At 71.7% G+C, this 230686-nt stretch carries 186 protein-coding genes and 2 pseudogenes (2 of these 188 running past the window's edge); 98 read left to right on the top strand and 90 right to left on the bottom strand.

Annotated elements, in window-relative coordinates; all coding sequences use genetic code 11:
- The 6 genes from L3078_RS07095 to L3078_RS07070 form a co-directional block, all read left to right on the top strand.
- Positions 1–115: the final stretch of a helix-turn-helix domain-containing protein gene (locus tag L3078_RS07095; protein ID WP_239752127.1), read on the top strand. The gene continues 482 nt to the left of window position 1, outside the view; 115 of the gene's 597 nt are visible here — the last part of the coding sequence; its start codon lies off the left edge, out of view; the stop codon is at positions 113–115.
- A gap of 159 nt (positions 116–274) precedes the next feature.
- The gene (locus tag L3078_RS07090) at positions 275–1252 is read left to right on the top strand and encodes an NADPH:quinone oxidoreductase family protein (protein ID WP_239752126.1); all 978 of its coding nucleotides are present in this window, start codon (positions 275–277) and stop codon (positions 1250–1252) included.
- Positions 1249–2433, top strand: a complete 1185-nt coding sequence (locus tag L3078_RS07085) for an acyl-CoA dehydrogenase family protein (protein WP_239752124.1) — start codon at positions 1249–1251, stop codon at positions 2431–2433. The genes L3078_RS07090 and L3078_RS07085 overlap by 4 nt, the downstream gene beginning before the upstream one ends.
- The gene (locus L3078_RS07080; RefSeq protein ID WP_239752121.1) at positions 2430–3533 is read left to right on the top strand and encodes an acyl-CoA dehydrogenase family protein; all 1104 of its coding nucleotides are present in this window, start codon (positions 2430–2432) and stop codon (positions 3531–3533) included. Before L3078_RS07085 ends, L3078_RS07080 begins: the two co-directional genes overlap by 4 nt.
- Positions 3534–3726: 193 nt before the next feature.
- A complete protein-coding gene (locus tag L3078_RS07075; RefSeq protein ID WP_239752119.1) occupies positions 3727–4596 on the top strand; it encodes a phosphatidylinositol-specific phospholipase C/glycerophosphodiester phosphodiesterase family protein in 870 nt (289 codons plus the stop codon).
- A gap of 120 nt (positions 4597–4716) precedes the next feature.
- Positions 4717–4911, top strand: coding sequence for a hypothetical protein (locus tag L3078_RS07070; RefSeq protein WP_239752117.1), 195 nt, complete (start codon positions 4717–4719; stop codon positions 4909–4911).
- Positions 4912–5052: 141 nt separating this feature from the next.
- Here the strand turns inward: L3078_RS07070 and L3078_RS07065 are convergent, their stop codons facing one another.
- The 4 genes from L3078_RS07065 to L3078_RS07050 all read right to left on the bottom strand — a co-directional run bounded on the left by L3078_RS07065 (position 5053) and on the right by L3078_RS07050 (position 10469).
- The gene (locus tag L3078_RS07065; RefSeq protein WP_239752115.1) at positions 5053–6279 is read right to left on the bottom strand and encodes a phosphodiester glycosidase family protein; all 1227 of its coding nucleotides are present in this window, start codon (positions 6277–6279) and stop codon (positions 5053–5055) included.
- A 57-nt stretch (positions 6280–6336) separates the two neighbouring features.
- Positions 6337–6711 carry a DUF779 domain-containing protein gene (locus L3078_RS07060; protein ID WP_239752112.1) on the bottom strand — a complete coding sequence of 125 codons (375 nt, stop codon included), beginning with the start codon at positions 6709–6711 and terminating at the stop codon, positions 6337–6339.
- A 46-nt stretch (positions 6712–6757) separates the two neighbouring features.
- The gene (locus L3078_RS07055; protein WP_239752110.1) at positions 6758–8275 is read right to left on the bottom strand and encodes an alginate lyase family protein; all 1518 of its coding nucleotides are present in this window, start codon (positions 8273–8275) and stop codon (positions 6758–6760) included.
- Between the two features lie 136 nt (positions 8276–8411).
- Positions 8412–10469: a pectinesterase family protein gene (locus tag L3078_RS07050; RefSeq protein WP_239752109.1), complete on the bottom strand. Its 2058-nt coding sequence runs from the start codon at positions 10467–10469 to the stop codon at positions 8412–8414.
- 394 nt (positions 10470–10863) lie between these two features.
- Between L3078_RS07050 and L3078_RS07045 the strand changes: the two genes are divergently transcribed.
- The 5 genes from L3078_RS07045 to L3078_RS07025 all read left to right on the top strand — a co-directional run bounded on the left by L3078_RS07045 (position 10864) and on the right by L3078_RS07025 (position 16005).
- Positions 10864–11871: a substrate-binding domain-containing protein gene (locus L3078_RS07045; RefSeq protein ID WP_239752106.1), complete on the top strand. Its 1008-nt coding sequence runs from the start codon at positions 10864–10866 to the stop codon at positions 11869–11871.
- 240 nt (positions 11872–12111) lie between these two features.
- On the top strand, positions 12112–14601 hold the full coding sequence (locus tag L3078_RS07040; protein WP_239752104.1) for a sensor histidine kinase: 2490 nt from the start codon (positions 12112–12114) through the stop codon (positions 14599–14601).
- Positions 14602–14650: 49 nt separating this feature from the next.
- Positions 14651–15079 carry a roadblock/LC7 domain-containing protein gene (locus L3078_RS07035; protein ID WP_020114533.1) on the top strand — a complete coding sequence of 143 codons (429 nt, stop codon included), beginning with the start codon at positions 14651–14653 and terminating at the stop codon, positions 15077–15079.
- A gap of 1 nt (position 15080) precedes the next feature.
- Positions 15081–15437: a DUF742 domain-containing protein gene (locus L3078_RS07030; RefSeq protein ID WP_239752096.1), complete on the top strand. Its 357-nt coding sequence runs from the start codon at positions 15081–15083 to the stop codon at positions 15435–15437.
- A complete protein-coding gene (locus L3078_RS07025) occupies positions 15424–16005 on the top strand; it encodes a GTP-binding protein (RefSeq protein WP_239752093.1) in 582 nt (193 codons plus the stop codon). Before L3078_RS07030 ends, L3078_RS07025 begins: the two co-directional genes overlap by 14 nt.
- A 3-nt stretch (positions 16006–16008) precedes the next feature.
- On the opposite strand, the gene L3078_RS07020 is transcribed toward L3078_RS07025, so the two are convergent.
- The 4 genes from L3078_RS07020 to L3078_RS07005 form a co-directional block, all read right to left on the bottom strand.
- Positions 16009–16614 (bottom strand): TetR/AcrR family transcriptional regulator, encoded by a 606-nt coding sequence (locus tag L3078_RS07020; RefSeq protein WP_239752091.1) that lies wholly within the window; start codon positions 16612–16614, stop codon positions 16009–16011.
- Positions 16615–16644: 30 nt separating this feature from the next.
- Positions 16645–18705: a galactose-binding domain-containing protein gene (locus tag L3078_RS07015; protein ID WP_239752088.1), complete on the bottom strand. Its 2061-nt coding sequence runs from the start codon at positions 18703–18705 to the stop codon at positions 16645–16647.
- 298 nt (positions 18706–19003) lie between these two features.
- Positions 19004–20119 (bottom strand): LacI family DNA-binding transcriptional regulator, encoded by a 1116-nt coding sequence (locus L3078_RS07010; RefSeq protein WP_239752086.1) that lies wholly within the window; start codon positions 20117–20119, stop codon positions 19004–19006.
- A 158-nt stretch (positions 20120–20277) separates the two neighbouring features.
- Positions 20278–20676: an HGxxPAAW family protein gene (locus L3078_RS07005; protein WP_239752084.1), complete on the bottom strand. Its 399-nt coding sequence runs from the start codon at positions 20674–20676 to the stop codon at positions 20278–20280.
- A gap of 112 nt (positions 20677–20788) precedes the next feature.
- Here L3078_RS07005 and L3078_RS07000 point away from each other — a divergent pair, with 112 nt between their 5' ends.
- Positions 20789–21250 (top strand): MarR family winged helix-turn-helix transcriptional regulator, encoded by a 462-nt coding sequence (locus tag L3078_RS07000; RefSeq protein WP_239752082.1) that lies wholly within the window; start codon positions 20789–20791, stop codon positions 21248–21250.
- 231 nt (positions 21251–21481) lie between these two features.
- Positions 21482–21679, top strand: a complete 198-nt coding sequence (locus L3078_RS06995; protein WP_239752081.1) for a hypothetical protein — start codon at positions 21482–21484, stop codon at positions 21677–21679.
- 32 nt (positions 21680–21711) lie between these two features.
- On the opposite strand, the gene L3078_RS06990 is transcribed toward L3078_RS06995, so the two are convergent.
- Positions 21712–22266, bottom strand: coding sequence for an SMI1/KNR4 family protein (locus L3078_RS06990; protein WP_239752080.1), 555 nt, complete (start codon positions 22264–22266; stop codon positions 21712–21714).
- 268 nt (positions 22267–22534) lie between these two features.
- Here L3078_RS06990 and L3078_RS06985 point away from each other — a divergent pair, with 268 nt between their 5' ends.
- A complete protein-coding gene (locus L3078_RS06985) occupies positions 22535–23347 on the top strand; it encodes an alpha/beta fold hydrolase (protein ID WP_239752078.1) in 813 nt (270 codons plus the stop codon).
- A gap of 33 nt (positions 23348–23380) precedes the next feature.
- Here L3078_RS06985 and L3078_RS06980 read toward each other — a convergent pair whose 3' ends face one another.
- Positions 23381–24409 carry a LacI family DNA-binding transcriptional regulator gene (locus tag L3078_RS06980; RefSeq protein WP_239752076.1) on the bottom strand — a complete coding sequence of 343 codons (1029 nt, stop codon included), beginning with the start codon at positions 24407–24409 and terminating at the stop codon, positions 23381–23383.
- Between the two features lie 269 nt (positions 24410–24678).
- On the opposite strand from L3078_RS06980, the gene L3078_RS06975 reads away from it, so the two are divergent.
- The 7 genes from L3078_RS06975 to L3078_RS06945 all read left to right on the top strand — a co-directional run bounded on the left by L3078_RS06975 (position 24679) and on the right by L3078_RS06945 (position 33034).
- Positions 24679–25998 (top strand): ABC transporter substrate-binding protein, encoded by a 1320-nt coding sequence (locus L3078_RS06975; RefSeq protein WP_239752074.1) that lies wholly within the window; start codon positions 24679–24681, stop codon positions 25996–25998.
- Between the two features lie 222 nt (positions 25999–26220).
- Positions 26221–27159, top strand: coding sequence for a carbohydrate ABC transporter permease (locus L3078_RS06970; RefSeq protein ID WP_338059565.1), 939 nt, complete (start codon positions 26221–26223; stop codon positions 27157–27159).
- 14 nt (positions 27160–27173) lie between these two features.
- Positions 27174–27995, top strand: coding sequence for a carbohydrate ABC transporter permease (locus L3078_RS06965; protein WP_338059564.1), 822 nt, complete (start codon positions 27174–27176; stop codon positions 27993–27995).
- Between the two features lie 136 nt (positions 27996–28131).
- Positions 28132–30138: a glycoside hydrolase family 127 protein gene (locus L3078_RS06960; protein WP_239752069.1), complete on the top strand. Its 2007-nt coding sequence runs from the start codon at positions 28132–28134 to the stop codon at positions 30136–30138.
- A gap of 2 nt (positions 30139–30140) precedes the next feature.
- Entirely contained in the window at positions 30141–30440 is a 300-nt protein-coding gene (locus L3078_RS06955) for a hypothetical protein (RefSeq protein WP_239752067.1), read from the top strand.
- Positions 30358–31344 carry a glycoside hydrolase family 127 protein gene (locus L3078_RS06950; RefSeq protein ID WP_338059563.1) on the top strand — a complete coding sequence of 329 codons (987 nt, stop codon included), beginning with the start codon at positions 30358–30360 and terminating at the stop codon, positions 31342–31344. Before L3078_RS06955 ends, L3078_RS06950 begins: the two co-directional genes overlap by 83 nt.
- 91 nt (positions 31345–31435) lie before the next feature.
- On the top strand, positions 31436–33034 hold the full coding sequence (locus L3078_RS06945; RefSeq protein ID WP_239760240.1) for a cellulase family glycosylhydrolase: 1599 nt from the start codon (positions 31436–31438) through the stop codon (positions 33032–33034).
- Between the two features lie 106 nt (positions 33035–33140).
- On the opposite strand, the gene L3078_RS06940 is transcribed toward L3078_RS06945, so the two are convergent.
- Positions 33141–36332 (bottom strand): glycoside hydrolase, encoded by a 3192-nt coding sequence (locus tag L3078_RS06940; RefSeq protein ID WP_239752065.1) that lies wholly within the window; start codon positions 36330–36332, stop codon positions 33141–33143.
- 176 nt (positions 36333–36508) lie between these two features.
- Between L3078_RS06940 and L3078_RS06935 the strand changes: the two genes are divergently transcribed.
- Positions 36509–37534, top strand: coding sequence for a pectate lyase family protein (locus L3078_RS06935; RefSeq protein ID WP_239752064.1), 1026 nt, complete (start codon positions 36509–36511; stop codon positions 37532–37534).
- A gap of 76 nt (positions 37535–37610) precedes the next feature.
- Here the strand turns inward: L3078_RS06935 and L3078_RS06930 are convergent, their stop codons facing one another.
- A complete protein-coding gene (locus L3078_RS06930; protein WP_239760239.1) occupies positions 37611–38768 on the bottom strand; it encodes an RNA-guided endonuclease InsQ/TnpB family protein in 1158 nt (385 codons plus the stop codon).
- A gap of 291 nt (positions 38769–39059) precedes the next feature.
- Between L3078_RS06930 and L3078_RS06925 the strand changes: the two genes are divergently transcribed.
- On the top strand, positions 39060–39662 hold the full coding sequence (locus tag L3078_RS06925; RefSeq protein WP_239752062.1) for a hypothetical protein: 603 nt from the start codon (positions 39060–39062) through the stop codon (positions 39660–39662).
- 110 nt (positions 39663–39772) lie between these two features.
- A complete protein-coding gene (locus L3078_RS06920; RefSeq protein WP_239752060.1) occupies positions 39773–41503 on the top strand; it encodes a hypothetical protein in 1731 nt (576 codons plus the stop codon).
- Positions 41504–41600: 97 nt separating this feature from the next.
- Here L3078_RS06920 and L3078_RS06915 read toward each other — a convergent pair whose 3' ends face one another.
- The 6 genes from L3078_RS06915 to L3078_RS06890 all read right to left on the bottom strand — a co-directional run bounded on the left by L3078_RS06915 (position 41601) and on the right by L3078_RS06890 (position 52742).
- The gene (locus L3078_RS06915) at positions 41601–42239 is read right to left on the bottom strand and encodes a cutinase family protein (protein WP_239752058.1); all 639 of its coding nucleotides are present in this window, start codon (positions 42237–42239) and stop codon (positions 41601–41603) included.
- A gap of 100 nt (positions 42240–42339) precedes the next feature.
- The gene (locus L3078_RS06910; RefSeq protein WP_239752056.1) at positions 42340–43554 is read right to left on the bottom strand and encodes a PucR family transcriptional regulator; all 1215 of its coding nucleotides are present in this window, start codon (positions 43552–43554) and stop codon (positions 42340–42342) included.
- A 122-nt stretch (positions 43555–43676) separates the two neighbouring features.
- On the bottom strand, positions 43677–44711 hold the full coding sequence (locus L3078_RS06905) for an alpha/beta hydrolase (RefSeq protein ID WP_239752055.1): 1035 nt from the start codon (positions 44709–44711) through the stop codon (positions 43677–43679).
- Between the two features lie 21 nt (positions 44712–44732).
- Positions 44733–49262: a type I polyketide synthase gene (locus L3078_RS06900; RefSeq protein WP_239752053.1), complete on the bottom strand. Its 4530-nt coding sequence runs from the start codon at positions 49260–49262 to the stop codon at positions 44733–44735.
- Complete coding sequence (locus tag L3078_RS06895) at positions 49259–51010, bottom strand: fatty acyl-AMP ligase (RefSeq protein ID WP_239752051.1); 1752 nt, start codon at positions 51008–51010, stop codon at positions 49259–49261. Before L3078_RS06895 ends, L3078_RS06900 begins: the two co-directional genes overlap by 4 nt.
- Positions 51011–51239: 229 nt before the next feature.
- Entirely contained in the window at positions 51240–52742 is a 1503-nt protein-coding gene (locus L3078_RS06890) for an acyl-CoA carboxylase subunit beta (RefSeq protein ID WP_239760238.1), read from the bottom strand.
- A gap of 376 nt (positions 52743–53118) precedes the next feature.
- Here L3078_RS06890 and L3078_RS06885 point away from each other — a divergent pair, with 376 nt between their 5' ends.
- A complete protein-coding gene (locus tag L3078_RS06885) occupies positions 53119–53856 on the top strand; it encodes an expansin EXLX1 family cellulose-binding protein (RefSeq protein ID WP_239752049.1) in 738 nt (245 codons plus the stop codon).
- Positions 53857–54064: 208 nt separating this feature from the next.
- Here the strand turns inward: L3078_RS06885 and L3078_RS06880 are convergent, their stop codons facing one another.
- Positions 54065–54673, bottom strand: a complete 609-nt coding sequence (locus L3078_RS06880; protein ID WP_239752047.1) for a TetR/AcrR family transcriptional regulator — start codon at positions 54671–54673, stop codon at positions 54065–54067.
- 776 nt (positions 54674–55449) lie between these two features.
- On the opposite strand from L3078_RS06880, the gene L3078_RS06875 reads away from it, so the two are divergent.
- Positions 55450–56316, top strand: coding sequence for an alpha/beta fold hydrolase (locus tag L3078_RS06875; RefSeq protein ID WP_239752043.1), 867 nt, complete (start codon positions 55450–55452; stop codon positions 56314–56316).
- Positions 56317–56615: 299 nt separating this feature from the next.
- On the opposite strand, the gene L3078_RS06870 is transcribed toward L3078_RS06875, so the two are convergent.
- A complete protein-coding gene (locus tag L3078_RS06870) occupies positions 56616–57215 on the bottom strand; it encodes a TetR/AcrR family transcriptional regulator (protein WP_239752042.1) in 600 nt (199 codons plus the stop codon).
- Between the two features lie 90 nt (positions 57216–57305).
- On the opposite strand from L3078_RS06870, the gene L3078_RS06865 reads away from it, so the two are divergent.
- Positions 57306–57518: a long-chain fatty acid--CoA ligase gene (locus L3078_RS06865; RefSeq protein ID WP_239752039.1), complete on the top strand. Its 213-nt coding sequence runs from the start codon at positions 57306–57308 to the stop codon at positions 57516–57518.
- A 223-nt stretch (positions 57519–57741) separates the two neighbouring features.
- Here the strand turns inward: L3078_RS06865 and L3078_RS06860 are convergent, their stop codons facing one another.
- Together L3078_RS06860 and L3078_RS06855 are read right to left on the bottom strand one after the other, a co-directional pair.
- Positions 57742–58809, bottom strand: coding sequence for an alkene reductase (locus L3078_RS06860; protein WP_239752037.1), 1068 nt, complete (start codon positions 58807–58809; stop codon positions 57742–57744).
- A gap of 214 nt (positions 58810–59023) precedes the next feature.
- Positions 59024–59863, bottom strand: coding sequence for an alpha/beta fold hydrolase (locus L3078_RS06855; RefSeq protein WP_239752035.1), 840 nt, complete (start codon positions 59861–59863; stop codon positions 59024–59026).
- 68 nt (positions 59864–59931) lie between these two features.
- Between L3078_RS06855 and L3078_RS06850 the strand changes: the two genes are divergently transcribed.
- Positions 59932–60603, top strand: a complete 672-nt coding sequence (locus L3078_RS06850; protein WP_239752033.1) for a TetR/AcrR family transcriptional regulator — start codon at positions 59932–59934, stop codon at positions 60601–60603.
- 286 nt (positions 60604–60889) lie between these two features.
- Here the strand turns inward: L3078_RS06850 and L3078_RS06845 are convergent, their stop codons facing one another.
- Both L3078_RS06845 and L3078_RS06840 read right to left on the bottom strand, forming a co-directional pair.
- Positions 60890–61330, bottom strand: a complete 441-nt coding sequence (locus L3078_RS06845) for a DUF4345 domain-containing protein (RefSeq protein ID WP_239752030.1) — start codon at positions 61328–61330, stop codon at positions 60890–60892.
- Between the two features lie 271 nt (positions 61331–61601).
- Positions 61602–62300: an SDR family oxidoreductase gene (locus L3078_RS06840; RefSeq protein ID WP_239752027.1), complete on the bottom strand. Its 699-nt coding sequence runs from the start codon at positions 62298–62300 to the stop codon at positions 61602–61604.
- A gap of 342 nt (positions 62301–62642) precedes the next feature.
- Here L3078_RS06840 and L3078_RS06835 point away from each other — a divergent pair, with 342 nt between their 5' ends.
- Positions 62643–62792 carry a hypothetical protein gene (locus tag L3078_RS06835; protein ID WP_239752026.1) on the top strand — a complete coding sequence of 50 codons (150 nt, stop codon included), beginning with the start codon at positions 62643–62645 and terminating at the stop codon, positions 62790–62792.
- 114 nt (positions 62793–62906) lie between these two features.
- Here the strand turns inward: L3078_RS06835 and L3078_RS06830 are convergent, their stop codons facing one another.
- Positions 62907–63758, bottom strand: a complete 852-nt coding sequence (locus tag L3078_RS06830) for an SDR family oxidoreductase (RefSeq protein ID WP_239752024.1) — start codon at positions 63756–63758, stop codon at positions 62907–62909.
- Between the two features lie 30 nt (positions 63759–63788).
- Positions 63789–64278, bottom strand: a pseudogene (locus tag L3078_RS06825) (hemerythrin domain-containing protein).
- A gap of 250 nt (positions 64279–64528) precedes the next feature.
- Here L3078_RS06825 and L3078_RS06820 point away from each other — a divergent pair.
- On the top strand, positions 64529–65050 hold the full coding sequence (locus L3078_RS06820) for a hypothetical protein (RefSeq protein ID WP_239752022.1): 522 nt from the start codon (positions 64529–64531) through the stop codon (positions 65048–65050).
- A gap of 46 nt (positions 65051–65096) precedes the next feature.
- Here L3078_RS06820 and L3078_RS06815 read toward each other — a convergent pair whose 3' ends face one another.
- From L3078_RS06815 to L3078_RS06785, 7 genes are all read right to left on the bottom strand, one after another.
- A complete protein-coding gene (locus tag L3078_RS06815) occupies positions 65097–66230 on the bottom strand; it encodes an SGNH/GDSL hydrolase family protein (RefSeq protein WP_239752020.1) in 1134 nt (377 codons plus the stop codon).
- Positions 66231–66378: 148 nt separating this feature from the next.
- On the bottom strand, positions 66379–68574 hold the full coding sequence (locus tag L3078_RS06810) for a hypothetical protein (protein ID WP_239752018.1): 2196 nt from the start codon (positions 68572–68574) through the stop codon (positions 66379–66381).
- On the bottom strand, positions 68571–69743 hold the full coding sequence (locus L3078_RS06805) for a VWA domain-containing protein (protein WP_239752015.1): 1173 nt from the start codon (positions 69741–69743) through the stop codon (positions 68571–68573). The genes L3078_RS06810 and L3078_RS06805 overlap by 4 nt, the downstream gene beginning before the upstream one ends.
- The gene (locus tag L3078_RS06800; RefSeq protein WP_239752014.1) at positions 69740–72391 is read right to left on the bottom strand and encodes a DUF5682 family protein; all 2652 of its coding nucleotides are present in this window, start codon (positions 72389–72391) and stop codon (positions 69740–69742) included. The genes L3078_RS06805 and L3078_RS06800 overlap by 4 nt, the downstream gene beginning before the upstream one ends.
- Position 72392: 1 nt before the next feature.
- Positions 72393–73550, bottom strand: a complete 1158-nt coding sequence (locus L3078_RS06795; RefSeq protein WP_239752011.1) for an ATP-binding protein — start codon at positions 73548–73550, stop codon at positions 72393–72395.
- On the bottom strand, positions 73547–77212 hold the full coding sequence (locus L3078_RS06790) for a DUF4132 domain-containing protein (RefSeq protein ID WP_239752009.1): 3666 nt from the start codon (positions 77210–77212) through the stop codon (positions 73547–73549). The genes L3078_RS06795 and L3078_RS06790 overlap by 4 nt, the downstream gene beginning before the upstream one ends.
- 174 nt (positions 77213–77386) lie before the next feature.
- Positions 77387–78577: a phytanoyl-CoA dioxygenase family protein gene (locus tag L3078_RS06785; protein WP_239752007.1), complete on the bottom strand. Its 1191-nt coding sequence runs from the start codon at positions 78575–78577 to the stop codon at positions 77387–77389.
- Positions 78578–78874: 297 nt separating this feature from the next.
- Here L3078_RS06785 and L3078_RS06780 point away from each other — a divergent pair, with 297 nt between their 5' ends.
- Entirely contained in the window at positions 78875–79513 is a 639-nt protein-coding gene (locus L3078_RS06780; protein ID WP_239752005.1) for a DUF6629 family protein, read from the top strand.
- A 106-nt stretch (positions 79514–79619) separates the two neighbouring features.
- A complete protein-coding gene (locus tag L3078_RS06775; RefSeq protein WP_239752003.1) occupies positions 79620–81116 on the top strand; it encodes a glycoside hydrolase family 3 N-terminal domain-containing protein in 1497 nt (498 codons plus the stop codon).
- A 212-nt stretch (positions 81117–81328) separates the two neighbouring features.
- On the opposite strand, the gene L3078_RS06770 is transcribed toward L3078_RS06775, so the two are convergent.
- Complete coding sequence (locus L3078_RS06770; RefSeq protein ID WP_420864163.1) at positions 81329–82609, bottom strand: glycoside hydrolase 5 family protein; 1281 nt, start codon at positions 82607–82609, stop codon at positions 81329–81331.
- Between the two features lie 22 nt (positions 82610–82631).
- On the opposite strand from L3078_RS06770, the gene L3078_RS06765 reads away from it, so the two are divergent.
- On the top strand, positions 82632–83681 hold the full coding sequence (locus L3078_RS06765; RefSeq protein ID WP_420864044.1) for a BadF/BadG/BcrA/BcrD ATPase family protein: 1050 nt from the start codon (positions 82632–82634) through the stop codon (positions 83679–83681).
- Positions 83682–83859: 178 nt separating this feature from the next.
- A complete protein-coding gene (locus L3078_RS06760; RefSeq protein ID WP_239751998.1) occupies positions 83860–86130 on the top strand; it encodes a glycoside hydrolase family 3 N-terminal domain-containing protein in 2271 nt (756 codons plus the stop codon).
- On the opposite strand, the gene L3078_RS06755 is transcribed toward L3078_RS06760, so the two are convergent.
- The 6 genes from L3078_RS06755 to L3078_RS06730 all read right to left on the bottom strand — a co-directional run bounded on the left by L3078_RS06755 (position 86120) and on the right by L3078_RS06730 (position 95717).
- On the bottom strand, positions 86120–86965 hold the full coding sequence (locus L3078_RS06755) for a carbohydrate ABC transporter permease (RefSeq protein WP_086796709.1): 846 nt from the start codon (positions 86963–86965) through the stop codon (positions 86120–86122). The genes L3078_RS06760 and L3078_RS06755 overlap by 11 nt on opposite strands.
- Positions 86966–87021: 56 nt before the next feature.
- Positions 87022–88041: a carbohydrate ABC transporter permease gene (locus L3078_RS06750; protein WP_239751996.1), complete on the bottom strand. Its 1020-nt coding sequence runs from the start codon at positions 88039–88041 to the stop codon at positions 87022–87024.
- Positions 88042–88043: 2 nt separating this feature from the next.
- Positions 88044–89417, bottom strand: a complete 1374-nt coding sequence (locus tag L3078_RS06745; protein ID WP_239751994.1) for an extracellular solute-binding protein — start codon at positions 89415–89417, stop codon at positions 88044–88046.
- 198 nt (positions 89418–89615) lie between these two features.
- A complete protein-coding gene (locus tag L3078_RS06740; RefSeq protein WP_239760236.1) occupies positions 89616–90191 on the bottom strand; it encodes a peptidyl-prolyl cis-trans isomerase in 576 nt (191 codons plus the stop codon).
- Positions 90192–90316: 125 nt separating this feature from the next.
- A complete protein-coding gene (locus L3078_RS06735; RefSeq protein WP_239751992.1) occupies positions 90317–94702 on the bottom strand; it encodes a glycoside hydrolase family 38 N-terminal domain-containing protein in 4386 nt (1461 codons plus the stop codon).
- Positions 94703–94832: 130 nt separating this feature from the next.
- Positions 94833–95717: a MurR/RpiR family transcriptional regulator gene (locus L3078_RS06730; RefSeq protein ID WP_239751991.1), complete on the bottom strand. Its 885-nt coding sequence runs from the start codon at positions 95715–95717 to the stop codon at positions 94833–94835.
- Positions 95718–95887: 170 nt separating this feature from the next.
- On the opposite strand from L3078_RS06730, the gene L3078_RS06725 reads away from it, so the two are divergent.
- Positions 95888–96676, top strand: coding sequence for a sugar isomerase domain-containing protein (locus tag L3078_RS06725; RefSeq protein WP_239751989.1), 789 nt, complete (start codon positions 95888–95890; stop codon positions 96674–96676).
- A 118-nt stretch (positions 96677–96794) separates the two neighbouring features.
- On the opposite strand, the gene L3078_RS06720 is transcribed toward L3078_RS06725, so the two are convergent.
- From L3078_RS06720 to L3078_RS06710, 3 genes are all read right to left on the bottom strand, one after another.
- The gene (locus L3078_RS06720; protein WP_239751987.1) at positions 96795–98024 is read right to left on the bottom strand and encodes a YncE family protein; all 1230 of its coding nucleotides are present in this window, start codon (positions 98022–98024) and stop codon (positions 96795–96797) included.
- Between the two features lie 8 nt (positions 98025–98032).
- Entirely contained in the window at positions 98033–99697 is a 1665-nt protein-coding gene (locus L3078_RS06715; protein WP_239751985.1) for a transposase, read from the bottom strand.
- Between the two features lie 121 nt (positions 99698–99818).
- Positions 99819–100154, bottom strand: coding sequence for a hypothetical protein (locus L3078_RS06710; protein WP_338059562.1), 336 nt, complete (start codon positions 100152–100154; stop codon positions 99819–99821).
- Between the two features lie 524 nt (positions 100155–100678).
- Here L3078_RS06710 and L3078_RS06705 point away from each other — a divergent pair.
- The gene (locus L3078_RS06705; protein WP_239751981.1) at positions 100679–101209 is read left to right on the top strand and encodes a MarR family winged helix-turn-helix transcriptional regulator; all 531 of its coding nucleotides are present in this window, start codon (positions 100679–100681) and stop codon (positions 101207–101209) included.
- Between the two features lie 579 nt (positions 101210–101788).
- On the opposite strand, the gene L3078_RS06700 is transcribed toward L3078_RS06705, so the two are convergent.
- From L3078_RS06700 to L3078_RS06690, 3 genes are all read right to left on the bottom strand, one after another.
- Positions 101789–102583, bottom strand: coding sequence for a hypothetical protein (locus L3078_RS06700; protein WP_239751979.1), 795 nt, complete (start codon positions 102581–102583; stop codon positions 101789–101791).
- 440 nt (positions 102584–103023) lie between these two features.
- Positions 103024–103347: a hypothetical protein gene (locus tag L3078_RS06695; protein WP_239751977.1), complete on the bottom strand. Its 324-nt coding sequence runs from the start codon at positions 103345–103347 to the stop codon at positions 103024–103026.
- 66 nt (positions 103348–103413) lie between these two features.
- Complete coding sequence (locus L3078_RS06690) at positions 103414–104127, bottom strand: carbon-nitrogen hydrolase family protein (RefSeq protein WP_239751974.1); 714 nt, start codon at positions 104125–104127, stop codon at positions 103414–103416.
- A gap of 333 nt (positions 104128–104460) precedes the next feature.
- Here L3078_RS06690 and L3078_RS06685 point away from each other — a divergent pair, with 333 nt between their 5' ends.
- The 5 genes from L3078_RS06685 (at position 104461) to L3078_RS06665 (ending at position 112883) form a co-directional block, all read left to right on the top strand.
- The gene (locus L3078_RS06685) at positions 104461–105387 is read left to right on the top strand and encodes a cyclase family protein (protein WP_239751972.1); all 927 of its coding nucleotides are present in this window, start codon (positions 104461–104463) and stop codon (positions 105385–105387) included.
- 166 nt (positions 105388–105553) lie between these two features.
- A complete protein-coding gene (locus L3078_RS06680) occupies positions 105554–108616 on the top strand; it encodes a SpoIIE family protein phosphatase (protein ID WP_239751970.1) in 3063 nt (1020 codons plus the stop codon).
- A 223-nt stretch (positions 108617–108839) separates the two neighbouring features.
- The gene (locus L3078_RS06675) at positions 108840–110420 is read left to right on the top strand and encodes a sugar ABC transporter ATP-binding protein (RefSeq protein ID WP_239751968.1); all 1581 of its coding nucleotides are present in this window, start codon (positions 108840–108842) and stop codon (positions 110418–110420) included.
- Complete coding sequence (locus tag L3078_RS06670; protein WP_239751966.1) at positions 110417–111532, top strand: ABC transporter permease; 1116 nt, start codon at positions 110417–110419, stop codon at positions 111530–111532. The genes L3078_RS06675 and L3078_RS06670 overlap by 4 nt, the downstream gene beginning before the upstream one ends.
- A gap of 241 nt (positions 111533–111773) precedes the next feature.
- Positions 111774–112883, top strand: coding sequence for a substrate-binding domain-containing protein (locus tag L3078_RS06665; protein ID WP_239760235.1), 1110 nt, complete (start codon positions 111774–111776; stop codon positions 112881–112883).
- 37 nt (positions 112884–112920) lie between these two features.
- Here L3078_RS06665 and L3078_RS06660 read toward each other — a convergent pair whose 3' ends face one another.
- The gene (locus L3078_RS06660) at positions 112921–114216 is read right to left on the bottom strand and encodes a PP2C family protein-serine/threonine phosphatase (RefSeq protein WP_239751964.1); all 1296 of its coding nucleotides are present in this window, start codon (positions 114214–114216) and stop codon (positions 112921–112923) included.
- A gap of 200 nt (positions 114217–114416) precedes the next feature.
- Positions 114417–115913 (bottom strand): FAD-binding protein, encoded by a 1497-nt coding sequence (locus tag L3078_RS06655; RefSeq protein WP_239751962.1) that lies wholly within the window; start codon positions 115911–115913, stop codon positions 114417–114419.
- A gap of 537 nt (positions 115914–116450) precedes the next feature.
- On the opposite strand from L3078_RS06655, the gene L3078_RS06650 reads away from it, so the two are divergent.
- From L3078_RS06650 to L3078_RS06625, 6 genes are all read left to right on the top strand, one after another.
- Positions 116451–117656 carry a sensor histidine kinase gene (locus tag L3078_RS06650; RefSeq protein WP_239751960.1) on the top strand — a complete coding sequence of 402 codons (1206 nt, stop codon included), beginning with the start codon at positions 116451–116453 and terminating at the stop codon, positions 117654–117656.
- Positions 117653–118054 (top strand): roadblock/LC7 domain-containing protein, encoded by a 402-nt coding sequence (locus tag L3078_RS06645; RefSeq protein WP_045562285.1) that lies wholly within the window; start codon positions 117653–117655, stop codon positions 118052–118054. The genes L3078_RS06650 and L3078_RS06645 overlap by 4 nt, the downstream gene beginning before the upstream one ends.
- Positions 118051–118428, top strand: a complete 378-nt coding sequence (locus L3078_RS06640) for a DUF742 domain-containing protein (RefSeq protein ID WP_184896998.1) — start codon at positions 118051–118053, stop codon at positions 118426–118428. The genes L3078_RS06645 and L3078_RS06640 overlap by 4 nt, the downstream gene beginning before the upstream one ends.
- Complete coding sequence (locus L3078_RS06635; RefSeq protein WP_013005331.1) at positions 118403–118996, top strand: GTP-binding protein; 594 nt, start codon at positions 118403–118405, stop codon at positions 118994–118996. Before L3078_RS06640 ends, L3078_RS06635 begins: the two co-directional genes overlap by 26 nt.
- Before the next feature lie 13 nt (positions 118997–119009).
- Positions 119010–120350: a cytochrome P450 gene (locus L3078_RS06630; protein WP_239751958.1), complete on the top strand. Its 1341-nt coding sequence runs from the start codon at positions 119010–119012 to the stop codon at positions 120348–120350.
- 334 nt (positions 120351–120684) lie between these two features.
- Complete coding sequence (locus L3078_RS06625; protein WP_239751956.1) at positions 120685–123225, top strand: tryptophanase; 2541 nt, start codon at positions 120685–120687, stop codon at positions 123223–123225.
- A 79-nt stretch (positions 123226–123304) separates the two neighbouring features.
- On the opposite strand, the gene L3078_RS06620 is transcribed toward L3078_RS06625, so the two are convergent.
- Entirely contained in the window at positions 123305–125260 is a 1956-nt protein-coding gene (locus tag L3078_RS06620) for an SMI1/KNR4 family protein (protein ID WP_239751954.1), read from the bottom strand.
- Positions 125261–125752: 492 nt separating this feature from the next.
- Here L3078_RS06620 and L3078_RS06615 point away from each other — a divergent pair, with 492 nt between their 5' ends.
- Positions 125753–127147, top strand: a complete 1395-nt coding sequence (locus tag L3078_RS06615; RefSeq protein WP_239751952.1) for a peptidase S8 — start codon at positions 125753–125755, stop codon at positions 127145–127147.
- Between the two features lie 156 nt (positions 127148–127303).
- On the opposite strand, the gene L3078_RS06610 is transcribed toward L3078_RS06615, so the two are convergent.
- Positions 127304–127546 (bottom strand): hypothetical protein, encoded by a 243-nt coding sequence (locus L3078_RS06610; protein ID WP_239751950.1) that lies wholly within the window; start codon positions 127544–127546, stop codon positions 127304–127306.
- 736 nt (positions 127547–128282) lie between these two features.
- Between L3078_RS06610 and L3078_RS06605 the strand changes: the two genes are divergently transcribed.
- From L3078_RS06605 to L3078_RS06590, 4 genes are all read left to right on the top strand, one after another.
- Complete coding sequence (locus L3078_RS06605) at positions 128283–129188, top strand: universal stress protein (RefSeq protein ID WP_239751947.1); 906 nt, start codon at positions 128283–128285, stop codon at positions 129186–129188.
- 49 nt (positions 129189–129237) lie between these two features.
- Entirely contained in the window at positions 129238–130128 is an 891-nt protein-coding gene (locus L3078_RS06600; protein ID WP_239751945.1) for a universal stress protein, read from the top strand.
- Positions 130129–131061: 933 nt separating this feature from the next.
- Positions 131062–131967: a universal stress protein gene (locus tag L3078_RS06595; RefSeq protein WP_239751944.1), complete on the top strand. Its 906-nt coding sequence runs from the start codon at positions 131062–131064 to the stop codon at positions 131965–131967.
- A gap of 26 nt (positions 131968–131993) precedes the next feature.
- A complete protein-coding gene (locus L3078_RS06590; RefSeq protein WP_239751940.1) occupies positions 131994–132899 on the top strand; it encodes a universal stress protein in 906 nt (301 codons plus the stop codon).
- A gap of 432 nt (positions 132900–133331) precedes the next feature.
- On the opposite strand, the gene L3078_RS06580 is transcribed toward L3078_RS06590, so the two are convergent.
- Positions 133332–133796: a cyclic nucleotide-binding domain-containing protein gene (locus L3078_RS06580; RefSeq protein WP_239751938.1), complete on the bottom strand. Its 465-nt coding sequence runs from the start codon at positions 133794–133796 to the stop codon at positions 133332–133334.
- Positions 133797–133989: 193 nt separating this feature from the next.
- On the opposite strand from L3078_RS06580, the gene L3078_RS06575 reads away from it, so the two are divergent.
- The 3 genes from L3078_RS06575 (at position 133990) to L3078_RS06565 (ending at position 138100) form a co-directional block, all read left to right on the top strand.
- Positions 133990–134151, top strand: coding sequence for a hypothetical protein (locus L3078_RS06575; RefSeq protein ID WP_239751935.1), 162 nt, complete (start codon positions 133990–133992; stop codon positions 134149–134151).
- A 610-nt stretch (positions 134152–134761) separates the two neighbouring features.
- Entirely contained in the window at positions 134762–135595 is an 834-nt protein-coding gene (locus tag L3078_RS06570; RefSeq protein ID WP_239751933.1) for a universal stress protein, read from the top strand.
- 123 nt (positions 135596–135718) lie between these two features.
- A complete protein-coding gene (locus L3078_RS06565) occupies positions 135719–138100 on the top strand; it encodes a phosphoketolase family protein (RefSeq protein ID WP_239760234.1) in 2382 nt (793 codons plus the stop codon).
- A 229-nt stretch (positions 138101–138329) separates the two neighbouring features.
- Here L3078_RS06565 and L3078_RS06560 read toward each other — a convergent pair whose 3' ends face one another.
- Positions 138330–139217 (bottom strand): type 1 periplasmic-binding domain-containing protein, encoded by an 888-nt coding sequence (locus L3078_RS06560; RefSeq protein WP_275593219.1) that lies wholly within the window; start codon positions 139215–139217, stop codon positions 138330–138332.
- 43 nt (positions 139218–139260) lie between these two features.
- Positions 139261–139683: a pyridoxamine 5'-phosphate oxidase family protein gene (locus L3078_RS06555; protein ID WP_239751932.1), complete on the bottom strand. Its 423-nt coding sequence runs from the start codon at positions 139681–139683 to the stop codon at positions 139261–139263.
- A 309-nt stretch (positions 139684–139992) separates the two neighbouring features.
- On the opposite strand from L3078_RS06555, the gene L3078_RS06550 reads away from it, so the two are divergent.
- On the top strand, positions 139993–140193 hold the full coding sequence (locus L3078_RS06550; RefSeq protein ID WP_239751930.1) for a hypothetical protein: 201 nt from the start codon (positions 139993–139995) through the stop codon (positions 140191–140193).
- Positions 140194–140440: 247 nt separating this feature from the next.
- Here the strand turns inward: L3078_RS06550 and L3078_RS06545 are convergent, their stop codons facing one another.
- Positions 140441–142180, bottom strand: a complete 1740-nt coding sequence (locus L3078_RS06545) for a sensor histidine kinase (RefSeq protein WP_239751928.1) — start codon at positions 142178–142180, stop codon at positions 140441–140443.
- Between the two features lie 645 nt (positions 142181–142825).
- Between L3078_RS06545 and L3078_RS06540 the strand changes: the two genes are divergently transcribed.
- Both L3078_RS06540 and L3078_RS06535 read left to right on the top strand, forming a co-directional pair.
- A complete protein-coding gene (locus tag L3078_RS06540; RefSeq protein ID WP_239760232.1) occupies positions 142826–143656 on the top strand; it encodes a hypothetical protein in 831 nt (276 codons plus the stop codon).
- A 186-nt stretch (positions 143657–143842) separates the two neighbouring features.
- Positions 143843–144031, top strand: coding sequence for a hypothetical protein (locus L3078_RS06535; RefSeq protein WP_239751925.1), 189 nt, complete (start codon positions 143843–143845; stop codon positions 144029–144031).
- Positions 144032–144045: 14 nt separating this feature from the next.
- Here the strand turns inward: L3078_RS06535 and L3078_RS06530 are convergent, their stop codons facing one another.
- A complete protein-coding gene (locus L3078_RS06530) occupies positions 144046–145488 on the bottom strand; it encodes a hypothetical protein (RefSeq protein ID WP_239751923.1) in 1443 nt (480 codons plus the stop codon).
- Between the two features lie 255 nt (positions 145489–145743).
- Between L3078_RS06530 and L3078_RS06525 the strand changes: the two genes are divergently transcribed.
- Positions 145744–146019, top strand: coding sequence for a hypothetical protein (locus L3078_RS06525; RefSeq protein WP_239751921.1), 276 nt, complete (start codon positions 145744–145746; stop codon positions 146017–146019).
- A gap of 34 nt (positions 146020–146053) precedes the next feature.
- On the opposite strand, the pseudogene L3078_RS06520 reads toward L3078_RS06525, so the two are convergent.
- The 7 genes and pseudogenes from L3078_RS06520 to xylB form a co-directional block, all read right to left on the bottom strand.
- Positions 146054–146209, bottom strand: a pseudogene (locus tag L3078_RS06520) (SMI1/KNR4 family protein); the annotation flags it as partial.
- A 248-nt stretch (positions 146210–146457) separates the two neighbouring features.
- Positions 146458–147666: a cytochrome P450 gene (locus tag L3078_RS06515; protein WP_239751917.1), complete on the bottom strand. Its 1209-nt coding sequence runs from the start codon at positions 147664–147666 to the stop codon at positions 146458–146460.
- A gap of 315 nt (positions 147667–147981) precedes the next feature.
- Positions 147982–149505: an acetaldehyde dehydrogenase ExaC gene (gene exaC, locus L3078_RS06510; RefSeq protein ID WP_239751915.1), complete on the bottom strand. Its 1524-nt coding sequence runs from the start codon at positions 149503–149505 to the stop codon at positions 147982–147984.
- A gap of 98 nt (positions 149506–149603) precedes the next feature.
- Positions 149604–150887 (bottom strand): GAF domain-containing protein, encoded by a 1284-nt coding sequence (locus tag L3078_RS06505; RefSeq protein WP_239751912.1) that lies wholly within the window; start codon positions 150885–150887, stop codon positions 149604–149606.
- Positions 150888–150972: 85 nt separating this feature from the next.
- Complete coding sequence (locus L3078_RS06500; RefSeq protein ID WP_239751910.1) at positions 150973–151572, bottom strand: N-acetylmuramoyl-L-alanine amidase; 600 nt, start codon at positions 151570–151572, stop codon at positions 150973–150975.
- Positions 151573–151773: 201 nt separating this feature from the next.
- Positions 151774–152982, bottom strand: coding sequence for an ROK family transcriptional regulator (locus tag L3078_RS06495; protein WP_239751908.1), 1209 nt, complete (start codon positions 152980–152982; stop codon positions 151774–151776).
- Between the two features lie 216 nt (positions 152983–153198).
- Positions 153199–154644: a xylulokinase gene (gene xylB, locus L3078_RS06490; protein WP_239751906.1), complete on the bottom strand. Its 1446-nt coding sequence runs from the start codon at positions 154642–154644 to the stop codon at positions 153199–153201.
- A 145-nt stretch (positions 154645–154789) separates the two neighbouring features.
- Here xylB and xylA point away from each other — a divergent pair, with 145 nt between their 5' ends.
- Together xylA and L3078_RS06480 are read left to right on the top strand one after the other, a co-directional pair.
- Positions 154790–155956, top strand: a complete 1167-nt coding sequence (xylA, locus tag L3078_RS06485; protein WP_239751905.1) for a xylose isomerase — start codon at positions 154790–154792, stop codon at positions 155954–155956.
- A gap of 399 nt (positions 155957–156355) precedes the next feature.
- Positions 156356–156643, top strand: coding sequence for a hypothetical protein (locus L3078_RS06480; protein ID WP_239751902.1), 288 nt, complete (start codon positions 156356–156358; stop codon positions 156641–156643).
- A gap of 70 nt (positions 156644–156713) precedes the next feature.
- On the opposite strand, the gene L3078_RS06475 is transcribed toward L3078_RS06480, so the two are convergent.
- Together L3078_RS06475 and L3078_RS06470 are read right to left on the bottom strand one after the other, a co-directional pair.
- On the bottom strand, positions 156714–158015 hold the full coding sequence (locus tag L3078_RS06475; protein ID WP_239751900.1) for an SWIM zinc finger family protein: 1302 nt from the start codon (positions 158013–158015) through the stop codon (positions 156714–156716).
- Positions 158012–160894 (bottom strand): DEAD/DEAH box helicase, encoded by a 2883-nt coding sequence (locus L3078_RS06470; protein ID WP_239751898.1) that lies wholly within the window; start codon positions 160892–160894, stop codon positions 158012–158014. The genes L3078_RS06475 and L3078_RS06470 overlap by 4 nt, the downstream gene beginning before the upstream one ends.
- A 219-nt stretch (positions 160895–161113) precedes the next feature.
- On the opposite strand from L3078_RS06470, the gene L3078_RS06465 reads away from it, so the two are divergent.
- Positions 161114–161326, top strand: coding sequence for a hypothetical protein (locus L3078_RS06465; RefSeq protein WP_078853702.1), 213 nt, complete (start codon positions 161114–161116; stop codon positions 161324–161326).
- 43 nt (positions 161327–161369) lie between these two features.
- Here the strand turns inward: L3078_RS06465 and L3078_RS06460 are convergent, their stop codons facing one another.
- From L3078_RS06460 to L3078_RS06450, 3 genes are all read right to left on the bottom strand, one after another.
- Positions 161370–162227 (bottom strand): hypothetical protein, encoded by an 858-nt coding sequence (locus L3078_RS06460; protein ID WP_239751896.1) that lies wholly within the window; start codon positions 162225–162227, stop codon positions 161370–161372.
- Between the two features lie 158 nt (positions 162228–162385).
- Positions 162386–162682 (bottom strand): hypothetical protein, encoded by a 297-nt coding sequence (locus L3078_RS06455; protein ID WP_239751894.1) that lies wholly within the window; start codon positions 162680–162682, stop codon positions 162386–162388.
- A 153-nt stretch (positions 162683–162835) separates the two neighbouring features.
- Positions 162836–163435 carry a class I SAM-dependent methyltransferase gene (locus tag L3078_RS06450; protein ID WP_239751892.1) on the bottom strand — a complete coding sequence of 200 codons (600 nt, stop codon included), beginning with the start codon at positions 163433–163435 and terminating at the stop codon, positions 162836–162838.
- A 152-nt stretch (positions 163436–163587) separates the two neighbouring features.
- On the opposite strand from L3078_RS06450, the gene L3078_RS06445 reads away from it, so the two are divergent.
- The 7 genes from L3078_RS06445 to L3078_RS06415 all read left to right on the top strand — a co-directional run bounded on the left by L3078_RS06445 (position 163588) and on the right by L3078_RS06415 (position 170426).
- Positions 163588–164364 carry an MHYT domain-containing protein gene (locus tag L3078_RS06445; protein ID WP_239751890.1) on the top strand — a complete coding sequence of 259 codons (777 nt, stop codon included), beginning with the start codon at positions 163588–163590 and terminating at the stop codon, positions 164362–164364.
- Positions 164365–164415: 51 nt separating this feature from the next.
- On the top strand, positions 164416–166953 hold the full coding sequence (locus tag L3078_RS06440; RefSeq protein WP_239751888.1) for a sensor histidine kinase: 2538 nt from the start codon (positions 164416–164418) through the stop codon (positions 166951–166953).
- A complete protein-coding gene (locus L3078_RS06435) occupies positions 166950–167387 on the top strand; it encodes a roadblock/LC7 domain-containing protein (protein ID WP_239751886.1) in 438 nt (145 codons plus the stop codon). Before L3078_RS06440 ends, L3078_RS06435 begins: the two co-directional genes overlap by 4 nt.
- A gap of 20 nt (positions 167388–167407) precedes the next feature.
- Positions 167408–167821 (top strand): DUF742 domain-containing protein, encoded by a 414-nt coding sequence (locus L3078_RS06430; protein WP_239751884.1) that lies wholly within the window; start codon positions 167408–167410, stop codon positions 167819–167821.
- A gap of 187 nt (positions 167822–168008) precedes the next feature.
- On the top strand, positions 168009–168614 hold the full coding sequence (locus L3078_RS06425; RefSeq protein ID WP_239751883.1) for a GTP-binding protein: 606 nt from the start codon (positions 168009–168011) through the stop codon (positions 168612–168614).
- A gap of 224 nt (positions 168615–168838) precedes the next feature.
- Complete coding sequence (locus L3078_RS06420) at positions 168839–169252, top strand: roadblock/LC7 domain-containing protein (protein WP_239751881.1); 414 nt, start codon at positions 168839–168841, stop codon at positions 169250–169252.
- A 130-nt stretch (positions 169253–169382) separates the two neighbouring features.
- Positions 169383–170426: a DUF6397 family protein gene (locus tag L3078_RS06415; RefSeq protein ID WP_239751879.1), complete on the top strand. Its 1044-nt coding sequence runs from the start codon at positions 169383–169385 to the stop codon at positions 170424–170426.
- Positions 170427–170493: 67 nt separating this feature from the next.
- Here L3078_RS06415 and L3078_RS06410 read toward each other — a convergent pair whose 3' ends face one another.
- On the bottom strand, positions 170494–171369 hold the full coding sequence (locus L3078_RS06410; protein WP_239751877.1) for an acyl-CoA thioesterase: 876 nt from the start codon (positions 171367–171369) through the stop codon (positions 170494–170496).
- 19 nt (positions 171370–171388) lie between these two features.
- Positions 171389–173902 carry a DEAD/DEAH box helicase gene (locus L3078_RS06405; protein ID WP_239751875.1) on the bottom strand — a complete coding sequence of 838 codons (2514 nt, stop codon included), beginning with the start codon at positions 173900–173902 and terminating at the stop codon, positions 171389–171391.
- Between the two features lie 166 nt (positions 173903–174068).
- Here L3078_RS06405 and L3078_RS06400 point away from each other — a divergent pair, with 166 nt between their 5' ends.
- A complete protein-coding gene (locus L3078_RS06400) occupies positions 174069–174863 on the top strand; it encodes a metal-dependent hydrolase (RefSeq protein WP_045560508.1) in 795 nt (264 codons plus the stop codon).
- Between the two features lie 68 nt (positions 174864–174931).
- Here L3078_RS06400 and L3078_RS06395 read toward each other — a convergent pair whose 3' ends face one another.
- From L3078_RS06395 to L3078_RS06385, 3 genes are all read right to left on the bottom strand, one after another.
- A complete protein-coding gene (locus L3078_RS06395) occupies positions 174932–175402 on the bottom strand; it encodes a DUF5709 domain-containing protein (RefSeq protein WP_239751873.1) in 471 nt (156 codons plus the stop codon).
- A 471-nt stretch (positions 175403–175873) separates the two neighbouring features.
- Positions 175874–177655 carry an ABC transporter ATP-binding protein gene (locus L3078_RS06390; protein ID WP_239751871.1) on the bottom strand — a complete coding sequence of 594 codons (1782 nt, stop codon included), beginning with the start codon at positions 177653–177655 and terminating at the stop codon, positions 175874–175876.
- Positions 177652–179508 (bottom strand): ABC transporter transmembrane domain-containing protein, encoded by a 1857-nt coding sequence (locus tag L3078_RS06385; protein ID WP_239751869.1) that lies wholly within the window; start codon positions 179506–179508, stop codon positions 177652–177654. Before L3078_RS06385 ends, L3078_RS06390 begins: the two co-directional genes overlap by 4 nt.
- A gap of 376 nt (positions 179509–179884) precedes the next feature.
- On the opposite strand from L3078_RS06385, the gene L3078_RS06380 reads away from it, so the two are divergent.
- From L3078_RS06380 to L3078_RS06370, 3 genes are all read left to right on the top strand, one after another.
- The gene (locus L3078_RS06380) at positions 179885–180580 is read left to right on the top strand and encodes a hypothetical protein (RefSeq protein ID WP_239760231.1); all 696 of its coding nucleotides are present in this window, start codon (positions 179885–179887) and stop codon (positions 180578–180580) included.
- 88 nt (positions 180581–180668) lie between these two features.
- Positions 180669–182303 carry a peptide-N4-asparagine amidase gene (locus L3078_RS06375; RefSeq protein WP_239751867.1) on the top strand — a complete coding sequence of 545 codons (1635 nt, stop codon included), beginning with the start codon at positions 180669–180671 and terminating at the stop codon, positions 182301–182303.
- Positions 182304–182447: 144 nt separating this feature from the next.
- Positions 182448–183872 carry a cation:dicarboxylate symporter family transporter gene (locus tag L3078_RS06370; protein WP_239751865.1) on the top strand — a complete coding sequence of 475 codons (1425 nt, stop codon included), beginning with the start codon at positions 182448–182450 and terminating at the stop codon, positions 183870–183872.
- Between the two features lie 124 nt (positions 183873–183996).
- Here L3078_RS06370 and L3078_RS06365 read toward each other — a convergent pair whose 3' ends face one another.
- Complete coding sequence (locus tag L3078_RS06365; protein ID WP_239751863.1) at positions 183997–184452, bottom strand: MarR family winged helix-turn-helix transcriptional regulator; 456 nt, start codon at positions 184450–184452, stop codon at positions 183997–183999.
- A gap of 165 nt (positions 184453–184617) precedes the next feature.
- Here L3078_RS06365 and L3078_RS06360 point away from each other — a divergent pair, with 165 nt between their 5' ends.
- Both L3078_RS06360 and mltG read left to right on the top strand, forming a co-directional pair.
- Positions 184618–186486, top strand: a complete 1869-nt coding sequence (locus tag L3078_RS06360; protein WP_239751858.1) for an ABC transporter ATP-binding protein — start codon at positions 184618–184620, stop codon at positions 186484–186486.
- A gap of 53 nt (positions 186487–186539) precedes the next feature.
- Positions 186540–187427 (top strand): endolytic transglycosylase MltG, encoded by an 888-nt coding sequence (gene mltG / locus L3078_RS06355; RefSeq protein WP_239751856.1) that lies wholly within the window; start codon positions 186540–186542, stop codon positions 187425–187427.
- A gap of 24 nt (positions 187428–187451) precedes the next feature.
- Here the strand turns inward: mltG and L3078_RS06350 are convergent, their stop codons facing one another.
- The 3 genes from L3078_RS06350 to L3078_RS44720 form a co-directional block, all read right to left on the bottom strand.
- Positions 187452–188528: an NAD(P)-binding domain-containing protein gene (locus L3078_RS06350; RefSeq protein WP_239751853.1), complete on the bottom strand. Its 1077-nt coding sequence runs from the start codon at positions 188526–188528 to the stop codon at positions 187452–187454.
- Positions 188525–189211 (bottom strand): ABC transporter ATP-binding protein, encoded by a 687-nt coding sequence (locus tag L3078_RS06345; RefSeq protein ID WP_239751852.1) that lies wholly within the window; start codon positions 189209–189211, stop codon positions 188525–188527. The genes L3078_RS06350 and L3078_RS06345 overlap by 4 nt, the downstream gene beginning before the upstream one ends.
- A gap of 120 nt (positions 189212–189331) precedes the next feature.
- Positions 189332–189415, bottom strand: a complete 84-nt coding sequence (locus L3078_RS44720; RefSeq protein ID WP_319053403.1) for a putative leader peptide — start codon at positions 189413–189415, stop codon at positions 189332–189334.
- A gap of 152 nt (positions 189416–189567) precedes the next feature.
- Between L3078_RS44720 and L3078_RS06340 the strand changes: the two genes are divergently transcribed.
- A complete protein-coding gene (locus L3078_RS06340; RefSeq protein WP_239751848.1) occupies positions 189568–189990 on the top strand; it encodes a secondary thiamine-phosphate synthase enzyme YjbQ in 423 nt (140 codons plus the stop codon).
- Between the two features lie 78 nt (positions 189991–190068).
- On the opposite strand, the gene L3078_RS06335 is transcribed toward L3078_RS06340, so the two are convergent.
- From L3078_RS06335 to L3078_RS06305, 7 genes are all read right to left on the bottom strand, one after another.
- Positions 190069–191136 carry an alpha/beta hydrolase gene (locus L3078_RS06335; protein ID WP_239751846.1) on the bottom strand — a complete coding sequence of 356 codons (1068 nt, stop codon included), beginning with the start codon at positions 191134–191136 and terminating at the stop codon, positions 190069–190071.
- A gap of 321 nt (positions 191137–191457) precedes the next feature.
- Complete coding sequence (locus tag L3078_RS06330) at positions 191458–193113, bottom strand: IclR family transcriptional regulator domain-containing protein (RefSeq protein ID WP_239751844.1); 1656 nt, start codon at positions 193111–193113, stop codon at positions 191458–191460.
- Between the two features lie 164 nt (positions 193114–193277).
- On the bottom strand, positions 193278–194549 hold the full coding sequence (locus L3078_RS06325) for an Nramp family divalent metal transporter (RefSeq protein ID WP_239751842.1): 1272 nt from the start codon (positions 194547–194549) through the stop codon (positions 193278–193280).
- Between the two features lie 180 nt (positions 194550–194729).
- Positions 194730–195458 (bottom strand): GntR family transcriptional regulator, encoded by a 729-nt coding sequence (locus L3078_RS06320; protein ID WP_239751840.1) that lies wholly within the window; start codon positions 195456–195458, stop codon positions 194730–194732.
- A 103-nt stretch (positions 195459–195561) separates the two neighbouring features.
- Complete coding sequence (locus tag L3078_RS06315) at positions 195562–196308, bottom strand: alpha/beta hydrolase (protein WP_239751835.1); 747 nt, start codon at positions 196306–196308, stop codon at positions 195562–195564.
- Positions 196301–197386 (bottom strand): maleylacetate reductase, encoded by a 1086-nt coding sequence (locus L3078_RS06310; RefSeq protein WP_239751804.1) that lies wholly within the window; start codon positions 197384–197386, stop codon positions 196301–196303. The genes L3078_RS06315 and L3078_RS06310 overlap by 8 nt, the downstream gene beginning before the upstream one ends.
- A gap of 157 nt (positions 197387–197543) precedes the next feature.
- On the bottom strand, positions 197544–198500 hold the full coding sequence (locus L3078_RS06305) for a VOC family protein (protein WP_239751734.1): 957 nt from the start codon (positions 198498–198500) through the stop codon (positions 197544–197546).
- A gap of 342 nt (positions 198501–198842) precedes the next feature.
- Here L3078_RS06305 and L3078_RS06300 point away from each other — a divergent pair, with 342 nt between their 5' ends.
- From L3078_RS06300 to L3078_RS06255, 10 genes are read left to right on the top strand one after another with little or no spacing between them, the layout of a single operon-like run.
- Positions 198843–199592, top strand: coding sequence for an N-acyl homoserine lactonase family protein (locus L3078_RS06300; protein WP_420864162.1), 750 nt, complete (start codon positions 198843–198845; stop codon positions 199590–199592).
- On the top strand, positions 199589–200515 hold the full coding sequence (locus L3078_RS06295) for an NAD(P)-dependent oxidoreductase (protein ID WP_239751700.1): 927 nt from the start codon (positions 199589–199591) through the stop codon (positions 200513–200515). Before L3078_RS06300 ends, L3078_RS06295 begins: the two co-directional genes overlap by 4 nt.
- The gene (locus tag L3078_RS06290) at positions 200512–200940 is read left to right on the top strand and encodes a cupin domain-containing protein (RefSeq protein ID WP_239751698.1); all 429 of its coding nucleotides are present in this window, start codon (positions 200512–200514) and stop codon (positions 200938–200940) included. Before L3078_RS06295 ends, L3078_RS06290 begins: the two co-directional genes overlap by 4 nt.
- Before the next feature lie 6 nt (positions 200941–200946).
- Positions 200947–201396, top strand: a complete 450-nt coding sequence (locus L3078_RS06285; RefSeq protein ID WP_239751694.1) for a carboxymuconolactone decarboxylase family protein — start codon at positions 200947–200949, stop codon at positions 201394–201396.
- On the top strand, positions 201389–202309 hold the full coding sequence (locus tag L3078_RS06280) for an NAD(P)-dependent oxidoreductase (protein WP_239751691.1): 921 nt from the start codon (positions 201389–201391) through the stop codon (positions 202307–202309). Before L3078_RS06285 ends, L3078_RS06280 begins: the two co-directional genes overlap by 8 nt.
- Positions 202306–203067 (top strand): carboxymuconolactone decarboxylase family protein, encoded by a 762-nt coding sequence (locus tag L3078_RS06275; protein WP_239751690.1) that lies wholly within the window; start codon positions 202306–202308, stop codon positions 203065–203067. Before L3078_RS06280 ends, L3078_RS06275 begins: the two co-directional genes overlap by 4 nt.
- Before the next feature lie 11 nt (positions 203068–203078).
- Positions 203079–203939, top strand: a complete 861-nt coding sequence (locus tag L3078_RS06270) for an SDR family NAD(P)-dependent oxidoreductase (protein ID WP_239751688.1) — start codon at positions 203079–203081, stop codon at positions 203937–203939.
- Positions 203936–205024: a zinc-binding dehydrogenase gene (locus tag L3078_RS06265; RefSeq protein WP_239751686.1), complete on the top strand. Its 1089-nt coding sequence runs from the start codon at positions 203936–203938 to the stop codon at positions 205022–205024. The genes L3078_RS06270 and L3078_RS06265 overlap by 4 nt, the downstream gene beginning before the upstream one ends.
- An 11-nt stretch (positions 205025–205035) precedes the next feature.
- Positions 205036–206154 carry a zinc-binding dehydrogenase gene (locus L3078_RS06260; protein WP_239751684.1) on the top strand — a complete coding sequence of 373 codons (1119 nt, stop codon included), beginning with the start codon at positions 205036–205038 and terminating at the stop codon, positions 206152–206154.
- A 6-nt stretch (positions 206155–206160) separates the two neighbouring features.
- Positions 206161–206949 (top strand): GntR family transcriptional regulator, encoded by a 789-nt coding sequence (locus L3078_RS06255; RefSeq protein WP_239751682.1) that lies wholly within the window; start codon positions 206161–206163, stop codon positions 206947–206949.
- A 47-nt stretch (positions 206950–206996) separates the two neighbouring features.
- Here the strand turns inward: L3078_RS06255 and L3078_RS06250 are convergent, their stop codons facing one another.
- A complete protein-coding gene (locus tag L3078_RS06250) occupies positions 206997–207416 on the bottom strand; it encodes a nuclear transport factor 2 family protein (protein WP_239751679.1) in 420 nt (139 codons plus the stop codon).
- Positions 207417–207453: 37 nt separating this feature from the next.
- Positions 207454–208689 carry an acyl-CoA dehydrogenase family protein gene (locus L3078_RS06245; RefSeq protein WP_239751676.1) on the bottom strand — a complete coding sequence of 412 codons (1236 nt, stop codon included), beginning with the start codon at positions 208687–208689 and terminating at the stop codon, positions 207454–207456.
- Positions 208690–208896: 207 nt separating this feature from the next.
- Between L3078_RS06245 and L3078_RS06240 the strand changes: the two genes are divergently transcribed.
- The 6 genes from L3078_RS06240 to L3078_RS06215 are packed head-to-tail and all read left to right on the top strand — an operon-like array spanning position 208897 to position 216408.
- Complete coding sequence (locus tag L3078_RS06240; protein ID WP_239751673.1) at positions 208897–210063, top strand: flavin reductase; 1167 nt, start codon at positions 208897–208899, stop codon at positions 210061–210063.
- Between the two features lie 29 nt (positions 210064–210092).
- Positions 210093–211334 (top strand): acyl-CoA dehydrogenase family protein, encoded by a 1242-nt coding sequence (locus L3078_RS06235; protein ID WP_239751671.1) that lies wholly within the window; start codon positions 210093–210095, stop codon positions 211332–211334.
- A gap of 56 nt (positions 211335–211390) precedes the next feature.
- Positions 211391–212398, top strand: coding sequence for an alpha/beta fold hydrolase (locus tag L3078_RS06230; RefSeq protein WP_239751668.1), 1008 nt, complete (start codon positions 211391–211393; stop codon positions 212396–212398).
- A complete protein-coding gene (locus L3078_RS06225; RefSeq protein WP_239751665.1) occupies positions 212395–213972 on the top strand; it encodes an FAD-binding oxidoreductase in 1578 nt (525 codons plus the stop codon). Before L3078_RS06230 ends, L3078_RS06225 begins: the two co-directional genes overlap by 4 nt.
- Positions 213969–214817 carry an SDR family NAD(P)-dependent oxidoreductase gene (locus L3078_RS06220; RefSeq protein WP_239751663.1) on the top strand — a complete coding sequence of 283 codons (849 nt, stop codon included), beginning with the start codon at positions 213969–213971 and terminating at the stop codon, positions 214815–214817. Before L3078_RS06225 ends, L3078_RS06220 begins: the two co-directional genes overlap by 4 nt.
- Positions 214807–216408, top strand: a complete 1602-nt coding sequence (locus L3078_RS06215; RefSeq protein ID WP_239751660.1) for an FAD-binding oxidoreductase — start codon at positions 214807–214809, stop codon at positions 216406–216408. The genes L3078_RS06220 and L3078_RS06215 overlap by 11 nt, the downstream gene beginning before the upstream one ends.
- Before the next feature lie 71 nt (positions 216409–216479).
- On the opposite strand, the gene L3078_RS06210 is transcribed toward L3078_RS06215, so the two are convergent.
- On the bottom strand, positions 216480–218081 hold the full coding sequence (locus L3078_RS06210; protein ID WP_239751659.1) for an FAD-binding oxidoreductase: 1602 nt from the start codon (positions 218079–218081) through the stop codon (positions 216480–216482).
- A complete protein-coding gene (locus tag L3078_RS06205; protein ID WP_239751657.1) occupies positions 218078–219016 on the bottom strand; it encodes an NAD(P)H-binding protein in 939 nt (312 codons plus the stop codon). Before L3078_RS06205 ends, L3078_RS06210 begins: the two co-directional genes overlap by 4 nt.
- Before the next feature lie 303 nt (positions 219017–219319).
- Between L3078_RS06205 and L3078_RS06200 the strand changes: the two genes are divergently transcribed.
- The 5 genes from L3078_RS06200 (at position 219320) to L3078_RS06180 (ending at position 225207) form a co-directional block, all read left to right on the top strand.
- Complete coding sequence (locus tag L3078_RS06200) at positions 219320–220945, top strand: sugar ABC transporter ATP-binding protein (RefSeq protein ID WP_239751655.1); 1626 nt, start codon at positions 219320–219322, stop codon at positions 220943–220945.
- On the top strand, positions 220942–221967 hold the full coding sequence (locus L3078_RS06195; protein ID WP_239751653.1) for an ABC transporter permease: 1026 nt from the start codon (positions 220942–220944) through the stop codon (positions 221965–221967). The genes L3078_RS06200 and L3078_RS06195 overlap by 4 nt, the downstream gene beginning before the upstream one ends.
- Positions 221967–223049: an ABC transporter permease gene (locus L3078_RS06190; RefSeq protein WP_239751651.1), complete on the top strand. Its 1083-nt coding sequence runs from the start codon at positions 221967–221969 to the stop codon at positions 223047–223049. The genes L3078_RS06195 and L3078_RS06190 overlap by 1 nt, the downstream gene beginning before the upstream one ends.
- Positions 223050–223139: 90 nt before the next feature.
- On the top strand, positions 223140–224414 hold the full coding sequence (locus tag L3078_RS06185) for a substrate-binding domain-containing protein (protein ID WP_239751648.1): 1275 nt from the start codon (positions 223140–223142) through the stop codon (positions 224412–224414).
- Between the two features lie 13 nt (positions 224415–224427).
- On the top strand, positions 224428–225207 hold the full coding sequence (locus L3078_RS06180) for an SDR family NAD(P)-dependent oxidoreductase (RefSeq protein WP_239751647.1): 780 nt from the start codon (positions 224428–224430) through the stop codon (positions 225205–225207).
- Positions 225208–225266: 59 nt separating this feature from the next.
- Here L3078_RS06180 and L3078_RS06175 read toward each other — a convergent pair whose 3' ends face one another.
- From L3078_RS06175 to L3078_RS06165, 3 genes are all read right to left on the bottom strand, one after another.
- Entirely contained in the window at positions 225267–226013 is a 747-nt protein-coding gene (locus L3078_RS06175) for a GntR family transcriptional regulator (RefSeq protein ID WP_239751645.1), read from the bottom strand.
- A 354-nt stretch (positions 226014–226367) separates the two neighbouring features.
- Positions 226368–227927: a DUF4139 domain-containing protein gene (locus L3078_RS06170; protein WP_239751643.1), complete on the bottom strand. Its 1560-nt coding sequence runs from the start codon at positions 227925–227927 to the stop codon at positions 226368–226370.
- Between the two features lie 8 nt (positions 227928–227935).
- Entirely contained in the window at positions 227936–230053 is a 2118-nt protein-coding gene (locus L3078_RS06165) for a DUF4139 domain-containing protein (protein WP_239751640.1), read from the bottom strand.
- Between the two features lie 434 nt (positions 230054–230487).
- Here L3078_RS06165 and L3078_RS06160 point away from each other — a divergent pair, with 434 nt between their 5' ends.
- A protein-coding gene (locus L3078_RS06160) for a cytochrome P450 family protein (protein ID WP_239751638.1) crosses the window boundary here: on the top strand, positions 230488–230686 show its 5' end (the start). Its footprint extends 1004 nt past the window's final position; 199 of the gene's 1203 nt are visible here — the first part of the coding sequence; the start codon lies at positions 230488–230490; the stop codon falls past the right edge of the window.

The following is a 230686-nucleotide window of genomic DNA, read 5'->3' as shown; positions in this document are numbered from 1 at the left end:
CACCCGGGTGCCGCACTGGTTCGGGTCGACGGGGGAGGGGCCGGTGGAGTTCCTCAGTCTGTTCGGGCCGCAGGGGGAGCGGATGCATGTGCGGGCCCGGCCGGCCCGGTCGTGACGCACGCGGTCATCGCGTACGCGGCAGCGAGGCGCGCGGTCGTGACGCACGCTACTCGTTCCCGGCTGTTCCCCGGATGGCAAGCGACCGCTTAGTATGCATGCGGCGGTCGGGCCCGGGTCCGACGAAACAGTCCGAAGCAGTCCGTGGAGGCACCGCATGCAGGCATGGCAAGTGCACGAGAACGGCGAGCCGAGCGAGGTGATGCGGCTCCAGGACGTGGAGCGGCCCACGCCCGGCGACGGCCAGGTCCTGCTGAAGGTGCGCGCCGCGAACATCAACTTCCCCGATGTGCTGATGTGCCGGGGGCACTACCAGGTGCGGCCGCCGCTGCCGTTCACCCCGGGCGTGGAGATCTGCGGGGAGACGGAGGACGGCCGCCGGGTCCTCGCCACCCCGGCGCTGCCGTACGGCGGTCTCGCCGAGTACGCGGTCGCCGACGCCGCCGCCCTGCTGCCCGCGCCGGAGTCGCTGGACGACGCCGAGGCCTCGGCCCTGCACATCGGCTACCAGACGGGCTGGTTCGGCCTCCACCGCCGGGCCCGCCTCGAAGCGGGGGAGACCCTGCTCGTCCACGCTGCCGCCGGAGGGGTCGGCAGCGCGGCGGTGCAGCTCGGCAAGGCGGCCGGAGCGACGGTCATCGGTGTCGTCGGCGGCGCCGACAAGGCCGCCGTGGCCCGCGAACTGGGCTGTGACGTGGTGATCGACCGGCGGAGCGAGGACGTCGTCTCCGCCGTGAAGGAAGCCACCGGGGGCCGGGGCGCGGATGTGATCTACGACCCCGTGGGCGGCGATGCCTACACGCAGTCGACCAAGGTCGTCGCCTTCGAAGGGCGCATCGTGGTCGTCGGCTTCGCCAGCGGGACGATCCCCAGCCCCGGCCTCAACCACGCCCTCGTCAAGAACTACTCGATCCTCGGCCTGCACTGGGGTCTGTACAACACCAAGAACCCGAAGCTGGTCCAGCACTGCCACGAGCAGCTCACCGAGCTGGCGGCCCGGGGCGTCGTCAAGCCGCTGGTGAGCGAGCGCGCGCCGCTCGACGGGGCGGCCGCCGCCGTGCAGCGCGTCGCCGACGGCGTGACCACGGGCCGGGTCGTCGTGGTGCCCTCGCTGGAGAACGGAGCCGCCGCATGACCGACGCAGCCGACCTCAGGCGCCGCACGGCCGAGTTGCTGGCCGCACACCCGCCCGCCACCACCGACAAGCTGGACTTCCTGAGGGCCCGCTTCGACGCCGGGCTCGCCTGGGTGCACTATCCCGAGGGCCTCGGCGGCCTCGGCGCCCCGCGCTCCCTCCAGGCCGTGGTGGACGCCGACCTGGAGGCGGAGGGCGCCCCCGACAACGACCCGCGTCGGATCGGCATCGGCCTCGGCATGGCCGCGCCGACGATCCTCGCCTACGGCACCGAGGAGCAGAAGCGGCGGTTCCTGCGCCCGCTGTGGACCGGTGAGGAGGTCTGGTGCCAGCTCTTCAGCGAGCCCGGCGCCGGTTCGGACCTCGCCGCCCTCGGCACCCGGGCCGTCCGCGAGGGCGACGGCGACTGGGTGGTCAACGGGCAGAAGGTGTGGACGTCCAGCGCCCACGTCGCCCGCTGGGCCATCCTCATCGCCCGCACCGACCCGGACGTGCCCAAGCACCGGGGCATCACCTACTTCATCTGCGACATGACCGACCCCGGAGTCGAGGTCAGGCCGCTGCGGCAGGTCACCGGCGAGGCCGAGTTCAATGAGGTGTTCATCACCGACGTCCGCATCCCGGACGCCCGTCGTCTCGGTGACGTCGGCGACGGCTGGAAGGTCGCGCAGACCACCCTCAACAACGAACGCGTCGCCATCGGCGGCATGCGGCTGCCCCGCGAGGGCGGCATGATCGGCCCGGTCGCCAGGACCTGGCGCGAGCGCCCGGAGCTGCGCACCCACGACCTCCACCAGCGGCTGCTGAAGCTCTGGGTCGAGGCCGAGGCCGCCCGGCTCACCGCCGAACGGCTGCGCCAGCAGCTCGTCGCCGGACAGCCCGGCCCCGAGGGCGCCGGCATGAAGCTCGCCTTCGCTCGCCTCAACCAGGAGATCAGCGGCCTGGAGGTCGAACTCCGGGGCGAGGAAGGCCTGTTGTACGACGACTGGACCATGCGCCGCCCCGAACTGGTCGACTTCGTCGGCCGCGACGCCGGTTACCGCTACCTCCGCTCCAAGGGCAACAGCATCGAGGGCGGGACCACCGAGGTCCTGCTGAACATCGTCGCCGAGCGCGTCCTGGGCCTGCCCGGCGAGCCGCGGACCGACAAGGACGTCGCGTGGAAGGACCTCGCCCGATGAGCACCCAGCCGAACCGGCGCGCCGAGCCCGACCTGCTGTACTCGGAGGACGAGGAAGCCCTCCGCGCCGCCGTCCGCGACCTGCTGACCGACCACTGCGACGCGGCCGGCGTCATCGCCCGCGTCGAGTCGGACGCCCCGCACGACCGTGAACTGTGGAAGCTGCTCGCCGACGGCATGGGCCTCGCCGGGCTGCTCGTCCCCGAGGAGCTGGGCGGCCAGGGCGCCACGCCCCGCGAAGCCGCCGTCGTCCTGGAGGAGTTGGGGCGGTTCGTCGCCCCCGTTCCGTACCTCACCAGCGCCGTCGTCGCCACGGAGGCGCTGCTGGCCGCCGACGACGGCGAGCTGCTCGCCGACCTGGCGTCGGGGCGCAGGATCGGGGCCCTGGCCGTCGCCCTGAACGTCTCCGCGGGGACCGCCTACAAGGTCGTACGGTTCGAGGACGGCGCCCTGCACGGGGAGCTGACCGGCATCGCGGACGCGGCCGTCGCCGATGTGCTGCTGGTGCCCGCCGACGACGGCGGCCTCTACGCCGTCGACGCCTCCGCCGTGACCGTCACCCCGCAGGTGTCCCTGGACCTGACCCGGCCGCTGGCGAAGGTCACGCTCGACGGCGCGCCGGGCCGGCTCCTCGGGGACGCCGAGCCCGCCGTACGCCGCGCCCTGCGGGCCGGGGCGGGCCTGCTGGCCTCCGAGCAACTCGGTCTCGCCGAATGGACGTTGACCGAGACGGTCCGCTACCTCAAGGAGCGCAAGCAGTTCAACCGGCCGGTCGGCGGCTTCCAGGCGCTCAAGCACCGCCTCGCGCAGCTGTGGCTGGAGGTCGTCAACCTGCGGGCCGCCGCCCGGAACGCGGCCGACCAGCTCGCCACCGGCGGCGACGACGCCGACCTCGCGGTGGCCGTCGCCCAGGCCTTCGCGGCGCCCGTGGCCGTCCACGCGGCCGAGGAGGCGCTGCAACTGCACGGCGGGATCGGCATGACCTGGGAACACCCGGTCCACCTGTATCTGAAGCGGGCGAAGGCCGACTCGATCGCGTACGGCACGGCGGGCGCCCACCGGGCCGCCCTGGCCGAACTGGTGGACCTCCAGGCCCCCTGACGTACACCGGGAGAAGCGCGAGGAAAGCCCGCCCCACCTGGGGCGGGCTTTTCCGTGTGCGCCCGGCGGCCCCGGTGAACACGGGTGAACGCACGACGGCGGTCCGGCCAACTCCCCGCACGGACCTGCTCATCGGCCCCTTCCGGCTCGCATACTCGCTGGGTCCGCAACCGGCCCACCCGGGAGGCAGAGCATGGCCCTCACCACCCGTCGCAGAGCCCTCACCACCCTCGGCGCCGCCCTCACGGGCGCCGTCGCCCTGCCCGCCACGCGCGCGTCGGCCGACGAACGCAAGCACCGGCCGCGCCCGTTGTGGCGGGCCCACGCGCACAACGACTACGAGCACCCGCGGCCCCTCCTCGACGCCCTCGACCACCGCTTCGGCAGCGTCGAGGCCGACATCTTCCTCGTCGGCGACCAGCTCCTCGTCGCCCACGACCCGGCCGACCTCGACCCCGCCCGCACCCTCGAAGCCCTCTACCTGGACCCGCTCGCCGCCCGCGTCCGGGCCCACCACGGCTCGGTGTACCGGGGACACCGCAGACCGCTGCAGTTGCTCATCGACATCAAGACCGAGGGCGCCTCCACCTACCGCGAACTCGACCGCCATCTGCGGCGCTACCGCCACCTGTTCACCACGTACGCGCACGGCCGGGTCCACCCGGGCGCGGTCACGGCCGTGATCTCCGGGGACCGGGCCGCCCGGGTGCCCATGGAGGCGCAGACCGTGCGGCGCGCCTTCTACGACGGGAGGCTCGCCGACCTCGTGTCCACGACGCCCGCGCCCGCCTCCTTCATCCCGCTGATCTCCGACAACTGGCTGCTGAACTTCACCTGGCAGGGCGTCGGCCCGTTCCCGGACGCCGAGCGCGCCAAGCTCCGGAAGATCGTCTCGACGGTGCACGGGCGCGGGCAGAGGGTGCGGTTCTGGGCGACGCCCGACCAGGCGGGGCCGGGCCGGGACGCGCTGTGGGGCGAACTTCTCGCGGCCGGGGTCGACCACCTCAACACGGACGACCTCGCGGGGCTCGAAGCGTTCCTGGACGGCCGCGCGGTGGCGTAGCCGCGGTCAGGCCGGCCACACCACTCGTTCGGCGGACACGTCCGCCGCACGGACGAACCCTCCGCTACGCCACACTTGCGGCCGAATGCCGCGAAGTGGGCGTGGCGGAGGAGGTTGACGATGGCCGTTTCCATCTCTGTGGTGGTGTTGCTGATGATCCTGACGGTGGTCTTCCTGCGGAGCGGCGCGCTGAAGTTCACGCACGCCGCGGTCTGTGTGCTGCTGGGGTTCTCGATGGCCGGCACGAGTCTGGCGCCGACGGTGCACAACGGGCTGACGGCCACGGCGGACATCGTGAGCAGTGTGAAGCCGTGAGGTGAGGCCGGGGCGCCTGAGGGGGTGGGGGGTGCGGGTGCGTCGGCGGGTGCGGCTCCGGTGGGGCTTCTCGCGCAGTTCCCCGCGCCCCTGAAAGCCCAGGCCCTGCGGGCCTGAAAAGCCACGGGGCGCGGGCAACCATCACGCCTTGGTGAAGACTCCGATGCCGTTCGGGACGGCTCGTTCCGTGCCGTCGGTCGGGTGGTTGCGGACTGTGACCGTGGTCGACCCCGGGGCGCGGGCCACGAGTGTGGAGGAGCCGCCGCCGTCCAGGCTGAACGCGTCGACCGCGCCCAAGCCCCGCATCGTGGCGGCGACTTCGGCGATGGTCAGCCCCGTGCGGTAGGCCGCGGCACCGTCCAGGGCGAGCAGCAGCAGGCGGCGGCCACCGTCGGCGACACCCGCGGCCGTGCGGACCGCCGAGGTCGTGCCGTCGAGGCCGGGCAGCGGTTGGCCGCCCCGCAGGACCGGGTAGCCGCCGAGCGCGAACGCGTACGGCGTGCCCGTCGAGGAGACGAGGAGGTGCCGTACCTCGACCGTGTCACCGGGGGCGAGCTTGCGCAGCTGCTGGGCGCCCGCCTCGCGGCCGACCAGCACGGTCGCGCCGGCCGCGATCGCACCGCTGCCGGGGGTGCCCGCCGTACCGACCACGCGGCCGTCCTCGACCAGCACCTCGTGCGTGTCGGTGCTGCACGGCGCGGCCCGGTCGGTGTCCGTGCCGCAGACGGCGCGCAGTCGGGAGACGCTGCCCCAGTCCGAGGTGAACGCCCCCACCGAACCGACCGGCAGGGCGTACTGGTTGAGGCCGCGGAGCGGGAGGTCGCCCTCGGCGGTGGTGACGGAACCGTCGAGGGCGATGCTGTCGAGGCGGGCCGTACCGTCGGTGGTGACGCCCAGCACGTCCGTGGTGGCGGTACCCGGCGGCAGGGCAGGACCGAAGCGCTGGCCCTTCGGCACGGCGGCCTTGAGCGCGTGCCCGGCGGCGATCGCCGGGCCGACCGGCGCTCCGGTGGCCGCGACGCCGGGGTGCTGGGTCTCGGTGATGTTGAAGAAGTCGCCGTTGACCCCGGCCACTGCGCCCGCCGCGTCGGCCAGCCGGGACACGGTCGCGCGCGAGGCCACCTTCCCCGGGTACAGCAGCCCGACGCCCACCTGGGGATGGCTCAGGTCGACGCTCAGCACATGGGCGTGCGTCAGGCCCTTGGCGGCCCGGATGTCGAACTGGCTGTACTCCACGCCCGGAGCGACGGCGACGGCCCTGGGCGCCCCACTGGCCGGGGCCGCGCCCACGAGGGCCGCGCCGGCCAGCACGCTCCACGCCGAGAGGACCGTCAGTACCGTTCTGAACCGTCGAGCACGCCGTGTCACGGTGCCCCCTGATGTCTCGTCAAATGTCCCAGGACTCAGGGGAAGTGCACCAGACGACTACAGGCCGGGCGGGGGCTCCGCCTCGACGACGCGTGAACGGAGCAGAAAACGCACCCCTTCGGGTGCTTCCAGGGAGAAGCCGCTGCCCCGGCCCGGCACGACGTCCACGATGAGCCGGGTGTGGCGCCACGCCTCGTACTGGCTGCGGGACATCCAGAACCCGACCGCCTCGTCGACCCCGTCGACGGTCAGCTCGGCGAGGAGGACGTCCGAGTTCCCCGTACGGAACTCGCCGTCGGGGTAGCACATGGGGGCGCTGCCGTCGCAGCAGCCGCCCGACTGGTGGAACATCAACGGGCCGTGGGCCGCCCGCAGCCGCCGGACGAGATCGGCGGCCGCGGGGGTCAGTTGCACGCGCGGGACGACATCCATGGGCGCAGTGAACGCCTCGCCAGGTTGCGAGGACGTTGCGCGTCCCTCAGCTCTGCCGCCCGCCGCCGGAGCCGGTGCGGGTGCGGCGGCGCAGCAGGAGGAGGCCGCCGGTGAGGGCCGCGAGGCCGCCCGCGGCCGTCCAGGCCGGGAAGTCGGAGGTGCCGGTCGCGGCCAGGTCCTCGCCGCGGCCGCCCTGGGCGCTCGCGGAGGGGGAGGCGGACGACGCGCTCTTCTTCGTGCCGGAGCCGGAGCCGGAGCCGGAGCCGGCGCGGGAGCCGGTGGCGGAGTCCGCGTCCGTGGACGTCGATGGGGGCGCGCTCGCCTCGGCGGCCGTGGCCCGGTCCCGGGTGAACGCCAGGGTGCCGAAGCCCAGTTGGTCGTAGCCGCCGCTGTTGGGACCGTAGTCGCCGCCACCGCCCTCGGGGGCCGCCTTGGCCGCGATGCGGGTGAGGTAGGAGGCGTCGAGGTTCCGACGCCTGGTGTAGTGGTTGGCGATCATGGCCCAGATGGGGCGCGTCATGTTCGGGTCGACACCGGCCGCGTCCGACGCCGTCTCCCTGCCCGACCAGCCGTTCACCGCGCCCTTCGCGCGGGTGTTGGCCGTGTAGGCGACCTCGCCACCCATGGCCCACTTGGCGACGTACTGGGCGCCCTTGAGGAAGCGGTTGTCGTCGTAGCCGTACAGGTCGATGCCCTGGTTCCAGGCCATCTCGCAGAAGGTGCCCATCAGGCCGACGCCCAGCAGCGCGTGGCCCTGATCGCGGCCTGCCTCCAGCCACTCGCCGAGACCGTCGTCGTGGACGACGGGGATGGCCTTCCTGACCGCGCCGAGGCCCTCGCCGTTCTTGAAGTAGTCGACGGCGCGCGCCACTTGGGCCCTGTCGTCGCAGAAGATGCCGGTGGCCAGGACGCAGGCCATGTTGGCGAGGTCCCAGTTGGGCCAGTAGTTGGTGATCACGGCGCCGTTGTGGCGGACCAGGAAGTCGTCGCTGAGCGGGGCGAAGACCTCGCTCAGCATCGTCTTGAAGCGGTCCAGCTCGAAGTCGCCGTGGTCGCGGACGAGTTCGGCGGCGTTGGCGAACTGGTAGCCGTAAAGGCCCGCCGCGAGGAAGCGGTCGGCGCTGCCCTGCACGCTGGTCAGCGTCGCCGACCAGGCGTTGAGGATCCGCACGGCGGTGTCGGCGTGCGCGGTCTCGCCGGTGATGCGATGGCGCAGGGCGTTCTGGTAGGCGGCGTGGATGTCCTTGTAGAGCTGGGCGTAGTTCTGCGGGGACCCGCCGCCCCGGTAGACCGTCGCGGCCGGGCGGGGGGTCCAGGAGCTCTGGGAGTGCGGGTTGGCGGTCAGCCTCGCGAAGCCCGCCGTGTACGGCCGGGCACCCGCCTTCACCTTGGCCGCCATCCGGGCCAGGTCCGCTGTGGTGTGGAGCAGACCGGGGTGCGCGAAGGCGCCGCCCGCCGCCGAGGCGGGCGTCGCCGCCAGGCCCGTGCCGACTCCCAGGCCCGCCGCGCCCGCGGCGATACCGGCGATCTTCAGCGTGCTCCGGCGGCTGATCTGTGCAGTCACGTGGGGGTCCTCGGGTCTCGGGTACAGGTCGCGGCTGTGCCCGCGTCGGCCCGCGCGGGCGGCCACGCACAGGAGACGCACCGGCCCCGGGCGGATAACAGAAACCGGGGCGGTGCGTCTCTCGCCGTACTCGGGGTCAGGCGCCCGGGGTCCACCCGCCGAGCCAGTCCGCGACCTCCTGGTCGGCGGCCTGGGCGTCCGTCAGCTGCGGACGGTCACCGCTCGCGCTGCCGGAGCCCGCGCCGGTGTTCTTGTACTCGGCGAAGCGGTCGTCCTTCCAGGAGAAGCCGCCCATGTCGGACCAGGGCGTGGACTTGATCGCGGCGCTCAGGGTGGAGTTGCGGACCGTGGTCTGCGGGTCGACGGTGGTGTCGCCGCCGGGGTGCCAGTTGCGGCCGAGGAAGAAGCTCGCGGCGGACACGTCACCGTTGACGGTCGAGCGGTTGATCAGGATGCCCTTGCGGTTCGCGGGCGTGCTGGGGGCGGTGATGTACCCGGCGGAGGTGCCGTTCCAGCGCTTTTTCAGGGTGATGACCGACTTGTCGACGACCACGGTGGCCCGGCCGAAGACGAAGTCGACGTTGCCCGTGATGTAGGAGTTGGTGACGTAGACCCGGCCGAGCTTGTCCTTGGCGGCGGTCTCCATCTCCAGGGTGTCCTGGTCGCCGTTGACGATGACGCCGTCGAGGACGATCCGGTCGGCCTGGGTGAGGAGCGCGACGGCCTGGTGCCCGTTGAGGGACTGGTTCGCGGCCTCGTCGAAGTCGTTGGTGACGGTCAGGTTGCGGACCTGGGAGTCGTCGGACTGGATGGACACGGTGGCGCTGCCGGGGGTGCCGTAGGTGCCGGAGCCGTCCGGCTTCTGCATCCCTGCGGCGTTGCCGTACACGATCGTGGTGTCCTTGCGGCTGCCGCCCGAGCCCTGGATGGTGACGTGCGGCTTGTTGGACGGGACCTTGACGACCTCGCGGTACGTGCCCGGCGCGACCGAGATCACCACCCGCGAGGCGTTGTTCGCGGGAACGGCGTCGACGGCCTTCTGCACACTGCTGAACTGGCCGCTGCCGTCCTTGGCGACGGTGAGCGTGGTGGCCGCGGCGGCCTTGGTCGTCGCCGTCGTGCCGATGGAACTCCGGGGGCCCGCACCGGACTTCAGGAGGGCGGGCACGTCGGCGGCCTTGTCCAGGGTGTAGCCGTAGTACGTCTTCGGGTCGAAGGCCGTGCCGCCGCTCTCGTTGCGGCCCGAGGTGCCGGAGAAGACGTTGCCGCGCTGCACCAGGGCGGCCGTGGCGTCCTTGGTGACGGGGTTCCGCATGCCCTGGAAGTAGCTGTTCTCCAGGACCATCTTGGTGTTGCCGCGCGCGTAGTTGCCGTACGAGGAGGTGATGTCCGTCCCCGAGACGTCCTCCAGGAAGTTGTTGTACAGGTGCGCGTGCGCCACGTTGTCGGTGGACGGGTTGCGCTGCTCGGTCTCGCGGAACCAGTTGTGGTGGATCGTCAGGTCGGCGGTGGTGTTGGTGGTCCAGCCGATGCCGAAGGTCTTGTTGTTCTGGCTCAGCTTGTTCCAGGACACCGTGACGTATGTGGTGTCCTTGCGGCTGTCGATCAGGCCGTCGGCCATGTGCCGCAGATCGTTGTGGTCGATCCAGACGTGGTGGGCGCCGTCCATCTGGATCGCGTCGAAGTCGTGGTCCTTGTCGTTCCAGGTGCCCTGGTAGGAGTCCCGGATCGTCAGATTGCGGATGATGACGTTGTGCACGCCGGAGCCGAGGAAGAAGCCGCCGCCCACGATGTGGCCCGAGGTGCCGGAGCCGACGATCGTCTTGTCGGAGGCGACCTTGATCTCCTTGCCCACCGGGTTCATGTCGATGGTCCCGGCCACGACGATGACGTAGGGCTCGGCGGCGGTCGCGTACTTCTCCAGGTCGGCCAGGGTCCGCACGGTGACCGTCTTCCCGTCCCGGCCGCCGTAGGTCCCGTTCTGGCCCAGCGCGTTCACCGAGGCGAAGCCGTCGGCGGTCTCGGCGGCCCAGGCGGTGGTGGCCGCCGCCGCGCGGGGCTGCGCGGCCTCGCCGAAGACACCGAAGACGGTGCCGTAGGCCATGGTCCCGGCGGCGGCCAGGGCCAGGGGGACACCGGCCACGAGCGCCGTCTTCCTTCTGCGGTGGCGGGCCTTGCCGTGGTTGTCGCTCACGCGTCGCTTCCGTTCCGTCCGGGGGAGGGTCGTCAGCCGAGCAGTCGCCGCCGGACGGAGAGAGGTTGCCGTCGTGCGGTGCCAATTTCGGTCAGCTGAACGGAACTTCCGACCGGAAGGCACTATGGCCGATAACGACCCCTCGCTTTGGGGATGGAACGGTCCAGTCCGCTCGGTGTGGGCCGGCGGCGGTCGTTGACACGTGTGCGCAGGTCAGATCGGGGCTGTCACATCAGTACATCGATTTCGTTGTTCACTTGACTACCGGGCGTCACACGCGATTGGCTCCGCCCAGCGAAAGTCAGCCAGTCGCCGCACGTCATCGCGGTGATGGCGGCGATCCCACTCTCCCCTGACGTTCCACCCCGGTCGCACAGCGAGGTGCCGCGCTCCCATGAACCCACCCCCCGCGTCCCACAGGATCTCCGCGGTGTTCCGTGCCGCGGCACTCGCCGCGGCGCTCTGTCTGACCGTCGCCGGCTGCTCGGCGTTCGGTGGATCGGACGCCGATTCGGACAAGGGCGCCTCGGGATCCCCGGGCGGAATGAAGATCGCGGTGATCACCCACAGCGCCGAGGGGGACGCCTTCTGGGACCTGGTCCGCAAGGGCGCGGAGGTCGCCGCGGCCAAGGACGGTGTCGAGCTGACCTTCGTCAGCGACCCCGACCCCGCCGGGCAGGCGAAGCTGGTGCGTGACGCGATCGCCGACAAGGTCGACGGCATCGCGGTGACCCTCGCCAAGCCGCAGGCGATGCGCGGCGCGGTCACCCAGGCCCGCGCCGCCGGGATACCCGTCGTGGGCCTCAACTCCGGTATCGACGCCTGGCAGGCGCAGGGCCTGCTGGCCTTCTACGGCCAGGACGAGAGCGTCGCCGGCCGCGCCCTCGGCGACGAACTCGACGGCCGCGCCGCCAAGCACGCCCTGTGCGTCATCCACGAGCGCGGCAACGTCGCCATGGAGGCCCGCTGCGCGGGTGTGCGCAAGAGCTTCACCGGGCAGACCGAGAACCTCTACGTCGACGGCACCGACATCGACTCGGTGACCGACGCCATCGCCGCGAGGCTCCGTCAGGACCCCACCATCGACGAGGTCGTCACCCTCGGCGCCCAGTTCGCGCTCGCCGCCGTGGACTCGGTGGACGACGTGAACAGCAAGGCCCAGGTCGCCACCTTCGACCTCAACAAGGACCTGGTCGAGGCGGTGAAGGACGGCGACGTCCAGTTCGCCGTCGATCAGCAGCCCTACCTCCAGGGCTATCTCGCGGTCGACGGGCTCTGGCTCTACGAGACCAACGGCAACATCAGCGGCGGCGGTGTCGAGCCGGTGCTCACCGGCCCCGCGTTCGTCACCAAGAAGAACATCGCCGGAATCGCCGAGTTCGCGGCGGACGGGACCCGTTGACACCGGCAAACGGAACCTTCCGTTCGGACATGACCGCGCACCCGAACCCAAGCATCCGGAACGGTCGTGTAACGGCGACCCCAAACTTCCGGCCACCCCTGCGACGTGCGTTCACTTGTGCGGATAACATCCTGCGCATCCCCTGTGCGCCGTACTGACAGGTGTCCACCCACCATCCCCGGACCCTGTCGCCCCCGCTCCCGCTCCCTTCCGCTCCCCGCCAACCGCCCAAGGACGACGATGCCCTCACGGACCGGCGCCCGGCGCCGTCTCGGCTCCATACGTCTCTCGCTGATCCTCCTGGCTCTGATCCCCAGCGTCACGCTGGCCGCGAGCTGGGGTGTGACGACGACCCAGATGTTCTCGGAGGGCCTGCGGCTGCGGACGCAGACCGGACTGAGCAAGTCCACCGGCGCGATGGGCACCGACGCGGCCCTCGCCCTGCAGCGTGAGCGCGCCCTGTCAGCCGCCTACATGGGGGCCCCGGGCAGCTCCAGGGCCGCCTTGGAACAGCAGCGCCGGGAGACCGACCGGGCGGTCGCCAAACTCGACCGTCGCGCGGACGAGATCGAGGACGCCCCCGCCCGCATCGGTGATCAGCTGTACGCGGTCATGGGCGCGTCGAACAGCCTGGAGTACTACCGCGACCAGGTGGACAACCCCACCGACATCACGCCCGAGCAGATCCTGGACCACTACAGCTCGATCATCGACGGCCAGATCCACGCGTTCCAGGCGCTCTCCCAGGTCGACGACGGCGACCTCACCTCGCAGGCCGGTCCGCTCGTCACCCTCGCGCAGGCCGCGGAACTGGTGTCCCAGGAAGACGCGATCCTCACCCTCAACTGGCCCTCGGGCCGGTTCGACGAGCCGACCCGGGAGCGCTTCGCCCAGGTGCTCAGCGCCCGCCGCTGGCTCGTCGACAACCAGCTCGTTCCCTCGCTGGACGGCGAGGTGAAGATCCACGTCGAGCGGATCGTCCAGGGCGCGGACTGGCAGCGGCTCCAGGCCGTGGAGGATCAGGTCCTCGCGGCCCGCACCACGGGCACCGGGGACGCGCGGAAGACCCAACTGCCGGACGCCCAGGCCCGCTGGGACGCCTCGATGGCGAAGCTGTCCGTCGAGTACGAGCAGCTGATCCGCGCGCAGACCAAGGCCCTGCTGGACCGCAGCGGCCAGGAGGCACGCGGGCTGCTGATCACGGCCGGTTCGCTGAGCGCCGGCGGTCTCGCCGCGCTGCTGGTGTGCGTCGTGATGTCCTGGCGCATCACCCGCTCCCTGTCCCGGCGCCTCACCGGCCTGCGCACGGCCACCCTCGGCCTCGCCGAGCACCGGCTGCCCGACGTCGTCGCCCGCCTCGACCGGGGCGAGAAGGTCGACGTGGACGAGGCCGCGGCACCGCTCGACTACGGCACCGACGAACTCGGCCAGGTCGCCAAGGCGTTCAACGCCGCCCAGCGCACCGCCGTGCACACCGCCGTGGAACTCGCCGACACCCGGCGCGGATTCCAGCGTGTCATCCTCGGCATCGCGCGGCAGAGCCAGAACCTGGTCAACCTCCAGCTCACCAAGCTCGACCAGCTGGAGCGCCAGCACCAGGACCCGGAGATCCTCAAGGGCCTGTACGAACTGGACTCCACCGCCAGCCAGTTGCGCCGCTACGAGGAGAACCTGGTCATCATCAGCGGCGAGCGCCCAGGCCGCAGCTGGACCGAACCGGTCGCCCTGATCGACATCCTGCGCAGCGCCGTCGGCGAGGTCGCCCAGTACCAGCGGGTGGAGGTGCACGCCGACGACGAGGTGTGGATCGCCCCGCCTGCCGTGGCCGACGTCATCCACCTCCTCGCCGAACTCATCGACAACGCCACCTCGTACTCGCCCGCGCCCAGCCCGGTGAGCGTCCGCGCCGCGATCGTCGCCAAGGGACTCGCCCTCGAAGTGGAGGACCGCGGGCTCGGCATGTCCGAGGAGGACTACGCCGCGTTCAACGCCCAGCTGGCGGTGCCTCCGCAGTTCGACGTGGTCGCGCTCGCCGACGACCTCCGGCTCGGCATGTTCGTCATCGCCCGGCTCGCCACCCGGCACGGCATCACCGTCACGCTGCGCGCCTCGCCGTACGGCGGGACGACCGCGATCGTGCTGATTCCGGACGAGATCGTGGTGCGCGAGGCTCCCGTTCCCGACGAGGACGAGGGCACCGATCCGGTCGAGCCGCCGTCCCGTACCTCGCTGGTGGCCGCTCGGGTCGCCGCCGCCACGGCGGAGCCGCAGACCGATGCCGTACGGCAGGACGTGGACGGCGCGGCCCAGGACGGCGCGGTCCAGGACGGCGCGGCGGAGGAACGGTCCGCCGGGCACGCGCGTGCGGCCGACACCGTCGAGGACGCGAACGGGGCACGGCCCGCACCCGTCGAGGAGCCCCGAGCGGGGGAGCCCCGAGCGGGGGAGACCCGAGGCGGGAAGTCGCGGGCCGGGAAGAAGGGCGGCGGCCCGATGCCGTTGCCCCGCCGGATCCCGCAGACCAGTCTGGCGGCGGAGCTGAAGGAGGAGGCGGAGCCCTGCCCGGACGGCGACGCCGACGACTTCACCGCCGAGCGGGCCGCCTCCTCGCTCGCCGGGTTCCAGCGCGGAACGCTCCAGGCACGTGACGACGCGGAACCCGATCTCGCACCAGGGGAGGACACCGCATCCGAAGACCCAGGAGACAGAGTCCCCGCCTCCGGCACCTGACGCCCCCACGACTCCCTCCCCCGCAGACCGCTCATTGAAGGACACACAGATGACACGCCCCATCCCCGCCACCCACAGCCAGCTCGACCAGCTGCTCACCGGACTGGTGGACCGGGTCGCCGAGGTCGACCACGCCGTCGTTCTCTCCGAGGACGGACTGGTCGTCAGCAAGTCCACCGCGTTCCTGCGCGACGACGCCGAGCGGCTGGCGGCGACCGCGTCCGGCCTGATGAGCCTCAGCAAGGGCGTCAGCATGGACTTCCGCGGCGGGCCCGTCCGCCAGCTGCTCATCGAGATGGGCAACGCCTTCCTGATCCTCACCAACGCCGGACCCGGCGCCAACCTCGCCGTGCTGACCCGGCAGGGCGCCGACGTCGGCGTCGTCGCGTACCAGATGAACATGCTGGTGAAGAAGATCGGCGAGCACCTCAGCGCGGCCCCACGCGCCGGTGTCGTCGCGGCCGACAGCGGCGAGTGAGGTGAACGGAGGCGACGCGGCGGGCAGGCTGGTTCGCCCGTTCACCCTGACGGGCGGCCGCACCCGGCCCGCCCGTGGCGACTTCACCCTCATCACCATGGTGACGGCCGTGGACCCGCAGCCGGCCGGGGGCACCCGGCCGCAGCCGGAGCACGCGCGGATCGTCAGGCTGTGCGCGAAGCCGATCGTGGTGGCGGAGCTGGCCAGCAAGCTCGACCTCCCGGTCAGCGTGGTCGCCATCATGCTCTGCGACCTGCTGGAAGCGGGCAGGATCAGCGTCCGCCAGCCACGCCTGATCGCCCGCGCCCCCGACCTGGACCTGCTGAAGAAAGTGAGGGACGGCCTTGGCCGGCTCTGACCACACCGCACAGGGCACTCCGGCACCCGACACGGTGAAGATCCTCATCGCCGGCGGATTCGGCGTCGGGAAGACGACCATGGTCGGGTCGGTCAGTGAGATCGTCCCGCTGCGCACGGAGGAACCCCTCACCACCGCCGGGCTGGGGGTCGACGACCTCGACGGCATCCCCGAGAAGAACGCCACCACGGTGGCCCTCGACTTCGGCCGCATCAGCATCGGCCAGGACCTCGTGCTCTATCTGTTCGGCACGCCCGGGCAGCAGCGGTTCTGGTTCATGTGGAACGACCTCGCGATCGGCGCCCTCGGCGCGGTCGTGCTCGTCGACGTACGCCGCCCCGAGTCCAGCTTCGCCGCCATCGACTTCTTCGAACGCCGCAAGATCCCCTTCGTCATCGGCGTCAACGGCTTCCACGGCGAACACCCCTACGAGCCCGACGACATCCGCGACTCCCTGGCCCTCCCCGAGAACACCCCCGTGATCCTCTTCGACGCCCGCGAACGCACCTCGTCCCGCGACGTCCTGATCGCCCTCCTGGACCAACTGATCGCGGCGTCGGCGCACTGACGGCTACGGACGGACCTCCTCGCGTACCAGGCCCGCCACGTGGTCCGTGATCGTGTCGAGGGTGTTCGTCCAGGCCGCGTCGTCGCCCAGGACCAGGAAGTTCAGGGTGAGGCCGTCGGTCATGGCGGCGAGGTAGCGGGCCAGGACCGGGACGGGGACGGACAGTTCGAATCGCATGGACAGCCTCAGCTGTTCGATCAGCTCGGCGTAGGTGTCCTGGTACATCTCGTACTGCCGGCGCGCCAGATGCTCGAAGCCCGGCTCGCGCAGGGCGTACTGGGTGAGCTCGTAGGTCAGCATGTGTTCGCCCGGGTGGGCGGCGACATGGTCCCAGTAGGCCTGGAACCCGGCCCGCACGGTCTCCCTGAGCGTGTCCCGGGGCCGGATCGCCTCCCGGACCAGCGTGACGTAGTGCCCGGTGATGGTGGTGATGACGGACTCGATCAGTTCCTGCTTCGACTCGAAGCAGTAGTGGAAGACGCTCAGTGACACGCCCGCCTCGGCCGCGATGGACCGGGTCGTCGTCCTGGGGACGCCGTCCCGGGTCATCGCGCGGATCGCGGCCTCGGTGAGCTGTCTGCGCCGCTCGGCCGACGGCAGGCGTGCCATATGAGCCCCTCTTTCCCCCGTGAAGTGCGGTCAGCCGCTGTAGACGCCGACCTCGTAGAGGGAGTAACCCCAGTCCGTGCCGCGGTCGGTCCCCAGCATGCGAACATATCTGGCCGACACCGCGGAGAACGAGGCCGTGTCCAGGCCGCCGTCACCGGAGGTCGTGGACCACACGGTCTTCCAGGTCGAGCCGTCCGTGGAGACGTCGACCTGGTACGCCTTGCCGTAGGCCCGCTCCCAGTCGAGGGTGACCTTCTTGATGACGCGCGAGGAACCGAGGTCCAGCTTCAGCCACTGGCTGTCGCTCCAGTCGCTCGCCCAGCGGGTGCCGCCGTCGCCGTCCACCGCCCGACCGGGCTGGTAGCTGGTGACGGGGTTCGACTCGGACGAACTGGCCGTCGCCGTCGCGCCCTTGGCGAGGTTCACGCCCGCCTGGTGGGCCTCGGAGGCACCCCAGGTCCCGAGGTACGACTCGGCGCCCTTGAAGAGGTCGTCCACCACGCCCTGTCCGCCGACGAGCCGGATGTCCTCGATCCAGTCCGGGACCATGCCCACATGGGCGGCACCGTCGGTGTTGTAGTCGAAGGTGCGCTGGCCCGTGGTCTGCTTGTCGATCGTCGAGCCGCCGTCGGCGCTCTTGAAGGGGTACTTCACCGGGTTCGAGGTGTTCGCGCCGCGCGGGGCGGGGTGATCGCCGATGCCGTTGAAGTCGGTGCCGAAGCCGTAGCCCACGTCGTACTTGGTCCGCAGCGCGTCCGTACGCTTCGCCTCCGCGCTGAACTCCTCGGAGCCGTGCATGTACTGGGCGACGAAACCGCCGAGGGAGTAGACGCGCTCCGTCCAGTTGAGGTCCATCCAGCTGTGCGAGGACAGCACGCCCGGGTAGGACGCGGCCTCGAACATGTCCAGCACCTGGCCGGTGGCCTTGACGCTCATGTGGTCGATCTCGAGCATCATCTTGCGCTTCATCATGCCCTGCACGGCGTACTCACCGAGATCGGTCAGCCCCCGCACGTTGCACTGCGCGTCCGCGTCGTACTCCGGCACCTCGGTGCCCGCCGGCAGGTCCTGCTCGGCCTCCGTCGACGCCCCGCCGATCGGGTTGTCCTTCTGCGGGCCCTTGCACTTCTCCGTCTGCCAGAACGTGCCGGTCGACAGGAACTGCCCGACGTTGATGGCCGTGCCGAGACCGTGCTCGTCGAAGCGGACGCCGCACAGCGCGTTGTCGAACTTGTGGCACAGGAACATGCTGCGCACACCCAGGTCGTACAGCTCGTCGAGACCCTTGTCGATGTCCTCCTTGCTGCACTGCGCGATGTCGAGGATCTGCTTGCAGCCGAACGGCTCGGACGTCTCCACGCCCAGGACGACGGCGAGCTTGCCCTGCTTGATGACCTCACGGGCCTGCGCGCTGTCGGTGACGATCCGGAACCAGCCCTTGCCGGTGCCGCCGTACTGCGCGTCGATGTACGCCTGGAGGTCGTACGTCAGCTTCGCCTGGAGCCGGATCGAGGTCATCTCGTCGCAGCTGCGGTCCTTGAACGGGTAGATCGAGCAGATCATCCCGTTGGTGACCAGGTCGTTGACGAGCACCCGCTGACCACCGCGCCAGGCGCGCTCGATCCAGGCGTAGTAGTTGGCCTGGTGGGTCATCGAGTCGTACGCCGGCCAGTCCTTGAAGGTCGGCCAGCCGACCGGGTCGTGCTTGCCGTCGCCGCCGTGGGTGATGTAGTCGAAGATCGCGAGAGAGCCGTCCGGGTAGTGCTCGGGACAGTCCTTCAGCGCGTCCGCGACACCGGACGTCGAGAACACCTTGCCGCAGATGAGCCGGCCGCCGAACGCCTCGTTGGAGAACAGGTGGTTGTGCGCGTCGACGAACCCGCGCACGTCACCCGCCGAGTCGGTCCCCTTGAACGGCTCGCCCGTCACGTTGATCTGGGAGTCGGGCGACGGCCGTGAGGTGGGCAGCCACCATTCGCCGGTGGCGGCCGAACTCGACGACGGGCTGAGCAGCATGCCCATCGTGGTCAGGAACAGCGCCAGCACCATGAGAGGTCTGCGTCTGCGGTGGGCGCGTGGAGTCCTGGTCATACTCACGTCCTCGGTCGGGGGGTGCGCGGTCGATCGGCCAGACCGTTGGGGGACGCGTTGAACACCCACGACGCCATAGCCCGATTGTCATGGCTGGCACAAGCGATGTGACGAGAATCGCTACTGGGGTGACCCGAGTCAATAGTCCGGGACGGTTGACCTGATGGCGCCTTCGACCCCACGACGGAGTGACGCTTCGTCAAACTGCCGGTGGGGGGCGTGGGTCGGGGGCCTCGGTCGGCGGAGTCGGTCGGCCGCGTCGGTCGGCGGTGTACGAAGGCGCGTGCCTGCTCCCGGACTACGAAAGTGTGCGCACCGACTGACGGATCACCAGCTGTGTGCTCAGCACCACGTGGTCGTCGCCGCCCAGGCGCTCCTCGCGCTCCAGCGCCAACCGGACCGCCGTGCGCCCCAGATCCTCGTACGGCACCCGCACCGTGGTCAGCGCGGGGGAGAGGTCGGCGGCGAACGGGACGTCGTCGAAGCCGATCAGGGAGACGTCGCCCGGCACGTCGAGCCCGGCCTCGCGCAGCGCGGCGAGCGCGCCCGTGGCCACCATGTCGGTGCCCGCGAAGACCGCCGTGAAGTCGAGGCCGGCCGCCAGCGCCTCCCGGGTGCGCTGGTACCCCGAGACCCGGGTGTACGGGCCCGGCAGCTCCAACTCCTCGGCGTGCTCGACGCCGTGGGCGCGCAGGGCGTGCAGGAAGCCGTCCCTGCGCTGGTCGGCGGTGCTGAGCCCGGGGTCGCCGCCCAGGAAGAGGACGCGCCGGTGCCCGGCGGTCAGCAGATGGTCGGTGGCCTGGAAGGCGCCGCCCCGGTTGTCGTACTGCACCACCGTGACCGGCAGGGTGCCGGGCAGCGGGGGGCGGCCCACCAGCACCAGGCGGGAGCCCGCCGCGTCCAGCGCCGTCGCGTACTCGGCCATCCGCCGCCGGTACGCCTCGTCCTGCCGGGCGCCGCCGACGAGGACGACCGCCGCCGCGTGCTGCTCGCGCATCAGCTGCACCAGGTCGTCCTCGCGGGCCGAGTCGTCGTGCGTGGCGCACACCAGGCTCAGCCGGCCCCGGTCGGCGGCCGCCTGCTCCACCCCGGCCGCGACATGGGCGAGGGAGGGGCCGGTGATGTCCTTGATGACCAGGGCCACCGGCCCGGCGACGCGGCCGGAGAGGGCCTTGGCGTGCACGTTCACCACGTAGTGCAGTGACTCGACCGCGGCCATGACCCGGGCCCGGGTCTCGGTGGACACCGGGTAGTTCCCGGCGAGCGTGCGGGAAACGGTTGCTACGGAGACCCCGGCCCGCGCGGCGACGTCCCGAATCGTGCTGGGCCGCTCGCCGCCCGAGGCGCTGCTCCGTCGACGCCTGCCACCACCGGGTTCGGTGCTGCTTCGGCGACCGTTTTCGTTGACCGTCACGGTTCGACGTTACTGCATTGGGGGTTGATGACGGCGGGTGGTTGCGGAACTGGGGTGGTGGGGGAGGGTAAGCGTTTACTCTCCTCGGCCGGGAGCTTCTTGGTCGGGAACTCTGATCGGTGCGGTGGTGCGGTGGTGCGGTGGTGCGGTGGTGAGAGTCAGGGCTGCGCGTCGCCGGCCGGGACTGTGGCGGGTGTGGCGCCGGTGAGGTCGGCCGTGGTGAGGCCGGTGGCGGGGCCGGGGACGGCGGGGAGCGGGGCCGGGGTGCGGCGGCGGCCGGCGAGGCGGCAGCCGAGGCAGTCGACGTGGCCGCCGCGCGCGGAGCGGTCGCGGACCCGGAGGCTCCACTGGTCGCGGGGGCGGGGGCCGGGCGGCTTGCCCCAGCCGGCGAGGTGCAGGACCCAGGTGACGACGAGTGCCGCGACCGAGACGACGGCGCCGAGGGCGAACCCCGGGGTCCAGCCGCAGACGCCCAGGCCGAGGGCCGTCGAGCCCAGGGTGCCGATGGCGGTGCCGGTCCAGCCGGCGACGGTGTGTCCTTCGTCGTAGAGACTCATGGTGTCCGCTCCCCTCGCGCCGGGGCGCGTCACGGCATGCCGCGGCCACGCCCACGGCGTCGTAAGATGTCTTAGCAAGTAAGGAATTTAGCCTGCCCCGGAGGCAATTTCAATGGAGGCCGAGCGCCGCCCCACCGTCCCTGAGGCGATCAGTGCCATGGACGGCCTGATCGCGACGATGATCGTCGGCCAACAGGGGTTCGCCCGGGATCTCGGGCTGAGCGTCACCGATCTCGTCTGCTTCGCGTACGTCCTGGAGGCCGGGGACGCGCCGGTCACCGCCGGTGATCTGGCCACGCGCGCCCATGTCACCACCGGAGCGGTGACGGGTGTCCTCAACCGGCTGGAGCGTGGCGGCTTCGTGACCCGGCAGCCCGACCCGGCCGACCGGCGCCGGGTCCGGGTGGTCGCGGTCCCCGACGCGGCGGAGCGGGTGATGGCGATCTTCGGCCCGTTCTACACCCGTCTCGCCGAACTCTTCGCCCGCTACTCGCCCGACGAACTGGCCCTGCTCGTCGACTGGTTCACGAGCGCGGGCGAACTGGCGCGGCGGTATCTGGACGAGTCCAGATGACTTCCCCGGTCCGATCCGGTCCGATCCGGTCCGGTCGGGTCGGGTCGGTCCCGGCCGTTCCGCTTCGTTCCGCTTCGTTCCGCTTCGTGTGGCTGAGTAATGGCCTTGCTGTGCCGCCGCGCGGCCAGCGATGCTGAGCCGGTGCCAGGGCAGGGGAAGAGGAGACGTCGGCAGCAGGACGCGAGGCGGCAGGCTGCTGCTCGCACTGCTCCGGATACGGGGAGCTGGCAAGTGCTTTTCGAGACGCAGGACGAGGCGGAATGGCGTGCTCACCTCCGTGACCTGCGCGCGGGGGAGGAGAGGGTCGACTGGGCGAGGACCAGGATCGACACGCTCTGCGGGCGGCTGATGCAGCCGACCACCTACCGGTTGAGCCTGTTCGTCCCGGATCCCGCGCGCGATCCCCGCCGGGACCACCCCGATCATTGATCGGACGACGTCATGAGTCCCGCGTCAGCGGATCATCGCCCCGCGCGCCAGTGCTCGAAGCGTGGTTCGGGGGTGAACTCCATGCTGTACGAGGGGAGTTGGTCGGTGAGGAGTCTGTGCAGGAACTCGACCATGCCGCAGGGGACGACCTCGCAGGTCTTCGTGCCATGACGCGCGAAGAGCAGGACGGGCCACTTGTCGGGGTCCGGATCGATGGTCAGCCAGCACAGAATGTCGGCGTGCGAGGTGTTGCCCCAGGCGAGGATGTGCTCCGGGTCCAGGTCGAGATCCTCCTGGTCGGCGCCCTCCTCCTCCCAGGTCAGACGGGCGTTTCCCGTCTCGTCCTCGAAGTCGTCCGGGGAGTGCTCGTAGGCTCCGGTGGGAAACGGCCCGAGGATTCCGAGCTCGCCGATCTCCTCCTCGGAGCCGATGCCGCCGACGCCGTACACGGCCATGAAGTCCATGTAGTCCCGGGGGAACCTGGTCCCCCATCTTGCCTCGGCGGCCGTCCAGTCGATGTTTTCGCCCGCACCGGGAGGCGGAGGCAGCAGCTGCCGCAGCGCGGTCGTCCCCGTCGGTTCCGCCATGTCGTTCCCGCCCCCCACTAGGTCTGCGCGAGTCTACGGCTCGGCGTGGAAAGCGGCTGCGGCGGGCTGGTGCCCGGTCGCCCGGAGTGGGCGCGGGCGTAGGCGTGGCTGTGGGCCGTTCTCCGCTCGACGGCGGCCCGAGCAACCGAGCGCACGCTGCGTGTCCGCACAGCCGCATCAGCGGACAGGTGGGTCCGGGCCCCGGCCGCCCACCGGTCGGCGGATCAATGCGCACCCGGCGCCGGCGCACCCGCTCTAGGCTCGGCCCATGGCAGAGATCAGCTACCGGGCGGACGACGGCTGCGCCCTGCACGCCACCGTCGTCGGAGAAGGCCAGGCCGTCGTCCTCATGCATGCCGGCGGCCCCGACCACAGAAGCATGCTTCCCCTGGCCGAGCGCCTCGCCGACCGCTGCATGGTCGTCCTGCCCGACCTGCGGGGCTACGGCCGTTCGGTCTGCAGGGACCCGGCCCGCCACACCTGGGCCCAGTACACCGAGGACGTGATCCGGTTCCTCGACCACTTGGGCCTCCCCGACGCCGTACTCGCCGGTGCGGGCCTGGGTTCCACGATCGCGCTCCGGGCGGCGGCCGCCTACCCGGACCGGGTACGAGCCGCCGTGCTGATCGGCGTCGAGGACATCGAGGACGACGAGTCGAAGGAAGCCGAGATCCGCTTCCTCGACGCGTTCGCCGCCCGGGTCGCGGCCGACGGCATCGAGGCCGGCTGGGAGCCCATCCTCGTCGATTTCCCGCCGGTCGTCGGGGCCATGGTGCGCGACGCCATACCCCGGTCCGACCCCGCCAGCATCGTGGCCGCGGCCGCAATCGGCCACGACCGCTCGTTCCGGAGCGTCGACGAACTCGCCGCGATCACCGTGCCGACCCTCGTCTTCCCCGGCACCGACCCTCGTCATCCCACGGCTCTCGCCGAAGAGGCCGCCGACATCCTTCCCGACGGTCGATTGGCCAAGGTGCACATCGGGAGCGATCTCCACACCGCCGAGGATCTCGCCCGCGCCGTCAGTCCCGCGATCGACGCATTCCTCCGTTCGCTCGTTCGAAGCGACCGTCACTCCTGAGACCGGTCGAGCTCCGACCGGGCGGACCTCCCCTCATGACAGCGGTGCCGTCGAGCCTCGGATCACCACCTTGCAGGGGAGGGTCTCCACCCCGATGCGGGGTGTGCCGGCGATCGCGGCGAAGAGGGCGTGGGCGGCTACGCGGCCGACCTGTTCGAGGTTCATGTCGACGCTGGTCAGCGGCGGTCGTGAACCGGCGGTCATGATCTGCCAGTTGTCGAAGCCCATGACCGCGATGTCCTCGGGGACCCGGTGGCCGCGTTCGCGCAGGACGTCCATGACGCCGCGGGCGATCTGGTCGCTGCCGCAGAGGACGGCGTCGATGTCGGGGTGCCGGTCCAGGAGCATCGCGGTGGCGGCCCGGCCCCAGCCCTCCGACCACGCGCCGAACCGTGGTTCACCGATGAGGGAGAGCCCGGCGTCGGCGAGCGCGGCCCGTGCCCCCTCGGCCCGGTCCCGCGCGGCGAGGTAGCCCGGGTCGCCGGTGATGTGGGCGATCCGGGTGCGGCCGCAGGCGAGGAGGTGCTCCACGGCGATACGGCCGGCGCCGACGTTGTCCGGGACGACGGAGAAGTCCGTCGGGTCCTCGGAGGGGGCGTAGGCGTGGACGACGGGGACGGGAACCTCGCGGCCCAGCGAGGGACGGGGGTCGGTGCGGCTGCCGACCACGATGAGGCCGTCCACGCGGCGGCCCAACAGCGCCCGCAGATGGTGCTGTTCGCGGATCGCGTCGCCCCGCGCGTCGCACAGGAAGACCGCGACCTCGCCCGCGCCGAAGGCGTCCTCGGCACCCATCAGGATCGGTATGCCGAATCTGCCCTCCAGGTCGCTGGTCAGCAGCCCCACGGTGCCGGTGCGCCCGGCGAGCAGACCGCGCGCCACCTGGTTGGGGCGGAACGACAGCCGCTCGGCGGCCTCGACGACCCGTTGCCTGGTCTCCGCGCGGACCTGGCTGCGGCCGTTGAGCGCCTTGGACGCCGTGGCGATCGAGACGCCCGCCAGCCGGGCGACGTCGCCCAGCGTGGCGGGCTGCGAACGCGAGGGGCCGGTGGCCTGTGCCATGGGTGATCTCCTGTCTCGCCACGCGTGTCGACCTCGCCGAGGATGACACGCCCCACCCGGAACCTTACGGGAAACGTTTCGGTCCGGATGCCCGCATGGCTTTCGTGCGCCGTCGACAACCGCTCTCTGCAAGGGGATTGACGGGTCATCAGGTGCCGCCTAGCGTCTCAGAAAGCCTTTTCGGTTTCTTTCGTCGCCGTCACCCGGTTCAGCGCCACCGCACTGTGACACCACTGTGTGACACCACTTTGTGACAAGGGGGATCGAACATGGGGAGCACCGTCGGACCGCGTGGCCGCGCGGGGCGTCTCGCCACCGGGGCCGTCGCACTGCTCGCCGCCGCGAGCCTGGTCACCGCCTGCGGGTCGGGCGACGGCGACTCAGGTGGAGGCGGTGGAGGCGGCGGGGCAGCCGACGCCACCGGCGTCGACGACGGCGCCACCCTCACGATGTGGACGCGCGCCGCGACCCGCCCGCAGAGCGAGGCCCTGGTGAAGGCCTACAACGCCAGCCACAAGAACAAGGTCGAGCTGACCGTCGTCCCCACCGACGACTACCAGGCGAAGGTCGGCGCCGCCGCCGGCTCCCGCGACCTGCCCGACCTGTTCGCCTCCGACGTGGTCTTCGTCCCCAACTACACCTCCAGCGGCCTCTTCGCCGACCTCACCGAACGCATCGACGCCCTGCCCTTCGCCGAGCACCTGGCGCAGTCGCACATCAAGGCGGGCACGTACGAGGACAAGAAGTACGTGGTGCCGCACACCCTCGACCTGTCGGTGCTCTTCTACAACAAGGACCTCTACCGCAAGGCGAAACTCGACCCGGAGAAGCCGCCGGCCACGCTGACCGAGTGGGACGAGCAGGCGCGCGCCGTGGACAAGCTCGGCGGAGACGTCAACGGCACCTTCTTCGGCGGCAACTGCGGCGGCTGCGGTGTCTTCACCTGGTGGCCGTCCATCTGGGCGGCCGGTGAGGAGGTCCTGAGCGAGGACGGCACCGAGGCGCTCCTCGCCTCCGCCACCGCCAAGAAGGTCTACGACACCTACCGGGGCTGGGTCGACGACGACATCGTGGCGCCCGGCGCGAAGGACGAGACCGGCACGACCTGGACCGGGATCTTCCCCAAGGGCAAGGTGGGAGTCATGCCCATGCCGTCGACCACGCTCGGGCTGATGCCCAAGGACCTCGACGTCGGGGTCGCCCCCATCCCCGGTCCCGACGGCGGCAAGGCCACCTTCGTCGGCGGCGACGCCATCGGGGTCTCCGCGACCAGCGAGAAGGCCGACCAGGCCTGGAACTTCCTCGCCTGGACCCTCGGCGACAAGGCGCAGGTCGACGTGGTCGCCGCCCACAAGGACGTCGTGGCCCGCAGCGACCTGGCGTCCAACAAGCACTCCGCCGCCGACCCCCGGCTCGTCACCATCAACGAACTCGTCGCCGACGGCCACACCCCGTACGCGCTGAAGTTCGGCCAGACCTTCAACGACCCCAACGGGCCCTGGCTGACGCTGATGCGCGGCGCCGTCTTCGGCGACGGCACGTCCGTGCACAAGGACAACGAGGCCGTCAACGCTTCGCTGGCCGACTGAGGACGATCGATCCGGTGGGCGCGGCTCGCACAGCGGGGGCCGTGCCCGTGAAGGCGGCGGATCGAGGAGGGCGCGTCCGTGAAGGTGGCCGACCGATGAGGGGCATTCCCGTGAGCGTGGGACAGAGGAGGGGTGTGCCCGTGAGCGTGGCGGACCGAGGAGGGGTGTGCCCGTGACCGTGGCGGACCGAGGAGGGGTGTGCCCGTGAAGGTGGCCGAGTCCGTGTCCGCCGGGTACCGGTCCCGGCCGGAGGAGCAGGGGCGAACGGTTCGGGCGCCGGTGCCGCGGTGGCGGTCACGCCGGGCCAAGGGGCTCGCCTACGCGGCTCCCACGGCCGTGTTCGTCGCGGTCTTCTTCGTCCTGCCGCTCCTGCTCGTCGGACAGATGTCGCTCAGCGACTGGCCCCTGCTCGCCGGGGACCGAGGCGTCAACGCCCCCGGGAACTACACCGACGTCACCGACACCGCCCTGTTCTGGCCCGCCGTCCGCTTCACCCTGCTCTACACGGTGATCGTCACGGTGATCCTGCTGGGCCTCGCTCTCCTGCTCGCCCTGCTGGTGCAGGAGTCCCGCCCCGGCGCCGGTTTCTTCCGCACCGTCTACTTCCTGCCCGGCGCCCTGGGCCTGGCCTCCGCCTCGCTGCTCTTCTGGGGCCTCTACAGCCCGACCACCGGCCCGCTCGGCGGCATCCCCGAGACGCTCGGACTCGCCGACGAGCCCGTGTCGTTCCTCGGGTCACCGACCTCCGCACTGCTGTCGACGGTGTTCCTCGTGGTCTGGAAGTTCGCCGGCTTCTACATGCTGATCCTGCTCGTGGGCCTCCAGCGCATCCCCCACGAGGTGTACGAGGCGGCCCGGATGGACGGCGCGAGCCGCGCCCAGATCTTCCGCGCCGTCACCCTGCCGCTGCTGCGGCCGTCGCTCGCCCTGTCGCTCCTGCTCTGCGTGACCGGATCGCTGCTCGCGTTCGACCAGTTCTTCGTCCTCACCAAGGGCGGACCGGACAACAGCACCGTCACCGTCGTGCAGTTGATCTACCGCGAGGCCTTCCAGCGGATGAACCTCGGGACGGCCGCGGCCCTCTCGATCCTCGTCCTGGCCGCGCTGCTGCTGCTCAACGTCCTCCAGTTCCGCGGCCTGCGCCGCGCCGACGAGTCATGAGAGGGGACAAAGCCGTGCTCGCCCGCGCTCTCGGCCGGACACCGCACTACGTCGTCGCCGGCGGCCTCGCCGTCATCTTCCTCTTTCCGCTGCTGTGGAACACCTGGGCGTCCGTCAGCCCCCAGCCCGGCACCGCACAGGAATCCGGCCACGGCCTCGGCAACTACCGGACCCTGCTGGAGTACGACGCGGGACTGTGGCAGTACCTGCTGAACAGCACCGTCGTCTCCGCGCTGACCGTCGGCCTCACCCTCGGCGTCTCCCTGCTCGGCGGCTACGCCTTCGCCCGCTTCGACTTCCCCGGCAAGAACCTGCTGTTCCTGCTGACCCTCGCCATCCTCATGGTCCCGTACGCCACCCTGCTCATCCCGCTCTACGTGCTGCTCGGCAGGCTGCACCTGCAGAATTCGCTGATCGGGCTGAGTCTCGTCCTCGCCATGTTCCAACTGCCGTTCGCCACCTTCATGATGCGGATCTCCTTCGAGGCGGTCCCGCGTGAACTGGAGGAGTCGGCGCTCGTCGACGGCTGCGGCACGGCGGGCGCGCTGCGCCGGGTGCTCCTCCCGGCGGTACGGCCGGGGCTGATCACCGTGGGCCTCTTCGCGTTCCTCTCCGCCTGGAACGACTTCATCGCACCCCTGATCCTCATCTCCGACAGCGAGAAGGCGCCCCTGCCGCTGGCCGTCGCCAATCTGCGGCAGCAGAGCATGGGCGCCGTCGACTACGGCGCGACCGAGGCGGGCGTGGTGGTGCTCGCCGTGCCCTGCCTGCTCCTCTTCCTGCTCCTGCAACGGCACTACATCAGGGGCTTCATGTCGGGCGCGCTCAAGGGCTGACCCGCGCGCCACCGCGCGAACCGCCGGCCCACTTACACGCATGGCCCACCTACCCGCACGGCCCACCTACCCGCACGGCCCCCCGACGACCGAAGGGACGAACCGGAGGCATGAACAGGTGAGGGAGAACGCGGTGATGTCGTCCGTCCTGCCCGTGGCGCCGACCCGTGGCCGCCTCAGGCCGCTCGGACTCGACGAGGTCAGGATCACCGGGGGCTTCTGGGCCCGGCGACGGCACACCAACACGACCGCCACGCTCGACCACTGCCGCGCCTGGATGGACCGCGTCGGCTGGACCGGCAACTTCCGGGCCGCCGTCGAGGGCAGGATCGAACGGGACCGCCGCGGCCGGGAGTTCGCCGACTCCGAGGTCTACAAACTCCTCGAAGCCATGGCCTGGGAAGCCGCGAACGGCGACGGTGCCCCGCTGGACGCCGAGATCACCGCCCTCACCGACCTCGTCGCCCCCGCGCAGGACCCGGACGGCTACCTCAGCACCGCGTTCGGGCGGCCAGGACAACCCGCCCGCTACAGCGACCTGGAGGAGGGCCACGAGCTCTACTGCCAGGGGCACCTGATCCAGGCCGGCGTCGCCCAGGCCCGCGCCCGGGGCGAGGGCGAACTCACCAAGATCGCCCAGCGCGCCGCCGACCACGTGTGTGCCACCTTCTGGCCGGGCGGCATCGAGGGCGTCTGCGGCCACCCCCAGATCGAGTCGGGCCTCGTGGAGCTGGCCCGCCTCACCGGCCGGCAGCGCTACCTCGACCAGGCCGCGCTGTTCGTCGACCGACGCGGCCACGGCACCCTCGCCGAGGGCGAGTTCGGCCGCGCCTACTTCCAGGACGACCTTCCCGTACGCCGCGCCACGACGCTGCGCGGCCACGCCGTCCGCGCCCTCTACCTCGCCGCCGGGGCCGTCGACGTGGCCGTGGAGACCGGCGACGACGAGCTGCTCGCCGCCGTCGTACGCCAGTGGGAGCACGCGGTCGCCCGCCGCACCTACCTCACCGGCGGCATGGGCTCGCACCACCGTGACGAGTCATTCGGCGACGACTTCGTCCTGCCCCCGGACCGCGCCTACTCCGAGACCTGCGCCGGCGTCGCCTCCGTGATGCTCGGCTGGCGGCTGCTGCTGGCCACCGGCGAGCCGCGCTTCGCCGACCTCGTCGAACGGACCCTGTTCAACGTCGTCGCGACCTCCCCGGCCGAGGACGGCCGGTCCTTCTTCTACGCCAACACCCTGCACCGGCGGCACCGGGGCGTCGCACCGTCGCCGGACACCGACAGCCCGCGCGCCGACTCGGGGCTGCGCGCCCCCTGGTTCGCCGTGTCGTGCTGCCCGACCAATGTGGCACGCACCCTGGCGCAGCTGCCGGCCTATCTGGCGACGGCGGACGACGAGGGCGTGCAACTGCACCAGTACGCCGACGCCGACATCGCCACCTCCCTCACCGGCGGGCGGGACGTCGCCCTGCGGGTCCGTACCGACTACCCGTCCGGCGGGACCGTGACCGTCCGGATCGGCCGCTCCCCGGACCGGCCCTGGACCCTCTCCCTGCGGGTGCCCGGGTGGGCGACGGGCGCCACCGCCTCGCTGGTCGACCCGGACGGTGTGCGCCGCCCGGTCGCCCCGGGCACGGCGGCCCTCACCCGGGCCTTCCGGCCCGGCGACGAGGTACGCCTCGAACTCCCCGTCGCCCCGCGCTGGATCCGCGCCGACCCCCGCGTCGACGCCGTACGCGGCACGGTCGCCGTGCAGCGCGGGCCGCTGGTGTACTGCGCCGAGTCGGTCGACCTCCCCGAAGGCAACGATGTCGACGCTGTACGGGTGGACACCTCCGTCGCCCCCGAGGACGGGCCCGGCGGTACGGCCGACACCGCCGGCACCGTCGTCGTCGCGGGGGAGGTCGCCGGGGGCGCGGGGCCGAGCGCGCGGCCGTGGCCGTACGAGCCGGTCGGGCACGCCCCGCAGGAGCCGCCCGCCGAGCGCACCGGGATCGTCCTGGTGCCCTACCACTCCTGGGCCAACCGGGGCCCCTCGACGATGCGGGTGTGGCTGCCGACGACCGAGGAGCGGCCGCCCCGGGGCCCGGACGACGACACCGGATCCGCCCCCGCCCCCGACCCCGCCTCAGGGAGGTAGCCGTGCCCGGATCTCGAAGACGGCGTCGCGCCAGGACGCTGGCTGGGGTGCTGGCCGCCGGGCTGCTCGCCGTTCCGGCCGAGGCGGACAACTCGGCCATCGGGCACCCGGTCTACTCCGGATCCGCCGAGCTCGTACCGGAGTTGTCGGCCGGCTTCACGGTCCGCCGCCCGATGCGCGCCCAGTACGACGCCGACCGCGGAGCCGGGCACGGCACCGATCACCACTGCCCCCACGCACCGAACGAGAGAACACCGGAGTCGAGAGCATGTCCCAACCCCCCACCCGGCGACGGCTGTTGAGCCTGGCCACCGGCGCGGCCGCCGTCGGCCGACCGACGGCGGCGCGCTGTACGTCAACCTCTACCTCGCCTCGACCCTGCGGTGGCCGGAACGCGGGCTCGTCGTCGAACAGACGAGCACCTATCCGGCGGAGGGCGTGCGCACCCTGGTCTTCCGCGAGGGCGGGGGCAGGCTCGATCTGCGACTGCGGGTGCCGTCCTGGGCCACGGCCGGGTTCACCGTGACGGTCAACGGGGTGCGGCAGCCGGTCGAGGCCGTGCCCGGGTCGTATCTGTCGCTGAGCCGGGAGTGGCGGCGCGGTGACCGGGTCGGGATCTCCGCGCCGTACCGGCTGCGGGTGGAGCGGACCCCGGACGACCCCATGGTCCAGTCGGTGTTCTTCGGCCCGCTGCTGCTGGTCGCGCAGAGCGCGGAGGCCGGGTTCCGCGGCTTCTCCTTCTACGAGGACTTCACCCTGCGCGGCGATCTCGCCGACGCCGTCCGCCCCGAGGGCAGGCCCCTGCACTTCACCACGCACGGGCTCACCCTCGCGCCGTTCTTCGCCGGGAACGACCTTCGCTACCACGCCTACTTCCGGCGCTCCGAGCCCGTGGTCGTGTTCGGTACGGCCGGCTCCGGGGTCCCGAACCGGAGCCGTGGGGACGGGCTGACCTTCCTCGACGTCCTCTGGGCCCGGGCGCCCTTCGCGACGTCCGAGGCGTTCGTCGGGCGGTGCGTGCCCTCGCCGACGGCTGGGTGGCCGAGGGACGGTTCACCGGCGCCGAGCGGGACGCGGTCGTCGCCGCGGCCGTCCGGGCCGGTCTTCGGCGCTGACCGCGCGCGAAGGGTTGACGTGTACGGGGCGAGATGGGTTCATGGGAGCGCTCCCATAGCTTCATCCTCATCGGCACCCCCCACCCCTTGATGCCTGACCTTCTCGGCGCCCACCCCCACCTGGAGTCGCAGTGAGAACTGGAAGAAATCCCCTGAGCACGCTCCTGGCCGGCCTCGCGGGCATGATCGCGCTCACCCTGCTCGGCGTCCTCGCCCCCGCCGTCGCCCTCGCCCAGTCGGCCCCCGACGTCCGGGCCATCGGCCTGCACATCAGCGACGGCCGGCTGCTGGAGGCCAACGGCAACGACTTCGTGATGCGCGGCGTCAACCACGCCCACACCTGGTACCCCGGCGAGACGCAGTCGCTGGCCGACATCAAGGCGCTCGGCGCCAACACCGTCCGCGTCGTCCTCTCCGACGGGCACCGCTGGGCGAAGAACAGCCCCGCCGACGTGGCGAACGTCGTCGCCCAGTGCAAGGCCAACCGGCTCATCTGCGTCCTGGAGGTGCACGACACCACCGGGTACGGCGAGGAAGCCGCCGCCGGCACGCTCGACCACGCCGCCGACTACTGGATCAGCCTCAAGGACGTCCTCGCCGGCGAGGAGGACTACGTCATCGTCAACATCGGCAACGAGCCCTGGGGCAACACCAACCCCGAGGGCTGGACCGCCCCCACCAAGGCCGCCGTGCAGAAGCTGCGGACTGCCGGCTTCCAGCACACGATCATGGTGGACGCGCCCAACTGGGGCCAGGACTGGCAGGGCGTCATGCGCGCCAACGCGCAGTCCGTGTACGAGGCCGACACCACCGGCAACCTGATCTTCTCGATCCACATGTACAGCGTCTTCGACACGGCCGCCGAGATCAACGACTACCTCGGCGCCTTCGTGAACGCCCAACTGCCCATTCTCATTGGCGAGTTCGGCGGGCCCGCCGACCAGTGGGGCGACCCCGACGAGGACACCATGATGGCCGCCGCCGAGCGGCTGGACCTCGGCTATCTGGCGTGGTCCTGGAGCGGCAACACCGATCCGATCCTCGACCTGTCGATCGGCTTCGACCCGACGCGACTCAGCGCCTGGGGCCAGCGCATCTTCAACGGCGTCAACGGCATCGCCCAGACGGCCGAGGAGGCCACCGTCTTCGGCGGCGGCACCCCGGGCGACACCCAGGCACCGAGCACCCCCGGAACCCCGGCCGCCTCGGCGGTGGCGGCGACCTCCGCCACGCTCTCCTGGACCGCCGCCACCGACAACGTCGGTGTCACCGGCTACGACATCGTCCGGGTCAGCGGCGCCACCGAGACCAAGCTCGCCGCATCCACCACCAACTCCGTCACCCTGACCGGCCTCACCGCCGACACGGCGTACACCCTCGCCGTCTACGCCCGTGACGCCGCCGGGAACCGGTCGGCCCGCTCGGCCGCGGTGAACGTCACCACCGGCGGCACGCCCTCCGGTACCTGCTCCGTCGCCTACCGCGCCACCAACGAGTGGCAGGGCGGCTTCCAGGGCGAGATCGTCATCCGCAACACGGGCACCACGGCCGTCAGCGGCTGGACCCTCGCCTTCACCTTCGCCAACGGCCAGACCGTCACCAACATGTGGGGCGGGACCGCGACACAGAGCGGGGGTTCGGTGAGCGTGAAGCCCGCCTCGTACACCTCCACCATCCCGGCCGCGGGGTCCGTGACGGTCGGGTTCATCGGGAGCAAGGGCGCCAGCAACACCGCGCCCACGGCCTTCACGCTCAACGGGGCGGCCTGCGCGAGCAGTTGACCGCCCCGGTGAGGTGACCGGTTCTCGCGGGCCGTCGGGTCGTGCCAGGTGACCCTGACCCGCGAGGTGACCGGCGGGGGCCTGCTCGCGGCCCCCGCCGGTCACATCAGCGTCGTACGAGCGTGATCCGGTACGCCCGGGTCCGTGAGCCGTCCTCGCTCGTCACGGTGACGACGGCGGACGTCCGGCCGTCGCGTTCCACGGTGACGGCCGCGTAGGGATCGCGCGCCGTCGCGGTGACCTTCGCCCGGCCCGGGTCGTCGGTCGCCACCCGGTAGGCGGTGGTGTCGGGGTCGAAGGACCCGATCGGCCGGCCGGCGACCTCGATCCCGCCGGCGGCCGCGTCCGAGGAGACACCGGCGCTCTTGGCGTACACCTCGATCTCGCCCAGGGTGATGTAGCCGCCCTGACGCGCGGTCATCACCACGCGCACACCGGTCACCGGGCCCGCGTCGAGCGGGACGTCGATCACCGGGGTGCCCTCGGTGCCGACCGCGACGGGGTCGCCCGCGTCGGTCCACGGACCGTGCTCGGTGGCGCGGACCTGCACCTTCAGGCTCTCCGGGAAGGACACGTTGGTCCCGTCGCGGTGGAAGTGGGCGACGATCCGGGTGAGGTCACGGGCCTTCGGCAGACCGAAGGTGATGGTGTCGGAGGGGTTCTTGGTGCCCGACCGCCAGTTGGACCAGGCCTTCTCGGCGGTGGTGCCGTTGCGCAGCCGCTCGGCGGAGTAGCCGCTCTCGGTGTAGGTGGCGCCCACGGAGACGGCCGGGTCCGTCGCGATGTTGCTCCGGGTCGCCTCGGTGACCTGGACCCGCACGGTCGCCTCGGCCGTGCTGCCGTCGACGACCTCCGCGCGGCCCCGCAGGGTCACGACCCCCGCCTTGTCGAACGCCCCCTCGGGCGCCGCGTCCCAGCTCACCGGGAGGGTGGTCCGGCCGCCGTGCCGGCCGACGCCGACCACCGTCGCCGGCAGCTCCGGCGCGCCGCCCACGTACGTCTTGGCGCGGGCGGGCAGCGTCGAGGCGATCGTGTCGACCGTGACGAGGACCTTCGCGGGGTGCTTTCGGCCGAGGGCGTCGGTCGCCTCACCCGTCACGCGCACCGTCCCGGGCTTGCGCCACTTCCGGTCCGACGGCAGCTCCCACTCGACGGGCAGGTTGCCGCGTGCGCCGTCCCGGAAGACCGGGGTCACCGTCTCCGGCAGCTTCGGGCGCAGCCCGGGGACGGTGAACGCCTCGGCCTGCTCGGTGCGCAGCACGGTCTCGTCGGCCACCGTCCAGCGCTGGTTCGCGGCCGAGGTCGGGGTGTACGTCGACACCTTGGCGCCGTCCGCCGAGGAGTTCCCGGTGACGTCGAGGAGGCGGCCGGTGGCGGTGTTCACGAAGGTCCAACTGCCGTCGCCCGTGGTCGAGATGATCCACTGGGCGGTCGCGGGGACCTCGCCGTCGGCAGGCTCCTCCAGGACGGCCTGGTTGTCGCGGACGGCGAGTCGCCTGCCGGTGCGGGCGTCGGCGAGGGTGTAGCGCTCGCGGTTGTCGTGGCCGGGGGTCAGCTGCTCGACGGACCAGAGCTGCCGGGCGTCGGCGGCGCCGGTCGTGCGGATGACGACGCCGGTGCCGTCCTCCGACGGGGTCAGCGACTTGCCGCTCTGGGCGCCCTGGAGCCGGTACACATGGCCGGGCTGGACGAGCGCGGCGTCCTTCGCCACCCCGCTGACGCCGTCGACCAGGAACGTGGTGACGGACTTGGCCGGCACGTCGAGGGTGGCGGCACGGTCCTTCACCCGGACCGGCGTTCCCTCGACGAGGGCCCCGTCGGCGCTGGTCACGACGGGGGTGACGGTGGCGCGGGAGGAGACCTTGCCGAAGCGCGAGAGGTCGAGGGTGACGGAACGCCCGGTGGTGCCGCTGTTGACGTGGACCACGCTGGCCGCACGGCCGGACTTCCTGACGGCGGCGACGCTGGACGGGTCGTCGACCTTCACGAAGTGGTCGCCCGGACGGATGTGGTGGGTGAAGTTGCGGATGGTGTGGAACTTGGAGTTGGCCCGGACCGGGCAGGTCTCCAGGGTGTCCGTGGCCGTGCAGTTGAACGGCACGTGGATGCTGCCCCAGTTCTTGCCGGCGGCGGCCTGCGGGATCGAGTCCTCGATCGGCTGCCAGAACACCCAGGCGGAGGGCTCCAGTTCCCGCATGTCGTCGACCATGCGGGTGGCGATGCCGAGGCCGGGCTCCATGCCGGTGAAGTCGGTGCCGGTGCCCCAGGTGCCCTCGACCTCGCTCATCCAGAGCTTCTTGTCGGCGCCCTTGGCGATGTCACGGGCGCTGGTGCGCATCCCGGTGCCGTAGGTGTGCACGTTCAGCTGGGGGAGCGCCGCCCGCGCGGAGGCGTCGTAGGCGTTCCAATTCTGGGTGAAGATCGTGGGGTTGGTCTCGTCCATCGCGGAGATCTCGGCGTCGGTCGCCGCTCCCTCCAGCGCCTTGTCGAGCGCGAGGACGACCTTCTGCTGGAGCGCGGGGCCCGCGTGCGCACCCTCCTGACGGCCTCCGGTGGGCTGGCCGTTCGCGCCGATCTGGGTGCCCCAGTAGTTGGTGTTCGGCTCGTTCAGCGGGGCGATGGTGTCGAAGTCGATGCCGTGCCGCTTCTCCAACTCCTCGGTGACGCGCACCAGATACGTGGCGAACTCGTCGACGCGGTCGGCGCGGATCTGGTCCGTGTTCGCGTCGAAGCCGCCGGAGACATAGCCGCTGACGGTCTGGAACCAGGGCGGCGAGTTGCTGAACGCCTCCCAGGTGTCGACCTTGTCCTTGATCTGGTCCACCCACCAGCGCTGGCCCTGGTCGGCGTCCCAGTTCCAGTGGTCGGGGTCGTTCGGGTCCCACCACTCCATGTCCTGCCGGGTGGTGCCCTCGGGAGCCTTCCAGAAGCCGTCCATCGTGGCGCCGGCCTTCATGTAGTCCTTGCGCACGTCGGGGGCGTTGCCGCCGCCGATGTTGTAGCGGGCGATGGTGAGGCCGAGGCCGTCCTCGCCGAACAGCATGTCGACGAGCCGTCTTCGGATGGGCTCGGGGTAGTTCCCCGTGGCGTTGGCGAACCAGACGAGGCTGGTGCCCCAGCCCTCGAACTCCTGCTGCCGGTACGACGGGTCGATCCGCAAGGTGACCGCGCCCGGCGCCGCCTGCGCCGCCGGGGCCGACGCGTCCGCGCTCGCCGCGGGCGCGGTCACGAGGCCCGCGCCGAGTACCAGGGGGGCCGTGGCTGCCAGAGCCCGGGCGATGCGATGTCGTGGGGTCACGACACTCCTTCCACAACACAGAGGCGAACGCGATCTCGTTGACATGCCCAAAACACGTGCTTAGCATTCAGGAAACTGAAAGCGCTTTCTAGTCCTTGTGTGCACGGATTCCCGCGAATTCGCAGGCCCCAGGAACATCCCCAGGAACGTCCCCCACTCGTCCCGGGAGGAACCGTATGAGGTCGTCGTCACGCACGCTTTCCGCACTCACGCTCGCCTTGCTGCTCGCAGCGGCGGCGCCGGTCGAGGCCGCGCCCGTCGAGGCGGTGCCCGAGGCCGGAGCCGCCGCCGCGCGGTCGGCCCCGCTCGCGGAGACGTCCCCCACCGGCTTCGCCGCCGTCAACGCGCTCGGACAGAACGGCACCACCGGCGGGGCCGGCGGACCCACCGTCACCGCCACCACCACCGAGCAGTTCCTGGAGTACATCGACACCACGGGCCCGCTCGTCATCCGGGTCCAGGGCACGATCGACATCACCAGCAAACAGGGCGTCCGCCCGAACAAGACCATCATCGGGGTCGGTTCCTCGGCCGTCATCGACGGCGGCGGCCTGGAGTTCTACCGCTCCTTCAACGTCATCGTGCGGAACATCAAGTTCACCAACGCCGAGGACGACGCCATCAGCGTGGGCCGGGAGTCCCACCACATCTGGATCGACCACAACGAGTTCGTCGCCCCGCTCGACGGCGCGGTCGACGTGGTCCGCGCCGCCGAGTACGTCACCGTCTCCTGGAACTGGTTCAACAAGACCGACAAGAGCATGCTGCTCGGGCACTCCGACGGCAACGGCAGCCAGGACACGGGGAAGTTGAAGGTCTCCGTCCACCACAACTTCTTCGACGGCTCACGGCAGCGGCACCCCCGGGTCCGGTTCGGCGAGCCGGTGCACGTCTACAACAACTATTACAAGGGCAACGCCATCTACGGCGTCGCCTCGACGATGAACGCGGGCGTCGTCGTCGAGGGCAACCACTTCGAGGGCGTCCCCCACCCCTGCTACTCCGCGAGTGGCTACGACGCCTCGGGGCCGGGCCGACTGATCCAGCGCAACAACGTCTTCAACGGCTCCGGCGCGTGCGAGACCAACGGCACGGTCGGCGAACCCCGCACGTACTACGCCTACACGCTGGACCCCGCCGCAGACGTCCCGGCCCTCGTACGGGCCGGGGCAGGCACCGGAAAGCTCGGCGCGTCAACTTGACCCGGCTCTGGAGTGCCGGGCCTGGAGGTAGTGCCCAGCTGGGTGCCGGGGTGGACTCCTCCGTCCAGACACCCCGTTATGGGGTGGCAGGGACGCGTGACTCACGCCCCGCATTCCACACCTCGGCGCCACGTCGGGCGATGTTGTGGGAAGCGTTCCGGTCCGCGTGGGCAACGACCCCGCAGTTCCGGCAGACGAAGAGGGCCTGGTCGACCCGGTTCTTCCTGTCGACGTGCCCGCACTCGCAGCACGTCTGCGAGGTGTGGGCCGGATCGACGTGAACCACGGGCACGCCCGCACGGCGTGCCTTGTACGCGATGAACTCTCCGAGCTGAGCAAAGGCCCAGGAGTGCACCATGACCCGTTGGGGCTTGCGGAGCCGTACCCTCTGCCGGATGCCGCCCAGGTCCTCCAGGGCGATGCCGACCGAGGTGCGTTCAGCCTCGGTCACGATGCGCTTCGCGATCACATGGTTGGTGTTCTTCACATGCCGCTGCTCTTTGCGGGCACGTGCCTTGAGCCGCCTCTTTGCGGACTTGGTGTTCTTCTTCTGGAGCTTGGCGCGCAGGTCACGTTCGCGTGTACGGCGGCGGTTCAGGCCGCGGCCGGCGGCCCGGTAGCCGGTGGACGTAGTGGCGATGTTGACGATGCCGAGGTCGACGCCGATGAACCCGTCGGGCTCGTACTGGTCTTCCTCGGGGACCTCGCAGGTAGCGATCAGGTAGAACACGCCGTCGCGTTCGATCAGATCCGATTCGCCCTGCCGGTGCTCGCGCAGCATCTTCAGACCGTCGGCGGAGCAGACGAACCGCACCTGCCGGATACGTCCGGCTGTGGTCCAGATCGACACCGTCTGCGCGTCCAACTGCCAGGACAAGCACCGGTCGTCATACGGCTGGGCCGCCTCGGGCCGAAAGGCGACAGGCTTGGACTCGGCCTTCCCGCGCCGCTTCGAGCCCGGTCTGCCCAGGTTCCCGGCCTTGATGTTGGCCTTGAGCGTCGTGTAGGCGTCACGGACCTTCTTGATGGTGTGCTGGGCAGCCTGCGCCCCCAGACCCTGCGACCTCAACTGCGCGTAGGTGTGCTTACGCAGCTCGTACTCACGCGGCACACCCTGCGCGAACGCCACCGCCGACACCCAGTTCGCGGCCTCGTTGACCGTGCGCAGCGTCGCGAGAAGCGCGGCGGCCTGCTCGGCCTCCGGCATCAGCTTCACCCGCACCACCAGCTTCATGCCCCCGAAGCTACCCGCCTCGCGCCCACCCGAGGGATGTTCGGCCATCGAGCACCCGATCCACTGACGACTCGAACAGCCATTCTCGTCAGATGTCCGATCGCACTGCCGGTTCATCGCCCTTCAGCTTCTTCGGGCCCGCAGCCGTATGGCGCTCCGCCTCCGAAGAGGACGCCCCGCGACGCCCCGCGACGCAGCCACAGGACGCGATTCCTCCCAGGACTGAAGCCCTGGGGTCCCTCGCAAGATCATGCTGAACTCCCCACCCCCCACGGAAAGAAGGAGAGCCCCATGAACTCACCGCGCAGGAAGGTGGTCATGGCCGCCCTGGCGGCCGTGCTGCTCGCCGGACCCGGTGTCGCGCAGGCGGCCCCGCAGGCCGGGCCCGTGCCCGGCGAGCGGGCGGCGGCCGCCACCATCACCTGGACCCTCGTACGGGCGAGCAACCCGACCCAGGACCAGCAGTCGGCGTACGCCACCATCACGGCCGCCATGAACGCGGCCGTCGCCCGGTACAACAACCTCAGCGACCTCGGCAAGAACATCACCGTCCGCTACGAGCCGGGCGTCCCCACCGCCGACGGCAACATCAACGGAACCATCCGCTTCGGCTCCAACCGCAGCTACATGAACGAGCGGACCGCGCTGCACGAGATCGCGCACACCATAGGCGTCGGCACCAGCGCGGGCTGGTCGCGGCTGGGCGGCAGCGGCACCTGGACCGGCTCGCGGGCCACCGCGCTGGTCCGGCAGTACGACGGGGCGAGCGCGAAGATCTCCACCGGCGGCGGCCACTTCTGGCCGTACGGGCTGAACTACGACAACGAGTTCTCCGGCACGGCGGCCGACCGGCACGTCCGGATCGTGTCCGCGATGGTGAGCGACGGACTGTGAGTCGGCTGCGGGCAGCGGCGGTTGGTGCCTGGTGACAAAGGGGCCGACGGTGGCTGCGTTGTTGTGAGCATGGGGCGGTGGGGTCGCTCGCGCGGTCCTACCGTCCCAGCATGAACACGAGTCGCAGCAAGGGAAGGAACCTGAGGGCGCTGCGCGGTGCCGCGCTGGCGGTGCTGCTGACCGTCGGAGCGGTCACCGGTGCCGCCCCGGACGCCCGGGGCGAGAGCGCACGCACCGAGACGGCCGTCGCGTCGACGAGCCCCGTCGACGGGGTGACCGAGACGCTGGTCCGGGTGAGGGCGCCCCTGCCGGCGTCCTTCGGGGCGCGACCGGCGGCGTGCGACTGGCTGTCGTACCTGCGCTACCGATCCGCCGACGGGCCCGCCGCCTCGGCCGACGCCGACCGGATCCTCGTCGCCCAGCCGGGCATCCTGGAAGGCGCCGGAGCCTTCGACAGCGTCGCCCGCAACACCGTCGCCCGCGCCGCCGGACAAGGACGGCACATCGAGTTCTGGGCGCTGGACCGGCGCTCCAACTGCCTGGAGGACCGCACCGGCGTCGCCTCCGGCGACCAGCACACGGCCGTCGACTACTACTACCGCGACAAGCGGGTCGACGGCCGCACCTTCGACGGCTACGTCGCCAACGCCGACCTGGGCTGGATGGCGAAGCTCGGGATCGAACGGACCGTCCGCGACCAGTACGACCTGCTCACCGCCGAACTCCCCGACCCGCGGGTGCGCAAGGGGAAACTGCTGTGCGGGGGGCACTCGCTGGGCGGGGTGATCACCGGCTACTTCGCGACCGCCGACTTCGACGGCGACCGGACCACCACGGCCGACGCCGGACACCGCCAGTGCGGCGGCTGGTTCGCCCTCGACACCACCGTCTCCACCTCCCTCGCCGACCTCAGCGGCAGCATCCCGGACGACACCAACCTGCCCGACATCGGCCTCGGTTACGGTGCCGTGCAGGCCGGGCTCGACAGCGGGCTCCTCTCCCGCACGCTCTCCGCGCCGGTGCTCCTCAACCCCGAGATGATGACCCTGCTGGCAATTGCCGGCCTCGGCGCGCTGCAGGACCCGGACGGGGAGGCCACCCTGCCGAACTATCTGCCGCTGAACACCAACATCGAGGTCACCAACCGCTTCCTGTTCTCCGAGGACACCGCCACCTTCCTCTCCGGCTCACCGGCGGTGAAGGACTTCCGGCTCACCAACGAGGCGGTCCTCGGCGCGCTGATGGACGACCACTCCGTACCGCTGGCGTTCCTCCAGAGCAGCGTGGGCTTCTTCGACGGCGGGCCGATCGCCGACAAGAACTTCCCCGTCGCCAACGGGAGTTCCGCGCAACCGGCGCTGTTCGGCAGCGAGTACAAGGCCATCCCCGACCGGCCGGGCGGCCCCCTCTACACCTGGCGCAACTACGACCGGGTCGGCGACCCCGACGACCCCGGGTACCGGTCGGCCGACGGCACCCCGTTCACCGACGCGTCCAAGGAGGTCACCGACATCCAGGAACTGGCCCGCAGCATGGCCCAGCAACCGCTGGACTTCACCGAGCAGTACTTCCCGACCAAGCTCGTCACCGATCTCCAACTCGCCACCTCGCCCCAGGTGAAGCGGCTCGTCGTCCACCCGGACGGCCTCACCGCCAACCCGACGCTCACCGTGCTCGCGGGCGACGGACTCCTGGCGGGCCGAGTCCCGGCCGACCTGGACCCGGTGGTCGCCGACGGCTACCAGCACCTGGACGTACTGACCGCCGCACCCACCCAGAACAACGGCCGCCCCGAGCCCGTCTCGACGAGCCTGACCGAGTTCGCGCGGAACCCCAACTAGCGCTCACCGCCCAGCGGTTCACCCCATGGAAAGAAGGGCCCGGGAGGATCTCTCCTCCCGGGCCCTTCACCTGCGTCCGACCGCCGGGGGCGGCGCCTCAGACCTTCGTCGCGGCGAAGGTCGCCGCCGCGTCGGCGTTCGCGGTGTAGCCGAGGTGGGCTCCCACGTCGCCGCCGTTCTCGCACACGGGGTCGCCGGTCGCGCAGAAGTCGATGGTGCGGCTCTGGTAGGTGCCGGTGACGCTCTTGCCGATGGCCCGGATCGGGTTGCCGAACAGCAGCACCGCGGAGACCCTCGGTTCGAGCGCGGCGGGGATGGTCGCCACGATGGGACTGCCGACCACCGCGCCCGCGCTGCTGATGCCGATGGAGTTGTCGACGACGTTCGCGCCCTGCGAATAGCCGACCAGGATGAAACGCTGGTTCGGGCAGGACGCCGCCTGACTCCTGACGTGGTTCACCAGATCCGTGTTGCCCTGCGCGGCCGACGTGAGAGAAAGGTCCGCGGGGTAGTTCACCTTGTAGCTGGACAGTGATTTGCCGGTGATTTTCTTCTGCAGCGCGGAATACACGGGGTCACCGACGATGAAGCCGAGCGTGCCCGGCTCGAAGGTGCCGCGAGCGGCGACGACGTCGATGTCCGTGCAGGCCGCGGCCGTGGCGGCGGGCGCCGAGACGGTGGCCAGTCCGGCCCCGCCGACCAGCGAGAGCGCGGCGAGACACAAGCGAATACGCATGGGGATCCTTTGAGGGTGGGGCGCGAGGAGCGCCTGCGGAAAGGACGTCCCGAAGCTATTCGCTGGGTCGTGCCGAGTGTTATGGATGGAAATTCAGGAATCAGTTTTCTTTTTGCGCGGAGGTGAGCGCGAGAATCAGGTCCAGACGGGTGCCGGGATCGTGCAGGGCGTCTCCGAAGAGTTTCTCCAACTGACGCAGGCGGTAGCGGACCGTCTGCGGATGGACATGGAGACGAGCGGCGACATCGGGCACGTTGCTGCCGCTGAGCAGCCACGCGAGGAGCGTCTCGGCCAGCCGGCCCCGCGGCCCTTCCGCCACCGCCTCCAGCGGGGCCAGCGCGCGTGCCTGGAGCCGCGCGAGCAGCGCTTCGTCGCTGTGCAGCAGCAGCGTCGACAGATGGTCGGCGCAGCGCACCACACCCTGCCGGGGCAGAATGCCGCGCCCCATCAGCCCGAGCGCCCGGACCGCCCAGTGCAGCGACCGGGCGGCCTCCGTGAGCGGAACCGACGGCCCGATCGCGGCCGGCAGCCCCCGCAGCGCGAGCGTGAACGCCCTGCCGCCGAAGCCGCCCGAGCCGTCCGGGTCGGGCACGAGCATCCGTGGTGGCCGGGACTCCATGTCCACCAGCGCCCCGGCGGCGGCCAACGGCCGCTCCTCCCGCCGGTCGGGCGAGGCCGCGAGGACGACGACCGCGACGTGCGTCGGCACGGACCACCGGGCGCCGTGCGCCAGGTCGCGCACCGCCTCCGGCGACACCGGCCTCTCGCCCAGCAACAGGGCGAGCAGCCGCCCTCGGCGCCGTTCCAGCTCGTCCGTGCCGCGCAGCTGCCCCTCCGCGTACCCCGCCGCCGCGGCCTCGGCCACCTCGTGCACCGTCCGGAACGCCAGTTCACCCAGCCTCGCCATGACCGAGGAGTCCAACCCGAGTTCCTCCGTCGTGCGGCCCAGCAGCCGCCAGGCGTGCAGCCCGCCGACCCGCAGCGCGGACTGCAGTGTTTCGAGGCTGTGGCCCTCCAGCGCCTCGCCCCGCCCCAGCTCGTGATAGATCGCGGCGATCGAGTCTCCCCGGCCGCGCGGATCGGCGATGTGGTCGACGAACAGGGTGAGCGCCTGCACGACCCCCGATCTGAGCAGTGCGCGGCTCGCTCCGTCGAGCGCCCGGGAGGCGTACTCCGGGACCTGTCTGCACACCTCCGCCTCCACCTGGTCGGCGACGTCCTTCAACTGTTCGCGCAGCAGTGTGACCAGTTCGGGCGGCACCGGGGCGGCACCGGGACCGTTCGGTACGCCGTACGGCGGGACGGGGGCAGCCACGGCGGACCCTCCTTTCACCCGGAAGCGACTCACCCGCGGGCTGACGCCCGTGGGGCGAGGGACAAGTCCTGGGTTCGACGGACGTCCCCTGCGCTCCGTTCCGTGCCCCGACGGCACCGGCCTCACGCCGGCACCCCCAGCGCACCGGCGAGCATCGGCCACGACGCCGTGAACTCCCGCTTCCAGTACGCCCAGCCGTGTCCCCCTCCCGCGTAGAAATGGGTTGTCACCGGGATGCGCAGCAGCGCCAGGGTGTCCGCGAACGCGTGGGCGGACGGCCAGAGCAGGCTCTCCAGCGCCTCGGGCAGCCAGTCGCCGATACCGCCGACCACTCCGCTGCCGCTCGACACGTACAGGGGAGTGCCGCGCAGCCCTGCCGCCCGGGAACGCGGGTTGAAGTCCCGCCAGGTGAGCACGTTCAGGACGGGGTTGCCCCACAGTGACAGGGGCGCGAGGTTCTCGCGGGCGACGATGGCGTCCATCAGGGGCGGCACGCCGGGTGCCGTCGTGTCGAGGATGCCGCTGTACGAGGCCGCCGCGGCGAAGGCCCCGGGGTGCCGGGCCGCGTGCGCCATGGCCCCGTAGCCGCCCGTCGAGACACCGGCCACCACCCGGACCCCGGACGCCCGGTACTGCCGGGCGAGCAGCGCCGGGACCTCCTCGACCTGGAACGTCTCGTAGTCCGGGCCGCTGCGCCAGGCGGTGGGAATGCCGGTCGGTCCCGCGTCCGGCATCGCCACGATCAGCTCCCGGCCCGCCGTGAACGCCTCGATGTCCGTCTCCCGGGTCCAGGACGTGTGGTCGTCGTGCGCGCCGTGGAGGAGGTACAGCACGGGATACGTCCGGGTCGGCTGCGCGTCGAAGGAGGAGGGGAGGATCAGCCGCACCGGGGCGCTGCGGCCCAGGGCCGCCGAGGGGAGGGAGACGTCGAGGGTCCGGGGGCCGAGGCGGGTGACGGGGGCGGGGGTTGTGGTCGTGGCGGCGGTCCGGCCGGTGCGCCGGGCGGGGGGCCGGGGCACGGTCGCCCCGGCGGTGCGGGTGGTCGCGGCACCGAGGAGGGCGGCCAGTCCGGTCACGGCGGCCGCTCTGGTGACGGCGCGGCGGGACGGCGCGGCGGCGCGGTCGGTGGGGTCGGTGGGGGCGATGGGCTCGGGCATGGCGGCTCTCCTCGGCTCGGTTCAGCGGTGGTCGTCGGCGAGCTCCCACCGCAGATGGGCGGCGATCTCGTCGACGTGCGGGGGGTCGAGCAGCGACAGATGGTGACCCGTGACCCGGACGACGGTCAGCCGCGGGCACACCTCGTCCCAGCCGAGCGCCTCGTCGTCGCGCTCGTACGCGGGGTCGCGCACGGTGTGCGGGGCGGGCTCGGTCGCCCGGTACAGCACCACCGGCCCGTCGTGGCGGCCCGGTCGGTGGGCCTCGCCTATCCGCAGGTCCACATAGGAGGACCGCTGGTGGTCGAGGGCCGCGCGCGGCACGTCGACGGCCTCGCGCAGGACCCGCAGCACCGTGTCGACCCGCTCGCTGTCGTCCCGCGTCGCGGCCAACTCGTCGTACGGCAGCTCCAGTTCGACCCCGTAGGTGTCGGCGACGTGGCGGGCGAAGCCGGTGAAATGGGCGCGGATCCGCTCGGCCGGTGTCTCCTCGGGGCGGGGGAGCGGCCGTACGGAATCGATGAGCACCACCCGCCGCACGTCCCGGCCGGCGGCAGTGAGCTGCCGGGCCGCCTCCTGCGCGACGAAGCCGCCGAACGACCAACCACCCAGCAGGCAGGGGCCGTCGGGATGCACGGCCGCCACGGCCTCGGCGTACCGCCGGGCCTTCTCGACGACCGTACGCGCCTCGTCGACCCGCTCCATCCCGTACACCGGCCGCTCCCCGCCCAGCCGTTCGACGAGACCCCGGTAGACGTCGGTGGTCCCTCCGGCGGCGTGGACGAGGAAGAGCGGGGGGCGGGAGCCGGAGGGCTGGAGGGGGCGGAGGAGGGGGTGGGTGGTGGTGCGCCGGGGCGGGAGGGGCGGGCGGAGCGGGCGGACGGACCGAGGCGGCGTGTGGGGGCCGGCGACGGTGGGTGGCGGAACCGGCTGCCGGACCTCCCCTTCCGGGGTCTCATCCCTCGACAGTGCCTGCTCGATGCGGGACGCCGTGGCCTCGATCGTGCCCGCGTTCAGGAGGTCGCGGAGGGGGAGGTCGATGGCCAGCTCGCGTTCGAGGGCGGTGCGGATGCGGACGGCCATCAGGGAGTCCAGGCCCAGGTCGGACAGGGCGGTGGCGGGGGTGATCCGGGTGGCAGGGTGCCCGGTGACCGCCGCGATGTGGTGACAGAGGCGGGCGGTGACAGAAGTGGGTCGGTCGGGATCCCCTGCTCTGGCGACGCCGAGGTCGTCGGCCGGGCCGGGGGCCGCGTTCTGGACGTGGCGACCGGGCACCCCATGGCTCTCCACCGTCACCCGGACCCCGCCGTCGTCGCGGCCTCCCTCGCCCTCCGCGACTGCCCGACCCGCCCGGCCGTCCGTCCACCAGTGCCGCGCGTGGCGCCAGCGCGGCGCGGGCAGGTCGATGACGCGGCCCGCAGGCAGCGGGAGCCGGGACCCGGCGGTGTGCAGGGTGCCCAGACGGCTCAGGAAGTCGGCCGAGGTGTCGGCGTCCCGGTGGAGCGTGCCGAGGGTGAGGGCGCCCGGCGCGTTGTCCGTGATCGCCCGGACCAGGACCGGGTGGGGCGAGAGTTCGACGAACGCGGTGTGGCCGTCGGCGGCGGCCGCGGCCACCGCCCGGTCGAGACGCACGGGCCGCCGCAGGTTGGCCGCCCAGTGCGCCGCGTCGAACACGCAGTCGCCACGCGGATCGTCCAGCACGGTCGAGTAGACCGGGAGCCGGGGGCACTCACCCCGAATGTCGGCCAGTTCCGCCGTCAGCTCCGGCAGCAGCGGGTCCACCTGGGCCGAATGACCCGCCCCGACCACCCGCATCGCCCGCGCGGCCCGCCCCTCCTTCTCCAGCCGCTCCACCAGCCGGGCCACCGACTCGCCCTCCCCGGTGACCACCTTCTGGCCGGGGGAGGAGTGCACGGCGACCTGGACACCTGGGAAGTCCCGCTCCAGCAGCGGGAGTTCGGCGTCATCGAGGTCCACCACCGCCATCGCCCCGCCCCGCAGCCCGCTGAGCAGCCTGGCCCGTACGGCCACCACCCGGGCCGCCTCCGACACCTCCAGCGCGCCCGCGCACACCGCCGCGGCCACCTCGCCCAGGGAGTGACCGATGACGGCGACCGGCTCGACACCGTAGGCGCGCCACAGCTCCGCGAGCGCCAACTGCATGCCCAGGAGGACGGGTTGGGCGACCTCAAGACGGTCGAGGTCGCCGCCGGAGGCCAGGTGCTCGTAGAGGGAGAGCCCGCATGCGGGGGCCAGTTGTCCGTCCAGTTTCTCCACGGCCGCGGCGAAGGCGGGCTCCTCGACGAGGAGCCGGCGGCCCATGCCGGCCCACTGGCTGCCGTACCCGGAGAACACCCACACCGGCCCGCGCCCCACGACATCCCGGTCGCCCACCAGTACCCGCGTGTGGGGCCGCCCGTCCGCCAACGCCCGCAGTCCGTCCGCCAGTTCGGCGCGGTCCGCGGCGACCACCGCCGCCCGCACCGGCCCCCAGCCCGTTCGCCCGGCGAGCGTGCGCGCCACGTCGGCGGGGTGCGCGGCGCCGCCCTCGGGCGTGTCCAGCCAGTCGGCGAGCAGGCCGGCGGTGTCGCGGACCCGGTCGGCGTCGAGGTCGGAGAGGAGATGGAGACGGGCCCGGGGTTCCTCGGCCGGGGGCGGCAGCAGGGCGCCCGGCCGCCATTCCTCCAGTACGGCGTGGGCGTTGGTGCCGCCGAACCCGAACCCGGAGACCCCGGCGGTGGCCGTACCCCCGTACCGGGGCCACGGCTCGGCCTCGGTCACGACCCGCAGCCGTGCGTCGGCGTCCAGAGCGCTGCCCTCGGCGCAGTGCAGCGAGGGCGGGATCAGGTCGTGGTGGAGCGCGAGCACCGTCTTCACCAGCCCGGCGATGCCCGCGGCGGACTCCAGATGGCCCAGGTTTCCCTTCACCGAGCCCAGGAGCAGGGGCTGGTCGGGGTCGCGGCCCGCACCGAGGACGGCGCCGAGCGCGCCCGCCTCGATGGGGTCACCGAGCGGGGTGCCGGTGCCGTGCGCCTCGACGTGGTCGATGTGCGAGGGGGAGAGCCCGGCACGCGCGTACGCGGTGCGCAACAGGGCTTGCTGGGCGGCCGGGTTGGGGGCCAGCAGGCCGTTGGAGCGTCCGTCGGAGTTGACGGCGGTGGCCCGGACGACGGCGAGGATCCGGTCGCCGTCCCGTTCGGCGTCGGACAGGCGTTTCAGCAGGACCGCCGCGCAGCCTTCGCCCCGGCCGATGCCGTCGGCCGCCTCGGAGAACGGTTTGCACCGGCCGTCCGGCGCGAGGGCACCCGCCCGCAGGAACGCGACGGTGACGGTCGGGGAGAGCAGCAGGTTCACCCCGGCGGCGATCGCGAGATCGCTCTCGCCCGTGCGCAGACTGACGCACGCCTGGTGCACGGCCACCAGCGACGACGAACACGCGGTGTCGACGGCCAGGCTCGGCCCCCGGGTGTCCAGGACGTACGCCAGCCGGCCCGCCGCCACGCTGAGCGCTCCGCCGGCCGGCGCCCAGGGGTCGACGGCGGCCGGGTCGGCGCCGGTGAGCTGCCCGTACTCGGGCGCGGAGACACCGACGAAGACGCCGGTGGCGCTGCCCGCGAGGGATTCGGCCGGGACGGCGGCGTGGTCGAGGGTCTCCCGCACGACCTCCAGGAGGATCCGCTGCTGCGGGTCCATCACCGCGGCCTCGCGCGGGGTGATACGGAAGAAGTCGGCGTCGAACCCGGCGATGTCGTCCAGGTAGCCGCCGTGCGGGAGCGCGTCGGCGGGCGGGTACGGCGTGAAGTCCCGCCACCGGTCCTCCGGGACGCGCCGGATCGCGTCGACACCGTCGAGGAGCGCCCGCCAGTACGCCGCCGGGCCGTGCACCCCACCCGGCAGCCGACACCCGACCCCGACGACCGCGACGGGCTCACCGGGCGCGGGGGCCTCCCGTGACGGGGCCGCCACGGGAGCGAGGCCCGCGCTCGGAGCGAGGCTCAGCGCCGGGGTGGGGCTCAGCGCCGGGGTGGGGCTCAGCGTCGGAGCGTGGCCTGCCGTCGGGATCCTGTCCGTCACCGGGGCGAGGCCCGCAGCCCGGATCCCGTCCGTCATCGGTGCGAGGTCCGCCGTCCCGTCGCACAGCCGGGCCACCAGCGCGTCCCCGGTGGGAGCCTCCCACAGCAGTGTCGCCGGCAGTTCGCGGCCCGTCGCCCGGGACAGTTCGCCGGCCAGTACGACCGCGTCCCGCGAGGACATCCCGAGATCCGCGAGCGGCCGGTCCATCGGCACGTCCTCGGCGGCCCCGCCGTGCCAGGCGGCTACCTGCGCCGCGATCAGCCGCCGCACCAGGCCATCCCGGCCGCCGGCGAAGACCGGTCGCGGACCGCCCGCGCCGGCCTCCCCGCTCCGGCTCGCGAGCCCGCTTCCGCTCCCCCTTCCGCTCCCGCTTCTGTGTGCGTCCGGGCTGCCGGCCTTGCTGCTGCCCCGGCCCTCGTCCTGGCCCCGGCCATGGCCCTGAGCCTCGCCCTCGCTCCCGCCCTCACCCACGACGCTCATCCCCCGACCCCCACCGCGTAGGCACCCGCCAGATAGCGCTCACGGGTCGACGCCCGTGCGACCTTTCCGCTGGACGTCCGGGGCACCGTCCCCGGCGGTACGAGGACGACGTCGGCGAGCCGCAGCCCGTGCCGGGCGGAGACGGCGGCGCGGACGGTGCGTACGAGGTCGGGCACGTCGATGTCGGCGAGCGGCACGGCCCGCGCGTGCTCCGCGACGACGACCACCCGTTCCCCGGTGCCGCCCGGCACGCCGAACGCGGCGAGCCGGTCGCGCCGTACGGCCTGATGCGCCTCCTGGGCCGTGGCCTCCACGTCCTGCGGGTAGTGGTTGCGCCCGTCGACGACGATGAGGTCCTTCAGCCGCCCGGTGACGATCAACTGCCCGTCCAGGACGGTCCCCAGGTCGCCGGTCCGCAGCCATCCGCCCGGACCGGACGCGGTATCGGCGAGCCGGGCACCGAAGACCCGCCGGGTCTGCCGGTCCTGGTTCCGGTAGCCCCGGCCGACGTTGGGGCCCTGTACCCAGATCTCGCCGACCTCGCCCTCGGCCAGCGCGACCCGGGACACCGGGTCGGCGATCCGCACCCGCTGGCCCGCCGGCGCGCCGCAGCCGGCCAGCAGCACCGCCCTCGGGTCCTCGGGGCGCGCGGGCAGGGCCTTGCCGGCGGCCAGGGCGTCCCGGTCGAGCGCGAATCCGCGCAGCGCCTCGCCGGGCCGGGCCGCGCTGACGAAGACGGTCGCCTCGGCCAGGCCGTACGACGGACAGTGCGTCCGCGGGGCGAGGCCCTGGGCGGCGAACGCGGCGTGGAAACGGTCGGCCGTGCCGGGACGGACCGGCTCGCTGCCGTTGATCAGCGCCATGACCCCGTCCAGGCGCAGCCCTGCCTTCTGTGCCTCGGTGACCGCCGAAGCGCAGTAGTCGTAGGCGAAGTTGGGCGCCGCGCTCAACGCGCGCGGATGGGCGGCCAGCAGCCGCAGCCAGCGCACGGGCTCGTGCAGGAACGCCACCGGGTCCATGAGCACCGACAGCAGCCCCCGCACCACCGGCGCCGCGACACTGAGTACCAGCCCCATGTCGTGGTAGAGCGGCAGCCAGCCCACACAGGTCGCCGGGTGCGCGTCGGCACCATAGGCGGACAGCGCCTGGCGGGCGTTGGCGACGACATTGGCATGGGTGATCTCGACCCCGGCCGGGGTGCGGGTCGAACCGGAGGTGTATTGGAGATAGGCGACGGCGGTGGCGTCGGGCGTGGAGGACGGCTCTCCGTCATCGGCGGCCGAGTCCGGGATCCGGTCCACGGCGACGACCCGAACCGCCCGGCCCTCGCACAACTCCCTTACGGCGTCCAGGACTTGGGCCGTCGTGACGACGACCGCCGGGGACGCGTCGGCCAGCACCGCCGACAGCCGGTCGCCCTGCCCGGGCAGACCGGGCGGATACAGCGGTACGGCGACCAGTCCGGCGGCGAGCGCCCCGAGGAAGGCGGTGACGTACTCCGTCCCCTGCGGGCACAGTACGGCGACCCGTTCCCCGGGCTCGGCCTCCGCGGCGAGCCGGGCGGCCACGGCCCGCATCCGCAGATCGAGCCGGCGCCAGGTCAGGGTGCGGTGGACGCCGCGCGACTGCGGCGCGGGATGGTCGACGAAGGTGAACGCCCGGCGGTCGGGGGTGGTCTCGGCCCAGTGCCGCACATACTCCGGCAGACTGCGGAAGGCGGGCGCGAGCGGGGGGCGGCGGCTGTCCATCGGGCATGGCTCCTCACGTCGCGGGACGGCTTGCGGTCACAGCGGTGATGGGGGACGGCGGTTACGGGGGAGGGCGGGTGGGGGTCGTGGGGACGGCGGACAGTGGTGAAGGGGGACGGGGTGGCGGGATCCGGCGGACTCGGCGTGCCCGGCGTGCCCGGCGCGCGCCCCGTGGGCCGCACTCGCGTGGGCGCGGCTCACGCGAGTGCGCGCTCGCACGTGGGCGTGCTCAGAGCGGGATGTTGCCGTGGCGCCGTTCCGGCATCGGGGCCCGCTTGCCGCGCAGGGCGCGCAGGGCGCGGCAGATGTGGGCACGGGTGTCGCGCGGGGCGATGACGGCGTCGACGTAGCCGCGCTCGGCGGCGAGGTACGGGGTCCCGTACGTGCTCTCGTACGCGGTGACCAGGCGGGCCCGCAGCGCCTCGGGGTCGGCGGCGGCGGCGAGTTCGCGGCGGTGCAGCACGCCCACCGCGCCCTCGGCGCCCATGACGGCGATCCGGGCGGTGGGCCACGCGAGGTTGATGTCTGCGCCCAGGTGCTTGGACCCCATCACCGCGTACCCGCCGCCGTACGCCTTGCGCACCACCACCGTCACCTTGGGGACGGTCGCCTCGGCGTACGCGTACAGCAGTTTGGCGCCGCGCCGGATGATGCCGGCCTGCTCCTGACGGACGCCGGACAGATAACCGGGGACGTCGGCGAAGGTCAGCAGGGGGATGCCGAACGCGTCGCAGAACCGCACGAACCGCGCGGCCTTCTCGGAGGCGTCGATGTCGAGGACCCCCGCCGAGCGCAGCGGCTGGTTGGCGACGACCCCGACCGTGGTTCCCTCGACGAGAGCCAGCGCGCAGATGATGTTCGGCGCGAACAGCTCCTGGATCTCCAGGAGTTCACCGTCGTCGACGACCGCGCGCAGCACGTCCCGCATGTCGTAGGCCTGACCGAGCCGGTCCGGCACCATCGTGTCGAGGCACGGCCCGGCGGGTGCGGCTCCCGGCGCGTACTGCGGGGGCCGCTCCAGGTTGTTGGCGGGCAGGTACGACAGCAGGTCGCGCACGGTGTCGAGGGCGTCGACCTCGTCGGCGGCGAGGAAGTGGGCGTTGCCGTTGACGGTGTTGCTGGTGCGGGCGCCGCCCAACTCCTCGGCGCTGGTGCGTTCGCCGGTGACCGTCTCGATGACGTCGGGGCCGGTGACGAACATGTGCGAGGCGCCCTCCACCATCACGGTGAAGTCGGTGATGGCCGGCGAGTACGCGGCCCCGCCCGCACAGGGGCCCAGCACGACCGAGATCTGCGGGATCACCCCGGACGCCTGGACGTTGCGGCGCACCAGTTCGGCGTAGAGGGCGAGGGAGGTGACGCCCTCCTGGATGCGGGCGCCGCCGCCGTCGTTCAGCCCGATGACCGGGCATCCGGTCTTCAGGGCGAGGTCCATCAGCGCGAGGGTCTTCTCCCCGAAGGCCTCGCCCATGCTGCCGCCGTACACGGTGGCGTCCTGGGCGAAGACACAGACCTGACGTCCGTCGATCGTGCCGTGCCCGGTGACCACCCCGTCGCCGTACGGGCGCCGTGCGTCGTCCCCGGTCGGCCGTGCCCGCACGAACAGGCCCGTCTCCGTGAACGAGCCCGCGTCCAGCAGCAGATCGATCCGTTCGCGGGCCCCGTACTCCCCGCGTCTCCTGGTCCCGCCCGGCGCGAGGGCCCGCGTCCGACGCCCCTCCAACTCGGCGATGCGATCGGCGGTCCGGTCGGGTGCCGGGTCGACGGGCCGGTCGGGTGCCTGGTCGACGGGCCGGTTGGGTGCCTGGTCGACGGTGTGTGCGCGGACCGGCTCGGGTTCCCGTGCCGGAACCGGCTCGGGCACTCGGCCGGGCGTACGTTCCGCCACCTGCCCCGCCCGGGATGTCGTCACCTCTAGTGTCACAGCCACCTCCGAAGTGGCTTTCGAATATGGCAGCGGAGGAGGGCCCGACCCGGCCGATCCCCGTTCTGTGTGCGGGAGATGAGTCCCGCGGGGCCGGGGTTCGTCCGTGGGTGACAAGGGCCCGGGTGCGACTCGGGTGTTCCGGACGGATGGCCGTAATCACGCTTCACTTGAGGGTTCAACGATGCCAGGATCTCGGGCCCCCGAGCACGCCCCACCGTCCTCGAAAGGCATCGACATGCGCCCTCGGCTCACCCTCCTCGCCGCCGCGACCGCCACCGCCACCGCCCTCCTGACGGTGGCCCCCGCACCGGCGTACGCCAGTGTCCGGCCCGGCGTCACCTACTCCGGCGAAGGCACCTTCTACGGCGCGACCGGCGTAGGGAACTGCCTCTACGACGCCACCGGCGACATCGCCATCGCGGCCCTCAACCACACCGACTACGACAACGCCCGCATGTGCGGCGCGTTCATCCGGGTCAAGGGCCCGCGCGGCGAGCTGACGGTGAGGATCGTCGACCGCTGTCCGGAGTGCCGCCCCGGCGACGTCGACCTCGGACAGCAGGCCTTCGCCCGCATCGCCGACCCCGTGGCCGGCCGGGTGCCGATCAGCTGGACGCTGGTGAGCCCTGACCTGGCCGGGCCCGTCTCCTACCGCTACAAGGAGGGTTCCACCCAGTGGTGGTGCGGCATCCAGGTCCGCAACCACCGCAACCCCGTCGCTGCCCTGGAGGTCCGCACCGGCACCACCTGGCGGCAACTCCCGCGCCAGGAGTACAACTACTTCGTCTCGGGGGACGGCGCCGGCTGCGGCTCCGACATCCGTGTCACGGACATCCACGGCCAGACCCTCACCGACACCGGCATCACCCTCACCCCGAACATCGACCAGCCGGGCCGCGCCCAGTTCACCAAGCGCTGACCCGTGGGAAGGGTCTGATCGACGAACGCACGGGTGTCGCTCCGCAGGTGAGGTGTCGGCGCGGTGCCGAGGGCGCGGTGCCCGCTCCGCGGTGCCCGCTCCGCGGTGCCCGCTCCGCGGTGCCCGCTCCGCGGTGCCCGCTCCGCGGTGCCCGCTCCGCGGTGCCCGCTCCGCGGTGCCCGCTCCGCGGTGCCCGCTTGCGTGCTGGTCAGTGCGCCGCCCCGGTGTCCCCTTCGTGCTCGATGCCCAGGAGGGCGAGGGCGTTGTGGATGCCCTGTTCGAGGACTTGATCGGCGAGCTGGGGGTCGGCGAGGGCCCGTGAGAGCTGGAGTGTGCCGGCCATCATGGCGTACGAGCTCAGTGCCATGGGGCGGACCGAGAGCGGGTCGCCCGGCGCCAGGCGGGTGGCGATGCCGTCGGCGACCATCAGTACGCCGTCGGTGTAAGCCTGCTTGGTCGGGTGGGTGCAGCGCCCTATCTCGTCGAGCAGGGCGGCGGAGGGGCAGCCGACGTCACGGCTGTCACGGTGCCAGGGGGACAGATACCAGCGCACGATCTGTTCGAGGCCGGCGCGGCCCGGTTCCGCGTGCGCGACGATGATCGCGTTCTGGGTCTGCAACTGGTCGGCGATCGTGGTGGCCACGAGGTCGTCCTTGGATGCGAAGTGGGTGTAGAAGGCGCCGTTGGTCAGTCCGGCGTCCTTCATGAGCGCCGTGATGCCCGAGCCGTCGATGCCGGACTCCTTGAAGCGGCGGCCCGCCGTCTCGATGATCCTCTGCCGGGTGGCCTGCTTGTGCTCTTTCCTGTATCGCACCACACACTCCTCTGCGCGCCGGGAGGGCCTCTCGCCGGCCGTCGGCTCCTCCAAGGTATTGTATTGTGAACGTAATTCAATAGCTCTGAATGGGCACCCGTGCGCAACCCCAGGGGCGTCGCCGACGGCCGCGACGGCGTGGTCCGCCTGGGACGCGACCGCCACCGCCTCAGACAGTTCCGCCTCGCCGCCCTTGGCGGGCAGGGTCGACCGGACCGGGGCCGAACGCAGCGGCCGTACGCACAGCTCGCTGTCCTCAAGGGCCCCGGGTGGCGCGCCGTGATGCGATCCCGGCCACTCCGCGCGCACGGAGCTTTCGCAGGCCCACGGTGTTCTGGCCGAAGTCGAGGGGAAGGGGGCCCGGAAGCGCCGCGTCGGATCCGCCGCAGGCTTGACCGTCGTTGCCGCCGCTCCGGGGCCGGGCGCCCAAGCCTCGCCGGTCGCGATCAGCGTCTCGCGGTCGTCGACGTAGATGGGCCGCTCCTGCCCTGGTAGTGCGTTGCGCTATGCGCCATGACGCTCGGCGGAACTCGGGATTCCACGACTGTGCATCGTTCGGCTCCACCACTTGCACCACGATAAAAGTACGGTCATACTTCAATGGTCGACGGGTTGTTCAGGGGCCTGATCCAAGGGGTTTCCCGCTTCCGGGGCCTCCTCTGACCGCCGACTCCGGACTGCAGTCGCAGCCGGGAGACCGGGAACCGCTCCGCGCCCACCTGCGAGGAAGCAGAAATCGGCGCACGGTGGCGCTGACCCACACATCGAAGGGCACGACCGTGAACGCACACGAAACACATGGTGACGTGGTGACGTCGTACAAGAACGCGCAGACCCGCACCGTCACCGCCGACGGAGTGACCTTCGCCTACCGCGACCTCGGTCCCCGGACCGGCATGCCGGTCATCTTCATCACCCACCTCGCCGCGGTCCTGGACAACTGGGACCCCCGGGTCGTCGACGGCATCGCCGCCAAGCACCGGGTGATCACGTTCGACAACAGGGGCGTGGGCGCGTCCAGCGGCGAGACGCCGAAGACCATCGAGGAGATGGCCAAGGACGCCGTCACCTTCATCCGGGCGCTGGGGTTCGAGCAGGTCGACGTCCTCAGCTTCTCGATGGGCGGCATGATCGCCCAGGTGATCGCCGAGACGGACCCGCAGCTCATCCGCAGGCTGATCCTCGCGGGCACCGGTCCGGCCGGAGGTGAGGGCATCAAGAACGTGACCCGGATCTCCCACTACGACACCGTCCGGGCGCTGCTCACCTTCCAGGACGTGAAGCAGTTCCTCTTCTTCACCCGCACCCCGAACGGGATTCGGGCTGGCAAGCAGTTCCTGGCCCGCCTGAAGGAGCGCACCAAGGACCGGGACAAGGCGATCCGCCTCACCTCCTACTTCTCCCAGCTCAAGGCCATCCACCGCTGGGGGCTCGCACAGCCGCAGGATCTCTCCCGCATCCAGCAGCCCGTGCTCGTCGCCAACGGTGACGACGACAGGATGGTTCCGACGTCGAACTCGTACGACATGGACCGGCGACTGCCGAACTCCGAACTGGTGATCTACCCCGACGGCGGGCACGGCGGCATCTTCCAGTACCACGAGCAGTTCGTGCCGACGGCACTCGAGTTCTTCGGCCGGCCGTAGGGCCGCGGTGCGGTCTGCGTACGGGGCCGAGGACGCTGACTCAGAGCCGTGACGCCCGCCGGGCGTCACGGCTCTCGTCACATGTTCGACGACATTGGCCTGCTCGCCTCTCGGTCCTGGGGTGCCGAGGCGGTTGCCGTGCAGGACGGCGATGCGGAGACCGTTCGACGTCCCGTTCGGCCACCAGGCCCAGGCCCAGGTGCAGCCCTGCACCGGCGCTATGGCGTATTTCGAACGGGCTCAGAGTCACTCGCCGTACGGCCGGAGGTCCCCCCGCCGGCGTCCCGGCCAGTGCCGGGTCAGCCGGCCGGTGCTGACGCGGACGGGCATCGCGCGATGGCGAGGGCGTTCTCGATTCCCTGCTCGAGGACCTCGTCGGAGAACTTCCGGTCGGAGAGCGCGCGGGACAGCTGAAGTGTGCCCACCGCCAGGGTGTAGAGCCCGATGGCCCGACCGCGGGCGGACTGGGGACTCTCGGGTGCCAGGCGGGCGGCGAGCTCGTCCACGATGGCTTTGGCGCCGTCGGTGTAGGCGTCCTTGGTCGCGTCACCGCAGCGGCCGATCTCGTCGAGCAGGGCTGCGGACGGGCAGCCGTCGCCGGGGTTGTCCCGGTGCTCGGGTGACAGATACGCGCGGATGAAATCTTCCAGTCCCTCGCGGCCGGGCCGCAGCGTGTCGTACTGCTTCACCTGCGCGCGCAGCTGCTCGGCGACGACGTGGGCGACGAGGTCGTCCTTGGACTCGAAGTGGGCGTAGAAGGCGCCGTTGGTCAGTCCGGCGTCGGACATCAGCGTGGAGATGCCGGAGCCGTCGATGCCGTCCTGCTTGAACCGGTGACCGGCGGTCTCGATGATCCGCTGCCGCGTCACCTGCTTGTGCTCCTTGGTGTAGCGAGCCACAGGGTTCCTCCCCAACTTTGCCGGACCATTGCTTTTACATCTCATCCTAATCCATGGCCTGACGCACGTAATATTATGATCGACAGGTGATTGTTGGCGGATCACCGCCCAGCAGACGGCCGGCCCGGCGCGACCGCCCGCGTCCGCAGCACCGGGATCACCTATGCCGCCCTCGACGCGGCCGCCGACCGTGTCGCGAATCTGCTCGTCGCGCGGGGGATCCAGCCGGGTGAAGCCGGCGTCGCGGTCGTGCCGCTGAACGTACTGCTCGGGCCGTCCAGTTCGTCGACGAACTGCCCCTGACCTCCACCGGCAAGATCCTCAAGCGCCAACTCTCCTGATCAGGCCGGCTGCCTCGGCCCAGGCGGCAGAGCGAGGCGGCAAAAGCGGGCAGTCGTCCCTGAGGTGGGCCCGGATGCGATGGCAACCGCTCGCGTAGCGAGCGCATGTTCACCGCTGCCTGGCTGCGCCGTGCGTACGCCGAAGTGCCCGAGGAAGACGACTTCCTCGGGCACTGGCGCTCTGGTCAGGCGGAGTAGGTGGGGTAGTCGGTGTAGCCGGCCGCGCCGCCGCCGTAGAAGGTGGCGGGGTCGGGGTCGTTCAGGGGCGCGCCGGCGCGTACGCGTTCGACCAGGTCGGGGTTGGCGAGAGCCATCGAGCCCACGGTGATGACGTCGGCGACGCCGTTGTCGATGTCCTTGGCGCGGGTGGCGATGTCGGTGCCGGCGCGGTTGAGGAGCAGCGTGTTCGGCCACAACGTGCGCAGCGTGCCCAGGAGTTCCTCGTCGCCGCCGTGGGCGAGGTGCAGGTAGGCGAGGTCGAGGGGGGCGAGGGCGCGCACGAGGTGCGGGTAGAGCTCGTGGGTGTCGTGCTCCGTGAGGTCGCCGAGCTGGAAGGGGTTGCCGGGGGAGAGGCGGATGCCGGTGCGGTCGGCGCCGATCTCGTCGGCCACGGCGGTGGCGACCTCCACCGCGAAGCGGATGCGGTTGTCGAGGGAGCCGCCGTACTGGTCGGTGCGCTGGTTGGTGCTGGGGAAGAGGAACTGGTGGACCAGGTAGCCGTTGGCGCCGTGGATCTCGACGCCGTCGGCGCCGGCCGCGATGGCGGCAGCGGCGGCGCGCCGGAAGTCGTCGACCGTCGCGGCGACCTCCTCGGTGGACAGGGCGCGCGGCTCCGGCATGTCCTGCATCCCGGAGCCGGTGAACGTCTGGCCTGCCGGCTTGATCGCGGAGGGGGCCACCGGCTGCCGGTGGTGGGGGGTGTTGTCGGGGTGGGAGATCCGCCCGACGTGCATGAGCTGGATGACGATGCGTCCGCCGGCCTGGTGCACGGCGTCGGTGACCTTCCGCCAGCCCTCGATGTGCTCGACCGTGTAGATGCCCGGGGTCACCGGGTAGCCCTGGCCGTCGGCGGAGGGCTGGGTGCCCTCGGTGATGATGAGGGCGTGCGAGGCGCGCTGGGCGTAGTACAAGGCGTTGAGCTCGGTCGGCACGCCGTCCGGGGTGGCCCTGCTGCGGGTCAGGGGGGACATCGCCAGACGGTGCGGCAGGGAGATCTTTCCGGCGACGGTCGGGGTCCACAGGCTGTCGAGCATGCGTGCTTCCTCAGATTGTTGGTGGCGGACATCCGCAGACCCGAGTTCCGGGCTGTGAATCCGATGAGGCATCCGCCATGAGCATGGATACGTTGCATTACGTCCGTAATGCTTTACTGGGTGGCGGGTGGCGGGTGGCGGGTGGCGGGTGGCGCAAGATGGCCGGGGCGGCCGTCGGTCGAGGGCGTGCCGTTCGCCTTGCGCGCGCAGCTGTCTACTCGTCCAGGAACTGAAGGGCGTGCTTCAGGAACCGCTCGGGGTACTGGAACTGCGCTCCGTGCCCGGCGTCGGGGTAGATCAGCAGTTGGGCGTCGGGGAGGTTCTGGGCGAGGTGCCAGGAGTTGATCGAGGCGATCATCACGTCGTTCACGCCGTTGAGGACCAGCGTCGGCTGGGTGATCGCGTTCAGGTAGGCGTAAGGGTTTTCGCCCGGCAGTGGTTCCGCGTAGGCCATGGTCGCTTCGAACTGCGCCTGTGCGACTGCGGGCGAGCTCGGCGGGTCCTGGTCGGCCCGCTGGTGACGCCGCTCCCAGAAGGCCCGGCCCGCTTCGACCGCGGCCTCGGAGCGGCCGAAGAACAGGAAGAGGAAGTCATCCAGGCCGGGGACCGGATTCAGTGCCACCTCGGGCACCTTGGGGTCCATCGTGGGGTCTCCGCCGCGCAGGCCGGTGCCGAGCAGGAGGAGCTTGCGCACCAACTGCGGGTGGCGCAGCGTGACCTCCTGCGCCTGGTAGCCGCCGAGCGAGAAGCCGAGCAGATCGACCTGCTCCAGCCCCAGCGCCCGGATGACCGCGGCGATGTCGTCGGCCATGTCCTCAACCCGGTTGCGCGGCGTGCCGGATGACGAGGCGACGCCGCGCCCGTTGAACAGGATGACCTCGCGATCCTCGGCCAGGCCGTCGGTGAGCAGGGGGTCCCAGTTGTCCATTCCTCCGCGGAAGTGCTGGATGAGGAAGATGGGGACGCCGGAGGGCTTGCCCCAGCGGCGGTAGGCGAACCGGTCGCCGTGGACCTCGACGTACTGGGTGGATGCGGTCACATGCGTATCGCTCATGGTCTGCGGCTTTCTGGAGGGGACGAGCTATACGATGACGTTCGTAATATAAAAAGTCAAGCTCTTAGATGTCGGTCATCATCTATATATACTTGGCCGTCGAGCGTCGACCGGAGAAGGGCTGGCTGGACATGCGAGTGACCAAGGCGCAGGCGGAGCAGAACCGTGCGCACATCGTCGCGACCGCCGCCCGGCTGTTCCGTGAGCGCGGCTATGACGGTGTCGGCGTGGCGGAACTGATGGCGGCCGCCGGGTTCACCCACGGCGGGTTCTACAAGCACTTCCGCTCCAAGGCCGACCTGATGGCCGAAGCGTCCGCGAGCGGGCTCTCGCAGACCGCGGCACGGGCGGAAGGGCTGGACCCGGCCGAGTTCGTGGACAGTTACGTCTCCCGGGAGCATCGCGACGGGCGCGGCGACGGCTGCACCGTCGCGGCGCTCAGCGGCGACGCCGCACGTCAGCCGGCGGACCTCAGAAGGGAGTTCGCGGCTGGGATCGAGAACCTGCTGACGGCCCTTCAGGCTTCTAGCGACACGCGGGGGGATGCCGAGCAACGCGCGGCCCGCACCAGGGTGATCAACATGCTCGCGCAATCGATCGGCGCGATCATGCTGTCGCGGGCATGCCCCGACGATTCTCCGCTGGCGGACGAAATCCTCGATGCCTGCCGCAAGGAGATTCTCGCCTCGCTGACGCACGACAACAGCGATCAGCCGGCGGCATTGAGCCCGCAAGCCTGAGCTTCTTCCTTATGGTCGGCGGTTTCGTCGAGGCCGGCAGCACACGCGGGCGGGCTTGATGGCCTGGGCTGTGGCCGTTCGAGAGCCGTCGGGGTCTGGGCCGCCGCCAGCCCGCGAACAACACACCCGCCCCTTCCCATTCGGGCCCCGGGATGAAGTGGCAGTGGAACGTTGGCTGATCAAGTGCATTAATGCGCGATCGAGCCGCAGGCCCCCGTTCTCGCAGGTCACGCCTCTGTACTGCGAGAACGAGCGATCAGATGGTGCCGGCCGGCATCGCGCGACACTACTGTCGGGCCGTCTCTTTCGGCTGCGGGGAGGGGTCCTCCACTCGCAACGCATAGGCCGCAGCGCCGGCGTAGGAGGCCTCGATGACAAGAACGGCGATCAGTATCGCGTGGGGCCACCCATCCGCCACGATGCTGACGACGCGTCCTACAGCCAGGCCGCTCATGAAGGTGAACAGCGTGATGAGCGAAGTCCTGGTGAAACGCGGGTTGGAGGCTCCCAGGCAGAACAGGATCGCCAGGGCTACGAACAGTGACCCGGAACCGCTCCTGAAAATGTTCGCCTCCGAGGGCGACTGGATGTCGACCCCGTAGACGTCGAGCAAGATGTGGGGAGCCGCGAGATAGATCAACCCGATCACGGCGATCCCGAGGCCGGCGGAACCAAGAACCATTTTTGTCAGACGCATCTTTCTCATATCTCCGGCTTGGGAGCTCATCGAAGAAGCTCCGGAACATGCGGCACGAATTGCTCGTGGTGATCGTGGTGCTGGAAGACGCCGTCATGGCCGGCATCGGGGTAGATCCGAAGTGAGGCGTTCGGCAGGCGATGCGCGAGGTCGAACGATGCTCGTGTCGGTCGGTTGTGGGCGCGGCTGGGGGTGATCAGAGGGCTTCGTTGATCCGGCCGATGTACTCGCCCAGCTGGTGTGACGATCAGGTCGTCGAGCGCGGTGATGAAGCCGGTGCGAGGCGGACGGCGGGTGCTCCTCAGGGGAGCTGCGGGTAGAGCGCCGAGACGCCCCCGGACAGTGCTGCCTGTGCCTGGCGGGCCGCGTTGTCGGCGAGGATCTCGTAGGCGCCGGCGGCGATGCCGTCCACGGCGATGCGGGCGATGTCGGCCGGGTCGGACTTGGCCGCGTCGACCGTACGGACCATGTCGGTGTCCATGTAGCCCACGTGCAGACCGGCCACGCGGATGCCCTGGTCGGCCAGTTGCACGCGCAGCGTGTTGGTGAGCGACCACTCCGCGGACTTGGCGGCGCAGTAGGCGCCGAACTCCGGGAAGCTGACCCAGGACAGGCCGGACAGGACGTTCAGCATGGCGCCGCCGCCGTTGGCCGCGATCTGGGGTGCGAAGGCGCGGGCCACCGTCAGGGTGCCGAGATAGTGGGTGTTCATCTCCAGACGGATGTCGTCCAGGTCGGCGGTGAGCAGGTCGGCGCCGGTGGAGGAGCCCGCGTTGTTGACCAGGACGGTCACGTCGCCGGTGGCCGCGGCGGCGGCCGCGACGGCGGCGGGGTCGGTGATGTCGAGCGCGATCGGCTTGGCGCCTGGCAGGTCGACCTGGTCGGGATTGCGTGCGCCCGCATAGACGGTGGCACCGCGGCTGAGCAGTTCGGCGGCGAGGGCTCGGCCGAAGCCCCGGTTCGCTCCGGTGACGAGGGCGGTGCTGGCGGAGAGGTCCATGAAGGTTCCCAGTGAAGTGGAGAGGAGAGGAGATGACCAGAGCGCTGATGGCGTGACCCGGCGCGGCCCAGGTTCATTAAATTACGATCGTAATAATAAACAGGGTGGGTCGGTGATCGCAACCGATCCGCCTGAGGACCGACGCTGCGCCGGGCACCTTGCCGGGGCACGGTCAAGGAGCTGATCGATGCGGGCAGGGCCAAGTACTTCGGCCTGAGCAGGGCCGCCCCGACCCTCAGACCGTCCGCGGGGCGCAGGGGGAGCGACCGGTCTCCGTCCTGTAGGCCGAGCATTCACGCCACCGCCACCGCCACCCCCGCCGGCGAACGCGACGTAGCCGACATGTGCAATGTCGACCCCCGCCGGCAGCCCGGCGACGTCGAGAAGAACGTCCAAGCCGTGGGCAAGCTCGCTGACCTGGCCGCGACCAAGGGCCTCACCGCCTCCCGGCTGGCCCGCCGGCGTCGTCGATGTCCCTCTGACCAGGGGTGACCTCGCCACGATCGACGAGATTCCGCACCATCGAAGCCGAACTCGACCGCACCGTCGAGGTCATGGCCGAGCTCGTCCGCACCGCACCCCGAGACCCCGCCCGGCGGCCGTCCGTCAGGCGCGTGGCTCCGTGAGGAACTCCCGGGCGCCACGCAGCCGGGTGCGCAGGCCCCGCCGGGTGACCCGGCTGTCCAGCCGGACGTCGAGGGCTCCCCGCCGGGCGCCGTCGGCCTGGCGTCCGGCGGGCAGCCGGGTCGGATCGAGGCCGTCGCGGCGGGCGACGAGGACGCCCAACTCGTGCCGGGTGAGGGCGTCCTGCCCCGCGACGTGCCGTACGCCGACCGCCTCGGACGCGCCCAGTTCCAGCAGCGCGGCGGCCAGGTCGGTCACGTGCACCGGACAGCGCACCACATCGGTGAACAGCACCCCGTCGCGGTCGCCGGCCACCAACTCGTGCACATGCCGTTCGTGCACGGACGGAGCGCGCCCGTCCCCGATGATCAGCGAGGTCCGCACCACGACGGCGTCCGGTGCCAGCAGCCGGACCCCGGTCTCCGCCGCCGCCTTCGCGGCACCGTACGGCGTGACGGGATCCGGCAGCCGGGTCTCGTCGTACGGGCCGTCGTCACCGGAGAACACGGCGTCGCTCGACACATGGACCAGCCGGCATCCCCGTTCGGCCACGGCCTGCGCGACCCGCATCCCGCCCTCGGCGGTGACCGCCCAGTCCGCGCCGCCGCTCGACGCGTTGACGACGACCGAGGGAGCCACCCGCGCCAGCACCTCGGACGGCCGCGCGGGATCCCGGAGGTCGAGGGTGTGCCAGGAGACGTCCGCCGGGACGTCCCGCCGGGTGCCCGGCGGCCGGGTGGTGCGGGTCGCGGACGTCTCGTGGCCCGCCGCCACGGCCCGGCGCGCCAACTCGGCGCCCAGGAAACCGCTGCCGCCGATGATCAGAAGCCTCATGCCGGGCAACGGTATGCCCCGGGACGTCCCTCAGGACTCCTTGCCCCGGCCGCTCAACGCGTCGCGCATCCGGTCGACGAGGCCGAGGCCCGGTGCGAGGATCCTGCTGGCCGGCGGCTTGGTCGGGGCCGCCGGGTGGGGGCGGGTCGGCGCCAATTTCTTTGCCCTGCGGACCTTGTCGCCGAGATCGTTCAGCACCGAGGCGGATCAGGCCTTCGCCAACTGCGGGAAGAGATTGCTCTCCTCGTCCCGGACGTGATGCCTGACCTCGGCCATCAACTGCGTGACCAGCCGGTCGAACTCGGCGACCGCGTCCCCGTTGCTCAGGTGCTCGCGGACCGCCGGGTAGAGGTAGGCCTCCTCGGCGACGGAATGCCGACGGAATGCCGACGGAATGCCGTACCAACTCGATGGTGATCAGGTCGGCGAATTCGTTGCGCTTCGGGTCACCGGAAGGCGATTCCTCGATCCTCCCGAAGAGTTACGCCACTTCGCGGTGGTCCGCCTTCAATTCCGCGATGACGTCTCCGCCGTGTGCCCTTTCCGTCGCTCCTCGCCTGCGCGTCCCGGCGTGCGTTTTCCGGCCCGGATCTGTGTGGAGGTCAGTGAAACCCTCACCGCGCCGAATGCGTCGTATTGACGTCCGGTGCGTCAGTGCGACGCACGGGTGTGGCCCAGGACACGTCCATTCCGTGGCCTGCGCCATTTCAGGGCGGGCGGCGCACGACTACGTTGTGCACGCGTTCCCCAGTACCCACGGATGGCCCAGCGTGCTCGCAGATCTCTCCCCGCTCATAGCGGCGACCACCCAGTGGCTGACGCGCGCCTACCCGGCGGGCGGCGGCGCGCTGGACGGCGCGCTCTGCGAGGCGCAGGCGCGGCAGGCCGTCACCGTGGCCGCCTGGCTCCGCTATCCGACGCCGACGGACGCCGCCCTCGTGGGCATGGCCGGACCGGGCGGCTCCGCCCGCCTCGACTGGATCACCGGCTACGACGAGGCCCCGACCCCCGACGAGTACGCCTGGCGGACCTGGGTGGACGAGGTCGTGGCCAGCTGGGCGGCCTGCCTCCTGGCCGACACCGAGCTGGCCCGCGCCGCCGTGGACGCCCTCGACGGCTCCCCGCACACCGCCGGTCCGGCCGCCGCCTTCCGCCGCCTCCTCACCCCGGACGCACTCGACCGGCGGGCCGCCGCACTCCTGCGCCACCCCGACCTCCTCGCGCCCGTCGCGACCCTGCATCACATCGGGCTGCTCGACGCGCTGCGGCCGGGCCGCCCCCTGCCGGCCTGAGCCGCCCGTACCCGGCGGGGCCCGCCCGGATCCGGTGGCGGCCGCGCTACCAGCGCAGCGGCAGCCCGGCCAGGTGGGCGTCGAGCAGCCCGGAGATGATCCGGTGGTCGTTCAGCGAGGGGTGCCAGTCGCAGCCCAGGAAGTCGAGGCCGGGGTCGTCGTAGTACCAGTGGCTGACCCGGTCGTCGCCCCGCCGGGCCCGTTCCTCGACGATCCGCGCGGTGGCCTCCGCCAACGCCGTGGTGTTCCAGAGGCGGGCGGCGGCGACCACCAGGAACGTGCCCCGGCCGTACCGGGCACGCAGCTTGTCGAGGAACCCGTGGTAGGCGCTCTCGTAGGCGGCGACCAACTCGGCCGTCGTGCTCCAGCGCTCCCCGGGGTTCAGGGGCGTCGAGAAGTCGTTGATGCCGAGCCCGACCACGACGACCCGCGGACACCAGCTGCGCGGCTTCCGCCAGATGTCGCCCTCGACGTTCAGCAGGGCCCGGTCGTAGTACGTGCGAAAGTCGGTTCCGGGCTCGCCGCCGTTGTAATTGCGGACCATGCCGCGCCCGGAGAACGCGTTGATCTGGACATCCGCGCCCAGCTTGCGTGCGGTGAGCGCGCCGAAGGCGAGGTCGGCATTGCTGTTCCGATTGACCCCGCCGTTGCCGGAACAGTCCCGGACCTCGGAGACATTTCCATAACCGGCGGTGTACGAGTCTCCGATGAACTCGATCTGCCGACGCCGCGGCCGGGGGCTCGCGAGGATCCCGCCCCCGGGAGCCGCGACGAACCCGCCGAACCGGCCGACCGCCCACGGGCTCTCCGTGCGCTTCACGACCCGTACGCGGTGGGCCCCGTCGGTGAGACCGTCGACCCAGGAGACGGTACGGCCGGGGGTGACGAGCGTGGCGACGGTCGCGCCGTCGACCTGGACGTCGTAGTCGTTGTCGGCGTCGTCGAGGACCACGCCGACGCCGGTCCCGTGGAACCGTCCCTCGAACGAGACGCCGGGCCAGCTGTACCGGACGGTCCCGTCGGCCTCCCTCCTGACCCGGCCCACCGTGTGGAACCGGGCCGCCCGGGGCTCGGCGGCCAGGGCGGGGGACGCGACGGGGGACATGACGGTCGAGACGAGGCCGGCCGCCGCTGCGGCGACCAACGTCCGTCGGGATAACTGGCTGTGCGTCGGCTGCATGGCCGTCCCTTCGAACACGGTTATGGGAGCGCTCCCATGGTGTGGGCGTTATCGAAGGTGACCGCCCCGTGGGCCACCGTCAACCCTCGTGACGACATCCGTCACGAGGGCGGCCGGATCGGGGCGACCGGATCGGGGTGGCCGGAGGTCAGGGGCCGCGGTGGCTGAACTCGGCCGTGGTGTGCAGGCGTATGCAGGCATCGGCCCAGGCGGTCGCGGGCGCGTCCGGGGTGGGTCGTCCCTCGTCGTGGTGGGCGTGGCGGGCGTGGTCCAGGGTGTGGAGGAGCTCTCTCAGCAGGTTCGACGAGGTGGTGAGGCCGGTGCGGGTCAGCCGGTCCGCCGCTTCGCGGAGCCGGTCGACGGCGGAGCGGGGGAGGCGACGCAGACCGTGGTGGGCGGCGTCGGCGAGGGCGCCGAGCGCCGCCTCGACCGCTGTCGCGACCGGATCGGACGGGGTGCGGTCGGCGAGCGGCAGCGCGGGCGGGACCGTCGGGGGCGCGAGGTCGGGGACGAGGACGCCGTTCGGCCCGAGAAGGGCCAGCGGTGTGATGCCGGTTCGTCCCCCGGCATGGTGTACGGCCCCGCTGAGGTGGGTGACCCCGCCCTCGGTGAGGGCGGCGGCGAGCGCGTCCAGGGCGGCCGGGCACAGCGGATTATGGGAGGCGTGGACCCGGACGGGGTGTCCCGCCGCATCCCTGACGGTGGCCTTCAGGACCTGCTCGGCGGGGTCGTAGCCCACCTCCTCGACCTCCGAGATCTCGACCACCCGAACCGTCTCCGCCTCCACCCGCGCCCGGATCAGCCCCGGGGGGCGGGCGTCGGCCGCCGCCACGAGTCCCGTGACGTCGCGGACGAGGAGCGGCTCGGGCAGGTCGGCCCAGGACCGGCCGACCGGCGACACCGTGGTGGTGGCCACCCGCCCCCGGGCCAGCGTCAGTCTGCGGCTGGGCGTGCGGCGGGCGCTCTCGCTGACCAGGTTGCCGGTGGCCAGCGCGGACAGGGTCGTGCCCAGCAGACGCCTGTCCGCCGGTGGCCGTCTGTCGGCCGTCGGGCGTCCGGCGGGCGGCGGGGACGGATGGGCGCCGACGGCTCCCGGTACCGGGGGCACGCCGCGCCGTCCGGCCTCGGGCCAGTCCTTGCGGAGGACGAGGACAATGCCCGCGCTCGCGTGGGCGAAGTACACCTCGGCCAGGGGCCGTTGGGCGCTGCCCGAGACCCGGCAGCCGAGCGCGGTGAGCCGCACCCGCCGCAACGGTGTCTCCGTCGCCTCCCGCACGCCGAGCACCTCGGGGTGCCCTGCGGCCCGGTGCCGGGCGTGCAGTTCGGCGAGGAGCGTCGCCACCTCCTCCGTTCGGTGCAGGGCATGGCGCTCCGCATGGGCGTCCAGCTGATCGGCCAGCTCCATGGCCGCCGCGGCCGGCCAGTGCGCGCCCGCCGCCGAGAGCCGCCGGGCCGCCGTGCGCAACGCGCCCCTCTGCACCGCGTCGGCGTGCGCGACCCCGTCCAGGAGCAACTCGTCGGCCAGCTCGACGACTTGTCGGAGGAGGGAGGAAGGGGAGGGCTCGGAGGGACGCGTCTTCGGCGATGAGGCCGTCGAGCGGTCCGCGTCCTTCGCTGTGCCCTTCGTTGTGGCGTCAGGCGAAGGGGAAGCCGCCGGGCGGTTCTCGTCGTCCGGGCGGCTTTCGTCGTCCGGTGCGGCGGTCGGTGTCCCCAGGTCCCGCAGGGGCACGAGGAGCAGTCTCGCCTGCCGGTCGGTCGCGTCGGCCGTGCGGAACGCCCACACCGCGAGGGCCAGCATCTCGCCGCGCAGGCTGTCGGCCGCGTCGGTCAGGGCGTGCGCGGCCTGCCCCGGCACGGGGAAACGCACGGTGCACGTGGGCAGTTCGACCCAGGGGTGCGGTTCCCGCGCGGTCGGGCGGTGGACACGGACCGACGTACCCCGCCGTGCGGAGCGGCGGGCGGCGGCCAGGGCGCGGGTGCCGACCGCCGCCGCGAGTGCGTCGTCGTCGATGTCGCCCGGTGACCAGTCCGGGACCTCTTCCTCCTCGGGCACGGCGGGGTCTGCGGCCCGCCTGTAGGCGAGGACCAGCCCGATCAGATGGCGGCAGACCCCGGCCGCGGCACAGGTGCAGGTCCCGCTGTCCAGGGACGCCCCGGGCGGCATCGTGGCCTCGGTGCCGTCCGCGAACCGGGCCGTCACCCCGCCGTCCGGCGCGCCGCGCAGCTCCGGGGAGGCCACGCCGTCGAGTTCCTTCGTCGCCCTTCGCACCAGTCCCCGGTTGGTGAGGGCCGCGAGTGTGTCAGGTGTCAGGGCCAGCAGATCCGTACGCGGTGAGGTCGTCAACGTCCCAGCCTCTCCGCCACGAACCCGGCCAGCTCACCCGGTGTCATCGCGCCCACCTGCGCCCCTGCCTGCGCCAGCCGGCCGGCGAGTTCCCGGTCGTAACTCGGGTTCGCCTCCTCGTCGAGCGCGGCCAGCCCCAGCACGGTGGCACCCTGCTCCACCAGCGCCCGCACCCCGCGCACCAGCCGGTACGGATCGCCGCCCTCGTAGAAGTCGGAGATCACGACGAAGACGCACCGCCTGGGGTTCTCCACCAGACTCGCGCCGTAGTCCACGGCCCGGGCGATGTCCGTGCCCCCGCCGAGTTGGACCCGCATCAGCAGTTCCACCGGATCGGTCACGTCGGACGTCAGGTCGACGACCGAGGTGTCGAAGGCCACCAGATGCGTCTTCAGGCCGGGAAGTCCCCACAGGCAGGCGGCCGTCACGGCGGAGTGGATGACCGATCCGGCCATCGAGCCGGACTGGTCGACCAGCAGGATCAGCTGCCACTGTTCGAGGTGGCGCCGGGTGCGGGAGTGGAAGTGCGGGCGCTCGATGAGCAGTCGGCGGTCCTCGGGCCGGTAGTGGGCGAGGTTGGCGCGCACGGTGGCCCGGAAGTCGAAGTTGCGGGCCAGGGCCCGACGGCTCGGTCTGGGGGACCGGGTGCCGGAGAAGGCCTGGCGGACCTCCGGGGCGAGCCGTTCCATCAGCCGGCGGACCACGCTCTCGACGATGCGCCGGGCCGCCCGCAACACCTCGGGATTCATCAGGTGCTTGGTGCGCAGCACGGCACGCAGCAGGGTCGCGCTGGGCTCGACCCGCTCCAGCACCGCCGGGTCCGTCACGATCTCGTGGATGCCGTACTGCTCGACCGCGTCCCGTTCCAGGCGCTCGATCGTCTCCTTGGGGAACAGCCGGTGGATGTCGTCCAGCCAGTCGACGGCTGTCACCACGGACGGGCCCCGACCGCCCGTACGTTCCTGGTCCCCCCTCCCGCGCACACCGCGTTCGGCGAGTTCCGGGTCCCTTCCATAGAGCCAGTCCAACGCGGCGTCGCGAGTCGCCGCCTCGCCGCTCAACCGGCCGGTGCAGCTCTCGGCCGGAGTGCCGAGGACCAGGCGCCACCGTTCGAGGACGGGGTCCGGGGAGTCGGCGTGCCGGGGCACGGCACCGCTGTCGTCGGTCATGGGGCCGTCCCGAGTCCGTAGGGGGCGAGTCGCCGGGTCACCTTCTCCTCCAGGGCGGCCGCCCTGGCCAGCAGCACCGGGTCCGCGCTCGTACGCAGCAGGGAGCGCGCCGAGCCCCGTACGCCGCGCCGCTCCAGCAGCCGCTCGGCGATCCGTTCGCGCTCGCGGGGCGGGAAGAAGGCGAAGGCCTGGCGCAGGGCGGGCAGGCCGGTCAGGAACTCCTCGTCGGACATTGCGCCGACCATGCCGTCCAGCACCCCGATCAGGGAGTCCGGCCCACCGCCGCCGGTGCCCGGGGCGGTCGTCAACTCGTCGCGTGCCACGGCGAACAGTCCGGCCAGCCAGTCGCCGAGCATCGCCGTTCCGGGCAGCGCCCTGACCGCCGTCCCCACGGCGGCGGGGTCGTGGTCCCCGGTCAGGCAACGGTGGAGGCCGAAGGCGGCGCCGCGCAGATCGGGCGGGGCCGCCGGGTCGCGGCTGACCCGGTGGGCGACGGCGGCCGCGGCCTCGGGTGTCACGGAGACCGCGTCGGACGCGTGCCACAGCGCGTCACGCACCGCCGCCACGGCGGCCAACCGGGCGAGATCCACCGTCGGCCCGCTCGTACCGGGCGCTGGTGCCCGGGAGGCTCGCGCTCCCTCGAACAGCCACAACAGCCGCTCCACCGCGCCGTCCAGCACCGAGACGAGCAGCGGGCTCCGCGCCGTCCCGAAGACCCGGTCGTGCCGCCACAGCCCGAGCGCCGTCGTGAGCACGTCCCCCAACGGGCCCGCCGCACCCAGCCGCCGCACCCGCGCCGCCAGCGCCTCCAGCAGCGCACCCGACAGCCGCTCCACCCCGCACAACACCACGTCGAACAAGGTCCGGGCGAGCGCTTCGGCGTCCGGACCGTCGGGCGCTCCGGGAGGACCAGTGACATGCGGAGAGGGAGGGCCGGTGGGTCCGGGAACGGGGACACCGCCGGTCGCACCGGTCGCACCAGTCACACCGGCGGTAGCACCCGTGGCCCCGCCGGTGCCGCCCGGCGGGATGGCGCCGGGGCTCGTGGTCGCGGCCCCAGGTAGGGCTGTCGCGGCCCGGGCCCGTTCGGTGAGTCTCGCCTCCGCGGCCTCGGTCAGGGCGGCGCCGTACGCACCCGCCTCAATCAGTGCCGCGTCGCGCGTGGGCTCCGGGTACCTCTCCCAGCGCTCGGTGAACTGCGGGTCGGCGCCGCCCCGCGGGCCCTTGGTGCGTTCGTGTCCGGGGACGCCGAGGACCCGGAGCCGGTGCAGGACACGACTGCGCTCCAGGTCCGCCGGACGGGTCAGGTCGAGCGTGAACGGTCCCTCGCCGGTCAGCCCCAGCGCCGCGAGCCGCCCGGCGACATCGGCGACCAGCGGCGGCCTGGGCGTCGCGGGGTGCAGGGTGCCCACCCGGTCGCCGCTGCTCGCCGCGATCATCTCCACCACGACCGGATGGGCCCCCGGCGCGAGCGTCCCCCGTGTCGTCCACGGCAGCGGCTGGTCCAGGTCCTCGCCGACGAGGGCGCCCGCCATCCCGTCCAGCACGTCGGTCCTGGCCGGCCTCGGGTGGCCGCGCAGCGCGGTCAGGCCCCGGGTGAGGGCGCGGGCGGCGATCAGATCGGCCGTCGACACGGGGTGGTTGCGGGCCCGCAGCCGCGACACCACCGCACGCGTCAGCCCGTCCGCCGCAGCCTCCACCCCGTCGTCCCAGACCCGTTGGTAGTACCCGGGCGACGGCATGCCCGACTCGTACCCGGCGAAGGAGTCCAACTGCCGGAACGAGTACGGCACGAGATAGCTGCCCGTCAGCGCACCCTCGGCCGCCCCCGGCACCTCGGGCCAACGAGGAGCACCCGCGACGGCGCCGCGCGGCTCCCCACCGCCCGACGCCTCGCCCTCCGGCTCCGATGCGCCAAGCGCCTCACCCTCCGGCTCCCCGGCGCCCGACGCCCCGGCCTCCGGCTTCGCCCCGCCCGACGCCCCGCCCCCCGGCTCCCCGGTGGCAGACGCTCCCACCAGCGACCGCAGTGCCGGCTGGTGGAAACCCCCGGTGACCACCACGACCGTCGGGTCCCCGGGAACGGTCAGGGCCGCCCGCACCCAGGACGCCATGTACTCCTCACGGGCCCGGTCGCCGTCGTCGGCACGGGTGTCGCCCCGCAGCGACGCGAAGTAGATGTCGAGCCGCTCGGCGAGATCCTCGTCGTCCGCCACCTCGAAGAGCCGGTCCCAGAGGGCGTCCACGCCGTCCACGTCGAAGCGGGAGCACAGCCGTGCCGTCACCTCGGTGTAGCGGGCCTCCGCGTCGGCGTAGCGGTTGGCGCGCTCCGCGAACGCGGGGTGCCAGGCCGGGAGATCGATGAAGCGGACCTCCGCGCCCACCGACCGCCCCGCCCGCAGGGCCACCCACTCCGGGGAGTAGTCGCACAGCGGCGTCCACGACGTGGCGGCCCGCTCGGCGTCGCGGTAGTGGCTGAACACCGCGACGGGCAACTCGTGCCCGAGGAACAGCTCCTCCAGCCTGCCGTTCAGGTCGCAGGGGCCCTCCACCAGCACGTACGACGGCCCCAGCCGCTCGATCGTCGCGGCGACCAGCCGCGCGCAGGCGGGGGAGTGGTGGCGCACCCCCAAGAACACGGCGGGCACGTCAACCGTCCAGCAGGTGGCGCGCGTCGTACAGGGCCTGCCACTGCGGACCCCGGCGGCGCGGGACCCGCTGCTCCAGATGACGGCGCAGCCGGGCCAGGTCCTCGGGGCTGTCCTTGGCCACCGTGCCCGCCAGACAGGCCACCACGTCCGCGGCGCTGCCCGGCTCCCCGCGCAGGAACCAGCCGCGCACCCCCACCGCGTGGGCGACCGACACGGCCTCGGCGGTGCTCATCACCGCCGACGGCCGCTCCACCCCGTCGCCCTCGCGCGTCCGGCCGGAACGCAGCTCACGGAAGGTGGTGACCAGCACCTCCAGCACCTCGGGGTCGGGCGCCGCCGTCACCCCGGACTGCCGCAGCAGCTCGCCCGCCTCCGCCTCGACCAGGGCCAGTTCGGTGTCCAGGTCGGGCACCGGGAACACCGTCTCGAAGTTGAAGCGGCGTTTGAGGGCCGCGCTCATCTCGTTGACGCCCCGGTCGCGGGTGTTGGCCGTGGCGATCACGTTGAAGCCCTTGCGGGCGAAGACCATGCCGTCGGCGCCGTCCAGCTCCGGGATCGCCAGCACGCGTTCGGACAGCAGCGACAGCAGTGAGTCCTGCACCTCCAGCGGGCAGCGGGTGATCTCCTCGAAGCGGACGATCCGGCCCTCGGCCATGCCCCGGAGCATCGGCGCCGGCACCAGCGAGCGACGCGAGGGGCCCTCGGCGACGAGCAGTGCGTAGTTCCAGCCGTACTTGATCTGGTCCTCGGTGGTGGCGGCGCCGCCCTGCACCGTCAGCGTCGACGTGCCGCTGACGGCGGCGGCGATCAGCTCCGACAGGAGGGACTTCGCGGTGCCCGGCTCCCCGACGAGCATCAGCCCACGGTTGGTCGCCAGCGTCACCAGCGCACGCTCGACCAGCGAGGGATTGCCCACGAACTTCCGGCTGATGCCCGCGCCCTCGTCGCCGACCACGAAACGGCGCGCCGCCCTGAGGCTCAACTCCCAGCCGGGCGGCCGGGGCCCGCTGTCGTCGGCCCGCAGCGCCGCCAGCTCGTCGGCGTGACGCACCTCGGCGGGCGGCCGCTGCAACGCCTCCGCCGCCGCCCCCGCCCCCGCCCCCGTCGCACTCGCCGTCACACCCACCGTCGTCCCTGGTGCCCCCGTCGTCGTCATGGTGCCGTCAACTCCGTCAGGTCGGCCAGCAGTTCGGAGACGGCCACCGGGTCGATCTCACCGAAGCGCGCGCTGTGGGTGTCGTGCGGCCAGTAGTCGGTGGGGCGGGTGCCGAGCCACAGGTACTCCACCTTCTGCTCCTCGGCCGGATCGAAGGAGCCGACGGCGATGCCGTCGTCGGGGACGAGCACCGCGTAGCGGTTGGTGGCGAGCCGCTTCGAGATCCAGCGTTCGACCCCGTTGTCCAACGGCTGGCCGCGCCGCCAGCCGCGCCGCTCCAGCCCGACGAGCCGGCCCGTCGTCACCGTCAGGCCCTCGAAGCGCTCCAGACGCCAGTGGGCGGCCTCCTCCGGGGTCAGCTCGAACACCTGCCGCCCCAGCTGCGGGAACGGCTGGAGGATCTCGTAGTCCGCGAACAGCTCCGCCCAGGCGTCCAGTTCGCCCCGCAGCCGCAGCGGGTGCGCGATCCGTACGGTTGCCACGCCGGGCAGGTCGAACGTGCTGTCCTCGACGTCCGCGAACGTACGGTCCTCCGCCACCCGGAAGGAGGTCGTCGTGCCGTCCGCGTCGCACAGCCAGACCAGCCGCCGGACGAGGTGCCACAGCAGCGGATGCCCCACGAACAGCTCGCGGAACTCGGCCGCCGACCACGAACGGCCCTGCGTCATGGCCGACTCCAGCCGCCGTATCTGGTCGGCGGCGACGGTCCGGACGTCCTTCTTCAGCGCCATGAACCGCTTGCGCTCGGCGGGGGCCAGCTCCGCGTCGTCCCGCGCGCCCGGCTGCGGCAGGTCCTTGCGGTGCTTGCCGTCCGGGTCCCGCACGAAGGGGCGCAGCTGTTCGTCGAAGCCGACCGTGAACGAGCGGCTGCCGTAGTCGATGACCGTGGTGCCGCGCGGGTCCAGGCCGAAGTCGGGCACCAGCCGGTCGGCGAGCTGCTCACCGGTCAGCCCGAGGCCCTGCGCCAGCTCGGCGATCTTCTCCTGCGCGCGGGCCTTGAGGCCCTTGAACTTCACCCGCTGGGCCACGCCGTGCAGGTGCATCAACGCCACCTCGGTGCCGATCTCGGCCAGCACGCCGAGGCCGTCGACGGCCCGCTGGTGCGCACCCTCGCCTGGCCAGGCCCTGATCAACGGGGTGAGCCGGCGTACCGTCCCGTCGTCGCCGAGCAGCCCCAGCGCGGTCAGCGCCCAGCTCTCCTGGCTCGGCATCCCGGCGAGCCGCCACTGCTCGAACAGGGCCCAACCGAACTCGGCGAGCGACTGCGGCTCGCACGACTCCCGGACCACGGCCACCCCCGGATACGCCTCGCCCGGCCGGGACATCGCCAGCATCGTCACCACATGCCGGGTGGCGTCGGCGGGCAGCGCGCCCCCGGTCCGCAGCAGGATCTGCGGCAGCAGGACCGGCTCCGCCCACTCGACGGGCTCGGGCAGCTTCTTCGGCAGCGCCGTCTCCAGCGGATCGGCGGACAGCAGCTCCCCGATCGCGGCCACAGCCTCGGCGCCGTACCGTTCGGCGGCGGACCGCACGACCTCCTCCCCGTGCAGGGCAACGATGGTGTGCAGCGCCTGCTCGGCGTACCGGCGAGCGGAACCCGCCTTGCCCAGGGCGTCCGGCACCAGCAGCGGCGCGGCGGCCGCTCCGTGCCGCCGGAACCAGGAACGGGTCGTCCCCCGCACCGACTTCAGCCGCACCGCCCACTCCGCGACCAGCCGGGCCGCTCCCACACTCACATACGGCGACAGCAGCGGCGCGAGCGCGGCGGGCCACTTGGGCGCGGTGCGCAGCACCACGCCCAGCGCGTCCGTGCCGAACCGGGCGACGACCGGCTTCAGCGCGGCTTCGTTGTCCGTACCGTTCGGGTTCCATTCGTCCAGCAGCGGCCTGACCAGTTCCTCGGGCTTGTCGAGGAAGATCCCCAGCGCCCCGACCTTGTCCGCGCGGACCGCGCGCAGCAGCGCCTCCGGATCGTCCGGCCACTCGGAACGCCGGGCCCAGTCGCGCTCCCAGGACGGGGTGTCCGCCCACTTCTGCCGCTCTCCCGGCAACCAGTCGATCGCCGGCTCGTCCTCGGCGACCAGGCCGCCGACCGTACGGACCTGGACGACCGTGCGTGGTCGGGTCCACGGAGGGCTGGTGAGCACAGCGGGCAGGGACGCGGCCGGGGCGTCCGGCACCCGGTCCTGGGGACTCAGCAGCGGTTCGACGGCGGCCGCCGCCCCGGGCGAGAGGGAGGAGAGCGCCTCCGCGGCCACGTCCGGGTGGGCGGACACATGGACCAGCAGTGCGTGCCGGAGGGCGTCGGTGTTCGGCCCGCCCGCCGCGACGGCCTCGGCGAGCATGCGCAGGGCGCGCCGCGGGTACCTGCGGGCCGCCTTCGCCACGAAGGGCTGCGTCCGCTTGTCGCCGAGCTGCGCCAGCAGCAGACCGAACGCCTCGTCGGACGGAATCTCCACCAGGACCGAGTTGACCTGCTTGACGGTGTCCGAGGTGACGTACGAGCGCTCCAACTGCTCCGCCACCAGGGGCGCCACCGCCGTGCCGATGCCCTCGGCGACGGTGGCGATCGTCGGCATCGACCATCCGTTGCTCAGGGCGGCCACCCCGCCCATCATCCGGACCTGCTCGGGGTCGTTGAACGAGCAGAACAGCATCGGGCGCAGGACGTGGTCGCGCGGCCGGTCGGCCTCGGGGCCGCCCGCGCACTCGTCGAGCCAGGCGGTCTCGGTGGGGACGAGGTACGACACGACGACGCGTCTGCGCGCGCTGCTCCGCGAGCCGGCGAGGGCCGCGACCACGGCACGGTACGTCTCCTCGTCGGCGGCCGCGAGACGGGCCCGCAGCCGGTCGGCGACAGCGCGCACCCGCCAGGCGTGCCCCCCGTAGGCGCTCGCCGGAGTGCGCTCCACGTACGGGTCGAGGCGGCGCGGCCCCTGCTGGGTGTAGTGCACCTCTATGTCGAAGAGCTCGACGGTCGTGAGGGCGGCGAAGACCGCCCCGTGGGCCTCGACCCAGGCATCGGCACAGGCCGCGCCCGACCAGGCCGTGTCCGAGGTGACGGCCAGCACGGCCGCGCCCAGCGGGTCGGCCGTACCGGCGAGATGCGCCTCGGCGGCCCGCACCAGGTCCGGGTCGCTCCGGGGGCTGTCCAGGTACTGCCGCACCCAGGTGTCGGCATCGCGCAGCTGCCGCTCGGCCTGCTCGGCGGCCCCCTTGCGCGGAGGGGTCGGCCGGCGCGGGACGCCCCCGCGCCGCGGATACACATGACGGTGCCAGGCGGCCGGCAGCACGAAGGTGTCCTCGTCGACGACCGGGGTCTCCGGGACAGGGGCGTCGCCCTCGTCGGCGGCGACCGTGGAACCGGCCTCGGCAGCCCCTGCGGCAGCGACCTCTCCGACGACGCCGCTGTCGACCTCACCGCCGACGCCGCTGCCGGCCTCGGCGGCGGCCGTGGTGCCGACCTCCCGGTACCCCTTGCGCTCCTTGGCGGCGGCGGTCTTCCGCACGTACTCGGCGGCCTCCTCCGCCGAGGCGCACTCCTTGACCTGGGTCCGTCCCTCCGTACCGAGACGCCCGTACCGGACGGTCACCGTGGTGCCGTCCGTCATGGCCTCCCAGAACTTCGAGGAGTTCCCCTCCGCACACTCCCAGCGGCGCACGCCCCCACCCCTTCCGACCGTGCCGGTTTCCCGGCCCACCCCACGCGGATCAGGCCGCTGACCGGCGAAGACCCGCCACATCCAGCGACGAGGACCACGGTAGGGGGAGCCACTGACAACGCCGTCGGGAGGGCGCCGGCGCAGGCCGGCGACAGTGGTGTCACCGATCGGGTGTCACCGATCGGTCCGGTGCCCCCGGCGCCGGCCGGCCGCCTCCAGTTCACGATGCAACCGCTCCGGATCCCAGGCCTCGCTGACGGCCTGTCGGAGCAGATCGGCCTGGGAGGGCGGGGCGAGTCCGTCGACGGGCGGGTCGAGGTCCAGGTCGGTGGGGAAGGGGTAGCCCTCGGCGGTGGCGGCGACGACGCGGCGCAGCCAGTCGTCCGCGGCGCCCTCGGACCTGCGTCGCAGCAGAACGGGGAACACGGCGTTCACCATCGCCTCGCGGTCCACGGTCTCCATGGCCCGGCCGAACGCGGAGGAGATCTGGAGCAGGTTCGCCATACGCCGGATGTCCGACGAGCGGTTGTGCCCGGCGGCATGGAAGAGGGCGGGGTTGAAGAAGGCCGCGTCGCCCTTGTCGAGGGGCAGTTGGACGTGGTGGGCGTCGAAGTACGCGACGAACTCGGGCAGTCGCCAGGCGAGGTAGCCGGGCTCGTACTTCTGCGAGTGCGGCAGATAGAGGGTGGGGCCCGACTCGACGGGCATGTCGCAGTGGGCGACCGCGCCCTGGAGGGTGAGGACGGGGGAGAGCCGGTGGACGTGCGCGGGGTAGGCGGCGGCCTGCCGCTGGGAGAGGAAGCCGAGGTGGTAGTCGCGGTGCGGGCTCTGGGCGGCGCCGCCGGGGTTGACCACGTTGACCTGTGAGGTGACCTGGTAGGCGGGGCCGAGCCAGGCCTCGGCGACCAGGGCCAGCATGTCGTTGGCGTAGTAGTCGGCGAAGACGTCCGGCGCCCGTACGGCCATCTTGTCCAGGGCGCGCCAGACCCGGTCGTTTGCGCCGGGCCTGGCGAAGTGGTCGCCGCGCGCCGTACCCGAGGCGAGCTCCTCCTCGATCAGGTCGCGGAAGACGGCGGACGCCCGGTCGACGACGGCCGGGTCGGAGAACGCGCCCTTGAACACGACGATTCCGGGGCCGTCCAGGAGCGTGCGGACCAGCTCCGCCTGGATGTCCCGACGGCCCTGGGGTGCGGCCGTCAGGGCGCGGAGCCGGTCGCTGTCGTAGAGGGGCACGTTGTGCTCGACCCGCTCGGCCGAGGGGTGGTCGGCGGGGTCGGTGTCCTGCTCGACGAGCGCCCGGAACGTGTCGAGGTCGCAGTCCGCCTCGGTCAGCCAGGTCTGTGACACCGCAGCGATGGGGGACATCGCGGCTCCTCTCGCAGCGCTTGTGTTCCTGCCAGTCTGAGGACCGCGAATCCCTCATTCAATGCGCGAAAACCCATCAAAAACGCCTCACGAGCGTGCGACAGGGCGAGGCGGCCCAGGGGCGGATGTGACCGCGGGTGCAGGTCGAAGACGCGTGCGGGCGACCCGCTTGGGCGACCCGTGCGGGCCGTCCCGTCCGCGACCGTGCCGCCCGCGCGGCGTCGTGTCGTCCGGGGCCGCCGTCATGGGCGTCGTAGCGTGGGCCGCGCAGGTGGCGGTCGACCCCGGGGTGGCGGGATGTGCTGGAGCGCGACGGCCGATCTCGTGGCGGGTACCGCAGTCGCGGCGGTCGGGGTGACCGGTGTGGTGTGGGCGCGCGAGCGGCGGGACCTGCCCCTCGCCGCGCTGCCGTTGCTCCTCGGCGCCCACCAGATCGTGGAGTCCGTCGTCTGGTCCTCGGGCGGCGGCAGCGGACCGGCGACCGTCGCCTGGGCCGTCGTCGCCCTGCCGCTGCTCGCCGTGTGGGTCCCGGCGGGCGTGTGGTGCGTGGCCCCGCCGCGAGCCCGTACCCGGCTGGTCGTCCTGCTCGCCGTCGGGATCGCGACCGCCGTGCCGCTCGCCCACGCCCTCGCCACCGGCCCGGTGACGGCCGAGATCCGCGGCCACACCGTCGGCTACACGGTCGACCTCTCCCACCCGGCGCTCCTGATCGCCGGTTACCTCCTGGCCACCGTCGGCTCGCTGCTCCTCTCCGGCGACCGGCGGCTGGTCGTCCTCGGCATCCTCGCCGCCGTCGGAGCCGCCGTCTGCTGGACGCTGTGGCGCCTGGAGTTCATCTCCACCTGGTGCGCCTTCGCGGCCCTGTGCTCGGTGGTCCTGCTCGGCTGGGTCCGCGCCCGCGCGAAGGCGTCAGCGCGGCCGCACCAGAACGCCTGAGGCGGCACCCCACGAGCTGGGGGTCACCAATGGCGCATCCGGCTTGGTGAATCAATCATCCACCGAAGTGTTGACTTTCGGCTTGGTCAGCCAGAGGATTCCGGAGGTGACACACTCCGCCACCGGGCCCCTCGGCCCGGTACTCCCCGCGGCCCTCGACGAGGCAGCCCACCGCTGCCTCGTCGCGGGCTTCGACGGCACGACGACCGTCCCCGACACCTTGAAACGGCTGATCGACCGCGGCCTGGGCGGGGTCATCCTGTTCACCCGCAACATCCGCGACGCCGACCAGGTCCGCGAACTCACCGGCACCCTGCGGACGTTGCGGCCGGACCTGCTGATCGCCATCGACAACGAGGGCGGCGGCATCGGCCACCTCGTCGCCGCGGGCGCCCCCGAGGTGCCCGGCTCCTGGGCGCTCGGCGCCGCCGACGATCCCGGTCTGACCGCCGCGTGCGCCGACGCCCTCGCCGGACATCTGCTCTCGCTCGGGATCACCGTCTCCTACGCTCCCGTCGCCGACGTCCAGAGCCGGCCCGAGAACCCGATCGTGCGCACCCGGGCCTTCGGCGGCGACGCCGAGCTGGTCTCCCGGCATCTGCGCGCCTGGATCGAGGCCACCGAGCGGCGTGGCGTGGCGTCCTGCGCCAAGCACTTCCCCGGCCACGGCGGGACCGTCACCGACAGCCACCACGAACTGGCGGCCGACCCACGGCCGTACGAGCGCCTCGACCTCGCGCCCTTCCGGGCCGCCGTCGCCGCAGGCGTCCCCATGCTGATGAGCGCGCACGTCGTCTTCCCGGCCCTCGACCCGGAGCTGCCCGCCACCCTCAGCCCGCGGATCCTCTCCGACCTGCTGCGCGGCGAACTCGGTTTCGAGGGCGTCCTCGTCAGCGACGCGCTGGAGATGAAGGCCATCGCCGACCGCTACGGCGAGGCGGCCGGCGCCCGCCTCGCGCTCGCCGCCGGAGCCGACCAGGTCATCGTCGCCGTACCGGATCTGGAGGTCACCCTCGCCTGCCGGGACGCCGTGCTCGACGCGCTCGGCGCGGGCGACCTCGCGGCGGAGAGGGTGACCGAGGCCGCGGAACGGGTACGGCGGCTCGCGCTGCGGTACGCGGTGCCGTACCGGCCGGGTGCCGTGGCCGCGTGGGACGCGGGCGCCGGGCTGACGGCGGCGCGGCGAGCCGTACGGAGCGGGGGGCGGCCCTTGCCGCCGCCGGTGCCGGGCGCCCATGTCGTCGACTGCTTCCCGCCCCCGCACCCCGCCCTCAACTGGGGCGGCGAGGACCTGCTGACCGAGATCCGCGCCCTCGACCCGACCGCCACGGGGACGGCGGTCGCCGGGGAGCCGGACGACTTCACGGCAGTAGCGGGGGAGGCGATACGGGCCGCCGAGGGGCGCCCGCTGGTCCTCGCCCTGTGTGACGCGGAGCTGTACGCCTGGCAGGGACGCCTCCGGGACGCCCTGTTCGCGGTGCGACCGGACACGCTGGTCGTCTCGACCGGGCTGCCGGAAGCGGGCGATGCGCTTGCCGCGCACGGGAGGGGGCGGGTGAATCTGCGGGCCCTCGCCGAGGTCCTGGCAGGGCGGTCGGCCTGAGCGAGGCCGGTTCCCGGCGGGGGTGGTCTCCGGCGCGGCCGGTCCCGGCGGGGCGGTCTCCGCTGTGGACGGGCCTCCGGGCTGCTATGGACGGGCCTCCGGGCTGTGGGGCTTCTCGCGCAGTTCCCCGCGCCCCTGAGACGCAGGGGCTGCGCCCCGTGCGTCTCAGGGGCGCGGGGGCTTGTGGCCGTCCGGCACCCCTGCCCCGCCCCTCACTTCCCTTCGATCACCTCGGTGATCCCCCGCGCCGCGAGATGCGCCGTGTCCTCCGCTTGCTCCGCCAGGACCACCGCAGGGCGGGTGCCCTCCTGTCGTAGTCGCATCCAGGCGTCGAAGAACGCGCCGCCCGGGCCGGAGACCGATCGGGTGGACGGGGTGCAGTCCAGGACCAGGGCGGCCGTACGGGGAGCGGGCCGGGCGGTGGCGGTGCGCAGTTCGGCGACCGTCGTGGACAGGGCCTCCGCGATCGGCTTGGGGCGCCCCGTGGAGTCGAACAGACCGAGCGTGTACTCCAGTTCGGGAAAGTCGGCCAAGGCGCGGTCGACGTCGTGGGAGCACCACCAGGTGACGCCCCACAGGTGGGCGCAGCCCGCCGCGTTCAGCAGGGTCGCGCGGGCGAAGTCGGGGGCGTCGGCCGCCGGGATGTGCGGCTCGGGGGCACCGGTCTCCTGGACCCAGACCGGGCGGCCCGGGTCGGTGGCGTAGGCGGCGGCCAGCTCCGTGCCGTACTCCGCGAGATGGCGCACCTCGGGTGAGCGCGGCCCGTAGCGGCCGGCGCAGTTCGCGGAGAAGACCCAGGGGTGGACCGTGGTGAGATCGCCCTTGCGGGCGGACGCCTCGGGGGTGAACGGGTGGTCGTCGCCGTACCAGGCGGCGTCGTAGGCCGAGTGGGTGACCAGGCCCCCGGCCTCGCCGAGCCCGTCCCGCGCGGCGCCCAGCAGGGTGTCGAGGTAGTGGTCGACCTCGGCCACGGTGACCGGGTTGTGCTCGACCAGGTTGTTGAGCTCGTTGCCGAGCTGGAGGCCGATGAGCCGGGGGTGGCCGGAGAGGGCGCGGCCGAGTGCGCGCAGCAGCAGGGCCTGGGCCTCGATCGCCTCGGGGTCGGTGAAGACGTTGCGGTGGTGCCAGCTGCGGGTCCACTCGGGGTAGAAGTCGAAGCTCGACAGATGGCCCTGGACGCCGTCCACGAGGACGTCGAGGCCGCACTCGCCCGCCAGGTCCACCAGCCGCACGAGCTGGTCCACGGCCGAGGACCGGACCAGGGCGCGGTTCGGCTGGAGCAGGGGCCACAGGTGGAAGACCCGGACGTGGTCCAGCCCCAGCTCGGCGATCTGGGCCAGGTCCTCGCGCGCGAGCCCGGGGTCGAAGTCGTGCCAGGCGTGGAACCAGCCCCTGCGTGGGGTGTAGTTCACTCCGAAGCGAAGCGCGGGCGCGGGCGCGGGTGGCGTGCTGATGGCGTCCTCCTCAAGAGATGGACCTTGTCTCCGGCGAATGTATCAACCACCATGGACGGCAATGAATAGTGATTTGAACCAAGCTTCTCCGGGTGCCACGACCACCCCCGCCTACGTGGTCGGCGTCGACGCGGGCGGCACCCGCACGCGTGCCGTCCTGGCGGAGCTCGGCGGCGGGCCGGTCCGGCGCGAGGGCACGGCGGGGCCCGGCAACGCGCTGACCGTGCCCGGACCGTTGCTCGCCGACCACCTCGCCGAGGCCCTCGCCCGGGCCGTGCCGGAGGAACTGCGCGGCCGGGTGGTGGCGGTGGCCGGCGGGTTCGCGGGGGCCGGCCACCAGGCCCAGGGCGCCGACGAGCCCGGCCGACTGCGGGCCCGGGCCGCCCTGTCGGCCGCGCTCGCCCGGCTCGGCGTCACCGCCGCGTCGGTCGGCGTCCACAGCGACATCGAGACGACGTTCGCCGCGGCCCCCGGCCATCCCGCCGACGGGCTGGTCCTGGTGGCCGGCACCGGCGCGGTCGCGGCCCGGATCACCGGACGGGTGCCGACCGCGACCTCGGGCGGCGACGGCTGGCTCCTCGGGGACGACGGTGGCGGCTTCTGGATCGGCCGCGCGGCCGTACGGGCGGCCCTGCGCGCGGCCGACGGTCGCGGTGTGCCCACCGCGCTCGTCCGTGCCGTCGGCCGGGACCTGGGGCTGCCGGAGGAGATGTTGCCGCCGGAGGGCTACGGGGCGGACGGTGCCGTCGTGTGGAGTGCCGAGCGGCGTACCGCCTACCGGGCCGGGGTGCTGCCCGCCGTCATGGACCGGCCGCCCGTCCGTCTCGCCGACCACGCGCCCGTGGTGGTGCGGACGGCCGAGGAGAAGGACGCCGTGGCCGTGGGGATCCTCCAGGAGGCCGCGCGTCGGCTGGCCGGGACCGTAGCCGCGCTGGCGCCCCGGCCGGGCGAACCCCTCGTGGCCACCGGCGGGCTGCTCGCCCCCGACGGCCCTCTGCTGACCCCGCTGACCGAACACCTCGCCCCCCTCGGACTCACCGTCACCCCGGTCGCGGACGGCTCCCCGGGCGCGGTCGCCCTGGCCCGCCTCGCCCACGCCCCGGACGCCTGACCCGACCGGGAACCCCTTCCCCCGAAACCACCTCTCCCGAAGCCACCCGAGCCGCCACCTCCCCGAGCCGCCCGTCGCCCGTCTCCCCGAGCCGCCCGCCCCCAGTCGCTCAGCTCTCCCCAGTCGATCAGCTCCCCATCGACCCCCTGCCGCTCGCCCCCGCCGACAAGGACGACCCATGCCCCCTCAGGACCAGTCGGTCGCCCCGGCCGCCGCCGCCCCCGCGCTGCCGCCGTACCGCGACCCGGCCGCCCCGCTCGACGTCCGGGTCGCCGATCTCCTCTCCCGTATGACCCGGCGCGAGAAGGTCGGGCAGCTCAACCAGCGGATGTACGGCTGGGACGCCTACCGCCGTGCCCCCGCCGGGGACTTCGAACTCACCGAGGCCCTGTCCGCCGAGACCGAACGCTTCGCGGGGCTCGGCGCGCTCTACGGTCTGATGCGGGCCGACGCCTGGTCCGCCGTCGGCCACGGCGACGGACCAGGTGCCGAGGACAGCGCCGACCTCGCCGACCTGGTCCAGCGCCACGTCCTGGAGCGCAGCCGGCTCGGGATCCCCGCCCTCTTCGTCGAGGAGGTCCCGCACGGCCACATGGCCCTCGACGGCACGGTCCTGCCCGTCAACCTGGCCATCGGCGCCACCTGGGACCCCGACCGCTACGAGCGGGCCGCGGCACACGCCGCCGCCGAACTCCGCGCCCGCGGCGGCCACGTGGCCCTCGTCTCCGCCCTCGACATCGCCCGGGACCCGCGCTGGGGCCGCACCGAGGAGTGCTTCACCGAGGACCCGTACCTCGCGGCCCGCCTCACCGAGGCACTGGTCAGAGGCATGCAGGGCGGCCCCGGAGACCACTTCGCGCCCGATCGCGCCCCCGTCGTCCTCAAGCACTTCGCCGGTCAGGGTGCCACCGTCGGCGGCCGGAACTCCGCCGAGTCCGAACTCGGCCTCCGCGAACTGCACGAGATCCACCTCCCGGCCGCCCGTGCGGGAGTCCGCGCGGGCGCCGCCGCCGTGATGGCCGCCTACAACGAGGTCGACGGCATGCCCTGCTCCGGCAACCGCGCCCTGCTCACCGGGCTGCTCCGCGAACAGTGGGGCTTCGACGGCCTCGTCATGGCCGACGGACTCGCCGTCGACCGCCTCGCCCGCGTCACCGGCGACAAGGTCTCCGCCGGTGCCCTCGCCCTGGACGCCGGCGTCGACCTCAGCCTCTGGGACGAGGGCTTCACGCACCTGGAGGAGGCCGTCGAGCGCGGCCTGGTCGACGAGGCCGCGCTCGACACCGCCGTCGCCCGCGTCCTGCGCCTGAAGTTCCGCCTCGGTCTGTTCGAGAACCCCTACACCCGCCGCGCGCCGGTCCCGGTGGACACCGGACGCGCACACAGCACCGACCTCGCCCGTGCCTGCGTCACCCTCCTGCGCAACCCGGCCGACACGCTGCCCGTCGGCCCCTCGGTACGCCGGATCGCCGTGCTCGGCCCGCACGCCGCCACCACCGGCCACCACCTCGGTGACTACACCGCCCCGCAGCGCCCCGGCACCGGCACGAGCGTCCTCGACGCCCTGCGCCGCCTGGCCCCGCCGGGCACGGACGTCCGCCACGCCGCGGGCGCGGCCCTGACCGGCGCCGACCGCTCCGGAATCCCGGACGCGATCGCCGAGGCCGCCGCGGCCGACCTGGCCGTGCTCGTGCTGGGCGGCAGCAGCGCCCGTACCCCCGACACGGAGTTCGACGCCAACGGCGCCGCGCGGACGGTGGTGTCGGAGATGACCTGCGGCGAGGGCGTCGACCTCGCGGGACTACGGCTCGGCGCGGCGCAGGAGGCCTTGCTGGACGCCGTCGTGGCGACGGGCACGCCCACCGCGGTCGTCCTGATGCAGGGCCGTCCGCACGTGCTGCCCGAGGCACCGGCCGCCGCGCTGCTCACCGCCTGGTACCCGGGCCCGTGGGGCGGCGAGGCCGTCGCCGAGGTGCTCCTCGGACTCGCCGAGCCTCTCGGCCGGCTCCCGGTCTCCGTCCCCCGCTCGGTCGCCCAGCTCCCCGTCCACTACAACCACAAGGACACCGAGTACGGCGGGTACGTCGACGAGAGCGCCGAGCCGGCGTACTCCTTCGGGCACGGGCTGTCGTACACGACGTTCGACCTCGGGGCGCCCCGGGTCTCGGGGCGCACGGTCGAGGTGGACGTCACCAACACCGGGGGCCGGCACGGGCGTTCGGTCGTGCAGGTGTATCTCCGCAGGCTCATCACCCGCAGCTGGCCGCGCACCCTCGAACTGTGCGCGTTCGAGGGTGTGGGCCTGGCGCCGGGCGAGCGCCGTACGGTCCGCCTGGCGTTCGACGCGCCCGCCGGGACCGACGCCGTGGAGCTGCGGGTCGCGCGGTCCGCGCGGGAGGCGCTGGACGTCGCACCCGTCGTGGTGGACCTCCGAGAAGTCAGAGCTTGACGGCCCCGGAGGAGACGCCCTTGTAGAACCACCGCTGGGTGATCACGAACAGCACCAGGACCGGGATCACGGAGATCACCGAGCCCGCCATCACCATCCGCTGGTCGTAGCCGAAGGAGGACGACGTGAGACGGGACAGGCCGAGGGTGAGGGTGAAGTGGTCCTCGGTGCGCAGCACGATCAGCGGCCACAGGAAGTCGTCCCAGGCGCTGATGAAGGTGTTGATGGTGACGACGAGGATCGCGCCCCACGCGGACGGCAGGTAGAGGTACCGGAACCGCTTCCACTCGCCCGCCCCGTCCAGCATCGCCGCGTCCTCGACCTCGCGCGGCACGGCGAGGAACGCGGCCCGCATGATCAGGACGTTGATGGCGGCGACGAAGCCGGGCAGCCAGACCCCCACCAGACTGTCGACCAGACCGAGGTCACGGACGCTCAGGAACAGCGACACCATGATCGACTCGAAGGGGAACATCATGGACGCCATCAGCAGCACCCAGACCAGCTTGCGGCCCTTCCAGCTCGGCTTGGAGAGCATGTAGCCGGCGAGCGTGGAGAAGACCAGCTGGCTGGTGACGGAGAGCGCCACGACCACGAGGCTGTTGCGGATGTACGTCCAGACGGGGACCTGCGCGAACACCTCGCGGTAGGCGCGCAGCGTCGGGTCGTGGGGGAAGAGGGAGGCGTTCTCGCCGAACACGTCCTCGCCGACGCCCTTCAGCGACGACAGCAACTGCCACAGCAGCGGACCGACGGTGATGCCGAGCACGAACAGCAACAGCAGGTAGCGCACGACGAGTTCGCGGGGGCGGCCGTAGTCCCGCCAGCGCGGCATCAGCCGCCGCCCGGCGACCGGGAGCGCGCCCGTGGCCGTCTCCTTCACGGCGGTGGTCACGACTCGTCCTCCTTCGTCAGTCGCTGTGCGAGCAGCGTGAGGCCCAGGGTGAGTACGAAGAGGGCGACGCTGACCGCCGAGCCGTAGCCGGCGTTCCCGGTGAGCGGGTCGAGGGCGACGTCCCGGATGTAGAAGGGGAGGGTGCGGTCGGCGCCGCCGGGCCCGCCGGTCGCGCCGCCGAGCATGTAGATCTCGGTGAAGACCCGCAGCGAGCCGATGCCGGTGAGGGTGCCGACCAGCATCATCGAGGTGCGCACGCCCGGCACGGTGACGTGCCAGAAGCGGCGGACCGCGCCCGCGCCGTCCACGGCGGCGGCCTCGTGCAGTTCCTTGGGCACGTTCCCCAGCGCGGCCAGGTAGAAGATCATGTACCAGCCGAGGCCCTTCCACAGGGTGAGCCCCATGGCGCACAGCAGGATCAGCCAGGAGTCGGAGAGGAACGGGATCGCCGACCGGATGATGTGGGCCTTCTGCAGCCAGGTGTTGACCAGGCCCTGGTCGCTGAGCAGCCACTGCCAGCTGAGGCCCACGACGACGCTGGAGGCGAGGACCGGGGTGTAGAACGCGGAGCGGAAGAAGCCGATGCCGGGCAGGTTCTTCTCCACCAGCACGGCCAGCATCAGCGGCAGCAGCACCATCAGCGGGACCACGATCACCGCGTACAGCACGCTGTTGCGGGTGGCGAGCCAGAAGTCGGAGTCGCCCAGCATCCGGGTGTAGTTGTCCAGGCCCACGAACGAGGCGGCGCCGCCGAGCGGTTTGGCGTCGGTGAACGACAGCAGAAGCGTGTTGAGGAACGGGTACAGCCCGAAGACGGTGATGCCGATGATCGCCGGGGACATCCACAGCCACGGCAGCCACCAGCGGCGGTACAGCGCGGCGCCGCCGGCGTCGGCGGACGGGCCCGGCTTGAGGGCCCGCAACCAGCGGCGCCGGCCGGTCGGTTCCCCGGGGCGGGGGTCGCGGGAGGAGACCGCGACCCCCGGTCCCTTGGTGGGGGGAGAGAGGGTGGTCATACTCAACTGCCCTGCTCGATCAGCTCGTTGGCCTTCTTCTGGGCCTCGTCCAGGGCGGCCTGGGCGCTCTTCTTGCCCTGCATGGCCAGCTGGATCTGGGCCGTGATGGCGTTCAGCTCACCGGGGGTCAGGGCGATCTCGTCGGCCGTGGAGGTCTTGCGGTCGCTCGCGACGATCTTGCGGGCCTCGGCGAACGGGTCGTCGCCCTTGACCGACTGGAAGAACGGGTCGTCCAGGGAGGCCGTGGTGGACGGGAAGATGACGACGTTCGGGTCCTTCGCCCACTCCAACTGGTTCTTCGCGTTGGTCAGGAACTGCGCGAAGGACAGCGCGGTCGCCGCGTTCTTGCTGGTGGACGCGACGCCGATGTACTGCGGGGCGCCGACGGTGTGGCCGAGGTCGTCCAGCATGAAGCGGGCGACACCCGTCTTCTTGTAGACGCTGGGGTTGTTCTGCTGGATGAAGCGCAGGAAGTTGGGGTTGGTCGGGCCGTAGACCAGCTTGCCCTGGCCGTAGACGTTGGCCGGGTCCTGGGTGGAGGAGAGCGAGTCCCTCGGCATGCCGCCGGCCTTGTAGAGCTTCGTCATCGCCTCGACCCACCGCGCGGTCTTCGGGTCGTCGGCGAAGGTGAACTTCTTGCCGTCGGACGAGAGGATCTTGATGTCCATCTGCTGCCAGTCGGCCGGGATGCGCAGCTGCGGGTTGGCGAGGAAGGCGTAGTACTTGCCGTCGGAGACCTCGGCTATCTTCTGCGCGTCCTCGAACAGACCGAGCACGGTCGTCGGAGGTTTGGCCGGATCGAGGCCGGCCTCCTTCATCAGCTCGGTGTTGAAGGTCTGCACGATGCCGCCGGAGTACCAGGGGAGCACGCTGTGCACCTCGGCGCCGGTGGAGTCGGCGTACCTGCTCGACTTCCAGAGGTTCGGCACGAACGGCTCGCCGGCGTCCGGGGCCTTTTTGTCCAGGTTGAGCAGATAGCCGTTCTTGGTGAGCGCGATCGCCGTGTTGACGTTGATGTTCACCACGTCCGGCAGCGTGCAGCCCTGCGCGTCCGCGACCAGGCGTTGGGTGAACGTGGCGTCGCCCGGGTCGTCGACCCACTTCACGGTGGTGTCCGGGTGGGCCTGCTCGAAGGCCTTGATGACGCCGTTGAAGTAGCCGCCGAAGTCTTTCTTCAGATTCGTCGTCTGGAAGGTGATCGTGCCCTTGACGTCGCCGGTGAGCTTGCCGGAGCCGACGTTGCCCTTGTCGACCTTGCAGCCGCCGGCGGTGGCGTCCCCGCTGTCGGAACCGCCGCCCGACAGGCCGCAGCCCGCGGCGGTCAGGGTGAGGGCGATGACCCCCACCGCACATCCGGTCAGTCTTCTCGCGCGCATGTCGCCTCCTGCGATCACTCAGCTGCCGGATCGAGCAGCTGGATCGAGTAGCTGGTTCAAATCACCAACTTGGACTTCGATTGATGAAAAGGTGGACCAGAATTCATCGGAGGTCAATGCCTGGCCGTGTTGCTTTTCGGTTCCGAGTCCTTTGCCGGTGTCCGGTGTCGGCCCGCGCGCCCGAGCGCGGGCCGCGCGTCAGTGCCGGTGCTCGTGGTCGGGGTGCGACGGGTCACCGGGGTGCTCGTGACCCGGCGCGTACTCCACGTCGGCCCGCGCCCGGTCCAGCCAGTCGAAGAAGGCCTGCCGGCCCAGGGTCCGCCGCAACTCCGCCGCGACGTCGGCGTGGACCTCGTCGTACGGCAGGAAGTCGCCCTTCACGGCCGCGCCGTACGGGTCGACGCCGCGCCGCAGTGCCTCCGGGGTGAGGAAGCGGTCCGGATTGCGGTCGTAGTAGGCCCGTACGGCTTCCTCCGGCACCCGCTGCTCGGCCTCCAGGGCCGCCAGCAGGGTGCGCGCGGCGGGGGAGTGGGCGAGCGCCACCGCGATGATGCTCCCCAGGTCGGCGACCTCGGTCCCGGACACCGCTAGCGGGTGGTCCGGCGCCTCGTCGGGCGGCGGCGCCAGCCCGCGCGCGGCGCACGCCCGCCGGGCGAGTTCGTCGGCGACGACCACCTGCGTGGCCCACCGTCTCCGCTGCCGCTCCGCCCGCGCCCGCCCCTCCGGCCGAGCTTCCCGATCCCGCGCGGGCACGACCGCCAGCACGACGTCCACCCGCTCCCGCGCGACGGGCTCACCCCCGACGAACGCGGCGTGCGCGGTATGGGCGGTATGGGCGGTGTGGACGTGTGCCGAGTGGCCGTGCGCCCCCGCGTGGTCGCCCTGTGCCGTCCGTCCGGTCACGGCCCCACCTCCAGGACGACCGCCTCCGTGTAGGCCACGCAGCCGTGCCACCCGGCCTTCGCCATCAGCCAGTACGAGCCCGGGGGCACCGCCGATCCGTCGACCTCGATCAGGCACTCGGCGCTCTCCCCGGCGGCCAGGGAGAAGCCCTGGAGGCCCGGTGCGACGCCCGCCCAGGTCCCCCACGACGACAGGGCCCACAGCGCTCCGCCCACCGGCCCCCGGGTGGTGTTCCGCAGGCGCACCGGCACGCGCACCCGCTCGCCCCGGCGCACCGCGACCCGGTCGACGCCCAGCTCCATCACCAGACTCGGCCCGGTCCGCCCGTCCGGCTCGCCCTCCACCGCCGCGCCGGGCACGTCCAGGGCGACCACGTCCTCGAACGTCTGCCCGCCGTGGGCCAGCCGCGCGGCGAGCGCGTAGCGGCCGGGCGCCGGGTCCGGCGGGGGCGTCACCGTCACCTCGGTGAGCGAGAAGCCGCCGGCGCCGAGCGCGTACGGCAGTTCGGCGGGCTCGGCGCTCCAGCCGGGCGGCACCTCCAGGGCGACCGTGCCCGACACCGGCGCGTCGGTCAGCTCGGAGGAGATCCGGACCGTCGCCGTGACCGGTCCGTCGGCGGTCAGCGCGGGCGGCGAGAGGTAGACGGCCACGGGCATGTTCCCCCGGGGCGCCGGACCGGAGTTGTGCAGCCAGTACCGGGTGTGCACCGGCTGGGCGGGTTCGTGCGCGGCGACACCGGCGCCCTCCTCGGGCAGCCCGCACGTCGGCGAGGGCTCCGCGGTGGCGGTCCCGTCCGCCGAGGCGTCGGCGGCGGGCCCGGCGGACCGTACGGGCGCGGCGGCGACCGGCGAGGCCAGCACGGTCGCCACCTCGAACCCCGTGAGGTCCAGCTCCAACGCCCCGTCCGCGCCGGGGGCCAGAGCCTCACCGGCCCGCTCCAGGACGTCCGCCCGACGGCCCCCGTCCCACGCCGACGGCCCCGTCACCCGCGCCCGCACCGGCCGCCCGTCCACCTCGTGCGCCCGTACGACGACCTCGCGCGCCGGGTCCACGGGGACGGTGCCGCCCCGGGCCAGCGGCGACCCGGCCGGCTTGAAGGCGTCCAGCACCACCCGGCCCTCGGGCTCCAGCGCCAGCAGGGTCACGGTCCTCGGCAGGCCGGTTCCCGTCCCGGCGGGCTCCCGCAGCCGGGCCGTCAGCGGATGCTCGGGCTCCCGCAGCCGCCCGGTGAGCGGATGGTTGAAGGCGTGCCCCGCGCGCGGCCAGCCCAGGTCGCGCCAGTCGCCCTGGCCCGCGACGACCGCGTACGCGAAGGTGTGCGACCAGCGTTGGAGCTGGAAGCCGGAGCCGTCGGGCGCCGTGCGGCGGGGCGGGTCGACCCAGATGCCGGAGGGCCAGCCGGTGCAGGAGCGCATCAGCGACATGTAGAGGTCGCCGGAGGAGGTGACGACGCAGCCCGGGGTGCCCCGGTTCAGGATCGCGAAGCTCCGCCCGTCCCACGCGTCGCCCGGCGGCAGCGCCTCGCCGCCCCCGGCCGCGACGGCCCGTACGGTCGCGTCGTCCAGGTCGGCGATCAGGGCGTCGACGGCCTTCGCGTCGTCCTCGGGGCGGGCGCCCGCCACCACGAGCAGCGGCAGCCGCTCCAGGTCGCGCAGGTCGGCGCCGGGCACCCACTCCTCGCGCAGGGAGGCGCGGGGTGCCACCCACACCGCCGCCAGGCCGTCCTCGGTGAGCTGTCGGCGCAGTTCGCGGGCCGCCGCCGGGTCCCAGCCGAGGACCTCGGCGACCAGGGCGTTGCGTTCGGGGCCGCCCACGGCGATCCGTATGTCGGGGAGGTTGGAGTCGACCTCCAGATCGCCGTAGCGGGGACCGCCCGCGATCGTCGAGGTGGCCGTGACGCCGGTGCGGACCAGGGCGGCGGCCAGCGGGGTGCCCAGTTCGCCGGCGGCGTCCCAGTCGTCGAAGACCAGTTCGGCGACGCCGATCGAGCGGTGGCCGAGCAGGACGCCGGTGTCGTCGTGGACGGCGACGCGGGCCGTGGAGCCCAGCCCGAACCAGGTGTTGGCCGGGTTGTCGAGCGTCCAGGGGAACTGCTCGCTGTCCACCTCCACGAAGCCGAAGCCCCGTCCCACGACCGCGTCCGCGACCTCGTGCACCGGCAGCCCGCCGCGCACGTCCGAGGGCCAGCGCACCCGGATCAGCCGGTCGGCGCCGTCGTAGCCGTCGACCGTCGTCGTCACGTCCAACCGGTCCACCCCCGCCCACAGGGTGAGCCGCTGGGTGTACCGGAACAGGCCCAGGTCGGCGCGGACGGTGATGCGGGAGCCGGCCGGCGAGTGCTCGACATCGATGTCAGCCGAGACATCCCGGCTCCGGGCGGCCGTGGTGCCGGTCGGGGTGAGGTGCCAGGGGCCCTCGCCGAAGCGCGGGTGCCTCGGGTACTCCTCCTGCACCACCAGCTCGTTGCCGATGTCCCCGGGCCGCAGCAGCTCCCGCCCGCCCCCGGCTCCGGTGAGCGCGCGCAGACCGCTGACGCCGCCGCCGCGCGCGGGGTCGACGGTCACCTCGTAGAACTCGTTGCGGATGGTCGTCCCCTCGCCGGCCGTCCAGCCGGGGACCGAACCGTCCGCCAGCGGGAGCGCCTTGAGGCCCATGCCGGGCACCTCCGGCACGACGACGCTCAGTTCGCCGTCCTCGGACACGGCGGGGAGCGGCAGCCCGGTGTGGTCGAGCGGGATCCGGCCGGGGTCGGCGACGGTCAGCACGTCCCTGCGCTCCCACGTCGCGGAGTTGAAGACGACCAGGTCCGGTCCGTCGCCCGGCAGTGGCGTGACCCGGTCGGCGAGTGCCTGGGTGGCGTCGGCGTGCACCTCCTCCGCCAGGTCGTACAACTCCCGCCAGCCGGTGAGCAGATCGATATACACCTGGTCCGACTCGGAGCCGGTGATGGCGTCGTGGTGGGCGCCGTAGATCAGCTGCCGCCAGGCCTTGTCGAGGGCCGCGTCCGGGTAGGGGTGCCCGGTGGTGAGGGAGGCGAGGGTCGCCCAGGCCTCGGCGTCGGCGAGCAGCGTCTCGCCGTACCGCTGGGCCTGCTTGGTGTCGATGTAGGAGACGTCCTTGCCGGTGTAGACCGGGTTCATGTCCCGGGTCTGCGGGGACGCCGTGCGCCCCTCCCGCTCCAGTTCGGCGCGGACGGCGGCGAAGAAGTCGCGGGGGACGCCGCTGACGAACCGGGGCCAGACGTACCGCTCGTTCCAGTCGCGGTGGATGCCCATCACCCAGCGGCACGGCGGGGCGTAGTCGCCGCCGACGGGGAGCAGGACGTTCCGGGTGAGCGCGACCTTCTTCAGCCCCCGGAAGAGCTTGAGCGCGGCGGCCTCCGCCTCGGGGAGCGTGGGCGCGTTGTCGATGGCCCAGCCGGCGCCATAGTGGTTGACCATGTACGCGGTCAGCAGGCCGCGCCCGGAGGGGGCGATCCAGCTGAACTCCGCCGGGAACTGCATCCGTCGCGGATCGCGCGGCTCCTCCCCGAACACCGACAGGGTCGGCCCCCACTGGTGGAAGGGGCCGCGCGCCCACGAACTCGACGTGACCCCCGCGTCCGCCATCAGCCCCGGGAACTGGGGGTCGTGCCCGAAGGCGTCCAGCTGCCAGGCGGTCTCCGGCGCGGCCCCCATGATCCCGCGCTGGAAACCGTCGCCGTACAGCGCGTTGCGGATGGTCGCCTCGGCGCCCGTGAGGTTGGTGTTGGGCTCGTTGTAGGTGCCGCCCATGATCTCGACGCGGCCGGTGCGGATCAGCTGCTGCAGGAAGGCCCGCTCCTCGGGGAAGGCGTCCCAGTAGGGCTTGAGGTAGTCGACCTCGGCGAGCACGAAGGTGTACGCCGGATCGCGCCGGGCCAGATCGCAGTGGGCGCGGACCAGACTCATACCGGACTGCCCGCGCGAGTCGAAGGTCCGCGCGGGCAGGCCCGTGAGCGCCGGGTCGTCGGCGACGTCCCAGGTCTCGGTGTACGCGGCCTGGGTGTTCCACCAGACGGGGTCGTAGTGGAAGTGGCTCACCATGAACATGGTCCAGCCGGGCTCGGCGACCGTGAGAGCGGCGGTGCGCCGGGCCACCAGCTCCCCGTCGGCGGCCGTGACGGTGATCTCCCGCTGGTCGCCGGGGACGAGTCCGTCCGTGGCCACGGGTATCTCGGCGCGCGCGGTGCCGTCCTCGCCGACGGTGACGACGGTCTGCCCGACGGCACGCACGCCGGGGCCCTCCACGCTCAGCCGGACCGTTCGGCCCGACTCGTGCTCGATGTCCACGGCGACCACCTGGTGCGGCTGGTCCTCCGTCCCGACGAAGAGCTCGGTCGACTCGACAGAGATGACGCGCATGGGGCTCCTACGAGTGCTCGGGGGGAGCCCCATCCTGGCAGCGAGGGATGGTTCAATCAACCATGCGTCGGAATATTGGTTGATTCATCCATGCAGGGTCCGACGCCGGGGCGCCTGTGCCGCAGGCCGGTCAGCGGCCGCGCCGGGACTTCACCGCGTGCGCCCCCGCGATGTGGTCCGTCAGCGCCAGGGAGGCGCTCGCCCGCTGGTAGGAGAGCTGGCCGACGCGGACGTAGAGGCAGTCGATGAGCATCAGCACGGAGTGGCGGGCGCCGATGCTGCCGGTGCGGAAGCTGGTCTCCGACGAGGAGGAGATCAGCCGGATGTCGGCGGCGCGGGCCAGCGGCGAGCGGGGGTCGGCGGTCAGGGCGACGGTGGTGGCGCCCCGCTCCCTGGCCAGCTCGAACGGCTCGAGCACCTCCCGGGTGGCGCCGGAGTGGGAGATGCCGATCGCCACGTCCGCCGGGGTGAGCAGGGCCGCCGAGGTGGTCGCCGCGTGCACCTCGGTCCAGCCGCGCACCGCGCAGCCGATGCGGAACAGCCGGGTCTCCGTCTCCTGCGCGACCGCGCCGCTGCCACCGACGCCGTACACGTCCGTGCGCCGCGCGCGGGCCACGGCCTGCGCCGCGCGCTCCACGGAGTCCAGGTCGATCCGGTCGATGGTCTGCTGGATGGCCCGCAGATCGGCGGTGCCGACGACCTGGACGACCCGCTCCAGGCTGTCGTCGGGGGAGATGTCCGGCCCGATCTCGGTGTTGCCCCACTCCGAGGACTCGCCCCGGCCCCGCTCCTGGGCCAGCTCGATCAGCAGGTGCTGATAGGAGTCGAGGCCGATGGCCCGGCAGAACCGGGTCACGGTGGCCTGGGAGGTGCCGGTGCGCCGGCCCAGCTCCGCGGCCGAGCAGTGGGTGACGGCGGCCGGATCCTCCAGGATCAGCTCGCCGACCTTCCGCAGGGAGCCGGCCAGCCGGGGCAGCTCGGTGCGGATCAGGGTGGTGACATCGGTCGAGGGCATGCAGAGAAGGTACCAGCCACCCGTTGACGTAATGGCTGAATACCAGGACCGGGATGTGCGACCGCACCCGGGGGTGAACTGCGCCATTGCCCTGGATGCCGGGCCTGTGATTCAGTGATTCACTGATAGGTGTGTACGGGGTGGTTCAATCCACCAGTGGGGAGTCTCAGGTGTCCGTCGAGTCCGCCAACGAGTCCGTGACCGAGCCGGTGAGCGCCGATCGCTTCGCGCGCGAGGGCCTGGCCGTCCTGCACCGTCTCACCGAGTCCGCGCGCGCCGACGTGAGCGCCGCCGCTGAGCTGATCGCCGACTGCGTCCGCGCGGACGGCGTCGTCCAGGCCTTCGGCACCGGCCACTCCCAGGCCATGGTCCTGGAACTCGCCGGCCGCGCCGGCGGCTTCGTGCCCACCAACCGGATCCAGATGGCCGACCTCGTCCTCTTCGGCGGCGACCACCCCAGCGGCCTCGACGACCCGCTGCTCGAACGCGAGCCCGGCATAGCGGTCCGCCTCTACGAACTGGCCGACCCCCGCCCCCAGGACCTCTTCGTCGTCGTCTCCAACTCCGGCGTCAACAATGTCATCGTCGAGATGGCCCTGCACGCCAAGGAACGCGGCCACCGCCTGCTCGCCCTCACCTCCCTCGCCCACACCCGCTCCGTCCCCGCCACCCACCCCAGCGGCAAGAAGCTCGCCGACCTCGCCGACGTCGTCCTCGACAACGCGGCCCCGCGCGGCGACGCCCTGCTGGAGCTGCCGGGCGGCGGCGCCGTCTGCGCCCTCTCCACGCTCACCGGCGTCATGCTCGTCCAGATGACCGTCGCCGAGGCCACCGCCCAACTCCTCGCCTCCGGCGACCGCCCCCCGGTCTACGTCTCCGCCAACGTGCCCGGCGGCTTCGAGGGCAACCTGGACCTGGAGAAGCGGTACGCCGGCCGCATCCGACGCACCGCCAGCTGACCACCCGGCTGCCCCCGCGCCCCGTCAGGGGCGCGGGGACCTGCGCGACAAGCCTCCACGGGGCCCGCGCTCGAAGCCCTCCGCCCCCGCGGTTGAAGCCCCCGCCCCCAGCGGAGCACTACCCCACCGGTACGGGCGTCAGCGCGACCGCCAGCGGATAGGCGCCGGTCGTCAACGGCGTCCCGGCGGTGCCGGAGGCGGTGTCGACCGGCACCACCCTGTTCCCGTCGGCCGTGGTCACGTACGCCGTGACGCCGTCCCAGTCCAGGCCGACGTCGAACGCGGACCTGCCGACGGTGATCTGCTTGCCGGGCGCACCGGTCACGGTGTCGACGGGCGTGACGTAGTCACCGGTACTGGGGCTCACCCACAGCGTCCGCCCGTCCGGTGACAGCCCGAGCCCGTACGCCTGCCCCGAGACGAGCAGCGTCGGCCCGGTGTCGTTGCTCGCGGTGTCGATCGGAGTGACCGTCGATCCACCGGAGTTGGACACGTACACCGTCTTCCCGTCCGGCGCGGCGACCACGTTGAACGGACGGGGCCCGACCGGGATCGCCGCCCCGGCCCTCCGGGTTCCCAGGTCGACCGGCGAGACGGTGTTGTCGTGGATGTTCGCCACGTACAGCGTCCGCCCGTCCGGGGTGATCGCCATGTTCTCCGGGCCCGCCCCGACAGCGACCGTCGCGCCTGCCTCCAGCGTGTCCGTGTCCACCGGCTGCACCGTGCCGTCCGTGTAGTTGGCGACCCACAGCGTGCCGCCGTCCGGCGTCAGCGCGAGCCCGGCGGGGACCCGGCCCACCGCGACCGTGGCGGTGACCTCGCCGCTCGCCACGTCGATGACGCTCACCGAGTTCGAGCCCTGGTTCGCGGCGTAGGCGGTACGCCCGTCGGCGCTCGTCACCACCTCACCCGGGTTGGCGCCCACGGCGATCTCCGTGCTCCTGCCGGAGGACAGGTCGATCGAACTCACCGACGCCCCACTGAAGTTGGCCGTCAGCGCCCGGGGTGTGCCGTCGCCGTCGGTGACCCGCACCGGGAGCGCCCGGTCGAGGACGCCCGCCCCGGACACCACCACGGAGTGCACGCCCTCGGAGACACCGGTCAGGGTGACCTCGGCCGACGCGCTGCCTCCGGCCGGCACGGTCACGGTCCCCTCGGCGGGCGAGGCGGTGACACCGTCCGGCAGATCGAGCTTCCAGGTGACGGTCCGCGCCTCGGCGGAGGAGAAACGGAGGGCCACCGCCTCGGAGGCTCCCGGCTGCAAGGAGAGCGAACCCGGGGCGAAGGAGGCGTCGACGCCGGGATCGGGCGCGTGCCGCAGCATCGCCTGGTACAGGAACTGGTCCATCACCGTTCCTAAAGGCTGAGCGGGAGTGAGTCCTGTTGCCAGGTCTCATGCTCGGCCGAACGCCCCGGACGGTGTTGGGCGTTCTGGTTGCCCGCGTTCGCTCCGCGTCCGGGCGGCACGGATCGTGTCCGTGGTCCGGGAATGCGGGGGCGGGTTCCCTCACGCCCAGGAACATCTGGTCGGGCCTGGACGGTCCGATGCCCCGCACGATCACTCCGGTCGTGTGGGGGCGGTGCCGTCCGTCGCCGGACCGGGTGTTGCTGGGCGCGCCTTCCGATCGCCACGGCAGCAGCATCATGGCGAGTGGTCTTACGGGTGGTGCTGGTGAGGGGCTTCTGCCAGTGCTGGGCACCCCAGCGGCTGGTGTAGGCCGGGTCGACGGCGATGACCGCGATCCCCGTGGCATCGGCCATCGAGGCCAGCCGGGCGCGGAGTTTTCCGGTGGGCATGCCGGAGAGCAGCTGACGGAAGCGTGTGCGGCGGCCGTGTTTCTCCCGGGTCTTCTCGGTGGCAAAGTCCAGGTCCTCCACCGCGATCGCCTTCACGCCACACATTCGGGCCCAGTGCAGGAGACGGGTGAGGGCGTGGCGGACCTGGGCGTCACGGTGCTGGGCGGTGCCGGTCAGGTCGTAGGGGAAGCGGCGCGGGGCGCCGGTGGGGTTGCCGTGGGTGTCCAGGCGCCAGGCGGCGAGGTGGTCGGCGTTCATGTCGACGCCGACCACGCCGTGGGCGAGCGCGGCTTCGATGGGGAGGGTGGGGGTGGGCGGGATCTGCCAGGACGCGGTCAGATACCAGCGGCCCCGGCCCGTGTCCAGGTGGATGCGGTAGGCGATCGCCCGGTTCGCCGCGACGCGGTCCGCCCAGTCACTGCCCCGGTGCGCGAACGCGACCCGGCCGGCCAGGACGTACCGTCCGTGCGGGGCGTTCGCCAGATACGCCAGCGGCGCGGGGAGCTTGATACTCACCTCGCCCTCGGGGCTGATGCGGATGGTCTCGTTGCCGTGGCGCTTGCCGGACTCCCCGTCCGCCTGGCAGAACCAGCGCTCCGCCTCCCACCGCCCACGCCACACGGACTCCGTCAGCCCGGCCCCCTCCAGATGATGCCGGGCGCGGGCCAGGCGCTTACCACCGCGCACCACGTGCACGATCCAGGCCTCACGGTCGGCCCGCGCGGCGGCCAGCCGGTCCTGAAGCACCCGCAGCCGCCGCGCCTTCGCATGCCACTCCCGCCGCGACCGATAACCCCCCGGCGCCTTCCTGCTCCCCCTCTGCCCGACCGGCAGCGCCAGCCGAACCTCGATGGTGCGGACACCCGCTTCCAGATGCTGGATGTGCGCCAGCTGACAGCGGCGGGCCAGCGCCCACTGGTCATGCGTGGCCTTGGTGATACTGCCCGCCCACCGCGACGACGAGGCAGGTGTCAGCTCCCGCTTGCGGACCGCCCACGCCTCAGCGGAGTGCTCCATGCCGTCCCGGCAGCGCGCCTTGAGATCCCGCGAAGCCAGCGACCCCAGATGCCCGCCCACCAGACGCAGCACCTTCTCATCACCCGGCGCCAGGTGTTTGAGGCGGGTCCGGACGGCCACACCGGACGGGCCGGACGCGACGAACGGCGCCGCGATGCTCCGCAGCTCACCCACCCCGCCACCCCCGCCCGAAGATCCTGTCGCCATGGGAAACGAGCACCGCCCATGAAGGTCACGCATTCGATGAGAGAACGTCAGTTCCCCTCCGAAAAGCGGCATCATAAGCCAGGAGCGCGGCTCGACACAGGCCATCCACACTCACCCCCGCTCACCCGAACGCCAACGCCAGCAGTTCCAAACCCCCGGCGACACCTGCTGCGGTATCGCGTCCAGCCTCGCTTCGCAGCCGGTTCCAGTACGTCGACACCGCGTCCGTGTCACCCCGTCTGCCGGCCAGCAGCAGGTCGACGGCGGTCAGCCCGGCGCTGCCGTACGCGCCGGTCTTGTCCAGCCAGGGCGAAGTCTCCTTCAGGAACCCGGGGTTGGCGAGACGGGCCCGCAGCTCGGCGGGGGTGGCTGCCATGTCGGTGAAGTACGACCGGAGCGCGGCGGACGCCCGGTCGAGGCCGCTGCTCTCCTCGTTGGCCGTGCGGAACGCGGCGATGAGCTTGCTGAGGGTCGGGGACTCGGCGGCGTCGAGCTGGGACGAGTAGCTGTTCTCCGCGAGGATCCGCAGCCATTTCGAGGCACCCGGTCCGGCCAGGTCCCGGACGGAGACGAGGAAGGCAGCCCGGGGGTCGTACGCGTCCGCGTTCCACAGATTCCGCGATGACGTAGGAATACGTTTCCCCCCTCACTCTCTACCTACAAGACGTACTGCCACCTCCTGCCGACCGCCCGCCCCCACGCTGTGGCGGCGCGAGGAGGCGCCCGGGACGGTGACGCCGACGCTGCCGCGCGTCGAGGGTCGACCCCGCGTGCGGTTCGAGGCGGGAGAGCCCACGGCGCTCGACTGGGACGAGTCCGCTCGCGTCCTCAGGGCGGGCCTTCCGGAGGGATCCGCCGCGCTGATCGCCTCGAGGGTCCCTTCGTGCATGTGTCATGAGGCGGGTCGGCTCGGTCATGAGGAGGGAAAATCTGTGCGGATCCGCCGACGGTCCGCACAGGGGGGCGGGATAGAAAGGGACCATGACTGAACGCGAGGGCCCGACATGTGGCGTGGACGACGTCGACGAGGTGACGCGCGCGGTGCTCACCGCGTCACGCCTGTTGGTCGCGATCTCCGCACGGTCCCTCGCCGCCGTCGAGGAACGGGTGACGCTGCCGCAGTTCCGGATGCTGGTGGTGCTGTCCGTGCGGGGCGCCACGAAGCTCGTCGTCCTCGCCGATCAGCTCCAGGTCGCCCCGTCGACGGCGATGCGCATGGTCGACCGGCTGATCGCCGCCGGGCTCGCCGACCGGCAGACCAACCCCGACAACCGCCGCGAGACCCTGCTCCGGCTCACCGACGAGGGCCGGCGCGCGGTCGAGGAGGTCATGGCCCGGCGGCGCGCCGAACTCGCCACGGTCGTCGAGCGTCTCGCCCCGAATCAACGGGCGGCGCTCGTGGACGCGTTGACCGCGTTCAACGCGGCGGGCGGGGAACCGGCGGCCCCGGCGGCGGACGACGCGGAGCCGTATCCGCTCGGCTGGGACACCGGGATGGACCGAGCCATCTGACCCACTGACCGCCGCCCCGGCCGTGGGGCGGCTGGTCACTTGGCGTCGTCGTGGCGCCGAGTGGGGCGTCGCCAACGGCACCACGACCCGTGACGTCGGCGCCCGCTTCGGCTTCCAGTCCAGTACTCCGCACCGCCTGGCGCGACTTCGGCATCTGGATCGCGTCCTGCCCCCACCCCGGCCACACCACGGACGGGTGCCGGTGCGGGTACGGGTGAGGCCGGTTCGCGGAGCCGTAGCAGTACGGCGTCTCCGTCGCGGAGCACGTCATCGACGGTGAGCCGGACATGCGGGTCAAGGGCTGCGCGTAGAGGAGCACGATGACGCCGGCGACGCGGAGGGGTGTCGGGATCTCCGTGTCGGTCAGCAGCCGGCCGAGGGCGTCGAGGCGCTCGTCCTCGCTCAGCGGGGCTCGCCGGGTGGCCTTCATCGCGGGTATGGAGAGGGCGGCGGACGTTCGGCGTGATGTGGCTCTGCTCGGAGCGGGCTCGAAGCCGGGGCAGGACGCGCCAAGTCGTGAAGAGCCGGATCGTCTTGGCGTGCTCAGGGTCCTCGATGCTGGTCAGTGCCCGGCGTCGATCAGCCCGCAGGGCACCGTCGCGTCCTCATGCCGAACTCGGGGCGGACTGGGGGTCCCACCCGCAGAGGAAGGGGATTGTGCAGCCTGGCCACATACCGCCGGTACGCCCGCGCCTCGGCCGAGGTGCCCTCGACGACGTCATGACGGTCAGGGAACAGCACACTTCCCGCGTCGAGTACGCCGACTCTCGTCCCGAACTGGTTGCCCTGCAGGCGGCCGGCTGTCAGCCGGCCCCGAGCCCACGGAATCGGTTTGCCCCGGCCGGTTGTCACTGGGCCGCGGTTGACCTGGAACCAGACCTCGCGGTGGTTGCCGAACGACACGACACTCTCACGGAGGTCACGCTTGTCGGTATACACGTCGAAGTCCCAGTCATCCGGAGCTCCCGCCGAGGCGTACTGCCCACGGAAGTGGTGCATGAACCGGTACAGATCGACAGTCGCGCCGAACGGAATCACCGCGTCGGCATAGGGCTCACCGGCGATGAAGTTGATTCTGAACTCCAAGCCGTACAGCCGCCCATGGACCTTCCTCTTGATGCAAAGTGAGAATGTGTCCGCGTCGCCGGAGTTCCATCGGTCCGCGACATGGCCTTGCTGACACAGGTGCTTGAACGACAGCGTCTCCCGATCGACCAACAGGCCAGGAATCTGTTCGACCGAGCCATGTAGCAGGTAGAGACACATCAGGTCCACCGGATGCGTCTCATGCGCCATCCGCGTAAAGAATCCCGCAGAATAGCCGTCCCGCACAGGCTCCTCCAGCCGTCGCGCCCTCCGCCCGGTCGTGGGCATGGGGCAAGGCTAGACAAGAGGTTCTGGCGCTCCGAACGGGGCCGTACTTGCTGGTGAGCTCGCGTACTCAAGTGTCGCCAGCACCGCGTCGTAAATGGCGATGGCCGGGCGTGTTGATGTCCTCGAGCTCGTCGTTCGGGGGATGGGGTCGCAAGCGCCCTCTGCCCGGTTGTTCGACTGGTCGCGGACAGATGAGTTCGAGGTCGTATTCGCTGTGGAGGCTGTCGATGACGGCCTGCGCGCACGAATCGGGGCGCGTGCGGTCTTGGGTCAACAACGAGCTGGTCGTGGCAGCGACGTTCGGTTCGGGCGGGCACGTGTATCTAGCTGGACCTTGCGAGCCGACGTCTTCTCCAGCGGCTGGAATGCACTGTGACGACCGTGATTGACGCGGGTGAAGAGCTGACGACCGTCGCTGCCGAGGTGCAGGGGTTCTTCCGTCAGGCGCACACCCGTCCCCGTGACTGAGTCGCGGGGACGGGGACGGCAATGCCGTGGTGCGGGACAGGGGCAGCCCGGGGCGATACGGCTGAGGTGCTCCCAGGACCGGTACAGATCCGCTTGGGCCCGGTGCGCAGGGGCTGATACTGCGCCAGCGGTTCGGTGGTCGTGGTGCCGGTGGTGAACAGGCCGGTGTCAGCCAGTGCCTCGCTGACCGAGTCCAGCGCGGCCTTGCCTGCCCCGTAGAACCCGACGGTGGCCATGCCACCGCCGCTGCCCATCGAGGTGACTTGGAGGAGCCGTCCCCCGCCTTGGGCGCGCACGTGGGGAAGGACCGCCCGAGCCACCCACACGGCGCCGAAGAAGGCTCCTCTGCTCTGGCCCCGGACTCACTTGAGGAAAACAGCCCTCGCAATCTCATCGGGGGCGGTGCCGGCCTCCGCGACCAGTTCCCCGTCGGCGGACCAGATGCCCGAACGGCCGGACGTGCGGGCGAACCCGCCACCGGTCGGACCCGCGAAGGCCGCCGTGACGACCCACACTCCGTGGTCGGCTGCGACCCGGCGGGCGCGCTCGCCGTGGACCTCAGCCTCGTGATCCGCGTGGACAACCCCGGCCACATACCCGTCGATCCCCAGCGCGGCCGTCTTCGCGGCATGCTCGGGGATACCCGTGTCGCGGCAGACGGCGAGCCCCAGCCGCCACCCGTCCACTTCGATCACGGTGGGCTCCCCCGGCACGAAGCGGGCGGCCTCGCTGCCGTGGAGGTACACCTTGCCGTAGGCCACGCGCGCACCGTCTCCACTCACAGCCAGGATGCCGATGCGCGGACCCGGCACAGGCGCGCCGACCAACGCAAGCGCCCCCGTGTCCGCGCACGCGGCGACGATCGGAGCCAGCCGTTCATCGTCCGGAACGACGGGAACGGCGTCCAGTTCGTATCCCGTCAGCGACATCTCGGGGAAGACCACCACTCGCGCGTCCGCCGCCCGAACGGCCTCCGCATGAGCCACCGCGTTGGCCCTCACGTCGTGAGCCGTGCACCTCGGTTGCGCTACCGCGATGCTCAACGGATGCTTCACCCCGAACTCCCCTCGTCGCATCCCACGAGCACCCTACAGAGCGGCCACACAGTGCTCCCCGGCCTCGTTGCCCAAAGTCACTGTTCGAGGCCGCCGGTGGACCGATACGCGACAGTTGAATACGAGAACCCACCAGTACCGAGGGCCCCTCCTGCCCTCAGCCGCGCAGCCAGATCGTCCCCGTGCGCGAAACGGTCATAGGGTGCTTACGGGGCGCGTGCTCTCGCCCTTCCGGCCCGGTCCCGAGCGGTCCCGACTTGGTGTCGACCCGATGCCGACCCCACTCGACCCGACCCGACCCGACCCGACCCGACTCGACCCGACTCCACCCGAACAGTGAGGACGTAGAGGCGTATGAGCGCGCAACCCACCGTCTCCCGTGAGGAGTTCGACGCACTCTTCGACGCCGTCCGTACCTGGGGGCGCTGGGGCGACCGGGCGGATCGCGGCGCGTGGAACCGGGTGACCGAGGAGCATGTGCGGCGCGCCGTGGGAGGGGTGCGGTCCGGCGTGGTCGTCCCGATGGCGCTGCCCTGGAACACCCGGTCGGGCCCGGACAACCAGAAGCCCGCCCTGCACCACATGACCGACCTCGGGGACGTGGAGGGCCCCGAGCCCACGACCCACAAGGACTTCATCGCCGCCGACTACCACGGCAAAGCCGTCACCCACCTCGACGCCCTCAGCCACATCGCCTACGCGGGACTGCTCTACGACGGCAGGCCGGCCCGCGAGAACGTCGGCGCCGCGGGCGCCCGCTTCGGCTCGGTGGCGGCGCTCGGGCCCCTCGTCACGAGGGGGGTCCTCCTGGACCTCCCCACCGTGCTCGGTGCCCCCTGGCTGGAACCGGGGCACGCCGTCCGCGCCGGGGACGTCCGCGCCGCGGAGGAGGCGCTCGGCGTCACGATCGGCGAGGGCGACGCCGTGCTGCTGCGTTCCGGACACGTCCGCCGCCGCGAGGAACTCGGCGCCTGGGATCCCGGTGCGGCGAGCGCGGGGTTCCACGTGGACGCCGTACCCCTGCTGGCCGAACGGGGCATCGCGCTGCTGGGCGGGGACGGGGACAGCGATGTGCGGCCGTCGCCCGTGGCGGGCGTGCACTCACCGGTGCACGCCCTGGCGGTGGCCGCGATGGGGGTGCCGCTGCTGGACAACCTGGACCTGGAGGCGCTCGCCGACGCGACCGCCGAGGCGGGGCGGTACGAGTTCCTGCTCGTCCTCGCCCCGCTGAACGTCCCGGGCGGCACCGGTTCGCCCGTCAACCCGATCGCCGTTCTGTGACGCCGGTCCGGACGGTCGCCGCGACGCCCCGGCGCCACGCCCCGCCCGAGCGGTTACCGCGCGTGAGGGCACCGCTGAACCGTGACTCATGTTGCTGATGCCCGTATCCTCGTCAATGCCAGATATTTCCGATAAGCGGATTGTCCAGGGCGCGAGTGAGGCCAGCGTGGTGCGGTCCGACGGCGAGCCGATACCCACGGGGCGTGCGACAGACGGCACGGGCCCCACCCTTTTCCGTGAGCGGTTTCTGCAGGGCGAGCCGCTGGAGTCCGGCGTGCGCGCGTCGATCCTCGACTCCTGGCGGCGCTGCCGGTCCCTGGGCCTCTCACCGGACCGCTCCGACCTCCCTTTCCGGGACGACTTCGACCGCGACGACCGGGTCGCCCGTGCCGCCGCGCCGGTGCTGGACCGGCTGGAGTCCAGGTTCGCCGGCAGTGCCATGAACATCTCCGTCGCCGACGCGAACGGCACGGTCCTGCTGCGCCGCTTCGGCGAGGCGGCCCTGGCCAGGGGGCTCCCGGACATCCAGACCGTGCCGGGGTTCGTGTTCGCCGAGCGGTTCGCCGGCACCAACGGCATCGGGCTGGCCCTCGCGGAACGGCGGCTCATCCGGGTCTACGGCGCCGAGCACTTCGCCGAACGCTCCCAGGGCAGCGCCTGCCGCGCGCTCCCCGTGCGCGACCCCCTCAGCGGCCGGATCGAGGGCGTCCTGTGCTTCGGATATCCGCGCGGCTTCGAGAACCCGGCGCTCTCCACCGTGATCCGCAAGGCGGCCGCGGCCATCGAGCGGCGGCTCCTCGGGCAGAGCTCCGCGCGTGAGCGGTCCCTGTTGCGGGCGTACCTGGACGCCGGGGTCGAGGCGGGCGCGGGCCCGCACCGCGTTCTCGGCGTCGACGAGCTGGCCCACGGGCTGCGCCCCGGGGACCGGGCGACGCTCCTGGAGAAGGCCGCCGAGCTGATCTCGCGCGGGCAGCGGGCGGCCGTCGAGGTGTCCCTGACGGACGGCCGCCGTGTCACGCTGGTGAGCCGCCCGGTGACCAGTGCCTCCGGGGTGGAGGGGGTCGCCGTCGAGGCAGTCCTGCACGACTTCCCCTTGCATGAGGCCGTCACCGCCCCCCGCCTGGTCGAGCCGGTGCTCAGCCTCACCGCCGGGCCCGCGAGCCCGGTCACGCCCGTCACGCCGCTCGCGCCCGCCGACGCCTCGATCGTCCACCGCGTCCGGAACGCCCCGCTCGCCGTGGCCCCCGGCCCGCTCTCCGTCGTACCGGCCCCCGGCCACCAGCGTGAAGCCGCACCACTCGGCAGGACGAGGACGGGGATCGACGGCGCCACAGCCGAGAGCCGCACCGCCGACGCCGCACCGGAGGCCCGCACCCCCGACGCCCGCCCCACCACCGAGGGCCCTCCGCCCACGGCCGACGGCCTACCGCGCACCCCTGAGGCCATCACTTCCGCCCCCGGCGCTCCCCGCATCACCGACGGACTCCCGACCGGCCCCGCAGGAGACCCTGCCGGCTCGTCCGGGAGGGGCCTGCTGATGGTGGGGGAGCCGCACGTCGGCGGCTACGCGCTGGCCGCGCGTCACCGGCTGGAACTGCTGTCCGAGGCCAGCGCCCGGATCGGCACCACCCTGGACGTGCGCCGCACCGCCCAGGAGCTCGCCGAGACGGCGGTCCCGCGCCTCGCCGACTACGTCACCATCGATCTGGCCGAGCCCGTGCTGCGCGGCGAGGAGGCCGCGGACCCGCGGAGCGACCTGCGGCGCACGGTGATCCACGGCATCCGCGACGACCTCCCCTTCAGCCCGATCGGCAAGCAGGTCGACTACGGCCCGACCGTCCCGCAGCTGCGCTGCCTGACCACCGGCGAGGCCGTGCTGGAACCGGACCTGAGGACGGCGGCCGGCTGGCTCGCGCAGGACCCCGAGCACACCGAGCGACTGCTGAGCCACGTCCACTCCCTCATCGCGGTGCCCCTGGTCGCCCGAGGTGTCGTCCTGGGCGTCGCCGCCTTCTACCGTGCCCAGGACCCCGCCCCCTTCGGTGACGACGACCGCTCCCTGGCCCAGGAACTCGCCACCCGCGCCGCCCTGTCCATCGACAACGCCCGGCGCTACACCCGCGAACGCACCATGGTGCTGGCCCTGCAGCGCAGCCTGCTCCCGCAGGGCCTCCCCGACCGGGACTCCGTGGAGGTCGCCCACCGGTACCTGCCCGCCGAATCCGACGTCGGCGGCGACTGGTACGACGTCATCCCGCTCTCCGGCACCAGGATCGGCCTCTTCGTCGGCGACGTAGTCGGCCACGGCATGCTGTCCGCCGCCACCATGGGCCGCGTCCGTACGGCCGCCCGCAGCTTCGCGGAACTCGACTTCCCGCCCGACGAGGTCCTCACCCACCTCGACAACCTGGTGGGACGACTGGACCGCGAGGACCCCGTCTCCGACGGCGGCGGCATCATCGGCGCGACCTGTCTGTACGCCGTCTACGACCCGACCTCGCAGCAATGCACCCTGGCCCGCGCCGGCCACCCGCCGCCCGCACTGGTCCAGCCCGACGGCACCGTGTCGTTCCCCGAGCTGCCCGCCGGGCCCCCGCTCGGCCTCGGCGGCCTGCCCTTCGAGGCCGTGGACGTCCAGCTCCCGGAGGGCAGCACCCTGGTCCTCTACACCGACGGTCTCATCGAGGACCGCGAGCGTGACGTCGACGTGGTGCTCGACCAGTTGCGCGCGGCCCTGGCCCACCCCGAGCACACCCCGGAGGAGACCTGCCGGGTGGTCCTGGACACCGTCGCGTCCCCCCACCCCGGCGACGACATCGCCCTGCTCGTCGCCCGCACCCACGCCTTCGACCCGCAGCGCGTCGCCACCTGGGAGCTGCCCGCCGACCCGGCCCGCGTCAGCGAGGTCCGCGCCGCGGCCCTCCGGCAACTGTCCGACTGGGGGCTCGACGAGGCCGCGTTCGCCGCCGAACTGGTGCTCAGCGAGCTGATCACCAACGCGATCCGCCACGGCGCCGGACCCATCCGGGTACGGCTGCTCCGAGACCGCTCCCTGATCTGCGAGGTCGCCGACACCAGCAGCACCGCCCCGCACCTGCGCCGGGCCGCCACCACCGACGAGGGCGGACGCGGCCTGTTCCTCGTCGCCCAGCTCTCCCAGAGCTGGGGTACCCGCTACACCACGGAGGGCAAGGTCATCTGGGCCGAATGCGGCCTGGACGACAGCTGAACCAAGCGCAGAGCCCCACCCTCTGCCCCCGCACGGCCTCCCTGACCGGCACCTCACCACCCGGCGCCTCCTGGCCCGGCGCCCCTGACCCGTTGGGGTCGGCGACCGTGACCAAATGCCGCCAATGGGGCGAAAGTCGCGAATAAAGCGAAAACGGCGGTTAGCATCGCTGGCGCAAGTCGAAGTCGTGAAGAACCCGCCAGGCCGACCCCCGGAGCTGTCCGTGCACGACGCTCACGACACCTCTGCGCAACCGGCCCCGCCCAGCGCGGCGGAGCCGCTGGTGCGTGTCCGCGGCCTCACGAAACGTTTCGGCGGAACCCTCGCCCTGGCCGGGGTCGACCTCGACGTCCACGCGGGCAGCGTGCTCGCGCTCCTCGGCCCCAACGGAGCCGGAAAGTCGACCCTGATCAAGATCCTCGCCGGTGTCCACCACGCCGACTCGGGGTCGATCACCGTGGACGGACACCCGCTCGGGAGCCACGCCGCCTCCCCCCGCATGTCCTTCATCCACCAGGACCTCGGACTCGTGGAGTGGATGACCGTCGCCGAGAACATCGCCCTGAGCACCGGGTACGCGCGCCGTGCCGGACTGATCTCCTGGCGGCGCACCCGGGACCGCTGCACCGAGGCCCTGGCGCTCGTCGGCGGCACCGTCGACCCCGACGCGCCGGTCGCCCGCCTCGTCCCCGCCGAACGGTCGCTGGTCGCCATCGCCCGCGCCCTGGCCACCCGCGCGGCACTCATCGTGCTCGACGAGCCGACCGCCCGCCTCCCCGCAGCGGACTGCGCCCGTCTCTTCCGCGTCCTGCGCGCCCTGCGCGACCGGGGCCACGGCATCCTCTACGTCAGCCACCGCCTCGACGAGGTGTACGAGGTCGCCGACACCTTCGCGGTCCTGCGCGACGGCCGCCTCGTCAGCCAGGGTTCGACAGCGGGCCACAGCCCCCTGCGCCTGGTGCGCGACATCACCGGCGAGGAACCGCCGGGCCCACGCCCCACCCGGCCACCGTCCACCCCGGCAGAGCCCCCCACCCCGGCAGAGCCCGCTGCCCCAGCGGTGCTCGCCCTCGACCGCGTACGGACATCCGGCGCCGGACCGGTCGACCTGGAGCTGCGTGCCGGGGAGGCCCTCGGTCTGGTCGGGCTCTCGGGCGCCGGACAGACGGACCTCGGCCGAGCCCTCGCGGGGGCCCGCCCCCTCCTCGGCGGACGCGTCCTGCTCGACGGCGCCCCCTACCGCCCCCGAACGGTCACCGACGCCGTCGCCCACGGCGTCGCCCTCGTCCCCGGCGACCGGCAGCGGGAGGGCTGCCTCCCCGAACTGACCGTTCGGGAGAACCTCCTGGCCAACCCCCGTGCGGGGGACGGGCCCACGCCGCGATGGATCGCGCCCCGCCGGGAACGCGCCGTGGCCGCCGCCCTGACCGAACGGTTCTCGGTGCGGCCCCGTGACAGCGAGGCGGCCATCGCCACCCTGTCCGGCGGCAACCAGCAGAAGGTGCTGATCGGCCGCTGGCTCCGGACCGGACTGCGGCTGCTGATCCTGGAGGAACCGACGGCGAGCGTCGATGTCGGCGCCAAGGCCGCGATCCACCGCCTCCTGGACGAGGCACGGGCGGAAGGCCTCGCGGTCCTCCTCATCTCCACCGACTTCGAGGAGGTGACGGGCGTGTGCGGGCGCGCCCTGGTCTTCGTCGGGGGAGCGGTGACGGCCGAGCTGAGCGGCCCGGCACTCACGGTCGCGGGCCTGACCAGGGCGGCCTCGGCCATGCCCCCCTCCGGCACCGCGACGCACCCGTGACGGCCCCGTCCACCCCGCCCGCACCGCGCCCGCGCCCGGCGCACCGGCTCGGCGCCCGAGGCGGCGCCGGCGGGCACCTCGTCGGCGCCTACGGTCTCCTCGGCCTCACCGTCCTGCTCGTCCTGGTCTTCTCCCTGGCCCTGCCGCGCACCTTCCCGACGCTGGACACCCTCGACGCGATCCTCTCCACCCAGTCGATCCCGGCGGTCCTCGCGCTCGCCGCCATGGTCCCGATCGTGACCGGCGCGTTCGACCTCTCCATCGGGTACGGCCTCGGACTGGCGCACGTGATGGTGCTGTACCTCATCGTCGAGGCCGACTGGCCGTGGCCGCTCGCCTGCCTCGCCGTGATCGCGGGAGGGACGGTCGTGGGCGTCCTCAACGGGGTCATCGTCGAGTTCGGCCGGATCGACTCCTTCATCGCCACCCTCGGCACCGGCAGCATGATGTACGCCGTCACCGGCTGGATCACCGACGGCGGCCGGATCGTCCCCGGCCCCCAGGGCCTCCCGCCCGCCTTCACCGACCTCTACACCTCCACCTTCCTCGGCCTCCCGGTCCCCGCCTTCTACGTACTCGCCCTCGCCGTCGCCCTCTGGCTGGTGCTGGAGCGGCTGCCGATCGGCCGGTACCTGTACGTCGTGGGATCGAACCCGCGCGCCGCCGACCTCGTCGGCATCCCCGTCCGCACCTACACCGTCTGCGCCTTCGCCACGTCCGGCCTGATCGTGGGCCTCGCGGGGGTGCTGCTCGCGGCCCAGCAGCAGATCGGCAATCCGAGCGTCGGCCTCGACTACCTGCTGCCCGCCTTCGTCGGCGCCCTCCTCGGCTCCACCGCGATCAGACCGGGCCGCCCCAACGCCTTGGGCACCCTCGTCGCAGTCGCCGTCCTCGCCGTCGGCCTCACCGGCATCGCCCAGATGGGCGCCGACTTCTGGACGGTGCCCCTGTTCCACGGCGGCACCCTCCTCCTCGCCGTCGGCCTCGCCGGGTACGCCGCGCGCCGCCGGATGCGCACCGGCGTCTTCGCGTCCCGTGACGCACCCGCCGCGACACCGGACGCGCCGCCCGCACCGCCTCCGGACGGCGCCCCGAACGACCGAGGCCCATGAACGAGCCGCCGCACGACGGCCGCCCCAGCCCGCCGCCCCAACCCCGGCCGCCCCATCCGGCCGCTCGCTCCGGCCACCCACCCGGCCGGCGCGCTCGGCCACGGCCCATCTCGGCCGCAGACCCCGGAAGCGTTTCCCGCTCGTCCCTCCACGAGGAGTCCTCGTGCGCCACCACCACCTCGTGCACCACCACCCCAAGGCCCGCTCCGGCGCGCTCAGGGTCCGCCACGCGGCCGCCGCCCTGCTGACCGTGGCGGCCTCCGTCGTGCTCGCCGGCTGCGAACGCGGATCGTCCGGCGAGCCGGACCCGTCCGCCACGGGCACGAGCGGTTGCCCCGCCGCCCAGGCCAGGGCCGAGGCCGCCGTCAGCCGGGCGGAGCGCGACGACGTCCCCTGGAACGGCCCCACCTCCGGCCCCAGAGCCGTCTCCGGCAGGACCCTCGTCTATGTCGCGCAGACCATGACCAACCCCGGGGTCGCGGGCGCCGCCGAGGGAGTGCGGGAAGCCGCGCGGGTCATCGGCTGGAACCTGCGGGTGATCGACGGCGGCGGCACGCCCGCCGGCATCCAGGCCGCGATGAGCGAGGCCGTGGCGCTCCGCCCCTCCGGCATCGTCGTCGGCGGCTTCGACCCCAACTCGACCTCGCAGCAGATCGCGCGGGCCGAGCAGGCCGGCATCCCGGTCGTCGGCTGGCACGCGGTCGCCGCCCCCGGCCCCAGCCGCCGCCCTCCTCTCTTCACCAACGTCACCACCCAGGTGGAGGACGTGGCGAGGATCAGCGCCCGATGGGTCATCGCCACCTCGAACGGCGACGCCGGGGCCGTGATCTTCACCGACGCGTCGATCCCGTTCGCCAAGAACAAGTCCGAGCTGATCAGGGACGAACTCGCGACCTGCGCGGGCGTGGACCTCCTGTCGTACGTGAACATCCCGATCCCCGACGCGAGCAGCCGCACGCCCCGCGAGGTCTCCTCGCTGCTCTCCCGTTTCCAGGACCGGTGGACCCACTCGGTCGCCATCAACGACCTGTACTTCGCCGACGCCGCCCCCGCCTTCCGCGCGGCCGGCAAGGACGGCTCGGGCCCGCCGTTCAACATCGGCGCGGGGGACGGCGATCCCTCCGCCTTCCAGCGCGTCGACAGTGAGCAGTACCAGGCGGCCACCGTCCCCGAACCGCTCACCCTGCAGGGCTGGCAGATCGTCGACGAGTTCAACCGTGCCTTCTCCGGCAGCCCCGCCAGCGGCTATGTGGCGCCCGTCCACATCAGCACGGCCGACAACAGCGACGGCGCCACGAGCTGGAACCCGTCGGGCTACCGGGAGGGCTACCGGAAGATCTGGGGCAGATGACGCCGCCACCCCTCCTCGGCCGGTCAGACTCGCCCGGTCAGAGCCGCAGGACGATCAGCGCGGTGTCGTCGGTGTTGCCGGTCGGCGGCAGCAGATCGGCCAGCAGGGCGTCGGCCAGGGTCTCGGGGTCGTGCTCGCGGTGGTGGGCCAGGGAAGCGGCGAGACGTTCCAGACCGGTGTCGATGCTCTCGGTACGGCGCTCGATCAGCCCGTCCGTGTACAGGACCAGGGTGGAGTCCTCGACGAAGGGCGCGCGGGCCTGGGGCCGCGGCATCTGACGGGGCCGGGCGGCGAGCGGTGGGTCGGTGGCGCCGTCGAGGAAGGTGACGGTGCCGTCGGGGTGCACCAGCGCGGGCGGCGGGTGGCCCGCGCAGCTGTAGGTGATGGTGCGGTCGTCCCAGTCGATGAAGGTCGTCACGACCGTGGTCGACTCGGCCCCGTCGACGGAGCGGGCGTAGCGGTCGAGGGCCTCCAGGGCCTGGGCCGGACCGTCGGCGACGCGCGTGGCCCCGCTCAGGGCGCTGCGCAACTGGCCCATGGCGCAGGCGGCCGCCAGGCCGTGGCCGACGACGTCGCCGACGGCCACCGCCAGGCCCTCGCCGTCCAGCCCGACCAGGTCGTACCAGTCGCCGCACACGTTCAGCGCGCCGATGGCCGGCCGATAGCGCACGGCCACGTCGTGCGACCCGGTGGGGCCGGGCGGGGGCAGCATCGCCGCCTGCAGCGCCAGGGCCACCTCGCGCTCATGGGCGTGCGCCGTGCGCAGCCGTTCGTTGACCTCCTGCAGTTCCCGGGCGCGCGTGTAGAGCTCGGCCTCCAGCACCCGGGCCCGACTGTCCTCACCCGAACCGCCCGGACCACCTGGACCGTCCGACGCCGAACCGCCCGGACCCCTCGGGGCGTCCCCGCCGGCCCGGCTTCGGGCGCGGATGAGTTCGGTGACCTCCTCGACCCGGTGCACGATCAGGGCCACCTTGCCGTCGGGGCCCAGGACGGGGGCGTTGACCGGGCTCCAGTAGTGCTCCTGCCAGAGGCCGGGCCGCTGCGGGTCCTCGATGTCGTAGCGGAGGAGCGCCATCGTGTCGCGTTCACCGGTGGCCACGGTGCGCAGCATCGACGCCTCAGTCTCCCGCATGCCGGCCGCTGCCGGTTCGTTCGGGTTCTCGGGGAAGACGTCGAAGATGTAGCGCCCGAGCAGCTGTTCGCGGCTGCGTCCGGCCAGCCGAAGGAAGTCGTCGTTGGCGTCGACGTACACCAGATCGGGCGTCAGCAGCGCCACCATGCCGGGCAGGGCCCGGAAGACCTCCGCATAGTCGATATGCGGTTCCCTCATGTCCAGCCTGCCTTGGCGCCGAGCGTCGGTGTGCCGTTCCACGATAGGCGCGAACCGACCACGGGACCCGCCACTCCGCAGCACGGACGCCACAACCTTCCGGATTCGCCACGCGGCCGCCCCACGAAAGAGTGACGCCGTCCTGCTAACGGGCCTGGTCCGTCCTCCCCCTGGGCGGCGGACCAGGCCGATCCGACCGGTCAGAAGATGCCCGGGCCGGGGGTCAGGACGCCCTTGGGGTCGAAGCGTTTCTTCCACGACGTGAACGTCTCCCACATCGGGCCGTAGTGCGCCCGCCAGTCCGCCTCCGTGAACGCGCACGCGCCGTGGGGGTAGCGGACTCCGCCGACGGCCGCCGCGTCCTGGTAGAAGCGGTAGTTGCGGTCCGTCATCCGGGACGCGAAGTCGGGGTCGGGGCCGGAGCGGGCCGCGTCGGTGAGCACGCTGACCAGCCAGACCCAGGGGCCGCTCGTCCCGTCGGGCAGCCGCAGCAGCGGGCGGTCGTGGCTCGCGCGCAGCATCGGGAAGACGAGGCCGAAGCCGGTCGGCCCGAGGTCCTCGGCGGTCAGCGACGGGAACACCGACTCGACGTACTCCTCGACGGCGCCGTCCGGCAGGAACAGATCCGACCAGGGCTTGACCTTCGCGTCCCAGTCCAGGTTCGCCGCGAACGCGTCGTACATGTTCGTGACCAGGGATATGTAGTCGAGGTAGGAGTAGTCCTCGAAGGCGGCGGAGGCCGCGGCCGGGCTGAGGCCGCGGAGCAGATGGGACCCGTCGGGGGTGTCGCCGGGGTTGTGGAAGACGGTGGCCCACAGGACCAGGGGCTGTGCCGTGCCGGGCTGCGGAATGCTGCCGAGCGAGTCGAACTCGCCCCGGTTCGCCAGGACGCGGATGTCCTGGAAGAACGTCGGGATGTCCGGGTAGCCGATCCGGTAGGTGCGGGCCCGCTGCTTGGCCGGCACCAGGTCGACGGTGGCCCGGGTGATGACGCCGCACTGCCCGAGTCCGGCGAGTGCCGCCTGGAACAGGTCGCTGTTCTGCGCGTCGGAGCACCACTTCAGCCGGCCGTCGCCCGTGACCACTTGGAGCCGCCGGGCGTGGTCGACCTGGGCGCCGACCCGGTAGGACGACATCATCCCGATCCCGCCCATGGACAGGGTCCCGCCGACCGTCGTCCGGGTGTAGCTGGTGATCGACGCCGGGGTGAGGCCCTCTGCGTACGCGGCCTCGATCAGGTCCTTCCACAGCACACCGGCGTCGACGTCGGCGCCGTCCGTGCCGATCGAGTGGATCGTGTCCAGTGACCGCATCTCGACGACCAGCCCGCCGCTCACGAGCGGTTGGCCGAACATCGCGTGGTGGGCACCGGCCGGGGCGACCTCGATGCCGTGGTCGGCGCAGAACCCGACCATCTTCCTGATGTCCTGCACCGACCCCGGCCGCAGCACCGCGCACGGCGTCCGGAAGACGATGTTGCCCTGGTCGTGCGCGTTCGCCGCGAGTGACTCCGCGTCGAACACGAGCGTCCCGTCGAGGGACGGAGCCGAGGCGAAGGACGTGCTGTCCGCTGCCGCCGCCTCGGTCACCCACTGCCGGGTGAGCAGATCGAAACCGGCCACGAGCGCCAGCGTCCCGGCTCCGAACCGGGCGAGGAACTGCCGTCTGTCGACGGGACCGCTCTGTCTTTCTGTCATGACAGCCTCCGTGATGTCGACGCGGCGGTTCGTCGGCACGCCGCGTCGGGTCTGTCGTCCTGTCGTGGGCGGGAGTCGGCACTCGACCGGTACTCGACCGAACCGGCTCGGTGACACCCCGTGTTCATCACCAAGAGCGATCTCCCCCTGACAATCCGCTAACGGCTCATCATGACTTCCCGGGGGCCCTGAGCGCGATGGGGTCGGCGGGTCGGTGGGGCCCAGGGAGGCGGCGTGGGCACTCTTCGAAGTGGGTTTACCTCAAGGTGCGGCCAACGCCCCTATTCGGCCTTGTTCAGCCTTGACCGTGTGCGCGCCGCACCGCTCAACCTTCGCAAGGACCGCGCAGGTTGACGATCCGTCATCAGGTTGAGTGATGATACGATCACCGCACTTACCGAACGGACGGATGGGTGCAAAAGGAGCATCTCTCGCCATTCGTGGAGGCCTGGGTGGCAACCCGGAGTGGCTGGCCTTCGGTCTGTGTGAATTGACGGAAATTCAGTAGCTGGCCATCGGCCGCCTGAAGAGGGTCTCATGACGCAATACATACAAAATCCGGCGCTCTGGGCACTCATTGTCGTAACCCTTGCCGCCGTCGCCCTGATCATTCGTCAGCGACGGGCGGCGCGAGCTTTACGACAGGAGATCGCAGGGCTCAGAAATCACTACGGTGAATTGGAGAGCCAATACTCGGATTCCGTCCGCGCGGCCCAGCAGGAAGCCGAAGGCGAGACGAGGACGGCCCTGAAGGCCGCGATGCGGACCCTCCAGGGTCTCGCCGCGGAGCAGCAGCGCATCATCTCCGGGCTGCAGCGCAAGTACGGCGACTCCGTCATGCTCCAGGACCTCCTGGAGATCGACCACATGAACGCGCAGTTCGGCCGGCGGGCCCAGTCCATCGCCGTGCTGTGCGAGGGCTGGCTCGGCCGCCACCGCGACGTGGCCTCGGTCTACGACGTGGTCCGCAGCGCCCAGGGCAGGATCCGCCACTTCCAGCGGGCGCACATCCTGTCCAAGGTCGACTTCGGCGTCACCAGCCGGGCCGTCGAACCGGTCGCGCTGGCCCTCGCGGAACTGCTCGACAACGCGACCAGCTACTCCAGCCCGGACACCGTCGTCGAGATCAACGTCCGCTCCGTGCCCAAGGGCGTCTGCATCATCGTCGACGACGCCGGTGTCGGCATGAACGAGGAGGAGAAGGCGAGGGCCGAGAAGCTCCTGACGAGCGAGCGCGTCACGGGTGTCTCGGGGCTCGGCAACCCTCCGCAGTTCGGCTTCGCCGTGATCGGTGTGCTCTGCGAGCGGTTCGGCTTCACGGTGTCGGTCGACTCCACCTCGCCCTACGGCGGTGTGCGGGCGGTCGTGCTGCTGCCCGACGAGCTGCTCACCACGATGCCCGAGCCGAAGCAGCCGACGGTGTCGGTGGACTCGGTCGCGCCGCGGGACGTCCCGGCCCCCGTGGAGGCGAGGCCCTCCGTGCACGACAGCGCCCCCGACTCCTCGCTGCCCGTGGGCACGACCGAGGACGGTCTGCCCAAGCGGCGTCGCAAGCGGCCGATGGCCCTGGTCTCCAACGGTCCGTCCGCCGCCCCGGCCCCCCGGCGCCGCAGCGAGGACACGGCCGCGATCATGGCCGCCTTCAAGCAGGGCACGGACGCGGGTCGCGCCACACACCCGGAGGCGGGGGAGCGGCCGAGCGGCCCCCATGACGCAAGCAGCGAAGGGCACGAGGTCCAATGAACAACGACCTTTCATGGATGCTTGACAGCGCCCTGGAGATCCCCGGAGCCCTCCACGCGGTCCTGGTCTCCTCCGACGGGTTGCTGAGGGCCCGTTCCAGGGGAGTGGACAAGGACGACGCGGACAAGGCCGCCGCCGCGATGAGCGGTATGCAGTCGCTGAGCCGGTCGCTGGCCTTCTTCTGCTCTCGTTCGGATCTGCGGTGGCAGCAGACACTGGTCGAGTTCGACGGCGGCTGGATCTTCCTGATCTCGGCCGGCGACGGTGCCTACCTCGCGGTGTCGGCCTCCTCCGACGTCGACATGGCGGACATCACCTTCCGGATGCAGCAGCTCGTCGGCCAGCTGGGCAAGGTCATGACCGCTCCGCCCAGGGAGAGCAGCGTGGTAGGGCCATGACCGATTCCGACAGGCATGAGCACGAGGCCGCCGAATTAGTGCGGCCGTACGTCATCACCGGTGGCCGCAGCCTCCCCGGCGAGAGTCAGTTCTCACTGATCACGCTGGTCACGGCGGTCGCCGACCAGCAGCAGCGCCCCGCACGCCTCTCGCCCGAGGAGCAGGACCTGCTGCGCATGTGTGTCGGCGGTTACCTCTCCGTCGCCGAGATCGCGGGGCACATCCAACTGCCGGTCGGAGTGGTGAAGATCCTGCTGGCCGCGCTCTCCGAGGCCGGCTATCTCGTCACCCGTCCGCCGGAGACCCGTGCTCCCGTCGCCAACCTGAAGATTCTCGAGGAGGTGCTCAATGGTCTCCAGTCCAAGTTTGGATGAACGGGCGTACGTCCCGGGCGGAGAGACGCAGACCGCCGTGAAGATCCTGGTCGTCGGGCACTTCGCGGTGGGCAAGACCACGTTCATCGGGTCGATCTCCGAGATCTCACCGCTCTCCACCGAGGAGACGATGACGCAGGCGGGCGAGGCGATCGACGACCTCAAGGGCGTCCAGGGCAAGACCACCACCACGGTCGCCATGGACTTCGGCCGACTCACCGTCAGCGACCGTGTCGTGCTGTACCTCTTCGGCACACCCGGCCAGCAGCGCTTCGTGCAGATGTGGGAGGACATGGCACGCGGCGCCCTCGGGGCGCTGGTGCTGGTCGACCCCGAGCGGCTGGCCGACTCCTTCGCCGTGATCGACCTGATCGAGCAGTACGGACTCGACTACGCGATTGCGGTCAACCATTTCGACGGTACGTCGATACGTGATGCGAGGGCGCTGCGGGAAGCGCTGGATCTCCTCGACGACACACCGATCGTCACCTGCGACGCGCGGGACGAACGGTCGTCGGCCGAGGCTCTGATCACGCTCGTCCGCTACTTGATGGACCGCGCCCGTTAGGAGCAGAGCAGACATGACCCCCGACTCCACTTTCCCCTCACCCCCGCCCGGCTGCCCGGCGCACGGCAGCGGACTGCGGATTCCGCTGTACGGGCCGGAGTACGCGGCCGATCCGCAGGCGTACTACGCGTACATGCGGCACTACGGGCCCAGCGCGCCCGTCGAGATCGCGCCCGGTGTCGACGCGACCCTCGTCACCGACCACGCGACCGCGCTGAAACTGCTGCAGGACCCCGGCAACTTCCGCAAGGACGCCCGCCGTTGGCGCGACGTCGCCGAGGGCAAGGTCGGCCCGGACAGCCCGGTCGTCCCGATGCTGGGCTACCGTCCCAACGCCATGTTCACCGACGGCGCCGAGCACGCGCGGCTGCGGCAGGCGATCACCGACAGCCTCGCCAAGGTGGACTCCCGCCGCATCAGCGACATGACCAAGCGGGCCTCCGACTACCTCCTCTCCCAGGTCTCCGGCCGCGGCTCCATCGACCTAATGAACGACTACGTCAAGCAGTTGCCGCTGCTCGTGTTCAACGAGCTCTTCGGCTGCCCGGCGGACATCGGCGACCGGGTCGTCTTCGGTATCTCCGGCGTCTTCGAGGGCGTCAACGCCGAGAAGGCCAACCAGGTGCTGGGCCAGGCCGTGTTCGAGCTGGTGGCCCTGAAGCGGGCCAGGCCGGCCGACGACGTCACCTCGTACCTGATGCGGCACGAGGCGCGCCTGACCGACGAGGAGTTGGTCCACCAGCTGATCCTGCTCCTCGGCGCGGGCGCCGAACCGCTGCGCAACCTCATCGGCAACACCCTGCACCGGCTGCTCCTGCACGACCGCTACGCCGACGGAGGCCTGATCGAGGAGGCCATCGACGACACGCTGTGGGAGAACCCGCCCATGGCGAACTACGCGCCGCACTACCCCGCGGCCGACATGGAGTTCGGCGGCGCCAAGCTGCGGGCGGGCGATCTGGTCCTGGTCAGCATGACCGCCGCCAACACCGACCCCGCGCTCGTGGCTGCCGGTCGGACCGGCGGCCGACGGGCCCACCTGTCGTGGAGCGCCGGCCCGCACGCCTGCCCCTCCAAGGAACTCGCCCGGCTCGTCACCATGGTGGCCATCGAGAACCTGCTCAACCGGCTGCACGACATCGAACTCGCGGTCCCCGAGGACAGCCTGACCTGGCGTCCGGGCCCCTTCCACCGCGCGCTGGCCGCGCTGCCCTGCCGCTTCACCCCGCAGGTCGTCCAGCGGCCGGTCCCGCCCCGCGCGCCGGAGCCCTCCGCACGCGAGGAGAACGCCCCGGCGGGCCGCAAGGCCGAGCGAGGCGTGTGGGGCTCCTTCCTGCAGTGGTTGAAGGGGTGACGCAGACAACAGTCTGTGACAGCGGTTACTGCATGAGTATTCAACCAAAGGGGTAGTAACGCGGCGGCATTCGTGGTGACCAATGAACAAAGGGAGGTGTCGTGGACCACATATCCATCGGCGCCGCTTCTGCTCGACATCCGGATCTCTTCCGCCGCTCCCGACGAGACATCGACTTACGCCGCGCGGAGACCAGGGGCGTGACCCGCCACCAGTCGCCGCGAGACGAGATACCCGCCCAGGTCGGCGGGTATCTTTCTGTGCCCCCGCACACCCTCCACCGCCAGGGGACACCGGCTCCGCCCCCGTACTCCCGGCAGCGGCGGGAGACGTGGTGAGCCCCCTCGGGCCCGGCCCCGGGAGCACTCCCGGGGACCGGACGCTCGGCGCTCTCGTGACCGGCCAACTGCTGCGCCTCTGCGAGGCGTCGGGGCTCGGCCGCACCGACGCGCGGAACTACGCGCGTCTACTGACCGACTCGCTGGGGGCGGTGGCCGAACGGCCCCTGGATCTGCCGCCCCCGTCCCTCAGTTTCCTGTCCGACGACTCCACCCCGGTGGAGTACTCGCTCTCCCTCACACCGGGCGCGCCCCCGGCGATACGGGTGCTGCTGGAACCGGGCTGCGGGGCCGGCGGTCTGCGGGACAACGGCCTCGAAGGTCTGCGCGCCGTCCGTGCGATGGCACGGCGCTGGGGCTTCGCCACCGACCAACTCGACGTACTGGAGGACCTGTTCCTCCCCGCCGACCCGCAGGGCCCCCTGGCGCTGTGGATCGCGCTGGAGCTGCGTCCCGGCGGCGTCCCCAAGATCAAGGTGTATCTGAACCCGTCGGCGTCGGGCGGGACCCGGGCCGCCTGGACGGTACGGACGGCCCTGGACCGGCTGGGCCACCGGCACGCCTTCGACGCGCTGCCGCCGGCCGACGGCTATCCGTTCTTCGCGCTCGATCTGGGCGACTGGGCGGCGCCCCGGGTGAAGATCTACACCACGCACTGCGACCTGGCGGTGGCGGACGCCGGCGGGCTGTGCCGGATGGAATCCGGGCCGGACAGCACGACGTTGGAGGAGTTCCTCCGGACGGCGGGCGGCTTCGACGACGGCACGGACAGCCACCGGGCGCTGCAGCGGGCCCGGTTCGACCGGCGGCCCGTCCTGTCGTGCCACTCCTTCACCCGGACGAGCGGCGGCCCCACCGGCTTCACCCTCCACGTCCCGGTCAGGGACTACGCCCGCGACGACGCGGAGGCACTGCGCCGGGCCCGGGCCGTCCTCGGCCGGCACGGGCTGGACCCCCACGCACTCGACCGGCCGCTGGCCGCCGTCACCGGACGCCGGCTGACGGACGGGGTGGGGCTCGTCGCGTACGTGGCGCTCGCCCACGAGCAGGGCAGACCGGCCCGGGTCACCGCGTACGTCTCCTCGGAGGCCTACGCGGTCCGGCCGCCGAACGATGGCCCGCACATCGATCACGAACCATTCAGCACCATGTCAGGAGCAAGAACCCCTATGGAGCCCTACCGCATCAAGGTCGTCGAGCCCATCGCGCTCACCACTCGGGAACAGCGCGAGGCGGCGCTGGAACGGGTGCACTACAACCTCTTCGACCTGCGCGCCGAGGAGGTGACCATCGACCTGCTCAGCGACTCGGGCACCGGCGCCATCTCGGCCGCGCAACTCGCCGCTGGCATGGAGGGCGACGAGTCGTACGCGGGCTCGCGCTCCTTCTACCGCTTCCACGAGACCGTGACGGAACTGACCGGCTACCGGCACATCCTGCCCGCCCATCAAGGGCGCGCCGCCGAACGCATCTTGTTCAACACGCTCCTGGAGCCGGGCGGCATCGTCCTCGCCAACACCCACTTCGACACGACCCGGGCCAACGTCGAGCTTTCGGGATGTCAGGCGCATGACATTCCGTGCGTGGAGGCCCGTGACCTGGACAGCGAAGTGCCCTTCAAGGGCAACATCGACCTGGACAGACTCCGGCAGACCCTGGAGGGACCGGACGGCTCCCGGGTCCGTGTGGTGATCATGACGCTCACCAACAACGGCGGCGGGGGCCAGCCGGTCTCCATGGAGAACCTGAAACAGACCGCCGAGATCTGCCGCCGACACGGCGTCCCGATGATCCTGGACGCCGCCAGGTTCGCCGAGAACGCCTGGCTGGTGACCCGTCACGAGGCGGCCTACCGGGATCGCACCCCGCGCCAGGTCGCCGAAGAAGCGTTCCGTCTCGCCGACGGCTGTGTGATGAGCGCCAAGAAGGACGGCATCGTCCACATCGGCGGATTCATCGGACTCAACGACCCCGAACTCGCCGAGAAGTGCGAACGCCTCCTCATCGCCACCGAGGGCTTCGCCACCTACGGCGGTCTCGCCGGCCGCGACCTCGACATGATGGCCACCGGCCTGCTGGAGGTGACCGAGCCCGCCTACCTCGCCGAGCGCGCCGACGTCGCCTCCCACCTCGCCGACCGCGTCCGCGCGGCGGGCGTCGACCTGCTCGAACCCCCGGGCCTGCACGCCCTCTACCTCAACGCGGGCCGCCTGCTCCCGCACATACCGCCCCACCACTACCCGGGCCACGCCCTCGCCTGCCGCCTCTACCTCGAAGGCGGCATCCGCTCGGCCGAGCTCGGTTCCCTCTACCTCGGTGAGGAGGACGAGGACGGCAACCCCATCAAGAGCGCGCCGTACGAACTGGTCCGGCTGGCGCTCCCGCGCCGGGTCTACACCCGCAGCCACTACGACCATGTCGGCAGGACCCTGGAACGCATCGCGAAGGAGGCGGAGTCCGTCCACGGCTACCGCATCGTGGAACAGTCCCCGATCCTGCGGCACTTCCGCGCCAAACTGCAGCCGGTGACCGGCTGAGCGGGCAGTGGTCGCCCCGCGCCCCGAGCGGGGCGACCACTGCCGGGCGCGGCCCGGGGCGGGCGAGCGGCCCGTCGGGTCAGCCCATCCGGATCACCATGTACGTCTCCCCCTCTGCGGGCGGCCGAGTCCAGGAGCCGGTGGTGAACGTGTGCAGCCGCCCGCGCGTGATGGCGTGCCGAGGCAGGTGGACGCCGAACTCCGCGGCCACCGCTTCCAGCAGCGCGCGTTCCGTCTCGGCGCCGCCCCTCGGCCCACCGGAGAAGAAGCGGCTCGGATCCAGCGCCGGCGGTATCTCCCCGCTCTGCCTCACCTCTCCGTCGGCGTAGGTGAACGCGTACTGCTCGGCGCCGTCCCGCGCCACCGAGAGATGGAAGTACGCCTCCTCGTGCCCCCTCCGGAGGCCGCTCCACACCACCACCGCGCGGGTGCCCGCACTGGCACGCGGGGCCGGGGAGACGAACCGCTGCCCGCCGAACGGGGCGGGCTCGCCGTCGAAGGCGAAGCTCCAGCCGGGGCCGGCCCGCCCCACCGACACGACAGCCCTGTCGTCGTAGGACGAGAACTCCCTCCGCCCGGCCAGCCACCTGCGGCGTGCCTCCCAGAAGGTGAGGGGTTCGCTCAGCTCGGCGCCGCCTCCGGCTCCGTCCTTCTCGCTGTCGCTGTCGCTGTCGCTGTCGCCGTCGCCGTCGGTGTCCGTGAGACGTCGGGGCAGGTCCTCCGGATCCACCCCTTCCACCAGGACGAATCGGAAGGTTCTGCGGTTGTTGCCCGGGTCCGGCTCCGCGAGCCACGCCAGGCCCCCGGGGTCGAGCGGAGTCGTCGGCGTCGGTGCCTCACCCACCCGTCCGCCCCTCGGCGTGGAGAGCAGCTCGCGGCCACGCTCCGGGGTCGCGAGCGGCCCGAGCAGGGGGTCGGCCACCCATCCCAGGGGCGCCAGATGGTCCGGTCCCAACGGCTCCCACAGGGGCACGGCGTCCCTCAGCACCTGCCACGCCCCGTCGGTGTCCCCCCACCGCGCCAACTCCCGCGCCCGCTCGACCGCTTCCCCGAACGGTCCGGTCGCCGTGTACCGATAGGTGCCGCCGCGCACCTGCTCCAGCGTCGCGTGGGCCAGCGCCAGCAGGTCGTCGTCGGCGCCGCGCAGATGGTAGGTCAGCGTGGAGTCGTCCCGGTACGAGTGCGACGCGTGCTCTGCGACCAGCGGCGGCAACAGCTCGGACGCGTACCTCGGATCCGTCACCAAGCCCTCGAAGTCCACCCCCGAGCTCTGCCCGAGCAGGCGCCGCAGCTGGTCCCGCAGCCCGGCGGCCCGTGGTCTGCCGTACTCCTTGGCCTCGTCCAGTGCCTGCGCGGCCCGCTCCCAGTCGCCGCGCAGCGCATCCGTCCGGGCCTGGTCCACCTGGGCGTCCAAGCGGCGTGTCGTGTCGTTGACGAACTCCGGCTCCCCGTCGCCCCCACCGGCCCTGAGGCTGTGGAACTCCCGGTACATCTCCCGCATGAACGCGGCGAAGTCGGCGTGCCGCTCGGGTGGCGCGGCCCGCCAGCTCGACCACGTGTACACGGCCCACTCGCCGTTCTCGTCGACGTCCTCGGGATCCAGCAGGACGTGGGTGACGTCGGACTCGACGTCGAGTTGCAGCCCCCGCCGCCAGAGGTCGGCCTCCTGCCGTTCCTCGGGCCCGGCGTCCTCGTCCAGGTACTCCTCGAAGAGGTCGGCGAGTCCCGACGCGTTGTCGTGCCAGCGCGCGTGCCCGGTGCCCGCCAGCAGCCACACGAAGCCACCCGCGTGCCGCCATCCGTCGCTCACCGCGAGGAACTCCCGGTACGACGGGGGCATCCGTCGGCCGAGGCGCTCCTCCATGGCCGTGATCCGCTCCTCGGAGGCGGGCGGGAACCCCAGCCACCGCGCCCGCCGGGCGGTCTCGTCGTCCTCGTCCCGTGCCTCGTCGTCCGGCAGGGAGTCCGCCCACTCCTCGCTCCACGCGCGCAGGAAGGACTGCCAGTCGAATGCCACGGTGTCGGTCTCGGTCATGTCTTGGATGCTGTCACCCACCACTGACAACGGGCCGCGATCGGCGACCCGCGGTCCGGGCGTCGGCGAGAGGTCAGAGGCCCTGGGGGAGGAAGACGGCGTCGGGGGCCTGGACGGTGTCGGACGGCCGTCGCCCTCGGGCTGCAGCAGTTGCTTGTGGGCGACCTGGTGGGCGGGGTCGGCCGGGTCCCGGTCGGCCCAGCCACGGAGCTGGTGGGGCACCTCGTGCCAGGCGATGCTGACGCCCAAGTCCTGGGGCACAGTGGTCTCTTCCAGGAACTCGCGGTGCAGCCGGACCGCCCCGTCCCGGGCCAGACGCAGCCGCTCGGCCGGACGAGATCGCCAGAGTGACCCGGCAGCGAATCCGGCTCCAGCGCCCCATGGCCGGCTCGGCCTGGGATTGGAGTGCACAGTGGGGCTAATCGGGTGATAGTGGCTATGGGGGGGAGATTTTCCTCGTTCTCGCTCTGTTCGATCGTTGAGGGAGAAACCATGCCACAGGACGGTAACGGCCAGTACGCGTACACGGATGCAGAGGATCCGGCCGAGCGGACCAGCATCTTCGCCCCGGACCAAGACCCTCAGGTTCCCGGCGAAGTGCTCGTCAAGATGACACTGGACGCCGCGGAACAGGTCTCGGCCCCCGTGCCGACCGGTCGCGCGCGGGGGTCGCTCGCCGCAGTCACCCGACTCGGCGTCGATCCGCTCGACCAGGCGTTCCGCGACATCGGGGTCCGGTCCGTGACCCGGCTGCATCCCCCGCCGCTTCCCACCCGCGCAGGGATCACGAGTGTCGCGCAGCAGACCGACCTGAGTGCCTCCTACCGTGTCCGCTTCGACCCGGCCCAGAGCGTCTCGCAGGCGGTTCAGCGGCTGAGTGGTCTGGGAGAGGTCGCGGTTGCCGAGCCCAACCGCTGGCGTGAGCAGGCCGCCGTGATTCCCAACGACCCCCTCTTCGCGCAGCAGTGGGGGCTGAAGAAGATCAACTGCCCGCGGGCGTGGGAGCGGAGCAGAGGCAGTGACGCGATCACGGTCGCCGTCATCGACACCGGAGTGGACCTCGACCATCCCGAACTCGCGCCGCTCCTGCGGCAGGGAAAGGACTTCGTCGATCTTGGACCGGACCCGGTGGCCCGAGAGGGCTGGGTGTTCGAGGGCGACTTCCTGGGTGTGGATGACCTTCCGCAGGACGAGGTGGGGCACGGTACGCATGTCGCCGGGACCATCTCTTGTCGCTCCGACAACCGCGAGGGTGTGAGCGGTGTGACGTGGGAGTGCCGTCTGATGCCCGTGCGAGTGCTCGCCCGCATCCGCCGACTTGCCGACGGCGTCATCAGCGGCGTCGGCAGCGCGGCAGACATCGCGGCGGGTATCCGGTGGGCGGTCGACCATGGTGCCCGGGTCCTCAATCTCAGCCTCGGCGGCCGTGTGGCCACAGAAGTCGAGCGCGACGCGATCGCCCATGCCATCAGCCGTGACGTGGTCGTCGTGGCCGCGATGGGCAACAACTTCGGGCCGGTGGTCACCTTCCCGGCAGCCTTCGACGACGTCATCGCCGTGGGCGCCACCGACCTGCTGGACCGCAAGGCGCCCTTCTCGAACACCGGTCCGCACATCGATGTGTCGGCGCCCGGGGTGAACATCCTCAGTACGTTCCTGGACGACACGTTCTCCGCATCGGACGGCACATCCATGGCCTGCCCGCATGTGGCCGGAGTCGCGGCGCTGATGCTGTCCCGCGATCCCTTCCTGAGCGCCGACGACGTCCGCACCATCCTCCACACCACGGCAAGGCCGCTGCGGCGGCTCCCCACCGACCCGGTGCCCAACAATCAATTCGGTTTCGGCCTGGTCGACGCGGACGCGGCACTCGCCGCCCTCGTCTGACGACCGTCGTGGTCCGATCTGCGCAACCTCTCGCGCTGCTCGCCGAGCGACCCACCCCCCTCGCTCGGCGGGCAGCCGTCGGCCGGTGCACATGACCCCGGAGTCGGCAGCGGGTCTGCCCGGCCATCAGAGCGCTCTGCCGAGGCTCGCGGGCCTTCACGTACCCGGGCCGCTGGGGTAGCGCATGACATCGGGTTCGGCGTCCATCACACCCTCGGTGCCACGAGCAGCGTCCACCGCCGCGGAAACGTCGACCCCGTCCGGAAAGAGCGCCACGGCCCGGTCGGGCAGCGACTCACGAGGAGCCTGTACCCGTTCCGCTCCCGCCGCTTCCAAGCCCTCGGCGACAGCTGACCAATCCGTGTCCTGAGCAAGCTTCACGATGACACGCACCGACATGTCCACCTCCTGCGGTTTCGGCCTGGAGACCTGTTTACTCCACCCTCGCCGATCCGCATCCCGCGCGCGACGACCGGTGGGCCGCTCCAGTCGGCCGCACTCGGCGAGCCGCACCAGGGCGGGGTGGTCGGTGGGATGATGCCGCGGATCAGCGTCCGTACCGGCGGCCGGGTACGAAGCGGTACCAGAACCAGCGCGCTGTGACGTTGTGTGACTGCTGTGCCGGTCGGTGCATCCGGATGCAGAGGGGCGCGGCAGGGGTCGGCGCAGCGTCAGCAGATCAGTCCCCGGCCCTGCCTCCTCGGGACCGCTGCCGGTGTGGCCCTCGCGGTGCTCACAGCGGACGCATCAGCCGTGCGCGCGTACACCGGCGGCGAAACGGTATGCGCCCAGTCGCGGTGGACGCGTTCGACGGAACCACCCGTACCGGCGACGCGCGGGTGAAGGCGGGCCTCGTGGCCGGTGACCGCGCAACCGCCCGGATCGCCGACCGCCGCCGCGACGGCGCACAGCGAAACAACGGCCGACTCGCTGACAGCGCAGACAGGTTGCGGGAACCCACGAGGCCCCCGCAGTCCCCGGGCCGCCATGGCACATCCGCACACGCTCTGGGGCCCGCGCATGGGGCCGATCGGCCCCATGCCAGGGGGCCTGAGGCCCTCCAACACACCATCCCTGACTGGGAGGGTGTAGCCAGTTGCTCCGTGCGCCCGACCTGCCTCAGGAGGTACGTCCCATGTCACCCACCGTCACCGTAGGGCTCGACGGCTCGTCCGAGAGCCGGGCCGCCGCTGAGTGGGCGGCCCGTGAGGCGCGGTTGCGGGGGTTGCCGTTGCGGCTGGTGAACGTCTGGGAACCGGCGCCGACGCCCATGGCTCTGGCACCCCTGGTGGGCGTGGAAGCGCAACAGAAGTGGCCGGAGCGGCTCCTGCGCGAGGCGACCGAAGGGCTGCGGCTGCGCCACCCCGGCGTGGAGGTCGTCGCGGAACAGCTCACCGGGCGACCGGGCGAGGTGCTCACCGAGGCGGCCGAGGAGGCTGAGCTGCTGGTCTTGGGCTCCCGTGGGTTGAGCGGCATCGGCGGGTTCCTAGTCGGCTCGGTCGGCCAGGCTGTCGTCGCGCGCACCGAGCGGCCCGTGGTCCTCGTACGGGCCGGGGAGGCGGCCGCTGACGAGCACGTCATGGACCCGGCAGGCATTCCGTCCGCCGCGACCTGGTACCGGCCCGTCGTCCTCGGGCTCGACACCGGGCACCCCCACGAGGCGGTGATCGAGTTCGCGATCGACGCGGCCATGCGCCGCGCCACCACGCTGCGGGTCGTCCACGGCTTCACCCTGCCGCCGTATCTCGCCTACGGGCTGCCCGACGACCCGGAGCTGAACGCCCTGATCGCCGCGGAACGGGCGTCCGCGCTGACCGAGGTCCTGCGTCCCTGGCGCCAGAAGCACCCGTCCCTGGAGATCGTCGCAACGTCCCGGGCCGGCAAGGCCGCCGACCAACTGGTGGCCGCCTCGGACGACGCGTCCCTGGTCGTGGTCGGGCGCCGGATCCGCCGCTCTCCGTTCGGCGCCCACATCGGACCCGTCACGCACGCGGTACTGCATCACGTCGCTGGCCCCGTCGCCGTCGTCCCGCACGACTGAGTCGCCCGGCAGAGCCGCACGAGGATAAGAGGAAGGGACAGCAAGGGAGATGAGGAGCACGGAGTTGCCCCTGGTCGTGGGCGTGGACGGCTCTGAACCGAGCCTGCGGGCGGTGGACTGGGCGGTCGACGAGGCCGCCCTGCACGGTGTACCGCTGCGGCTGGTGTACGCCTCCCTGTGGGAACGGTACGAAGGCGCCGCCCTCGCGGAAGGGTTGGGCAGATCCTCGGAACAGGTGCTGGCCGACAACATCGTCGAGGCCGCCGCGAACCGGGCCCACCGACGGGCCCCGGACCTGAGGATCACCACAGCGATCCTGCCCGATGACGCCGTCAGCGCACTCCTCGACGAGGGCCACCGCGCCCGCGCACTCGTCATCGGATCGCGGGGCCGCAGCGGTATCGCCGAGCGGCTGCTCGGCTCGGTCAGCCTGGCCGTCGCCGCCCGCGCCCGCTGCCCGGTGATCGTGCTGCGGGGCGCCCACGACGAACGACGCACGCCTCGGACCTACCAGCGCATCGTGCTCGGTGTGGGTGAGGAACCGGGAAACACGGCAGCCGTGCGCTTCGCCTTCGCGGAGGCGGCAGCCCGCTACGCCACCCTGCAGGCCGTACGGGCCTGGCGCCTCCCCACACACCCGAGCACCGCCCATGCCCTGCCTGCCGGAGAGCCAGCCCCTCATCCTGAGCAGCAGGCCGCCGGGACTCTGGACGCGGCCCTGTCCGACGCGGCGGCCGCCCACCCGTCCGTGCCGGTGCGCCGGCGCACCGTCGAAGGTCCCGCCCACCAGGTGCTGCTGGCTGCCTCGGCCACCGCCGATCTGCTCGTCGTCGGCGCCCGGCGGCGCCACGGACACGCTGGGCTCCAGCTCGGCAGGGTCGCCCACGCGGCCCTGCACCACTCCTCCTGCCCAGTGGCGGTCGTACCTCAGTGGACCTGACCGGTTCAGCGGCTCGCCGCCTGACCGGGGCGTTGGTCCGCGCGCCCGGATGACAGGTGCGACCGGGACCGGCACCCGAGTGGGTACCACCCGGCTCAGTTCCGCCGTCGCGGATCAGGAACGTGGCAGCGGTATCGCGGCGAGCGCCGCGATACCGCTGCCACCAGATACGCCTTCGCCCGCACACAACTCCTGGTTCTGGCCTGTTGATCGGGAACCGCACCTCATCAGCGTTTCCGGTGACGGTGAGCGCCGTCAGTGGGCCGTTGGTCAGCCTGATGGGCTGAATGGCCCGCCAGGAACGACGTCGGATCGGTGGACCGTCACCGACCGGGCCCGTACCGACCGCGGACTCACGCCGGGTGAGAGTCCGCCGTCGGGCCGCTTCCCTCGGAAGACGCGGGGAACGATTCCAGGGCCGCCGCGCCACGGCGGGGCCGCCGTCCGGTGGGTCGTTGCGTCCGGCGCGGGCCGCCTTGTCGATCTGGCGGCGCGGACGGTCCTGGAGCTCGTCGACGACATCCCGGCCGGTCCTCTTCGGCGAGCACGACAACCCCTCGCCGTCCGACGTGCAGGGCGGCCGTCGCCGTCCAAGCACGGTCCGCGTGGTGAGCGGCCACTCGCGTGATCCGTACCTCGCGTCCACCTCGCCTTCCGAACGCGGCAGCACGGTGGGGGCGGCGGACTGGCCGGCACACCTCCCCGGGACCGGATGGCACACGGTGCTTCGGCCGAGGCTGGGGCCGTCGGGTCGGTGCTCGCTTGGTTTCGCTCCGCTCGCACACCGCTCTGTCGTCGGCCTGCGGCGCCGGCGGGGACCTGTCGGCCCCATGGGGCCTATCGGCCCCCGAAGGGGGACCTGCGGTCTCTGCACCGTGCCGTTCTCCCGCCACCACTCTGGGACCGGAACCCCGATTCAGGAGGTGGACATCAATGTCCCGCACCGTCACCGTGGGCCTCGACGGCTCGCTCGAGAGTCGTGCCGCTGCCGAATGGGCGGCCGGCGAGGCGCAGCTGCGCGGCCTGCCGTTGAAGCTCGTTCACGTCTGGGAGCCGGTCCCGGAGCCCATCGCGCAAGCCCCGCTCTTGGGCGCCGAGACGCAAGCGCACTGGAGCGAGCGGATTGCGCGCGAGGCGGCCGAGGGGCTCCGTCTGCGCCACCGGGGCGTGGACGTGACCACGGAGCACATCCCCGGCAGGCCGACGGACGCGTTGGCCGAGGCGGCGAAGGGCGCCGAACTGCTGGTCCTCGGCTCCCGCGGACTGAGCGGGATAGGAGGCTTCCTCGTCGGGTCCGTGGGCGCGGCCGTGATCGCTCGCACCGAGACTCCCGTCGTCCTCGTGCGATCCGGTGAGCAGGCCGCCGACGAGCACGAGACGGACGCCGAGGACCTCCCGTCCGCCGCCACCGCGTACCGGCCCGTGGTGCTCGGCCTCGACACCGACCACCCCGATGACACGGTGATCGCTTTCGCGTTCGAGGAGGCCGCCCGCCGTGGCTCCGTACTGAAGGTCGTACACGGCTGGATCCTGCCGCCCTACTACGTCTCCAGCCTGCCTGCCGCGCCCGAGGTGGGCGTGGAGCTGGGCCGACAGGAGGCCGCCGTCCTGGCCGAGGTCCTGAGCCCCTGGCGGCAGAAGTACCCCGACGTCGAGGTGGTCGAGGTGTCCCGCCCCGGCAGCCCCGCCAACCACGTCGTCGACGCCTCCCGCGAGTCATCGCTGGTCGTCGTCGGCCGCCGGATCCGCCGCAGCCCGATCGGTGCCCACATCGGACCCGTCACGCACGCGGTACTGCATCACGCCGTCGCCCCTGTCGCCGTCGTCGCGCACGACTGAACGCACCACCTGAGGGAGTGGAGATCATGAACGCACCGGCCGAACGAGCCCTCTTCGGGCCCCTGGTCGTGGGCGTGGACGGCTCCGAGCCGAGCCTGCGGGCGGTGGACTGGGCGGCCGACGAGGCCGCACTGCGCGGGGTGCCGCTTCGGGTGGTGTACGCCTGCCTGTGGGAGCGGTACGAGGGTGCGGCACTCGCCCACGACATCGGCAGGCCGCCCGCGGTGCCTCTGGCCCAGGACGTCGTGGGCGCCGCCGCTCAGCGGGCACGCTCCCGGCATCCCGACCTGAGAGTGACCTCAGACGTGGTGTTCGAGGAGCCGGAGTACGCCCTGGTGCGCGAGGGGAGGAACGCCGCCGCGCTGGTGGTGGGCACCCGCGGCCGCAGCAGCGTCGCCGAGATGCTGCTCGGGTCCGTCAGCCTCGCCGTCGCCGCTCACGCCGACTGCCCGGTGATCGTGTTGCGCGGTAGTCACGACAACCGGGCGACGCCCCCGGTCCACGGTCGCGTCGTCGTGGGCATCGGAGATGAGGCGAAGGAGTCGGCGGTGGTGAGGTTCGCCGCCGAGGAGGCCCGGCGACGCGGCGTGCCCCTGGAAGCCGTACGGGCCTGGCGGTGCCCCGCGCACGAGACCACCGACCACCCGCTGATGGCCGGTGAGCCCGCCCGCCTGCACCAGCGGCGGGCGGCGGAGGAACTGGAGGCGGCCTTGCAGGACGTTCCGGCGAACGTCATCGTGCGCCGGCGTACCGTGGAGGGCCACGCCCGCCGGGTACTGGTCGACGCCTCGCACGAAGCTGACCTGCTCGTGGTCGGTGCCAGGCGTCGCGAGGGACTCTTCGGGCTCCAGCTCGGTCGGGTCGCCCACGCGGCGCTGCACCACTCGGCGTGCCCGGTCGCCGTAGTACCGCACCAGGTGCACGAGGCCTGACCGGCGCCTCAGGGGCTCGCCGCGTGGTCCGGGGCGTAGGTCTGCGGACCGAGCGGCGGACCACCGCACGGGAGCCGGCGGCGTCCCGAGCGTCGCGCGGCGATCCTCGCACGGCTATGACAACCGGACGCACGCCCTCTGAGCCTGGTCGCGGACGGCTGACAGCCAGCCGTTTGACCCTTGCGTGTGCCATGATCCGCGCGACCTGCGCGACCTGCGCGACCTGCGCGAGCGTCGCGTCCGCGTGGACGGTCAGGGCCGCGAGGCCATCAGCTCCCCGGCGGTCACGCTGCCGGCCTTGGCCAGGTCGGACAGGCGCCGCAGCTGGGCGTACCGGTCGGGGTCACTGTCGCGGAACTCCTCCCGGGCAGCAGCACATCATGCCTCCGGGAGCGCTGTCGGTTCGCGACGTCGTTGTCGTTGTCGTTGTCGTCACAGGAGGCTGCCGCTGCCGTAGGGGGCGTACAGGTCGAGCAGTCGGATGCGGGTCGAGCGAAGGCGGTGGGCGAGAACGCCGCCCACCCACTGGGCGACGCTCGCGCCCAGCTCGGGGTCGTCCTCGCACATCGAGCGGATCGCGGTGGCGTCGAACTCGTAGGCGCGCACCGGGCTGGTCGACTCGGCGCCCAGGTGCCAGGTGTGCGGGGCGAACAGCCAGGACCAGCCGACGAGTTCGTTGTGCCGGAGGGTCTGGATGACGGCGGCCCTGCGACCGGGCACACGCATGTCGAGGTCGACGCTGCCGGTACGGATGATCCAGAATCGGTCGGCGCGGCCGCCCTCCTCGAAGAGCCGGGTGCCCTGGGGGAACGACACCTCCCGGGCAAAGCGCATCAGCCGCTGCCGGTGCTCGGTGGGCAGCGCCTGCAGCATGCCGGCTGTGGCGAGAGCGTTCATGACGTGCCTCCAGTCAGGGCGTACGAACCTGCCACTTGCAGCGTGCGCCTGTGTCCTGGCCGGGCGATGGGCCACCCGGCCCCGCATCCGGGCCTCCCGACCCCGAATCCGGGCCCATCGGCACCCTGTGCCGGAACAGTTCCGGTCGTTCGATGGAGAGCAGGGACGACCAGGTGGAAGGGGGGTGTGCAGAGTGGCTACGGCACCGACCTCCGAGTTCTGGAAGCTGTTCGCGGTTCTACTGGTGGTCTCCACGGCGGTCACTTTCGTGCTGAGAGCGGTGCTCGACGCGCTGGCACCGCGGACGCGGTGGCGTCGTGTCGACCGCCGACCGGCCATCGCGGAGGGGTGTTGAGGACTGCCGTGGCCCGGGCACCCGCCCTCGATCCACAACACCCAGCCCTGGCGCTTCCGCCTGGATGCCGAGTCGGCCATCTTCCAGGCGCGCGCCGCCCCGGAACGCGGCCTGCGTCACACGGACCCGGCGGACCTTGCCCTGCATCTTTCGGTGGGGGCGTGGCCGCTGAATCTCCGGGTCGCGATCGCGCACCCTGGGCGGTCGCTGGTCGCTGGTCGCTGGTCGCTGGTCGCTGGTCGCTGGTCGCTGGTCGCTGGTCGCTGGTCACCCGTTTGCCGTTCTCGGACCGGCCGCTGGCACCGTGTCCGCGCAGAGAACCTGGCGAAGCCGCCCGCGCGGAGGGCGCGCGGCTGTGGTTCCCCGCCCCCCGGTCCGCTGATCAGCCCGCAGCGACGGCCACGGGACACGCCGGTCCGATCACCTTCCCCACGCCTTACGTCCCGCCCCGTCCGGCCGGACCCCGGGGCCCAACGGCCCGGCGGGACGGGACGTAAGGCATGCCGACGGGTTCCATCGGCCTCTGCCCACGGCGTCCGCGGACGATGAGCATCCTTCGTGGGCGCCCGCCACGAGGACACCCGGCGCACGGAACAGAAGGGAACGGACAATGACTGATCGTCATGTGGTCGTCGGAGTGGACGGTTCACTGGTCGCCGTACGGGCCCTGGACTGGGCCGCCGAGGAAGCGGTGCGCCGCGGCAGCGCGTTGCGCGTCGTCTACGCCGTGGCCGACCGTGACGAGGCGGGGCCGGTTCTGGCGTCGGCCGCCGCGCGGGTGCACGAGCGTCACTCGGGTCTGCCGGTGGAGACCAGGGCCGTGGAGGGCGGCGCCGTGCGGGCGCTGGCGCGGGAGAGCGAGGACGCCGTCCTCACCGTGGTGGGCACCCGGGGGTTCGGCAGCGTCTCCGGCCTGTTGGCCGGGTCGGTGAGCTGGCGCCTGGCCGCGCACGCGCACGGTCCGCTGCTGGTCGCCCGCGGGGATCATCCCTGCGACGAAGGGCGGGAGGTGCTGCTCGGTCTGGAGAGCGAGGCCGACGAGGCCGCGGCCGCCTACGCCTTCCAGGAAGCGGCTCGGCGCGGGACCCGGCTGCGGGTCCTGCACGCAGCCACGCACCGGCACACCACACCCGAACTGCCCTCGCTGGTAGCCGCGACGAGCCCCGGCCAGGAACGCCAGGCCCGCGACGACCGGGCCGAGCAAGCCATGGCGCGGTTCAGCACCGCCCGGCTGAGGGAGGCGTATCCCGAGGTCGAGGTCGTCGGCCGCACGGTCCGCACCGGACCGGCCCACGCCCTGCTGGCGGGCACGCGCGAGGCCGGCGTCGTGGTCATCGGCGCGCGACGGCGTGCGGGCCGGGTCGGTCCACCGGTCGGCCCTGTCGCGCATGTCCTGTTGCAGCACTCCCACTGCCCTGTCGTGCTCGTGCCGGCGACCGGATGAGGGACACAGGGGTACCGGGATGGCCCGGTCGGCCCTGTCGGGCACCCGGCGGACCGGGGGAGGGTGGGGAAGTACGGACCCACATGCACCTCCGACCGACCCCGATCCGGAAGGGACCCCATGATGTCCGTTGACACGCCGCAGGCGCCGACCCAGCTCTCCGACGACGAGCTGAGGACGCTGGACGCCCACTGGCGCGCCGCGAACTATCTGTCCGTCGGCCAGATCTACCTCATGGCCAACCCCCTGTTGACCGAGCCGTTGCGCCCGGAGCACGTCAAGCCGCGCCTCCTCGGCCACTGGGGGACCTCGCCCGGGCTGAACCTCGTCTACACCCACCTCAACCGCGTCATCAAGGCCCGTGGCCAGGACGCCCTGTGCATCTGGGGCCCCGGTCACGGCGGCCCAGCCGTGGTCGCGGGCTCCTGGCTGGAGGGTTCGTACACCCAGACCTACCCCGACGTCACCCAGGACGCGGCCGGCATGGCCCGGCTGTTCAAGCAGTTCTCGTTCCCCGGCGGCGTCCCCAGCCACGTCGCCCCCGAGACACCCGGCTCCATCCACGAGGGCGGCGAACTGGGCTACTCCCTCTCCCACGCCTACGGCGCCGCCTTCGACAACCCCGGCCTGCTGGTCGCCTGCGTGATCGGCGACGGCGAGGCGGAGACCGGCCCACTGGCCGCGTCCTGGCACTCCGACAAGTTCCTCGACCCCGTCCACGACGGCGCCGTCCTGCCGATCCTGCACCTCAACGGCTACAAGATCGCCAACCCGACCGTGCTCGCCCGACTCCCCGAGCCAGAACTCGACGCACTCCTCCAGGGGTACGGCCACGACCCGATCCACGTCACCGGCGACGACCCGATCGCCGTCCACCGGGCGATGGCCGAGGCCATGGACACCGCCCTGGACAGGATCGCCGCCCTTCAGCGCGCCGCCCGCGAGGACGGCGCGACCGAGCGCCCTCGCTGGCCGGTGATCGTGCTGCGTACCCCCAAAGGCTGGACCGGCCCTGCCGAGGTCGACGGGCTGCCGGTGGAAGGCACTTGGCGCGCCCATCAGGTCCCGCTGTCCGCCGTTCGCGACAACCCGGAACACCTGCGGCAGTTGGAGGCGTGGCTGCGTTCGTACCGCCCCGAGGAGCTGTTCGACGAGCACGGCCGTCCCGTACCCGACGTCCTGGCCTGTGTCCCGGACGGTGACCGCCGCCTGGGCGCCACTCCGCATGCCAACGGTGGCCTGCTGCTGCGTGAACTGCCCCTGCCCCCGCTGGAGCGGTACGCCGTCCCCGTCGACAAACCCGGCGCCACCATGCACGAACCCACCCGTGTCCTCGGCGACCTGCTGGAAGACGTCATGCGATCCACCGCCGACCGGCGCGACTTCCGCCTCGTCGGTCCCGACGAGACCGCCTCCAACCGCCTCCAGGCCGTCTACGCGGCCAGCGGCAAGGCGTGGCAGGCCGACACCCTCGACGTGGACGAGCACCTCGACCGGAACGGCCGGGTGATGGAGATCCTGTCCGAACACACCTGTCAGGGCTGGCTGGAGGGCTACCTGCTGACCGGCCGGCACGGGCTGTTCTCCTGCTACGAGGCGTTCGTGCACATCGTCGACTCGATGGTCAACCAGCACATCAAGTGGTTGCGCGTCACCCGCCTTCTGCCCTGGCGCGCCCCCATCGCCTCCCTCAACTACCTCTTGACCTCGCACGTGTGGCGCCAGGACCACAACGGCTTCTCCCACCAGGACCCCGGCTTCGTCGACCACATCCTCAACAAGAGCCCGGAGGCCGTGCGGGTCTACTTCCCGCCGGACGCCAACACGCTGCTCACGGTGGCCGATCACGCGCTGCGCAGCCAGGACTACGTGAACGTCGTCGTGGCGGGCAAGCAGCCCTGCTTCGACTGGCTGACGATGGAGCAGGCCAAGGCCCACTGCGCGCGCGGCGCGGGGATCTGGGAGTGGGCGGGCACCGAGAACGGCCGCGAGCCGGACGTGGTGCTGGCCTGTGCCGGCGACGTGCCCACCCAGGAGGTCCTGGCCGCCGCCCAACTGCTGCGCCGGCACCTGCCCGAGCTCGCCGTCCGCGTCGTCAACGTGGTCGACATCGCCCGGCTGATGCCGAGCGAGGAACACCCGCACGGCATGGGCGACTTCGAGTACGACGGCCTGTTCACCAGGGACAAGCCGGTGATCTTCGCCTACCACGGCTACCCCTGGCTGATCCACCGCCTGGCCTACCGGCGTACCGGCCACCGGCACCTGCACGTGCGCGGCTACAAGGAGATCGGCACCACGACGACGCCGTTCGACATGGTGGTCCGCAACGACCTCGACCGCTACCGCCTGGTCATGGACGTCATCGACCGCGTCCCCGGCCTCGCGGTGCGTGCCGCCGCCGTACGCCAGCGGATGGAGGACGCCCGGCTGCGCCACCACGACTGGATCAGGGTCCACGGCACCGACCTGCCGGAGATCGCCGACTGGGCCTGGGACGGCTGACCGATGCCGACGAGCCCGGGCGGAGAGGGCCGTTCGGGGAGGGACGAGCATCATGGCAGTGCACGACCACCCCCACCGGCATCCTGGATTCCGCTTCCCGTCCCCGCACAGGGCGGGGACGGCATCCGCCTCCGCCGACGAGGCGACCGCCGCGCCGACGGCGACCCGTGCGTACGTGTTCGCCGCTCTTCGCCTGCTGACCGGTTTCGTCGGCTCACCCCGCTCCCTGTCAGCCCTCCTTCCCGTGTATCTGTCGTGCCGCCCCAGGAAGCGGAAGGCGCCGTCGGTGACCTGGTTCAGGAAGTTCATGTTCGCCACTTCCAGGAAGTGGGTGCTGCCCTCGACGAACCGGATCCGCTTGGCCACCCCGTGGTGGGTAGTGCGGAAGAGGCGTTCGGCGACCTCGCCGGGTTCGAACTCCGAGTCCGTGCCGAGAGAGTCCATGGCGCGGGCGATCAGGCCTACGGCGTCGTAGGCCTCGGCGGCCCAGCGGCCGGGGGGGCTCGTCGTAGCGTTCGCGGTGGGCCGCGGTGAACGCCTTCGCGGCCTTGGTCTGCGTGGCGGCAGGATCGGTGTGAGGAGCCTCGAACAACCAGCCCTCGGCCGTCTCGCCCGCCTCCTTCAGGAAGGCCGGGCGCATCACGAACTCGAAACCCATGCGCGGCCCGGTGAAGCCCGCGCCGGACAGCGCGCGGGCGCAGAGCGCGGGCCGGATCGGTGAGGTTCCCGTGTAGACGGCCGCCTGCGCCCGGGCAGTCAGGGCGGCGTCGACGGCTGGGCGGAAGTCGTCCTCGTCCTCCGCCACGGGGTGGACGGTGGCGGTTCCCTCGTTGGGCGGGGACTCGCGCAGGCGACCGGCGAGGTCCCAGGAGGTCTCGCCCCCCTCGCGGTCCTCGATGAGGGCGGTCCGGCGTGTGGGACGTACCCGGTGCAGATAGTCGAGGACCGATATGCCCCGGGAGAGTTCGGAGGCCACGGTCGCGCAGACGGTCGGCAGTTCGGGGTCGGGCAGTCCCACGGTCTCGGGTGCCAACGACACGAGGACGAGCGGCATGGACGCCTCCGTGTACAGAGGCGCCGCGGCGCGCACGGCGGTCGCGGAGGTGGGGCCGATCACCGCGAGGACCGCGGGGATACGGCCCGGAGCGGCGGGGCGCGGCTCAACGCGTGCTGTGCGCTCCCATGAGCTCACGGCCTGTGACCATCTCGGACTCGATTCGAACGAAGGCCGCGTCCTGCAAAGGCATCCAGGAGCTGGGTCCGGCCTGTGACAGGCGTTCGTGCTCGGCGGGGTCCCTCACCACGGAGGCCCGTCCAGTGACGACCACGCTCCAGCCGGACCGGGCAGCCGCGTCGAACTCGTCCGCCTCGAAGGCGACCACGACGCCGTCGATGGCGTGGGCGAGGTCCGAGTCGGGCGAGGTGCACAGCAGGACGGAGGCGTCGGTGTCCAGGGAGAAGTTGATGGGCAGGATCGCGGGCAGTGCCTGCAGGGTGTAGACCACCCGGCCGACAGGCACCTTGGTCAGCAGGCGCAGGCACTCTTGCCGGTCGAGTGCGCGAAAGGCGTCTTTCTGGGACATCAGTCCATGGTCCCCGCAGGCGCTGCGGGGAAATAGGGCCGACCGGCCCTCCTTTCGACCGAGCCCTACGGGAGCGACGGACGAGGCCACTGTCGCGCGGAGGCCGAGCCGGCACCGGTGCGCGGCGGTGGTGGTGGGAGTGGGGAAGGACGGCCGGGCCCGAACCCAGAACCTGCCTGTCCCTCGACAGGGACTCGTGCCCAGGGACCGACAACGTGGGCGCCTGGTTCCCGCCGGAGCGCCGCGGCCCTGCCACCGGCGGCTTCGGTGCCGGCATGGGAGGCGCCCCCGATCAGCACCCTTACCACTGTGAAGCCGGTCGACGCGAACAGCGTGGCCACCCGGTTCCTGATCACCGCCATGGTTCCGGCCGTCTACGCCGTGGCCGCCGCGCTGCTGGGCGGGGTGGCCCGGATGGCGGAGGTCGCCCGGGAGATCGTGACGTGCTCGGCCCGCACACCCAGGTGGAGGAGCACGGCCTGTTTCCCGCCCCGGCCGAGGACTTCCTGAGCAGATCGCTGCCTTGGAGGCCGAGGACCGCCGCATCGAGGCGGTGCCGATCGAGCCCGTCGGCGGCGCGACGCCCTCGCCGGCCGGCCTGGCCGGAGAGGCTGACGGAGACGGAGGCCCTGGTGCGCGACCACATCCTTCGCGACCGCCCTCCGCGATCGGGGACGGAACGCCGCAAGGGATCGGGCGTGCGGCCTCAACCGCTGGGCCCCACGGCCCCGTTCGGCAGAAGACGGCGAAATGGGGCTCAGGCGTGCGCCTGTACGGAGAGGGGCACCGTCCATTCCACGATGGTGCCGGTGGGATCGTTCGGCTTGATCGTGAAGCTGCCCCCGAGGTCGGTGGCGCGCCGACGGAGGTTGTCCAGGCCGCTGCGGCGGTTGACGGCCGGGTCGATGCCTGTGCCGTTGTCGGCGACGCGCAGGTGGAGCCGGCTGCCGTCCGTCTCGGCAGTGACCTCGACGGCGGTGGGGTGTGCGTGCCGGGCGGCATTGGAGAGTGCCTCGCGCAGCACTGCCAGCAGGTGCTCGGCGTGGTCGGCGGGCACGACGGTGTCCAGCAGGCCGGTCATGCGCAGGGCGGGAGTGAAGCCGAGTACGGCGGCAGCCTGGTCGGTCTCGGCCAGGAGTCTCCCGCGCAGACCGCCGCGGCTGTCGGCACGGTCGCGCTCGCGCAGTGCGTAGATCGTGCCTCGCACGGTCTTGATGGTGTCGTCGAGGTCGTCGACGACCCGCTGCACCCGCTCGGCCACCTGGGGCCGGTCGGAGATCCGGCCGAGCACCGAGTTCAGAGTGAGCCCGTAGGCGAACAGCCGCTGGATGGCAAGGTCGTGCAGGTCGCGTGCGATGCGATCGCGGTCGGTCAGGACCAGCAGTTGGTCGGCCTCGCGCCGGTGCTCGGCGATCTCCAGGGCCAGCGCGGCCTGGTCGGCAAAACTCCTGATCATGGCCATGGTGGCTTCGGAGAATTCTGTGCCGCCGATCAGGTTGGCGACCTGCAGGACCCCGCGGACGTGCTCGCCGCCGCCCAGGGGGAGCAGGAACCCGGGCCCCAGGCCGATCCGCGCCGCGGAGCCGCCCCCGGCCTGCGGTTCGTCGGACAGCGCACTGCTGGTGATCCGCTCGTTGGAGAGGTGGACCTTCGCGGCCAGCGTGGTGGCCGGCAGTACCAGCCCTTGGACCTGCTCGGCACCCTCACCGTCGGCGGCCTCGATCACCAGCTCGTCGCCGCCGTCGAACGGCACCGCCACCGTCACCAGATCCGCTCCGGACAGAGCCCTGACGGTCGAGGCGACCTTGTACAGCACCTGGTCCGGGTCGGTGCCCGACAGCAGGCTGCGGGTCAGGTCGCTGCTCGCCGCCAGCCACTGCTCCCGGCGGCGGGAGTCCTCGTACAGGCGGGCGTTGTCGATCGCGACGCCGGCCGCGGCCGCCAGCGTGCGCAGAACCGCCTCGTCATCGTCGTCGAACTCAGCCCCGCCGCGCTTGTCGGTCAGGTACAGGTTGCCGAAGACCTGGTCGCGCACGCGCACCGGCGCCCCCAGGAACGTGGTCATCGGCGGATGCCCGGCGGGGAAGCCGACGGAGTCGTGATGGCGGCCCAGGTCGGCCAGGCGCAGCGGCTCCGGTTCGCGGATCAGCAGCCCGAGGATGCCCTGGCCCTCGGGATAGTGCCCGATCTGCTCGATGGTGTCCTCGTCCATGCCGACCGTGATGAACTGCCGGATCTTCCCCTCTTCGCCGAGCACTCCCAGAGCCCCGTACCGGGCGTCCACCAGGGTCACGGCAGACTCGGTGATCCGGCGCAGCACCACGTCGAGATCCAGATCGGTGCCGATGGAGAGGACCGCGTCCAGCAGCGTGTGCACCCGGTCCCGTGTCGCGCGGACCTGTTCCACCTGGGCCTGTAGCCCCTCCAACAGCTCATCCAGCCGCAGCTGGGGCGCCGCCGGAACGCCCTTCCGCCGCTGTGCTGGACTCTCCGCCATCCCCGCTCCCTCCGGAAAAGGTGCCGTTCCATCATGCCCGAACGGCCCTGTCGCCGCCCGGACGCACTGTTGCATGCGGCTGTCGCGGCAGCAGGATCCTACGGCCCTCCGCACCCGGCCGAAGCGGATCACTGCTTGGCGGGCGGCCCGAGCGGTGCCGACGACGACCGGGCGGTGTCCGTCGCCGGATGCCTGCCACCAGTCGCCGCCGTCCGCGCACCACAGCCGTCCTGTAGCACCGGCGCCTCCGGAGGCGAGCAGGGGTCCGTCCAGCGAGAACGCCGAGGCTTCGACGCCGCCCGCGTGCCTCGCGAGCAGGGGCCCTACCGGCTTCCGAGCCACCGAATCCCGCAGCCATACGGTCCGGTCACGGCCCCCAGCGGCCGACAGGCACACGGGTCCCGCAGTCGCACGGCCTGGTCACGGCCCGCAGCCGCACCGGCGGGGCGTCGTTCGCTTTGGGAGTGGCTCACCGAGGACGTCGGCCGGTGGATCACCGGAGATCTGCGGGGGCTGATAGCCGATCACCCTTGGTGGACTGGGCTCTTCGTGGCCGGTGGACTGACCATGCTGCTCCTGCTCGGCAGAATCTGCGCTCAGTACTCGGTGGAGCCGCCTCACGGCCTCCCGTACGGTCGGTCCGTGATGATCACAACGGGCGACCCCCGCACTCTCGGCGTCCCTCCCTCCGAGGCACGGTTGCACTTCGATGCGGAGCCGCATGAGCTCGGCGGCGGGCCGCGACGTCGCTTGCTCATGGTCGACAACGAGCCTGCCTTCGAGCTCAGCTTCTTTTGCGGAACGTGCCCGCTCCTGTTTCGCCGGCTGGAAACCGCCAGAGAGAAGTTGTCCCTCGAGAACATGCAGGAACTGCTCAGCCGGCCACTGGACGATCCGGATGACGGCGGCGTGATCGATGCGTTCGGTGCGTTGCTGCCGGAGGGCGAGTACCTTCCGCTGCTCCTGAGCGTGGAACCCCAGCTGGTCATCCCCGGCAAAGACGGGGACTACTTCAGCGACGAACAGGTCACGTCCTGGGGGGTCGACCAGTTCTGGGGCCTGCCGGAGTACCCGCACACCCCGTACTACCGGACCTTCGAGACCGCGGTCGGCACGGATGCCCACCTCTACGAATTCGTCGTGCCCATGGTCCCTCCGACCTGGAACGAAAGGGAGCGTGTCGAGGAGTACATCGCGCTCATGGAACGGGGAACGGTTCCCACGGCGGTGGCCGTATCCACGCTGGACGTGTGCCGACCGTCCCTCGGCTCGGCAGATGACCCGTCGGCGCACTGGGGCCTGACCCACTTCCTCCTCGACGGCCACCACAAGCTGGAGGCCGCTGCCGCGGCCGGTCGGCCGGTGCGGCTCCTCTCCCTCCTCACCCTGGGCGAGAGCCTCGCCGACGCGAACGACCGCGCCCGGCTTCCTGCACTGCGCGGCCAATCCCGATCAGCTCGAGCGACCGGCACCTGAACCAGCATCCAGCCGCCCCGGAAGTCGTGGGACGGTCTTCTGACGGTTGTACTGAGCAGGGGCACGCGCGCTGGTGAAGTGATCGCGGCAAGTGTGCGCACAACGTTCGGTCCTCGGCGCCGTCTGATGGGTGCGCGGCGGGCGCGCAGGGGTCAGCCTGCCGTGGGGCCCTGAGGCGATTGGCCGTTGCCGGGGTCGGCCGGCCGATCGCGTCGGCTGCGCCTGGAACCCGGGGACATCGTCCGCGCCGACCGCAGCGGCATCGTCGTCATCCCCGCTCACGGCCGCGACCCCGAGAACGCCGAAGGCCGCCGGCCGGCGCTGAGCCGTGCGGCCTGGGTGCCGTTCGTGTCCGTCCTGTCGACACGCCGGTAGCGGCCCGCTCCAGGTCACCCCGAGGCCAGCTGCTCCGCTATCTCCGCGATCCAACCGGAGGTCTTCGCCGGGTCGTTGAGGGTCTCGGCCCACGCGTCCGGCTCCAGCTTGTGCTGGGCGGGGCCGGATTTGAGGGCGATGAGCAGGGACCTGGCGGACTCCCGCATCTCGGCCGTGGTGCTGGCGGAGATGTCGGGGCCCGCCGCCAGGGCGTAGATCTCGCGCGCCATGGCCTGGCGTTCGCCCTTCGACACCTTCTTCCAGAACTTCATCGCGTGCTTCAGCGACTCGGTGCGGGAGGCGGCCTCCGCCGGGGTCTCGCCCGGCGGCGCCCAGCGCTCGGGGTGGTGGACCTCTTCGTAGCGCTTCGTGGCGGCGCGGAGCGCCTTGTACATGGTGACGCCGAGGACGAGACCGGCTCCGGCCCCGGCGAGGCCCCATCCGACCGGGTTGCTCGCCAGCCCGGCTGTTCCCGCCGCGACCGCCGTCACGACGCCGGCTGCGGCCTTGACGGACTCGCCCGCGCCGCCGGCGGTCTCCTTGCCGATCTTGGTGAGCTGCTTCTTCTTCGCGTACTGCTGCACCTTGCTCAGCTTTTCCACGTCGTTCTCGGCGTGCTGGAGTTGCTCGGCGGCGTCACGGGCTTCACCCATCGCCTCCCAGGCGGCGTCGACGGCCTCGGAAACGAGCTCCAGCCGCCCCGGCCCCTCATGTTTCCAGTAGCTGTCCAGTGCGACGTAAGCCTCTGCTGCGGCCCAGTCGGCCTGCTCGCGCGCCTCGTTCAGCCGTGCCAGTGACCCCGCCTGGACGAGGTGGGGATCGCCCAGCTCCTTGACCTTCTTGTACTTGCTGGCTGCTCCCCCGATGCGGAAGGCGGACCGCATGGCCTTGATCGCGCCGATGGAAGCGCTGGCGATACCACTCGCCTCGGATGCCACCGCGGCGTCCGCCGCCTTCTGGATCTTGGTCACTTCCTTGGCGATGGCGGCGCTGTAGCTTCCCGAACTGGCGGCGCCGACGACCGTGTCTGCCCCCTTGGTCTTGGCCTTTTTCTTCGCCGTGTGGTGATCGGCCCCGGACTCGTGCTTCTTGGCGCCCTTCAGGTTCTTGTACGCGTCCATGCCACTGACCACGGTGCCGGCGGCCTCCGTGAGGAGGTTGCCCGACGCCGCGGAGGTCCCGGAGGCGGCGGCGGAGTGCTTGAGTTGCTCGTTGGCCGCGACGGCGGCCTGCTGGGTGAAGGCCGCGTTGGTGGGGGTCTGGAAGCCCTTGATGAAGGTGTCGATAGGTTCGAGATTCTTCTTGAACCTGTCGAGGAGCGCGGCGATCCGGTCGCGATAGTTCTTCTTCTTCGCTCCGGGGGACGCCTCGCCCTTCGCCGCCGCATTCCCTCTCTCGGTGTCCCGGACGCGCTGCAGCGCCGCGGTCGTGGCCCGGTTGCCGGCGCGGGACTGCATCTGAAGGAGGGCGAGCTCGTGCGAGCGTGCGGACGTACTCCCGGCCCGGCTCCCTCCCTCACGGTGCCGGGCCGACGCTAAGCCGGCTGCGGATTGCCGTGTCGAGGTGCGGTGGATCGGCGTGCTCATGGATGTGCCTCTCTTGTACCGGCCCGGGCGCGGCAAGGTAGCCAGCCCCGGCCAACAGGAGGGGTACGGCGGGGTAATTCCCCACGGACGCTGCGGGGCGCGTGCGCCGGATTCGAAACAGGGGTGATGGTCACCGCCGCGGACACCGGCGACCGCGCCGCCGCCCAGGCCCTGCTCGAGCAGGTCACCGACGCACACCACCGGATGGAACTGGCCTGGGCCGACGGCGGCAAACACAGCGACGACATGCGCGGCTTCGTCGTCCTGCCTAAACGGTGGATCGTCGAGCGCTTCTTCGCCCACCTGATGCGCACCCCCGCTGCCCGGCACGCGACTTCGAGCACCGCACCACCAGCGCCAACGCACATCAAGGCCACCCCCTGGCAGGTCAGCGACCCTTGACGGAGGTCGAACTGTGAGGCTGTGGCTATGTCGATCGTTCGTACCAGGCGAGGAAATCCGGGGCTGAGGAGACGTTCGGACCCCAGAAGCCCTCGGCGTTGCCGATGAGCATGCGCCCGGTGAGAGGGCCGGTTACGCCTATGAGGACGAGATCGCTGCAGCCACGTTCGATGACGTGCAGGAAGAGGTGACCGTCGCGTGTGGGGCGGTAGGCCCGGCTGAATCCTCTTGAGCCGGTGCTGGCAGCTCCGATGTTCATCGTGAAGACGGTGGTGCAGTCTTCCAGCGGAATCAGTCCGTAGTACGGGGACGCACCGCTGCCGCCCATTTTCGTGAGGAAGTCTCGTCTGTCCCAGCTTTGGGGGCGTCACCGTCTCACGGAACTTGAGTCGGACCCACTTCTGAAGCGTGAGGTGGAGTCGCCTCCGGAGTCGTTGGTCAGGCCGCTTGGTCCCACCGCACATGCAGGGTGGTGGGCTTGCGGAAGACCAGGCCGTACGGGGCGGCGGGGTGGCCGGGGTCGAGGCGCAGGCCGGGGAGGCGTTCGAGCAGGTGCTGGAGGGCGATGCGGGTCTCCAGACGGGCGAGGTGCGCCGCGAGGCAGTAGTGAGGGCCGTGTGCGAAGGCCAGTTGCAGACGCGCGTTCTCGCGGCGGACGTCGAACAGGTCGGGGTCGGGGAAGACGGCTGGGTCGCGGTTGGCCCCCGTAAGGGAGACGGTGACGAGGTCGCCACGGCGGATCGTGGCCGGGCCGAGGACGGTGTCACGGGTGGCGTAGCGGTCCACGACCGCCGCGCCGGGTTCGAGGCGAAGGGATTCCTCGATCGCGCCGTCCAGCAGATCGGAGTCGGCCCGGACGAGGGCGAGTTGGTCGGGGTGCCGCAGCAGGTGCAGCAGCGCGTTGGTGATCATCGCTTCGGTGGTCTCGATGCCTCCGAACATCAGTACGGCGGCATTGGACGCCACCTCGGGCACTGCCAGCTGCCCGGCGGCCGAGACGAGGAGAGAGGAAGCGTGCCGGTCGGCCACGGTGGCTTCCACCGCAGTTCTCAGCTGCGCGTATGCTGCGAGACCCGCGGGGCCCGCCTCGTGGCCGGCGGTTATGTCCGAGACCGACTGCACGATGGAGTCGTACCAGGCGAGCACCGTCTCGCCGTCGGTGCCGACCAGGCCCAGCGCCTCGGTCACGACCGCAACCGCAAGGGGGCCGGCGAAGGCACGTCGCAGGTCGACGGCGCCCGTCGGCTTCAGCCCGGTGATGAGTCTGTCGGTCTCCCGCTCTGTGAACGCGGCGAAACCGTCACGCACGGCCCGGGGACGGAAAGGGGAGCTGAAGGGCTCGCGGTGCCGGGTGTGCTGGTCGCCGTCGAGCGACAGCATGCTGGGGCCGACGATCTGCGCGGTGGAGAACCGGGGGTCATCGACGGTGAAGGTCGCGGCGTCCCGCATCACGCTGAGGGCGAGATCACGACGGGTCACCAGCCAGCCGTCCAACTCGCGGACCCACGACACCGGCTCCCGCGCACGAAGCAGCGCCAGCCGCGGATGCGGGTCCCGGGCGAGTTCGGCGAGCGTGGTCGCGGCACCGAGCGGACAGGATTCGACGACGCTCGTGGCGCACCTGTCTGGCAGAGGTGAACCGTTCACGCTGCTGACGCTAACAAATCGCTCCGAAGGTGAAAGGCCTCAGTGCTGGGGCACGATCTCGGGGCACATCACGGAGGTCCGTCACGCCTCATGCCCAGGGGTCCGGCGCCATCTCTAGCGGGCTGGTCACTTCTCTGAACCAACGGACCTTTGGTGCCCACCCGCCCAGGAGCGCATGGTTCGTTGGCCAGGCCAGCCATGCCGAAGCTAGGACACGGCGGCAGAACGCCAACAGCTACAAACTTGGTGCCTCAGCCCAGGCGCCGGAGGGCGCCTGACTGGTATTTGGCCAGGTCAGACGCCCTTTTTCTGTGCCTAGAAGAAGCCCAGCTTCTTCGGCGAGTACGACACCAACAAGTTCTTGGTCTGCTGATAGTGGTCCAGCATCATCTTGTGGGTCTCACGGCCGATACCTGAACCCTTGTAACCGCCGAACGCGGCGTGCGCCGGGTAGGCGTGGTAGCAGTTCGTCCAGACCCGGCCCGCCTGGATGGCACGGCCCGCGCGATAGGCGGTGTTGGTGTCACGCGTCCAGACACCCGCACCCAGGCCGTACAGCGTGTCGTTGGCGATCTTGATGGCGTCGTCGAAGTCGTCGAACGAGGTCACGGAGACGACCGGGCCGAAGATCTCCTCCTGGAAGATCCGCATACGGTTGTCGCCCTCGAAGATCGTCGGCTGGACGTAGTAACCGCCCTTCAACTCGCCGTCATGTTCGATGCGTTCCCCGCCGGTCAGGACCTTCGCGCCCTCCTGCCGACCGATGTCCAGATAGGAGAGGATCTTCTCCAACTGGTCGTTGGAGGCCTGGGCGCCGATCATCGTCTCGGTGTCCAGCGGGTGCCCGGTCTTGATCTGCTCCGTGCGGGCGACGGCCGCCTCCATGAACTCGGCGTAGTTGCCGCGCTGCACCAGCGCCCGCGACGGACAGGTGCACACCTCACCCTGGTTGAGCGCGAACATCGTGAAGCCTTCGAGGGCCTTGTCACGGAAATCGTCGTTCGCCGACCACACGTCGTCGAAGAAGATGTTCGGCGACTTTCCGCCGAGTTCGAGAGTCACCGGCGTGATGTTCTCCGAGGCGTACTGCATGATCAGACGCCCCGTCGTCGTCTCGCCCGTGAACGCCACCTTCGCCACCCGCGGACTCGACGCCAGCGGCTTGCCCGCCTCCACCCCGAACCCGTTGACGATGTTCACCACACCCGGCGGGAGCAGATCGGCCACCAGGCTCATCCAGACGTGGATGGACGCCGGGGTCTGCTCGGCCGGCTTGAGCACGACCGCGTTGCCCGCCGCCAGCGCCGGCGCGAGCTTCCAGGTCGCCATGAGGATCGGGAAGTTCCACGGGATGATCTGGGCGACCACACCCAACGGCTCGTGGAAGTGGTACGCCACCGTGTCGTCGTCGAGCTCCGCCAGCGAACCCTCCTGCGCGCGGATCGCCCCCGCGAAGTACCGGAAGTGGTCGATGGCGAGCGGGATGTCCGCGGCCAGCGTCTCCCGCACCGGCTTGCCGTTCTCCCAGCTCTCCGCGACCGCCAACTGCTCCAGATTTGCCTCCATCCGGTCGGCGATCCTCCGCAGGACGTCCGAACGCTCGGTCACGGACGTGCGCCCCCAGCCGGGCGCGGCCGCGTGCGCCGCGTCCAACGCGCGCTCCACGTCCTCGCTCGTACCCCGCGCGATCTCGGTGAACGGCAGCCCGTTCACCGGACTCGGGTTCTCGAAGTACTGCCCGCGCGCCGGCGGCACGTACTCACCCCCGATGAAGTGGTCGTAACGCGCCTCGTAGGAGACGACCGCGCCATCCGTACCGGGCGCTGCGAAACGGGTCATGAATACCTGCCTCCCGGGAAGCGCCACCCGCCGTTGGGCGGCTCTCTTGGGGAGGCTAGGAGCCGCAATGTTGCAACGACGTTGCGCCTCCGCATCCTTCAGGGTCGTCGAGGACGGGGGTGCCCCCAGTCCGGCGGGGCGGACAGTTCCGCTTCCAGTTCGCGCAGTCGGGACCGTACGGCCGGTGTCGGGCGTACTGTGGCGAGCGCCCGCCACACCTCCACATCGTCCTCGCCCCAGGGCGCGTGCGCCCAGTCCGCCAGGAGGTCGGGGTCGTGCCCGGCGATCAGCGCCGTGCGCAGCCCGTCGGCGAGCCTGCGCCGCAGTCGCACGACAGCCGGCGCCTGCGAGCCCGGCAGCAGCGGGCCCCCGTACGCCGACGCGGCCGCCGTCACCGCGCCCGTCTCCAGTCGCCGTTCCACCACCGCCACGTCGGACTCGACGGGAACCGTCAGCCGGTACGGCCGTGACCCCAGCAACCCCGGCCCGAGGAGACGGCGCAGCCGCGCCAGTTCGGCGCGCAGCGTCACCGGCGTCACCGACTCGTCCTCGTACAGCGCGCAGAGCAGTTCGTCACCGGACAGTCCTTCCGGGTGGCGGGCAAGCAGCACCAGGATCTCGCTGTGCCGCCGACTGAGCCTGATCTTGCGTCTGCGGACCAGGAGTTGGGCCTCGTCCCGGCCCAGAGCGGCCAGTTCGAGCGCGTCCGCCGAAGCCCCGGGCGGGGCGAGCAGGGCAAGCTGGGACTCGGCGGCCCGGGCGACCGCCTGGACGAAGCCCAGGCTGTGCGGATGCGCCAGGCCGTCGCCGCCGGTGATGTCGACCGCACCGAGCACCCGACCGGTGCGTGGATCGTGCACCGGCGCCGCCGCGCACGTCCACGGCTGCACCCGCCATATGAAGTGCTCGGCCGCGAACACCTGCACGGGCCGGTCCAGGGCGACCGCGGTGCCCGGAGCGTTCGTCCCGACCGCGGACTCCGCCCACCGCGCACCGGGCACGAAGTTCATCCGGTCGGCCCGCCGCCTGGTCGCCGCGTCCCCCTCCACCCACAGCAGTCTGCCCTGCGCGTCGCACACGGCCAGCAGGTGTTCGCCGTCCGACGCGAACGTGCCCAGCAACTCGCGCACCAACGGCATCACCCGGGCCAGCGGATGCTCCGCGCGGTAGGAACCGAGGTCGCCGTCCGTCAGTTCCACCCGAGCGGTGCCCTCCGGCCCGACACCCGCCTTCGCCGAACGCCGCCACGAGTCCGCCACCACGGAACGCACCGGTCGCGCCACCGTGCCCCGCTGGGTGAACGCCTCATGTGCGCGACGCAGCACCCGCACCCGTTCGACGGGATCGGCGCCCGGTTCCAGAGCCACCCATGGATCGGTCAACTCGGCCTCCCGGACGTGCGCTCGCGGCTGGAACCCATCGTCACCGCCGGACCCGCGCCCGGACAAGCCGCGTGCCACGGCAGTGTCAGGCGGCTTCGACGAGACGTATGTAGCGGTCCCAGTCCCAGTGGGGTCCCGGATCGGTGTGGTCGGTGCCCGGTACCTCGTAGTGACCGATGATGTGGGCGCGGTCCTTCGGGATGCCGTGCCGGTCGCAGATCGACGCGGTGAGTGCGGCGGACTGCTCGTACATGGCGGAGGTGAAGTACTCGGGCCGGTCGATCCAGCCCTCGTGCTCGATGCCTATGCTCCGTGCGTTGTAGTCCCAGTTGCCGGCGTGCCAGGCGATGTCGCGTTCTCGGACGCACTGGGTGACCCGTCCGTCGGCCGACCGGAGCAGGTAGTGCGCGGAGACCTGCTTCGCCGGATTCCAGAAGACGGGCAGGGTGTTCTTGTAGGTGGTCTGCGTGACGTGGATGATCACCAGATCGACGGGCCGGCCGGCCGGACGGTCGGCCGCGGTGTAGTTGGCGGGGCTGGCCGGCTCCCACCGGGCGGGGGTGTGGTCGAGCGGCGGAGACTGGGCGTCGGCCCGGGGGCTCGGGAGCAACGCGTAGGGGATCGCGGCGAGGGCGGTGCCCCGCAGCAGCCGCCGCCTGCTCGGCAACGGCCTGGCTCGCTCCATGTGGCTCTGCCTTTCCGTTCGGTGAGTGGTGCTGTGCTCGTCGGCTCGCATGCGTACTCGTGGACGCGTCCGCAGGTCGAACGGCTGCGCCTCACGTGGATCACGGTACGGCGATCGCCGATCGGCTGTCGGAGCCTGTGGACAACGGTGGAGAACCAGCGAGTTGTGGATAACCTCGTCACCCGACAGGGGGACACGTGGTTACGGCCGTACCCCGACCGTCGCCGGGTCGTCCAGCACACCACGCACCACCGAGTGCGCCGCCCCGAGCAGGGGCCCCTCGGAGCCCAGCCGGGACACGGTCACGGAACACGCGGGACCGGCCGTCCGTCGCGCCAACTCCCGCTCCAGCGAAGGCAGCAGCCAGGGAGCCAGGGCGGCCAGGGCGCCGCCCAGCACCACGGTCCGCGGGTCCAGCAGATTCACCGCGCCGGTCAGCGCCACCCCGAGCGCGGTGCCGGCGCCCCGCAGGGCCCGGCGCACGTCCTTGTCGCCGACGGCGGCCCGCTCGGCGAGGAACTCGACACGGTGTTCGCCCGGTTCCAGCCCGGCCGCCCGCAGCACCGCCTCCTCACCGGCGTACTGCTCCAGACAGCCGCGTCCACCGCACGCGCAGTCGGGGCCTTCCGGCCGGACGGGGACATGCCCCAACTCGCCCGCGAAGCCACGTGTTCCGCGGAGCAGCCGGCCGTCCACGACGACCGCGCCACCGATGCCGATCTCCGCGGAGACGTGCAGGAAGTCGGGCGGTGTGCCGTCCCCGAGCCAGAGTTCCGCGAGGCCGCCGAAGTTGGCCTCGTTGTCCACGGTCACCGGCAGATCGGTCGGCAACAGGGCGCCCAGGTCCGTGTCGTGCCAGTCGAGGTTGGGCGCGCGGACCACGGTGCGGGCGTCGCTCGCCACCAGCCCGGGCACGGCGACGGCGAGCCCCGCGGGCCACAGGCCTTCGCCCTCCGCCTCCGCGACGACCTGTCGGACGAGTTCGGTCAGTTCCTCGATGACCGGCTCCGGCGACCGGCGGCGGTTGGTGCCGTGCCGCACCGCCCGAGCCCGTACCTCACCCCGCAGATCCACGGCACAGACCGCGAGGTGGTCGACACCGATCTCCGCCCCGACACCGGCGGGGCCGCGTCCGCTGAGGGCGAGCGCCGAGCCGGGCCGTCCGACGCGGCCGGGACGCTCGGGACCCAGTTCCTCCAGGAGCCCTGCACGGATCAGCTCGTCCACCAGCGTCGACACGGCCGCCCGGGTCAGGCCGATGTGCGAGGCGACGGCGGCCCGGGACAGCGGCCCCTCGGCGTTGACGGTGTGCATGACCCGGGACAGATTGCGGCGCCGCATGCCCTGCTGGTTGTCGGGCAGGCGACGGCCGGAGCCGCTCGGGTGGGTCTCGTGCAGTGGTGCGGTCATGCCTCCCTCGGCTCCCGTCGGTGCGTCCCGGTGAGTATTCCTGCGGGTGACCCCGCGGGTGCCCCTGTGCGTTTTGCTGTCCCTGCCCTGTAGATCATGCCGGAATCGGATTTTCCCACTGGAGACACCCCCTCGCCGGTCCGGGCACCCCCTCGCCGGTCCGACCGCCTTTTGCCGGTTCGGGCGTCCCTCGCCGGTTCGATCGTCCCTCGTCGGTCAGTCGCTGTCCGGTCCGCGTTCCAGCAGGGGTGCGGCGTCCGACAGCACCCGGGAGATCCTGGCGAGCGTCTCCTCGTCCCGCTCCACGGCCTCCAGCACCGGCCCCCGGGTGGTGTCCCAGCGGCGGGCGACCGCGGCCGGGTCCTCGCCGGTGAGCAGCCCCGCGGCCTGCGCGGCGGCGCCCAGCGCGACCAGTTCCCTGGCCTCGGGGACCTGCACGGCCCGCCCGGAAAGGCGGCGCACGGTCTGTTGCCAGGCGTTGCCCCGCGCGCCCCCGCCGATCAGCAGCAGCGGTACGGAGGTGTCCGCGTCGGAGTCGAGCACCAGGTCCAGCGCGCCGAGCAGGGAGTGCACGGCACCGTCGTACGCGGCCTGCAGCAACTGTCCGCCGGTCGTGTCGTGACGCAGCCCGTGCAGCAGGCCCGAGGCGTGCGGCAGGGCCGGCGTGCGCTCGCCGTCCAGGTAGGGGAGGAGGGTGACGTCCGTGCCGGGCTCGACGGACTCGCGGTCGAGGCCCAGCAGGGCGGCGACCCGGTCGACGGCCTGGGTGCAGTTCAGGGTGCAGGCCAGCGGCAGCCAGTCCCCGTGCGCGTCGGCGAAGCCCGCCACGGTGCCGGTCGGATCCGCCGGGCGGCGCCTGGAGACGGCGTACACCGTGCCGGAGGTCCCCAGACTCAGCACCGGCGTGCCGGGGCGCAGCCCGAGCCCCAGTGCCGCGGCCGCGTTGTCACCCGTACCGGCGGCGACCAGGGTTCCCTTGGCGAAAGGCAGCTCGTGGGCGTCCCGGACGGTCCCGGCGACCTCACCCGGCCGGACCACACGGGGCAGCAGCGTCGGGTCCAGCCCGACGTGGGCGAGCACCTCGGCGTCGTACTCCTCCGTCGCCGACGCCCACCAGCCCGTACCGGAGGCGTCGCCCCGATCGGTCGTGCCCTGGCCGGTGAGACGCTCGGTGAGGTAGTCGTGCGGCAGACGCACGGCGGTGGTCGCGCGAACGGCCTCGGGCTCGTTCTCCGCCAGCCAGGCCCACTTCGTCACGGTGAAGGACGGCCCCGGCACGCTGCCGGCGCGCTCCGCCCAGGCCTTCGCGCCGCCCAGTTCCTCGACGAGGCGGGCAGCCTGCGGCGCCGAGCGCACGTCGTTCCACAGCAGCGCCGGCCGCACCGGCTCGCCCCGGGCGTCGAGAGTGACGAGGCCGTGCTGCTGGCCGCCGATCGACACCGCCGAGGCCTCGCGCGCCGCCTCCCCGCACTGGTGCAGCGCCTGGCACAGCGCGTCCCACCACTGGCGGGGGTCGCTCTCCCGGCCGGCGCCGGAGGACACGGTGTGCGGCGCCTGTCCGCTCGCCACGACCCGACCGGTCGACGCGTCGACGACCAGGGCCTTGGTGGACTGTGTGGACGAGTCCACACCGACGACGAGCGGACCCTCGGCAGCTGACATCGGGCTCTCCTTCTCACGCGGCTCGTGACCGCCGCTGACGCGGCTGACGCCTCCGTCCGGCGACATCTTGTCTTCCCAGAGACGCGTCCGCATACTAATTTGTAAATCGCCATGACGAAATAGTCGGAGCGCAAGGAGCCGCGGCATGAACTACCAACCCACCCCCGACGACAGGTTCACCTTCGGCCTGTGGACCGTCGGCTGGCAGGGAAGGGACCCGTTCGGCGACGCCACCCGGCGCGCCCTCGACCCGGTCGAGACGGTGCAGCGTCTGGCGGAGCTCGGCGCCTACGGTGTGACCTTCCACGACGACGACCTGATCCCCTTCGGATCCTCGGACAGTGAGCGCGAGGAGCACATCAAGCGCTTCCGCGCGGCCCTGGACACGACCGGCATGACCGTGCCCATGGCCACCACCAACCTCTTCACGCACCCCGTCTTCAAGGACGGCGCGTTCACTGCCAACGACCGCGACGTCCGCCGGTACGCGCTGCGCAAGACGATCCGCAACATCGACCTGGCGGTCGAGCTGGGCGCCAAGATCTACGTCGCCTGGGGCGGCCGCGAGGGCGCGGAGTCGGGCGCCGCCAAGGACGTCCGGGACGCGCTCGACCGCATGAAGGAGGCCTTCGACCTCCTCGGCGAGTACGTCACCTCCCAGGGCTACGACCTGAAGTTCGCCATCGAGCCCAAGCCGAACGAGCCGCGCGGCGACATCCTGCTCCCCACCGTCGGTCACGCCCTGGCCTTCATCGAGCGCCTGGAGCGCCCGGAGCTCTACGGTGTGAACCCCGAGGTCGGCCACGAGCAGATGGCCGGCCTGAACTTCCCGCACGGCATCGCGCAGGCCCTCTGGGCCGGCAAGCTCTTCCACATCGACCTCAACGGCCAGTCCGGCATCAAGTACGACCAGGACCTCCGCTTCGGCGCGGGCGACCTGCGCTCCGCCTTCTGGCTGGTCGACCTGCTGGAGAGCGCCGGTTACGCGGGGCCGAAGCACTTCGACTTCAAGCCGCCGCGCACCGAGGACCTCGACGGTGTGTGGGCGTCGGCCGCGGGCTGCATGCGCAACTACCTCATCCTCAAGGAGCGCGCGGCCGCCTTCCGCGCGGACCCGGCGGTCCAGGAGGCGCTGCGCGCCGCCCGGCTGGACCAGCTGGCCCAGCCCACGGCCGCCGACGGCCTGCAGGCGCTCCTCGCGGACCGGACGGCGTTCGAGGAGTTCGACGCCGAGGCCGCCGCCGCGCGCGGCATGGCCTTCGAGCAGCTCGACCAGCTGGCGATGGACCACCTGCTGGGTGCGCGCGGCTGATCACACGCCTCATCCGGCCGGAGCTGCCTCGGGCCGGTCTGAAAACGCCTCCCCTGGTCGTTCTCTGCGCGGAATCCTCCGGAATCATGCGGTCCACGGCATGAGTCCGTATCAACTCCCGCGCAGGGCTCGCGCCTTGGCCGTTTCGCGGCGACTCTGGACGGTATGGGCATGTCGCCGCCACCGTCCCAGCCGCCCCGACCGCCGGACGGATCACCTCCGTCGAACGGCGGCGGGTTCGGACCCCCGTCAGGGGGCTTCGGTCCGCCGCCGGGCGATCCGACCTGGGGAGGTGGTGGCTGGCAGCCCCCGGGTCAGGGCGGGGGCTGCCAGCCACCTGATCCGCCCGGTGGACCCGCTCCCGACGGGCGCCGCAGGCTCGTCATCATCGCGCTGGCGGTGGTGATCACCTTCGGTGCCGTCCTCGCCGTGGTGCTGGTGGCCGCCGGGGGCGAGGGATCGCCTGACGAGAAGCCGTCGGGCGGGACCGGTGACGGGACGAGTGCTTTGCCGACCCCGTCGCTGAGCCTGCCGTCCGGGCTGCCCAGCGACCTTCCGACGCTGCCCTCCGGTCTGCCCAGCGATCTGCCCAGCGGGTTCCCCAGTGATCTGCCGAGCGGATTCCCGACCGGCTTGCCCAGCGACCTCGACTCACTCTTCCCGGACCCGGTCGGCCACGCCGAGTGACGGGTTCGAGTGATGGGTTCGAGTGACGAGGCCGAGTGACGAATCCGAGTGACGGGCTCACTCTCGGGCGTCAGCTGTCGGGTTCGCCGGTGACCGATGCCAGGGCCGTCGCCGGATCATGCGCCGCCGGGCCGGCCGGGGCCCAGCGACCCCGCTCCTTGCGGTAGGGCCACCAGCGGCCGTCCCGCCCGAGGCGCAGTTGGGCATCCCCGCCCACGACGGTCCAACGGTTGTGCGCGGACCGCAGCGAAGGCCGCTCGCCCTCGTCCCATGCCGTCTCCAGAGCCGCACGCGCGCGTGCGAGCGAGTCCGCGGGTACGGACCACTCCTCGTCCAGTACGGCGAGACCGGCCGCCCCGCCGTACCGCCAGGCGCGGACGGCGAGGGCCAGCCCCTCCCGGCCTCGCCCCGAACCCTCGCCGAGCCGTGCCTCGATGCTCGCTCCCGGGGCACCGGCGGCCAGCCGCACCACGTCCTGGCGGAACGTCAACTCGCCGCCCGGGGGCTGCTGCTCGTGCCCGGGGCGGAGAGCCTCGGCCAGCAGTCGGTGTGCCTCCTGGGCCGTCTGCGCCGCCAGGAACTCCAGAGCTGTCGGGTCGAGTCCAGGCGCGGGCCTGGTCTCGGAGTCCAGGGAGGGCGGCAGGCCGGGTTCCGTCGGCAACCGGGGCGGCTCGGGGAGCGGCGGCAGGATCTCCCCCGTCGCGAACGCCTCGGCCGCGTCCACACCGTCCCGGGTGCTTTCCGCGAGGCCCGTCGGGAGGCCGTTCTGTGCTCCCTGGAAGCCCGCCGCCGACTCGGTTCCACGCATGTGGAGTTCGTCCAGCAGCGCACGTTCGGCGCGGCCGCGCATCAGCAGCAGGACGAACGGGTCCTGATCCAGCAGGCGGGCCACCTGGTAGCAGAGCGCCGCGGTGTGTCCGCAGTGGTCCCAGGCACCGCACTCGCACTCCGCCTCCAGATCACCTAGCCCGGGCAGCAGTTCGACTCCGGCCGTCGCGGCGTCCTCGACCAGATGCGGTGGCATCTCACGGTCGAGCAGGGCGGCGACGTGCCCGGCCCGCTCGACCGCCATGTCGAGGAAACGGTCCCAGTGATCCCCGGACAGTTCCTGGAGCAGGACGTCGGCACGATGGCCGGTGCCGTCACGGTCCTGGACGACCGCCGTGACGCGCCCGGGCCGCACCGACACGGCACCCACGGCTCCCGCACGCGCCAGCCTGCGCCCCGCTTTCACCTGCTCCCCGTCCAGCGCCGCGTCCTCGAGCGCCTTCAGCCAGGCGCGGCCCCACCACGTCCGCGCGAAACCCCCGCCGCTCACGGGAGCCAGTGCGGCGAACGTGCGCTCTTCGTCATGTCCCGTGCGTTCCGTCATCGCGCGTCCCCTCGAAGGTCCACCAGATCGGCCAGTTCGGCGTCGGACAGCTCGGTCAGCGCCGCGTCGCCGGCGCCCAGCACCGCGTCCGCCAACTCCCGCTTGCGCAGCAGCATGTCCGCGATGCGGTCCTCGATCGTGCCCTCCGTGATCAACCGGTGCACCTGCACCGGCCGTGTCTGTCCGATGCGGTACGCCCGGTCGGTGGCCTGCGCCTCGACGGCCGGGTTCCACCAGCGGTCGTAATGCACGACATGCTCGGCCCGCGTCAGGTTCAGCCCCGTCCCGGCCGCCTTCAACGACAGCAGGAAGACGGGCACCTCGCCGTCCTGGAAGCGTTCCACCATCGCCTCCCGCTCGGGCACCGGTGTACCGCCGTGCAGGAAGCGGGTGGGCACCCCGCGCACCGCCAGGTGACGTTCCAGCAGCCGAGCCATCCGGACGTACTGCGTGAAGACCAGAACGCTCGACCCCTCGGACAGGATGGTGTCCAGCAGTTCGTCCAGCAGCTCCAGCTTCCCCGACCTGCCCGGGATCCGCGGCCTCTCCTCCTTCAGGAACTGGGCGGGGTGGTTGCAGATCTGCTTGAGCCCGGTCAGCAGCTTCACGATCAGTCCCCGCCGCTCCATGCCGTCGGCGGCGGCGATCTCCGCCATGGTCTCGCGGACCAACGCCTCGTACAGCCCGACCTGTTCCCGGGTGAGCGACACGGCACGGTCGGTCTCCGTCTTCGGCGGGAGTTCCGGCGCGATGCCCGGGTCCGACTTGCGGCGCCGCAGTAGGAACGGCCGTACGAGACGGGCGAGCCGCTCCGCCGCGGCGGGGTCCCGGCCGCCTTCGACGGCCTGTGCGTACCGGGTGCGGAAACTGCCGAGCCGGCCGAGGAGACCCGGAGTGGTCCAGTCGAGGATCGCCCACAGTTCGGACAGGTTGTTCTCCACCGGAGTGCCGGTGAGCGCCACGCGCGCGCGTGACCCGATGGTGCGCAGTTCCCGCGCCGTGGCCGAGTACGGGTTCTTGACGTGCTGTGCCTCGTCCGCCACGACCAGGCCCCATGACACGTCGGAGAGTCGGGGCGCGTCGAGCCGCATCGTGCCGTACGTGGTGAGGACGAACTCCGCGTCCGCGAGTCCGTCCAGGCTCCGCCCGGAGCCGTGGAAGCGACGCACCGGCACACCCGGTGCGAACTTCTCGATCTCCCGCTGCCAGTTGCCCATCAGCGAGGCCGGACAGACCACGAGGGTGGGGCCCGCGGACGAGGCGTCCGACTGCCGGTGCAGATGCAGCGCGATGAGGGTGATCGTCTTGCCGAGCCCCATGTCGTCGGCGAGACAGCCGCCGAGACCCAGGGAGGTCATCCGGGCCAGCCAGTCGAGCCCCCTCAGCTGGTAGTCCCGCAACGTCGCGGCTAGCGCGGTCGGCTGCCCGACCGGGTCCTGTCCCTCGGGGTCCGACAGCCGCTCCCGCAGCGTCGCCAGCCACCCGGTGGGCAGCACGTCGACCGTTCGCCCGTCGACCTCGGTCGAGCCCGTCAGGGCGGCACTGAGCGCGTCGACGGGCGACACCTTGCGGTCCTGCTGCGCGCGGGCCCGGCGGATCTCCTCCGGATCCACCAGGACCCATCTGTCCCGCAGGCGCACCATGGGGCGGTTCGCCTCCGCGAGCAGGTCGAGCTCCTGCCGGGTGAGCCGCTGATCGCCCAGCGCGAACGACCAGTCGAAGGCGAGCAGCGCGTCGGCGGACAGGTACGACGGGGTGTCCGACGCGTTCCCCGCAGGGCCCTGCTCGTATCCCGCAGGGCCCTCCTCGCCGTCCGGCGGGCCGATGACCGCGCGGGCGGTCAGCCCACGAGCCAGCTCCCTCGGCCAGTGCACGTCGACACCGGCCGTCGCCAACAACCGGGCACCCTCGCCGAGCAGTTCGGTGGCCTCCTCGTCGGCGAGTTCCACTCCGTCCGGCACGGCTGCCGACAGCAACGGGCCGAGCGGTGCCCAGGCGCGGGCGGCGCGGCGCAGCGCCAGCAGCGCGTCCGTCCGCGCGCGCGGGCCGAAGGCGGCCGCGTCGGCCCACACCGCGGAGGCGTCCGCGACGAGCGCCGGGTCGCTCAGGCTGTGCAGCTGCGGGACGACACGGAACGTCGGAGTCGCCTCGGCCGGGTCGTCGACGCGGAGCGAGTCGAGCCCGGGGATCTCGACGCGCAGTGAGACGCGGACCCCGGCGTCGTGCCCGGCGGCCACGTCCGCGGCCCAGGTGCGCTGTTCGGGAACGAGCTGCGGATCACGGGCGGCGAAGGCCGGGCCGCCCGTGGCGATGCTCGCGGCGGGGGAGCGGGGCAGCGCGTCGACGACGGCGTCGAGGAACGCGCGCAGCAGCCGCTCCGGGTCCGGCAGCCGCGGCGGCTCGCCGTCGTCCACGGGCAGCGCGTGCGCCTCGGGCGGCATCGCGGCGGCCAGCTCTCTGACCCGGTCCACGTCCTCGGCCCGCAGCGGCCCCGCCCGCCAGGCGTCCTGCCCGCTCTCGGTGACGCCGGGCAACAGCAGGCCTCGCGCGGCGAACTGCAGCGCCAGGAGGGCGGCGGCGCCCCAGAAGGCCGTCGACCGGTCGGCACCCGTGGTGGCACGCGCGCGCGTGAGCACCGGCAGCGCGGCGTGCACCGGCAGCGACACGACGGGCACCGTGACCCGTCGGACGCCGCGGTCGCCGGGTCGGACGAGGGTCAGCTCCTCGCCGGAGCCCGGGACGACCGGGAGCGGCGCCGCGCCGTCCGGTCGCCAGAAGGCGACGCGGCCGGTGCGGGCAGGGTCCGCGGCGACGAAGACGGCGCGGCAGCGGGCCAGCTCGGAGAATTCGGGGAGAGGCGGCGCGGGGTTGGGCGGCACAGAGATGCTGAACTCCTCAAATTTGACTACTGCAGCAGGATCGCCGAAGTTGCCGCACTTCAAACCTCCACCCGGCGTTCCATTAAGTGATGTGGGTCACTTTTCCCGACCTGTGGCGAGGGCATCTCAGGGTTGTACGGGGGTTCGACTCAGGGACGTGTCAGGGTCGTCGCCGGAACCGCGGGGAGTCCGATCCCGTTTTCAGGACAGAGAGCGGCGATGGCCGCGAAGGAGGCGACGGAGATGTCGAAGAGCACGAAGATCGTCGCAGGAGGCGCGGCAATCGGGATCGTCCTGCTGATCCTGTTGCCCTTCCCCTTCTGGGCCAATCTCCTGATAGTCCTGGGGATCCCCACGGCCGCGTACCTGGCGCTGGACCCCTCGCAGCGGCGCAGGCTGCGTCGGACCGGCCGCAAGGAGCTCGGCCGCTGACGTGCCACCGGCCCGCCCGCGCGGGCCGGTGCGGCACTCGGGATCAGTTCGGGCGTACGGCGATCTTGTCGAGGGACTCCAGGAGACCGGGCAGTTCCGGGCCCCTGCCCACCGGCAGCACCTCACCGGGCTCCTCGTCGAGAAGCACGAAGGCGATGTCGTCGGTTCTGGCCACCATTGACCAGCCGGGACCGTCGGCACGGAGCGTCCGGGCGTCACCCGGCGCGAACGAGGAGCGGACCCGCCCGAGCGGCGGAGGGGAGTCCACGTACGCGCGCGCCTCCGCGAGCACCCGGCGGATGCCCGAACGGGGAGCGTCGTCGTCCTTCCCGGGAGCCGCCCCGGCTTCCTGCGTGTCGCCGGTCGCTGCCCGGTCCGAGCCGTCCTGCCCGGCGAACGCGGCGTCGTCGATCTGCTCCCGCCACATGGCCCACTGCAGAGCGATCTCGTCGGCGCCCAGACGCCGCTGCGCGGGGCCCCAGGTGCCGGTGTCCGGCGGGCTCAGCGGCGGCCGGTCGGAGACCTCGGGATCGGGGTCGTGCGGAGCGGGCACCCCCGGGGCCGCCACGGCGACCGCGAGGGGCCAGCCCGGCAGCGCCGCCACGACGCTGTCCTCGTCGGGCGACAGGTCGTACTCCATGCCGCAGTCCCACGACGCGATGGCCACGGCGACCAGTGACACGTCGTCGACCGCCACCGTCCACCTCGCCCCCTCGCCGTCCTGGCCCAGGACGATCCCGTAGCCGTCCGCGAGCGGTGCGAGGCCCAGGGCCGCGCAGGCCTCCGGGTAGTCGTCGCCCAGCACACTGGGGAAGTTCGCGGGCGTGAGCAGCACCGCCGTCAGCACATACAGCGCGTCGTCGTCCCCGGCGGTGACGGCGTCGTCGTCCGTCCCGGCCATGCCGGCCTCCCATCGCTCTCGCTCGTCCGTCGGCGCACCCTAATGCGCCCGGCAGGCCCTTGTCACGAGCGGGAACCCCGTGCGGAGCTGCGGATATCCGGGGCGAGCTGCAGGTATCCGGGTGGACAGGGGCGAATCGACCGGAGCCCCTCACTCGTTCAGGCGGCAGGCAGCCCCAGAAGTGACCGCGCGACCGTCTGCGGCGACTCGTCCCGCTCCCGTGCGAGGGCGATCACCGCCCGGCACGCCAACTCGCTCACTCCGAACGACAGGGCCTCGGGGGACACCCAGGTCACGGCCTCGTCGATCTGGTCCTGATCGTCCTCGGCGCACGCCGCGATGTAGACGGCGGCCGCCTCGAACAGGTTGTGCGTGCGTTTCGTCTCCCGCGCGGTGGGCTCCGCGCGCAACGATTCGAGGAATCTGTCGAAGGACTTGCGAACGCTGCCGAACATATGGCCTACCTACCCCCCCGTGTCGGTATCACAGCTCGTCCTACTCAACGTAGAGACGGACGCGCTGCCACAGAAGGGGGAGGGCGGGGTGAAGCGCGGCGAACGGCGCATTCAGGACCCTGCTCGGCGCGATCCCCCGGGCGACGACGGGGCTCAGCCCACCCGTGTGGCGAGCGCCAGGAAGCGCGCGTCCTCGTCGACGTAGGACGTCATGCGCCAGCCCGAACCCGCCAGCAGCGGCCTCAGGTTCGCCTCGGCGCGCAGGTCCTCGGGGGTGATCCGCCGCCCCTGCCGCGCGGCGAGCGCCGCCCGGCCGATGGGGTGGAAGAGCGCCAGCGTGCCGCCCGGCCTGACCACCCGGGCCAGCTCCCGCAGATTCTCCGCGGGGCTCGGGAGGTGTGCGACGAGCCCCGCGGCGAACACCGCGTCGAGCGATGCCGTACGCAGCGGCAGGCGGCCGACGTCGGCGAGCACCAGCCGCCCGTCACGGTCCCGCCCGGCCCGTACGGCGGCCTCCAGCATGGCGGGCGTCAGATCGGCCCCGAGGACCACTCCCGAGGCTCCCACGGCGCCGCGCAACGGCGGCAGGGCCCGTCCCGTGCCGCACCCCGCGTCGAGCACCCGGTCACCCTCGCGCAGGCCGAGTTCGGCGACCGCGGCGGCGTAGGCGGGCCCGTCGTCGGGGAACCGGGCGTCCCATTGGGCCGCGCGCGCCGCGAAGAACTCCTGGACGTGTGTGTGGTCGTCGCTCATGCTCCGCATGATCCCTCACCGGAACGGCGGAGGGGATGACGCGCACGTTCGGGCGGGAGGCGGTCGTCCCCATGCATATATGCGTCACATTGCGGCAGCTTTCGAAATGCGCCCCCTCCGTGCTCCCGTGCCCCCACTAGCGTCCCGGGGCCATGGGACACCTGGACCACGCCACCTTCGGCTGGCTGACCCCCGCGCTGTCGTACGCCATGGCCTGCATCGGCGCCGCCCTCGGACTGCGCTGCACGGTCCGCGCGCTCGCCACCACCGGCAGGTCCCGCCGCAACTGGCTCGTCACCGCCGCCTCGGCGATCGGCACCGGCATCTGGACCATGCACTTCGTGGCGATGCTCGGCTTCGGCGTCGACGGCACCGAGATCCGCTACGACGTGCCGCTGACCGTCCTGAGCCTCCTGGTCGCCATGCTCGTGGTCTGCGGCGGCGTCTTCGCCGTCGGCTACAGCCGGGACCGCACCCGGGCGCTCCTGTTGGGCGGGCTCACCACCGGTTTGGGCGTCGCGAGCATGCACTACCTGGGCATGGCGGCCGTGCGGCTGCACGGCGACGTGACCTACGATCCGGCGCTCGTCGCCCTCTCCGTCGCGATCGCCGTCGTCGCCGCCACCGCCGCCCTCTGGGCGGCACTCAACATCAGGTCGCCCCTCGCGGTCACCGTCGCCTCCCTCGTCATGGGCGGAGCGGTGAGCAGCATGCACTACACCGCGATGTGGGCGGTCCGCGTGGAGGTCACTCCGTCCGCGGCGGTCCTGCCCGGGGCCACGGCGATGCAGTTCATCTTCCCCCTCGCCGTCGGCCTCGGGTCCTACCTCTTCCTCACCTCGGCGTTCGTCGCCCTGTCGCCGACGGCCGGTGAGCGCGAGGCATCCGCGTCGGCCCAGCGGCCGGTCGAGAACGCCGCCGCCCACTAGCCGCGCGCGACGGCCTGCGAAGCCCGCCCCCGAACCCTGATCGAGGAGGCCATGCGTACACCCCGCAGGACCCCGACAGCCGCTGCCGAGACGCCGCCCCAACCCGCGATACGGGGGCGCCGCGCCCACGCCGGACCCCCGGCCGCCGACGAACACCTCGCAACCGACGGGACCAGTGCCCCGACGGCCGGCCCACCCACCCGCACGGGGCGCCGGCGCCTGCGCCCCCGCACCGTCCGGGCCAAGATCGTCTGCCTGCTGATGGTGCCGGTCGTCTCCCTGCTCGCGCTCTGGGCGTACGCCACCGTGACCACCGCCCAGGACGTCGCCCGCCACCGCCAGCTGCAACGCGTCGACGCCTCAGTACGCGGCCCGGTCGCCGACGCCGTCGCGGCGCTCCAGGCCGAACGCGCGGCCGCCGTACGCTACGCCACCGCACCCTCCACGGAACGGGAGAGGGCGCTGCGCGGACTCGCACGACGCACCGACCGGGCGGTGGACGCGCTGCGTCTGGGCGACCGCCACACCGTCGCCGACGGCACCGACCTGCCCGCAGGGGTGGCCGAACGCCTCGCCGGCTTCGTGACCGGCGCCGAAGACCTGCGTGCGCTGCGGACCTCGGTCCTCGACCGCCGCAGCGGCTGGGCCGAGACGTACGAGCGGTACACCACGACCATCTCCACGGCCTTCGGCGTGGGCGGCGCGCTCACCGGCATCCAGGACGCCGAACTCGGCTCCGACGCGCGCGTACTGCTCGAGTTCTCCCGCGCGGGCGAGGCGCTGGCGCAGGAGGACACCCTCCTGTCCGGCGCCCACATCGCCGGAAGCCTCGACCGCGAGCGGTTGCGTCTGTTCACCGGCGCCGTCGGCACACGCCGCACCCTCACCGACGCCGCCGGCGCGGACCTGCGCGGCCCGGAACGCGCCGCCTGGCAGGCACTCGCCGGCGGAAACGCCTACGCCGACCTGCGCGCCCTGGAGGACGCGGTGCTCGCGGGCCATGCCGGGTCACAGGTGCTGAAGGCCGTCCCCGCAGCAGCCTGGACGTCCGCCCACGCGCGCGTGCAGGAGGACATGCGCGACATCGAGGCGGACGCCGGCCGCGAAGTCGCCGACCGGGCCGACCCGTTCACCCGCGCACTGCTCACCCCGGCCGGGGCCGCCGTGCTCCTCGGCCTCGCCGCGGTCGCCGCCTCCCTCGTCATCTCCGTACGCATCGGACGCGCTCTGGTCGTCGAACTGGTGAGTCTGCGCAACGGCGCCCTGGAGATCGCCCGCCGCCAGCTGCCCCACGCCATGCGCAGACTGCGCGCAGGCGAGGAGATCGACGTCGACACCGAGGCCCCGCCCGGTCCGCCCGCGGAGGACGAGATCGGTCAGGTCGCCGAGGCCCTCGGCACCGTGCACCGTGCCGCCCTCCGCGCGGCGGTCGAACGCGCCGAACTCGCCAGCGGCATCTCCGGGGTCTTCGTCAACCTCGCCCGCCGCAGCCAGATCCTCGTCCACCGCCAGCTCGGTCTGCTCGACAGCATGGAACGCCGCTCAGACGATCCCGACGAACTCAGCGACCTCTTCCGCCTCGACCACCTCACCACACGCATGCGGCGCCACGCGGAGAGCCTGATCATCCTCTCGGGCGCCGCCCCCGGGCGCGCCTGGCGCATGCCCGTCTCCCTGACGAACGTGGTCCGCGCGGCCGTCTCCGAGATCGAGGACTACGCGCGCGTGGAGCTGCGGCAACTCCCGGAAGCGAGGATCGCCGGCACCGCGGTCGCCGACCTCACCCACCTCCTCGCGGAGCTCGTGGAGAACGCCGCCCAGTTCTCACCACCCCACACGCGCGTGCGGGTCACCGGTGAGCCGGTGGGCAACGGCTACGCCCTGGAGGTCGAGGACCGGGGCCTCGGCATGGGCAAGGAGACGCTCGCCGAGGCCAATCGCCGCATCGAACAGTCCGAGGCACTCGACCTTTTCGACAGCGACCGGCTCGGCCTGTTCGTCGTGAGCCGCCTCGCCGCCCGCCACGGCATCAAGGTCCACCTGAGGCCCTCCCCCTACGGCGGCACCACGGCCGTGATCCTCCTCCCCACCACCCTGCTCCAGAGCGGCGCGGCGGAACGTTCCCCCGGTGCCTCCGCCGAAGCACCTCCGCAGCCGGAGGAACGCGAGTACGCGCGCGTGACCGCGGCCCCGCAACAGGAGCGCGTCGAACAGTCCACGGACCGGCCCGCCCTCACGGCCCCCGTCGCCTCCGCCGGACGGACCACGGGGGACGGCCCGCCCGAGCCGCCGCCCGGCGTCACCACCCTGCGGCCACACCGCCGTCCGCCGGAACCGGAGGGCACGGACGACCTGCCGCGCCGCGTACGACAGACACACCTCGCGCCCCAACTGCGCGAGCGGCACACCGGGCAGCCACCGCCGACTGCGCCTCCCGGAGCGGAGGACGAGCGCACCCCGGAACTCGTCAGGGACCGCATGGCGGCCTACCGCGACGGCTGGGCACGAGGCGGCGGCAGGGCACCCGGCAGAAGAGCCGGCCATGGCCCCACGACGGCCGGCGACAGCAGCGAAGGAGACCCCGCATGATCCAGGACCCGAGCACCAGGGCCACCGAACGCTCCGGTGAACTCGACTGGCTGCTGGACGACTTGGTACTGCGCGTGCGCGAGGTGCGGCACGCCGTGGTCCTGTCCAACGACGGCCTGGCGGTCGGCGCCTCCAGCGACCTCAGGCGCGAGGACGCCGAGCACCTGGCCGCGGTCGCCTCCGGCTTCCACAGCCTCGCCAAGGGCACGGGCCGCCACTTCGGCATCGGGGGCGTACGCCAGACGATGGTGGAGATGGACGACGGCTTTCTCTTCGTGGCCGCCGCCGGAGACGGTTCCTGTCTCGCTCTCCTCACCTCCGTCACGGCCGACATCGGACTGGTGGCGTACGAGATGGCACGGCTGGTGAAACGCGTCGGAGAGCACCTCCGCACCCCGACCCGCGCCGGCGCGCGCCCGCCCACGGCCGGATGAACCGGGGACGGGCCGTGCTCATGACCGAAGACAGCGACACCGGCACCGCGCACGAGCCGCCCGGCAGCCGTTGGTACGACAACGAGGCCGGGCCGCTCGTCCGCCCCTATGCGATGACGGGCGGCCGCACCAGGTCCGGCCCCGGCGGGACCCGCTTCGACCTGATCGCCCTGGTCTCGCTCGACACCGGGGCACCCGCCGACGACCCGTCACTCGGTCCGGAGCACCGCGTGCTCCTCGAACTGTGCCGGACCGAGACCCAGTCGGTCGCAGAGCTCGCCGCGGGCGCCGACCTGCCCGTCGGCGTCGTACGGGTGCTGCTCGGGGACCTCCTGGAGTCGGGCCGCGTCACCGTCAGCCGACCCGTGCCGCCCGCGCAACTACCGGACGAGCGAATCCTGCGCGAGGTGATCGAGGGGCTGAGGGCGCTGTAGATGAACACACATACGGTTCCAGCCCGTACCGACTTGCGCATCCAACCCGGCACCGAACGGACACAAGCGGTCGGTGACATGAAATACCGGTCCAACGCCCCACGGACGAGTGGCAGTTGCCAAGATGCTGACTCCTCACGGCCGTACCGATGTCCACCACGGCCGACACTCCCGAGAGAAGTGATCGATGGTCTCCGAGCACTCCGATGAGACAGACGGCGACACGGGCGCCCTGGCATTGAAGATCCTCGTCGCCGGCGGATTCGGCGTCGGCAAGACCACGCTGGTCGGCGCGGTCAGCGAGATCAAGCCGCTGCGCACCGAGGAACTCCTGAGCGAAGTGGGCCAGTCGGTGGACGACACCGACGGCGTGGACCAGAAGGTCACCACCACCGTCGCCATGGACTTCGGCCGTATCACCATCAGGTCGGGGCTCTCGCTCTACCTGTTCGGCACACCCGGCCAGGACCGGTTCTGGTTCCTGTGGGACGAGTTGGCGCAAGGGGCGTTGGGCGCCGTCGTCCTCGCGGACACGAGGCGCCTGCAGGACTGCTTCCCGGCCGTGGACTTCTTCGAGCACCGGCACATCCCCTTCGTGGTCGCCGTCAACTGCTTCTCGGAGGCCCGCGCCCACGGCGCCCAGGACGTCTCACGCGCCCTCGATCTCGACCAGGGCACCCCCGTGGTCCTCTGCGACGCCCGGGACCGCGACTCCGGCAAGGAGGTGCTGATACGGCTCGTCGAATACGCGGGGCGGATGCACACCGCCCGGCTGCTCGACTCCGTGGGCTGAACCGGCGGCAACACGCCTGTCCCTGGCCGGAACCTGTCCCTTGACACCGCTGTTTCGGGTCGGGAAGCACCCGTTGTCGCTGTTCGCACGGAAGGACCGGCATGCCTTGTCGGTCATCTTCCCCGCCATGTTCCGATCCTGCTTGCTCCCACCGCAGCGGTGGGGAAGGCTGAATCGTCGGATCCTCCGTGTCCGGGGGAACGACGAAACGGGGAGTGCGAACGATGTCGCAGAACGCGGGGCTCAGTTGGCTGCTGGACGACCTGACCGAGCGCGTGGAACCCATACGGCACGCCCTGGTGCTGTCCACCGACGGCCTGGTCACCGCGGCCAGCACCGGCCTGCGGCGCGAGGACTCCGAACACCTGGCCGCGGTCTCCTCGGGTCTGCACAGCCTCGCCAAGGGCTCGGGTCGCCACTTCGGCGCCGGTGACGTACGGCAGACGATGATCGAGTTCGACGACGCGGTGCTCTTCGTCACCGCCGCCGGGCCGGGCAGTTGCCTGTGCGTCCTCAGCGCGGCGGAGGCGGACATCGGTCAGATCGCCTACGAGATGACGCTGTTGGTCAACCGCGTCGGCGAACATCTCCGGGTGGACGCCAGGCACCCCGAACGCTCGGCCGCAATGGACCACTGACCTGCGATTCTCTCCTCTGTGGGCAGAGTTATCCACAGGCCCGCCACGACTTTCCGTGAACGGGCTACGGTTTTTCCCGAGGCGAGCGCGAGACCAGCGCGAGCACCACACCACACGGGGGAGAACCGCCATGTCCGGCGACACCGTCACGCAGTCCGTCACCCGCACCACGACCACTCCGACGAGCGTGAGCACCGAACCCACCACGCTCACCGCACGACGCGGTGCCCCGGCGCCCGCCGGGGCGGCCGGCGACACCCTGGCCCTGGGCCGAGCCGCCCGCGAACTGGGCCTGAAGCGCGGCGAACTCGACCTCGCCGTACACCTGGGCTGCCTACGAACGGTCGTCGACGACGGAGGCGGAGGCCGTCGCATCACACGGGCGGAGATCGACCGGATCCGTGCCGAGAAGGGCTTCCCGCAGACCCTGCGGGAACGGGTCGATGCCGTGGGATCCAGGGCAGCCGCCGAGATCCTGGGCGTGCCGCCCACCCGGTTCATGCGTCTCGCCCGACTGGGACTGCTCACGCCGGTCAAATTTCATCTCAACCGCTACCGCGCAGTGATCTGGATCTATCTGGCAGCCGAACTACGGCAGTTCGCGGCCGACGAGTCGAACGTCCCCTGGCTGACGGGTCGTATCCCGGAGGATCTCAGGCGCCGACTGGACGCGGGACTGGACCTGCGCCCCCGGAACTGGCGAGGGCGCCACCTCGGATTCCTGCTGCGCCAGGCCGACGACCCCTGGAGCCGCGCCGCCGCTCCGGCCTCCCTGCTCGACCCCCTCCAGGTCGCCGAGATCGTCCGGGACCCCTACGAGCGCGCCCACCTGCATTTCCACCGGCCGCCGCGAGCCGACCACGGGCCGCCCGACTCACCAGCCGCACAGATCACCGCACGGATCATGACCGCCGACGACCCCGACGAGATCGCATGGCTGCGAACGGCCCTCCAGCAATCGCTGGTCGAGGCCCGAGCACACTGCCTCGCCCCGAGGCCCCGCCGGAAGGTGCCGCCGTCGGGGGCGTGGCACGAGACGCCCGTCGAGACGGCGCGACCGGCACCACGGCCGCGCCGGGGCCTACGCCGTCCCGGGCACCCCAAGCCCAGCGCCGGCACCGCTCCCGAGGGGCGGCGCGGTCTGCTGGGCTGGCTCCGGCGCGGACACCACTGAGCGAGCCGGTCAGGCGGGTGTTTCCGGCCCGGCGTCGTGTGTGCGGCCCGGCGCGCTCCGCCTGCGGTCATGCGCCGAGTTTGCGGAACAGCCCTTCCTGGACGACCGACACGAGCAGGCGCCCCTCCAGGTCGTAGATACGGCCGCGGGCCAGCCCGCGGCCGCCGACCGCGATCGGGGACTCCTGGTCGTACAGGAACCACTCGTCCGCGCGGAACGGCCGGTGGAACCACATCGCGTGGTCCAGCGACGCCATGTCGAAGCCACGGGGCCCCCACAGCGGCTCCACCGGGATACGGACCGCGTCCAGGAGCGTCATGTCGCTGGCGTACGTCAGCGCGCACGTGTGCACGAGCGGGTCGTCGCCGAGGGGACCCACGGCGCGCATCCACACCGCGCTGCGCGGCTCGGCGTGCTCGACCTCCTCGACGGTCCAGCGCAGCCGGTCGACATACCGGATGTCGAAGGGCTGACGTCGGGCCATGCGCTCCAACTGCTCGGGGAGCGTGCCCAGATGCTCGCTGATCTCCTGCGTCACCGTCGGCAGTGACTCCGGGTCCGGAACCTTGCGGGCCGGCGGCAGCTGGTGCTCGAAGCTCCCCTCTTCAGGCTTGTGAAAGGAGGCGGTCAGATTGAAGATCGTGCGGCCCTGCTGCACGGCGGTGACCCGGCGCGTCGTGAACGACCGGCCGTCCCGCACCCGCTCGACCTGGTACACGATGGGCACCCCGGGACGGCCAGGGCGCAGGAAGTACGCGTGCAGCGAATGCACCGGCCGGTCTCCCTCGGTGGTGCGCCCGGCGGCGACCAGCGCCTGGCCGGCGACCTGCCCGCCGAAGACCCGCTGCAGGGACTCCTGCGGGCTGCGGCCGCGGAAGATGTTGACCTCGATCTGCTCCAGGTCGAGCAGGTCGACGAGCCGCTCGGCGGGGTTGGTCGTCATGTGCTGGCCTCTCCTGTGCTCACAGCTGACCGACGTCGGTCACCTTGACGACGGCGCGTCCCTCGGCGTCGGAAGCCGCGAGGTCGACCTCCGCGCTGATGCCCCAGTCATGATCGCCGTTCGGGTCGGCGAAGGTCTGCCGGACGCGCCACAGCCCGTTCTGCGGCTCCTCCTCGATCATCAACAGCCGTGGGCCACGGGCATCGGGACCGGTGCCGAGCTCTTCGTACTCGTCCCAGTACTTGTCCATCGCCTCACCCCACCGGTCGGCGTCCCAGCCGGACTCGGCGTCCATCTCGCCCAACTCGCCCACCTGGTCCAGCGCGGCCAGTTCGACACGGCGGAACATGGCGTTGCGGACGAGCACCCGGAAGGCGCGCGCGTTGGAGGTGACCGGCTTGACCTGGTCGGCCCGCTCCTGGGCCTCCTCGGCCGTCATCTCCTCGGGATTGGCCAGCTGCTCCCACTCGTCAAGGAGACTGGAGTCGACCTGGCGCACCATCTCCCCGAGCCAGGCGATCAGATCCTCCAGATCATCCGACTTCAGATCGTCGGGGACGGTGTGGTCGAGGGCCTTGTAGGCGCCGGCCAGGTACCGCAGCACGATGCCCTCGGTGCGGGCCAGCTCGTAGTGGGACACCAACTCCGTGAAGGACATGGCCCGTTCGTACATGTCGCGGATCACGGACTTCGGCGACAGCGGATGGTCGCCGACCCAGGGGTGGCTCTTGCGGTACGTGTTGTACGCGTGGAAGAGCAGCTCCTCCAGAGGCTTGGGGTAGCTGACGTCCTGCAGCCGCTCCATGCGCTCCTCGTACTCGACGCCGTCGGCCTTCATCGCGGCCACGGCCTCACCACGCGCCTTGTTCTGCTGGGCGGCGAGGATCTGCCGAGGATCGTCCAGCGTCGACTCGACGACGGACACCATGTCGAGGGCGTAGGACGGGGACTCCGGGTCGAGCAGTTCGAACGCGGCCAGCGCGAAGGTGGACAGCGGCTGGTTGAGCGCGAAGTCCTGCTGGAGATCGACCGTCAGCCGGACGATACGGCCCTCGGCGTCCGGCTCGTCGAGCTTCTCGACGATGCCGCCGTCGAGGAGCGAGCGGTAGATCGCGATCGCGCGGCGGATGTGCCGCAACTGCTGCTTGCGGGGTTCGTGGTTGTCCTCCAGCAGATGGCGCATCGCCTCGAAGGCGTTGCCCGGCCGGGCGATCACCGACAGCAGCATCGTGTGGGTCACACGGAAGCGGGAGGTGAGCGGTTCCGGATCGGAGGCGATGAGCTTCTCGAAGGTGTTGTCGGTCCAGCCGACGAACCCCTCGGGAGCCTTCTTGCGGACCACCTTGCGACGCTTCTTCGGGTCGTCGCCGGCCTTGGCGAGCGCCTTCTCGTTCTCGATGACGTGCTCGGGTGCCTGTGCCACCACGAAGCCCGCCGTGTCGAAGCCGGCGCGCCCCGCGCGGCCCGCGATCTGGTGGAACTCACGCGCCCGGAGAGTGCGGACCCGATTGCCGTCGTACTTGGTGAGGGCGGTGAACAGCACGGTGCGGATGGGGACGTTGACGCCGACGCCGAGCGTGTCCGTGCCGCAGATGACCTTCAGCAGACCGGCCTGGGCGAGCTTCTCCACCAGGCGTCGGTACTTGGGCAGCATGCCGGCGTGGTGGACTCCGATGCCGTGCCGCACGTAACGGGAGAGATTACGGCCGAACTTGGTGGTGAAGCGGAAGTTGCCGATCAGCTCGGCGATCCGGTCCTTCTCCTCCCGCGTGCACATGTTGATGCTCATCAGCGCCTGCGCCCGCTCCACGGCCTGCGCCTGCGTGAAGTGCACGATGTAGACCGGGGCCTGCTTCGTGGCGAGCAGTTCGGTGAGCGTCTCCGTCAGCGGGGTCAGGACGTACTCGTAGGAGAGCGGCACCGGGCGGGTCGCCGAGCGGACCACGGCGGTCGGGCGACCGGTTCGCCGCGTGAGGTCCTTCTCGAACATCGAGACGTCGCCGAGCGTCGCCGACATCAGGATGAACTGGGCCTGCGGCAGCTCGAGGATCGGGATCTGCCAGGCCCAGCCCCGATCGGCCTCCGCGTAGAAGTGGAACTCGTCCATCACGACCTGGCCGACGTCGGCGTGCTTGCCGTCGCGCAGCGCGATGGAGGCCAGCACCTCGGCGGTGCAGCAGATGACGGGGGCGTCGGCGTTCACGGAGGCGTCGCCGGTGAGCATGCCGACGTTCTCGGTGCCGAAGATCTTGCACAGCTCGAAGAACTTCTCCGAGACGAGCGCCTTGATCGGGGCCGTGTAGAAGGTGACCTCGTCACGGGCGAGCGCCGCGAAGTGTGCGCCCGCCGCGATCATGCTCTTGCCGGAGCCGGTGGGCGTCGACACGATCACGTTCGCGCCGGAGACCACCTCGATGAGCGCCTCCTCCTGGTGCGGATAGAGGGTGAGACCGCGTTCCTGGGCCCACGACTCGAAGGCTTCGTAGAGGGCGTCGGGGTCGGCGGTCCGCGGCAGCTGATCGATGAGGGTCACGCCCCCATCTTGCCTGCCCGGGCACCCGAGGGGGGAATCGGCTGCCGGACCGAAGATCGCGAACGCTACGCTGTGGCGCCGACGGAGCGTCAGCGCACCTGGACAACTGGACAGCGGCACAAGGCGCCTGGACAGCGGCACGAACGGAATGGGACGGGGCACGGCCATGATGGGACCAGCACACTCACTGTCGGGAGCCGCGGCCTGGCTCGGCGTGGGAGCCGCGGCGGCCGCCACCGGGCACACGATGCCCTGGCCGGTGCTCCTGGTCGGTGCGCTGATCTGCGCGGGCGCCGCACTCGCCCCGGACCTGGACCACAAGGCGGCCACGATCTCCCGCTCCTTCGGTCCGCTGTCGCGCTGGGTGTGCGAGATCGTCGACAAGCTGTCGTACGCGGTCTACAAGGCGACGAAGAAGCAGGGCGACCCGCGTCGCTCGGGGGGACACCGCACGCTCACGCACACCTGGCTGTGGGCGGCGTTGCTCGGTGCCGGTGCCTCCGTCGCCGCGATCACCGGGGGCCGCTGGGCGGTGCTGGCCATTCTCTTCGTGCACTTGGTCCTGGCCATCGAGGGCCTGTTGTGGCGGGCGGCCCGGGGTTCCAGCAGCGATGTACTGGTGTGGCTGCTGGCGGCGACCAGTGCCTGGATCCTCGCGGGTGTCCTGGACAAGCCGGGCAACGGGGCGGACTGGCTGTTCACCCAGCCGGGCCAGGAGTACCTGTGGCTGGGGCTGCCGATCGTGCTCGGCGCGCTGGTGCACGACATCGGGGACTCGCTGACCGTGTCGGGGTGCCCGATCCTGTGGCCGATACCGATCGGGCGCAAGCGTTGGTACCCCGTGGGGCCACCGAAGGTGATGCGGTTCCGGGCCGGCAGCTGGGTCGAGCTGCGGGTGCTGATGCCGGTGTTCATGGTGCTCGGGGGAGTGGGCGCGGCGGCGGCGCTGAACGTCATCTGACCGGGCCGCGCGGGCTCGTCCCGCGACGTACCGGCCGCCCAGGCCCGGCTGCGGACCTCTCGTCGGGGTCAGCTTGGCAGCGTGTCCTCGTCCACGATGTGCATGGCGGCCTCCTCGGCGGAGGCGGCCGCTCCGTCGATCCCCACGTCGGTGGCGATCAGCCCGCTCTCCTCGTCCTCGTGCGTGCCCTCGTCGGGGGCGACCAGACGGCCGGAGCGAAGGTCTCCCACCTCGTTGTCCAGCGGCTCGCCGTCGGTGTCCTGGGAGTCGCCGATGCCGTCCCCGTCGGGGTAGGCGATGTCCGGGAGCTCCTCGGCGAGCCGCTGTTCGAGGGTCTCGCCGCGCAGCCGCTCCGCCGCCGTCACACCGGTGTGCTCCACCGCCCATGGCCGCTCCGGTGGGGACCAGCCCCGGTCGAGGGGGTCGGCCACACCGTCGGCGACCAGGGTGTCCTCGGCGTCCAGCAGCCCCGCGTCGTCCTGGATCTCGGATCCGTCTGGCTGGTAGACGTCGTCTCCCCATCCGCCGGCTCTGTCCACGGGTACCTCCAGTGGTGGGGCGGGCCCGGTGCCACCGTTCGGCGACGGTGGGCGCGCGGACCGCTGGGCGACGGCCCGAACCCCGCGAACCGGGCGGTTCACGGGTGTCCCCCGAATCAGTGCCCACCACCAGCCTTCCACTCGCGTTCGGCACCGCGCAACGGCAGGGCGACGGCGGCCGCCGCACTCGGCCGGCGCCGGTCGTCACGGCCGACTCTGAGCCGGCGTGCGGGGCGGGTGCGGACCCGGCCGCCGAGGCCCGTGCGCCTCGTGGTCCGGTGGCAGGGCTCCGTCGGCGCGGCCGCACCACCCGTGGCCGTCGTGCACGGGTGGTGCGGGGGACGGGCCCGGTCCGCCGTTCGATCGGTGGCGGGCGTTCTCCGTCGGTCGGCGGTGCCTCCGCGCCGGTCAGCCGTGCCCCCGCGTCGGTCGGCGGTGCCCCTGCGCCGGTCAGCCGTGCCCCCGTGTCGGTCAGCCGTGCCACGACCTCCACAGCGCGGCGTACGCGCCGTCCGCCGCGACGAGCTGGTCGTGGCTGCCCAGCTCGCTGATGCGGCCGTTCTCGACGACGGCGATGACGTCGGCGTCGTGGGCCGTGTGCAGGCGGTGGGCGATGGCGACGACGGTGCGGCCGTCGAGGACACGGGCGAGGGAGCGTTCCAGATGGCGGGCCGCCCGTGGGTCGAGAAGCGAGGTCGCCTCGTCCAGGACCAGGGTGTGCGGGTCGGCGAGGACCAGCCGGGCCAGCGCGATCTGCTGGGCCTGCGCCGGGGTGAGCGTGAACCCGCCGGAACCGACCTCGGTGTCCAGCCCCTCGTCCAGGGCCCGCGCCCAGCCGTCGGCGTCGACCGCGCCCAGCGCCGCCCACAGCTCGGCGTCCTGCGCGCCCGTGCGGGCCAGGAGCAGGTTGTCGCGGAGGGAGCCGACGAAGACATGGTGCTCCTGGTTGACCAGGGCGACGTGGGAGCGGACGTCCTCGGCGGGCATCCGGGACAGCTCGGCGCCACCGAGGGTGATACGGCCGTCGCGGGGCGCGTAGATCCCGGCGAGCAGTCGTCCCAGGGTCGACTTGCCCGCGCCGGACGGGCCGACGAGGGCGAGCCGGGTGCCGGGGGCGACCTCCAGGGACACCTTGCGCAGGACGTCGACACCTTCGCGGTAACCGAAGCGCACCTGGTCGGCATGGACATGGCGTCCTTCGGGGGACACGTCCGGGTCGCCCGCGTCCGGCTCGATGTCCCGCACCCCGACCAGACGGGCCAGCGACACCTCGGCGACCTGCAGTTCGTCGTACCAGCGCAGGATCAGGTTGATGGGGTCGACGAGCATCTGGGCGATGAGCGCGCCCGTGGTCAGCTGCCCGAGCGAGATCCAGTCCTGGAGGACGAACACACCGCCGATGATCAGGACGGAGCCGAGGACCGTGGTGTGGGTGAGATTGAGGACAGGGAAGAGCACCGACCGCAGCCACATCGTGTACCGCTCCCAGGCGGTCCATTCTCGAATCCGCTGGTCGGAGAGGTCGATGCGGCGGGTGCCGAGGCGGTGGGCCTCGACGGTGCGGCCGGCGTCCACCGTCTCCGCGAGGACGGCGGCGACGGCGGCGTACCCGGCGGACTCCGAGCGGTAGGCGGAGGGGGCGCGTTTGAAGTACCAGCGGCAGCCGACCACCAGCAGCGGCAGGGCCAGCAGGACGGCGAGGGCGAGTGGGGGCGCGGTCACGGCGAGGCCGCCGAGGAGCAGGGCCACCCACACCACGCCGATGGCCAGCTGGGGCACGGCCTCGCGCATGGCGTTGGCGAGCCGGTCGATGTCGGTGGTGATGCGGGAGAGCAGGTCACCCGTGCCGGCACGTTCCAGGACGCCCGGCGGCAGGCCGACCGACCGGACGAGGAAGTCCTCGCGCAGGTCGGCCAGCATCCGCTCGCCGAGCATGGCGCCGCGCAGCCGGACCTCCCGGACGAAGACGGCCTGGACGACGAGCGCGACGACGAACACCGCCGCGGTGACCTCCAGATGGAGTTCGCGCGCCCCGTCCGAGACCCGTTCGACGAGTGCGCCGAGCAGGTAGGGGCCCGCCATCGAGGCCACGACCGCGACCGTGTTGACGGTGATGAGCAGGACGAACGCCCGGCGGTGCCGGCGGAACAGTTCGGCCACGTAGGCACGTACGGTCGCGGGGGCGCCGACGGGCAGGGTGTTCGCCGTCGTCGGGGCGGCCGGGTCGTAGGCCGGGGGCGCCACGCCGATCATGCGGTCTCCTCGATCTCTTCCAGTTCGTCCAGCACATCGTTGAGAGGGGTCCTGCGGTCCTGCGGCCGACTCGCGAAGGCGGCGTTCTCGCTTGCCTTCTCGCCGACCTTGTCGTCGGTCTCCTCGTCGGTCTCGCGGGTGACGACGGCCCGGTACCGGGGCTCCCTGCGGACCAGGTCGCGGTGCAGCCCGACCGCCACGACCTCGCCGTCATGGACGAGGACGACGCGGTCGGCGAGGTCGAGCAGGAGGGGTGAGGAGGTGAACACGACCGTTGTGCTGCCCGCCCGCAGGGAGCGGATGCCGTCGGCGACCCGGGCCTCGGTGTGCGAGTCGACGGCGGAGGTCGGCTCGTCGAGGACCAGCACGTTCGGGTCCGTGATCAGGGAGCGGGCCAGGGCGAGTCGCTGGCGCTGGCCGCCGGACAGGGACCGTCCCCGCTCGGTGATCCGCGCGTCCATCGGGTCCGCGGCGTCCAGCGAACCCTGCACCAGTGCTTCCAGGACGTCACCGCACTGGGCGGCGGTCAGCGCCTCCTCGGGGCCGACCTGGCCCGAGGCGGGGACGTCGAGAAGTTCACGCAGGGTGCCGGAGAGCAGCACCGGGTCCTTGTCCTGGACGAGGACGGCCGTGCGGGCGGAGTCGAGGGGGAGTTCGTCGAGCGGTACACCGTCGAGGAGGACGGAGGTGCCCTCCTCGGGGGCGTGGCCGCCCAGCCGTTCCGCCAGTCGTCCGGCCGCGTCGGGGTCCCCGCACACCACGGCCGTGAGACACCCGGAGGGGGCCAGCAGTCCGGTGGCCGGGTCGTACAGGTCTCCGGTGGGCACGGCGGCCTCTCGGGACCCGTCGGTGTTCGTGGCCCGCTCCAGCGACAGCACCCGCGCGGCCCGCTTGGCGGACGGACGGGAGAAGGAGTACGCCATCGCGATCTCCTCGAAGTGCCTGAGCGGGTACGTCAGCAGCATGACCGCGCTGTACACGGTGACCAGTTCGCCGACCGTGATGCGGCCCTCGCGGGCGAGACCCACGCCGTGCCAGACGACGGCGATCATCAGCAGACCCGGCAGCAGCACCTGGATACCGGAGATGAGGGCCCACATACGGGCGCTGCGGACGGCCGCGTGCCGGACCTCCTGGGAGGCGCGGCGGTAGCGGTCCAGGAAGAGCTCCTCGCCGCCGATGCCGCGCAGCACGCGCAGGCCCGCGACGGTGTCGGAGGCCAGCTCGGTGGCGCGGCCCGCCTTCTCGCGCTGGAAGTCGGCGCGGCGGGTCGCGCGGGGCAGCAGCGGAAGCACGGCCAGGGCGAGGACGGGGACCCCGATGGCGACGACGATGCCCAGGGCGGGCTGGTACACGACCAGGCCGACGCAGACCAGCACGACGGTGAGGGCGGCGGCGGTGAAGCGGGAGACTGCCTCGACGAACCAGCCGATCTTCTCGACGTCGCCGGTGGAGACCGCGACCACCTCTCCCGCCGCGACCCGGCGGGTCAGCGCGGAGCCGAGCTGGGCCGTCTTGCGGGCCAGCAACTGCTGGACGCGGGCGGCGGCCGTGATCCAGTTGGTGACCGCCGACCGGTGCAGGAAGGTGTCGCCCAGCGCGATGGTGAACCCGCACACCACCAGCATCACGCCCGCGAGGGCGAGTCGGGAGCCGGAGCGGTCGACCACGGCCTGGATGGCGAAGCCGACACAGAACGGCAGCCCGGCCACGGAGGTGAAGTGCAACAGCCCCCACGCCAGTGCCTTGACCTGTCCGCCCAGCTGATTCCGGCCGAGCCACCACAGGAATCGGGGGCCCGAGCGTGCGTCCGGCACGCCCGGGTCTGCATACGGAAGGTCTTGAATCTGCATGACGTCCCAAAGGCTCGTGTCAAGGTGGGGAGAGGGAGGAGAAGTGGGGAGAAAAAGGGCGGCGAGGTCCAGCGACCGGCCGTGCAAGGTTCGCGTCGCGGAGTGGTCGGAAGCAAACGGTTTTCCGGGGCCGGGCAAAGTTTCGGCCTGGACCGCCCACGGGCGGCCCGACGCGCGCGACGGCGGGCGCCCGCGTCCGGTGTGCGGTGCGACGATGGACCGCATGCGAATAGGCGGTACGAGGCGGGGACGAACCGGCACGGTGAACGATGCGGGCGGCGCGGGCAGTGTGGACGACAAAGGCGCGGGCGACGCGGGTGCGAGGAGGGGCGCGGCTCGTGTCGGGCTCGCCGTGGTGGTCTGTGGCGCGTTGGTGATGTCCGCCGCGGCGTGCGGTGGTTCGGGCGGGACGAGCGACGGAGCCAAGGCCGACACGAACGCCGCGGAGTCCGGGGGCAGGACGGACCGGGCCGCGGCCGGGACCGCGGACCCGACCCGTGTCCCGGGCGTCGGCGACCGTCTCCAGAAGCAGATCCCCGCGAAGTCCCGCCAGGTCGTGGCCGTCTACGGGGAGGGCAGGAACGACGCCGACGCCACGGTCGTGCTCTACACGAAGAGCGGCTCCACCTGGAAGAAGACCCGCAGTTGGGAGGGGCACAACGGCAAGAAGGGGTGGACCACCGACCATCGGGAGGGCGACAAGCGCAGCCCGGTGGGCGTGTTCACCCTGAGCGACGCGGGCGGTGTACTGGCCGATCCGGGCGCCAAGCTGCCGTACAGCCGGTCGGCGTCGTTCCAGGCGCCGCACTACTGGGCCAAGTCGCACTGGCACGACTTCGACTACGTCATCGCGATCGACTACAACCGGGTCAAGGGCACTTCGCCGATCGACCCGACGCGTCCCGAGGGCCAGTCGAAGGGCGGCAGCATCTGGCTGCACATGGACCACGGCAGCGGCACCTCGGCCTGCGTCAGCCTGTCCAAGTCGGGAATGGAGTACCTGCTGCGCACCCTCGACCCGGCCCTGCACCCGGTGATCGTCATGGGGGACAGGGCGGAGTTGAAGGCCTGAGGTACCCGGTACGCCCGTTACGGCTGTGCCCGCTTGTGGCCGGAGACCCCATTGCGGAGGGCTGTCGACTCACCGTAGAACTCCGGCCATGAGAAGCCGGATCATCATGTCCATGTTCGCCGGAGCGACCCTTCTGGCGAGCACCCTCCTCGGGGCCACCCCCGCCCAATCGGCCGCCACCCCCGTCCAATCGGCCGCCAACCCCTCACCTGCCGTCCCCGCCGAGTTCGGAACGGACTGGCACGATCCGATCACCGCCGCTCCGCCCGTCTCCCGGCCCGAGAACACGACGTCGTGTGAAGTGACGGTGGCCGAGGCGCAGTTCAAGGACTTCACGCCGTACCGGGGGAGCTACGCGCCGCCGGGGGAGTGCGGGAAGAGATGGAGCAAGGTGGTCCTGCGGCTCGACGGCAAGGTGAAGGGCCGCCAGTTCGACCGACTCGGGTATCTGCACATCGGTGGCGTCGAGGTGTTCCGGACGTCCACCCCGCAGCCCTCGCCCGACGGCATCGAGTGGTCCGTGGAGAAGGACGTCACGCGCTACAGCGACACCCTGCGCACCGAGCAGCCGGTCGAGATGCTCATCGGCAACGTCGTCGACGACACGTACACCGGGATCCTCGACGTCGAGGTCACGCTGACCTTCTACGCCGGTCGGCCCGACGCGAGCACGGCGAGGACCGTTCCCGACCGCGTCCTCACCCTCCAGGACGGCACCGGCCTCACCACCCCGCGCAACAGCGAACGCGTCATCGCCGAGGTGTACGCGACCGGCTCCGGCGGTGGTTGCGAGGAGTACTGGTACCTCACGGTCCCCGCCGAGGTGCCGTACTCCTGCAAGGCCGACCACGGGCCCTACCGTGAGGTGCGGATCGCGGTGGACGGGCGACTGGCCGGAATCGCCGCGCCGTTCCCGAACGTGTGGACGGGCGGCTGGTCCAACCCCTTCCTCTGGTACGTCGTTCCCGGCCCCCGCGCCTTCGACATCCAGCCGCTCCGCTACGACCTCACCCCCTTCGCGGGACTCCTCAACGACGGGCGCCCGCACCGGATCGAGGTCTCCGTCGCCGGCGTGCCCGAGGGGCAGAGCGGCTGGAGCACCCCGGTCAACGTCCTCGTCTGGCAGGACGAGAAGAGGGAGCGGGTCACCGGCGCCCTCACCGAGGTGCGGGAGGGTGACTTCGTCAACTCGTCCACGTACACACCGGGTTCGGAGCACCGTCTCGACACCGAGGGGAGTCATCGGTTGACCGTCGCCGGGTATGTCGACACCTCCCACGGCCGGGTCACGACCACCGTCCGCCGCAGCCTCGTCAACACCTCCACGCACACCTGGTCGGACGGCGAGAACCCCGACGCGCTCGACGCGCGGTGGAGCGACGACGAGACGGTCACCGTGAACCACCGGACGACGCGCGTCCAGCGGTCGTACACGATGGACGGAACGACCACGCTCGGCGCGGGCGACCGGCTGCGGACCGTTCTCACGCTCGGCGACCGGGCGACGGTCACCGAGACGCACGGCGGGCGGCGCACGGCATGGACCCGGCTCGACGACACCTACACGGGTGACGCCACGTACACGGCGAACGTACCGCGCGACCAGCGGCACGCCGTCGGAACGTCGAGTGAGCGCTACCGAACGTACGGGTCGGGCGGGTGTTACGACCGTTCGCTGGTCTCCGTACAGGGAGTGCTGACGCAGGACCGCAAGGGCTGTTGACGTCCCGGGCGTGCGATGCGACGTCCGTTCGATGATTTACGTCCGCGAAACACGGCGGTCTTCTGTGCGAGCGACGGCTCCCCGATAGTGATCAGCGCGGAAGCATTTTTCCGCATGACAGAAAGTCCCTTCGGAGGAGTGCCCGTGCCGCAGTCCGTACCGTCCCTGCCGCGACGCGTCGCACGCATGCTGCGTACCTCATTGTTCGCGCAAGTCGGAGTCGCGCTTGTGCTCGGAATCGTCGTCGGAAGGTTGTGGCCGGACACGGCCACGACCTTCCAACCGCTCGGCGACGGTTTCATCCGGCTCATCAAGACCGTCATATCGCCGCTGGTGTTCTGTGTGGTCGTCGTCGGCATCGCCAAGGCCGGCAATCTGAAGGCGTTCGGACGGATCGGGCTCAAGGCCCTGATCTGGTTCGAGATAGCCTCGACGGCCGCGCTGCTCATCGGCCTGGTCGCCGCCAATGTCTTCGGCCCCGGCTCGGGCATGAACGTCGACCCCTCGAAGCTCGACACCTCGGCGGTCGACGCGAAGACCGCCGGCGGCGAGCTGCCGACGACGAGCGAGTTCATCCTCAACGCGCTGCCGCAGAGCGCGATCGGCGCGTTCGCCGAGAACGCGCTGCTCCAGGTGCTCGTGCTCGCCTGCCTGACCGGCGCCGCGCTGCTGCACCTCGGTCACACCAAGGTGCCCAAGATCCTGCCCGCCATCGAGCAGGCCCAGGAGGTCATCTTCGCGATCGTCGGCTTCGTCATGAAGCTGGCGCCGCTCGCGGTGTTCGGCGCGATGGTCCACCTGGTCGGTGAGTACGGCCTCGGCGTCATGAAGACCTACGCCAAGCTGATCATCCTCTGCTACGCCGTCGCCGCCGCGTTCCTGGTGCTGCTGGGCGTCGCGCTCAAGCTGATGACCGGGCTGAGCCTGTGGAAGTTCGTCCGCTACACCCGGGCGGAGATGCTGCTCGCGCTGGGCACCGCCTCCAGCGAGTCCGTGATGCCGCGCATGATGCAGAAGCTGCGGCAGGCCGGAGCCCGTGACGACGCCGTGGGTCTGGTGCTGCCCACCGGGTACTCCTTCAACCTCGACGGCGCGTCCATCTACCTCTCCATCGGCACGCTGTTCATCGCGCAGGCCGTGGGAGTGGACCTCAGCCTCAGCCAGCAGGTCACCGTCGTCCTGGTCCTCATGCTGACCAGCAAGGGCATGGCGGGCATCCCGGGTTCGGCCTTCCTCGCGCTGTCGGCCACCGCCTCCTCGCTCGGTGCCATCCCGGCCGGTGCCGTCGCCCTGCTCCTCGGCGTCGACCGCATCATGGACTCGATGCGCGTCGTCACCAACCTGCTCGGTAACTGTGTCGCCGTCTTCGCCGTGTCCAAGTGGGAGGGCGCGCTGGACACCGACCGGGCGAAGAAGATGCTCGACGGCGAGATCGAGTTCGTGGAGGAGGACGACGCGCCCGCGGAGACGGACGACGAGTCCGTGAAGAAGGGCGGCGCGCCCGTGGAGGCGGAGGTTCCCGCCCTCTCCAAGGCGGAGGTCAAGGAAACCGCTACCGGAGTGAGTTGATCCCTGCTCCTGGATCCCTCTTCCCGGACACGAAGGGCCCGGCGCAGCACTCTGCGCCGGGCCCTTCGCGTGCGCGCCTCCTCGGCGCTGACGCTCAGCGGTGCCGCCCCGTCGGCGGTGCCGCTCAGCAGCGCGGTGTCGTCGGCGGTGCGCCGTCGACCAGCGTGTCCAGCAGCCCTTCGAGGACGCTTCGCTGATCGTCCGCCAGCGGCGCCAGGATCTCCTCCGCCGCCGAGCGGCGTGCGTGGTGCAGCTCCCGGAGGACCTTGAGGCCCTCGTCCGTGACCTCTATCCGGATCACCCGCCGGTTGGTGGGATCGGGTGCCCGGCGGACCCGCCCGCTCTCCTCGAGCGCGTCGACCAGGGTGGTCACGGCACGGGGCACGACCTCCAGCCGCTCCGCCAGATCGGCCATCCGTGGCGGCGTGTCGTAGTGGGCGAGGGCGCGCAGCAGTCGCGACTGCGCCGGGGTGATCTCCAACCCGCTCTGCTGGAGGTGGCGCTTCTGGATGCGGTGCACACGGCGGGTGAGCCGCAGCAACTGCTCGGCGAGCAGTCCGTCGGCGTCGGGGTCGGTCATACCGGGAACAATATCAGGACCTCGTTCATTGTGAGTATAGGTAACAATGAGCTAGGCTCCGCAAGTCTCCGAATTTCCCGGCAGTTGGGGAGGTTCGGAAGTCGCCGGCAGCCCTCGTCGTCACCCCGCACCGCCGCCCACCCGTCTCACCTCCCGTAGGAGCCCATGCATCCCGATCACGAAGCCACCTGGGCGCCCTCCGCCGACACGCGTGAACAGCCCCGACAGGTGCGCCGCATCCTGAAGCTCTTCCGCCCCTATCGCGGTCGGCTCGCGATCGTCGGCCTGCTCGTCGGCGCCGCGTCACTCGCGTCGGTCGCCACGCCCTTCCTCCTCAAGGAGATCCTCGACACCGCGATCCCCGAGGGCCGCACCGGCCTGCTGAGCCTGCTGGCGCTCGGCATGATCGTGAGTGCGGTGCTGACCAGCATCTTCGGCGTCCTGCAGACGTTGATCTCGACGACCGTCGGCCAGCGGGTCATGCACGACCTGCGCACCGCCGTCTACGGTCGACTGCAGCGGATGTCGCTCGCCTTCTTCACCCGGACCCGGACCGGGGAGGTCCAGTCCCGCATCGCCAACGACATCGGCGGCATGCAGGCGACCGTCACCTCCACGGCCACCTCCCTGGTGTCCAACACCACCAGCGTGGTCGCCACGGTCGTCGCGATGGTCGCCCTGGACTGGCGCCTCACCGTGGTCACCCTGCTCCTGCTGCCGCTCTTCGTGTGGATAAGCCGCCGGGTCGGCGACGAGCGCAAGAAGATCACCACCCAGCGGCAGAACCAGATGGCCGCCATGGCCGCGACGGTCACCGAGTCGCTCTCCGTCAGCGGCATCCTGCTCGGGCGCACCATGGGCCGCGCCGACTCGCTCACCAAGTCCTTCGCCGAGGAGTCCGAGGGGCTCGTCGATCTGGAGGTCAGGGCCAACATGGCGGGGCGCTGGCGCATGGCCGTCATCACCGTCGTCATGGCCGCCATGCCCGCCGTCATCTACTGGACCGCCGGCATCGCGCTCCAGTTCGGCGGCCCGTCCGTCTCCGTCGGCACGCTCGTCGCCTTCGTCTCGCTGCAGCAGAACCTGTTCCGGCCGACCGTGAGCCTGCTGTCCACGGGCGTCCAGATACAGGCCTCGCTCGCCCTCTTCCAGCGCATCTTCGAGTACCTCGACCTGCCGATCGACATCACCGAGCCCGAGCACCCGGTCCACCTCGACCGGATCAAGGGCGAACTCCGCTTCGAGAACGTCGAGTTCCGCTACGACGCCGACGGCGCCGAGGGCCCCGGCGGCGGCGCGACGTCACGTCCGATCCTCGACGGCATCGATCTGACCGTTCCGGCCGGCGGCAGCCTCGCCGTCGTCGGGCCGACCGGCGCCGGCAAGTCCACGCTGGGCTGCCTGGTGCCGAGGCTGTACGACGTCACGGGCGGCCGGGTCACCCTCGACGGGGTCGACGTACGCGACCTGGACTTCGACACGCTGGCCCGGGGCATCGGAGTCGTCTCGCAGGAGACGTACCTCTTCCACGCCTCCGTCGCCGACAACCTGCGCTTCGCGAAACCGGACGCCACCGACGAGGAACTGCACGCGGCCGCGCGGGCGGCCCAGATCCACGACCACATCGCGGCCCTGCCCGACGGCTACGACACCGTCGTCGGTGAGCGCGGCCACCGCTTCTCCGGCGGGGAGAAGCAGCGTCTCGCCATCGCCCGCACCATCCTGCGCGACCCCCCGGTCCTCATCCTGGACGAGGCGACCAGCGCCCTCGACACCCGGACCGAGCACGCGGTGCAGGAGGCCATCGACGCGCTCTCCGCCAACCGCACCACCGTCACCATCGCGCACCGGCTCTCCACGGTTCGCGGCGCCGACCAGATCGTCGTGCTCGACTCCGGGCGTGCCGTGGAACGCGGGACGCACGAGGAACTGCTGCAGAGCGGCGGGCGGTACGCGGCGCTGGTCCGGCGGGACGCGCGGCTGAAGCCCGGTCGGGACGTGGCCAAGGTGCCGAAACTGGAGCCGACAAGATGAAGATATGCCGGGTTATGCCAGGTTTGAGGTGATATGCGGGTTACCGTGCCCGCATGCAGATGAACACTCCGCCACGGAGCACGATTCGACTGACGCGTCGGGGCCGGGCCGCCCTCATCGCGGCCGGGGCCGTCGTGGCGGCCACCGCCGTGGCGGTGCCGCTGCTGAGCGTGGGGGGCGGTGACGGCGCGGCCGAGCGCCCGACGTCCCTGGTGATCCCGGAGGGCTGGCGTTCCGGCCAGGTCTACGAAGCCGTCGACAAGGCGCTCGCACTGCCCGCCGGATCCACCAGGAAGTCCCTGTCCAAGGCCAAGCTGACGCTGCCCGAGGACGCCGAGGGCAATCCGGAGGGCTATCTCTTCCCGGCGACGTATCCGCTGCGGGAGTCCTCGACTCCCGAGTCCCTGCTGGCGGTCATGGTCGAGACCGCGACCAAGAAGTTCAACGGCGGTCAGGTCACGGCGGGGGCCCAGCGCAACGCGATGAACGTCTATCAGGCGGTCACCATCGCGAGCATCATCCAGGCCGAGGCGGCCACCGAGGAGGACATGGGCCGGGTGGCCAGGGTCATCTTCAACCGCCTGGAACGCGGGATGCCGCTGCAGATGGACTCCACCATCAACTACGCGCTGAACCGCTCCACGCTGAACACCACCGTCGACGACACGAAGATCGACAGCCCCTACAACTCGTACCGGCGCATGGGCCTGCCGCCGACACCGATCGCCAACCCGGGGGAGGCGGCGATGCGTGCCGCCGTCAATCCGACGCAGGGCGACTGGCTGTACTTCGTCACGGTCAAGCCGGGCGACACCCGCTTCACGGCGAACTACCAGGAACACCTGCGCAATGTCGCCGAGTTCAACCGGAACCGCAGGACGGCCTCCCCGGGCAGCGGGTCGTCCTCGCCCTCGACGGCGACCGCGCCGGCGACCGGCTGAGGTCCGGCCGGTCGGCGCGGGGCGTCAGGCGGCGGCCGGTTCGATCGTCAGGAGCCGCCGGATGTCCCGTACGGCCGCACGGCCCGCGCGGTTGGCGCCGATGGTGCTCGCCGAAGGGCCGTAGCCGACCAGATGGACGCGCGGGTCGGCGACCGCGCGCGTGCCGTCGACGCGGATGCCGCCCCCGGGCTCGCGCAGCCGCAAGGGGGCCAGGTGGTCGACGGCGGCGCGGAAACCGGTCGCCCAGAGGATGACGTCGGCGTCCGCGCGGCGGCCGTCGTCCCACTCCACACCGTCGGGGGTGATGCGGTCGAACATCGGCAGCCGGTCCAGGACGCCGTCCGCGATGCCCTGCCGGATCGCGTCGTTGAGCGGCAGACCCGTCACCGACACGACACTCCTCGGCGGCAGCCCCTGCCGTACCCGGTCCTCCACCAGGGCGACCGCCGCCCGCCTCGCGCCCTCGTCGAACGGTCCCTCGCGGAATACGGGCGGCCGCCTCGTCACCCAGGTCGTCGCGGCGGCGTACGGCGCGATCTCCAGCAGATGCTGGGTCGCGGACGCGCCTCCGCCGACCACGATCACCCGAAGTCCCGCGAACTCCTCGGGCCCCGGGTACTGAGCGGTGTGCGACTGCCGCCCCCGGAAGGTCTCCTGACCGGGGTAGCGCGGCCAGAACGGCCGGTCCCAGGTGCCCGTCGCGTTGATCAGCGCCCGCGTCGACCACGACCTGTCCGAGGTTTCCACGACGAGCCGCCCGCCCTCGCCCTCACGCACGGCGCGGACGTCCACGGGGCGCCGTACGCGCAGGTCGAAGGTGTGTTCGTAGGCGTCGAAGTACTCCCCGATGACCTCGGAGGACGGTCGCGTCGGGTCCGCCCCCGTCAGCTCCATGCCCGGCAGCGCGTGCATCCCGTGCACCTTGCCGTACGTCAGCGACGGCCAGCGGAACTGCCAGGCGCCGCCCGGCGCGGGGGAGTGGTCCAGCACCACGAAGTCGCGCTCCGGCTCGAAACCGGTGCGGCGCAGGTGATGGGCGGCGGCCAGCCCCGCCTGGCCGGCCCCTATGACGACCACCTCGACCGCACGCGTGCTGTTCATGCCTCTACCAACGGGCACGGAGCGTCGGATCTTCCCGGGGACAGGGACGCGGCGTCGGCCCTCAGCCGTACGGCGAGGCGTGCGCGCAGTTCGGTGAAGCGGGGGTCGGCGAGGTCGCGGGGCCGGTCCAGGCCGACCGGCGTCTCGTACGTGATGACCCCCGCGTCCATCACCAGGACACGGTCGGCCAGCAGCAACGCCTTCTCGACGTCGTGCGTGGCGAGGAGCACCGCGCAGCCGCGGCGCTGCCACAACTCGCCCACCAGCCGCCGTGCCTTGATGCGGGCCGGCCCTCCGAGGGCGCCGAACGGCTCGTCGAGCAGCAGCAGTTCGGGGCCGGAGCCGCGCTCCGGATCGGCCTCGGTGAGGGCCCGCTCCGCGCGGGTGCGGTCGAGCCTGTCCGGAAGCCCGAGCAGGAGGTTGCGCCATACGCGCTTCCACGGCATCGGTCGCGGTGCCTGGAACACGACGGCCTTGCGGCGAGGTACCAGGACGGTGCCCGAGATGTCGCGGTCGAGCCCGACGAGGACACGCAACAGGGTGGACTTGCCGCAGCCGCCGCGACCGAGCAGGGCCACGAACTCGCCCGGCTGGACGTCGAGCCGGAGCCCGTCGATGACGGGACGACCGCCGAAGGAACGGGTGAGCCCTTCGACGTGCACGGCGTGGGGCGTGGATGCCATCGCAGCAGCCTTCCGAGGGACTCCGGTGTCCGGAATCCCGTCAGGGGAGGGGGAGGAACCGCGTCCTGAGCGCAGCCCCGCGATGCGGTCGCAGGGCGCCGGGAACGGGGTGAAGAGGCGTCAGCAGCCGCGACGACACGCGGCGGAGGCCACCCGCAGCAGGTCGATGTGACCGCGCGAAGTGAGCAGGGCTGAACGCGACATGCGGCGAAATTAGCGAGCCGGTCCGTACACGGTCAATGGGATCTCGCGACGTGGACGCCGTGTATCACCGGGTGGTCCACTCCTCGGGCGGGTCGTCGCTCTCGTGTCGCCGGGTCCCCGTCGGCGTCGTCCCGGTGCGCGAGGATGGAACCATGTCCGATGCCTTCACCACCCGAGTCCTGCACATCGCCTCCGGTTCCCGTGAGCGGGTCGTCGATCTCACCCACGACTGCGAGGAGTTCCTCCGCGAGGCCGCGGCCGGCCGGGACGGCCTCCTCAACGTCTTCGTCCCGCACGCCACGGCCGGCATCGCCATCATCGAGACGGGCGCCGGCAGCGACGACGACCTCCTCGCTGCCCTGCGCACCCTCCTGCCCGCCGACGACCGCTGGCAGCACCGCCACGGCAGCCCCGGCCACGGACGCGACCACGTACTCCCCGGCCTCGTCCCACCCCACGCCACGCTCCCGGTCCTCGCGGGACGACTGGAACTGGGGACTTGGCAGTCGGTGTGCCTGGTGGACACGAACAAAGACAACGCCAACCGTCAGGTTCGACTGAGCTTCCTGGGCTGAGCGAGATCATCGTCACGAGCACGGGTGTCACCACGGCGGCCGCCACCGACCACATGATCGGTGACGGCCGTCGGCCGTCTAGCGTGCGCTGGGGCGCAGTTGGGCCTCGAGGAAGGTGACGATGGTCTGCCAGGACGGGGTCACCGGACGAGGCGGAGTGGTGTGACCGCCCCGTGAGGTCTCCTCATAGGCGTCCTTGCGGGTGCCGGGGTCGCTCAGCATGTCGAAGAGCGGGCCGTGGCCGGCGTGCGGGAAGGAAACGAAACGCACCTCGTCGCCTGCGGAGGCCAGTGCGTCGCGGAGCAGTCGGCCCTGGTGATAGGGCACCAGAGGATCCTGCTCGCCGTGGAAGATCAGGAACGGCGGTGTGCGCCGACCGCCGACGTAGGTCAGCGGGTTCGCGGCAGCGACCTTGTCCGGGCAGTCGTCGATGGGGCAGCCGAGCAACAGTGACTCGGGCGAACGCGCGTCTCCATGGCAACCGGTGAGTCCCAAGGCGGTGTTGAAGAACGTGCAGTTGTCCAGCATGTGCGCGTCCATCTGCGAGAAGTCGGTCGGCGGATAGAACGGCAGAGCCGCCTGAACCGCACTCGAGGGACCGCGTACACCGACATCGCCCTCCAGCGCCGGGATGTCCCCGGTGACCCCGGCCATCGCCGCGGTCCAGCCGCCAGAGGAGTCACCCATGATCGCGAAGCGCTGGGGGTCGAGGTTGTAGGTCTTCGCGTGCGCGCGCAGCCAGCGGATGGCGCCCTTGATGTCATGGAGCTGGGCCGGGAACTTGGCCTGCGAGCTGGAACGGATCGACACACCCGCCACCGCGAACCCGTACGGGTTGAGTTCGGCAGCGACCTTGTCGGCCCCTTGGCGACCGTTGTCGGCCATCCACGCCGAGCCGGCGGAGAAGATCACCAGCGGTACCGGCCGCGATGACCGCGGGACGTAGAGGTCCAACAGATGACCCTGGCTGTCGGCCGGCTGGGCAGGCGCGTAGGCGATGTCCTTGGTCACGCTCACCTGCCTCGTATGCGTGGACGGGGTCGCGAATCCGGACGCGGCGGTCATCGCGACCGCCATGACCCCTCCGGCCAGGGAGAGCAGAACGCGGCTCCCCGGCACGGCTGGTAGTAGACGCCGGAACATCATGTTCACTCCTCTTCGAGTGGGGCGCGGTCGGCAGCTGCCGCGTCGGAGCCGGCGGAGCGGCCGGGGTGACGGCGGGCGTGACGTACGGACGTTCCGCCTGGCGAGCGGACGCATACGAAATGCGGGCGGAAGGGGCCGGCCGCGTAAGACCTCCACCCATATGTTCGCCTGGCGAAATTGATTTCGCTGTACGGTGTGGGCATGAGTGTGGGACCGACACGCGGCGGTGTCAATGGTGAAGAAGGGGCCTCGCGGCCCACGGGTCCACGCCGGCGCACCTCGGTGCCGGGGCTGAGGAGACAGCCCGCACGCGGTGGTCCGTCAGGTCAGTTGGAGCCGGCCGGAGTGGGGTACGGCGGAGAGGTCGCCCTCGACCGCTTCAGCCGTCGCAAGGAGTGCGGGCAGGACCTGCTCGCAGCACTCGGTGACGGTGCGCCGACTGGGGTGCATGGCCACGTTGATCGCGGCCAGCACTTTGCCGTTCTTGCCGCGCACGGGTACGGCCATCGAGCGCAGGCCGACTTCGAGTTCCTCGTCGACCAGGGCGTACCCGCGGTCGGCCGTCCTCTCGAGAACCCCGAGAAGCTCGTCGACGTCCGTCACCGTGTTCGGGGTGAGCCGTGCGAGGGGCGAGGCGGCGAGCAGCGCGGCACATTCGTCTCTGGGAACGTCGGCGAGCAGGACCCGGCCCATGGAGGTGGCGTAAGCGGGCAGTCGGGTGCCCACGGAGGCGTCGACCGTCACCAGGCGGACGCCGGCGGCGCGGGCGACGTAGACGATCTCCGAGCCGGAAAGCACTGACATCGACACGGAGTCCGAGAGCCGACGGGACAGCTCCGTCAGGTGGGGCTGGGCCAGCTGCGGCAGCGTCAGACGCGACAGCGGGGCGTAGCCGAGGGAGAGGATCGCGGCGTTGGGACGGTACAGCCCTCCCCGGTTCGTGAGGTAGCCGAGGTGGTCCAGGGTGATGAGAGCACGCCGCGCGGTGGCACGCGGCAGACCGGTGAGACGGGCGACGTCGGAACTCTTGAGGGCGTGGCGGCCCTCGCCGAAGGCTGTCAGCACGCTCAGGCCACGGGCGAGGGATTCGACGAAGTCGCGCCCGTTCGTGGGAGTCCTGGTGTCCTTCACCTGCCCGGCCATGGGTTCGGACCGTGACATCGGTTGCCGCGGGCTTAGTTCGCGCTCCATCTCCGCTGCGGCACGGCGGGCGGCAGGCAGTGCGGCCCGCGCCAGGGCTTCGGCGCTCGGATGGCGCCCGATGAGGCTGACGACGTTCACCACGCAGAGGACGTCTCCGTCGGGACCGTGGACGGGGACGCCCAGGGCGATCAGGCCCGGTTCCAACCACTGGTCGTCGAGGGACCAGCCCTCGGATCTGGCGGCGGCGGCCCGTTCGCGGAGGTCATTCGTACACGCCCGAGCGTGCCCCGGCCCTCGCAGGCAGTGGTGCTCCGCCTGATGCCGTTCCCACTCGTCGGAGCTCCAGGTGGCGGCCAGCATGGCGCCGGGCGCCGAGGCGTCGAGCGGCAGCCGGTCGCCGATGCCGCAGACGATGCTCATCCGGCGGTTCCGCTTGGACGAGTGGACGAAGTGGGCGCCGTGCCGGTCCGGGACGGTCAATGTGACGTCCTCGTCCAGTTCCTCGGCCAGAGCGTCGGCGTGGGGCCCGAGGAGCTCGGGAATTCTCACGGCGGACAGGTAGGCATTGCCCACTTCCATCAACGGGGGTGCCAGCATCACCTCGCGTCCCTCGAGCCGGAGGTAGCCCAGAGAGTCCAAGGTGCCCGTGATGCGGTCGAGAGTGGCCCGGGGCAGGCTCGCGCGATGGGCGAGTTGCTGCGCGTCCTCTCGCCCGCCGGCGTCTGTCAGGGCCCTGAGGACGGCGATCCCACGCATCAGCGGGCCGACCACCTCGGCAGGCGCATGCTCCGTGACGAGCTCGTCCACCCCGTGGGCTACGGCCTCGGCCGCCATGCTCTCCCCTTGCTTCTGTGCAGGCCACGGTACACCGGCGTTGCAACACGGTCCGTCGGCGATCTCGAGGAGGCGCGGCTGCCGAGCCGTCGCGGTCGGCCGGGTGTCGAGGGCGTCGGACCCCGGCCGCCTGACAGCGGACGGCCGGGCCCGACGCCCTGACCTCAGCCGAAGAAGACCTGCTGCAGCAGATAGATGTTGATACCGGAGATGAGCAGAGCCGCCACCCACCCCACGAAGGTGGTCACGCGCCGGTTGACCAGGTCTCCCATCAGGTCCCGGCGGCGGCTGATCAACACCAGGGGGATCAGCGCGAACGGGATGCCGAAGGAGAGCACCACCTGCGACGCCAGCAGGACCTTGTCCGGCGACATGCCGAGCGCGAGGACGACCAGCGCGGGTGCCATGGTGATGGCCCGCCGGAGGAACAGGGGGATCCGCATCCGCAGGAAGCCCTCCATGATGACCTGGCCGGAGTAGGTGCCCACGCCCGAGGAGGAGAGGCCCGACGCCAGGAGCGCGGCGGCGAAGGCGAGCGCGGCGCCGCCGCCGACCAGCCGGTCGAAGCCCTGGTGGGCGCTGCCGAGACTGCCGTCGAAGTCCCCGGCGGCACCGTGGAAGACGGCGGCCGCGACGCAGAGCATCGAGAGATTGATCAGTCCGGCCAGGCTCAGGCCCAGCGTGGTGTCGACGCGCAGGGTGCGCAGGGCACGCTTGCGCTCGGCTGGGCCCTCCGGCGCCTGCCGCTGCGCGGTGAGGGCCGAGTGCAGATAGATGACGTGGGGCATGACCGTCGCACCGATGATGCCGATGGCCAGCACCACGGAGTCGGTGCCGTGGAAGGCCGGTGTCATCCCCGCGGCCAGCCCCGAGGCGGACTGGCCGCCGGCGGCGACGAGGGTGTACGCGAAGCCCAGGGCGATGATGCCGAGCAGGAAGACGATCGCCAGCTCGAACGGGCGGTAGCCGCGCCGCTGGAGGGCCAGAATGGCGAAGCTCACCACGGCGGTGATGAGCGCGGCGGGCAGCATGGGCACGCCGAAGAGGAGATAGAGACCGATCGCCGCGCCCACGAACTCCGCCAGGTCGGTGGCCATGGCCACGACCTCGGCCTGCGCCCACAGTCCCACCACGACCGGGCGGCGGAAGCTGTCCCGGCAGAGCGTCGGCAGGTCCCGTCCGGTGGCCAGACCGGTCTTGGCCGACAGGTACTGGATGAACATGGCGACCGCACAGGCCGAGACGAGGACCCAGACGAGCAGGTAGCCGTGGCGGGCTCCCGCCTGGAAGTTGGTGGCGAAGTTGCCGGGGTCGACGTAGGCGACCGCGGCGACGAACGCAGGCCCGTAGAAGGCGAGTCGGCGTCGGCGGACGGCTCGACGGAGGGCGGGGACCTGGGTGAGGGGCGGGGCTGCCGCGGAGGTGCCGGTGCTCATCAGAGGGCTCCTGCGAGTTGGGAAGGGGAGCGAGTACGCATGCCGACATCGACGACGCGAGGTCACGTCAGACCGTGTGTGCGTATTATTGTCATACAATACTTGCGGGCATGAGTCCGAGCAATGGAGTGGGATCAAAGAAGTGGAATCAAAGGGACTTGGGCCCTTGTTGAGCCGCGCTCAGTGCAGCGCGGTGCCGGGCTCGGAGCCGCCGAGGGCGGCCAGTGCCCGGAAGCCCGCCTCGTACGAGCGGTCCACATGCGTGGCGCAGGCGAGAACGGCCCGTTCGGCGTCGCGATCGGCCAGCGCCTCGTAGACGGCGCGCAGTTCGGCTCCCGCGGCGCGCGCACGGCCGGGCGAGCACAGGGAGGCACACATCAGCACGATGATCCGGGCCCGCAGTTTCGCCAGGGCGTCCAGCGTGACCATGACGCCGGCGGCACGCAGCAGCAGTCCGTAGAAGTTGTCCCGTGCCTGCAGCAGGGCCGACGGGTCCGGCGGTAGCTCCGCGAGGTCCTCGAACTCCATCAGGGCGCCGTGCAGTGCCCTCAGCTGCGCGTCGGAGGCGTGTGCGACGAAGCGCCGCACCGTGACCTCCTCCAGGGCACGCCGGACCTCGTCGATCTCGGCGGCCTCCTCCGGCGAGGGCACGCCCACCACGCATCCCTCGTCCACGATGGTCAGCCAGCCCTGGTCGCACAGGTCACGGAGGGCCTGCCGCACCACGCTCCGCGAGACGCCGGTGCGTCCCACGACGAGGTTCACGTCGAGCCGCTGCCCGGGAACGAGCCGTGACCAGCAGATGTCCTCGCGCACCGTCCGCAGGACGCGGTCCCTGGAGTCGGCCATCACCGAGGCCGACTCCAGGCGCGAGTGGGGCTTCTTCGCCCACGAGCCTTCGTGCTCCACGGCAGGAGGCTACGGCCGGCTCGTCATACAATCAATGCCTTGTCTGGCGCGATTTCGCCGTATGCGCCCGCACGGGGCGTCGGGGCGCTCGCCGCGGTCGTCGTCACGGGGCGGGACGGCTCTCGCTCGGATGCGCGCTCTCCGCGACCGCCTCGGCCCGCTCCAGCAGGCGGGTGCGCAGCATACGCCGCAGACGGACGACCGAGTCCTCGTTGAGGTGGTGCAGCGGGTCGTCGTACGTGGTCAGCTCGATCCTCGCGCCGAGGGCGGCCAGGGCGCCGGCCGTCCGCTCGGCCCGCACGAGGGGGACGAACTCGTCCTCCTGCGCGCACAGCAGCACGATCTCGGTGCCGGGCAGCCCACTGTCCGGCCGCGCGGGCCAGGGCTTGGCCACCGGCCCGAGATGGCCGCCGGTGTGCAGGAACGCGCCCGCGCACGACGGCTGGTCACGCAGCAGGTACTCGGAGAGCAGGCAGGCTCCCTGGGAGAAGCCGAACAGCACCACGTCCCGTGCGGCCCAGCCCATGCGCTCCAGGTCGGCGAGGTGGGTGCGTAGCGTGTCGAGGGCATGGTCCAGATGCGGCTGGTTCTCCTCCAGCGGTGCCAGGAAGCCCCGCGGGTACCAGGTGTCGCTGTCGGCACCGGGGACGACCCAGGCCACGCCGGGGAGGTTGACCCGCTCGGCCTGCTCCACCATGAACCCCGGGCCCTGCCCGCGCCCGTGCACCGCGTAGACCACCAGCCCGGCCCGGTCGAGGGGCGCGCCGTACAGCAGTGGTGGGCGCGCCAGATGCGGGTTGTCGGGCGTGGTGGTGAAGGCCGTCGTCTCCGTCCCGGGCGTCTCAGGCATCTCGGACCGCCTCGCTGTCTCGTGGTGGCTCCCCGGCCCAGGCGCGGGTGAGCAGGTCGGTCAGTTCCCCGGTGCCGACCGGGACGGGGTTGTCCTGCGGCACGTACGGCAGGATCAGGCCCGCCGCCTCGGGGATGTCCTCGCGGCGCATTCCGTGGTCGGCCAGAGCGCGCGGGGCGTCGAGCGCCTTACGCAGCGCGTTCAGACCGCTCACCGGCGTGGTGCTGCCCAGAGCGGAGGCGATCCGGTCGGCCGCGTCCGGCGCGCCCGGCGCGTTGAGCTGCAGCACGTAGGGCAGCACGGTGGCGTGGGTCTGGGCGTGCGGCAGGTCGTACGCCCCGCCCAGCACATGACAGATCTTGTGGTGCAGCCCCGAGCCGGCGGAGGCGAAGGCCACCCCGGACAGGTAGCAGCCGTACAGCGTGGCGTCCCGTCCGCCGATGTCGTCCGGCTCCCGGACGATCCGGCGCAGCCCGTCCGCGACGGCCCGCAGGCCCTCCATCGCGAAGGCCTGGTTGACCGGGTTGGTCCTCGGGGCCCACATCGAGTCGACGCAGTGGGCGATCGCGTTGAGTCCGGAGGCCACCGACAGACCGACGGGCAGCGACAGGGTGAGTTCCGAGTCGTAGACCACGGCGACCGGGAGGACGGCGTCGTCGACGCCGGTGGTCTTGCGGGCGGCCTCCGTGAGGCCCCAGACGTTCGTGGCCTCGGAGCCGGCGTACGTCGTCGGCACCGCGACGATGGGCAGCCGCGTGGTGAGCGCGACGGCCTTGGCCAGGCCGGTCGTGGAACCGCCGCCCACGCAGACGACGAGGTCGGCGTCGCACTCCCGGGCCGCGGCACGGGCCGCCTCGGCCTGCTCCACGGGTACATGCGGCCGGACGTCGGCGTGCCGCAGCACCACCGGGAGGTCCGCCGTGACGCGGTCGGCGATCGCGGCCTCGGCCGGCGCGGCGATCACCATGACTCTGCGGGCGCCCAGGCGGTCGGCCTCCGCGGCGAGGTTGCGTGCGGCACGGCCGTACCCGAAGAGGACGCGTTGGCCGAGCGTGATGTTCTCGAAGGTGAGGCTCACTGTTCGTTCCTGTCGGGGACGGGCGGGGAGGGTGGGGACGGGCGGGGACAGGTGGGACAGGTGGGACAGGTGCAGACGACGGTGCGCGCCGGGGCCCGGGCGTGATGGGTGCGCCCGGGCCCCGGGCGGATGCGGGAGAGCGGAGGGACGGGGACCGTCAGTCGGTCGTGACCGGCTCCAGACGGGCGAGGATGTCGTCCCGCTCGCTCTCGAACTGCGGCGGCAGCATGAAGTTCTTGCCGAGCTCCTCGGGAGACTCGTCGCAGTCCCAGCCGCCCTCGTCGTCGGTGACCGCCAGCTCGAACAGGGCGCCGCCCGGGGTCCGCACGTAGTGGGACTTGAAGTAGGTGCGGTTCTTCAGCTCGGAGATGTCGGTGTAACCGGCACCCTCGATCTCGAACTTCACCGCGTTTTGGTTCTCCAGGGTGTCGAGGTTCCAGGCGAAGTGGTGGTAGGTGCCCGCGCCGTAGCGCCAGGTGCCCTGCTCGTCGGAGCGGTTGCCACGCAGCTCGATGAAGTTGCCGTACTCCTGGGTGCCGACCTGGAAGGAGGCGAGGTCGCCGTCCTCCTCGACCTTGCCCTGGGAGAAGAAGGCCTCGTTGCCGAAGTCGACCATGCGGTCCTGGTCGTACACGTGGATGCCCATGCCGTGGATGCCGTGGATGGCGGCCTCGGGGGACACGCCGTTGCCGGAGAAGCCCTCGCGCGGGTCGTTCTCGTTGCCGACCAGGACGTACTCGATGCCGGAGGGGTGGAGGAAGGCGACCCGGCCCCGGCCGAGGGCCTCGAAGCGCCGGGCCTCGATGTCGTGCTCACCCAGCCGCTTCACCCAGTAGTCGAGGGAGCCGGCCGGTACGGAGAGGAGAACCTCGCGCGCCTGGTTGGTGCCCCGCTTGCCGTACAGCCCCGCCTGCGCCCACGGGAACGTGGTCACCACGGACGACGGATCGCCGTTCGCGTTGGAGTAGTAGAAGTGGTAGATCGGCGTCGAACCGTCGTACAGCACGGTCTTCTTGATGAAGCGCATGCCCAGGACTCGCGTGTGGAAGTCCACGTCCTCCTGCGCACCACCCACGGACAGCGTCACGTGGTGGGAGCCGACGAGATACGTCATAGCTCGGGTCTCCTTGTCTGGTAGTGCCGTGCCGGAAATGCAGCTCTCAGCAGGGCCGTATGATTGTCATACGATATGACGCCACAGGTCAATACGGAGTTTCGGTCTTTGCCTGTGGCGCAGGCGGTGCGAGAGGCCGCTCCGGCCGTTGCGGGACGCTCTGGTCTGCGCTAACGTGCGCCCCGAGTAATTGTCCGACAATCATACGGGGTGACAGTGAGTCCACCACGCGCCGACGACACGTACGAGGTCCTCATCGTCCGGTACGCCTCCCGTACGACGACCCGCGGTCTGGTCTTCCTCAACCACCATCTGTACGGCGAGCCGGACGGCCCCATCGGGATGGACTACTACGTCTGGATCGTGCGCAACGAGCGCCGCACGATCGTCGTCGACACCGGTTACAGCGAGCTCGGCGGGCGCAACCGGAACCGGGGTCATCTCATCCACCCCGGGGAGGCGTTCCGCCGCCTGGGAGTCGAGCCGGCCGAGGCCACCGTGGTCCTCACCCACGCCCACTACGACCACGCGGGCAACGTGGACCTGTTCCAGGACTCCCGAGTGATCGTGCCGCGCACCGAGTTCGACTTCTGGACCGGCGACTGCGCGCGGCGGTTCCAGTTCCACCACACCGTGGAAGAGACCGAGATCGACCATCTGCGGGCCGTCCACGAGCAGGGGCGCATGGTGTTCCACCGCGGCCACGAGGAGATCGCGCCGGGTGTGGAGCTGATCGAGCTGGGCGGCCACTCGCCCGGACAGGCGATCCTCACCGTCAACACCAGCGAGGGACTGGTGCTGCTCGCCTCCGACGCCACGCACTACTACGAGGAGTTGGAGCGCGACCTGCCGTTCCTGGTCGTGGCCGACCTGGAGGCGATGTACCGGGGCTTCGACTACATGAACCAGCTCATCGCCGACCGCCGGGCGATCCTCGTCCCCGGCCACGACCCGGGCGTGCTCGACCGCCACCGGCGACTCGACGGCCCGATGGGCGAGTTCGTCGCGGTGATCGGCGGCCCGCGCGCCCCCGAGGACGGCCCCGGCGTCGGCGCCGGCCTTCGAGTTCCCCAAGGTGGAGGAGCGGTATGACCAGCACGACAGCGCCGGTGGGCTTCATCGGCCTCGGCAACATGGGCGGGCGGATGGCCCGCCGCCTGGTGGCCGCCGGGTACGACGTCCTCGGCCACGACACCCGCTCGGAGAACATCACCGCGTGCGGGGCGACACCCGCCGAGTCCGTCGCCGAGGTGGCGCGCAGATGTGACGTCGTCCTGCTGTCCCTGCCGGAGAGCAAGGTCGTCGAAGCGGTGGTGCTCGGCGAGCAGGGCGTGCTGGCAGGCGCCCGCGAGGGCCAGGTCGTCGTCGACCTCAGCACCTCGGCGCCCGCCTCCACCACGCACCTGCACGAACAACTCGCCCAGCGGGGCGCCACCCTGCTCGACGCCGGCATCTCCGGCGGCGCGGCCGCGGCGGAGAAGGGCGCCCTCACCCTCATGGTCGGCGGGGACACCACGACCCTCGACCAGGTGCGCCCGCTGCTCGCGGCCTTCTCCGTCAACGTCTTCCACTGCGGACCCGTCGGCGCCGGCCACACGGCCAAACTGCTCAACAACTTCCTCAACGCCATCGCACTGTCGGCGACCGCCGAGGTGATGGTCGCCGGACGCAAGGCCGGACTCGACCTCCAGGTCCTCCTCGACGTGCTCAACACCAGCTCGGGCGTCAACTTCGCGACGCGGAACCGCTTCCCGAAGATCATCCAGGGCGACTACCTCAAGGGCGGCCTGACCAACGCGCTGATGATGAAGGACGTCCTCGCCTACGTCGACCTCGTCACCGGCCTCGGCGTCGCGAGCCCCAACTCCGCCGCCCCGCTCGCCTCCTTCGGCCTCGCCCTCCAACTGGGCTACGCGCAGGACATCAGCAACACCGTCGTCGACGCGATCGGCGACCTCTCCGGGCGCGTCCGCGTCCACGACGGCGCGTACGACGCCGGGAAGGACACGTCGTGAAACTCATCCACGGAACCACCCAGCACGGCCCCGGCACCAAGACCGGCTCGCGGTTCACCGGCACGGTGCACGCCCACCTCACGATGCCCGCCACCGACGGCGTCACCATCAACACCGTCAACTTCGCACCGGGTGCCCGCACCTACTGGCACACCCATGAGCACGGCCAGATCCTCCAGGTGCTTGCCGGAAGCGGCTTCGTCGCGACCGAGCAGGACGGCGTCCGGCCGCTGCGGGCCGGCGACACCGTGTGGTGCCCGCCGGGCGAGCGGCACTGGCACGGCGCCGCCCCCGACTCCTATCTGACCCACACGGCCATCTCGCTCGGGAAGACCGTCTGGGCCGAGGAAGTCGGCCACGAGCAATACACGGCTCCCGTCACCGCCGCTCCCGTCACCGCCGCTCCCGTCACCACAGAGGACTGAGACCCCATGTCAATCGATCATCCGACCACCGTCGCCGAGCCCCCGACCACCGACATCAGCCCGCAGGACGCCACCCACCGCGACACCTACGAAGCCGGTCTCGCCATCCGCAAGGCGGTCCTCGGCGCCGAACACGTCGAGCGCTCGCTGGCCAATGTCAGTGAGTTCGCCCGGCCGATGCAGGAGCTGGTCACCGAGTACTGCTGGGGCGCCGTGTGGAGCCGTCCCGGACTCGAGCGACGTACCCGCAGCCTGGTCAACCTCGCCATGCTCACCGCGCTGGGCCGCAACCACGAACTCGGCGTCCACGTCAAGGGAGCCCTGACCAACGGCGTGACCACCGAGGAGATCCAGGAAGTGCTCCTCCAGACGGCCATCTACGTCGGCGTCCCGGCGGCGCTGGAGTCCTTCCGCGTCGCCGAACAGGTGATCGGTGAGGTCGACGGCGATGCATGACCGCACCGAGACTCCCGCCGCCCTGCCCTCGGTGGCCTTCATCGGCTTGGGAAACATGGGCGCGCCGATGTCCGTGCGCCTGGTCCGCGCCGGATACACCGTGACCGCGTTCGACCTGAGCCGGGACGCCCGTGCCGCGTCGGCCGCCGCAGGAGCCGCCACCGCGGAGACCGCGGCCGAGGCGGCGCGGGGCGCCGACGTCGTCGTCCTCATGCTTCCCGGCAGTCCGGTGGTCGAGGCGGTGCTCGGTGATCCGGCGGTGTCCGAGGCGCTGGCCCCGGGCAGCACGGTCGTGGACATGAGTTCCTCCGACCCGCTGTCCACCAGGCGCCTGGCCGCAGCCCTCGGCAGCCGAGGGGTCACCCTCGTCGACGCCCCTGTGTCCGGCGGGGTCAAGGGCGCCGAGAACGGCAAGCTCACGATCATGGTGGGCGGCGCCGAGGACGACGTCGAACGGCTGTCACCGCTGCTGGCGACCATGGGCACCGCCCGCCGCGCCGGACCGGTGGGCGCGGGCCACGCGCTCAAGGCCATCAACAACCTGTTGTCCGCCACCCATCTGCTGGCCACGGCCGAGGGTGTCCTGGCGGGGGAGCGGTTCGGGCTGGACCCGGCCGTCATGGTCGACCTGATCAACTCCTCCAGCGGGCGCAGCGGTTCGACGGACAACAAGTTCCCCAACTTCGTGCTGCCCGGCACCTACGACTCCGGCTTCGGCATGAAGCTGATGGTCAAGGACATGCGCATCGCCGTCGACCTGGCCCACCAGCTCGGCGTCGAGAGCCCCCTCGCCGACCGCGCCGTCGCCCTGTGGGAACGCGCACTCGACGCCCTGCCCGACACCGCGGACCACACCGAGATCGCCCGCTGGGCGTTCGACGCTTCCACGGACCGAGAGCCGGTGGCCGGATGAGCGCGCCGCCCGAGAACGAACTGCGGGACGCAGTCGTCGAGTTGCACGGCGCCTGGGACGAGCAGTGGCAGGCGGTCCTCGAACTCGCGCCCGAACTGCTCGCCGCTTACGTACGGCTGGCCGGTGTGCCCCAGCGCAAGGGGCACCTGGACCCCAAGACCCGCGAACTGATCTACCTGGCCGTCGACGCGGCGGCGACCCATCTGTACGCCCCCGGCGTGCGCCGTCACATCCGCCGGGCTCTCGACCTCGGTGCCACGCCGGGTGAGATCACCGAGGTCATCGAGCTCACCACGACCCTGGGCATCCACGCGATGAACATCGGCGTGCCCCTGCTCGCCGAGCTCCTCGAAGAACGCGGCCTGCGCGACGGCCCCGGTGAACTCGACGCGTACCAGAAGGAGTTGAAGGAGCGGTTCACCGAGAACCGCGGCTACTGGCACGAGTTCTGGGACGAGATCCTCGAACTCGACCCCGAGATGTTCGAGGCCTACACCGACTTCTCGTCGGTGTCGTGGCAGCACGGCTCCCTGGAACCGAAGGTGAAGGAGTTCGTCTACACGGCCTTCGACTGTGCCTCCACCCACCTGTACGTGAAGGGGTGGAAGGCGCACATGAACAACGCGCTGACCTACGGCGCCACCGTCGGCGAAATCCTGGAAGTCATGGAGATCGCCGCCGTCATGGGCATGCAGAGCGCACTCCAGGCCCTGCCGGTGCTGCGCGAGGAACAAGCCCGACCCCTGCGACAGACGTGAGGCGGAAAGACATGACACTGCGCGGACTGGACGGGAAGGTCGCCGTCGTCACCGGGGCCGCCGGTGGCCTCGGACGGGCCACGGTGGAGCGGCTCGTGGCGGAGGGCGTGAAGGTCGTCGCCGTCGACCTCGACGAGGCGGTGGCCAAGGAGGTCGCCGCGGCCGTCGGCGGCGAGTCCGTCGGCGTCGGTGCGGACGTGACGACCGAGGAGGGCGTCGACGCCTACATGCGGGCCGCCGTGGACGCGTTCGGGCGGGTGGACCTGCACCATCTCAACGCCGGTATCGCCGGCTCCCTGGCCGACCTCGTCGACGTGTCCGTCGAGGAGTGGGAGAAGGTGATGGCGGTCAACCTGCGGGGCCCGTTCCTCGGCGTACGGGCCGCCTTCCGCCACTACCTGGAGCACGGCAGCGTCGGGTCCATCGTCGTCACCGCCTCCATCGCCGGCCTGCGCGGCAGCAACGACCTGCTGGCGTACACCACCTCCAAGCACGGCACGGTGGGGCTCGTACACGGCGCCGCCGTCTACGGGGGCCCCATCGGGGTTCGGGTGAACGCCGTCGCCCCGGGGATCGTGCCCACGCCGATCTTCGGTGAGGCCGGGATGGCCGACATGCGCGGGCGCGCGGCCACCTCGCCGCTGCGTCGCGCGGGCCGGCCCGAGGAGGTGGCCGCGACGGTCGCGTTCCTGCTCAGCGACGAGTCGAGCTACGTCACCGGCGAGATCTTCTCCGTCGACGGCGGCGCCAGTGTGCAGAACACCAACCGCCGGGGCGGGGGAGCGGGGCTCTGGGACGTGGCGGTGACCGACGAGGCGCTCCTCGCGCGGCACGCGGCGGGAGCGGCCGGGCCCCAGGGAGTCTCCCGATGACGACGATGAGAGCGGCCCTGCTGCGGGGCTTCGAACAGCCCCTGACCGTCGAGGAGGTGGAGTTGCTCGACCTCGCGCCCACCCGTGTGCTGGTCCGCACCAGGGCGACGCCGTTCTGCTCCACCGACGTCACCAGCTTCCACGGCCGCCTCGGCAAGGTCCCGCCGACGATCCTCGGTCACGCCTCGGCCGGCGAGGTCGTCGAGGTCGGCAGCCAGGTCCGCGGCATCGAGGTGGGCCAGCGCGTCGTCGTCCCCGGCACACCCGAGTGCGGCCACTGCTTCTACTGCGGCATCGGCCGCCCCGACCAGTGCTCGGAGCTGTTCGACCTCGGCGGTGTCTACCCGGACGTCGCCCGGACCTCGGACGGGCTGGTGGTGAACGCCGCCGGATGCGTCGGCGGCTACGCCGAGATCATGAACGTCTCGCAGAACCAGGTCTTTCCCGTCGACACGGACCTGCCCTGGGAGGTGCTCTCGCTCCTCGGATGCGGGGTCACCACCGGGGTCGGGGCGGTCCTCAACGTCGCCCGCGTCCGACCCGACGAGGTGGTCGCCGTCGTGGGAGCGGGACACCTGGGGCTGTGGGCCGTCCAGGCAGCGCGGCTGGCCGGGGCCCGCGAGGTCGTCGTGATCGAACCCGAGGAGGAGCGCCGCGGCGTGGCGACCAAGGTGGGGGCCACGGCCGCCGTCGCACCCGAGGACGCGCTGGAGGCCGTACGGGGCGTGACCCGGGGACGAGGGGCCGACAAGGTCATCGAGGCGGCCGGACCGCCCGCCGCACAGCGCCTGGCGCTGGAGATCTCCCGGCGGGCCGGCACCGTCGTGCTCTCCGGCCTGAAGGACGTGGCCGGTCAGGTCACGTTCGGGCAGATCCCCCTCGCCGTCCAGAGCCGGCAGGTGCTCAGCACCCAGAACGGCAACGTCCGCATGCGCCGCGACCTCCCCGCGTACATCCGTCTGCTCGAACGCGGCGCGCTCGACCCGTCGCCGGTCATCACCTCCACGTATCGGCTCGACGACATCAACACCGCTCTGGAGCGGTCCGAACGGCTCGAGGATCTCTCGGGCGTGTTCGTCTTCTGACGGGAGCGGAGATGAGAGCAGCGGTGCTGGAGGCGTTCGGCGCCCCCATGCCAGTCCGGGAGCTCACCCTGCGCGACCCGGACGAGCACGAGGTCCTGGTACGGACGGTCGCCGCGCCGTTCTGCTCCACCGACTGGCTCGGCTGGCGGGCGATGCGCGGCAAGAAACCGCCGGTCGTGCTCGGACACACCGCGCTGGGCGTGGTCGAGCGCTGCGGCGGCGGGGCCCATGCCCACGCCCGCGGCTACGGCGTCGGTGATCTCGTGGTCGTCGCCGGGACGCCCCAGTGCGACGCGTGCTTCTACTGCGGCATCGGCCGGCCGGACCAGTGCGCCCGTCTCTTCGACGGGCCCGAGCCGGTCATCGCCACCGACTCCATAAACGGCCCGGTCCGGGCGGCCGGCGGCGTCGGAGCGTACGCCGAGTTCATCCTCGCGGACCGCAGCCAGGTGTGGCCGGTGCGCAGTTCGCTGCCCGCCCCGCACCTGAGCCTGCTGGGCTGCGGCATCACCACCGGGCACGGCGCGATCGTGAACGTGGCGGAGGTCCCGCCGGGAGCGTCCGTCGCGGTCGTCGGTCTGGGACACCTGGGGTTGTGGTGCGTGCAGGCCGCCCGGGTCGTCGGCGCCGGCCGGATCATCGGGGTGGACCTGCTGGCCGACCGCCGTGCCACGGCCGCCGGGCTGGGGGCGACCGACGTCGTGGACCCCACCCAGGGCGATCCCGTCGAACAGGTGCGGTCCCTCACCGAGGGGCGGGGCGCCGACGTGGTCGTCGAGGCCGCTGGCCCTGAACAGGCGGTGCAGCAGGCGGTCGCCATGTCACGGCGGGCCGGGACGGTCGTGCTGACGGGCGTGCAGTGGGCGGACGGCCGGATCTCGCTGCCGCAGAACGCCGTCGCGATCCACGGCAGACGGATCCTGTCCTGCCAGAACGGCCAGAGCGTGATGTCCCGCGACCTGCCCCGCTGCGTGGAGCTCCTGGAGAGCGGCGAGTACGACGCCCGGCCGATCGTGACGGCGCGGTACACCCTCGACCGGATCAACGAGGCGCTGTACGCCTCCGGAGAGTTCCGGGACCTCAGCGGGGTCATCACGTCCTTCCGCCATCAACCACCCACACAGGAGTGAGGGATCATGCCACGGGCCCCTAAGCCCTTGACCACGACCGCGACCACGACCTCGGCCGCGACCACCACCGCGACCGCGACCTCGGGCTCGACTTCGAACTCGACCTCTCTCGCCCCGGCCTGGACCACCAGCCCCGTCGGCCGTGTCGCCGCACCGCTGCGCGAGCAGGTCGTCACGGCGCTGCGCGAGGCGATCCTCGACTTCCGCCTGGAGCCGGGCCGCCGTCTCGTCGAGCGCGAGCTCGTCGAGCAGCTCGACGTCTCCCGCACCACGGTCCGGGAGGCACTGCGGGAACTGACCTCCGAGGGGCTGATCAAGGTCGTGCCCCAAAAGGGCGCCGTGGTCGCGGCGCCCACCCCGGACGAGGCGCGTGACCTCTACGAGGCCCGGTGCGCGCTGGAGACGCTGCTGGTGCGACGGTTCATCGAGAAGGCGCCGCGTTCCAAGGTGTACGCCCTCGAAGCGGCGGCGGAGCACTTCGCCGAGGTCGCCTCGCGGGACGACGCCGAGCCGCGTGACGTGCTGGACGCGCGGCGCGACTTCAACGCCGTCCTGCACGAGGGCGCCGGCAGCGAGGTGCTGCGGCAGCTGGTGGAGGGCGTCCAGGCCAAGGTGCGCGTCCTGGTGGTCAAGGGCATGTCGACGAACCACGCCGAAGTGATCCAGGAACTGCGCGACATCGTCGCCGCCGTCAGACAGCGGGACGCGGACACCGCGGTCGAGATCTACACCAAGCACATGCGGCGCGTGGCCGCCAACGTCCTTGAGGGCCTGAAGGGGATCCAGGAGCTGTAGGCCACTCCTGGATCCCCTTCAGCGACTCCTCGCCGATCCGCGCTGCCTCAGTCTTCCCGCCCGGAGGTCACCGCCGCGAACGACTGCGCGGTGTGCTGTGTGTCCATGTACTCGCGGACCGCGCTGACCCGGTCGCCGGAGATCTCGTACACGTTCGCGTACCGGTTGTCGTAGCGGCTCCCGTCGCGGAAGAAGCCGCTGCCCACGGCCTCGGCGACGACACAGTCCCCGTCGCCGACGAGGCGGGTGATCTCGATCTGGGGGCCGGTCGCGTCGAAGAGCGCGAGCATCTGCGAGAGGACCCCGACCAGGGTCTCCCCGGTCATCGGCGTTCCGGCGCCCGGCAGGTCGTAGGCCTGGATCGTGTAGGTGAAGTCCGGTGTGATCAGTTCGCCGAGACGGTCCCAGTCCTGGCGGTTGAGCGCGTCGACGAAGGCCTGGACGACGTCCTTGGGGGCGATGGCCATGGAGGTTCTCTCTTCGGTAGATATGGCGACGGGGGTCTCAGAAAGTCAGCGGCTGTCCGAAGTGGAAGCGTGAGACCGACCCGTAGGTGACGTCCCACTTGGCGGCGATGTGCGTCTTGAACATCGCGACGTCCCGGTAGTACTTCTCCATGGGCGACCCGAGCCGTGCCGAGCTGGATCCGGCGGTGGAGAACGCCAGGTCGACGGCCTGGTTCGCCAGCTGGGCGCCCTGCAGGATGACGCCGCGCAGCCGGGCGTCGTCCTCGGGCGTGAACTCCTGGCGGGTGCGTTCCCAGCGCCGTCCCAGCTCGGTGTACTGGCGCATCGCGCCGAGCAGCAGGGTCTCGCCCGCGTCGATCTGGGCGAGCATCTTGCCGTACCAGCGGTGGAACTCGGCGGAGTCGGTGCGCGGCATCATCGGAGGGAAGCTCGTCGGGCGGGTGGCCATGAGCTCGTCGAAGGCGTCGAAGGCCGCCCAGGCGACGCCGATCTGGGTGGCGACGAGCTCACAGTTGAAGAAGGCCAGGGTGCGGCCCAGGTACATCGGGTTGCGGTGCAGCCGGTAGCCGACGGTGCCCGTGTCGCCCAGCGTGTGGTCCTTGAAGTCGTAGACCACGCTGAGGTGTTCGGGGACCAGCGCGTCCGTGACCTGGAGCGAGTTCGAGCTGGAGGCCCGCATGCCCAGGACGCCGGACCAGTCGTCGAGGATCTCGTAGTCGGATCGCGGGACGATGAACGCGCGCAGCCCGAGCGGCTCGTCCCGCTCGGTGAAGGTGTGGGCGACGAGCATCGCGTGGGTGCTCCACATCGAGCCCGAGCAGTAGTCCCAGGTGCCGGTCAGCCGGTAGCCGTGCGCGGTGCGGACCGCCCGGCCGCGCGGGATGGTGCGCCCCGGCGCGATGAGGTCTCCCGCGAACAGCTCCTCCTGGGCCTGTTCGGGAAAGAAGGAGGCCACGTGCCAGGCGTGTCCGGCGCCGAGGACGAAGGACCAGCCGACACCCGGGTCGCCGCGGGAGATCTCCACGGCCACCCGGAGGAAGTCCTCCAGCGGCAGTTCGAGGCCCCCGTACCGCTTCGGGTGGAGCATCCGGTAGAAGCCGGCGTCGAGCAGCTGTTTGTGGATCGCCTCCGAGTAACCACCGAGCGCCTCGTGCTCGGCCTGCGCGGTCCGCAGGACCGGGCGGAGCCGCGTCGCCACCTCGAGAAGGTGATCGACCGTGCCCTCCGCCGCAGGCTGAGGGGCGGAGTCCGCGGCATACAGGCTTGCGCTCATCGGGCTGTCCTCTCGACACGTAACTTTGTATGACGATATTATAGGCAGGCAGAGAACGGCGCTAGATGGGACCGCCGACCAGTGCATCAACTCTGGTAATCGCCCCTCGCCTCCCTCTTTACGTCATTGTGCGATCGTCATACAGTCCCCCGCAGGCTCCATGCCACCACATGGCGCCGGTCCGGGACTTCAGAGGAGTTGGTTGTGATGTCCACGCCGTCATCCGTCACCCGGTCCGGCTCCCGTCCGGTCACCGCGCGGGAGTTCCGCGACGTCATCGGACGGTTCGCCACCGGCGTCACCGTCATCACGACGGAGAGCGGCGGCATCCGGTACGGCAGTACCGCGAGCGCGGTCAGTTCGCTCACCGACGATCCCCCGATGCTGCTGATCTGCCTCAACCGGAACTCGGCCACCGCCGCGGCGGTCCGCGACAGCGGCGCCTTCGCCGTGAACGTCCTCGCCGAGGACCACGTCGACTTGGCCACTCGCTTCGCCTCGCGCGTGCCGGACAAGTACGACGGCGTGCCCACCGAGACCGCGTCGAACGGCTCGCCCCTGCTGGTTGGTGCCATCGCCCACCTGATCTGCCGGGTCGCCGAACAGGTCGAGGCCGGCACCCACTATGTGTTCCTCGCGCATGTCGAGGAGGCGATGTCGTACCCCGGCCATCCGCTCGCCTACTTCCGCGGCCGCTTCGGCCGGATGCAGACGGCGCCGGAGGCCGACGTCCTGCGCGAGGTCCGCGCCCGCGTCCTGAACGCCGGCAGCGACGTCGAGGAGGTCATCGACACCGGCCGCTGGGCCGAGGAACTCGGCGTGGACGCGGGCCGGGTCCACCGCGCCCTGGTCGCCCTCGCCGACGAGGGGCTCATCCGGCGTCAGGCGGGGGAGTACCTCATCGCACCCGTCCCCGACTCGATCATCGACGACGTCTACAAGGCCAAGCTCGCCATCGAGACGGGCGTCGCGGAACTGACCGTCGGCAAGGTGACCGCCGACCAACTGGCGCGGCTGCGCGAGCTGATGGAGGACACCCTCGGCTTCGTCAAGGACGGCCGGTTCACCGACCCCGAGGGGTGGGTGCGCGCCAACGAGCGCTTCCACGAGTACATGGTCGAACTCGCCGGATCCACGATCCTGCTCGACACCTACCGCCGCCTGTGCCTGCCGGGCCTCAACCTGCGCGCGCTCGACTCGGCGAGCTACGCCTCCAGTTCCCTCCTCGACGACCACCGCCGGCTCGTCGAGGGATACGAGGCCGGCGACCTGGCCCAGGTCTCCGGCGTCCTGCGGCAGCACGCGCGGCGCCCGTTGGAGATGCGCCGCGAGGACCGACTGCGCCGCTCCACCGACGCGAGCCCCCTCGCCTGAACCCGGCTCCGCCCCGCTTAGGAGATTCGATGACCACAGCACACGCCGCCGCACAGCCCGACCTGGCCGTGCCCTCGCCGGAGGAACTCGTCGGGCGGGCGCGGGCGATGCGCGAGGAACTGCTCGCCCGCCAGGAGGAGGCGGAGCGGCTGACCCACCTCCCCGACGACGTCCACGAGCAGTTCGTCGCGAACGGCTTCTACGACATGTTCGTCCCGAAGAAGTACGGCGGCCTGGAGGTCTCGCCCCGGACGTTCTTCGCCGTCTGCAAGGAACTCGCCCGCGGCGACATGGGCAGCGCGTGGTGCTTCGCACTGGCCGCGAACCACGCCCTCCACGTCGCCTCCTGGTACCCCGAGGAGGTCCAGGACCGGGCGTTCGGCGACCACGACTTCCGGGCCGCGTCGGTGTCCGCGCCGACGGTCAGGGCGAAGAGGACCGACGGCGGATACGTCCTCAACGGCGTCGTCGACTACTGCTCCGGCATCCCCCACTCCACCTGGTACCTCGGCCAGTGCATGGTCGAGCAGGAGGACGGCTCCGCCCCGGCGATGGGCATGTTCCTCGCGCCCCAGGAGACCTTCGAGCGTCTACACAACTGGGGCGAGTCGACCGGCCTGAAGGCCACCGGATCGGAGAGCATCCGCTTCACCGACGCCTTCGTCGAGGCCGAACTCGTCATCGAGGACGCCAACATGATCGACATCCCGGTCAAGGACGGCACCGTCGGCTCCCAGCTGCACGGCAACCCCATGTACGCCGGACGCGGGCTGCTCACCTTCACCGTGTCCCTGGCCAGCCTCGCCGTGGGCGGGCTGTACCACGCCCTCGACGAGTTCGAACGCCTGATGCGCACCCGCAAGACCCCGCTCCCGCCCGTCCAGCTCCGCCTGTACGACGTGGACTACCAGCGGCACTACGGCGCCGCCTGGACGAAGATCAGGACCGCCGAACTGGCGCTGGACGGCGTCATCGCCCAGCACGAGGAGTTCTGCCGCGCCACGGTCGACGGCAGCCGCGAGTACACCTTCGTCGACGACTGGAGCCTGGCCTGCGTGGTCCGGGAGATCATCATCCAGCTCTGGGAGACGCTCGAACACGACCTGCTGCGTGTCGTCGGCTCCGGCTCCATGCGCCAGGGCGAGCGGTTCGACCGGATCTTCCGCGACATGAGCTCGCTCCTCACCCACCGCAACCCGATGCTGCGCGAGCAGGCGTTCCGCAACACGGCCAACCTGCTCCTGGAGATCCCGCCGCCCGAGGCCCGCTGAGCCTCGACTCCCTTGCCCCTCCTCCCTGTTGGGCCGCCGAGACAGGACGACCGAGCATGACCGACATCCCACCCCATCTCGACGACCGGGTCGAGCCGATCACCCTCCGCACCGGTTTCTTCTGGATACCGGGCGAGCAGATCCCCACCCCGCACGGCACCCTTCCGCGCGGACCGCTCTACGTCGAGTGGCTGGCCCCCGTGGAGGTCACCCGCCCCCACCCGCTCGTCCTGGTCCACGGTGGCGGCGGCCAGGGCACCGACTGGCTCGGCACCCCGGACGGCCGACCGGGCTGGGCCTACGACCTCGTACGCGCCGGATACGCGGTGTACGTCGTCGACCGACCCGGCCACGGCCGCTCCCCGCACCACCCGGACGGACTGGGGCCGGTGGCCCCGCCGCTGCCACTGGAGTTCGCGAGCTTCCTGTTCGCGCCCCCGGAAGCCGCCGGGTCCCACACCCAGTGGCCCTGGGACCGCACCTTCGACGGCCCCGAGTTCCAGCAGCTCACCTCGGCGATGGGCTTCTTCCTGGCCGACTTCGCCGAGGGCCAGCGACTGGACGGGGAGCGCGTCGCCGCCCTGCTGGACCGGATCGGCCCGGCGGTGCTCATCACCCACTCCGCCGGCAGCCCGGGCGGCTGGCTCGCCGCGAACCGGCGTCCCGACCTGGTCGAGGCCATCGTCGCGATCGAACCGATGGGACCGCCGTACGCCGACTTCCCCGGCCTCGGCGAGATCACCTACGGCCTGACGTACGCCGAGCTCACCACCGAGCCGGCCATCGACTCCCCCGACCGGCTGAAGGCCGACCCCGCGGGTCACCGCATCCCCGGCCTCAGCGGCACCCCCATCGCGGTCGTCACCGGCAGCGCGTCCGGCAGCGCCGCCCAGTCCCCGCCCCTGGTCGAGTTCCTGCGCACGGTGGGCGCGGACGCCGAACTGCTCCCGCTGGCCGACGCCGGCATCGTCGGCAACGGCCACGGGCTGATCCTGGAGGCCAACTCCGCCGAGACGGTCAAGCCGGTCATCGCCTGGCTGGACGGACTGGAGAGCGCACGATGACGACGCCCCCGCGGGAGCACACGGACCTGCCGGACGAGGCGGTGCACCGCCTGACCGAGGCGGTCGGTGCGGACGCCGTCCTGCTGACCGACGCCGAACGCGACACCTACCGCGATCCGTACTGGTTCCAGGGCGACCGCACCTACGACTCCTCCGCCGTCGTCTTCCCCACCTCCACCGACCAGGTGCGCGAGGTCGTACGGATCGCGAACGAGTACCGCATCCCCGTGTGGACCTCCTCCCAGGGCCGCAACAACGGCTACGGCGGCCCGTCGCCCCGCGTCCGAGGCTCCCTCCTGATCAGCTTCCGCCGGATGAACCGGGTCCTGGAGATCAACCGCGAACTGGCGTACGCCGTGGTCGAGCCCGGTGTGCGCTGGTTCGACCTGTACGAAGCACTGGAGGCGTCCGGCAACGGCGACCTGTGGTGCTCGATCCCCGACCTCGGCTGGGGCAGCGTCATCGGCAACTCCCTCGACAACGGCGTCACCTACGGCCCGAACGGCTCCGACTTCCAGAAACTGTGCGGGATGGAGGTGGTCCTCGCGGACGGGGAGCTGCTGCGCACCGGCATGGGAGCCATCCCCGACAACCCCTCCTGGCACGTCTACCAGCGCGGCCTCGGCCCGGTCCTCGACCCGCTGTTCCTCCAGTCCAACTACGGCGTCGTCACGCGCGCGGGCGTCTGGCTCCAGCGCCGCCCCGAGGCGTACGCGCCGCTGTACCTGACCGTCCCCCGGGACGACCAGCTCGCCCAGGCCGTCGACATCGTCCGCGAACTCCGCCTCGACGGAGTGATCCGGGGAGTGCCGAACCTCCAGAACACCATCACCATGGCCGCCCAATTCCCCGAACTCCTCGGTGAGTTCATGGGCGCCGAGGGACCGGCGAGCGAGGAGGCCCTGGACGGCCTCGCCGCCCGCACCGGCATCGGACGCTGGGGGCTGCGCACCGCGTTGTGGGGCGACGGGCCCGTCGTCGAACACCACCTGCGCCGCATCCGTGAGGCGTGGTCGGCCATCGACGGCTCGCGCGTCGACCACCACCGCACCTACCTGCGCCACGAGTGGGGCGAGTTGACCACCTTCATGGAGAAGGTCCAGGCCGGCATCCCGAGCATGGACCTGATGGAGGTCGTCCCCGAGTTCGTCGGCCACATCGGCTTCTCGCCGGTGGTCCCGCTCACCGGCGGCGAGGTGCGCCGCGTCGTGGACGTGATCCACCGGCTGGTCACCGACCGGGCCGGAACGAACTTCGTCTGCGCGATCTTCCCCATCAACGACCGCAGCGCCATCGTCGTCAGCAGCATCAGCTTCGACACACGCGACGAGCAGCAGGTACGCGCGGCGGTGGACACCGCGAAGATGCTGGTCAGCGAGGTGGGGGCGCTCGGATACGGCGAGTACCGCGCCCACCTGGACTTCATGGACCTCGCGGCCGACCAGTACTCCTTCAACGACCACGCCTACCGCCGCTTCGTCGAGCGGATCAAGGACGCGGTCGACCCGAACGGAATCCTGTCCCCGGGCCGGCACGGCGTCTGGCCCGCCTCCTACCGAAAGGCCCTCACGTGACCGTGATCGAGGAGGTGAGCGGACTCGTCGCCGTCGTCACCGGCGGCGCGTCGGGCATCGGCAAGGGCATCGCCCAGCGGCTGGCCGAGCGCGGTGCCCAGGTGGTGATCGCCGACATCGAGGAGGACCCGCTGGAGGCCGCCGCCAAGGAGATCGGGGCGGTGGGGATACGTACCGATGTCACCGACGCGGCGAGCGTGCTGGCGCTGGCCAGGCAGGTCGTGGAGCGGTTCGGCAAGGTGCACCTGGTGTTCAACAACGCCGGGGTGGCCCCCGAGTCGCGCATCGCGGACATGACCCTCGGGGACTGGAAGTGGATCCTCGACGTCAACCTCGACGGTGTCATCCACGGCGTCCACGCCTTCCTGCCGCTGCTGAAACGGCACGGAGAGCCGGCGTACCTCGTGAACACGTCCTCCATGGGCGGCTTCGTCGCCGACATGCCCGGTCTTGGGGCGTACGCCACGACGAAGTTCGCGATCACGGGCCTCACCGAGGCGCTCGCGCACGAACTGGAGCGGGAGGGCTCGAACGTGGGCGCCGCCGTGCTCGCGCCGGGCACCGTCCGCAGCAACATCGCCCGGTCCCTGCGCACCAGGCCCGCGGGGGCGCCGAGCAGCGCCTTCGTCCAGAACGACATCTCCGACGACCCGGAACTCGCCAAGCTGCGCTGGCTGGAACCGGTGGAGGTGGGCGACATCGTGCTGGCCGGCCTGGCCCGCGGCGAGACCCACATCGTCACGCACCCCGAGTGGTACCCCATGGTCGCCGAACGCGCGGCCGCGATCGACGCGGCGTTCCGACGCGGGGCCGCCGCACGAGAGGAGAAGCCTGATGACGAATGACGACACCGCGCCGGTACATGGACACCTGCTGCCGCCGGACGTGTCGGCCGAGGACTTCTCCCGAGCACTGAAGTCGCTGGCGCTGATCGTCGGGGAAGAGCATGTGCTGAGCTCACCCGATGACCTGGCCGAGTTCCGTGACCCCTACTCCTTCGACGGGCGGGACACGTTCGTGCCCTCCGCGGTGGTCTTCCCCGGAACGGTGGAAGAGGTCCAGGCAGTCGTCCGGGTCGCGAACGAGTTGCGGATCCCGCTGTGGACGGTCTCCCAGGGCAGGAACAACGGCTACGGCGGTGCCGCACCCCGCGTCGGTGGCTCGGTGGTGGTGAGCCTGCGGCGGATGAACCGGGTGCTGGAGGTCAACGACGAACTCGGCTACGCCGTCGTCGAGCCCGGCGTGCGGTTCTCCGACCTCTACGAGCATCTGCGGGCCGGCGGCCATCGGCTGATGGTCTCCACACCGGACCTGGGCTGGGGGAGCGTGATCGGCAACGCGCTCGACCACGGGGTCGGGTACGGCGTGTACGGGGACCACGCCGCCGGCGCCTGCGGGATGGAGGTCGTCCTGCCGGACGGGGACCTCCTGCGGACCGGTCAGGGCGCGATGACCGATTCGAAGGCCTGGCATGTGCACCGTCGGGCCTTCGGACCGTCCGTCAGCGACCTGTTCATGCAGTCCAACTTCGGGATCGTGACGAAGATGGGCGTCTGGCTCCTGCCGACGCCGGAGTGCACCCTGGTGGGCACGGCCGGTGTGCCCCGCGAGGAGGATCTCGAGCCCTTCGTCGAGATCCTGCGGCAGCTGATGCTGGACCGGATCATCGACGGCGTGCCGACCGTCGCCAGCGCGCTCTCCGTCGCCTGGCTGATCGCACCGCGGTCGAACTGGTATCAGGGCGAGGGGCCGGTCCCCGACCACGTGGTCGACGAGATCGGCCGCAACCTCGGGACCGGCCGCTGGACCGTGCGCTTCTCGCTGTACGGCCCGAGATCCGTGGTCGACGCGAAGTTCGCCGTCATCAAGCAGGCCTTCGCCCGGATCGACGGGGCCGACGTCACCGGCACGACCTACCCCGGTGACGCCGGAGCGGACGTCGTCGCACCGCCCCACCAGGTACCCGCGGGCATCCCCAACCTGGACATGCTGGAATCCGTGAAGTGGTGGGGGTCTCAGGGTGGTCACGTCGGGTTCTCGCCCGTCCTCCCCCTGATCGGCTCCGTGGTGCGCGAGCAGCGCGAGCGGGCCAGGCGCGTCGTGGAGAAATACGGGTTCGACCAGATCGGCGGCCTCCTCCTCACTCCGCGCAGCGCCCAGGACGTCACGATGTTCCTGTACGACCTGACGAACCAGGAGCAGGTCACGGCCGCCTACGCGGCCTGCCGGGAGCTGATCGTCGAGACGGCGAAGGCCGGGTTCGGCGAGTACCGGGCGCATCTCGACGTGATGGACCTGGTCACCGACCAGTACGACTTCAACGACCACGCCATGCGCCGCTTCACGGAGAAGCTCAAGGACGCGATCGATCCGGCCGGCATCCTCGCGCCGGGCAAGCAGGGCATCTGGCCGGCTGCCCACCGGCCCGCCCGCTGAACCTGAAGAGGGAGGACATGCGAGTGGGGCCCCGGCTCAGCCGGGGCCCCACTCGCATGTCCGTCGTCGTCTCAGCCGCGATCCGCCAGGTGGCGGAGGTTCTCCGGCCAGATCCCGTGCCGGCCCGGCGACAGGATCCCGTTCGGATCCACCGCGTCCTTGATCGTCTCGCAGAAGCGGCGGTAGGCGTGGTCGTTGAAGGAGTACTGCGCGGACGCCAGATCCATGAAGTCCAGGTGCGCGCGGTACTCGCCGTACCCGCGCCGCCCCGCCTCCGCCACGAGCACCTTCAGCGCGTCGTAGGCCCGACGGCACTGCTCCGCGTCCCGGTAGTCGTAGTTGAGCCCGGTGACGTACAGCGCCGTCCGCTCATTGATGATCAGCAGCCCGCCGGCGACATTGACCCCGACCTGCTCCCGCACGATCCGGTCGAAGAGGTCGACGACCTCCCGCACATCACTGCCGACCAGGGGAATCGCGGGGGAGAAGCCGATGTGGGCGACGCCCTCCGGAATGGCGTCGAGCAGTTCGAGCCCGGGCAGACCCCCCTGGCACTTGTCGGGGATCGAACGGATCTCGTCGTACTCCTGTGGCCCGTACGTCCGCTCGAAGAGCACCTGGCCGCCGGGAACCTCGCTCCACGCCGTCCGGATCTTCGCCAACTGGTGCTCCACGACGGGGCCGTCCCCCCACAGTGCCCCGCGCAGCGCCCACCGGCCGAGCCCGGTGGCGTCGGCCATCTCGTCCAGGGTCTCCTCGCTGAAGGCGCCGTCGGCACCCGCGAAGCGGCCCATCACGTCGGGGAACTGGGCCGCCAGCGTCACGGTGTTGTACATGCTCGGCACCCCGCGCAGCGTGCCGTCGAGGCGGAGCCGGCGGATGATGTCGACGGCCTGCTCCAGGTGCTCGTCCCGCGGCACCGTCAGGAAGAACGGGGCGTACGCCTCCGGGCGCGGCATCAGCCAGTAGCCCATCCGCGTCACGATGCCGAAGTTGGACTGCACGAACAGGCCGTCGAGCACCGGTCCGAGGCCGCGCTTGTAGGTGTGCCAGGACTTGTTGTCCGGGATGGCACCCATCCCCGTACGCAGCAACTCGCCGTTGGCCAAGACGACTTCCATCCCGCACGGGGCCATGAAGTCGGCGCCGTAGGGCTGGTAGGTGATCCCGCAGTCGAGGGAGTTGCCGATGACGCTGCCCCAGCCGAGGTCGGGGACGGTCACCATCAGATCCTCGTTGCCGGACTCCTTCAGCGCGTCGTACAGGTCGAACCAGCGCACACCGGGCTCGACCACCGCGTACGCCAGGTCGCGGTTGATCTCCAGGACGCGGTTCATCCGGGTCAGGCTGACCACGACGGTCGCCTTCAGGCGGGGCGAGGAGCCGCCGTAGCCGTAGTTGCGGCCCTGCGAGGAGGTCCAGATCGGCACCCCGAACTCGTTCGCGATCCGGACCACCGCCTGCACCTCCTCGGCGCTGCGCGGCAGCAGGACGGCGGCGGGGTCGTAGGTGTCGTCGTCGCGGTGCCAGTACTTGTCGCGGTACTGCTCGTGGAAGCGGCCCTCACCGAGGACGACACCGTCCTCGCCGAGCACGTCGACGAAGCGTCGCAGTGCCTTGTCGGTGAGGTAGGTGCCGTCTCCGACGGCGTCGGTGTTCGTGTCGGTGCTCATCGCGCGGCCTCCACGACGGCCCCCGCGGGCGCCCAGGTCACCGCGGCCTCCTCCAGCACCGAGCGCATCGAGCGCGGCGCCCGCCCGGCCAGCGTCTGGACAGTGTCACTGAGGGAGGACATGTGCCCGAGGCGGATCGCGCGACTGAACGACACCATGTCGTCGCTGTTCCACGGGATGGGGGAGGCGGCGATCGCCTCGGCGTCGTACTCGCGGGGCACGCCCATGGAGTCGAAGATGGCGTACTGGTCCTCGTCGCTGATCGGCACGTACGTGACTTCGGTGCCGCTGATCTCCGAGATCATCGCGCATACTTGACGGTACGTCAGCTTCTCCGGGCCGGTGACCTCGTAGGCCCGGTCGTCCTCGCCGCGACCGAGCAGCGCGCCGACGGCGGCGGCCGCGCAGTCGTCCCTCGACACGAAGCCGACGGTGCCCTCGCCCCAGGCGCCGACCATCTGCCCCATGGCGACCGCGCCGGGCGCGATGAAGTAGGCGACCGCCTGCGCGTACTGGGAGTCGCGCAGAGTGTTCCAGCGCAGTCCCGACTCGCGCAGCATGGCCTCGGTCGCGCGGTGCTCGGTACAGACGACGGCGTCGTTCTCCTCGACGCCGGCGCCGACGATCGACGTGTACGCGAGGTACTGGACACCGGCGCGCCGGGCCGCCTCGATGGCGTTGCGGTGGAACCCGATCCGTGAACCGACCTGGGCGGTGGAGACGAGCAGCATCCGCTCCGCACCCGCGAAGGCCGCATCGAGGCTGTCAGGCTCGGCGAAGTCGGCGTACCGCACGTGGACGCCACGGTCGGCGAAGGACTGGAGCTTGCCGGGCGCCCGCGTCGTCAGGATGACCTGGTCGGCGGGGACCGACTCCAGCAGCAGCTCCGCTGCGGTCTGGGCCAGCCCTCCGCTGGCACCGGTGATGAGGTACACGTGCACTCCTTTGGTGCTCGCCGACCCGGCCCGCCCGGGTGGTGCTCGCCAACCGTACTCTTTGTATGACGAGACGACAATCAGGCCCGGGGTGCGGATATTTCCTGCGGATCCCCCTGGTCCGCGCGTCGGGCGTCGCGTCGGACAGCGAACAAATTCGAGGCGATTCGCCTCTGGACGCCGGTTTCGGCCACGCGCTACCGTCTGCCTCGCCCAGAAACATTGTATGACCAGACGACAGTCATTCGATCTGGATACGTCTGGGTCTCCTCTGGAATCAGTCACCCAAGTCAGGAGGGGTCAGTGCCGACCCACCCGCTCACAGCCGAGCCGGAAGCCGTGCTGGCGGTCGACGGCCTACGGAAGCACTTCGGTCCGACGGTCGCCCTCCAGGACGCCGCCCTCCGCCTGTTCCCGGGCGAGGTGCACGCCCTCGTGGGGGAGAACGGCTCGGGGAAGAGCACGCTGGTCAAGATCCTCAGCGGGGTGCACCACCCCGACACCGGCTCCATGACGGTCGGCGGCCGCCCCTTCGCCCCGCGCACCCCGGCTCAGGCACTGCGCGCGGGCATCGACACGGTGTTCCAGGAGGTGCTCGGCGTCGAGAACCGGTCCGTCCTGGACAACCTGTGGCTCGGCGCGGACCGCCTGCTGCGCCCCGTGACCCGGGATGCCGGCCGCCGTGCCGAGGCGGCGGAGATCCTCGCCGCGCTGCTCGTCACGCCGCCCGACCTTGACGCCCCCTTCGGCTCGCTCCAGCTCAGCGACCGTCAGGCCTGCGGCATCGCCCGGTCGCTGCTGCGGGACCCCAAGGTGCTGATCCTCGACGAGGCGACCTCCGCCCTCGACCACGACACCCGCACCCGCCTGTTCGCCCTGGTGAGACAGCGGGCGGCGCTGGGCATGAGCATCGTCCTCATCACCCACCGGATGGACGAGATCCGGGAGATCGCCGACCGCGTCACCGTTCTCCGGTCGGGCCGCACGGTGGGCACCCTAGGCGCGGACTGGGAGCACGACGAGATGATCCGGCTGATGTCGGGTGGCGCGCACCTGGCGCAGGACACGGCCCGCGCGGTCCCCGACGCCACCGCCACCGACTCGGCCACCGCCCCCGATTCGGCCACTGCCCCCGATTCCGCCACCGCCCTCGACTCGGCCACCTCCACGGATTCCGCCACCGAGGCACGCCCGGTCGTCCTGAAGGTCACCGGCTCACGCCTGCGGCCGGGCGGCGAGCCGTGCCGGGCGCGGCTGCGCCGGGGCGAGATCGTCGGGCTGGCCGGCCTGGAGGGCCACGGCCAGGACGACTTCCTCCGCCTCCTCGTGGGGCACGGCGACACCGACGGCGTCGTACGGATCGAGGGAGACCGGGAGGACCGGGTGACCGACCCCCGCAGGGCGCGGGACCTGGGCATCGCGTACGTGGCACGGGACCGGCGCGGGGAGTCGATCCTGCCGTGGATGTCCATCCTGGACAACTTCGCCGTCGCCACCGCCGAACAGGACGTCAGGAAAGGGCTGCTGTCCGAGCACGCCGCCGAGACGCGGTTCCGCCACTACGTGGAGCGGCTCGGCATCAGGTTCGGCCGTACGTCGGACGCGATCACCACGCTGAGCGGCGGCAACCAGCAGAAGGTCGTCATCGCCCGCTGGCTGGCCGCCGACCCCGACATCCTGCTGCTCAACGACCCGACGAGGGGAATCGACGTGGGAGCCAAACGCGATCTCTACCGGCTGCTGCGCGAGTTGGCCGGGCAGGGGCTGACCGTCGTCATGCTGTCCTCGGAGGTCGACGAGCACGTCGAGCTGATGGACCGCGTGCTGGTGTTCCGGGAAGGTTCGCTCGCCACGGCACTCACCCGGGGAGAGCTGAACAGGGAACGGCTCGTCGACGCCTTCTTCGGCGGAGTGGCGGTGTCCGCATGAGCACCGTCGACCACGCCTCGCACACCTCCGCCCACCAGCCCGACCGTCCCGCCCAGCACGCCGCCCCTGCCCCCCGGCGCACGCTCAGGTCCCTGTTCGCCCGCCACACCTACCTCTTCGCGGTCCTCCTGGCGGCCACGCTCCTCATCGCCAACATCGCCCTGCAACCCCGCTTCGGAGCCACCTCCCAACTGGCCGCCGTGGCCCCGCTCGGCATCGCCGCCATGGCGAGCGTGCCCTCGATCATGAGCGGACGCGGCGGCATCGACCTGTCGGTCAGCCCGCTGATGACGCTGAGCGCCCTGCTCTACGCGACCCAGCTCCAGCCGGCCGGCCTCGGCGGGTACGTCGCCCTGCCCCTCCTCGTGGCGGCGGGCGCGCTGGTCGGAACCCTCACCGGTCTGCTCATCGTCGTGGGCCGACTCCAGCCCATCGTCGTCACCCTCGCGATGTTCTTCGTCCTCACCGGCGTCGACCTCAAACTGTCGCCCAGCCCCACCACCGTCTCCGGCTCCTGGATGGCCGGCTTCGCGGGGTCGATGGGACCGGTCCCGGGCGGCCTCGTCGCGCTGGCCGTCCCCGCCGCCCTCTGGCTGCTGATCACCAGGCTGACGACGTACGGCAGCCTGCTGCGCTCCGTGGGCGGCAACGACGTCACGGCGTTCACCAGCGGAGTGCCCGTCGGCGCGGTGCGCGTCCTCGCCTACTCCCTGGGCGGCGCCATGGCGGCGGTGGGTGGCCTGGTCCTCATCGGGCTGGCGTCCACGGCCGAGGCCGGCACCAGCACCTCCTACACGCTCATCGCGATCGCCGCTGTCTCCCTCGGCGGCATCCCCCTGCAGGGCGGGGGCGGCGGAATCGCCAACGCGCTCGCCGGCGCCGCCGCCATCTACCTGTTGCAGAGCCTGCTCGGAGTGCTCCAGGTGCCGCAGACCTGGCTCCAGGTGATCTACGGCGTCCTGCTCATCGGCGCGGTGCTCTTCGGTGCCGTCGCGGCACGAGAACTGAAGGAAGGGCGATGATGACCACGCAGCAAGGCTCGCTCGACACGGCCCCCCTGCACGGAGGCGGCCTCGGCGACGGCCAGGGCGCGCCCGTCGGCGACAGCCCGGCACCGGTGGCCGCCCCCGGTCCCTCGGCCGGACAGCGGCTCCTCTCCCTCCAGCGACGGTTCCCGCTCGTCCAGCTCCTGCTCACCGTGGCCGTTCTCGCCTGGGGCGCGGCCGTCATGCCGGGGTTTCTCGAACCGACGAGCATGCGTTCGGTCCTGGTGCTCTGCGCGCTCACCGGCCTCGCCTCGATCGGCCAGACCCTCGTCGTGCTGATCAGGGGGATCGACCTGTCCCTCGCCGGGTTCATCGTGGCCGGCGCGGTCACCGTCACCCAGTTCGGCGACATCCCCGGAGTGCCGCTGCCCGTCATGCTCGCCGTCGCCGTCGCCTGCGGCGCCGCCATGGGCGGTCTCGTCGGCTACCTGTGCCACCGCTTCCACATCCACCCGATCATCGTCACCCTCGCCGCGGGCTCGATCGCCGTCGGCGTGACCTCCGTCCTCAGCGGTGGCGGCACCGGAGCGGGCGCCCCCGGCTGGGTGAGCCGGCTCAGCGCCCCCACGGCGTCGACCCTCGGTCTCCCCGTGCCCCCCGTGGTCATCGTCTGGGCACTCGCGATCGCCGTCGTCTCCGTGGTGCTGCACCGCACCCGACCCGGCCGGCGACTGCTGGCCACCGGCGCGAGTCCGGTGGCCGCGGACCTCGCCCACATCAGCACCCGCAAGGTCTGGGTCACGGTGTACGCCGTCGCGGCGGCCCTCGCGATCCTCGCCGGCGTCGTCCTGGCGGGCTTCGCGGGGAACGTCGACAACCGGCTGGGCAACCCCTACCTGTTCCAGAGCATCGCCGCGGTCGTCCTCGGCGGTACGGCGTTCGGCGGTCCCGGGAGCTACACCCGCACCACCGTCGGCGTCCTGCTGCTCACCGCGGTCTCCACCGTGCTCGTCGGACTGGGCTTCCAGGAAGCCGACCAGCAGATCCTCAACGGCGTCGTGATCCTCGCCGCGATGGCGGTCTACGGCCGCGAGCGCAGGCTCCGCGACCAGGTCTGACGTCTCTCCCCTTTACCCCTTCTCCCCGTCTCCTCTTCTCCCTCCCTTCCCCTTCTCCCTCCGCCTCCTCTTGTTTCAGAAAGGCTCTCCATGAACAGATCCAGCTACCGGCACGCCCGCAGGAGCGTCGTGGCGTCGTCCACCGGGATCGTCCTCACGGCCCTGCTCGTCGGCTGTGGCGGGGCGGGCGGCACGGTCGCCTCCGGCGCGACCGACACCCAGGGGAAGGCCTCCGCCGCCTGCGGCAAGGTGCCGACCATCGCGCCCAAGGACCCCGACGGCGCTGTCAAGGCCCTGCCCGCGGAGCTGCAGAAGGCCTACAACGCCTACGGCGAGGACGTGTTCGCGAGCGCCTGGCGGGACAAGAAGAAGCTGGACCGCGCCGCGAAGGTCGGCTTCTCGTACCTGCCCGTCTCGAACGCGTTCGCCGCGTCCGTCGTCAAGCAGATGGACGCGAGCTTCGCCGCGGCCAAGGCCGAGGGCCTGGTCCAGGGCAAACTCGTCAAGCGCATCATGACCGACCCGGCGACCATGACCCCGGCCGAGCAGATCCGTGGCTACAACGAACTGGTCGACTCCGGTGTCGACATCATCTTCATCACGGCCCTCTCCGGCGACGCGATGGTCTCCGCGGTCGACGCGGCCGGCAAGAAGGGCGTGGTCACGGTCGCGCTCTCCTCCACCATCCGTTCCAAGTACGCCGTGAACGTGGCGGAGAACTCCTACCTGAACGTCGCCCGGCCGACCGCCCTCGTCGCGAAACAGCTCGACGGCAAGGGCAATGTCGTCGTCGTCCGCGGCTTCCAGGGACTGTCGACGGAGAAGATCGGCTACCAGGCCGTCAAGGACGTGCTGGCCGCCTGCCCCGACATGAAAATCCTCGGCGAGGTCAACGGCGCCTTCGTGCCGCCCGTGGCCAAGGCCGAGCTGCTGAAGTTCCTCTCCAGTCACCCGCAGAAGATCGACATGGTGGCGCAGCTCGGCGTCATGGGCTCCGGGGTCTACGCGGCCTTCGACTCGACCGGACGGAAGGTCCCCAAGGTGGTGGACGCCGGTGCGTCCGCCTCGTCGCTCGCCTCCTGGAAGAAGCTGGAGGCGGCCGACGGCTATGAGACCGCCGGTACGGGCGGCAACGGCACACAGGAGACGAAGGCCCTGTTCTCCGTCGGGATGATGGTGATGGCGGGACAGGGCCCGAAGGTCGGCACGATCACCCGCGAGCCGTCGTTGATCACCAAGGCGAACCTGGCCGACTACCTGCCCAAGGGCGCGAAGCCGAGCGATCTCGGAGAGGTGGCGGACGGCGAGGCGTGGATGCCGCAGGCGTACCTCGACAAGTTCTTCGACCACCCCGCGAAGAACTGAGGACCGGGGCCGTATGCAAGCGTCATCGAGTGGGAGCCGTCGGCCACCGGCCGACGGTCGGCTCGCCGGCAGGACCGCCCTGGTCACCGGCGCCGCGTCGGGCATCGGACTGGCCACGGTGAGCCGCTTCGCCGACGAGGGAGCGCGGGTCCTGGCCGTGGACCTGGACGCCGAACGGACGGCCCGGGCGGTGGCCGGGATCGCGGGGGCGATCCCGGTCGGCGCCGACGTACGGGACAGCGGTCAGGTGGACGCCGCCTACGAACGGGCCCTCACCGAGTTCGGACGGCTCGACATCGCGGTGAACGCGGCAGGCGTCTCGGGCGCCCAGGCCGACCTCTGCGAGCTCACCGACGAGGACTTCGCGGAGGTCGTCGCGGTCAACCTGACCGGTACGTTCTACTCCGTGCGAGCCGCCGTGCGGCTCATGCGCCGAAACTCCCCGTCGGGCGGGTCCGTCGTCAACGTCTCCAGCGTGGGAGCCCTCGCCAACTTCCCCCTGCCTGCCATGTATCCGGCGTCCAAGGCCGGCGTACTGGGGCTGACCCGCGCGGTGGCCGCGCTCGTGGCGGACGACGGGATCCGGGTCAACGCGGTGGCGCCCGGGGCGACGGACACACCGATGCTGCCGACGGACCGGGAGATCCGCAGTGCCGTCGTCGGGCTGGGGGTGCTGCGCCGGGCCGCCTCCGCGGAGGAGATCGCGCATACGATCCTGTTTCTCGCCGGCGACGAATCGGCGTTCTACACGGGCCAGACGCTGTCACCGAACGGCGGATACGTCATGCACTGAACCGCTCGGAGCGAGGCGGCCAAGAGCGGTGCGGCTCAGAGTGGTGCGGAGCGGTGCGGTCAGAGCGAGGCGGAGCTGAACGGCAGCCCGCTGGTGGTGGACAGCCCCTCCAGTCCCGCCCGCTTCGCCTGCTCGATGTGGTGGTTGCACGCACGCACGGCGGCCTCGGGATTGCGCGCCTCGATCGCCTCGACCATGGCGCGCAACTCCTGCACACTGCGTGCGGTGCGCCCTGGCTGGGCCAGCGAGGTGGCCCGCAGCAGGCTGAGGCGGGCCTGGACACCGCCGAGCGTGGAGTGGACCGAGCGGTTGCCGCAGCCGCGCAGCAGGACGTCGTAGAACTGGCCCTTCGCCTGGAGGATCCGCAGGGTGTCACCGTCGCCGTTCGCCATTTCAGCCAGCTGTTCGAACGCGGCGCGCAGCTCCGCCACCTGGTCGTCCGACGCGACCTCGGTGAACCGGCGCACGGCGAGCGCCTCCAGCGCGGCGCGCAGTTCGTAGAGCTCCAGCGCCTCCTGGAGTGAGGGCACCACCACGACGGCGCCCTTCTGCGGGATGGTCTTGACCAGGCCCTCGGCCGCCAGCTCGCGCAGAGCCTCGCGGATGGTGGTGCGCGAGACGCCGATCTCCTCGATCAGCTCGCGCTCGACCAGTCGCTGACCGGGCGCGTAGTGGAAACTGAGGATGGCCTGACGCAGCACATCGAGCACCTGCTGACGCAGCGGTGCGGCGACCCGGCCGACCTGGGCGGCCAGATCGACGGATCCTCCGGGGCTACGGGGCGCTGAGTTGCCTGATACGGTCACGGGATCAGGATACGGTACGGCGATCGTACAACCCAGTGGCGGTGGGCTTCCCCGAGCGAATTTCGCGGACCGACTCGGGAAGTTCAACCGCGCGACACATGGGCTGATCGGCGGGCCTCCACGCATTGCGTCGATGTCCGAACGCTCCGTGAGGCAGTCGGCAAGATTGTATGACAGGCCGGTCCGAGCGGGACAGAGCCTGCCCCGCCATGGTGTTCATCCTGGTCAAGCTACGCGTCTTCCGGGCTGCCTACCGGGGCGTCATGTGCCCGGGTGGCGTGGCCACGCGCACGGCGTCGTGCTGTCGGCGGGCGGGCGGTGGACCACAGTTCACAGCCCGGTGACCTTGGCAGTTCACAGCCCGGTGACCTTGGCGCCGGCCGACAGCTCGTAGACCAGGGTGACGGTGCGGCGGCTGCCGGGCGGCAGGGGGACGTCCCAGCGGGCGATGCCCTCGGCGTCGACCACGTCGGGCGCCGGGGAACACGCATCCTTGTGCAGGCGTATCTCGACCGCCGAGACCTCGGAGACCGGGATCCGCTCCCGAAGGACGACCACCCGCTCGCCGTGCTCTCCGGGGGCGGAGAACCGGGACAGGTGCAGCCGGACCGTGCGGGTGACCACGGTCCGCTGGGTGATTCCGGCGGAGCCGCGGGACTCCTCGGTGTGCCGGGCCACCCGGTAGTCGTCGCAACTGCCGAAGGCCAGCTCGACAGGGGCGCCGGGGGCGGTGAAGTCCAGCGTGCCGCGGCCGCTGAATCCGCTGCCTCGGACCAGGTCCACGGGCCCGGCGAGCAGTACGTGGCCGGACCGGTTGTCGAACCGCACCACCTGGGTGACCAGCGGCGACACCTCGGGTGAGCAGGCGTACTCGCTGCTCGCGGCGGCGGTGAACACGGTGAGCGGCACCCGGTGGGCGCGGCCGTCCCCGGGTACGGATACCGGCGCGGGGGATCTCAGTACCCGCGCCTCGCCGCCGTCGTCCACCCCGGGCAGGCCGAGCACCGGGGCCGGGCCGAGGTCCCCGATCTCCTCCTCGCGCAGTTCGACGTCGATCGTGCGGCGCTCCGCCGCGGAGCGGTCCTGGAGCGTCAGCCGGTCCTCTCCCAGCCGGGGCGGATCGGTGGCCCGCGCCGAGCGGGCCGTCGACAGAGTCAGCCGTACGTCCGACCAGTCCTCACCGGTGCGCTGCCAGACCATCGCGTCCGTCTCCAGCGTCAGGGAGTCCCCGTCGAGCACGGCCCGATAGGCGGGCCGCCACAGCGCACACGGGGTCAGGTGACTCAGGCGCAGCCCGACCGGCCCGGCGACCGCGGCCTCCACGGTCAACTCGACATGGCCGACCAGCTCGGCGGGCTCCTCCTCGGAGAGATCCATGGCTCGCCGGGCTTCCCCGAGTTCGGCGGCGAGGGCGGCCAGCCGGGCCTCCACGGTGCGGAGTTCCTCGCCGTGCGCGTCGCGCTCGTCGTCCACCCGGTCCAGTTCGCGGGCCCAGCGGGGTCCTTCGCTCTCCCCGGAGCCGGCGCCTTCGCCGATCTCCCGCAGCAGATCGGCGGCGAGGCGGCCGAGCAGGTCGAGGCGGGCACGCAGCCGGTCGCGTCGCAGCTCCAGAGCCACCTGCTCCTCTTCGAGGGCGTGTATGCGCCGACGCAGGGCGGAGTCGCCGGTGGACGGCCCCGGCCCGCGCGGCGTCCAGCTGCGGACGATCCGTACGTCGAGCACGGCCGCGGGATGATCGGCGGTCAGCTCGGCATGGAGGGTCCGGTCGACGGCCAGCGCACTGACCGGCCCGAAACGCAGCCGCTGGACCCCGGCCTTCAGGTCGAGCACGGCGGTGCGCTCGATGTGGGCGCGATCCTCGAGACACGTGACGGCGGTGACAGGGAGGGCGATCGGCTTCGGGGCCGTGGACATGGTGTGCGTCAGCTCCTGCGGTTGCCGCCGACCAGGGCCTTGCCGGTCGGGATGCGTATCTCGTAGCTGCCGTCGAGGGCGGCGGTGGCGCCCGCGGGCAGGTCCAGTCGCCAGACGCGGGTGCCGGGCGCATGGTGATCGGGCCCCGTGCCGTCCTCGGGTGCCGTCCAGTCGGCCCGTTCCTCGATCCGGACGTCCGGCTCGGAGGTGACCGGCACCCGCTCGCGGACCTCGACGGTGACGGGCCTCGCGAGCTGGTTGGCCAGCTCCACGTGGACGCGGTGGTCGAGCACGGTGGTGTTGCCCCGCAGGCCCGAGGTCGACTCGTGCAGGTTCGTACGACGCGTGACCCGGATGCCCTCGGCCGGCCCGAGCCCCACCCGACGGACACCACCGGGGGCGAGTGTGGGCAGCGCGGTGGTCAGCAGGAAGTCGTCGTCGACGGTGACCTCCACAGGGCCGGCCAACAGTGCCTGGTCGGTGGCGTTGGAGAGCACCAACGTCGCGTACACGGTCTGCTCCACGGACGGCACACACAGGTACTCGGTGCGCAGGCCGACCGGGATCTCGCCGACGGTGACGGTGTGCCAGGTGCCGTCCGACGGAATGTCGGCGCGGGCGGCGGCATCGAAGCGGTGGTCGAAGGTACCCGCCGACTCGCGGGGCCGCACGGCGTGGCCGGGCAGCGGCAGCGCGGCCACCGCTTCGGCGCGGCGGCGGTACTCGGTCGCCACCGGGTCGAAGGGAGCGCCGGGAAACAGCCGGCCTCTGCGATGCCCCTGTTCGTCGGGGCCGCACAGGACGAGGGCGGCGTAGTCGAGGTCGGCGCCGCTCGGCTGCGGCGGACCGGCCACCGGTGCGGGAGGGAGTGGCGGTGCGGCCCGGCCGGGAGCCGCGGGCGCCATGGGGGCCATGGGGGCGGCGGGGGCACCCGCGAAGGGGCCGCCGCCGGTCCGCGGCCCGCCGACCGACCGCGAGGGGGCCGGCTGCACGCGGTCGGCCGTCTCGCCGCCGAACGACACCGGTGCGGGGGCGTACGGGCCACCGGGCGCCGGGGCCGCGGCCTGCGGGCCGCCGTAGCCCTGCAAGGCCGGCGGCGGGGGAGGGGGCGGTGGCGGAACCGGACCGGACGCGGAGCCTTCCACGGCACCCACGGGCACGGAGCCGGCCACGACAGCCACAGGTGCGGCGGTGGTGGCAGGGCGCGGGCCGACTGCCTCGTACCCGGTGAACAGATCGGCGAGTCCTGCCGGAGGCTCGCGCCAGCCGGAGGGCGCGGGGGCGGGCTGACTGCGCCCGATCCGGATCGAGCGGAGCCTCGGCAGGTCGGTACGGCGCCGGAGATCGGCGGTGGCCAGGGCGATGCGCACGCCGGTCCAGTCCTCGCCGGTCCGCTGGGCGACCGAGGCACGCAGCACCAGACGACCACTGCCGTCGCCCTGACGGTGCGTGAGACGGTAGGTCGGCACCCAGACGGCGCCCGGCACCCCGTACTCCAGCTCCACTTCGGTCTGCGCTTCACCGGTGCCGTCGAGGGTCAGGACCGCGCAGACCGTGGTCTCCACGCGCCCTGACGGTGCCTCGGTGGAGGCGCGGGCGAGCCTGTCGGCGGCGACGGCGAGCCTGTGCTCGACGTCGTGCAGTGCGTCCTCCAGCTCGACGAGGCGGGTGTGCAGTCCCGTCAGCCGCTCGTCGACGAACTCGGCGAGCTCCAGCCACGCGTCGACCGGGGTGCGGCGGTGCGGGTCCTCGCGCCTGCGGGGAGGCGGGATCGGGTGCAGAGCCCGCACTTCCTCGATCAGGCCCAGCTGCCGGTCCCGGCGTCCCCGTGCCGCCGCGCACTCGTCGCGCAGCCGCTCGACCTCGCGCCGCAACTCGTGGGGCGGGTCACCGCCGAGCGGCTGGGCCTCGACCTCCACCCGGGCTTCGGTGACACGGACCCCAGGAGCCCCCAGGACACGGGCCCGCAGCGAGCCCGTGTCCAGCGAGGGGGGCAGTCCCGTCACCCGCACCCGGCCGTCGGGCGGAACAACTCCCCGGGCCAGACGGCGGCAGACCGCCCCCTGCGCGTACACCACGACCGAATCGAGGGTCGACCCCCACCTCCGCGCCGCCTCAACCGTCATGCGCTCCGCCCCCCTGTCCATGCTGAGCGAAGCCTACGCCCGGGCGGTGTGCGCGTCCGCGTCGCCTCAGGAGGACGCAACCGGACCGGACAAGGCCGTGGTCCTGCTGTTCGTCAACCCAGGACGGCCTGGATACCCCTGGCCATGCTGTGGGTTGCCTTCGCGGATCGCCCGAGACGACACTCGCGAGGAGCACCGTGCACTGCTTCAGGCGACCTCGGACAACGGCTGCCAGGACGGGCCGACGCCCGCCCGGCAGTCGCGCCGACTTGGGGTGGACCGTGCGGTTGCCACGTCCCTCCAGGCAGGGCTCGCCGCCGAGTTGGACAGGGTGTGCCGCCCGTCGGGTCGTACGCCTGCGCGCCGAGACGTCGGCGAGTACGGGGGCGCGGACGGCTCACGGGTCCGGGCCGCTCTCACTAGGGTGGAGACCCATGTCCACCACAACGCCCGAACAGCCGCCCCTCGTCGACCCCGCGGAACTCGTCGCGGACCCCTACGGGGTCTACGCGCGGCTTCGGGAGGCCGGGCCCGTGCACCGGATCACCGGGACGGACGGGCTGCCCGCCTGGCTCGTCACGCGGTACGACGACGTGCGCCGGGCCCTCGCCGACCCCCGGCTCTCCCTCGACA

The organism is Streptomyces deccanensis, from assembly GCF_022385335.1.
GTDB classification, from domain to species: Bacteria; Actinomycetota; Actinomycetes; order Streptomycetales; family Streptomycetaceae; genus Streptomyces; species Streptomyces deccanensis.
Note: the sequence above shows the minus strand (reverse complement) of the source record. Positions and strands in the feature narration are given on the sequence as shown.

What these genes read in the sequence shown, in the direction of transcription:
- L3078_RS07090 (WP_239752126.1), top strand. Translation starts at nt 275, where the DNA reads ATGCAGGCATGGCAAGTGCACGAGAACGGCGAGCCGAGCGAGGTGATG.
- L3078_RS07085 (WP_239752124.1), top strand. Translation starts at nt 1,249, where the DNA reads ATGACCGACGCAGCCGACCTCAGGCGCCGCACGGCCGAGTTGCTGGCC.
- L3078_RS07080 (WP_239752121.1), top strand. Translation starts at nt 2,430, where the DNA reads ATGAGCACCCAGCCGAACCGGCGCGCCGAGCCCGACCTGCTGTACTCG.
- L3078_RS07075 (WP_239752119.1), top strand. Translation starts at nt 3,727, where the DNA reads ATGGCCCTCACCACCCGTCGCAGAGCCCTCACCACCCTCGGCGCCGCC.
- L3078_RS07070 (WP_239752117.1), top strand. Translation starts at nt 4,717, where the DNA reads ATGGCCGTTTCCATCTCTGTGGTGGTGTTGCTGATGATCCTGACGGTG.
- L3078_RS07060 (WP_239752112.1), bottom strand. Translation starts at nt 6,711, where the DNA reads ATGGATGTCGTCCCGCGCGTGCAACTGACCCCCGCGGCCGCCGATCTC.
- L3078_RS07045 (WP_239752106.1), top strand. Translation starts at nt 10,864, where the DNA reads ATGAACCCACCCCCCGCGTCCCACAGGATCTCCGCGGTGTTCCGTGCC.
- L3078_RS07040 (WP_239752104.1), top strand. Translation starts at nt 12,112, where the DNA reads ATGCCCTCACGGACCGGCGCCCGGCGCCGTCTCGGCTCCATACGTCTC.
- L3078_RS07035 (WP_020114533.1), top strand. Translation starts at nt 14,651, where the DNA reads ATGACACGCCCCATCCCCGCCACCCACAGCCAGCTCGACCAGCTGCTC.
- L3078_RS07020 (WP_239752091.1), bottom strand. Translation starts at nt 16,614, where the DNA reads ATGGCACGCCTGCCGTCGGCCGAGCGGCGCAGACAGCTCACCGAGGCC.
- L3078_RS07015 (WP_239752088.1), bottom strand. Translation starts at nt 18,705, where the DNA reads ATGACCAGGACTCCACGCGCCCACCGCAGACGCAGACCTCTCATGGTG.
- L3078_RS07005 (WP_239752084.1), bottom strand. Translation starts at nt 20,676, where the DNA reads ATGAGTCTCTACGACGAAGGACACACCGTCGCCGGCTGGACCGGCACC.
- L3078_RS07000 (WP_239752082.1), top strand. Translation starts at nt 20,789, where the DNA reads ATGGAGGCCGAGCGCCGCCCCACCGTCCCTGAGGCGATCAGTGCCATG.
- L3078_RS06990 (WP_239752080.1), bottom strand. Translation starts at nt 22,266, where the DNA reads ATGGCGGAACCGACGGGGACGACCGCGCTGCGGCAGCTGCTGCCTCCG.
- L3078_RS06985 (WP_239752078.1), top strand. Translation starts at nt 22,535, where the DNA reads ATGGCAGAGATCAGCTACCGGGCGGACGACGGCTGCGCCCTGCACGCC.
- L3078_RS06980 (WP_239752076.1), bottom strand. Translation starts at nt 24,409, where the DNA reads ATGGCACAGGCCACCGGCCCCTCGCGTTCGCAGCCCGCCACGCTGGGC.
- L3078_RS06975 (WP_239752074.1), top strand. Translation starts at nt 24,679, where the DNA reads ATGGGGAGCACCGTCGGACCGCGTGGCCGCGCGGGGCGTCTCGCCACC.
- L3078_RS06960 (WP_239752069.1), top strand. Translation starts at nt 28,132, where the DNA reads ATGTCGTCCGTCCTGCCCGTGGCGCCGACCCGTGGCCGCCTCAGGCCG.
- L3078_RS06945 (WP_239760240.1), top strand. Translation starts at nt 31,436, where the DNA reads ATGATCGCGCTCACCCTGCTCGGCGTCCTCGCCCCCGCCGTCGCCCTC.
- L3078_RS06935 (WP_239752064.1), top strand. Translation starts at nt 36,509, where the DNA reads ATGAGGTCGTCGTCACGCACGCTTTCCGCACTCACGCTCGCCTTGCTG.
- L3078_RS06930 (WP_239760239.1), bottom strand. Translation starts at nt 38,768, where the DNA reads ATGAAGCTGGTGGTGCGGGTGAAGCTGATGCCGGAGGCCGAGCAGGCC.
- L3078_RS06925 (WP_239752062.1), top strand. Translation starts at nt 39,060, where the DNA reads ATGAACTCACCGCGCAGGAAGGTGGTCATGGCCGCCCTGGCGGCCGTG.
- L3078_RS06920 (WP_239752060.1), top strand. Translation starts at nt 39,773, where the DNA reads ATGAACACGAGTCGCAGCAAGGGAAGGAACCTGAGGGCGCTGCGCGGT.
- L3078_RS06915 (WP_239752058.1), bottom strand. Translation starts at nt 42,239, where the DNA reads ATGCGTATTCGCTTGTGTCTCGCCGCGCTCTCGCTGGTCGGCGGGGCC.
- L3078_RS06905 (WP_239752055.1), bottom strand. Translation starts at nt 44,711, where the DNA reads ATGCCCGAGCCCATCGCCCCCACCGACCCCACCGACCGCGCCGCCGCG.
- L3078_RS06900 (WP_239752053.1), bottom strand. Translation starts at nt 49,262, where the DNA reads ATGAGCGTCGTGGGTGAGGGCGGGAGCGAGGGCGAGGCTCAGGGCCAT.
- L3078_RS06895 (WP_239752051.1), bottom strand. Translation starts at nt 51,010, where the DNA reads ATGGACAGCCGCCGCCCCCCGCTCGCGCCCGCCTTCCGCAGTCTGCCG.
- L3078_RS06885 (WP_239752049.1), top strand. Translation starts at nt 53,119, where the DNA reads ATGCCAGGATCTCGGGCCCCCGAGCACGCCCCACCGTCCTCGAAAGGC.
- L3078_RS06860 (WP_239752037.1), bottom strand. Translation starts at nt 58,809, where the DNA reads ATGCTCGACAGCCTGTGGACCCCGACCGTCGCCGGAAAGATCTCCCTG.
- L3078_RS06855 (WP_239752035.1), bottom strand. Translation starts at nt 59,863, where the DNA reads ATGAGCGATACGCATGTGACCGCATCCACCCAGTACGTCGAGGTCCAC.
- L3078_RS06850 (WP_239752033.1), top strand. Translation starts at nt 59,932, where the DNA reads ATGTCGGTCATCATCTATATATACTTGGCCGTCGAGCGTCGACCGGAG.
- L3078_RS06845 (WP_239752030.1), bottom strand. Translation starts at nt 61,330, where the DNA reads ATGAGCTCCCAAGCCGGAGATATGAGAAAGATGCGTCTGACAAAAATG.
- L3078_RS06840 (WP_239752027.1), bottom strand. Translation starts at nt 62,300, where the DNA reads ATGGACCTCTCCGCCAGCACCGCCCTCGTCACCGGAGCGAACCGGGGC.
- L3078_RS06835 (WP_239752026.1), top strand. Translation starts at nt 62,643, where the DNA reads ATGTGCAATGTCGACCCCCGCCGGCAGCCCGGCGACGTCGAGAAGAAC.
- L3078_RS06830 (WP_239752024.1), bottom strand. Translation starts at nt 63,758, where the DNA reads ATGAGGCTTCTGATCATCGGCGGCAGCGGTTTCCTGGGCGCCGAGTTG.
- L3078_RS06815 (WP_239752020.1), bottom strand. Translation starts at nt 66,230, where the DNA reads ATGCAGCCGACGCACAGCCAGTTATCCCGACGGACGTTGGTCGCCGCA.
- L3078_RS06805 (WP_239752015.1), bottom strand. Translation starts at nt 69,743, where the DNA reads ATGACCGACGACAGCGGTGCCGTGCCCCGGCACGCCGACTCCCCGGAC.
- L3078_RS06795 (WP_239752011.1), bottom strand. Translation starts at nt 73,550, where the DNA reads ATGACGACGACGGGGGCACCAGGGACGACGGTGGGTGTGACGGCGAGT.
- L3078_RS06785 (WP_239752007.1), bottom strand. Translation starts at nt 78,577, where the DNA reads ATGTCCCCCATCGCTGCGGTGTCACAGACCTGGCTGACCGAGGCGGAC.
- L3078_RS06780 (WP_239752005.1), top strand. Translation starts at nt 78,875, where the DNA reads ATGTGCTGGAGCGCGACGGCCGATCTCGTGGCGGGTACCGCAGTCGCG.
- L3078_RS06765 (WP_420864044.1), top strand. Translation starts at nt 82,632, where the DNA reads ATGAATAGTGATTTGAACCAAGCTTCTCCGGGTGCCACGACCACCCCC.
- L3078_RS06760 (WP_239751998.1), top strand. Translation starts at nt 83,860, where the DNA reads ATGCCCCCTCAGGACCAGTCGGTCGCCCCGGCCGCCGCCGCCCCCGCG.
- L3078_RS06755 (WP_086796709.1), bottom strand. Translation starts at nt 86,965, where the DNA reads ATGCCGCGCTGGCGGGACTACGGCCGCCCCCGCGAACTCGTCGTGCGC.
- L3078_RS06750 (WP_239751996.1), bottom strand. Translation starts at nt 88,041, where the DNA reads ATGACCACCCTCTCTCCCCCCACCAAGGGACCGGGGGTCGCGGTCTCC.
- L3078_RS06745 (WP_239751994.1), bottom strand. Translation starts at nt 89,417, where the DNA reads ATGCGCGCGAGAAGACTGACCGGATGTGCGGTGGGGGTCATCGCCCTC.
- L3078_RS06735 (WP_239751992.1), bottom strand. Translation starts at nt 94,702, where the DNA reads ATGCGCGTCATCTCTGTCGAGTCGACCGAGCTCTTCGTCGGGACGGAG.
- L3078_RS06730 (WP_239751991.1), bottom strand. Translation starts at nt 95,717, where the DNA reads ATGCCCTCGACCGATGTCACCACCCTGATCCGCACCGAGCTGCCCCGG.
- L3078_RS06720 (WP_239751987.1), bottom strand. Translation starts at nt 98,024, where the DNA reads ATGGACCAGTTCCTGTACCAGGCGATGCTGCGGCACGCGCCCGATCCC.
- L3078_RS06715 (WP_239751985.1), bottom strand. Translation starts at nt 99,697, where the DNA reads ATGGCGACAGGATCTTCGGGCGGGGGTGGCGGGGTGGGTGAGCTGCGG.
- L3078_RS06705 (WP_239751981.1), top strand. Translation starts at nt 100,679, where the DNA reads ATGACTGAACGCGAGGGCCCGACATGTGGCGTGGACGACGTCGACGAG.
- L3078_RS06700 (WP_239751979.1), bottom strand. Translation starts at nt 102,583, where the DNA reads ATGCCCACGACCGGGCGGAGGGCGCGACGGCTGGAGGAGCCTGTGCGG.
- L3078_RS06690 (WP_239751974.1), bottom strand. Translation starts at nt 104,127, where the DNA reads ATGCGACGAGGGGAGTTCGGGGTGAAGCATCCGTTGAGCATCGCGGTA.
- L3078_RS06685 (WP_239751972.1), top strand. Translation starts at nt 104,461, where the DNA reads ATGAGCGCGCAACCCACCGTCTCCCGTGAGGAGTTCGACGCACTCTTC.
- L3078_RS06660 (WP_239751964.1), bottom strand. Translation starts at nt 114,216, where the DNA reads ATGAGGGAACCGCATATCGACTATGCGGAGGTCTTCCGGGCCCTGCCC.
- L3078_RS06655 (WP_239751962.1), bottom strand. Translation starts at nt 115,913, where the DNA reads ATGACAGAAAGACAGAGCGGTCCCGTCGACAGACGGCAGTTCCTCGCC.
- L3078_RS06650 (WP_239751960.1), top strand. Translation starts at nt 116,451, where the DNA reads ATGACGCAATACATACAAAATCCGGCGCTCTGGGCACTCATTGTCGTA.
- L3078_RS06645 (WP_045562285.1), top strand. Translation starts at nt 117,653, where the DNA reads ATGAACAACGACCTTTCATGGATGCTTGACAGCGCCCTGGAGATCCCC.
- L3078_RS06640 (WP_184896998.1), top strand. Translation starts at nt 118,051, where the DNA reads ATGACCGATTCCGACAGGCATGAGCACGAGGCCGCCGAATTAGTGCGG.
- L3078_RS06635 (WP_013005331.1), top strand. Translation starts at nt 118,403, where the DNA reads ATGGTCTCCAGTCCAAGTTTGGATGAACGGGCGTACGTCCCGGGCGGA.
- L3078_RS06630 (WP_239751958.1), top strand. Translation starts at nt 119,010, where the DNA reads ATGACCCCCGACTCCACTTTCCCCTCACCCCCGCCCGGCTGCCCGGCG.
- L3078_RS06620 (WP_239751954.1), bottom strand. Translation starts at nt 125,260, where the DNA reads ATGACCGAGACCGACACCGTGGCATTCGACTGGCAGTCCTTCCTGCGC.
- L3078_RS06615 (WP_239751952.1), top strand. Translation starts at nt 125,753, where the DNA reads ATGCCACAGGACGGTAACGGCCAGTACGCGTACACGGATGCAGAGGAT.
- L3078_RS06610 (WP_239751950.1), bottom strand. Translation starts at nt 127,546, where the DNA reads ATGTCGGTGCGTGTCATCGTGAAGCTTGCTCAGGACACGGATTGGTCA.
- L3078_RS06605 (WP_239751947.1), top strand. Translation starts at nt 128,283, where the DNA reads ATGTCACCCACCGTCACCGTAGGGCTCGACGGCTCGTCCGAGAGCCGG.
- L3078_RS06600 (WP_239751945.1), top strand. Translation starts at nt 129,238, where the DNA reads ATGAGGAGCACGGAGTTGCCCCTGGTCGTGGGCGTGGACGGCTCTGAA.
- L3078_RS06595 (WP_239751944.1), top strand. Translation starts at nt 131,062, where the DNA reads ATGTCCCGCACCGTCACCGTGGGCCTCGACGGCTCGCTCGAGAGTCGT.
- L3078_RS06590 (WP_239751940.1), top strand. Translation starts at nt 131,994, where the DNA reads ATGAACGCACCGGCCGAACGAGCCCTCTTCGGGCCCCTGGTCGTGGGC.
- L3078_RS06580 (WP_239751938.1), bottom strand. Translation starts at nt 133,796, where the DNA reads ATGAACGCTCTCGCCACAGCCGGCATGCTGCAGGCGCTGCCCACCGAG.
- L3078_RS06570 (WP_239751933.1), top strand. Translation starts at nt 134,762, where the DNA reads ATGACTGATCGTCATGTGGTCGTCGGAGTGGACGGTTCACTGGTCGCC.
- L3078_RS06565 (WP_239760234.1), top strand. Translation starts at nt 135,719, where the DNA reads ATGTCCGTTGACACGCCGCAGGCGCCGACCCAGCTCTCCGACGACGAG.
- L3078_RS06555 (WP_239751932.1), bottom strand. Translation starts at nt 139,683, where the DNA reads ATGTCCCAGAAAGACGCCTTTCGCGCACTCGACCGGCAAGAGTGCCTG.
- L3078_RS06545 (WP_239751928.1), bottom strand. Translation starts at nt 142,180, where the DNA reads ATGGCGGAGAGTCCAGCACAGCGGCGGAAGGGCGTTCCGGCGGCGCCC.
- L3078_RS06540 (WP_239760232.1), top strand. Translation starts at nt 142,826, where the DNA reads ATGATCACAACGGGCGACCCCCGCACTCTCGGCGTCCCTCCCTCCGAG.
- L3078_RS06530 (WP_239751923.1), bottom strand. Translation starts at nt 145,488, where the DNA reads ATGCAGTCCCGCGCCGGCAACCGGGCCACGACCGCGGCGCTGCAGCGC.
- L3078_RS06525 (WP_239751921.1), top strand. Translation starts at nt 145,744, where the DNA reads ATGGTCACCGCCGCGGACACCGGCGACCGCGCCGCCGCCCAGGCCCTG.
- exaC (WP_239751915.1), bottom strand. Translation starts at nt 149,505, where the DNA reads ATGACCCGTTTCGCAGCGCCCGGTACGGATGGCGCGGTCGTCTCCTAC.
- L3078_RS06500 (WP_239751910.1), bottom strand. Translation starts at nt 151,572, where the DNA reads ATGGAGCGAGCCAGGCCGTTGCCGAGCAGGCGGCGGCTGCTGCGGGGC.
- L3078_RS06495 (WP_239751908.1), bottom strand. Translation starts at nt 152,982, where the DNA reads ATGACCGCACCACTGCACGAGACCCACCCGAGCGGCTCCGGCCGTCGC.
- xylB (WP_239751906.1), bottom strand. Translation starts at nt 154,644, where the DNA reads ATGTCAGCTGCCGAGGGTCCGCTCGTCGTCGGTGTGGACTCGTCCACA.
- xylA (WP_239751905.1), top strand. Translation starts at nt 154,790, where the DNA reads ATGAACTACCAACCCACCCCCGACGACAGGTTCACCTTCGGCCTGTGG.
- L3078_RS06475 (WP_239751900.1), bottom strand. Translation starts at nt 158,015, where the DNA reads ATGACGGAACGCACGGGACATGACGAAGAGCGCACGTTCGCCGCACTG.
- L3078_RS06465 (WP_078853702.1), top strand. Translation starts at nt 161,114, where the DNA reads ATGGCCGCGAAGGAGGCGACGGAGATGTCGAAGAGCACGAAGATCGTC.
- L3078_RS06460 (WP_239751896.1), bottom strand. Translation starts at nt 162,227, where the DNA reads ATGGCCGGGACGGACGACGACGCCGTCACCGCCGGGGACGACGACGCG.
- L3078_RS06455 (WP_239751894.1), bottom strand. Translation starts at nt 162,682, where the DNA reads ATGTTCGGCAGCGTTCGCAAGTCCTTCGACAGATTCCTCGAATCGTTG.
- L3078_RS06450 (WP_239751892.1), bottom strand. Translation starts at nt 163,435, where the DNA reads ATGAGCGACGACCACACACACGTCCAGGAGTTCTTCGCGGCGCGCGCG.
- L3078_RS06445 (WP_239751890.1), top strand. Translation starts at nt 163,588, where the DNA reads ATGGGACACCTGGACCACGCCACCTTCGGCTGGCTGACCCCCGCGCTG.
- L3078_RS06440 (WP_239751888.1), top strand. Translation starts at nt 164,416, where the DNA reads ATGCGTACACCCCGCAGGACCCCGACAGCCGCTGCCGAGACGCCGCCC.
- L3078_RS06435 (WP_239751886.1), top strand. Translation starts at nt 166,950, where the DNA reads ATGATCCAGGACCCGAGCACCAGGGCCACCGAACGCTCCGGTGAACTC.
- L3078_RS06430 (WP_239751884.1), top strand. Translation starts at nt 167,408, where the DNA reads ATGACCGAAGACAGCGACACCGGCACCGCGCACGAGCCGCCCGGCAGC.
- L3078_RS06425 (WP_239751883.1), top strand. Translation starts at nt 168,009, where the DNA reads ATGGTCTCCGAGCACTCCGATGAGACAGACGGCGACACGGGCGCCCTG.
- L3078_RS06420 (WP_239751881.1), top strand. Translation starts at nt 168,839, where the DNA reads ATGTCGCAGAACGCGGGGCTCAGTTGGCTGCTGGACGACCTGACCGAG.
- L3078_RS06415 (WP_239751879.1), top strand. Translation starts at nt 169,383, where the DNA reads ATGTCCGGCGACACCGTCACGCAGTCCGTCACCCGCACCACGACCACT.
- L3078_RS06410 (WP_239751877.1), bottom strand. Translation starts at nt 171,369, where the DNA reads ATGACGACCAACCCCGCCGAGCGGCTCGTCGACCTGCTCGACCTGGAG.
- L3078_RS06400 (WP_045560508.1), top strand. Translation starts at nt 174,069, where the DNA reads ATGATGGGACCAGCACACTCACTGTCGGGAGCCGCGGCCTGGCTCGGC.
- L3078_RS06390 (WP_239751871.1), bottom strand. Translation starts at nt 177,655, where the DNA reads ATGATCGGCGTGGCGCCCCCGGCCTACGACCCGGCCGCCCCGACGACG.
- L3078_RS06385 (WP_239751869.1), bottom strand. Translation starts at nt 179,508, where the DNA reads ATGCAGATTCAAGACCTTCCGTATGCAGACCCGGGCGTGCCGGACGCA.
- L3078_RS06380 (WP_239760231.1), top strand. Translation starts at nt 179,885, where the DNA reads ATGTCCGCCGCGGCGTGCGGTGGTTCGGGCGGGACGAGCGACGGAGCC.
- L3078_RS06375 (WP_239751867.1), top strand. Translation starts at nt 180,669, where the DNA reads ATGAGAAGCCGGATCATCATGTCCATGTTCGCCGGAGCGACCCTTCTG.
- L3078_RS06365 (WP_239751863.1), bottom strand. Translation starts at nt 184,452, where the DNA reads ATGACCGACCCCGACGCCGACGGACTGCTCGCCGAGCAGTTGCTGCGG.
- L3078_RS06360 (WP_239751858.1), top strand. Translation starts at nt 184,618, where the DNA reads ATGCATCCCGATCACGAAGCCACCTGGGCGCCCTCCGCCGACACGCGT.
- mltG (WP_239751856.1), top strand. Translation starts at nt 186,540, where the DNA reads ATGCAGATGAACACTCCGCCACGGAGCACGATTCGACTGACGCGTCGG.
- L3078_RS06350 (WP_239751853.1), bottom strand. Translation starts at nt 188,528, where the DNA reads ATGAACAGCACGCGTGCGGTCGAGGTGGTCGTCATAGGGGCCGGCCAG.
- L3078_RS06345 (WP_239751852.1), bottom strand. Translation starts at nt 189,211, where the DNA reads ATGGCATCCACGCCCCACGCCGTGCACGTCGAAGGGCTCACCCGTTCC.
- L3078_RS44720 (WP_319053403.1), bottom strand. Translation starts at nt 189,415, where the DNA reads ATGTCGCGTTCAGCCCTGCTCACTTCGCGCGGTCACATCGACCTGCTG.
- L3078_RS06340 (WP_239751848.1), top strand. Translation starts at nt 189,568, where the DNA reads ATGTCCGATGCCTTCACCACCCGAGTCCTGCACATCGCCTCCGGTTCC.
- L3078_RS06335 (WP_239751846.1), bottom strand. Translation starts at nt 191,136, where the DNA reads ATGATGTTCCGGCGTCTACTACCAGCCGTGCCGGGGAGCCGCGTTCTG.
- L3078_RS06330 (WP_239751844.1), bottom strand. Translation starts at nt 193,113, where the DNA reads ATGGCGGCCGAGGCCGTAGCCCACGGGGTGGACGAGCTCGTCACGGAG.
- L3078_RS06325 (WP_239751842.1), bottom strand. Translation starts at nt 194,549, where the DNA reads ATGAGCACCGGCACCTCCGCGGCAGCCCCGCCCCTCACCCAGGTCCCC.
- L3078_RS06315 (WP_239751835.1), bottom strand. Translation starts at nt 196,308, where the DNA reads ATGCCTGAGACGCCCGGGACGGAGACGACGGCCTTCACCACCACGCCC.
- L3078_RS06305 (WP_239751734.1), bottom strand. Translation starts at nt 198,500, where the DNA reads ATGACGTATCTCGTCGGCTCCCACCACGTGACGCTGTCCGTGGGTGGT.
- L3078_RS06300 (WP_420864162.1), top strand. Translation starts at nt 198,843, where the DNA reads ATGGACTACTACGTCTGGATCGTGCGCAACGAGCGCCGCACGATCGTC.
- L3078_RS06295 (WP_239751700.1), top strand. Translation starts at nt 199,589, where the DNA reads ATGACCAGCACGACAGCGCCGGTGGGCTTCATCGGCCTCGGCAACATG.
- L3078_RS06285 (WP_239751694.1), top strand. Translation starts at nt 200,947, where the DNA reads ATGTCAATCGATCATCCGACCACCGTCGCCGAGCCCCCGACCACCGAC.
- L3078_RS06280 (WP_239751691.1), top strand. Translation starts at nt 201,389, where the DNA reads ATGCATGACCGCACCGAGACTCCCGCCGCCCTGCCCTCGGTGGCCTTC.
- L3078_RS06275 (WP_239751690.1), top strand. Translation starts at nt 202,306, where the DNA reads ATGAGCGCGCCGCCCGAGAACGAACTGCGGGACGCAGTCGTCGAGTTG.
- L3078_RS06270 (WP_239751688.1), top strand. Translation starts at nt 203,079, where the DNA reads ATGACACTGCGCGGACTGGACGGGAAGGTCGCCGTCGTCACCGGGGCC.
- L3078_RS06265 (WP_239751686.1), top strand. Translation starts at nt 203,936, where the DNA reads ATGACGACGATGAGAGCGGCCCTGCTGCGGGGCTTCGAACAGCCCCTG.
- L3078_RS06260 (WP_239751684.1), top strand. Translation starts at nt 205,036, where the DNA reads ATGAGAGCAGCGGTGCTGGAGGCGTTCGGCGCCCCCATGCCAGTCCGG.
- L3078_RS06255 (WP_239751682.1), top strand. Translation starts at nt 206,161, where the DNA reads ATGCCACGGGCCCCTAAGCCCTTGACCACGACCGCGACCACGACCTCG.
- L3078_RS06250 (WP_239751679.1), bottom strand. Translation starts at nt 207,416, where the DNA reads ATGGCCATCGCCCCCAAGGACGTCGTCCAGGCCTTCGTCGACGCGCTC.
- L3078_RS06245 (WP_239751676.1), bottom strand. Translation starts at nt 208,689, where the DNA reads ATGAGCGCAAGCCTGTATGCCGCGGACTCCGCCCCTCAGCCTGCGGCG.
- L3078_RS06240 (WP_239751673.1), top strand. Translation starts at nt 208,897, where the DNA reads ATGTCCACGCCGTCATCCGTCACCCGGTCCGGCTCCCGTCCGGTCACC.
- L3078_RS06235 (WP_239751671.1), top strand. Translation starts at nt 210,093, where the DNA reads ATGACCACAGCACACGCCGCCGCACAGCCCGACCTGGCCGTGCCCTCG.
- L3078_RS06230 (WP_239751668.1), top strand. Translation starts at nt 211,391, where the DNA reads ATGACCGACATCCCACCCCATCTCGACGACCGGGTCGAGCCGATCACC.
- L3078_RS06225 (WP_239751665.1), top strand. Translation starts at nt 212,395, where the DNA reads ATGACGACGCCCCCGCGGGAGCACACGGACCTGCCGGACGAGGCGGTG.
- L3078_RS06215 (WP_239751660.1), top strand. Translation starts at nt 214,807, where the DNA reads ATGACGAATGACGACACCGCGCCGGTACATGGACACCTGCTGCCGCCG.
- L3078_RS06210 (WP_239751659.1), bottom strand. Translation starts at nt 218,081, where the DNA reads ATGAGCACCGACACGAACACCGACGCCGTCGGAGACGGCACCTACCTC.
- L3078_RS06195 (WP_239751653.1), top strand. Translation starts at nt 220,942, where the DNA reads ATGAGCACCGTCGACCACGCCTCGCACACCTCCGCCCACCAGCCCGAC.
- L3078_RS06190 (WP_239751651.1), top strand. Translation starts at nt 221,967, where the DNA reads ATGACCACGCAGCAAGGCTCGCTCGACACGGCCCCCCTGCACGGAGGC.
- L3078_RS06185 (WP_239751648.1), top strand. Translation starts at nt 223,140, where the DNA reads ATGAACAGATCCAGCTACCGGCACGCCCGCAGGAGCGTCGTGGCGTCG.
- L3078_RS06180 (WP_239751647.1), top strand. Translation starts at nt 224,428, where the DNA reads ATGCAAGCGTCATCGAGTGGGAGCCGTCGGCCACCGGCCGACGGTCGG.
- L3078_RS06170 (WP_239751643.1), bottom strand. Translation starts at nt 227,927, where the DNA reads ATGTCCACGGCCCCGAAGCCGATCGCCCTCCCTGTCACCGCCGTCACG.
- L3078_RS06165 (WP_239751640.1), bottom strand. Translation starts at nt 230,053, where the DNA reads ATGACGGTTGAGGCGGCGCGGAGGTGGGGGTCGACCCTCGATTCGGTC.